We start from the raw sequence: 224,898 nt of genomic DNA, 5'->3' as shown, positions 1-224,898 counted from the left end.
TGCGGGTGATGGGCCCGGTCACGCCGCGCAGGACGTAGACGATGCCGCCGAGGCCGAGCAGGATCCCGCCGACGCAGACGGACACCGCGAGCCAGATCGCCCGGCGATACGCCGCTTGCGACGTGGCCTGAGCCTGCGTCGCACCGGCATAGTTCAATTCGACGTCCTTCTCGAGGATATCGATCATCTCACCGAAGACGGAGCGCGACCGCTCGAACGCAGCGAACATCCCGGCGGCATTGCCGGTCATCGCGGCAGCGGAAAATTCGGTTCGGAGCTGGTTGTAGGCGTCGTACCCGCGCATGAACTGTCGGTAGAGCGCCTCTTCCTTGGGCGAACTCACGAGGGGCTGGTAGACCCGCAGGGTGGCGGCGACGCTCTCGCTGCGATCCGCGCCGACCCGCATGAGTTCGGCGATGGGCTCCTTCCCGATTGCGAACCGGGCATCCACGAGGCGCAGGCGTGTGAGAGCGTACTTCACGTCTTCGATGGCGCGCACGCTCGGAAGCCAGTTGTCGCCGATGCTCTGCGTCGCTTCGGCGATGGTCCCGAGCTGTCGAATGGCCAACACGCCCTGCGCGCCAATGCCAGTGACCAGCAATCCGAGAATCACGATGAGAACGGTTTTCAGGGATGCGCGCATGGGACGTCCAGTCTCTAGAAACGCTGCCGGATTCGAACACTCGCCATTGGTTCCCGCAGCGGTCTCAAAGTCAGTGCAATGTGTAAATGAAGTCTCACACGAGACGCCCGACCACCATCTTCGGCACGCACATGAGAAAGATCGGTCGCGCGGTGTCGTTTCGACGCGGGCTCGGCGACAGTCGCAGTGTTTCGGAGCATCGCCATGAAAGGCAACCTCCGACCCTCGGGCAAGACGATGCGAAAACCAGGCTTCGGAGAACCGCCGCCGGTGCGTTGTTCGGAACGACTACACGCGACAGAGCGGCAACCGCATCCCAGACGGATCTCAGGGGCATCGCGCGTGAACTCCGGGCGCCGCCGCGCAAGGAAGGATGATGTCGCCGCGCCGGTGACACGCCGGACGGGCATTCGCGCACGAAAAAGGGCGGGGGAGACCCCCGCCCTGAATCCGATCGGTTCTTTTGCCCCGCCCCCGTCAGGGGAACTTCATCGACTTCGGCAGGGCTGGGGCCTCGGAGAGGAGCGTCACCGTCACCCGGCGGTTGGCGGCCTGGAACGGGTTGTCGGGAAACAGCGGTTCGGTGTCGGCCTTGCCCGTGACGGAGGCGAAGCGATCGTCGGGCACGCCATTCGAGGCGAGGATCTCGCGCACGGAGATGGCGCGGTTGGCCGACAGCTCCCAAGGCGGCGCGGCGGCGCGGGTGCCGGGGCGGTCCGTGGCGGTGAAGCCCGAGATGGCGATGCGATTGGGCATCTTCACCAGGGTCGGCGCGAGACGCTCGAGCAGGCGGCGGGTCTTGTCGTTGGGCCGGCTCGATCCGTCCGGGAACATGGCCGCGCCATCCTGGTCGACGATGGCGATGTCGAGCCCCTTGGCGGTGGGGATGATCATGACGTTCTTCGAGATCTCGGCGATGTCCGGCATGTCCTGCAGGGCCTGACGCAGGCTGGCGGCGGCGAGACCGAACGCGGCCGGATCACCGGAATCCGGCAGGCCGGCATCGGGTGTGACTTCCTTCATCACGGTCTTGGGACGGTCGGTGGCCTTCTCCGGCGGGATGTCGCGCTTGTTCAAGACGGCGTCGGCCGCCGGCAGGCCCTCCTTCTCGATGAGGCCCGCGAGGCGCGAATCCTTGTTGACACCGAAGGCCTCGCGCATGGAGCCGGCGACCGCCTGGAGCTTCTTCTGGTCCTGAGTCGAGTAGGCGGCGATCATCACGAAGAAACTCATGAGCAGCGCCATGAGATCGGCGAAGGTCACGAACCAGCCGTGCCCCCCATGGGCGGCGCGCTTTTTCCTGGCCATGGCGTGGTCCTCTTCTGCGGGCCGATCAGGCCGCTTCGGCCGCGAGTTCGTCGCGGTGGTGCTGCGGCAGGTAGGCGACCAGCATCTCGCGGACGAGGGACGAGCTCTTCGCGTCGCGGATGAGCAGGATGCCGTCGATGATGAGGGAGCGCGACACGTCCTCTTCCTCGAGCTTGAGGTGGAGCTTGTCGGCGATGGGCAGGGTGATCATGTTGGCGATGAGCGCGCCGTAAAGGGTCGCGAGAAGCGCCGTCGCCATGGCGGGGCCGAGCTTCGAGGGATCCGACATGTTGGCGAACATGGTCACCATGCCGAGAATCGTGCCGATCATGCCCCAGGCCGGCGCGCAGTCGCCGAAGGCGCGGTAGATCTTCGAGCCCTCGTCGAGGTGCATGAGGAAGTTGTCGCGATCGCGCTCCATCGTGTCCCGGATGAACTCGCGGTCGTAGCCGTCGGCAATGTAGCGGGCGCCCTGGGCCAGGAACGGATCGGAGATCTCCATGCTCTCCAGGGCCATCGGGCCGGATTTGCGCACCACGTCGGCGATCTTGGTGATCTCCTCGATGAGCTCGCGCGGCTTGATGGCGCGCATCGAGAAAGCATAGCGCATGCCCATGGGCAGGCCGTGCATGATGGTGGTGAAGGGGAAGCGGATCATCGTGGCGGCGGTGGCGCCGCCGAAGATCACGATCACCGCGTGCTTGTCGAAGTACGCGGCGAAATTACCGCCGTCGATCATGATGAGCACGAAGACAGTGCCGAAGCCGCCGAGGAGGCCGATACCAGTTGCGAGGTCCATGATCACCGAGCCTGGGCGGCCGTTCGATGCCGCGAGGACGCCGCGGGACGAGGCGTCGCGGCCAGATTTAAGGAATCAGGTTGAACGAACCGTAAAAGCCCTCGCCGACGCGTGAAGATCGTGTCATTCGCCGTTCAGGGAGCGACCGCCATAACGCCGCCACGTCAAGGCGTTGGCCGCTCCGCACGTCGCGGGGTGAGGCCGAACCGGAGACGTGTCGTGGCGCGACCGACCCCGGGAACGGGGCCGCGTCAGGTTTGGCACTCGGAGCGAACGGTCTCATGTCGTTGATTCGTCTCTATGCTCGGGTCATGGGTCTCCTCGGGGCGGACAAGCGCCTCGCGGCGGTCCTGGCCGCCGCCAACGTCGCTCTCGCCGTCGCCGCCTTCGCCGAGCCCCTGCTCATGGGCCGGATTATCGACCAGCTCACGCATCTCACCGCCCGCGCCGACGCCTTCGCGACGCTGGCGCCCCTCATCGGCGCCTGGGTGGCCTTCGGTCTGTTCACCATCGCGGCGGGCGTTACCATCGCGCTCCACGCCGACCGGCTGGCCCACCGCAACCGCCTGTCGTCCATGGCGAACTACTTCGAGCACGTCCTCGAACTGCCGCTCGCCTTTCATTCCACGAACCATTCCGGCCGCGTCCTCAAGGCGATGCTGGAAGGTTCGAACGGCATGTTCTGGCTGTGGCTCGGCTTCTTCCGCGACCATTTCGTCGCCTTCGTGTCGCTGGCCGTCCTCCTGCCCATGACCCTGTTCGTGAACTGGCAGCTCGGCTCGATCCTGGTCGTCCTCGTCACGGCCTTCACCGTGCTCACCACCCTGGTCATGCGCCGCACCGAGACCCTGCAGGGCCGGGTCGAAGCGTATCAGTCGGGGCTCGCCGCCCACGCCTCGGACGCCCTCGGCAACGTCGCCGTTATCCAGTCCTTCACCCGCGCCAAGGCCGAGAAGGAGGCGATGCACGGCATCATCCGCAACCTGCTGGCCGCCCAGATCCCGGTGCTGTCGTGGTGGGCTCTGGCCAACGTCGCCACCCGCGCCTCCGCGACGCTCACCATGACGGCGATCTTCATCACCGGCATCGCGCTCCACCAGCACGGCCAGGCCAGCGTCGGCGAGGTCGTGGCGTTCATGAGTCTCGCCACCATGCTGGTGTCGCGCCTCGATCAGGTCGCCACCTGCATCAACGGCCTGTTCCAGCAGATGCCGAAGATCGCCGAGTATTTCGAGATCCTCGACACGGCCCCCGCCGTGCACGATCGCCCCGGCGCCACCCAGGTCGCCCGCTTCGACGGCACCGTGTCCTTCGAGGGCGTCGGCTTCTCCTACAATGCCCGCCGCAAGGCCCTGGAGGATGTCTCCTTCACGGCGCGGGCCGGCGAGACCGTCGCCCTGGTGGGCACCACGGGCTCGGGCAAGTCGACGACGCTCGGCCTCCTGCACCGCGCCTTCGATCCCGACCACGGCGCCATCCGCATCGACGGCACCGACATCCGCGACATCGGCCTGTCGTCCCTGCGCCACAACATCGGCGTGGTGTTCCAGGAGCCCATGCTGTTCGCCCGCTCCATCCGCGAGAACCTCCTCGTCGGCCGGCCGGACGCCACCGACGCCGAGATGCTCGACGCCCTGGAGCGCGCTCAGGCCACGGAGTTCATGGCCCGTCAGGCCGACGGCCTCGACACGGTGATCGGCGAGCGCGGCCGTTCGCTCTCCGGCGGCGAGCGCCAGCGCCTCTCCATCGCCCGGGCGCTGTTGAAGAACCCGCCCGTGCTCATCCTCGACGAGGCGACCTCGGCGCTGGACGCCACCACCGAGCGCAAGCTCCAGGGTGCCCTGGAGACCGTGATGGAGGGCCGCACCACCTTCGTGATCGCCCACCGCTTGGCCACGATCCGCAACGCCGACCGCATCCTCGTCTTCCACGAGGGCCGGATCGTCGAGGCGGGCACCTTCGACGACCTCGTGGCGGAGAACGGCCGCTTCGCCGACCTCGCCCGGGCCCAGTTCATGGCCTCCGAGGAGCCGGTGGACCTCGCCCTCGCGGCGTGATCCCCGACCCTCCCCCGTCAAAGGGGGAGGGTTTTTTAAGGGATGGACCCGCTTGCCGGCATCGTCCCGTCCGGCTTTCGAAACGTTGCGCCGAAGCCCTATTCCTGATGCGGCAGCGTCGCGTCCTCGGCCCAGACCCGGAACTTCGTCAGGCGGTTGGGGCCGAAGGTGTGGGTCAGCGGCACGTCCGCAGCGTCCCGGCCCCGCGCCACGAGGATGCGGCCCCGGCGGGGCGCGTTGTTGCGCGGGTCGAACACGTGCCAGGCCCCGCCGAGGTAGCATTCCGTCCAGGCGGCGAAATCCCCCGGCCCGTGCGGCTCGGGCTCGCCGATGAAGCTGAGATAGCCGGTGCAGTAGCGGGTCGGGATATTGAGCGCCCGGCAGAACGCCACGAACAGGTGGGCGTAGTCCCGGCACACCCCGCGCCCGCCCGCGAGCGCATCGGCCGCCGTGCGGTCCACATGCGAGAAGGCGTACCCGAAGGTGATGTGCGCGTGGACGAAGTCGCAGACCGCCTGCGCCCGGGCCCAACCCGGCGCCACGTGGCCGAACCGGTCCCACGCTTCGTTCGAGAGAAGATCGGATTCGCAGTAGCGGCTCGCCACGAGGAAGGGCAGGGCCTCCTCGGGCAGGTCCTCGATGGCATGCTCCACAGCGTACGGCACCACCGGATCGAGGCCGCCATCGTCCGGAATTTCGGCCCGGACCCGGAGCACGACCGCTCCGGCCGGGGCGACGAACCGGACGGCGCGATTGCCGAACACGTCCCGAAACGTCTTCACCGGAACCGGCGGGTCCACTTGCAACCGATCGGGGGGAATCGCGGCGAGACCCTTGGCCGGATAGGCGTTGAGTCGGGCGATCAGCGGGGTCGGATGGGCGAACTCGTACCCCATCTCGCAGCCGAACCTGATCCGCATGGGAGCCCTCTCCGGCCGGTCATCGCGCCGCCCTCCGCCTATGCCCGCCCCTCGCGGGCGAGACTAGACCGGGAAGGCCACACGCCCCGTGTTTGCGCCCCCTGCGCGCCGATGAAGCGGGCGGTGACAACGCCGGCCTCCGGTGCCGCTCCCGGGACATCCACCGCGCCGCCGGCCCGGGAGGGAACGCGGCGGCGACGGGGGTCTCCTCGAGCGGCCTTCAGAGCCCGTGCGCCCGCGCCTGCTTCTCCCGCATCCGCGCCTGGAGCCGGACCCGCCGCGCTGCAATGACGGTGCCATTGATCTCGCCGCCGAACAGAAACATCGCGGCGAGCCAGTAGAGAAACACCAGGGCCACCATGGCGGTGGCCAGACTCCCGTAGGTCGAGGCGTAGGCGTTCGAGAAACGATCGAGGTAGTAGCCGAAGCCGAGGCCGGCGAGGAACCACAGCCCCAGCGTCACCGCGACCCCGGGAATCACCGCGAGGATCGAGCGCCGGCCGGTGGCGACGAACTTGTGGGCGATGGTCAGCACGCTCACCAGAAGGACGGCGGTGATGCCGATGCGCCCGATGGCCACCGTCAGGCTCAAGGGTTCGAGGCCGGGGGCGACGTAGAGGACGTTGCGCCAGATCAGGGGCCCGAGGACCACGAGGAGGGCGAAGGCCAGCATCGCGAAGGCGCCGCAGATCACGTAGGCGATGGATTCGAGCCGCGTGAGCCACCACGGCCGTTGCTCGCGCAGGCCATAGGCGCGGTTGAGCCCGACCCGCAGGCTCTCGACACCCGCCGAGGAGAAGTACAGGGCCAGCACCGCGCCGACGGTGAGGACGCCGCCACGCTGCTCTGTCAGCACCCGATGCATCTCGTTGACCACGGGCTTGGCGATTTCGCGCGGCCACGCGTCGAAGATGAGCACGCCCGCCTCGTCGGCCAGTGACTTGGTGCCGAACAGGCCCGCCAAAGCCGCGAGCAGGATGAGGAACGGAAACAGGGCGATGAGGATCGAGAGCGCGATATGACTCGCGATGGCCCAGCCGTCATGGGCGATGAAGCGCTGGGCGGCGACGCGTGCGATCTCGAGGAGCGACATGAGGCGGCTCACGGGGGCGGGCTTCTCCTCGGGCGATGAATCGGCCGTCTTCTAAACGCGAGGTCGCGCCGTGGCGCAACGCACAAGGGTGTCGTTCCGGCCCCGCGCGGCCCCCTCCGTCCACGGCGGGTTGTCTTCCCGCCCGCCCTGTGGTGCCTGCGCCACCAGCATGACAACATCCTCGCCCGCTCCCACCGCTGCCGTGCCGGCCGTCTTCGTCCTCATCTGGGCCACGGGCTTCGTCGCGGCGCGGTTCGTGGCGCCTCATGCCGATGCGGTGACGTTCGTCGCCCTGCGCGTGGTCTGCGTCGCCGCCGTGCTGGCGGCCCTGTCCGTCCTCCTCGGGGCCCGCTGGCCGAAGGGTGGCCGGGCCTGGATCGATGCCGGGATCGCCGGCATCCTGATGCAGGGCCTCTACGTCATCGGGGTGTTCTGGTCGGTCCAGCACGGGTTGCCGGCCGGCATCGCGGCCCTCGTCGGCTCGCTCCAGCCCCTGCTCACGGCGTTGCTCGCCGGGCCGGTCCTGGGTGAACGGGTGAGCCGCCGCCGCTGGGGCGGGATCGGCCTCGGCTTCGCAGGCGCCGCCCTGGTGCTGGCTCCGAAGGTGGGCGTCAGCGACCCCTCCGGCATCCCGCCCGCCGCCCTTGCCGCGTGCCTCGGCGCCATGGTGGCCATGACGGCCGGCACCCTGTGGCAGAAGCGCCGGGGTGGAACCACCGACCTCCTCACGAACGCCGCCGTGCAGTTCGTGGGCGCCTCGGCCCTGGCGATCCCCGTGGCCCTGCTCATCGGCACCGGCCGGTTCGACGCCACCCTTCCGGCGTGGTTCGGCCTCGCCTGGTCGGTCCTCGTCAATTCGGTGGCGGGCATCCTGCTCCTCCTCGTCCTCATCCGGCGCGGGGCGGTGGCGGGGGTCGCGTCGCTGCTGTTCCTCGTGCCGCCGGTCTCGGCGCTCATGGCCTACGGCCTGTTCGGCGAGGCCCTGGTCCCGGTGCAGCTCGCCGGCATGGCGCTGGCCGCCGCCGGGGTCGCCCTGGCGAGCCGGGGCTGACCGCCGCCCGATCGTGGCGGGCCGGGTTTGATCGGGCCGGCGCAGCTCCAAGGATCGACGGGTCAGCGTGAAGTTTTTCTTTTCGAGGGCAGGCAATTAAATTAGACGTCGCACCCGTATGGCGGGCAAACAGCGGCCGTTCTTCGCATAAATAATGAATTCAGGCGGGAAAGTGCCGATCTGCGGCGAGACGCCTCTACAGCTCGGCCGAACCTGCCTATAATGAGCGGCAACCCTTCCTCTTTTCGAAAGAGAGCGTTCGCATGTCCGCTTCCCCCGTCATCGCCGCCGAACCGCAGGATCTCCCGACCCTCGCCCGTGAGGCGGGCGAGGCCGCCAAGGCCCTCGTGGCGGAGGCCACCCGCCGGGTCCGGACCCGCGTGCTCTCGCCCGAGGGCAAGATCTCGGCGGAGAAGATGGAGGCCGAGCAGCACGCCACGCATGGTCTGGCCTGGATCGCCACCTACGCCGAGGGCGTGCGCGAGCTCGGGGCCTACGCCGCCCGCCTCACGGAGACGGGTGAGTTCGGCGAGACCGAAGCCCTGCTGGTGAAGATCGGCCTCGGCGAATACCTCGACCAGATGTTCTCCGGCATTCCCATGAGCCAGGGCGAGATGGTCCGCCCCACGGGGTCGCTGGGCCTCGGTGCCCGCGAGGTCGCGCAGTTCCGCAACGCCGCCGTCGAGACCCTCATTGCCGAGGGCAACACCCCGGAGAACCGCGCGGCCCTCGTCGCCCGCATCCGCGACAACGGCGGCGCCGCCACCATCGGCAAGTCCGGCCTCGACGAGGACATGGAGGCGATCCGCTCCGAGATGCGTCGCTTCGGCCAGGCCGAGGTCGTGCCGCATGCCCACGAGTGGCACAGCCAGAACGCCTACATCCCCATGGAGATCGTGACGAAGATGGCCGAACTCGGCGTCTTCGGCCTCACCATCCCGGAGGAGTACGGCGGCATGGGCCTGCCGAAGATCTCCATGTGCGTGGTCTCCGAGGAGCTGTCGCGCGCCTATATCGGCGTCGGCTCCCTCGGCACCCGTTCCGAGATCGCCGCCGAACTCATCCTCTGCGGCGGCACCGAGGAGCAGAAGCACCGTTTCCTCCCCGGCATCGCGTCCGGCGACACGCTCCCCACCGCCGTGTTCACCGAGCCGAACACGGGTTCCGACCTCGCGTCGCTCCGCACCAAGGCCGTGAAGGACGGCGACACCTGGCGGATCTCGGGCAACAAGACCTGGATCACCCACCCCGTGCGCGCCGACATCATGACCTGTCTCGTGCGCACCAAGCCCGAGGAGAAGGGCCACAAGGGCCTCTCCCTCCTCATCGCCGAGAAGCCGCGCGGCACCGACGAGAATCCCTTCCCCGTCGAGGGCCTGTCGGGCGGCGAGATCCACGTGCTCGGCTATCGCGGCATGAAGGAATACGAGCTCGCCTTCGACAACTTCGCCGTGCCGGCGGCGAACCTGCTGGGCGAGGTCGAGGGCAAGGGCTTCACCCAGCTCATGCAGACCTTCGAGTCCGCCCGCATCCAGACGGCGGCCCGCGCCATCGGCGTCGCCCAGAATGCCCTCGATCTGGGTCTGCGCTACGCCGAGGAGCGGGTGCAGTTCGGCAAGGCGCTCATCAACTTCCCGCGCGTCGCCGACAAGATCGCCATGATGGCCGTGGAGATCAACATCGCCCGCCAGCTCACCTACTTCTCGGCCCGCGAGAAGGACGAGGGCAAGCGCTGCGACCTCGAGGCGGGCATGGCCAAGCTGCTCGGCGCCCGCGTCGCCTGGGCGGCGGCCGACAACGCCCTGCAGATCCACGGCGGCAACGGCTTCGCCCTCGAATACGCGGTCAGCCGCGTTCTGTGCGATGCCCGCATCCTCTCGATCTTCGAGGGCGCGGCCGAGATCCAGGCCCAGGTCATCGCCCGGCGGCTGCTCGAAGCCGCCTGATACGGTTTCGGTAGCGGGGTGAAACGCGGGCTCCCTCTCCTGAAAGGAAGGGGAGCCCGTCTCGCCCGGTCGACCCGAGGTGATCACCGGGAACCGGTATGACGCACCTTGCGGTTTCCTCTCCAGCTACTGGGAGAGGGCTGGACGGGTACGACGAAGAACGCCGGGGCCATGGGCCCCGGCGTTCTTCGTTTTCGATCCGGAAAACCCTACTTCGTGATCTTCACCGAGACCGGATCGCTCGACGGGAAGGTCTCTTCCAGGGCCTCGTCGAGGCGCTCGCTGAGTTCACCCTGCTGGTTCTCGGGGCGGCTCTTGTCGGAACCCTTCGGGGCGGGGGCGCCCGTGGTGGCGATGGTGTCGGTGTCGGGTGTCTTGGGGGTCTCGGCCATGTGATCCTCCTCGATGCGGGCCCTTCGAGGGCGTCGCCTTGAAGGGTCAACGCAGGGGTCCCGCGCCCGATCCACGCGCCCGGCCGATCAGGGCAGGGCGGCGACGGCGGGACGGTGGGGCGTGCGGCCGCGGGCCGCGGCCCCGGCGGCACGCAGGACGAGATCGTAGACCGCGGTGATCCGGTCGAGATGATTGTCGCGGGTGAGGGGAGCCGCCCAGTAGCGGGCGTGGGCCGCCCGGCTCATGCGCGCGGCCAGCGCGTCGTCCTTCAGCCGCACGAGGTGGGCCGCGAGGGCATCGGCATCACCGGAGCGGAACCAGAACCCGGTCTCGCCATCCTCCACCGCCTCACGCCCGGCGCAGGCGTCGCTGACGATCACCGGCGCGCCGCAGGCCAGAGCCTCGTAGACGGTGAGCGGCTGGCCCTCGTACCAGACACTCGGGAACACCAGGGCGCGGGCCTGCCGCATGAGGGCGTGGACGGCGGCCTCGTCCTTCCAACCGAGTATCACCGCCTCGGGGTAGCGGGCGGCGAGTTCAGCGGCGGCGGGGCCGTCCCCGACGAAGACCGGGCGCACCCCGGCCCGGCGCGCCGCCTCGGCGAAGACCGGCGCGCCCTTCTCGTCGGAGATGCGCCCGACGAACAGGAAGTCCCCCGGCGGGCCGTCGCGCGGCGGCACGGGCGCCACCGCGATGGGGTTGTCGACCCGGTGGAACACCGTGGTCGCCGGCAGGTGCGGGGCGATCACCTTCTCCTGCAGGGCGCTGATGGTGACGATGTGGGGAAACAGCCGGCGCATCCCGGCGACGTGGTCGAGGGCGGCGTGGCGCACCACCCGCAGGAGCTTGCGCGGGTAGCTGCGCGCATCGCAGTTCGTGGCGATGCAGGCGGCCGACATCGGGGTGCGGTGGCAGATCGCTTTCGCCGGATAGTCGTAGAACCCGCCGTTCGGGCAGACGAGGAAGAACTCGTGCACGGTGTAGAGGAGCGGCAGGCCGGAGGCCCGCAGGCTGACGCCGATGGCGGGCGACAGGGCCTTGGCGAAGGCGTGAACGTGCACCACCGTGTCGGCGGGATCGAGCCCTGCCAGCTCCTGCGCGAGGCGCCGGGCGGCGTGGGTGTTCCAGATCGCCTGGACGGCGAAGGCGAACCTGTTCTTCGTCGAGGCGATGTCGTCCTGGCCGAGGCACACCACCCGGATACCGGCTTCGGCCAGACGCGGATCGGCGGGGCCGACGGCGGCGAACACCGTCACCCGGTGCCCCCGCGCCCTGAGGCCGAGGCCGGCATCCAGGGCCACCTTGGCCTGTCCGCCGTTGATGAAGGCGTGGTCGACGACGAGAACGACATGCATGGCGGACGCTTTCGCCGAGGATTCGCGGCCCTCACCGTTTACCGCCCGTTCCGTTGATCTCCGGTAAACTCGCTTCGCACGCGAACTTCTCGATCCCAATACGGTGAGCACCGGCGGCATGAACATCGCAATCCTGGCCGAATTCGCCGTCGCGAGCGGGGGCGCCGAGAAGGTGGCGGTGGAATCCGCCCGGGGTCTGGCCGAGGCCGGACACGCCGTGACCTATCTCCAGGCCATCGACGGACCGGCCGATGCCCTCCTCGACCATCCGAACATTGCCCGGATCTCCCTCCACAACACCGACATCTGGGACCGGCCGGCCCACCGGGCCGCCCTCTCGGGGCTTTGGGACGGGCCGTCCGCCGCCCGCCTCGGCGCCGCCCTCGACGGCCTGCCCGTGCGGCCGGACCTCGTGCACGTCCATCAATGGACTCGCAGCCTGTCGCCGAGCCTGTTCCCGGTGCTGTTCGCCCGTGGCCTGCCGGTGGTCGTGACCCTGCACGACTACTTCATGGCCTGCCCGAACGGGGTCTATTACCGCTTCGACACCACCGCACCCTGCGCCCTCACGCCCCTGTCGCCCAGCTGCCTCGCCGCGCCCTGCGACGGGCGCAGCCGCCTGCACAAGCTCGTCCGCACCGGCCGGAACGCGGTCCTGCGCACGACGCTGCGGAGAAAGCGCCTCGACGTGATCCATGTCAGCGACGCCAGCGTCGCGCGGATGGGCGGCCTGCTGGCCCACCTCGACCTCTCCCATCACCGCGTCGACAACCCCGTGCGGGTGGCGCGCATGGCCCCCGCCGATCCGGCGCGGGGCGACGCCGTGGCCTATGTTGGACGCCTGACCCGCGAGAAGGGCGCCGACCTCGTGGCCGCCGCCGCCGCGCGGGCCGGCCTGCCGGCCCTGTTCATCGGCAGCGGCCCCCTGGAGGCGGAGCTGCGCGCCATGCCGGGGGTCGAGGTCGTCGGCTGGCGCAGCCCCGAGGCGGTGTGGGACACCGTCCGAACCCGTGCCCGTGCCCTCGTCGCGCCGTCACGCTGGTACGAGACCGGTCCGCTCACGGTCTACGAAGCCCTGGCCCACGGGATTCCGGTCATCGCCTCGACGCGCGCGGGGGCGGCCGAGAAGATCGTCGATGGCGTGAACGGGTTCGCCGTCGCGCCCGAGGTCGAGGCCCTGGCGGGCGCCATGCGGCGGCTGTCCGACGACGTGGACCTGCGCGCCCTCGGCCGGGCGGCGAGCGACCGCTACTGGACGGCCCCGATGTCGCTCGCCGCCCACGCCGCCGCCCTCGGCGGGGTCTACGCCCGCATCCGCGAGGCCCGGGCGGATCTCGGCCGAGCCGCGTGACTTTTCCTGCCGTGGCGGCGCATGGCGAACCGGCATTTTCCTGCCGCGACGGACTTGACGTTTATATTGCACCGCAACATAAAGCTGTCGCGGCGCGGTATGCCGACGCCCCAGTCCTCACGGAGAGAGAATCGTCATGAGCGGCCAGACCTTCGAGATCCCGACCGAGATGCGCGCCTTCGCGGAGAAGAGCGTCGACCAGGCGCGCAGCGCCGTTGGCAGCCTCCTCGGCACCGCATCGAAGACCGCCGAGCAGCTCCAGACCTCCTCGAAGACCGTGCAGGCGTCGATGCAGACCGCCATCGCCAAGAGCTTCGACCACGCCCAGGAGAACGCCACCGCGACGTTCGACTTCGCGCAGAAGCTCGTCCGCACCCGCGACGTGCGCGAGGCCTTCGAGCTGCAGTCCGAATTCCTGCGCGACCGGATCGCCAGCCTGCAGACCCAGGCCAAGGATCTCGGCGCCCTGGCCCAGAACGCCCTGCGTCCCTCGGCCTGATCGAACCCGATGGGCGGGGGGCGGGGGACCGCTTTTCCGCCCCTCGAGGCCCCTGCGCGCTTCCGGCCCGTCCGCACGGGTCGGCAAGACGCGCCGGTTGGGGCTAGTATGCGGTATGACGAATCGAGGAGACGGTGGCCATGACCAAACGGCGTAAGGGGCCGCCGGCGCGGCCGAGCGCGGCGCGGGACGAGACGGACAAGGCCGGGGTGATCAGCGAAACCCCGCCCGCCGAGGCGCACACGGCCCCGGACGGTCAGCCCGACGCGACCGCGATCCCGGCGACGCAGGACCATGCCCCGTCGGTCCACGAGACGCTGATGGAGACGGTGTCTCCCGAGGCCATCGAGGCCGGCACCGGCGAGGCGGTTTCCCCGCAGGCCGCCGCGGCGGACGAGCCCCCGCAGCCCGAGGGTGAACCGGCCGAGCCGGCGCACGCCGCCGCCGACGAACCGGCGAGCGAGACCGCCATGGCGGAGGACGCCCCCTCGGCCGTGATGGAACCGCCCGAGGCCCTGGAGACCGCGCCCGACGGGCCTGCGTCCGACATCGCCCCCCCGGCGCCCATCGCGGCCGCCGTCGCGCCGCAGGCCACCGCGACCCTGGAAGCCGCCACGGCCCTCACGGCCGTTCCCGAGACGGTCGCGCGGTCGAGCCGGACCTCCCTCGACATGATCGGCGAGATCGCGGAAGCGAACGCCACGCTCCTGGCCTTCCTGCGCAACGAGGGCAGCGCCGCCGTGGCGCATTGGCAGAGCCTGTCCGGTGCCAAGACCCCGGCCGACGCCCTGCGCATCCAGGTCGACGAGATGCAGCGGGTGGCGGACGCGTCGCTCACCTGCTTCACCGCCCTGGCCCGCCGGGCCGGGCGGCTGGCCGCCGGCATCGGCCGGCCCTGAACGACGGGCTCAGGCCCTCGCGCCGGACCCGCCGCGCGTCTAGATAAACCCGATCTCGCCTCACGGACCCGCCGCCCCTGGCCGGCGGGTCCGTGCGTCCGTCACTCGGGAGTTCTCGATGCCGCGCCTGTCCCAGACCCTCCTGCCCCTCGCGGCGGCCCTGCTCATCGCCGCGCCGGCCGGCGCCCAGATGGCGCAGACGCCGGACCACACCGCGCCCGAGAAAATCGCTCCGGACCTCGCCGAGAAGGCGGTGCCGCAGTCGAAGGGGCAGGTGCAGCTCTCCTTCGCCCCCGTGGTGAAGCGCGCGGCCCCTTCGGTGGTCAACGTCTACGCCTCCCATGTCGAGACGCGCAGCTCGAGCCGCAGCGCCATGGACGAGTTCATGCGCCGGTTCTTCGGCGAGGGCAGTGGCCGGGGGCGCGGCGGCACGCCGGGCGAGCGGGCGCAGAAATCCCTCGGCTCCGGCGTCATCGTCGACGAATCCGGCCTCGTCATCACGAACAACCACGTCATCGACAACATGAACGAGGTCCGCGTCGCGCTCGCCGACCGGCGCGAGTTCGAGGCCTCCATCGTGCTGCGCGATCCGCGCACGGATCTGGCCGTCATCAAGATCAAGAGTCCGACGGGCGGCCTCGTGGCAATGCCATTCGGGGATTCCGAGTCCCTGGAGGTGGGGGACTTCGTCCTCGCCATCGGCAACCCGTTCGGCGTCGGCCAAACGGTGACCCAGGGTATCGTCTCGGCGCTGGCCCGCACCCAGGTCGGCTCCTCGGACTACCAGTTCTTCATCCAGACGGACGCGGCGATCAATCCGGGCAATTCCGGTGGCGCCCTCGTCGACCTGAAGGGCCAGCTCGTCGGCATCAACACCGCCATCTTCTCGCAATCGGGCGGCAGCCACGGCATCGGCTTCGCGATTCCCGCCAGCATGGTCCGCGCCGTGGTGGAGACCGCCAAGGGCGGCGCCACCGCCGTGCGCCGGCCCTGGCTCGGCGCCCGCGTCCAGAACGTGACGCCGGACATCGCCGAGAGCATGGGCCTCGACCACCCAACCGGCGTCCTCGTGGCGAGCCTTCAGGCCAAGAGCCCCGCCGAGGAAGCCGGCCTCAAGCGTGGCGACCTCATCCTCACCGTCGACGGCAAGACCGTCGACGACCCCGAGGCGTTCGGCTACCGCTTCGCCCTCAAGGGCCTCAGCGGCACCACCAAGTTCGGCATTCTGCGCGGCACCGGCCGCACCACCGTGGCGGTGAAGCTCGGCCCCGCCCCGGAGACGCGCCCGCGCGACACCCTGAAGGTCCGCACCCGCTCGCCCTTCATGGGCGCGACCCTCGTCAACACCTCGCCGGCGGTGGCCGAGGAAATCCAGATGGACTTGCCCGCCGAGGGGGTCGCGGTGTCGGGCGTGGACGAGAATTCCATCGCGGCCCGCGCCGGCCTGCAGAAGGGCGATATCATCGTCGCCATCAACGGCCTGCCGATCGCCACCACGAAGGACCTCGAGCGGGTCACCCGCAACAGCCTGAACATGTGGGAGGTGTCGATCAACCGGGGCGGCGAGGTGCTCACCTCGGTGTTCGGCGGCTGATCAGAACGGCCAGAACCGCGACTTCGTCCGGGCGTTCCGGTCGACGCCGATGGTCAGGGTCGCGCGCAGGCCCTCGTCCGTCCGCTCGACGGCGGCCACACCGACCTGGCGGGGATCGTCGCTCCGGGCGATCCCATCCTGTCCGTTGGTGATCCGGCGCTTGGTGTCGCGGCCGCCATAGGCGGGATCGGTGCCGTAGACCTCGGCGTTCGTCGCGTCGGGCAGGTACATCTGCCCCGTGACGAGGGTGCGGGTGTCGAGGAACACCTTGAAATGCACGTGCGTCGCGCGGCCGGCGTACCAGCCGGGATAGACCGTCTGGAACCCGGCCCAGCCCTCGCCGTCGCTGAACTGCGTGCCGCGCAGGAAGGCCTGTCCCCGCGTCGAGATGCGGCGGGAATCGCCCTGGCCATCGTAGCCCGAATAGAGCCCCTGGGCATCGGCGTGCCAGACATCGACGCGGGCTCGCGACAGGGGCGTGCAGGGGCCGCTCTCGATGACCCGCAGGCGCAGGGCGAGGGGCAGGCCCGTGCGGTCCTCGCGGATATCGGCGCGCACGAGATGGGGATCGACGTAGAACGGTCCCTCGACGGTTTCCGGCATCAGGAGGCAGGCGCCCGCCTCGGGCTGCGCCGCCAGGGCGGCGGGGATGCGCACGGCGGAGGCGGCGCCGGTCAGGCCGAGGAGGGCCGCGCGGCGGGAGAGGGCGGTTCGTAGGGGCATGGTCTCGTCTCACGGTCGTTCGAGAGGTGGGGGCGATAAGCCCAGCATGTGTCCGGGATATTGCCGGCTCCGCCATCGCCCGTCTGTTCTGGTGATCGGATGCATTCCCCTGTTGCGAAGCCCGCGCCCCCGCGTCTTGATGCGCCCATGTCCGATCTCTTCGCCTCCGCCGGCCTCCAGAACGCCGCGCCGCGCCCGCTCGCCGACCGCCTCCGCCCCCGGACGTTGGCCGAGGTGGTGGGCCAGGAGCACCTCACCGGGCCTGACGGCGCCCTGACGCGCCTGCTTGCCGGGCAATCCTTCGGCTCCCTGGTGTTCTGGGGGCCGCCCGGCACCGGCAAGACCACGGTGGCGCGGCTGCTCGCCCACGAGACCAGCCTGCATTTCGAGCAGATCTCGGCGATCTTCTCCGGCATCGCCGACCTGAAGAAGGTATTCGAGGCCGCCCGCCAGCGCCGGACGATGGGGCAGGGGACCCTGCTGTTCGTGGACGAGATCCACCGCTTTAACCGCGCGCAGCTCGATGCCTTCCTGCCCGTGATGGAGGACGGCACGGTGACGCTGGTGGGCGCCACCACGGAGAACCCGTCCTTCGAGCTCAACGCCGCCCTGCTGTCGCGCGCCCGCGTCCTCCTGTTCCGGTCCCTCGACGACGAGGCCGTCGCCAAGCTGATGGTTCGGGCCGAAGACCTGACGGGGCGGCCCCTGCCCCTCACCGAAGAGGCGCGCGGCGTCCTCGTACGCATGGCTGACGGCGACGGGCGGGCCTCGCTCACCCTGGCGGAGGAGGTCTGGCGCTCGGCCAAGGCGGATGAGACCTTCGATGCCGAGGGCCTGCAGCGGATCATCCAGCGCCGGGCGCCGATCTACGACAAGTCGCAAGAAGGCCACTACAATCTGATTTCCGCCCTGCACAAGACCGTGCGCGGCTCCGACCCGGATGCGGCCCTGTACTACCTCTGCCGGATGCTCGACGGCGGCGAAGACCGCCTGTTCATCGCGCGGCGCCTCGTGCGCATGGCGGTGGAGGATATCGGCCTCGCCGACCCCCAGGCCCTGGTGGTGGCCACCGCCGCCAAGGATGCGTTCGACTTCCTGGGCTCGCCGGAGGGCGAATTGGCGCTGGCCCAGGTCACGGTCTACCTCGCCTGCGCGCCGAAATCGAACGCCGTCTACACCGCCTACAAGGCCGCGACCCGAGTGGCGAAGGAGCATGGTTCCCTGCCGCCGCCGCGCACGATCCTCAACGGCTCGACGAAGCTCATGCGCAAGATCGGCTACGGCGAGGGCTACCGCTACGACCACGACGAGCCCGACGCCTTCTCAGGGCAGGATTACTGGCCGGAGAAACTCGGCCGCCAGCACTTCTACGAACCGACCGACCGGGGCATGGAACAGCGCTACTCGGACCGCCTCGCCCATTGGGAGCGCCTGCGCGCGATCCGGCGCGGCGAGGAGGAGTGAGAGACCGGTCGATCGAACAGGGGTGACGGGTTCACCACCTCAGAACACTGCATGTTTCATTGGCCTGCGGCGGCGCTTGCGGGTCCCGGCAGATCGTCGTGAAGCGCGACAGTGCTCCCTCTCCTTCCAGGAGAGGGGACCCGCGCTGCAGGCGAGAATGGCTCGCGCCACAGCCCGATGGACCCGCGCCGCCCGGGTCGCGTCACTCTGTCCATTGCAGCGCACAAAAGGCGGTGGACCGGAGGCGGGCGAGCCTGTAGGTGAGCCGGCCCAGCCCATCCGACCCTTCGCCGGAGACCCACCATGGCGGCCTGCGGCCTCGATTTCGGAACCTCGAACACCACCCTCGGCCTCGTCACCGAGGCACGCCCGCGCCTCCTGCCCCTGGAAGGCCGGCACGTGACGATCCCGAGCGCGATCTTTTTCCCCCCCGGCCAGCCCGCCGTCGTCGGCCGCGCCGCCATGGCCGAATACGTCGAGGGCACGCCCGGCCGGCTGATGCGCAGCCTCAAATCCGTCCTCGGCTCCTCGCTCCTCGAGGAAACCACCCCGGTCGGGCGCGAACGCATCAAGTTCCGCGACGTGATCGCCCGCTACCTCACCGCCGTGAAGGCCCGCGCCGAGGCGGCGGCGGGCACGGAGTTCGACACCGTGGTGCACGGGCGGCCCGTGCACTTCGTCGATGCCGACCCGGAGGGCGACGCCAAGGCCGAGAACGCCCTGCGGGAGATCGCCAGCAGCATCGGCTTCAAGCACGTCTCTTTCCAGTACGAGCCCATCGCGGCGGCCCTCGACTACGAGCAGCAGGTCCGCGCCGAGGAGATCGCCCTCATCGCCGATATCGGCGGCGGCACCTCGGACTTCTCCATCGTGCGGCTCTCGGCGGAGCGCCACGCCAAGGCGGAGCGGGCGGACGACATCCTGGCCAATGACGGCGTGCGCATCGGCGGCACCGATTTCGACCGGCGCCTCAGCCTCGGCACGGTGATGCCCTTGCTCGGCCTCGGCAGCCCCATGAGCCGGGGCGACATCAACGTACCCAACGCCTATTTCCACGATCTCGCCACCTGGTCGAGCATCAACCGCCTCTACAACGCCCGTACCTTGAGGGAGATCGAGGAGGTGCGCCGCGACGCGCGCCGCCCCGAGCTCATCGACCGGCTCTACACCGTGGTGGAGGCCGAACGCGGGCATTCCCTGGCCATGGAGGTCGAGGGCGCCAAGATCGCCACCTCGGAGGCGGGCCAGGGCAGCATCAGCCTCGATTGGGTGGAGCGCGGCCTCGTCGCCGACATCGACCGCACCGGCCTCGTCACCCACACGGACGAGCTCGCCCGCCGCATCGCGGAACGCATCGGCCGCTGCCTGGCCCAGGCCGGCCTCACGGCCGACCGCATCGACGCCCTGTTCCTCACGGGGGGCTCCACCGGCTTGCCGCACGTGCGGGCGGCCCTGACGGCCGGCGTGCCACACGCTCGCGTGGTCGACGGCGACACCTTCGGCTCGGTGGGCACCGGCCTCACCATCGAGGCGGCCCGCCGCGCAGCCTGAGCGTCCCTCGCGGACACGCCCGCGCCGCCGGTCGGTTGCGGTCGTTTCGCGAGGCCCTCCGATTTCCTGTTGGCGGGAAGAGCCTTGCGCCCGGCGCGCTATGCCCCGGCGGGTGCGGGTGGTACGAGCGGGGATGACCACACGACCACCTTCACGCGGCGGCTCAGGACGCAAGGGCTCCGGGGCCGGGCCGGGGAAGCGCCCCGCCGGCAAGGCTCCGTTCGCCGGCAAGCGGCCGTTCCGCAACGCCAAGGGCCCCGAGCGCGAGCGCACGGGACCGCGCACCAGCGCCCTCGACGCCGCCCAGCGCGCGGCCGCCCTGCGCGGCGAAGCCGACAAGCGCGCGCCCTGGCGCCCCGGCGACGCACCGGACAACGACCACGAGGCGGAGGCCCCGCCGGCCCGTGCCCCCCGCACCCGCACGCCGCGCGCCGAGAACGACGACGCCCCGCGCCGGGTCCGCGCGCCCCGTCCCGACGCCCCCGCCGCGCCCACGGAGGGCCCGACCCGCCGTGAGCAGCGGGCGGCCGCCTCCGCCACCCTGGCTTCGGGCGTTCAGACCCTCGTGGTCGAGGAGGACGAGGCGGAGATGCGCATCGACCGCTTCTTGACCACGCGCTTCCCGCAACTGCCCTTCACCCGCGTCCAGAGCATCGTGCGCAAGGGCGAACTCCGGGTCGACGGAAAGCGCGCCAAGCCCAACGACCGGCTCCTGCCCGGCATGAGCGTGCGGGTGCCGCCCCTGAAGCTCGACGCCGTGAGCGAGCGGCCGCGCAGTCCCCAGCGCGACGCCACGGATGCCGATTTCATCCGCTCCCTCATCCTCTACGAGGATGCCGAGATGATGGTGCTGAACAAGCCCTTCGGCCTCGCGGTCCAGGGCGGCTCCGGCACCGTGCGGCACGTCGACGGCCTGCTGGAGGCCCTGGCGGGTCCGGACGGGCAGAAGCCGCGCCTCGTCCACCGCCTCGACAAGGACACCGCCGGCTGCCTCATCGTGGCCAAGACCCGGCTCGCCGCCGCGACGCTCGCCAAGAGCTTCCGTTCGCGCTCGGCCCGCAAGGTCTACTGGGCGTTGACCGCCGGGGTGCCGCGGGTGCACCAGGGCCGGATCTCGACCTACCTCGCCAAGGAGGAGCCCACCGACGCCGACGCGCGCATGCGGGTGGCCCAGCACGGCGACGAGGGCGCCTCGCACGCGCTGACCTACTACGCCATGGTGGACAACGCCGCCCAGAAGGTGTCGTGGCTGTCCCTGAAGCCGGTCACGGGGCGCACGCACCAGTTGCGCGCCCACGCCGCCCATATCGGACACCCCATCGTGGGCGATCCGAAATACTTCAGCATCGAGAACTGGGCCTTGCCGGGTGGTATCCAGAACCGCCTGCACCTCCTGGCGCGCCGCATCGTGATCCCGCATCCCCGCACGGGCAAGCCCGTCGACGTCACGGCGCCCCTGCCGCCGCACATGGCCCAGAGCTGGAATCTCCTCGGCTTCGACGCGTCCCGCTACGACCCCATCGTGGAGGCGCCCGAAGCGTGAGACGCGCGCACGGGCGACCTTGGCAATCGGCCGTTGTGCCTTATCCTTCACCCGATGCTCGGGGCCGCCGCCGGACACCGGTGCCGCCTCCCGTCACGCCGTCCCGAAGGTGACACCCATGACCCCCGCGACCGTCGTCCGCAGCGCGCTCCTGGCCCTGTCCGTCCTGACCCTGTCGGCCCTCGCCGGGGCGCCCGCGACCCTGGCGCAGACGGCGCCGCAGCCCGGTCCAGCCGCGCCTGCGCCTACGCCAGCCCCCGCCCAGCGGCAGGCCAATCCCACCCAGGCCAATCCCATCCCGGCCAACCCCGGTCGGGCCACGACGCCGGCGGCACCGCGCCAGGCGAGCCCCGGACAGGCCTCCGGTCAGGCCGCGCAGGCCCCCGCACCCGTCAGGCGGGGCGCCGGGCGTCGTGCCCGGGTGCCCTATGCCGTCTGCAACCGCCAGGCCCATGCGCGCGGCCTGCGGGGGGGCGCGCGGCGTCGCTTCCTCATCCGGTGCAAGCTCGGCTACGAAACGCCGCGTCCGCCCCAGGCCGCACCGGCCCGCCAGCCATGACGGGCGCCCGCCCGTGACCCTCATCGTCTTCGATGTCGATGGCACCCTCATCGACAGCCAGCACCTCATCGTGGCGGCGCAGGGGCTCGCCTTCGCGGAGCACGGCTTAGCCGCGCCGAGCCGGGCCGAATCCCTGTCCGTCGTCGGCCTGTCCCTGCCGCAAGCGTTCCGCCGCCTCGTCGGGGAAGAGGGCCCCATCGACGGCCTGTCGGAGAGCTACCGCCGCGCCTTCAACACCTTGCGCCTCGATCCGTCCTACGAAGAGCCGCTGTTTCCCGGCATGGAGGCCCTCGTGCGGCGCCTGCACGCCCGCGACGACGTCCGCCTCGGGATCGCCACCGGCAAGGCCCGGCGCGGCGTCGACCGCCTCATCGAGACTCATGGCTGGCAGGGCTGGTTCGCCACCACCCAATCGGCCGACGACGCCCCTTCGAAACCCGATCCCGCCATGCTGCTCCAGGCCATGGCGGAGACCGGCGCCACGCCCGCCACCACGGTGATGATCGGGGACACCACTTACGACATGGCGATGGCGGTGAGCGCCGGGGCCGCCGCCATCGGGGTCGCGTGGGGCTACCATCCGGCAGGCGCCCTGTTCGGGGCCGGCGCCGCCACGGTCGTTGACAGCGCGGAGGCCCTGGGGGAGCTGTTTCCCACTCCCTGATCCTGCGATCCTGTGATCCCGGAGAGCGGCGGCGGCCTCGCAGGCGCCGCGCCGATGGGCTATCCCGGCAGCCATGAGCGACGATTCCTCCTCCGACTGGCTCGGCGACGCCGACGCCCCCCGGCCCGATCCCACCGCCTCCGCCCGAGGCCCCGGCAAACCGGCCCTGCCGAAACGCTTCTACGCGGCGGCGGGCCTCGCGGACGCCGAGGGCGGCCTGCGCCTCACCCTCGATGGGCGGCCCGCCCATACGCCCGCGCGCAATCCCCTGGCCCTGCCGACCCGGGGCCTCGCCGAGGCCGTGGCGGCGGAATGGGAGGCGCAGGTCGGCGTCATCGATCCCGCGACCATGCCGCTGACGCGGCTGTCCAACACCGCCATCGACGGCGTCGCGCCGCGGCGCGACGCGGTGATCGAAGATCTCTCGGCCTATGCGGGCACCGATCTCCTCGCCTACCGGGCCGGCGATCCCGAACGCCTCGTCGCCGCGCAGGGCGTCGCCTGGGATCCGGTGCTCGACTGGGCCCGCGCGGCGTTCGGCGCCCGGTTCATCCTCGGCGAGGGGGTGATGCACGTCGCCCAGCCGGAGGACACCATCGCGGCCCTGCGTCGGGCCATCGCCGAGACGGACGGCCCGTTCCGCCTCGCGGCGCTCCACACGCTGACGACCCTCACGGGTTCCCTCGTGCTGGCGCTCGCCGTGCTGCACGGGCACCTCACCCCCGCCGAAGCCTGGGCCGCCGCCCACGTGGACGAGACCTATCAGGCGAGCGTGTGGGGCCTGGACGCCGAAGCGGCGGCGCGCCACGCCCTGCGCATGGGGGAGTTCGAGGCGGCGGCGCGCCTCGCCGCCCTGGCGGGCTGATCGCGCAAGCGTCACGCGGCAGCCTTTGAAATCCATTTTCGCTGAAAGCGCCGCGTGCTAAGGCCGCTTCAAACCGTGGCCGTGGGCATGCCCCCGGCGCGGGTCCCGTCATCTCTCTTTAGGCAAGGCGTTTCCCGCATGAAGGACATTCTCGAACGGCTCGAGGAGCGTCGCGCCCAGGCCCGCCTCGGCGGCGGTGAGAACCGCGTCGTCGCCCAGCACAAGCGCGGCAAGCTCACGGCCCGCGAGCGCATTGAACTCCTCCTCGACCACGGGTCGTTCGAGGAATTCGACATGTTCGTGCAGCACCGCTCGACCGATTTCGGGATGGAGAAGCAGAAGATCCCGGGTGACGGCGTGGTGACCGGCTGGGGCACCATCAACGGCCGCACGGTGTTCCTGTTCTCGAAGGACTTCACGGTGTTCGGCGGCTCCCTGTCGGAGACGCACGCGGCCAAGATCGTCAAGGTCCAGGACATGGCGCTCAAGATGCGCGCCCCGATCATCGGCATCTTCGACGCCGGCGGCGCCCGCATCCAGGAAGGCGTCGCCGCACTCGGCGGCTACGGCGAGGTTTTTCGCCGCAACGTCGCGGCCTCGGGCGTGATCCCGCAGATCTCCGTCATCATGGGTCCGTGCGCGGGCGGCGACGTCTACTCGCCGGCCATGACGGACTTCATTTTCATGGTCCGCGACACGAGCTACATGTTCGTCACCGGTCCGGACGTGGTGAAGACCGTGACCAACGAGGTGGTGACGGCCGAGGAACTCGGCGGCGCCAAGGTCCACACCACCAAGTCCTCCATCGCCGACGGCTCGTTCGACAACGACGTCGAGGCATTGCTGCAGATCCGCCGCCTCGTCGACTTCCTGCCCGCCAACAACATCGACGGCGTGCCGGAGATCGAGAGCTTCGACGATCCCCTGCGCCTCGACATGAGCCTCGACACGCTCATCCCCGACAATCCGAACAAGCCCTACGACATGGGCGAGCTCATCCGCCGCGTCGCCGACGAGGGCGATTTCTTCGAGATCCAGGCGACCTACGCCCGCAACATCCTCACGGGCTTCGGCCGCATCGAGGGCCGCACCGTCGGCTTCGTCGCCAACCAGCCCATGGTGCTGGCCGGCGTGCTCGATTCCGACGCCTCGCGCAAGGCGGCGCGGTTCGTGCGCTTCTGCAACGCCTTCTCGATCCCCATCGTGACCTTCGTGGACGTTCCGGGCTTCCTGCCGGGCACCGCCCAGGAATACGGCGGCCTGATCAAGCACGGCGCCAAGCTGCTGTTCGCCTATTCCCAGGCCACCGTGCCCCTCGTGACCATCATCACCCGCAAGGCCTTCGGCGGCGCCTACGACGTGATGGCATCGAAGCACGTCGGCGCCGACCTCAACTACGCCTGGCCCACCGCCCAGATCGCCGTGATGGGCGCCAAGGGTGCCGTGGAGATCATTTTCCGGAGTGAGATCGGCGACGCCGACAAGATCGCCGAGCGCACGGGCGAGTACGAGGACCGCTTCCTGTCGCCGTTCGTCGCGGCCGAGCGCGGCTACATCGACGAGGTGATCATGCCCCACTCCACCCGCAAGCGCATCGCCCGCGCGCTCGGGATGCTGCGCACCAAGGAGATGGAGCAGCCCTGGAAGAAGCACGACAACATCCCGCTCTGACGGGACGGCTCCCCCGGCCGCACCGGGGGAGCCGGCGAGGCGCGGTCTCGGACTTTCCATGCCGTAGTTTTCGAAAGTCGTGCGATGATCGCACCTCGAATAATCGAGGAGGCCATCATGGCGACCGAACAAAAACGCGGCAGTCGCGAAGCGAAGAAGCCGAAGAAGCCCGTGGTGAAGACCATTGCGGCGGCGGCCTCGACCAAGGACATGGTCAGCGCGGCGGTGAAGAACGCCAAGAAATAAGCCGAGACCGACGAACCAACCGGGCGACGAACGCCCGATACCTTCAGCCGAGCCGGCCGCCCCCGTCCTGCACGGTGCGGCCGGGGATCTCGGCGACGGGATCGGCCGGACCTCCGAGGTCGAGGAGCACGATCTCCGGCGGGACGCCGAAGCGCACCGGCACCCGGCTCACCCCGAAACCGCCCGAGACGATCATGTGGCGGTTCTGCAGGACCACGTGGCCGTAGGCGAAGCTGTTGCCTCGCCGGGACGGGATCACCGGCGAGTAGCCGAACAGGCGGACCTGGCCGCCATGCGTGTGGCCGGCGAGCGTCAGAGAGACCCGGTCGGGCACTTCGAGGAAGATGTCCGGCTCGTGCACCATGAGGAGCACCGGCGCCGCATCCGTCACCTGGGCCAGGGTGCCGGGCAGGTCATCGCGGCCCTCGTGGTTCCCGATCTTCACGAACGGCTCCTGATCGCCGATCCCAGCGATCCAGAACGGATGCCCGTCCTTCTCGAGACGCAGGGCCGCGTTCTCCATCACGGGAATGCCGCGATCCTCGAGGGTGCGCTGGGCCTCCGTCACGTCCCGTTCGCCCGCCTGCACGGCGAGGTCTTCCCACCAATCGTGGTTGCCCAGGATGGCGTGGACGCCCAGCGGCGCACGCAGGCCCTCGACCACGCGGGCGAATTCCCGCAGGGGCACCTTGCGGAAGGTGACGGCAGGCCCGGCCGGGTAATCGCCAAGCATCAGGATCAGGTCGGGCTTGAGCGCGTTCGTGGCGTCGACGATCTCGGCGATGCGGTCGAGGGGCATGAACGGCTCGCCGACGTGGAAATCCGCCAGGACGGCGACGCGCAGGCGAAGGCCCGGCGTCCAGCGCGGCAGCACCGGGCTGTAGTGGGTGACGACGAGGCGGAAGCGCGGTTCGATGACGACGGCGTAGGCGCCCGTCGAGAATCCCAGCGCCGCTCCGGCGCCGAGGCCGCCAAGGACTTGCCGGCGACTCGGCAGGATCAGCATCGGTGGGGCCCTCGGGTCGCGGATCGACGCCGGCTTCCTCGTCGTCAATCTTGACGAATTGACGACGCGGCGCCGCAGCGGTCGGTTCGGACGGGGCCGGCTCCGCGCGATCGAGACCGGTCGCGTTCGGACGCCGCCCACTCGATCACTTCGGATCGAGCGGGCGCGACGGACTCCCTCTCCTGAAAGGAGAGGGTTGGGGTGAGGTGTGGTCCATCTCCGGAAAAGGCACACACCTCATCCTGTCCCTCTCCTTTCAGGAGAGGGGACCCGCGTTTCACCGTGTCACCGAACGGATCAGCCGGAAACCGTAGCAGACGTCGTCTTTCAGACCTGGGGCGCGTCCTCGTGTTCGAAACGGGCGGCGATCCGGGCGGCCTTCGCCCGGGCGGCCATGGCCTTGCCCGCCACGGCCGAGACGAGGACCGCTGCAGCCAAGGCCGGCAGGGCAACGGGCCGGAAGCTTTCCGTCGAGCGTCCGGTGGTGGTGGAGCGACGGTCCAGGGCAGGGGCGGGGCTCTGGTTCTGATCGGGGGCGTACATGGAACGGGTGTCCTGCTGAAGGCTCTTTTCGCGGGCGCCGGGCGCTCGTCGCCCGGCTCGCCCGGCGCGCCGTTCGGGCACCTTTCGGTTCGACCCGGACACGCTCGAGCATCACAGCAACCATAAGGGTCGTGGCAACATGAACGGAGGATTAAGACTACTGGGCTGCCTGGAATAACGGCAGCCTTGTTTCTCATCACGAGTACCGCAGTTGACAAACTCGTGATTGATGGCGCGGCACCGCAACAAATCTCGCTGCAATGCGAATTCTACTTCGATTGATGCTTGCCTGCGGCGTCTCAGCCACGCGGGGCGGGGAGGGGCTCCAAGCCCTCCGAGGCGATCCAGGCTTGGGTCCGGTCCAGGGCGCGGGCGAGGCGGTCGAACAGGGTGTCGATCTCGTCGGGCGCGATGACGAGGGGCGGGCAGACCGCGACGCGGTCCCCGGCGAGGAAGCGCACGATCAACCCCTCGGCCTGCGCGAAGGCGACGCAGCGGGCGGCGACGCCGGCCTTCGGATCGTACTGGCGTTTGGTCTTCTTGCAGGCGACGATCTCAAGGCCGCCGATGAGGCCGAGCCCCCGTGCCTCGCCGACGATGGGGTGATCGGCCAGGGCCGACAGGCGGGCCTGGAAGTGCGGCGCCTTGCGGGCGACGCCCTCGACGATGCCGTCGCGACGGTAGATCGCGATGGTCTTCAGGGCCACCGCGCAGGCGACGGGGTGCCCCGAATAGGTGGTGCCGTGGCCGAACGTGCCGAGCTTGGCGCTCTGCGAGACCATGTAGCGGTAGAGCGGCTCGTCGATGGAGATGCCGCCGAGCGGCATGTAGCCCGAGGTCACCGCCTTGGCGAAGGACAGGCTGTCGGGCCGCATCCCAAGGGCCTCCGAGCCGAACCAGGTGCCCAGCCGTCCGAAGCCGCAGATCACCTCGTCGGCGATGAAGCGCACGTCGTGGCGCTCCAGCACCGCCTGGATCTTGGCGTAGTAGCCGGCCGGGGGCACGATGGCGCCGCCGGCGCCGAGCACCGGCTCGGCGACGAAGGCCGCGACGGTCTCCGGTCCCTCGCGCTGGATCAGGGCTTCGAGTTCGGCGGCGAGCCGCGTCGAGAACGCCTCCTCGGTCTCGCCCTCCTGTCCGAACCGGTAATGGTGCGGGCAGCCCGTGTGGAGGAAGCCCGGCAGGGGCAGATCCCAGTCGGCGTGGTTGGCGGGCAGCCCCGTCATCGAGGCGGTGGCCACCGTGACGCCGTGATAGCCCTTCACGTGGCAAACGATCTTCTTCTTCTTCGGGCGCCCGAGGGCGTTGTTGAGGTACCAGGTGAGCTTGACCTGGGTGTCGTTGGCCTCGGAACCCGACGAGGTGAAGAAGATCTTCGAGGTCGGGACCGGCATCAGCTCCTTGAGGGTCTCGGCGAGCTCGATGGCCGGGTCGTGGCTGCGCCCGGAGAACAGGTGCGTGAAGGGCAGGCGCGACATCTGCTCTTTGGCCGCCTCCACCAGCTCCTCGTTGGAATAGCCGAGCGCCGTGCACCACAGGCCCGCCATGCCCTCGAGGTAGGGGCGACCGTCGCTGTCGTAGACCCAGACGCCGTGGCCGCGCTCCAGCACGAGCCCCCCCGTCTCGCGGAACGTCGCGAGGTTGGTGTAGGGATGGATCAGGGTCTCGACGTCGCGGGCCGCCAGGTTCGAGAGCATCGGAACTCCGTTTCATGAAGCGGGCCGCACGCGGCGCCGGTCGGGCCGTCACACTAACGGCCCGATGCCGCCGCACAAACCCGTTCCGCGCCGCACCGGACCGTCCCCGTCATGCTCTCGCCCACCACCCTCGATCCCGCGAGCGTCGTCGCGACCCCGGCCCCCGGCCGGGCCTGCGGGTCGTGCACCCTGTGCTGCAAGGTCTACGATGTCCCCGCCGTCGAGAGCGCGGCCGGGCAATGGTGCCGGCACACGAAGCAGGGGAGGGGCTGCGCCATCCACGCGACGCGGCCCGACCATTGTCGCGCCTTTCACTGCCTCTGGATGACGGAGGCCTGGCTCGGCCCCGAATGGAAGCCCGACCGCGCCAAGATGGTGCTCAGCCTCGATCCGGTGTCGCGCCACATGAACGTGCAGGTCGATCCGGGCCAGCCCAACGCGTGGCGGCGCGAGCCGTATTACGGCCAGCTCAAGCGCTGGGCCGTGTCGTCGCTCGCCCAGAAACGCCACGTCCTCGTGCACCTCAACAAGATCACCACTGTGGTACTGCCCGACCGCGACGTGAATCTCGGGGTGTTCGCGCCCGGCGACCGGATGGTGGCGCGCGAGCGGATGACGCCGAACGGCCTCGTGGTCGAGGTCGAGAAGATCTCGGCGGCGGCCTGAGGATGGGACAGCGCCTCAGCGGCATCCTGTTCGACAAGGACGGGACGCTCATCGATTTCGACCGCACCTGGGGGCCGGCCGCCCATGCGGTGATGACAACCCTGGCGGACGGCGACCGCGCGCGGTTCGATGACCTCGTGCGGGTGAGCCACTACGTCGAGGCCGAGCGACGCTTCCTGCCGACTTCGCCGCTGCTGGCCGGGGCCTCGTCCGTCTACGGACCGCTCTGGGCGGCGGCGCTCGGCCGCCCCGCCGGGCCGGTGCTCTACGCCGAGATGGACCGCCTGTTCCGCGAGGCGGCGCTGCGCTCCCTCCACCCCATCGGCGCGCCGGCCGTTCTCGCCGCGAACCTTCGCGCGGCCGGCTATACACTCGGCATCGCCACCAACGACGCGGAAGCCTCGGCCCGCGCCCAGGCCGACCGCCTCGGCCTCTCGCCGCATCTCGGATTCGTCGCGGGCTACGATACCGGCCACGGCGCCAAGCCCGGACCCGGCATGGTCCTGGCCTTCGCCGAGCATGTCGGCGTCGCGCCGGGCCGCATCGCCCTCGTCGGCGACACGACTGCCGACACCGGCGCGGCACGCAGCGCCGGGGCCGTCGCCATCGTGGTCCTGAGCGGCCCCATGGGGACGGACGCTCGGGACGCCATGCGGCCCCACGCCGACCATCTCATCGACTCGATCCACGACCTGCCGGCGCTCCTGGCCGCCATCGACGGCTGAGGGATCCACCGCAGCGACCAGCCGAGGGACTGCAACCCATCGGGGATCGGGTCGCGGCGCCCCGCGCGCCCGATCGGGCAGGCGCCATCCTTCGGAAGGCCGCGTTTCGCCTCCCGGCCGAAAGCGACCGATCACGTTCTCGGCGTGTGGACCCACACCAGCACGCCGCGCCGTCGATTGACGTGTGAAAATTTCCCACAGATAGCGGTGCCGGAGTTCTTGCCCCGGAGCGTATCGATGTCGCCGTCACGAATACCGGGTGGTCTCCACCTCATCGCCCTCGCGCTGCTCTCGTCCACGACGGCCACCCACGCGGCCGAAATCGCCGTCGAAGGCAACCGCCGCGTGGAGGCGGATGTGATCCGTTCGATCGTGGCGAGTGCCCCCGACAGGCCCCGTCAGGCGCTCCTCGCCAGCGGATACTTCTCCGACGTGACGGTCGCGACGGAGGCGGGCCGGACGGTGATCCGGGTCCGCGAACGGGCATCGGTCAATCGCGTGGTCTTCGAGGGCAACAAGAAGGTCGAGACGGCGACGCTGAAGGCCGCCATCGTGACGCGCGATCACGCACCGCTCGATCCGGCGCAGGCCCAGGGCGATGTCGAGCGGATCCGCGCCCTCTACAAGCAGGCCGGGCGAGGCACGGCCAAGGTGACGTATCGCACCGTCGACCTGCCGAACGGCCGCCTCGACGTGATCTACGTCATCGAGGAAGGCGACAAGACCGGCATCAAGGCGATCAACTTCACCGGCAATCAGGCATACTCCGATTCGAAGCTGAAGGAGCTGATGTCCTCGTCGGAGATGAACTTCCTGTCGTTCATCAAGACCTCGGACGTCTACGATCCCGACCGGATCACCAACGATCTCGACCTCGTGCGGCGCTTCTACCTCAAGAACGGCTACGCCGACTTCCGCGTCGTGAAGGCCGATGCCCGCTACGTCGAGGCGGAAACCGATGCCGGCTGGGTCATCGACGTCATCGTCGAGGAAGGCCAGCAGTACAAGGTCGGCGCCGTCGCCATCGATTCGCGCTTGCCCGGCCTCGATGCCCGGGGCCTCGACGGCGAGGTCCGCGCCCAGGTCGGCGACGTCTACAACGCCGAGGATGTCGAACGGACCCTCAGCGGCGTCACCAATCAGGTCGCCCGCCAGGGTTATCCCTTCGCCCAGGTGCGCCCCACGGGACAGCGCGATCCGGCGACCCACACGGTCGCCCTCGGCTTCGTCGTCGAAGACGGGCCGCGCGTCTACGTCGAGCGCATCAACATCCGCGGCAACACCCGCACCCGCGACTACGTCATCCGCCGCGAACTCGATATCACCGAGGGCGATGCCTACAACCGCGTGCTCACGGACCGGGCCGAGCGCCGCCTGAACGGCCTCGGCTTCTTCAAGAAGGTCCGCTTCTCCAACGAGCCGGGTTCGGCCGCCGACCGGGTGATCATCAACATCGACGTCGAGGATCAGCCCACGGGTTCATTCTCGGTGGCCGGTGGCTACTCGACCCAGGACGGCATCATCGGCGAGGTCTCGGTCTCCGAGTCGAACTTCCTCGGCCGCGGCCAGTACGTCCGCGTCGCCGGAACCGCCGGCCAGTATACCCGCGGTGTCGATTTCTCGTTCACCGAGCCGTACTTCCTCGATGATCGCATGGCCGCCGGCTTCGACGTCTTCTACAAGTATTCCAATCAAGCCCGCTATTCGCGATACAACACGACGGTCTATGGCGGCCAGCTTCGCGTCGGCCTGCCCGTGACGGAAGAACTCGGGGTGACCTTCCGCTACTCGCTGTACAACACCGAGCTGAAGGTGCCCAACACCCTCAAGCAACCCTACGACGATTGCACCAACCCGATCAGCGGCTATACCACCGTCAACGCGAGCGGCAGCGCCGTCTACCCGACCTGCACGGCGGATGGCGAAGCCTCCATCGCCATCAAGTCGTCGCAGGGCTCGACCCTGACCTCGCTGATCGGCGCGACGCTGGCCTATTCCACGCTCGACAATCTGGCGGCGCCCAGGAACGGCTTCTACGCCGAACTGAAGCCCGACATCGCGGGCCTCGGCGGCGATTCCAACTTCTACCGGGTGACCGGCGAGGCACGCTACTACAGGGAATTCGCCGAGGACGTGGTCGGATTTCTCAAGTTTCAGGGCGGCCATATCGGCGCCACCGATGGCAACCCCCTGCGGATCACCGACCAGTTCTTTCTGGGTCCGTCCCTGGTCCGTGGCTTCGCGGTCAACGGCATCGGCCCGCGCGACGTGGGAACCTCGGATTCGCGCTCGAACGCACTCGGCGGCTCCACCTATTTCGGCGGCACCGCCGAGGTGCAGTTCCCCCTGCCGGGCATCCCGCGCGATCTCGGCCTGAAGGGGGCCCTGTTCTCCGATGCCGGCACCCTGTTCGGCTACAAGGGCAAGCGGACCTTCGACGTGAACGGCGACGGGATCATCAACGGCTACAGTCCGACGACGGGATGCAGCTACAGCGCCTCGACGGTCGGCGTGGAGCCCGAATGCGTGAACGTGCGCGACAAGATGACGATCCGCTCCTCGATCGGCGCCTCGATCCTCTGGAACTCGCCCTTGGGTCCGATCCGCTTCGACTACGCCTACGCCTTGACCAAGGACGAGGGCGTGCGGACCTACGCCACCGATGGCACCTATCTCGGGCGGGTCGGCAAGGACCAGACCCAATCCTTCCGGTTCTCGGGCGGGACGAAGTTCTGACTTCTGGACCGGGACGGCGGGCACGCCGCCCCTCTCGCAGCATCGGCCGATCCGGTCGGGCCCCTAAAGCGTCGGACCGGCGAAGACATCCGATCCGACGCTTTAAGTCTTTAATTTTGCATCAGATCATTCCGAAAAGTGGGTCCACTTTTCGGTCCGATGCCCTAGGGCGCGGCCTCGGCCGCATCGGCGCGGGCGACGTCGCGCCAGCGCAGAACCAACCCCTCGAAGGCCGCGATGTCGTCCGGGGCAAGGCGGCCCAGCGTCCGGGCGACATAGGCCTTCTGCGCCGCGATGCCTCGGGCGGCGAGGTCGGACCCGGCTACGGTGAGGTAAAGGGCGTGCGAGCGCCGGTCGCCCGGAATCGCCCGGCGCTCGACCCAGCCGGCCTCCACGAGGCGGTCGACGAGGCCCGAGACGTTGCCCTTGGTGACGTAGAGGCGGGCGGCGAGATCCTGCTGGGTCAGGCCCTCGCGCTCCGTCAGGGTCGAGAGCGCATCGAATTGCGGGATCGACAGGCCGAGGCCCCGCAGCTCGCCGGCCATGGCGGCGGTGACGCGGCGGTTGAGGCGGATGAAGCGGAACCAGACCCGGAGCGGGTCCGGGCCCTCGGTCTCCGGCAACGCCTCGGAACGGTCGGGGGCGGTCGCGCTCATGATCAGCCCGCTATAGCAGAACCGACCGCCAGCGGAAGCACGGGTGGCGCGCCGTGCCCGCGCCCGGTAAAGCTTGGGCGCCCGCCGGGTTCGTCCCGCAGGGCCGTGTGATGGGCAGCCCGCCCGACAGGGATCGTTCGCCAGCCCATGCGTCGTCTGCCCTTCGAAGATCCCGTCACCCGCGCCGGCCCGCTCGCCCGCACGGTGGCGTTCCTCGCACTCTTCGTCACCCTGTTCGCCGTGCTCCTCGTGCGCGATCCACGGGCGGAGGCCGGCCCCGCCCTGGTCACCCTCGGCGCCGGGCTCGGGCTGGCCCTGGTCGCCGTGGCGCTGGCGGTCTTCGCTTTCGTGCGGGTCTGGCGCGAGGGTGCGCGCGGTCTCGGCGCCGCGCTGACGGGCCTGTTCGTCGCCTGCGCGCTGCTGGCCTATCCGGCCTTCGTGGGCCTGCGCGCCCTGCGCCAGCCGGCGCTCACGGACATCTCCACCGATATCGACAACCCGCCGGCCTTCTCGCGCTCGCACGCCGCCTATGCCGCTCGGGACGGGCGCTATCCGCCCGAACCCGGCCCGGCGGCGCGGGCGGCCCAGCGCGCGGCCTATCCGCAGATCGCCCCCCTGACCCTCGACCTCGACGCCGACGTCGCCTTCGAGCTCGCCCGCAAGGCGGCGGTGAACCGGCGCTGGCAGATCGTCGAGGCGATCCGCCCCGGTGGCCGGATCGGCAACGGCCGGATCGAGGCGGTGTCGCGCGGTCTTCTCCTCAACCTCGCCGACGACGTCACCGTCCGGGTCCATCCGCGGGCCGACGGCGCCCGCATCGACGTGCGCTCGGCCTCGCGCCTCGGCGGCCACGATTTCGGCGCCAACGCCGACCGCATCCGGGCCTATCTCGACGAAGTCGCCAACCTCGCCATCGCGGTGAAGTAACGACGGGGGCCAAGACCCGGCCGCCTCGGCGTTTCGGCAATCCGCCTTCCGGCACGGACGAAAGTCGCGGCCGCTTCGTCGCGGTCGCGGCGCCCGCCCCCGCGCCGCCATGCGTTGAGATCGCGGCCCCGGCGGTCTATGCACCGAACCCATGAACCTCGAAGTGTCCGCAAGCCGATTCTCGGCTCCCCTCGTCACCAAGCTGCCCGGTTCCAGGCCGGCGGCGCCGTTCCTGCCCATGAGCCGCGCCGAGATGAACCGGCTCGGATGGGACGCCTGCGACATCGTCCTCGTCACGGGTGACGCCTATGTCGATCACCCGAGCTTCGGCATGGCCATCATCGGCCGGCTGCTCGAATCGCAAGGCTTCCGGGTCGGCATCATCGCGCAGCCCGACTGGCAGTCGGCGGAGCCGTTCAAGGCCCTGGGTAAGCCGACGCTGTTCTTCGGCGTCACCGGCGGCAACCTCGATTCCATGGTGAACCGCTACACGGCGGACCGGCGCCTGCGCAGCGACGACGCCTACACGGCGGGCGGGGAAGGCGGCGCCCGCCCGGACCGCTGCACCATCGTCTACACGCAGCGCTGCCGCGAGGCGTACAAGGACGTGCCGATCATCCTCGGCGGCATCGAGGCGTCCCTGCGTCGCATCGCCCACTACGATTACTGGTCCGACAAGGTGCGCCGCTCGATCCTGGCGGACGCGAAGGCCGATCTCCTCCTCTACGGCAATGCCGAGCGCGCCGTGGTCGAGGTGGCGAACCGGTTGGCGGCCGGCGAGGCGCCGCGCGACCTCGATTCCGTCCGGGGCGTCGCCCTGTTCCGCCGCGTGCCCGAGCATTACGTCGAGCTGCCCGCCGACGACCTCGATTCCGCCGACGAGGCCGCCGCCCGCAAGCCCGGCGACACCGTGATCCGGCTCCCCGCCTACGACGAGGTGAAGGACTGCAAGGAGGCCTATGCCCGCGCGAGCCGTGTGCTTCACCGGGAGGCCAACCCCGGCAACGCCCGCCCCCTCGTCCAGCGCCACGGCGACCGCGATTTGTGGCTGAACCCGCCGCCGATCCCGCTCTCCAGCGAGGAGATGGATGCGGTCTACGATCTGCCCTACGCTCGCGCGCCGCATCCCGCCTACGGCGATGCGAAGATTCCCGCCTGGGACATGATCAAGTTCTCGGTGACGATCATGCGCGGCTGCTTTGGCGGCTGCACCTTCTGCTCGATCACCGAGCATGAGGGCCGCGTCATCCAGAACCGCTCGGAAGAGTCGATCCTGCGCGAGATCGAGCTGATCCGCGACAAGACGCCGGGTTTTACGGGCGTGATCTCCGACGTCGGTGGCCCCACGGCCAACATGTACCGGATGGCCTGCAAGGACCCGAAGATCGAGTCCGCGTGCCGGTTGCCGTCCTGCGTGTTTCCCGACATCTGCCCGAACCTGAACACCTCGCACGACGACCTCATCCGGCTCTACCGCAAGGTCCGCGAGGTGGAGGGCGTCAAGAAGGTGATGGTCGCCTCCGGCGTGCGCTACGATCTGGCGGTGCGCAGCCCCGAATACGTCGAGGAACTCGTGACCCACCACGTCGGTGGCCGTCTCAAGATCGCGCCCGAGCACACCGAGCGCGGCCCCCTCGACCTGATGATGAAGCCGGGCATCGGCACCTACGACCGCTTCAAGGAGATGTTCGACGCCGCTGCGAAGAAGGCCGGCAAGAAATACTACCTGATCCCGTATTTCATCGCGGCGCATCCGGGCACGACGGACGAGGACATGATGAACCTCGCCATCTGGCTGAAGAAGAACGACTACCGCGCCGATCAGGTCCAGACGTTCCTGCCCTCGCCCATGGCGACGGCCACGACCATGTATCACACCGAGATCAACCCGTTGGAGGGCGTGCGGCGCGGCGGCAGCGAGCCAGTCGACGCGATCAAGGGGCTGCGGCAGCGCCGGCTGCACAAGGCGTTCCTGCGCTACCACGATCCCGAGAACTGGCCCGTCCTGCGCGAGGCGCTGCGGGCGATGGGCCGGGCGGATCTCATCGGGCCGAGGCCGGACCAGCTCGTGCCGGCCTCGCAGCCGCCGGGCACGGGGATGGGCAAGGGGCAAGGCCAGCCGCGCCCCATGCGCCATCCGGGCGCGCCGCGCTTCACCACGAAGGGCATCCCACTGAGGAAGTGACGATTTTCCGCGCCACTGGTCACCGGGTGGTTTGCGGGAGGCTTTCGAAGAGTCCGTGCCTCGAACCGGATGCTCCCCTCCAGCCAGACATCCCCCCTGGAACGCTGACGACCGGCCTTTCGTTGGTCACGCAGCAGCATCGGTGCAGCCAGGAACGGACCGAACATGGGCAAGTCTCAACGCGCCATTTTCCTCGGGGCGACGCTCCTCAGCTGTCTCGCGGGCAGCGCCGGGGCGACGGAGAACGCGGGCAGCGCCGCCAAGCCGCCGACACGGGGCGGCACGGACGCCGACAAGGCGACGGGAAGCGTCGGCGCCGGAGGGCTGACCGGCTCGGCCGCGACGAAGGAGGGCGCCCGTACCGGAACGCCCGAGTCGTCCCGCCCCGCGGGTTCCTCCGCCCCCGCTGCCGGGACCGCCCGCTAGGACCGGCGATCCCGCTGAAGTGATTCTTTATTGCGAGCGCCGGCCGAACGACACGGCGTAGGCCTGAACGCGCGCGTCGATGAGGGGATCGTCAGAGACCTCGATGCCGTCGGTGAGTGCGTTCGGCATGAACAGCAGCGGCTTTTCGGCCTCAGCGCTGTTCGGCACGGCCTTGCTCACGGTCAGGGTGCCGAGGTCGACGGTCTTGCGGCTCTCGGGCCACGGCTTCGTGGCGTCGTTGGTCGGGTCGCCCGCCTCGGCGAGTTGCGCTAGAACCCGGAATTTCGCCGGCTCCTTGGCGATGCGGGGGCCGATCTCATCCATCAGGAAGTTCGGATCCCGCTTGGCCGCCTCCTCGGCGGGCAGGATTTCCTCACCGTCGACGGGCACGAACTTGAACCGGAACGGCTGCCGCTTGCCGTCCTTGTCGACGAAGACGAAGGCGTTCACGCCGTTGTAGGTCTGCCGGGCGAGGCTCGAAGGCGTCTTGGCCGTCTTGCCGGCGGTGGCGGCGGCGGGGTGCGTGGCGACGAAGCGCTCCAGGGCGGTCGGCTTCTTCGCGTCCGGGCCGCTCTCGGACACCGCCTTGAGGAGGTCGCGGAACTCCTCGCCGGTGGCGACGGGGAAGTAGGCGAGGGCGTTCACGACGACATCCATCTCCGAGCCGTCGGTGAGCTTGAACTTGAGCGCCATGCCGTGCGGATTGGCATTGGCGGCGCCGTCCGCAATCGTCGGGACACCGGTCGCATCCGAGAAGCGGATGGTCACCGGGACAGCCGGCCCCTGGAACAGGGACGCCTTGCTGATCTTGGCCGCGTCGGCAGAGGGGGTGAAGCTGCCCTCGGCGACCACGCCTTTCGCGTGATTGGCCCGCTTGCCCGAGTGCTTGCCGAACAGGGTGTTCATCACGTCGATGGTCTGCTCGGCCGTCGAAGCGTCCTGCGCCATGGCTGGTACTCCCATGACGAGCGCCAGCGCGACGCCTGCGACCGCAGACTGCGCGTACCGTAAGACCGACATCTGTACCTCTCTGGGGAGTGATTGCGACACGTGCGATCGGCCGCCTGGGCGAAGTAGAATGCTTCCCATCGGAGACGAGGGCGGCCTGTTCGAGTTGGGCTCGATATGCTCGATCCGGTCAAGTCGTACTGGCCCGTCGCATCACCCGCGCGATAGCAGACTCCCCCAACACCCGCAGCGGGTCGAGGGCGGACAGTGCGGCGAAGTCCACTTCCTTGAGCCGCCGCATTCGAGCGGATCATCACGGATCATCTTGGAATCACCCTCGAACAGCCATTCGAAGCCTCGAGCCGATCGGGCTTCGATCTTAGGCCGGCGCGTAGCGTCCCTCCAAACGGGGTGGCCCGTCGGTGAGCACCAGACCGCGCTCCGCCAGATCCTCGAGATGGGCGAAGACCGAGAGGGCGGCGGCGCCGTGCAGCGCGGGGTTCAGGCCCTGATAGATCGCCGCCACGATGGCGCGGACATCGCGGTCGCCGGCCTCGACGCGGGCGCGGATCGCGGTCTCGCGCTGGCGCCGATGGGCGGCGAGCCCGCGCACGAACCGGCGCGGATCGCGCACCGGCCCGCCGTGGCCCGGCCAGTACACCGTCTCGCCGCGCTCGCGCAGCTTGTCGAGGGAGGCCATGTAGGCGCGCATGGAACCGTCCGGCGGGGCGACGATGCTCGTCGACCACGCCATGACGTGGTCGCCCGAGAACAGGGCCGCCTCCTCGGGCAAGGCGAAGGCGAGGTGGTTCATGGTGTGGCCCGGCGTCTCCACCGCCGCGAGGGTCCAGCCGTCGCCCTCCAGTGTGTCGCCCTCGCGCATGAGCCGGTCCGGAGCATGGGCGCGGTCGGCGCTGGCATCGAGATGGGCGAACTCGCCCTCCGCCAGGTCCCGCGCCGCCCGGTGCGGGCCGCAGCCGACGATGGGCGCCCCCGTCCGCGCCTGGAGCAGGCGCGCACCCGGCGAATGATCGCGATGGGTGTGGGTGACCACGATGGCGCCGACCCGCTCGCCCGGCATAGAGGCCAGGAGGGCATCGACGTGCCCGGCATCCTCCGGCCCGGGATCGATGACCGCCACGGTCCCTTCACCGACGATGTACGTGCAGGTGCCGCTCGCCGTGAAGGGACTGGCGTTGGCGCAGACGCGGCGGCGCACGAGGGGCGACACTTGCCGGGTCTCGCCGCTCCGGGGCAGGGCGCCGTCGAGTTCCGGACGGTCGGGGGGTTCGCTCATCGCGTTTCGCTCATCGAGTTTCGCTTATGGCGTTCGCTCTCGCGGCCCCGAGGGCAGGGCGGATCGGCCCCGCCCCTACGCCATCGCCGGGCAGGCGACAACGCCCAGCGAATGAAGCCTTTTATTTTCATTATAGCCGATACTATATCGTGGACACCGAAGCTGAAGCGCGGCGTCCGGGCCGCCGCATGGGGATCGTTCGAACCGATGGGCTATCAAGACAAAGCGTGGCGCTTCCACCGCGACACGCAGGAGCAGCCGAGCCTCGGTGCCCTGAACGGCAGCGTTCCGGTGCTGCAGACCGGCTCGTGGCTGCGGCGCCTCCTCGGCTTCCTCGGGCCGGGCTACATGATCTCGGTGGGCTACATGGACCCGGGCAACTGGGCCACCGACATCGCGGGTGGCGCCCAGTTCGGCTACACCCTGCTCTCGGTCATCCTGCTGTCGAACCTCATGGCCATCGTGCTGCAGGCGCTGTCCGCGCGGCTCGGCATCGCCACGGGCCGCGACCTCGCCCAGGCCTGCCGCGACCACTATTCGCGCCCCGTGGGCCTCGTGCTGTGGCTCGCCTGCGAGGCGGCGATCATCGCCTGCGACCTCGCCGAGGTCATCGGCACCGCCATCGCCCTCAAGCTGCTGTTCGGCCTGCCCCTCATCGTCGGGGCGACGATCACGGCTTTGGACGTCTTTCTCATCCTGCTGCTCATGCGCCGCGGGTTTCGCGCGCTGGAAGCCTTCGTCATCGCCCTGCTGGGGGTGATCTTCGTGTGCTTCGGCATCCAGATCGCCCTGGCGCACCCGCCGCTGCAGGCGGTGCTCGGCGGCTTCCTGCCGACGCCCGGAATCGTCACCGATCCGGCCGCCCTCTACATCGCCATCGGCATCATCGGCGCCACGGTGATGCCGCACAACCTCTACCTGCACTCCTCCATCGTGCAGACCCGCGCCTACCCGCGCACGGAGGTGGGTCGGCGCGAGGCCCTGCGCTTCGCGGTGACGGATTCCACCATCGCCCTGATGCTGGCGCTGTTCGTCAACGCCGCGATCCTCATCCTGGCGGCGTCGGTGTTCCACGCCAACGGCCGCACGGAGGTCCAGGAGATCGAGCAGGCCTACGAGCTGCTGTCGCCGCTGCTGGGGGCCGGCATCGCCTCGACCCTGTTCGCCGTGGCGCTCCTCGCCTCGGGCCTCAACTCCACCGTCACGGCGACCCTCGCGGGCCAGATCGTCATGGAGGGTTTCCTGCGCCTGCGCATCCCGGACTGGGCGCGCCGGCTCATCACGCGGGGCCTCGCCATCGTTCCGGTGGTGGGCGTGACGGCCCTCTACGGCGAGGCCGGCACGGCCCGGCTCCTCGTGCTGAGCCAAGTGGTTTTGTCGATGCAGCTGCCCTTCGCGGTGATCCCCCTGGTCCGGTTCGTCTCGGACCGATCCAAGATGGGTGCCCTCGTGATCCCGACGTGGCTGAAGATCCTGTCCTGGGCCATCGCGGCCCTTATCGTGGCGCTCAACGTGAAGCTCCTCGTCGACACCGTGACCGGCACCTGACCCGGCGGCGCGTCGCCTGAGGCGCGCCGCACCCGAATCTCCCCCGAGCCGACCACGCGGTCCCGGACACCGAACCGGGCGCCGAGGGCAAACTCGCGCCCAAAATATAGCCATGGCTCAACTCTTCAGCGGAGGCTCAATGCCAAGCGTGATGCCAGGACGTTCCCTCGCCGCGCGCCTGTCCCTGGTGCTGCTCGCCGCCTCCTGGGGGGCGGCGGCACAAGAGGCCGCGCTCCCCGAACGGCCACCGCAATCGGCCGCCGCCGAGCCGCAGGGGGATTTTCCGGTCTCGATCGCCGCCACCCTCGGGCCGTTCGGCGATCCGGGCGGCCTGCGCAGCGCCCTGCGGGACCGGGGGATCGACCTCACCGTCCTGTCCACCAACGAAGTCCTGGGCAATCCCAACGGCGGCATCCGCACCGGGCCGATCTATGCCGGCAAGTTCGAGGCGATCCTCGCCGTCGATCTCGAGCGAATGATGGGATGGTCCGGCCTCACGGCCTTCGCCAACGCGTTCCAGATCCACGACACCGGCGGCCTGCGCGACCGCAGCTTCCGGCGGCTCATCACGGTGAGCAACATCGAAGCCTATCCCACCACGCGCCTGTCGGAACTCTGGCTCGAACGACGCTGGGACTCGGGCCTCGCCCTGCGGATCGGGCAGCTCGCGGCGGACGGGGAGTTCTTCGCCTCCGACACGGGCAAGCCGTTCCTCAGCAACGACTGGCCGACCATAACGGGGGCCAATCTGCCGAGCGGCGGCCCGGCCTATCCCCTCGCCACGCCCGGCCTGCGCCTACGCTACGATGCGACACCCGGTCTGTCCGCCCTCGTGGCCGTCTTCAACGGCGATCCGGGCGACCAGCGCGTGGCGAACCGCCGGGGCACGAATTTCCGCCTCGGCGACCCGCCCCTGGTGATGGCCGAAGTGCAGTGGCGGCGGAACCAGGAGCCGGACACGGCCGGCCTCGCGGCAAGCCTCAAGCTCGGGGGCTACCGGCATTTCGGCCGGTTCGCGGACCCGCGCTTCGACACGGAGGGCCTGCACCTCGCGGACCCGTCGAGCCTCGGCACGGCGCGCGCCCTGCGCGGCACCAGCGGCCTCTACGCCGTGGCCGACCATCAGCTGTACCGGCCGGAAGGAGGCGGGCCATCGAGCGGGGTTTCAGTCTATGCACGCCTGTCGGGAAGCCCGTCGGACCGCAACCTCGTGGACCTGTGGGCCGATGGCGGCATCGTCGTCGCCGGACTGGTGCCGGGGCGGCCGGACGACCTGTTCGGTGCGAGCTTCATCTACGCGCGGATCGGAGAGGCGGCCCGGGCCTTCGACCGCGACCGGCTGGCCTTCGGCATGGGAGCCGGGCCGGTCCGCAAGGCGGAGGCGAGCCTCGAATTCACCTACCAGATGCAGGTGGTGCCCGGCTGGACCGTGCAACCCGATGTGCAGATGGTGTTCGATCCGGGCGGAGGGATCGAGAATTCCTCGCGGCCCGGAACGCGGATCAAGGGCGGGGTCGTCCTCGGCATGCGGTCGACGGTCGTCTACTGACCAGACCGCCGCGGGATCGCAACCGTTACGATCGACGACGTGCCGCGCGGACCCGAACCGGCACGAGTTGCGGCGCCGGGGATGCGCCCTCGACGAGGCTTCCGAGACCACGGACGATGGCTTCGCCCATCGAGCTCGCCGCCTTCACGAGCCGCCGCGCGATCGATCCGACGGACGATTCTCTCATGGCGGACTCCTTGATCAAACGACGGATGGCGAACGCAGGCCGCGACGGGCCGGTTCCTGCGGCGGTTAACGCGAACCTAACGATCGTCGGCATCTCTGCGCAGGCTGGAACGTCAATCCGTCGCACCGTGACCCGCCCCTCGCGCCTGCGTCGCGAACCCAATGCTTCGCGAACCGTGGCGGTACAGGAAATCTGCCAGTCCGATGCCCGGCTGGCAAGGATGTGGTTCAGGGCCGTCGGGCCTCCTTTGCCGCACCTCGGCCTGCGACGGACCGCTCCTCACCGTCTGCCCACGATGAAGAATCTTCGCTCCGCGTCGCACCCGGCCGAAAGACGCCGGAACCTGGACGAAAACTTGGCGTTATCGGTGCAATGAGGTCGCAGCCGGACGCTGCACCGGATCTTTCGAAGGATAGAGTCAGATGCTTGGCTGGGCCGTTACTTTCCTCGTCGTCGCCCTCGTGGCTGCTCTGCTCGGATTCGGCGGCATCGCCGGCACCGCCATGGAAGCCGCGAAGCTCGTCTTCTTCGTCGCCATCGTTCTGTTCGCCATCTCGGCCGTCATCGGCCTGATGCGCGGCCGCTCGCCGACGCTGTAACGGGAAATCTGGATCGGGCGGGCCGGTGGCCCGCCCAAACCGGGTAACCGCGAACGCCAGAAGGGCCGCCAGCATCATGCCGGGCGGCCCTTCTTACTACCAGGGTCCAAAACGCGACAGACGTTCCTGTCTCAGGGGCCCGTTTCGTCGGATGGAGAGGCCTCGAGTTGTGCGATGAGGTCACGGAATCGATCCGGAACGGGCTGCTGGACGACAGTGTCGTAGAGCGCCCTGAGATGAAGACCGATTCGTTTCTGCGTATGGTCGCTCAAGCCGCGCCCACGGGCATCGTCCTCGGCACGCAGGGCTCGCTCCCCCGGCGGGGAACCGCCCTCGTCGTGGTCTGTCATACGTCGGTTCCCCTCGATGCCGCATCGGCATCGCCGCAATTGTCTTGCGGCTTGACTTAGGTCATGGCTGCAGCTGCAACGCCGATGCGAACCGTCGGTTCCCGCACAGCGGAACGGAGCACTTCATTCCGCGTTGTGGCGGAACGGCCAAGAGGCGGCCAGCACGGCAAAGCCAAGGGGATAGTATGTCGACAGCCCAACTCGTGGTGCAGCACCTGCCGTATCTGCGCCGCTACGCACGGGCGCTTACGGGCAGCCAAGTCGCGGGCGACGCCTACGTCGCCGCCACGCTCGAGACCCTCGTGAACGAGCCCGAGACCCTCGGCCGCAGCGCCAACGTCAAAGCCGACCTCTTTCGCGTGTTCACGCGCATCTGGAATTCCCTGTCAGTGAACGGCCAGAGCGAACAGGTGCAGCACGACCTGCCGGCGGAGGTCCGCCTCGGCCAGATCACGCCGCTGCCGCGCCAAGCCTTCCTGCTCTCCTGCCTCGAGGGCTTCTCCGAGGAGGATGCGGCGATCATCCTCGACGTCGACGTCAGCCAGGTCCGTGACCTCGTGGACGAAGCGGGGCGCGAGCTCGCCGCCGACATGGCCACCGAAATCCTCATCATCGAGGACGAGCCGCTCATCGCCATGGACCTCGAAGCCCTGGTGGAAGGTCTCGGCCACAACGTGATCGGCGTCGCCCGCACCCGCACGGAAGCGATCAAGATCGCCTCCGAGGGTACGCGCCCCGGCCTGATCCTGGCCGACATCCAGCTCGCGGACGGCAGCTCCGGCCTCGATGCGGTGAACGACCTCCTGAAGACCTTCGAGGTGCCGGTGATCTTCATCACCGCCTATCCGGAGCGCTTCCTCACGGGCGAGCGCCCCGAGCCGGCCTTCCTCATCGCCAAGCCGTTCCAGCCCGCCAACGTCTCGGCGGTCATCAGCCAAGCTCTGTTCTTCCAGCAGAGTGCACGCCGTCGCGAAGTCAAGTCGGCCTGACAGTCCAAGGCAACGGGGTCGTGACCGAACAAAAGCCCCGGCAGCGCCGGGGCTTTTTTCATGACCGCGCCAGTGTCGGGACGATGGGAGCCGCCCACGAAAAAACGGGCCGGAGATCGCTCTCCAGCCCGTCGAAAAGGTTCCGGCCTCTACACAAGGGGATGCGGGGGGAGGACCAGGCGGCCGGGTGATCGAACAACGGTTTCGCCGCCCGCCCGTTCCCACGCCCCGCCTGAGAGCCACTCTCTTGCGAACACTGCTGTTTTTTCGCCACACCTGGGAGCCTCGATTGCCCCGCCATTCGTTCAATTTTTAAGGAATTCAGAGGGTCTGATTATTGACCATGGCTCAATTCGAAACAGTCAAGGAACCCTGGAGGTCGATCGGCGTTTGAATGAAATCATGTCAAGCTCCTTTCGGAGACACCGGCGATGTTTCGGTCAGGCTTCCTTCTCAGCATCAGCGGCCCCGCAGCGATTCTGACCGTCCTGATCCAGCCGACCGTGCAGAAAGTCGCTGTCCAATGGTCGGCCCCTGCTCCGGTCGTGCTTCAGACGAACCTTCCCGGCCAGCGCATCGCCCCTACGGCGATCAGCCCGATCCGGACGGCCTCCATCACGCGGCCGGCTTCGCGGACCGAATCACCCGTTCTTGGGCAGAACGGCCGCACCGCGAGCGAGAAGGATCAGCCGAAGGTGCGACGCCTGATGCGTGAAGGCTGCGAAGGCGCCATAAGCTCCCTGGCCGGCCCCGAGGCCCGCCGCATGCTACCCGGACGGTGCATCTCGTAACGAGCTGCGCCGACGTCTTCCCGGGGCGGATTCAATTCGCGTACGAGCAACTCAATCGATGACCGGAGCAGTAGCTCGCTCCAAATCGGCGGTTGTGAACAGGTCTATCGTTATGACCTTGCAAAGGTACGGATCACTCGATCCTTCTCATACGAAAACAGGGGCTTCTCCCGCGTGGAGAAGCCCCTGTTTTCGTTTGTCGATCGATTGCTCGAAAAGCGCGAGGCTCCATCGGGAGCCTCGCGCCGCAACGCTCAATCTTCGCCTGGACGGCCCGTGCCCGTGGACTGACCGCCCTTGCGGCCGGCGGAAGACGCCAGTTCGCGGTCCTGCGAGAAGGAGCGTTTTTCGGCGGGCACACTGCGCCCACCCTTGCTCGCGATCTCGCGCTGCCGTTCCAGATCCATCGAGGCAAAGCCTCGCTTCGAGGTGGAGTTCGATGCCATCAGCGCCTCCTCAGAATTGCTCTCACTGCCAAGACAACCTTCACCAATATCGATGGTTCCTTGTCCAAGACGGTCGCCAGTGAAAGCATCGCCAACAAGCGTGGCTATAAGTTCGGTATAGGGCGACGATACCGTACCGAGGCTGTATCGCCCGCGACAAAGCGCAGCGCGCGCATGTCGAGATCGTCCCACAGGCCATCCCGTCCCGCGCGGAGGCCGGGGCTGGACAATCCGCGCGCGAGTCGCATGGATGCGCCATGGAGTATGTCGCGATACCACCGATCACGCCGATGCCGGGCCGATGACCCTCGAGACCGAAGTTTCGTCCCTGCGTCAGGTGCCGCTGTTCCGAGGCGTGGAACCGTCGCGCCTGAAGCTCCTCGCCTTCACCAGCGAGCGGGTGCATTTCGAGGCCGGCCAGGGGCTGTTCGCCCGCGGCGATACGGCGGACGCGGCCTACCTCATCCTGGAAGGCGAGGCCGAAGTCTCCATCGACGGGCCGCAGGGGCCGTTTCGCCTCGCCCTGCTGGGCGCGAACGCCCTGCTCGGCGAGATGGGCATCCTCGCCGAGCAGCCGCGCTCGGCCACGGTGACGGCCCTGACGCCGCTCACCGCCCTGCGCATCGACCGGACGGTGTTCCTCGAACTCCTGGCGCAGTTCCCGCAGATCGGCATCGCGGTCATGCGCGAACTCGCCCTGCGCCTTGAGCAGACCAACCAGCAACTGGCGCAGCGCCAGGGCTGAGGGTGCCTCACGCCTCCGGGTAGGTGATGAACTCCAAGAGCGAGCCGTCCGGATCACGGAAGTAGACGCTCAGCCCCGCCCCGGCCGCGCCGTTGCGTGCCACCGGCCCGAGTTCCACCGGCACTCCGTGCGTCGCGAGATGCGCCATCGCCCCCTCGATGGGGCCGGACCACCGGAAGCACAGGTCGCTGTTGCCCGGCATCACTGGCTTCTCGGCGAGGGGCGTCGCCGCGACGCCGGGTCCGTGGACGTTGAGCTGCACCCCGCCGAAGCGAAAGGCGGCCCCCACGGGGCGCTCCACGATCTCGGCCCCGAGGACGTCGCGGTAGAACGCCGTCGACCGGGCCCAGTCCGAGACGTGGATCACGCAATGGTCAAGGTGGATCGCCGGACCGAGGCCCCGCAGCGCATCCTCCATGTCGGAAACCGGCAACGTCTGTGTATCGGCCATGAGAGATCCCCGTTCCGTGCGCCCCATCCTTCGGCCAGGGCCGCCGCCGGATCAACTCCGGCGGAGGAGGGCCGGCGCACATGACGCTTCCCGGCACCTGCGGCGGGAAAGAGACACCCTCTGCGCGCCGGGGAGGCTACTCAAGGGACGAATCCGACACCCAGGTGCCGATCCCGCGTCCGTGGAGCCCCTCATGCCGATCCGCCGCATCGTCCTCGGCCTGATCCTCATCGCCCCCCTGGCCGCCTGCAACGCGCGCGGCCCGGTGAACGTCGCGTCCGACGATGCCGCCTGGTACACCGGCACCATGCCGGACAAGCCGTTCGACGTGCCCCTCGTCGACAAGTCGCGCCTCGATCCGAAGTATCGCCGCCAGGTGGTGCGCTACACCGGCCCCGAGAAGCCCGGCACCATCGTGGTCGATATCGACAACCGGCAGATCGCCCTGGTGCAGGAAGACGGCAGCGCCATCCAGTACGGGGTCGGCGTCGGCAAGGCGGGTTTCTCGTGGAAGGGCGAGGCCCACATCGCCCGTAAAGGGGTGTGGCCGGATTGGAGCCCGACCACCACCATGGTCTCCCTCAATCCCGACCTGCCGCGCACCCGCAAGGGCGGCCTCGACAATCCCCTGGGCGCCCGCGCACTCTATCTCTACCAGGGCAACCGAGACACCCTGTTCCGCATCCACGGCACCAACGAGCCCTGGAGCATCGGCGAACAGCTCTCGTCCGGCTGCGTACGGATGCTCAACGAGGACATCGTCGACCTCTACGAGCGCGTCCCCGTCGGCACCCAGGTGCTGGTGAAGCGCAACGGCAAATACCGGGTCTGACCGCCTGAGTTGAATCGCGCCCGCCCGGGCGCGGGGGCCGGGCGGGAATTCTCCCGAGTCGGCGCACCAGCGGCATGTGACAACCCGTGAATTCCGTCATGCTCGCACGGACTCGCCGCGGCGTTCACCTTGCGTTGCGGGAGGAGATGGTCCAACCCGCCGGATACGATGGCGCGCTATGCGCGATGTCCTCCAGCAATCGGGCGGATCACGATGGGCAAGTGGGTCTATTCCTTCGGGGACGGCAAGGCGGAGGGTCAGTCCTCCATGCGCAACCTGCTCGGCGGCAAGGGCGCGAATCTCGCCGAGATGTCCAATCTCGGCCTGCCGGTCCCCCCCGGCTTCACCATCACCACGGAAGTCTGCACAGCCTACTATGACAACGGCCGGACCTACCCGGACGAGCTGAAGGATGAGGTCGCCGCCGCCCTCGAGGCCGTCGGCAAGCTCACGGGCCGCGGCTTCGGCGACCCGAAGAACCCGCTCCTCGTCTCGGTCCGCTCGGGCGCCCGCGCCTCGATGCCCGGCATGATGGACACGGTGCTCAACCTCGGCCTCAACGACGTCACCGTCGAGGCCCTGGCGACGGGCGCCGGCGATCCGCGCTTCGCCTACGATTCGTACCGTCGCTTCATCACCATGTATTCCAACGTGGTCCTCGGCGTGGAGCATCACGCCTTCGAGGAGGCCCTGGAGCACTACAAGGACGAGAAGGGCGTCAGCCTCGACACCGAACTCGGCGCCGAGGACTGGAAGCAGCTCGTGACCCGGTACAAGGCCATCGTGAAGGCCGAGCACGGCTCGGACTTCCCGCAGGGGGCCGAGGACCAGCTCTGGGGCGCCATCGGAGCGGTGTTCGATTCGTGGATGATCCCGCGCGCCAAGAAATACCGTGAACTGAACAACATCCCCGAGAGCTGGGGCACGGCCGTCAACGTCCAGGCCATGGTGTTCGGCAACATGGGCGACACCTCGGCGACCGGCGTCGCCTTCACCCGCAATCCCTCGACGGGTGAGCGCGCCCTCTACGGCGAGTTCCTCATCAACGCGCAAGGGGAAGACGTGGTGGCGGGCATCCGCACGCCGCAGGACATCACCGAGAAAGCCCGCATCGAGGCGAAATCCGACCGTCCGTCCATGGAACTGGCGATGCCGGATTCCTACGCCGAACTCGTGCGGATCTACGGTCTCCTCGAGACCCATTACCGCGACATGCAGGACATGGAGTTCACCATTGAGTCGGGCAAGCTCTGGATGCTTCAGACCCGCAACGGCAAGCGCACGGCGAAGGCTGCGCTTCGCATCGCCGTCGACCTCGCGGCCGAAGGGCTGATCACCCAGGAAGAAGCCATCGGCCGCATCGAGCCGGCGGCCCTCGATCAGCTCCTGCACCCGACCATCGATCCGAAGGCCGAGCGCAAGGTCATCGCCTCGGGCCTGCCCGCCTCGCCGGGTGCCGCCACGGGCGAGATCGTGTTCAATTCCGAGGATGCCGAGGCCGCCCGCAAGGCCGAGCGCAAGTGCATCCTCGTGCGCATCGAGACCTCGCCGGAGGACATCCACGGGATGCACGCCTCCGAGGGCATCCTCACCACGCGCGGCGGCATGACGAGCCACGCGGCCGTGGTGGCGCGCGGCATGGGCAAGCCCTGCGTCTCGGGCGCCGGTACCGTCCGGGTCGACTACAAGGCCGGGACCCTCACGGTGGCGGGCACGACCCTGAAGGCCGGCGACAGGATCACCATCGACGGTTCGACGGGGCAGGTGCTGCTCGGCGAGGTGGCGATGCTGGAGCCGTCCCTGTCCGGCGAGTTCGCCACCCTCATGGGCTGGGCCGACAAGGTCCGCACCATGAAGGTCCGCACCAACGCCGACACCCCCACCGATGCGCGGGCCGCCCGCAACTTCGGCGCCGAGGGCATCGGCCTGTGCCGCACGGAGCACATGTTCTTCGAAGGCGACCGCATCGTCGCCGTGCGCGAGATGATTCTGGCCGACGACGCCGAAGGCCGCCGCGCGGCGCTGGCCAAGATCCTGCCCTACCAGCGCCAGGACTTCGCGGAGCTGTTCACGATCATGTCGGGCCTGCCCGTCACGATCCGCCTGCTCGATCCGCCGCTGCACGAATTCCTGCCCCACACGGATGCCGAGGTGCAGGACGTCGCCACCAGCATGGGCGTGTCGGAGGACAAGCTGCGCCGCCGGATGACGGAGCTGCACGAGTTCAACCCGATGCTCGGCTTCCGCGGCTGCCGCCTCGCCATCGCCTTCCCGGAGATCGCCGAGATGCAGGCGCGGGCCATCTTCGAGGCCGCCGTCCAGGCCGCCAAGGAGACCGGCGCCCCGGTGACGTCGGAAGTGATGGTGCCCCTCGTCTTCACCAAGATGGAGTTCGACATCGTCAAGGCGCGCATCGATGCTATGGCGAAGGCCGTCTCCGAGGAGACCGGCAGCAGCGTCGTCTATCAGGTCGGCACCATGATCGAGCTGCCGCGCGCGGCCCTGCGAGCGGGTGATATCGCCGAGACGGCGGAGTTCTTCTCGTTCGGCACCAACGACCTGACGCAGACGGCGCTCGGCATTTCCCGCGACGACGCCGCGACCTTCCTCGGGGCCTACACCCAGAAGGGGATTCTTGCCGCCGACCCGTTCATCTCCATCGATCAGGAGGGGGTCGGCGAACTCGTGCGCATCGGTGTCGAGCGCGGCCGGGCCGTGCGCCCGGACATCAAGCTCGGCATCTGCGGCGAGCATGGCGGCGATCCGGCCTCCATCGGCTTCTGTCAGGAGGTCGGCCTCGACTACGTGTCGTGCTCGCCCTACCGCGTGCCGATCGCGCGTCTGGCCGCCGCGCAGGCCGCCCTCGCCGCCCGCGACACCGCCAAGAAGTCCTGAGTAAGAAGTCCTGATCGGACCCTTCCCGGGCAGCTCCCTGCCGCCCGGGAAGCGCATGGCGAAATCCGTTCAACAAATTGTCGAAAACACGGCGAACCGATTTCGCCCCGGCACGTTCGATGCTAGTGCCAATCCATTGCGCGAGTTTCCCTGCTCACTGGAGTGGCTGCCTTCGCGTGGGAACGCCGGCCATGATCGATACGACGCCCACCCCCTTGTTTCTCAACGAAAATCCCGCCGCGGTCCCGATCCCAAGCGTCGTCCAGCAGGCCTATGTCTGGGCCTTCGGCGGTCTCGTGACCCTTGCGCTCCTCGTCCTCGCCGTCGCCACCCAGAGCGACGCCGATGCCACGCGCATCACCGGCCTGCGGGACGGTGCCGCCTCGGCACCCGCAACCCTGGTGAACGCCTTCGCGGCTGCCCACGGGCGCCCCGGCACATTCTGAACCACCGGCGGCGGAGCGGCTTTAACCGCTCCGCAACCATGCCACGCGATCATGTGCCCATCGGATGCCGAACGCGGGAACCTTGACCCCGGGCGCGGCGGGCCGGGGTGTTGATGCGTAGCGTGAGTCGGTTGGTCGTGGGCACGAAACGGGTACGACGCGATTCGAGCCTGCGCTGGCTCAGCGCCGCCATGGCGCCTTGGGCCGCCGGCATGGGCCTCCTGGTCTCCTTCACGGCGAGCGCCGGGACGGACGGCGGGAAGCACCTCATCGTGCACGAGGCGCGGATCGGTCCCGCCGTTCCGCTCGTGGGCGCACGGCCGCGCGCCTCCGTGAACGGCGGGCCAGCCTTCGAGGGGGCCGCGTCCATCCTCACGGCGAATCTGTCCGGGTCCCTCGTGGGCGTTCTCCTGCCCGGACCGGCGACCTGGAATCCCGACCTCGATGCGGAGGCCGGCTTCGTCCCACCCACCGTTGAAGGGGAGGGGACCGCGGAGACCGGCGACGGCTCGACGCCGGCGATTCCCCGCGCCGTGGCCCTGTCCTCCACCACGCCGGCGCCCGCCGACGCCACCCCCGTGGAGGTCGCGGCGGCGAGCCTGGCGATCCCGGGATTCTCGCCCCGCCGCGATTCCGAGACGCCCGCCGCCTCCGTCCTGGACAATGCCCGCCACCGCTACGCCGACCTCATCGGACCCGACGCCCTCGACCGCGAACAGCGCTGCCTCGCCGAAGCCGTGTACTTCGAAGCCCGCAGCGAGCCCGAGGACGGGCAGGCCGCCGTGGCGCAGGTGGTCCTCAACCGCGTGAAGAGCGGGCTCTACCCGAGCAACGTCTGCGGCGTGGTCTACCAGAACCGCCACCGCTACATGGGCTGCCAGTTCTCCTTCGCCTGCGAGGGCAAGTCCCTGCGCATCACCGACGGGCCGTCCTGGCAATCGGCCACCCGCATCGCCAGCGCGGTGATCGAGGGGCGGACCTACCTCGCCGAGGTCGGCGACGCGACCCATTACCATGCGGATTACGTGCGACCCGGCTGGTCGCGGCGCCTGCGCAAGATGGATGTCATCGGCCGGCACATCTTCTACCAGCTCAAGCGCGGACAGACCTGAATCTTAGCGGATTCGCTCGCATTCTACTTAAGCATCGCTACAGCTAAGTAGTCCTAAGCCTAGGTTAATTTTACCCTAAGTCTGAATTCGGGTTGCTCGAACGGCAACAAGGCTGCCTCTGATACGTCGAGATGTGCGCAATCGAACGGCGCCCATTCCGACCGTATCCACGTTCCAGCCCGAGGAAGCCCGCATGACCGCGCCGGTCACCCGATTCACGACCCCCATCGCCCTTGCCATCACCGGCGCCGTTCTGTTCGCAGCCTCCGCCCAGGCGGGCGGGTGCGGCGGCGCCGAGTGCTACCGCTACGTCGCGACCCCGCCGGTCTTCGGCGCCGTGAACGAACAGGTTCTCGTGCGTCCGGCCGAGACGGTCTACCGCACGGTCCCGCCCGTCTACGACACCGTGGCCGAGCGCGTCCTCGTCAGCCCCGGCGGCCGCGTCTGGCAGACCCGCCGCGACGCCTATGGCGAGCTCGTCGGCTGCTGGGTCGACGTGCCGCCGCAATATGCCGTGCGCCAGCGCCGGGTGCTGGTGCAGCCCGCCCAGACGATCCCCGAGACGATCCCGCCGCAATACGCCAACGTGCGCCGTCGCGTCCTCGTCCAGCCGGCCCGCGCGGGCTGGGTGCCGGCCGGCCACAGCACGGGCGGCTACGGTCCCCGCATCGGCTCAATTCCGGACGCCCTCGGCATCGCCGGCGCCAGCTCGGCCGATATCGGCGTCGGCCTCGGCTTCTCCTCGGGCAGCATCTACGACGGCTACTGAAGCCGGCATCGCCCCGGCCGGTCCTGCCGGCCGGGGCGCTTGATTCGCGTCGGCCGCGCGACACCTACCCGTGTCGGAGATGGGAGGCGCGAATGGGCCGGTTCAACGCGTGGGTGGTCGACAAGGCCGCGACGGGGCAATCCCTGACCTTCGGCACCCTCGACGATTCCGACCTCATGGACGGCGACGTCACCGTCCGGGTCACCCACTCCACGGTGAACTACAAGGACGGCCTCGCCATGACCGGGCGTTCGCCCGTCGTGCGCCGATTCCCGATGATTCCCGGCATCGATTTCTCCGGAGTGGTTGAGACCTCCACCCATCCCGATTACGCGCCCGGCGACGCCGTGATCCTCACGGGCTGGGGCGTCGGCGAGACCCACCTCGGCGGCTATGCCGAACGGGCGCGGGTGAGGGGCGACTGGCTCGTGCCCCTGCCGGAGGGCCTGAGTGGGGCCGAGGCCATGGCCATCGGCACCGCCGGATACACCGCGATGCTGTCCCTCATGGCCCTCGAACACCATGGTGCCCGCCCCGGCGACGGCCCGGCTCTGGTCACGGGCGCGTCGGGCGGCGTCGGCTCCGTGGCGGTGGCGCTCCTGGCGCGGGCGGGTTGGCACGTCATCGCGGCCACGGGCCGGGGGGAGGAGGCTGATTACCTGTCAGGCCTCGGGGCCGCCGAATGCCTCGACCGCGCCGAACTCTCGCAGCCCGGCAAGCCCCTCGCCAAGGAACGCTGGGCGGCGGCCGTCGATGTCGTCGGGTCCCACACCCTCGCCAACGTCTTGGCCGCCACCAAGGCCGGCGGGGCCGTGGCCGCCTGCGGCCTCGCGCAGGGCATGGACCTGCCGTCCTCCGTGGCCCCGTTCATCCTGCGGGGCGTCTCGCTGCTGGGCATCAACAGCGTGACAACGCCCCTGCCGAAGCGCCGGGCCGCCTGGGACCGCCTCGCGCGCGACCTCGATCGGACGGCCCTGGCCGCCATGACCACCACGGTGCCCCTCGCCGAGGTGGACCGCCTCGCCGAGGCGATTCTCGCAGGCGGCGTGCGGGGCCGGACGGTCGTGACGGTTCCTTAGGCGGAACCGTGCGGCCCTCCGGCGCATTTCTGGCTTTATGAGCAGAGCATTCGTCAAAGAGACCGAGGGCGGCGAGGCCTTCGAAGACCTTCCCGACCGCACCATCTCCGAACATCCGAACTTCGTCACCCCCGAGGGACTGGCGCAGATCGAGGCGGAAGTTGCGCGCCTGCAAGCGGCGTTCTCGGCCCTGACGCCCGACGCCAAGGCGGACGAGGCCCGCGTCACCCGCGACCTGCATTACTGGACGGCGCGGCTCGGCTCGGCCCAGCTGGTGGAGGTCGAACCCGGCGACGTGGTGCGGTTCGGCTCCACCGTGACCATCCTGCGTGAGGACGACAGCCGCCAGACCTTCCGAATCGTCGGCGAGGACGAGGCGGACCCGACTCAGGGCAGCCTGTCCTACGTCTCCCCCATGGCGCGGGCGCTGACGGGCAAGGGCGTCGGCGACACCGTCGAGGTCAACGGTCAGGAGATCGAGATCGTCGAGACCAAGTAAGTCGGGATCATCGTGATGCCGTCGCCTCGCCTTCGATCCGGGGGCGCAGGGCGGCGATTTCCTCGGCCATGAAATCCATGAACGCCCGCACCCTCGCCGATTGGCGCAGGTCCGGATGGGCGAGGAGCCAGAGGCCGGCGCCGAGTTCGGCCTCCACGCCCGACAGCCGCACGAGATCGGGGCGGTCATCGGCCGACCAGCAGGGTAGGGGGCCGATACCGAGACCGGCCTCCACCGCCTCGCGCAGGCCCAGTACCGTGTTGAGGGTGAGAACCACTCGATCGGCGACGGCCCGGGCTTCCACGAACCGGGTGAAGCGGCCGCCTGCGACGCTTTCTCCCGGCACCACCCAGGGGCATGCCGCCCGATCGCGTTCCGCGAAGTCGGATCGCCCATAGATCGCCCACGCGATGGTGGCGAGGCGCCGCCCCACCAGGGTCGCGGGCGGGGCGTCGCTCGCCCGCAACGCCACGTCGGCGTCGCGGCGGGACAGGTTCAGGGCCTCCTCCGCGACGATGCCGTGCAGACGGATGCCCGGATAACGCCGGCTGAATCGCGCGAGCGAGGGCATCAGCATATCGGCGATGAGGCTCGCCGGAGCGGTGATCCGCAAGTCGCCCACGGGATTGCGGTCGCGTCCCGCGAGTTCGCGGGTGAAGCGCTCGACGTCGCCGGCCATGCGGGCGGCGGCACCCATCATCACGAGGCCCGCCGCCGTGGGCGCGTAGCCGGCCCGGTGGCGGTCGAACAGTGTGGTCTCGAGGGCCGCCTCGATCCCGGCGAGGCGGCGGAAGGCCGTCGAGGGGTTGATGCCGAGCTCCTCGGCCGCCCGCGTCAAGCCACCGGCCTCGCCCACCGCCCGAACGAGGCGAAAGTCGTCCCAGTCCATGCCGCCCCCTCTTGCAGGATTGCAAGATCGATCTTGCACGACAGGGCATTTTCGCAAAGGCCGATCCGGGCGATAAGGCACCGACCGAAACGCGCCGAGGGCGCCGGCAACGACACCAAAGGGATACGCTGCGATGACCAAGGTTCTGGTGCTGTACTACTCGTCGTGGGGTCACGTGGAGAAGATGGCCGAGGCCGTCGCCGAGGGCGCACGGGAGGTCGGGGCCGAGGTCACGATCAAGCGCGTGCCCGAATTGGTGCCCGAGGAGGTCGCTCGGCAGTCCCACTACAAGCTCGACCAGGCCGCCCCCATCGCCACCGTGGACGAGTTGCCCGGTTACGATGCCATCATCTTCGGCACGCCGACCCGCTACGGCAACATGGCGGCACAGATGAAGCAGTTCATCGACCAGACCGGCGGCCTTTGGGCCAAGGGCGCCCTCGTGGGCAAGGTCGGCTCGGCCTTCACCTCGACGGCGAGCCAGCACGGCGGCCAGGAGACGACACTGACGAGCTTCCACACGGTGCTGCTGCACCACGGCATGGTGGTGGTGGGCCTGCCCTACGCGTTCCAGGGCCAGATGGGTGTCGACGAGGTGAAGGGCGGCTCGCCTTACGGCGCCACCACGCTGGCAGACGGCGACGGCTCGCGCCAGCCGAGCGCCACGGATCTGGCCGGGGCCCGCTACCAGGGTCGCCACGTCGCCGGCATCGCCGCCAAGCTCGCGGGCTGACCGCATAAGAAGAAGGCTCGGATTTCTCCGAGCCTTGAAAGGCTGAAGGCCATCTGGGGGCTGAATCGGCCTTCGTGAGGTCGAACGGGGTATCGGGCGATAAGTTCCCGTCGTTCCGCGAAAAAGATTCAGCGGGGCGCGGCGGCCCGGCGCAGGCGATCGTTGATCGCCTCGCCGAGGCCGTCCGGCGGTATCGGCGCGACGGCGATGGTCGCGGCGCCCGAAGCGTCGAGGTGCCGCAACGCCGAGAACAGGTTCGCGGCGGCCTCCGCCAGATCGCCGGTCGGGCTGAGATCGAACGCGGCCGGGGCACCGGGACTTTCGGGCATTCGGGCGAAGCGCAGCACGGCTTCGTCCGGCTCCACCGTCACGGCGTCGAGGCGCACACGGGCGCGGGGCGCATAGTGCGAGGCGAGGAGGCCCGGCCCGACTGGGACCGCCTCGCCCCCCGCCTCAGGGCCCGCGAGGGCGCGGCCCAGCACCCGCTCCAGATCGGCCCGCGTGATCCCGCCCGGCCGCAACAGGCGCGGCGGGCCGCCGAGGCAGGCCACCACCGTCGATTCGACCCCCACGGGAGCGGTGCCGCCGTCGAGCACGGCATCGATCCGCCCGTCGAGGTCGGCCAGCACGTGCGCGGCGCAGGTGGGGCTGACCCGGCCGGAGCGGTTGGCCGAGGGCGCCGCCACCGGGCGACCGACACGGGCGAGGAGATCGCGGGCGAGTCCGTTGCCCGGCACCCGCAAGGCCACACTGGCGAGGCCCGCACGCGCGAGGTCACAGACGGTGCAGCCGCGACCGGCCGGTACCACGAGGGTGAGGGGACCGGGCCAGAACGCCGCGGCGAGGCGCGACGCGTCGGCGTCGAACACCCCCTGCATCCGCGCCGCGTCGGCGTCGGCGAGATGGGCAATGAGCGGGTTGAAGCGAGGCCGCTCCTTCGCCGCATAGATGCGGGCGACGGCCGCCGGATCGCAGGCATCGGCCCCGAGGCCGTAGACGGTCTCCGTGGGGAACGCGACGGTACGCCCATCCGACAGAAGGCGCGCGGCCTCGGCGAGCCCGGCGGCATCGGGCAGCAGACGCAGGCTTGACCGACGATCGTTCATATCTAAACTATCTTTGGGAAGCGGATGGAAACGGCTGGTGCCGTCGAGCCCGCTTGCGCTTGAAGACGGTCGAACGCCGCCGGTCCGGAGGCCCCACTAAGTCGTTGCACGGTCGAAACTTACCCAGCCCGGCGCCCCGCCGGGGCAGGGGGGTGCTCTAGCGCCGGGGCGGGGCTTGCGTCAAACAAGGGTCGGACGCGCCATCCAAAAGGCGCGACGCAAGAAAACGGTTCGAGGGAGCCCCATGACCTACCGTGCCCCGGTCTCCGAGATGCTGTTCGCCCTGCGCCACGTCGCCGGGCTCGATGCGGTGCTGGGCGACGACCTCACGGCCGACGACGCCCGCACCATCCTGGAAGAGGCCGCGCGGGTGGCGGACGGCGTCATCGCCCCCCTGAACCGGGCCGGCGACCGCCACGGCACCCCCCTTCGGGACGGCGCCGTCACCACGGCGCCCGGCTGGCGCGAAGCTTACCGGACTTGGATTGACGGCGGCTGGAACGGCCTGTCGGCCGACCCCGACCATGGCGGGCAGGGTTTGCCGCTCCTCCTCAACGCCGCCTGCACGGAGATGTGGAACGGCGCCAGCATCGCCTTCGGCCTGTGCCCGCTGCTCACCGCCGGCGGCATCGAGGCCCTGGCGCAGCATGGCTCGGAGGACTTGAAGGCGCGCTACCTCGGAAAGCTCGTGTCGGGCGAGTGGACCGCCACCATGAACCTGACCGAGCCCCAGGCCGGCTCCGATCTCGCCCTCCTGCGCAGCCGCGCCGAGCCCGTGGGCGACGGCCGCTACCGCATCGTCGGCGCCAAGATCTACATCACGTATGGCGAGCACGATCTCGCCGACAACATCGTCCACCTCGTCCTCGCCCGGCTGAAGGACGCGCCGGCCGGCACGCGCGGCATCTCGCTGTTCCTCGTGCCCAAGGTGCTACCGGACGGAACCCTCAACGACCTGCGCTGCTCGGGCATCGAGCACAAGCTCGGCATCCACGGCTCGCCCACCTGCTCCATGGCGTTCGGCGATGATGGCGGCGCCATCGGCTGGCTCATCGGCGAGGAGAACCGGGGGCTCGCCTGCATGTTCACGATGATGAACGCGGCCCGCCTCGGCGTCGGGCTCCAGGGCGTCGGCATCGCCGAGCGGGCAACGCAGGGCGCCCTCGCCTATGCCCGCGAGCGCCGGCAGGGCAGAGCGCCGGGCGCGCAAGGCACCAGCGCCATCGTGGAACACGCCGACGTGCAGCGGATGCTGCTCACCATGAAAGCCTACACGGCGGCGGCGCGTGGGATCTGCTACCTCACGGCCGCCGCCCTCGACGCCGCGCGCGGGGCCGAAGGCCAGGCGGCACACGACCGTGCCTCCCTGCTGACCCCCGTCGCCAAGGCCTTCTCCACGGACATCGCCAATGAGGTCACGTCGCTGGGCGTGCAGGTCCATGGCGGCATGGGCTTCGTTGAGGAGACGGGCGCGGCCCAGCACATGCGCGACGCGCGCATCCTCGGGATCTACGAGGGCACCAACGGCATCCAGGCAATCGACCTCGTGACCCGCAAGCTGCCGCTGCGGGACGGCGCCACGGTCCGCGCCCAGCTCGCGTCCCTGCGCCGGGTGGCCGAGGGCCTGCTCAAGGACGCCGACCCCGCCTACGGCCACATGGGCGCGCGCCTGCGCGCCGGGATCGAGGCCCTCGACCGGGCGACGAGCTTCCAGCTCCGGGCCCTCGCCTCCAACCGGCCGGAGACGGCGCTGCCCGGGGCAACGCCGTATCTGCGCCTGTTCGGCCTCGTCCAGGGTGCGGCCTGCCTCGCGCAAGGCGCGCGCGCGGCCCGCGCCGCCCTCCAGGCCGGCGACACCGATCCGGGGCATGCCGGCCGCATCGCCCTGGCGCGGTTCTTCGCCGAGAACGAACTGACGGCGGCGGCGGGCCTCGCCGACACCGTGATGGATGGCGGCGCCTTCACCGAGACGGCGGCCCTGGCGTTGGTGGGGTGAATCCCCCCTGCACCGGCGATGCAATTCGCACCTTCGTTGAGGACGGTTTCACAAGCTTCGATAGCTCGGCGAAGACCACGACAGGCCCCCCCTCCTGAAAGGAGAGGGGACCCGCGCGACCGGCGGGTTGCACGAAGACGACGGCCCCGAGAGGACCGAGTTATGCGGACGACACGGACCAGGACACACCCATGACCGAACACGTCGTCATTCAGGACACCGGCCGCGTCCGTCTCCTGCGCATCGACCGGCCCGAGAAGAAGAACGCTCTCACGGGGGCGATGTACGACACCCTGCGCGAGGCCCTGGCGGAGGCCGACCGGTCGGACGTCATCGGCGCCGTGGTGTTCGCAGGTTCCCCCGGGGCGTTCAGCGCCGGCAACGACCTCGCCGACTTCGTCGCGGCCGCGCGGCACCCGTTCGAGCAATCCCCGGCCCTTCGGTTCATCCGGCAACTCGCCCGCACCCGCACCCCGATGGTGGCGGCGGTCGACGGGATCGCCGTGGGGATCGGCGCGACCCTGACCCTGCATTGCGACCTCGTCTACGCGAGCCCGGCGGCGAATTTCCGCATGCCGTTCGTGGAGCTCGGCCTCGTGCCCGAGGCGGGGTCGAGCTATCTGCTGCCGCGCCGGGTCGGCCTGCTCCGCGCCACCGAGATCCTGCTGCTCTGCGAAGCCTACGATGCCGACGAGGCCGTGCGCCTCGGTCTGGCCAACGCCGTCATCCCGGCCGACCTCCTCCTCGACCACGCCCTCACCAAGGCCGCCCGCCTCGCCGCCCTGCCGCCGGGACCGCTGCAGGCGACCCGTGCCCTGATCCGGGGCGATCAGGCCGCCCTCGAAGCGGCCGTGGAGGCGGAGGCCGTGGCTTTCGAGGCGCGCCTGCGCTCGCCGGAGGCACAGGACGCCTTCGCGGCCTTCCTCAACCGGTCGCGCAAGGCGTGAGCCGGCCGCCCGACCTCCGCACGAAGGTCTGCCTCGTCGCCGGGGCGTCGCGGGGCGTCGGGCGAGGAATCGCGCGGGCCTTGGGCGAGGCCGGCGCCACGGTGGTCGTCACCGCGCGCTCCAGCGAGGCCGGCCCGCGCACGGACGGACGGCGCGAAACCATCGAGGACACCGCCCGGATCGTCGACGCCGCCGGGGGCAGGGGCCACCATTACCTGTGCGACCACACGAGCGAACGGGCCGTCGACACCCTGGTCCACTGGGCCCTGCGCCGCTTCGGCCGGATCGATGTCGCCGTCTCCAGCGTCTGGGGCGGGGGCGAGGGCTACGACGGCGAGCGCTATCCCGACGGCGCCGCCTGGGGCACGCCGTTCTGGCGGCGCTCGGCCGAGCCGTTCTCGGAGTTCTTCGGCAGCGGGCCGTATCCCGGCCTCCTCCTGGCCCGGGCGGTGGCGCCCGCCATGGTGGCGGCGAAAGCGGGCCTCCTCGCCTTCATCTCCTTCGACACCGCGCCCGGCTACCTCGGCGACGTGTTCTACGACCTCGCCAAGGCGACGACGAACCGCCTCGCCTTCGCCTGCGCGCAGGAGCTCAGCCCCCACGGCGTCACGGCGCTGGCCCTGTCGCCCGGCTTCGTGCGCACGGAGCGGGTGCTCGATCTCGGCCACGGCGACTTGGCCACGGAGAGTCCGCTCTATGCCGGGCGGGCGCTGGCGGCGCTCGCCGCCGATCCGGATGTCGCGGCCCAGGCCGGGCAGGTTCTGCACGCGGGCGACCTCGCCGCCCGGTACGGCTTCACCGACGCCGACGGCACCCAGCCGGCGCGATTCCACATCGGACCCTGAGAGGACGGCATGTCACTGCGCGGCAAGACCCTGTTCATCACCGGTGCCTCGCGCGGCATCGGCCTCGCCATCGGCCTGCGGGCGGCCCGCGACGGCGCCAACGTCGCCATCGCGGCCAAGACCGACACGCCCCACCCGAAGCTCGAGGGCACCATCCACACGGCCGCCGCCGCCATCGAGGCGGCAGGCGGGCGGGCGCTGCCCCTGATCGTGGATGTCCGCGACGAGGACAGCGTCGCCGCCGCCATCGACAGAACCGCGAGCACCTTCGGCGGCCTCGACATCGTGGTGAACAACGCCAGCGCCATTTCGCTCACCCGCACGCCGCAGACGGAGATGAAGCGCTTCGACCTCATGCACGCGATCAACACCCGCGGCACCTACATGGTCTCGAAATACGCGATCCCGCACCTCGAGAAGGCCGAAAATCCCCACATCCTCATGCTGTCGCCGCCCCTCGACATGGCGGAGAAGTGGTTCGCGCCGCATCTGGCCTACACCATGGCGAAGTTCGGCATGTCCCTGTGCGTCCTCGGGCTCGCCGGCGAGCTGCGCCGCCAGGGCATCGCCGTCAACGCCCTGTGGCCGCGCACCACCATCGCGACGGCGGCGGTGAAGAACCTGCTGGGCGGCGAGGCCCTGATGCAGGCCAGCCGCACACCGGACATCATCGCCGACGCCGCCCACGCCCTCTTCCGCCTGCCCGCCCGCGAGACCACCGGGCGCTTCCTCATCGACGACAGTTTCCTCGCCGAGCAGGGTGTCACGGACTTTACAAAATACCGCGTCACACCCGACGTCCCCCTTGCTCCGGACTTCTTCGTGCCGGAAGCGAGTTCACCGCCTCCCGGGGCCTTCGCCTGAGACGCCATCCGTGATCTTCATCCACCAGCCGGTTTCCGGTGCCGGGCAGATCCTGCTCGAACGCCGCTCCCTCGAACTGCAGGACCCGATTCCCGACGACACCGTGTGGCTGGACATGATCCGCCCGACCCGGGAGGAGGACCTCAAGGTCGAGGCGTTCATGGGCATCTCGGTGCCGACCCGCGAGGAGATGAAGGACATCGAGCCCTCCGAACTCCTCTACGTCGAGGACGGGGCGCGCTACATGACCGGCCGGGTCCTGAGCAAGGTGAGCGACGGCGACGAGCCGGGGCTCGCCGGCATCACCTTCATCCTGCGCGGCAACCGCCTCGTCACCGTGCGCTACGAGGAACCGCAGGCGTTCCGGATGTACACCCAGCGCGCCGGGCGCTCCACGGGCAACGGCCCCGCCACCGTGCCGTCGGGCGAGACGATCCTCGCCGGCCTCATCGAGACGGTGATCGACCGGGCCGCCGACGTGCTCCAGCTCCAGGGCGAGCGCATCGACCGCCTGTCGGGCAAGATCTTCGAGGAGAAGGCCGATCCGTCGGCCCGCAACACCGCTCTTCAGGACACCCTGCGGGCGCTCGGGCGCCACGGCGACCTCATCTCGAAGCAGCGCGAGAGCCTCGTCTCCATGGAGCGCATCCTGCTCTCGCTCTCGGCGACCTATCGCACCACCAAGGCGCCGCGCGAACTGCGCGAGGACGTGCGCTCGACCCTGCGCGACCTCCAATCGCTCGAGGAGCACGCCACCTTCCTGTCCTCGAAGATCCAGTTCCTCCTCGACGCGACGCTGGGCCTCGTGAACCTCGAACAGAACAACATCATCAAGCTGTTCTCGGTCATGGCGGTGGTGTTCATGCCGCCGACCCTCATCGCGTCGATCTACGGCATGAACTTCAAGGCGATGCCGGAACTCGACTGGAACCTCGGCTATCCCATGGCCGTGGTGATGATGGTGGTGGCCGCCGTGCTGCCCTACGTCTTCTTCCGCTGGAAGCGGTGGCTCTAAGGATGGGCTTCCCCCGACGGGCCTTGCTCCGGCCCGTTGCAATCCCGATGGTTCTCCCATGTGCGGTCGCTACTTCGCCTCCCAGGCACCGGAGATCTATCGGCAGGCCTACGGCTATGCCGAGCAGCCGAACTTTCCGGCCCGGTACAACATCGCGCCGACCCAGCCCGTGGCCGTCGTCGTGCATGAGAACGGCCGGCGTCGGTTCCGCCTCGTGCGCTGGGGCCTGTGGCCGAGCTGGGTCAAGGACCCGAAGGCGTTTCCCCTCGTCATCAACGCCCGCGTCGAGACGATGCGGGACAAGCCGACGTTTCGCGGCGCCCTGCGCCACCGTCGCTGCGTCTTCCTCGCCGACGGTTTCTACGAGTGGCGCCGGGAGGGGACGGGCCGAGCCGCGACGCGCACGCCGTTCATGATCCGCCGCGCCGACGGCGCCCCGACGGCGCTGGCCGGCCTGTGGGAGAACTGGCTCGGGGCCGACGGGTCGGAGATCGACACGGCGGCCGTCGTCACCACGGGGGCCAACGGGACGATGGCGGCGGTGCACGACCGGATGCCGGCGATCCTGTCGTCCGAACAGGTCGAACCCTGGCTCGACATGCGCGGGGTCGAACCGGAGGCCGCCGCCGCCCTATGCCGGCCGTGTCCCGACGACTGGCTCACCCTCGACCCCGTGAGCCCGCGCGTCAACGACGCCCGCAACGACGGGCCGGACCTCGTCGTGCCCCTGACGCCACCGAAGGATCGGCCGCGCTCCGGCGAGGCGGACGGGCAGGGCATGCTGTTCTGACGATTCGCGCGGGCGCACGACCGGGGGCGCTTCCGATGATCCGGCATTGCGTCTTCGGCCCAAAGGCGGCATCGCTCGAACCGGGCCCGGCGGGCCGAGCGTCCGGCTTCGCGCGACGGCTCAAGAAGGGGACGAACCATGACGCCCGAAGACATCAACGACCTGAACCGGGCCCGTGCCAGTCTGGCCCGGCAGCGCAGCGCCCTCTCCAAGCGGATCGGGGCCAGCGAACTCGCCGCCGCCTCGGCCGCGGAGGATCTCACGCGCATCCTCCTCGCCATCGAAGCCGTGGACCGGGCGCTCACCGATGCCGGCCGGCCCTACACACCCCCCATGACCTAAGCAGACGCTCGACCCCGAAAGACGACGATGGACGACACGAAGGATTCGAACGGGACCAAGCTCGCCGATGGCGATGCGGTGACCCTAATCAAGGACCTCAAGGTGAAGGGAACTTCGACCACCCTGAAGCGCGGAACCCTGATCAAGAACATCCGCCTCACGGGCGACCCCGATGAGATCGAGTGCAACGCCGAGAAGGTCAAAGGCCTGGTGCTGAAGACCCAGTTCCTCAAGAAGGCCTGACGCGCGACGGCCCCGGGGAGCGTGCGTCTCGGAGTCGTCTCTCCCCGACGGCGGTGAAGCCAAGGCAGACCGTGGGCCGACACCGCCGGGCGGATCGGCCGGCGGTGTCAATCGTTCGTCACGGTGCTCGGCACGCGGATGGGCGAGCGGGTCAGGCTTCGGATCGGCTTCAGAGGGCGGCCGGATTTCTCGGCGATGACCCGATCCTGCTCCTCGATGATCTCGCGGGCCGGCGCATCGCCGTCGAGCCCGCCCAGGATCTCCATGGGAACGCGCCGGTTCGAGGCGCGGGACTCATCCTCGTAAAGGACGTCGAACAGGACGGAACCCCGCTCCTGCGGTTTCGATTTCGTGCGCTTGGCCATGACGGGACGGTGCTCGGACGCTGGAACGGAGAGATTGGAAAGCCAACGGCCACGCAGCGGCGCGGGGTGCGCGTACATCCGGCGTCACCCCAAACCGTCTCGTGGCCGTCTCCGGTCGAGCGACGAGGGTCGCGACCGGCCTGAGGTTTAAATGGGATCGCGGGAGCCGGTTGGCAAGACGAATCGGCGGCCGCGGGGGCGTCGGACGGGACGCGCCACCGGCCGAGCAATTTTAGCCAGCTCGGCAGGAACCGGTCGTTCCGACCGAAGGTTGTCGAAGCAGGTCTCAACGCCTCGATTCCTCCCGAGCCTCTCACAGCCTGTCAGCCCCTCGTGCGGCGACAGGCTGATTTTTTTGGAGCGTTCGTGCGATGGGAAAGCATGGTGGGGCCGATGCCGCCCGCCTCCCTCGTTCGAGAGCGCTCCCGGAGCAACGCCATGCGCAACATCCTCACCCTCGTCATTCTCGGAGCTGTCGGCTTCATCCTCGTCGGTCTCTACATCGCCCCGACGCAGCCCGACCTGCGAAGCTGGTATCTCGCCAATGCCTGCGAGCACCTCGACAAGTTGAGCCCGAAGCTGTGCCAGCCCATGCGTGACGCCGACGGGGCTCGCGGCATCTGAACATCCTCGACTGGTTCCTGCGCAACCGCCGCACCGGTGAGATCACCATCGGGCAGTGGCCCAACGCGTCGCTGACGCTGTTCGGCCTCTGCGCCGGGATCGACTGGGCCTTCGCGCCGGCGGGCCAAGCCGGCACGATCCTGCGCGGCGTCGGCACGGCGGCCCTGATCGTCTGGGCCGCAGACGAACTCGTACGGGGGGTCAATCCATGGCGACGCCTCCTCGGCGCCGGCATGCTCGTCGCCCTCGCCCTGCGGTGGCTCGCCGGGGTGTCGGGGCGGGGATAGGCCTTTCCCGCAGTGGCCCCGTTTGATCGCTTGCGGCGTGGCGCGACTCGCCTATCATCGGGCACCTTCGCGCGGGAACAGGGCGACACGGATGGCCTTCTTCATTGGAATCGCTGGCCCCTGGCTCGTGATCGCACTCCTCGATCTCCTCGCCCTGAACCGGAGCCGCGAGCTCGCCGCCAACGGGTAGCGCCCTCCACAGAGCGGCTGCGTCGCCGGAGGGCGTTGCCCTCGTGCGAGCGCACGTCTACCCCGGGCCGAGCGATGACAGCGGCCGGATGACGGGGATGGGAGCGCGATGATGCCGAGGAACGCAGCCGTCCGTGATGGCGGGCACCGCGCCGTGCGCCTGTGGCTCTACGTGCTGGCCGCCCTGGTGGTGGGCATGGTCGCGGTTGGCGGCGCGACGCGCCTGACCGGCTCGGGGCTCTCCATCACCGAGTGGCGGCCGGTGACCGGCGCCGTTCCGCCCCTCTCGGCCGAGGCCTGGGCGGCGGAATTCGACAAGTACCGCGACACGCCGCAATACCGCATCCTCAACCAGGGGATGGGCCTGTCGGACTTCAAGACGATCTATGCCTGGGAGTGGGGCCACCGCCTGCTCGGGCGCTTCGTCGGCCTCGCGTTCTTCCTGCCCCTGATCTGGTTCTGGGCTCGGGGACGCCTCACCCGGCGCCTCGGCCTCGGCCTCCTCGGTCTTGGCATCCTCGGCGGCCTTCAGGGCGCCATCGGCTGGATCATGGTGGCGTCCGGACTCCAACCCGGCATGACCGCGGTGGCGCCCCTCAAGCTCGCCCTGCACCTCACCACCGCGAGCCTGATCCTCGCCGGCCTCGTCTGGCTCGCCGCCGGCCTGCGCGCGGAACCGTCGCCGCCGGTTCCGGCCCGGCTCGGCCGGACGGCCGTGGTCCTCGTGGTGCTGGCCCTCGGCCAGATCTTCCTCGGTGGCCTTGTCGCCGGATCGAAGGCCGGTCTCGTCTACAACACCTGGCCCGGCATGGACGGGGCCTTCGCGCCGCCGCTGGGCGAACTCTTCGCCGTCCGCCCCTGGATCGAGAACTTCGTCGACAACCACGCCCTGGTGCAGCTCAACCACCGCCTGACAGCCTATCTCCTCCTGGCCGTGGCGCTCCTGCACGCCTTCGATGCACGGCGGACCCTGCCGGGCAGCGGCGCCGCACGGCGCGCCACGGGCGTCGCCGGCCTCGTCCTGGCGCAGGCCGCCCTCGGGGTGACGACGCTGCTGCTGGCCGTGCCGCTCTGGGCCGGCCTCAGCCACCAGGTGTTCGCCATGGCGGTGCTGGTGATGGCGACCGTGCACGCCCGGCTCAGCCCGGCCGTGACGGCCCGCCCGATGCGGCCGGAAGCGGCCCCGGCCTTCGGGTTCGAGGCCCTGACCGGCCGCCCGGCCTGATCCCACGGCGGGACACGATCCTGGTTTCATCCGGGCCGATATGCGCGCCGGGTGATGCGGCGCACGCAGCCCGGCGGACCACCCTTCCCATCGTCGTCGGAAGGCCTCATCGTCGCGGCATCACGCTTTATTGCGTTGCAGCGAACCGGATGGATGGTCAGACGTTAGTCCCGTAGCCACGCTCGGGACGCCGCGTTCGCCCGCGCACAACGAACGAGGACCACGACCGCATGACGCTTGGTACACCCCCGACCGTGAAGACCGCGCAGCCGAAGCCCGTCGTTCGACGCCACAAGCTGGATCGGCGTTCCCGCCGGATCGTCTTCGGCCTCACGGGCGTGCTCGGCGTCGCCTGGGCCGTCGTCATCGCGAGCCGTTATTCGGGCCTCGTCGCCGGCTGACCTTCGTTCTTCCTGCCGCTGCCGCGTGCGGCGCGGCGTAGGTTTGCCTGTGGACGGAGCTACCTCGGTAGTTTTCCTTGGGAACGCTTGGATCAGTCCAAGCGTAGCTTTCCCATGACCGATGGGAGTCAGCGATGTTCCTGGCAGAGGATGGGCGCCCCACAGGGCTGAGATGGGACTACACCCGGCGCGAAATCCTCGCCGACGGCGTTATTCACTTCCTCGGTGTCGCTTTCGGCGTCGCCGGAGCCATCGCCATCGTCATCCTGGCGGCCCTCGCGCGGCTTCCAGCCCTCGAGCAGGGGGCCGTGGCCATCTACGCCGCCGCCCTCGTGTCGATGCTCGGTGTCTCGGCCACCTACAACATGTGGCCCGTCGGCCGACGGAAGTGGCTCCTGCGCCGGGCCGACCACGCCCTCATCTACCTCATGATCGCCGGCACCTACACGCCGCTCGTGGCCCTGGTGGGCAACGGCACCGTTGCCTGGAGCTTGCTCGGCGGCGTGTGGCTCGTGGCGGGTATCGGCATCGCCCTCAAACTGACGCTGCCGGGTCGGTTCGACCGCGCCGCCATCGGTCTCTATCTGCTCCTCGGCTGGAGCGGGCTCGCCGCCTACGATTCGGTGATCGCACGGCTGCAGCCCGACGCCCTATGGCTCCTGGCCGCCGGCGGCCTGCTCTATTCCTTCGGGGTCGTGTTCCACGTCTGGCGCAGTCTACCGTTCCAGAACGCGATCTGGCACGCCTTCGTGCTCGCCGCGACGGCCTGCCATTTCGGTGCGGTGTTGGGCACGGTGATCCAGGCCGGCGCCTGATCTCTACCGGCTTATCGTCTGAGCGCCATCATCCGAGATCCGCGTAGCGGAACCCGGGATCCCGAAAGACAAGCGGTTCCTGACTTCAGACTGTCGGCGGGCCCGGATTTGAACGCCTTCGTCGCGGCCCTTCGGGTCCGGGTTCGGTCGGCGCGCGCCGCAGAATCACCGGTAGAGCCAACCCGAACCGCCCCGCCTTTCTGGGAAAGGGGACTCGCGCTTCTCATGCGTCAGCCGTGCGAGCCCGCACAAAGACCGGGGCCGACCCCGAGGAAGGCCAATGCCGGGGGCTACTTCCCGGCGCAGAGACCGCGGTTCGCCAGGGAGCTGTGGTCGCGCGGATCGCAGTCGGTGGCGAGGAACGAGGCCCATTCGGCCGTCGTGCCGTAGAAGGCGTTGCGATCGACGTCGCCGCGCACGCCCGGTACCCGGCCCGTGGAGGTGAACTGCCACAGCATCCACCGGCGCTTGGCGAAACGCTGCTCCGGCTCGGCGGCCGTGGAGCGGACCCAGTGCGGATAATCCGGAAGCTCGTCCTCGAGGACGTCCTTGTGGAAGGTGATGTCGGTGTAGATGATCGGACGCTTGCCGGTGTAGCGCTCCATCTCATCGAGCATGTACCGGATCATCGCCAGGGCCTGGGCTTTCGGCAACTTCTTCGGGCAGAGCTGCGAATGGCCGTTCCATTCGACGTCGAGGACCGGGGGGAGGGCGGTGGGATCGGCCGGGACGTTCTTCTTGAACCATGCCATCTGGTCCTGGGCCGAACGGCACCAGAACACGAAGTGATAGGCGCCACGCGGCACGCCGGCCCGCGCCGCGCCGTCCCAGTTCACGCGGAACCGCTCGTCGACGTGGTCGCCGCCCTCCGTCGCCTTGATGAAGGCGAACTGAGTGCCGGCCGCGCGCACGGAGGCCCAGTCGACGGGGCCCTGCCATTTCGAGATGTCGATGCCCTGGATCGGGTGCTGCTTGGCACGGGCGACCCCCGGATGGGGCTTCACGTCGCCCTTGGTCGGGTAGAAATCCGTGGTGCCGGAGCAGGCGGCGAGGCCCGCCACGAGGGCAAGACAGGCCGCGCGTCCCATCCAGCGGACACGGCCGTTCCGGCCGTCGCGGCGCGGGGCGAGGATCTTCGCGGTCCCGTTCGTCAGCGACATCGATGCCCGACCCATCTCTTTCCACGCCCGCAACATGGGACCACGGTTGCCGGTGCGCAGTTAACAGAGCTTTGACGGCATTGCGGCGCTTTTCGGGAAGCCATGGCGCCACAGCCACATACGTGGCACTGCCGAGAGCCGCAGCCCACCGGGCGGATCGGCGTAAGTCTCGGTCAGCCCTCGTTGTTTGCTGAAGGAGACCGGATGCGCAAGACTGTGTTTACCATCGGGTACGAAGGCCTCGACCCCGAGCGTTTCACCGTCGCCCTGACGGATGCCGGGGTGGCGACCCTGGCCGATGTCCGCGCCGTGGCGAACTCGCGCAAGCGCGGCTTCTCGAAAGGCGCCCTCAAGGCCGGACTGGAAGCGGCGGGCCTGTCCTACGAACATGCTCGAATCCTCGGCACCCCGAAGGCTGGCCGCCAGGCGGCGCGAGCGGACGACGCCGCGCTCATGCGCAAGATCTATTGCGAGGAGGTCCTCGACACCGCCGATGGCGGTCTCGCCCTCGATGCCCTGTGCGACCTCGCGGCGCGCAGCCCGACCTGCCTGTTGTGCTTCGAGCGCGACCCGGCCCGCTGCCACCGACGGGTCCTGGCCGAGCGCCTGGAAGCACGCGGCTTCGTCACCGTGGACCTGTTCGGCATCGTGGCCTGATCCGGCCCGCGACGGATCGGATCCGACGCGGGGGAGGGCGCGATCCTAGACGATGCCGCCGCCGTCCCGCGACGGCCAAGTCTTGCCCAATCGCGCCGCGACGGCGGACGGAGCCTCGCCCACGGCAGCGACGGCGGCTTCGATCTCCTCGACGGGCACCTCGAAGTAGCGAGCCCAATAGGCGCGCGTCCAAGGCTCGGCGACGTTCACGGTTTTCGGGGCGTGCGGATCGGGCGTCGGGCTGTCGGTCATCGGGAGGCGTCCAGGGTCATGGAGAGTCACCGAACCAACGCACCCGGCGCGTCACGGTTCGTGGAGACCATCTGCCATGACGACGCCGGTGTCGGTCTGATGGATCGAGCCCGCTGGGGGCGCATCCACCCAGTGCCCTCCGCCTCTCACCGGCACTGCGCCCGGCCGATCCGTGCCCCTCGAGGTCGCCTGACGACAGCCGGATGGAGCGGCGGTCGACCGGCGGCGTTCGAGATCAGTCCGTCGAACGGCCGCGTGGGTGAAGGGATGGGCGCGGGCTGTTACGGAAGGAACGACGGGGACCTGGATCCCACTCAGTTCGGCCGGGAATACGTGAGGACGTCCGGAACTTCACCGCTGTCCGGGAGGCTCTCCCCCCGCGCGAAGTCCGCCCAGAACCGTCGCAGACGTCGTCCCTGCGTCTCGATCTCGGGCCAGGTGGCCCCCGCCAGGTAAGCGGCGTTTTTCCATACGCGTTCGGTACCGAACAGCAGAGGCAGTTCGATGGCGTGAGCGGCGCCGAATACGTTGCCGGGCGCGGCCCAGGTCAGGGTGTAGAGGTGCGCGCAGCCGCCCGCCCGGGCGTGACGTTTCGCGAAACGACGGATCGCGCGGGCATAGACGATCTCGGTCACGACCCCGACGGCGAGGCGACGCAGCAGCGGGCCGATGAGCGGGCGACCGAACCAGACCTGCAGGGACGGTATGGTCGGCAGGAACAGCCGCGCCTCTTCGGCGGTGTGTCCGATGAGCACCGCGATGCGGGGGGCGACGGCATCCCACGCCGCTTCGACATCGCGCTCGGCGACGAGCGGCGCGTATCCGTACTGTGTTCCGAAGGGCATGGCTCCGCGAAGCCCGAAGGACCTGCCGGCGCGGGCGACGGCGGGCTCCAGGGCCAGCACCTCCGCCGGTGTCATGTCGGCCGTCACCGCCGTGGCCGCACGCGCCATCGCCGCATTCATTCGCCTGCGCCCGAGGGCGATCCCCAAGGGCGGGCTTTGGATGATGGCCCGGTGAAACAAAGTCTCGGCGCCGTCCGTCGCCATGAGGTGCGCGATCGCATCGCCGCCGGCCGACTGACCGAACGCGGTCACGTTCCGCGCGTCGCCTCCGAAGGCGGCGATGTTGCGTCCGACCCAGCGGAACGCCGCGATCTGGTCGAGCAGACCGAGGTTGGCCGGCCTGTCGGCGCCGTCGCCGAGATAGCCGAACAGCCCCAGGCGGTAGGTCACGCTGACGACGACGACGCGCTGCTCCGCCACGAGGGCCGCGGGATCGAAGCACCGGGCGTCGCCCGCACCGCTCGTGTAGGAGCCACCGTGGATCCAGACCATCACGGGCAACGTCTCGTCGGCCGCCCGGTCGGCCGGCAGGGTCACGGAGAGGCGCTGGCAGTCCTCGTCCTGCGGCAGGCTTCCCCACGTTCCGCCCAGCGCCTCGTCGATGAAGGGGAGCGGTCGCTGCGGGCAGGCGGGCGCCCACTGCGTCGCGGCGAACGGAAGCGTCCAATCCGGCACGGGCACCGGCTGCTCGAAACGGGCGGCGCGTGCATAGGGAATGCCGGTGGCACGGAGCACGGGGCCGTCGGCCCAGCCTTCGATCGGTCCACAGGGCGGGTCGAAGACGGGCGTCCCGCTCCCTGTATTTTTTTGCAAGGCGGTGTGACCGTCGCTCGATGGGTGACGTGTCATCGGCTGACAGTCGAGTCGAGCACGACGCCGCCCATGCCGGCCTGGGCAAGGCGGAATTTTGGGGATGCGAGAACGGCGGCGTCGATGCCAAGGCCCCGCTGGGTGGCTTTCAAGCCTGCGGTCATGTGCCTATCGGCGATCGGTACGAGGCGGCAATCACGACACTCTGAGAGAGTCGGCTGAAGAGCCTACGACAACGCGCCAAAAACATCATCGATGGGAGACGGCTTCAACAAAAATCGGAAGGCTGGTCTCGCTCCATCCAAGTCTTGCTCGGGAAGTCCCCCGATCAAGCTGAATGCTCACCGGAACAAAGCCGGGATAGCATGGGTTGCGATCGATCTCGCAACAGTCGGTCCGCACCTTTAACCACATCAGCGAACCGAGTTCGAATGCACCAACTCAATCGAGTTGGTGCGGCCAAGAGGACTCGAACCTCCACCCCTTGCAGGACTAGCACCTCAAGCTAGCGCGTCTACCAATTCCGCCATGGCCGCATCGTTGTCACCTCAGTCGCGGCGCCGGCCCGTGGGGCGTGGCGTCCGTTTCTTCCGGCGCGGCGCAGCAATTAGCAGATCGATCCGGGGGCCACAAGCGCATTTCAGGCGAATTCCGCGTCTTCGAGAATGGGCACCGCGCCGTCGCCGATGGTGACGCCGGGGGTGCGGACGACCTCCTCCTTCTGGATCAGCTCCGTGACCTCGATGGAGATGCGGTTTCCCGTCACCACGATCTGGCCGCGGGCGATCGGGTGGTCGTTGGCCAGGATCTCGACCATATCGGTCTCGGTGGCTTCGAGTTCGATCACGGCGCCCCGGCCCATGCGCAGCAGGATGTGCAACGGCATGTGCCGGCGCCCAAGCACCACCTTGAGATCGACCTTGAGATCTTCGAGAACCGCCACGCGACCCATTCCTTCGTTGTGGGACAGGCCGCGCCGACCGCATCCGTCCCTTGGATCCGACTGTCATCCGCGATGGTGAAATCTTGGTAAACGAACCCCTAATCACCCGTCGCCTCGGCGTCGCATCGGGGGACTTTCTCGCGCGGCCGGGGTCGGCGCCCGTGGAATGGCGGATCAGCGACGCCCCCGTGCCGTATGAAGACGCCGTCGCCGGCATGGAGGCGCGGGCAGCCGAGATCGCGGCGGGGCGCGCCGACGAGTGCGTCTGGCTCCTGGAGCATCCGCCGCTCTACACGGCCGGGACCTCGGCCAAGGCGGGCGACCTCGTCGATCCGGAGCGCTTTCCCGTCCACCGCACGGGCCGGGGCGGGCAGTACACCTATCACGGCCCAGGCCAGCGGGTGGCCTACGTGATGCTCGACCTCAACCGGCGGCGCACGGACCTGCGCGCCTACGTGGCCGCCCTCGAGCAATGGATCATCGCCACCCTCGAGGCCTTCAACGTCCGGGGCGAGCGGCGCGAGGATCGCGTCGGCGTCTGGGTGCGGCGACCGGAGAAGGGCGCGGTGAACGGCGAGGCCGTCGAGGACAAGATCGCCGCCATCGGCATCCGGGTACGGCGCTGGGTAAGCTTCCACGGCATCAGCCTCAACGTCGAGCCGGATCTCACCCATTTCACCGGCATCGTACCCTGCGGCATCACCGGCCACGGCGTCACCAGCCTCGTCGACCTCGGCCACCTCGTCACCCTGCCGGAGGTGGACATGCAGCTCCGGGCGCGGTTCGAGGCGATCTTCGGCCCGACCCGGACAGAGGGTTAGGACGCGACGCCGGCTCCGGCGCGCGGCGCCTCTTCCGTCCTCCAGGCCGGGAGCGGGAAGGCCCGATCGTAGGCGAGGTTGAAGACGAAGGCGTAGGCCACGTAGAAGGCGGCGATCGCGAGATCCATCACGAAGGCCTCGCCGAGGCTGATGCCGAGATACCAGGCGATGGGCGGCAGCAGGATCGTCAGCAGCCCGGCCTCGAACAGCACGGCGTGCGCCATCCGCAGCGGAACGCTCTTGCGCGTGTGGCCGAGGCGCCGCTGCATCGCCCGGTCGAAGCCGAGGTTGTAGACGTAGTTCCACGCCGTGGCCGCAAGCGCACTGCCGAGACCGATCACCCCCATCTCCGAGGCGTGCAGGCCGAACAGCACGGTCCCGAGGGGAACGATGAGCGCGAGCCCCAGGACCTCGAACAGAAGGGCGTGGCGGATACGGTCGCGTGTGGTGCGCATGATCTGTCCCGGAAAGTCGGTTTGGGTTTCCCGCCTTCTATCTGCGATATCCGGTTGGCCAAGTTAGGACCTATCGGGAAATCAGATCGATGGGCGTCTCCCTCGACCAGCTCCAGGCCTTCGTCGCCGCGGCCGAGGCCGGCTCCTTCTCGGGCGCCGCCCGTGTGCTGCGCAAAGCGCAATCCGCCGTCAGCACGCAGGTGGCGAACCTCGAGGCGGATCTCGGAGTGGTGCTGTTCAGCCGGGCGGGCCGCAACCCCGTCCTCACCCCGGCGGGGGAGCGGCTGCTGCTGGAGGCGCGCGTGGTGCTCGACCGGCGGGAGCACCTGATCGGGGTCGCGAGCAGCCTGGAGCGCCGGGTGGAGAACCGGCTCGTGGTCGCCATCGACGAACTCTATCCCGAACATGCCCTGGGCGGCCTGTTCGCGGATTTCGCCCGGGCTTTCCCCTTCGTGGAACTGGAGCTGCTGTTTCCTCTGATGGAGGACGTCAGCCGCATGGTGCAATCCGGCGCCGCCGACCTCGGCGTGATGTGGCGGCAGGAGGTTCTACCCACGGAGCTCGGCTTCCAGACCATCGGCTGGGTGCCGCTCAAGCTCGTCTGCGGGCGCGATCATCCCCTCGCGAAGGCGCGGGTGGAATGGGAGGAGCTGAAGCGCCACCGGCAGATCCTGGTCGCCGCGCGCGGCGACGGCCCGGAAAAACGCCGCCTGCGGGTGGCCGCCGAGGTGTGGTGGGTGGAGAGCCACTGGGTGATCCTGGAGATGGTGAAGCACGGGATCGGCTGGGCCTTCGTCACCGACCACGTCATCGCCGCCTCCCTCACCGCGCCGGACCTCGTCACGCCGGACCTGCAGTTCGACGAGGGCGATTGGCCCATCGCCCTGGAACTGGTCTGGCACAAGCAGCGCCCCTGCGGCCCCGCCGCGGCCTGGCTCCGCGCGCGGTTCGCGGCGGAGCGGATCGGGCCCCTCGCGGGAGCCGAGCGACCGCGCTCCGGTCCCTAGAGCATCGTCTTTGTCCAAAAGCCGAAGGCCACCTTTCGGGACGATGCTTTAGACCACCGGGACGCCGCGCCCCTTGGCCTGCTCGCCGGGCTCCACGTGGATCACCACCACGGCGCCCTCGATGGCGCCCTCGATGGCCGCCTCGAGGCGGTCGCAGATCTCGTGAGAATCCCGCACGGTCATCTCACCCGGCACCACGAGATGAAAATCTATGAAGGTGGCCTGTCCCGCGTGCCGCGTGCGCACGTCGTGCGCCTCCAGGGCGCCGGCGCCATGCAGCGAGATGAGTTCGCGGATCTGGTTCACCATCTCGCTCGGCGCCGCCCGATCGAGGAGGCCGCTCACCGAATCGCGCACCATGGTCCAGCCCGACCACAGGATATTGAGGGCGACGAGGCCGGCGATGACGGGATCGAGCACGGCCGCCCCCGTCAGCAGGACGAGGCCGAGGCCGACCAGAACGCCCAGCGACGTCACCACGTCGGCGAAGACGTGCCGGGCATCGGCGTCGAGGGCCGGGGAACGCCATGCCTTGGCGCGCCCGAGGAGATAGAACGCCCAGGCCGCATTGATCGCCGTCGCGACGCCATTGACCGCGAGGCCCAGGATCGGGGCGTCGAGGGGCTTCGGATCGAGGATGCCGTGGAACGCCTCGCGCAGAATCAGCATCGCCGCCGCGATGATGAGCGCCCCTTCGATGACGGCGGAGAAGTACTCGGCCTTGTGGTGGCCGTAGGGGTGGTCGTCGTCGGCCGGGCGGGCGGCCACCCGCAGGGCCACGAAGGCGAAGGCCGCCGCCGCCACGTTGATGATGCTCTCCAGGGCGTCGGAATAGAGGGCGAGGCTGCCCGTGAGAGCGAAGGCCGCGAACTTGATGCCGGTGACGACGGCGCCGACGCCGGCGCTCGCGAGGGCGGCTTTCTGAGTGCGGTCCATGGCGGGATTCCGAGGTTCGATGCCCCGGCCTTAAGCCCCGCGCACCCCACAAGGCCACGGCAAAGGTTGAACCCGCCGCTGAACGATTCAGGCCCGGCTATGCCGGGCCGCACCGCACCGGCGGCGGATCAAGCCGCTTGGTCGCTCTCTGCAGGCGCCGGCTCTGGGGTTTGCTCCCGCGCGGCCTCCCGGTCGGCACTGCGCGCCGCCTGCGCGCGGGCGCGTTCGGCCTTGCGGGCATAGCTGCGGGCCATCCAGCCCCAGCGCGCGGCAGCCGCGAGGGCATCGAGGCGGGCCGCCTCCCGCTCCCAATAGGTGAGGAGTTGGGAATCGAGGGTCACCCGTCGGCGCGGCGGGCGGGATTTCCGGTCGGACGAAGACATGGCGTGGCTCGAAGACATGGCGCAACGCTCCGATGCGGGGACGAGAGGCGGGGCGCGTTAAGCCGCTGGCGGGCTCGGCGGCGCGGAAGCCGGCGTGACCACGAGGGCGTCGGGATCATTACGGAACCCGGAATCCCCGGCATCGGCGACGGGTGAGCCCGGCGTCCCGAACGGCCGGCTGGGGTAGGCCGCCGAGAACTTGTCGCGCGCCGCCTGAGGGTCGTCGGCCTTGAGGGTGATGCTCGGGCTGTCCGGCAGGGGCCAGCGCGGATCGGCGGGATCGCGGGGGCTCAATGCGTACCAGGCCATGCGAGACTCTGCTCCTACGGACGCCCACGCCCAACGCGTGGGTGAAGCGGCAACCGGAACCACGGCCTCCGGTTCCCGTGTCGCGCGCCCGGCCATTGATCGGCGGCGAAAAACCGTGCTGTTGGCGCGCCATGCGCGTCGACCTCTTCGATTTCGAACTGCCCGAGGCGAGCATCGCCCTGCGGCCCCCCGTGCCCCGCGATGCGGGCCGTCTCCTCGTGGTGCGGCCGGGCGCCCCCCTGGTGGACCGAACGGTGCGCGACCTGCCCGGCCTGCTGCGGGCGGGCGACGCCCTCGTGTTCAACGACACCCGGGTGATCCCCGCCCGGCTGAAGGGGGTGCGCCACCGTCTCGGAGCCCCGGGCCTGCGGATGGAGGCGATGCTGCACCTGCGTGCGGCGCCCGACACCTGGCGCGCCTTCGCCCGGCCGGCCAAACGCCTGGCGCCCGGCGACCGCATCGTGTTCGGCCGCCACGGCGCGAGCGACCCGTGCGATCTCGGCGGCCTCGACGCGACCCTCGTCGAGAAGGGCGAGGCCGGCGAGATCATCCTGCGGTTCGACCTCGCGGGACCGGCTCTCGACGCGGCCATCGCCGCCACGGGTGACCTGCCGCTGCCACCCTACATCGCCGGCAAGCGTCCGACCGACGCGCAGGACGCCACGGACTACCAGACGGTCTACGCCGATGTGCCGGGCGCCGTCGCGGCCCCCACGGCGGGCCTGCATTTTTCGCAAGCGCTCCTGGCCGACCTCAATGCGGCCGGCATCGAGCGCCACCGGGTCACGCTGCATGTGGGTGCGGGCACCTTCCTGCCCGTGAAGGCCGACGACACCGACAACCACCGCATGCACGCGGAGATCGGTGTCCTTTCGGCCGAAACGGCGGACGCCCTCAACCGGGTCCGCGCGGCCGGCGGACGCATCGTGGCGGTGGGCACCACGGCCCTGCGCCTCCTCGAAAGCGCGGCCGATGCCGAGGGCCGCCTGCACGCCTTCTCCGGCCCCACCGAGATCTTCATCACCCCCGGCACGCCGATCCGCGCCGTCGATGCCCTCATGACCAACTTCCACCTGCCGCGCTCGACCCTGTTCATGCTGGTCTCGGCGTTCTCGGGGCTGGAGACCATGCGGGCCGCCTACGCGCACGCCATCGCGAGCGGGTATCGGTTCTATTCGTACGGGGATTCGAGCCTGCTGTTTCCGGCCGGCCGTTAGGACGTTCGGCCTCCCGCCTGCCCACTCGGCCGATCCGGTGCTAAGGAGCGCCGATGTCCGATCTTGAGCCCCCCGAACTCCCGAAAGACTTCACCTTCCGGGTGGACGCCAGCGACGGCGCAGCCCGCACCGGCGCCATCACGATGCCGCGCGGAAAAATCCGTACCCCGGCCTTCATGCCGGTGGGCACGGCCGCGACCGTGAAGGCGATGTATCCGGGTCAGGTCCGGGATCTGGGCGCCGACGTGGTGCTGGGCAACACCTACCACCTCATGCTGCGCCCCGGCCCGGAGCGCATGGCGCGGCTCGGCGGCCTGCACCGGTTCATGAACTGGCCGCACCCGATCCTCACCGATTCCGGCGGCTTCCAGGTGATGTCGCTGTCGGCGCTGCGGAAGCTCGACGAGCAGGGCGTGACCTTCCGCTCGCATGTCGACGGCTCGACGCACCACATGAGCCCCGAGCGCTCCATCGAGATCCAGGGCATGCTCGGCTCCGACATCCAGATGCAGCTCGACGAGTGCGTGCGCCTGCCCGCCGACCACGCGACCATCGAAAAGGCCATGCACCTGTCCCTGCGCTGGGCGGAGCGCTGCCGGATCCAGTTCGGCGAACAGCCCGGCAAGGCGATGTTCGGCATCGTCCAGGGCGGTGACGTCCCGGCCCTGCGGGTGGAGAGCGCGCGCGCCCTCGTGGATCTCGACCTCAAGGGCTACGCCATCGGCGGCCTCGCAGTCGGCGAGCCGCAGGGCGTCATGCTGGCGATGATCGAGACGGTGGCGCCGCACCTGCCCGCGGATAAGCCGCGCTACCTCATGGGCGTCGGCACCCCCGACGACCTCATGCGCTCGGTCGCGCGCGGCATCGACATGTTCGATTGCGTGATGCCGACCCGGGCCGGACGCCACGGTCTCGCCTATACCCGCCACGGCCGGATCAACCTGCGCAACGCCCGCCACGGCGAGGACACCCGGCCCCTCGACGAGGCCTCGTCCTGCCCGGCGGCGCGGGACTACAGCCGCGCCTATCTCCACCACCTCGTGCGCTCGGACGAGATCCTGGGGATGATGCTGCTCACCTGGAACAACCTCTCCTATTACCAGGATCTCATGGCCGGGATGCGGGCGGCCATCGCGCAGGGTCGCCTTAGCGACTTCTGCGACGAAACCCGCGCGGCCTGGGCGAAGGCCGAAGCCGAGCGCGCTGCCTGAATCGGGTTCGAAGGGCCGAGCCCTTCGCGGGTCCACGGGGCAAAGCCCTGGGGTCTTCGTCGGGCTCTGCCCGATACCCGCCAACGGGATGATCCTTTTAGAATCCCAATGGATGTGAGCGCCCACGACCTCACCGAGGCGGCGTCAGAACCCGGTAGAACCCGTTCGGATCGTCGGCGCCCGTGGCGAGGGCGGCGCCGAGGGACGTGACGATGCGCCCGGCGACGGGCAGCCGGTAGTGCAGGGCGTCCCAGTAGCGGGTGTCGTCGGTGGTCACCGGGGAGGGGATGCGGAAATCCACCACGGTGGCTCCGTGCCGCGCGCCGATCTCGGCCACGCGCGCCTTGCAGGCGGCCTCGCGCGCGCCCTTGGCCGTGCCGGGCAGGCCCTGCGCCGCCACGTGCACCGGCATGAAGGCGAGGATGCGCAGCGTCTCCGACGGCAGGTCGGCGAGAAGCGCCTCGAGCCAGTCCAGGGCCGGCATCGGCGCCGCAACGGGATCGGGGGGCGGCTCCAGCGCGGCGGGGTCGGGTATGCCCGGGCCGCCGTGGATGTAAGCGGCAGCGCGCGCCGCGTTGTAGCTCGCCTCCGGCGGCGTGAACACGGCATAGCCGTCCCCCCGCAGGCGTGCCGGCAGGCCGGTCCAGCGATGCAGCAGCACCCGCGCTGCCGTGGCGACGCTCTGTCCGTTGACCTGACGCAGGAGATTCCACGGCGTCCCGTCGGCATAGAGCCAAGCGGGGAAGGGCCGGAAGGTGAGGCGCTTCGTGTCGGCGTCGGCGGCGCACCAGTTGGTATCGATGCCGAACAGGATGGACTTCGGGGTCGCGTGGCGCAGGTAGACCCGGGCGAGGGCCGTCTGCTCGAACGGGGTCGCGGCGTTCATCGCCAGATTGGCGAAGCGCCCCCCGAGCACCGGCCCGAGCAGATCGGGATCGAGGAGCCGCACCGTGGAGGAGCCGAACACGGCCGCGTCGTAGAGGCGGCTGCGCGCCACCTGCGGGTACATGAACCGCTGGTTGCCATCCATCAGGGCGCCCGGCGGCCGGCTCGGGCCCACGCGCAGACCGTAGGGATCGACCACCGCAACGAACCCGATGACCGCCAGCCCGAACCCCGCCACCGAAAGCCCGAACGCCGTCGCGAACCCGCGCCACGCGCCGGCCGCCCGATCCTCCTCCTCCGTCTCACCCATCGTGCGCCGACTGCCCCTCCACATGAAGGCGATGTGGCGCGGTTGACCCCCACCCGTCGACCCCCTATTGCGGGCGTCGCCTCCCGGCGGACGCAAAGGCCCACGAGCCCCCGCCACGGATGCGAGCGCGTAGCTCAGCTGGTAGAGCAACGGACTTTTAATCTGTAGGTCCTGGGTTCGAGCCCCAGCGCGCTCACCATTTGCCTTCACCCGAGCAAACGATGCGGTTCGTTGGCTTCGCTTGGCTCCGAGACCGGGGGCTGGCCTGCTGCGGCGCGCCTTGCGGTCCGACGAGCCATCGTCGCGCAGCGTAGGCCGATCAGCGCAACAGGAAGGCTGTCCTTTCGCCCCTCGACCGCGCGCCCGGATGAGGTTAACCAACCCTTAAGACGCACGGCCTAGGTTGAAGGCAAGAGAGTCCGGCGCGGCGTCGATCCCGTCGGGAAGGGAGACGGCGTGCGTTGGGGGGCTGATCGCTGGCGGTTCTATCGGCTGATCGGCCGCGAGGTCGGTCAGACCGCGCGAAACCTCTATGCCCGCGCCACGGGCCGGCCCGACATCCTGGCCGGCGCCCGTGTCACCGGCCTCGTCATCGCGCCGCACGACCTGCGCACCAGCGACGCGACCTTCGCCGACGATATCTATGCCGGGCTGTTCGTGTTCGCCGGGCGATCCCTGTCGGTGAGCGGCCGCTCGCCCTTCGACTACGCGCCGCCGTCGCCCGAATGGGCCGATGCCCTCTACGGCTTCGGCTGGCTGCGCCACCTGCGCGCCGCCGACACGGCCCTGGCCCGGGCCAATGCCCGCGCCTTCGTCGCCGATTTCATGGCCGGGCGCGGCGACGCCGACCTCGCCAAGCCGACTCCCGTCGCGGCGCGGCGCCTCATCTCGTTCCTGTGCCAATCGCCCCTGGTGCTGGAGGGGACGGACCGCATCTTCTACGCCAACTTCCTCAAGACCCTCGGCCGGACGGCGCGGGACCTCGAGCGCGACCTGCGGCGCGGGATCTCGCCCCAGACCCGCCTGCTCGCCGCCGTGGCCCTCTGCTACGCCGGGCTCTGCTGCGAGGGCATCCAGCCGATCCTGCGCCGGGCCACCCGCATCCTCGCGCGCGAGCTCGAACGGCAGATCATGCCGGATGGCGGACACCGCAGCCGCGATCCGCGCTTCGCCATGGAGCTGCTCCTCGATCTCCTGCCCCTGCGCCAGAGCTTCCTCGGGCGCGGCATCGATCCGCCCGAGGCCCTGCTCCATGCCGTCGACCGGATGCTGCCCCTGCTGCGGCTCCTACGCCATGCCGACGCCTCGCTCAGCCACTTCAACGGCATGGGCGAGACGGCGGCCGATCACCTCGCCACCCTCCTCGCCTATGACGGGGCCCTGGCGCAGCCGCTCATGCATGCGCCGAATTCCGGCTACGAGCGCCTGGAGGCCGGCCGCGTCCTCCTCGTGGCCGATGTCGGCGCGCCGCCCCCCCTCGTCGATTCCATCAATGCCGGGGCGGGCTGCCTGTCCTTCGAGTTCTCCAGCGGCCCGCAACGCATCGTCGTCAATTGCGGCCTGCCGGCGAGCGGGCCGGAGTTGCGGCGCCTCGCCCGGAGCACGGCGGCCCATTCCACCGCCACCGTCGCCGACACCTCCTCGTGCCGGTTCCTCACGGGTGGCGAAGCCTGGCACGAGCGGTGGGCCGTGCGCTGGCTCGCCAGGCGCATCGGACCCGTGATCCTGCGCGGCCCCAGATCGGTGAAAGCCGAGCGCACCCTCGATCCGGACGGGACCCGCGTGCTCGCCGCCCGCCACGACGGCTACGGGCCGGAATTCGGCATCGTCCACGAGCGGCGTTGGCGCCTCGCCGCCGACGGGTCCACCGTGGAGGGCGAGGACGCCTTCGTGCGGACAGGAACGGCGCGGCCGAGGGCGCACGAAGTCGCCATCCGCTTCCACCTTCACCCCGCCATCGCCGCGCACGGCCGGGCGGGGGGCGGCCTCGAACTCGTCTCGCCCATCGGCGAGGTCTGGCATGTCGAGGCAGAGGGCGCGCAGATCGCCATCGAGGAGAGCGTCTACTTCGCGGGCCTCACGGGCGCGCGGCGCACGGACCAGATCGTGCTGTATCTCACGGTCCTGGAAGAGACCCGGGTCCGCTGGCGCTTCGCCAGGGCTTTGCCCTCCGGGGCATAGGGCAGCGTTACGAGAGGCTGTGTCCGGCTTTCGCGAAAAGGCGATGCGCCAGGGGACACGTGACGGGGCGGGCGTCCCTGGCCCGCAGACCGGATTTCGTGTTAGGCGCCGGGCAGTTCCATCGCCTTTCGACCGGACGAATCTTCATGTCGCATGATCAGGTGCGGGTGACCCGCGCGCTCCTCTCCGTCTCGGACAAGGCGGGGCTCGTCGAATTCGCCCGAGCCCTGGATGCCAGCGGGATCGCCCTCGTCTCCACCGGCGGCACCCACCGCGAACTTCAGGCCGCCGGCCTGCCGGTGACCGAAGTGGCGGATCTCACCGGCTACCCCGAGATGATGGACGGGCGGGTGAAGACCCTGCACCCGGCGGTGCATGGCGGCTTGCTCGCCGTGCGCGACAACCCCGAGCACCAGGCGGCGCTGGCCGCCCACGGCATCGGGGCCATCGATCTCCTGGTGGTCAACCTCTACCCGTTCGAGGCCACCATCGCGCGCGGGGCGTCCTACGACGATTGCGTCGAGAACATCGATGTCGGCGGCCCGGCGATGATCCGCGCGGCGGCCAAGAACCATGCGGACGTCGCCGTGGTGGTCGATGTCGCCGATTACGGCGCCATCCTGTCCGAGCTCGAGGCCCAAGCCGGGTCCCTCTGCGTCGGAACCCGACGGGCGCTCGCCGCCAAGGCCTTCGCCCGCACCGCCGCCTACGACGCGGCCATCGCCAACTGGATGGCGGGGCAGGGGACGCCCGAGGCGGTGTCGGCTCCGCCGTTCCGCGCCATCGGCGGCCAGCTCGCGCAGACGCTCCGCTATGGCGAGAACCCGCATCAGGCCGCCGCGTTCTACCGGGCTCCCGGTGTGGTCCGCCCCGGCATCGCCAGCGCCCGCCAGCTCCAGGGCAAGGAACTGTCCTACAACAACCTCAACGACACCGACGCGGCCTATGAATGTGTCGCCGAGTTCGATCCCGCCCGCAGCGCGGCGGTGGTGATCGTCAAGCACGCCAATCCGTGCGGCGTCGCCGAGGGCGCGACCCTGCTCGACGCCTACGAGCGGGCGCTCGCCTGCGACCCGGTCTCGGCCTTCGGCGGCATCGTCGCCCTGAATCGGACCCTCGACGCCGAGGCCGCCGCGAAGATCGTCGAGATCTTCACCGAGGTGATCATCGCCCCCGACGCGACGCCCGAGGCCATCGCGCTCGTGGCGGCCAAGAAGAACCTGCGCCTGCTTCTGGCCGGTAGCCTGCCCGATCCGCGCGCCTCCGGCGAGACGGTGAAAACCCTTTCGGGCGGCTTCCTCGTCCAGGGCCGGGACGCCGCCGTCATCGACGACATGCCCCTTACCGTGGTGACGAAGCGCGCCCCGACGGAGCAGGAATACGCGGATCTGCGCTTCGCCTACCGCATCGCCAAGCACGTCAAGTCGAACGCCATCGTGTACGCGCGGTGCGGCGCCACGGTGGGCATCGGCGCCGGGCAGATGTCGCGGGTGGATTCCTCCCGCATCGCCGCCTGGAAGGCGGCCGAGGGCGCGGCCCGCATCGGAGCGGCGGAGAGCCTCGCCAAGGGCGCCGTCGTTGCCTCGGACGCGTTCTTCCCCTTCGCCGACGGCCTCCTGGCGGCGGCGGAGGCCGGGGCCACGGCGGTGATCCAGCCGGGCGGCTCCATGCGCGACGCCGAGGTCATCGCCGCCGCCGACGCGGCGGGCCTAGCCATGGTGTTCACCGGGCACCGCCATTTCCGCCACTGATCCTGCGACACAGATCCCGCGGCACCGATGCCGTGCCCGGGACTGACGAAGGCCGGGTCCGGTGCGGACCGCGTCCGGCTCCTGACCGAGGCTGACCACCATGACCGATTCTGCAACTTCGACCCGCCGCGCCGAGCGCCGGGCGGCGGGCAAGCGCCTGCGCGAGGCCGTGCCCCGTGAATCCCACGCCGATTGGACGTCGGCGCCCGACCGCGATCCCCTAGGCGTCCTGCGCGCCGGCGACGTCGGCCGGCTCCTCGAACTCGTCTCCCTGCGCCATGAACGGATGCGCGCCAGTCCGTTCGCCTTCCTGCGGGGCGCCGCCGCCGTGATGGCGGCCGACCTCACCAGCGTCGCCGTACCGGGCATTCCGGTCCAGGCCTGCGGCGATTGCCACATCGGCAATTTCGGCGTGTACCGCAGCCCCGAGGGACTGACGCTGTTCGACATCAACGATTTCGACGAGACCCTGTGGAACGTCGATTTCACCGTCGACGTGAAGCGTCTGGCCGCCAGCATCGCCGTCGCGGCCTTGGGCCAGGGCGAGGACAAGGCGCGCCGGGCGGCGCGCGCCGGGGTGCGGGCCTATCGCGAGCACATGCGCGATCTCGCCGATCTCGGCCCCCTGGCGATCTGGCACAGCCGGATCGACCTCGAGCATGAGATCGGCCGCTTCGGCGACGGCGACCTGTGCCGGCACCTCCTGAAGAAGGCCGCGATCGAGACGTCCGACGGCCTCAGCCACGGCGACGCCCCGGACCTCGACCCGGCCACGACGCAGGGGCACCCTGCGCAGTGGCGCATCGCCGACAAGGCCCCGACGATCTTCCACGAAGGTCCCAACGGTCTGACCGACGTGGTGGAGGAGGCGGCCGAAGCCCTGCTCGCCTATCCGAGGAGTCTCAGCGCCGAGCGCCACACCCTGGTCCTGCGCTACGCCCAGCGCGACGTCGCCTTCAAGGTGGTGGGGATCGGCTCCGTCGGCACGGTCTGCGCCGTCGGCGTCTATGCCGATGCCGACGGGGCACCGCTGTTCCTGCAGATCAAGGAGGCCCGACCCTCCGTCCTCGCACCCCTGGCGCTCCGCCCGTTCTCCCTCATCTCGGAAGGCCAGCGGGTCATCGACGGGCAGCGGATCATGCAGGCGGCGAGCGATCCGTTCCTCGGCACGGCGTATTCCGAGGTGAGTGGGCGCTCCTATTACGTGCGGCAGCTCAAGAACAAGAAACTCTCGGCCGTGGGCGAACTCCTCGCCGAGGGTGGGGCGAAGACCTACGCGCAGCTCTGCGGCACCACCCTCGCCCGCGCCCATGCCCGTTCGGGCGATGCCGCGATGATCACGGGGTACCTCGGCAAGGGCTCGGTCTTCGACGAGGCGGTGGCCGAGTTCGCCATGCGCTACGCGGCCCAGACGGTGGCGGACCACGCCGCACTCTGCGCGCAGGACGCCTGATCGTCCGGGATTTCGAAGGGGTCATCCCTCCGGCGGGTGTCGGGCAGAGCCCGATGGAGGCCCCAGGGCCGGCTGCTCGAGCTTCATACCTGGACCCGCGAAGGGCTCGCCCTTCGAGACCCGATCTTTCCAGGTACGGCCACGAAAAAAGGCGCGGGAGGCATCCTCCCGCGCCTTTTCCTGTTCGAGGGCGCCGAAGCGCCCCCGGCCAATCAGTGAGCGTGAGCGCCGGAGGCGCCGATGCCGGTCTCCGAGCGCACGAACTGCGCGTCGAACAGGGCGCGCTCGCGCTTGGCCCGAGCCGTGTTGTCGAGCTTCGACACGACGTAGATCGTGAGGAAGGCGAGCGGCATCGAGAACAGCGCCGGGTTGTCGTAGGGGAAGATCGCCACCGGATTACCGAAGGTGGTGACCCAGACGGCCTTCGACAGGACCACCATGCCGACGGCTGCGAACAGGCCGACGAAGCCGCCGATGAGGGCGCCCCAGGTGGTGGTGCCCCGCCACAGGATCGACATGGTGAGGACGGGGAAGTTGCAGCTCGCCGCAACCGAGAAGGCGAGGCCGACCATGAAGGCGACGTTCTGGTTCTCGAAGACGTAGCCGAGGTAGATCGCCACGATGCCGATCACCACCGCGGAGATCTTCGAGAGCCGCACCTCGGAGGCCTCGTTGGTGCGCCCGCGGGCGATGACGCTGGCGTAGAGGTCGTGGCTCACCGCCGAGGCGCCCGCCAGGGTCAGGCCGGCCACCACGGCCAGGATGGTGGCGAAGGCCACCGCCGAGATGAACCCGAGGAAGTACGGGCCGCCGACGGCGTTGGCGAGGTTCACCGCCACCATGTTGGTGCCGCCGACCATGTCCTTGATCTTGTCGAAGGCGCCGGCCGGGCCGAGCTTGAAGTAGACCGGATCGGACATGAGCAGGGCGATGCCGCCGAAGCCGATGATGAAGGTGAGGATGTAGAAGTAGCCGATGAGGCCGGTGGCGTAGAACACCGACTTGCGAGCGGCTTGCGCGTCCGACACCGTGAAGAACCGCATGAGAATGTGCGGCAGGCCGGCGGTACCGAACATCAGGCCCATGCCGAGCGAGATCGCCTCGATCGGGTTGTTGACCAGGCCGCCGGGCGCCATGATGGCATCGCCCTTCGGGTGGGTCGCCACCGCCGCCGAGAACAGGGCCTCGGGGTTGAAGCCGTACTTGAAGAGCACCGCGCCGGCCATGAAGGTGGCGCCGCCGAGCAGCAGGCAGGCCTTGATCACCTGCACCCAGGTGGTGGCCTTCATGCCGCCGAAGGCGACGTACACGATCATCAGCACGCCGACGATGATGACGGCGTAGAGGTAGGGCAGGCCGAACAGGAGCTGGATGAGTTTACCCGCGCCCACCATCTGGGCGATGAGGTAGAAGGCCACCACCACCAGGGTTCCGGTCGCCGAGATGATGCGCACGGAGGTCTGGTCGAGGCGGAACGAGGCCACGTCGGCGAAGGTGAACTTGCCCAGATTCCGCAGGCGCTCGGCGATGAGGAACAGCACGATGGGCCAGCCGACGAGGAAGCCGGTGGAATAGATCAGGCCGTCGAAGCCCGAGGTGTAGACGAGGCCCGAGATGCCGAGGAAGGACGCTGCCGACATGTAGTCGCCCGCGATGGCCAGCGAGTTGGTGCCGGCCGAGATGCCGCCACCGGCGGCGTAGAAGTCGGAGGCCGACTTCGTCCCCATGGCGGCCTTGTAGGTGATGCCGAGGGTGAAGATGACGAAGAAGCCGAACATGCCGATGGCCGGCCAGTTCGTGGCCTGCTGGGCGATGGGACCGAGATCGGGGCCGGCGGCGAAGGCGGCGCTCACGGCCAGCGCCGCCATGGCGCTTCCGAGGAGAAGGGGATTGTTGAAGCGGCTCATCGGGCAAGGTCCCGGTTGAGTTCGGCCGTCAGGGCGTCGAAGCGGCCGTTGGCGCGCTGGACGTAGATGCCCGTGAGGATGAAGGCGAAGACGATCACGGCGACGCCGAGGATGAGCCCCAGCGAGGTGGTCGCGCTCCCGACCTTGGTGGCGAGGAGCGCCTTGTCGAAGGCGATGAGGCCGATGAAGCCGAAATAGACCACCAGCATGGCGCCGGTGAGGATCCAACCGAAGCGCGTGCGTTCGTGCACGAGTTCCTTGAACCGCGGATTCTGCGCGATCCGCGCAGTCACTGGATCAGACATGGCGCAACTCTCCCCGTGAGCCGGCCCCTTCTCCAGGACACCTGACTCCGATGTTGATGATGGTCTCGCGAGTGGGTGGTTCGGCGAGCGTCGAGGGGACGCCCGCCTTCTCCGCCGTCCGGCCGCGTTCAGTGGGTCCGGTTCTGGCGATTCTCGATCAGATCGTCGACGACGGCCGGCTCGGCGAGCGTCGAGGTGTCGCCGAGCGACGAGAACTCGTCCTCCGCGATCTTGCGCAGGATGCGGCGCATGATCTTGCCGGAGCGGGTCTTGGGCAGGCCGGGCGCGAACTGGATCAGGTCCGGGGACGCGATCGGGCCGATATCCTTGCGGACCCAGGCCACGAGTTCCTTGCGCAGGGTGTCCGAGCCCTCCTCGCCTTCCATGAGGGTGACGTAGGCGTAGATGCCCTGTCCCTTCATGGAGTGCGGATAGCCAACCACGGCCGCCTCCGACACCTTGGGGTGAGCGACGAGGGAGGATTCCACCTCCGCCGTGCCCATACGGTGACCCGACACGTTGATGACGTCGTCGACGCGGCCGGTGATCCAATAATACCCGTCGGCATCGCGGCGGCAGCCGTCACCGGTGAAGTAGGTGCCCGGATAGGTCGAGAAGTAGGTCTGCTCGAACCGCTCGTGATCGCCGTAGACCGTGCGCATCTGGCCGGGCCAGGAATCCTTGATGCACAGGTTGCCTTCGCACGGCCCCTCCAGGGTCTTGCCCTCGGCATCGACGATCATCGGCTGGACGCCGAAGAACGGGCGGGTGGCCGAGCCGGGCTTGAGCTTCGTGGCGCCCGGAAGGGGGGTGATGAGGATGCCACCGGTCTCCGTCTGCCACCAGGTGTCGACGATGGGGCAGCGGGAATCGCCCACCACCTTGAAGTACCAGTCCCAGGCTTCCGGGTTGATCGGCTCGCCGACGGAACCGAGGACGCGCAGGGAGGACCGCGAGGTGCGCTTCACCGGCGCCTCGCCGCCGCCCATGAGCGAGCGGATGGCGGTCGGCGCCGTGTAGAAGATGTTGACCTTGTGCTTGTCGACCACGTCCCAGAAACGGGAGTTCGACGGATAGGTCGGGATGCCCTCGAACATCAGGGTCGTGGCGCCGTTGGCGAGTGGCCCGTAGACGATGTAACTGTGGCCCGTGACCCAGCCGACATCGGCGGTGCACCAGTAGACCTCGCCCTCGCGGTAATCGAACACGTACTGATGCGTCATCGACGCGTAGACGAGGTATCCGCCGGTGGTGTGGACCACACCCTTCGGCTGGCCCGTCGAGCCGGACGTATAGAGGATGAAGAGGGGGTGCTCTGCCTCCACGGCCTCCGCCGGACACTCGTCGGTGACCTGGGCGGCGGCCTCGTCGTAGTAGACGTCGCGGCCCGCCTCCATGGCGACCTCGGAGCCCGTGCGGCGCACCACGACGACGTGATCGACGGCGTCCTTGCCGAGGCGCGCGATGGCGGCGTCGACATTGGCCTTGAGCGGCACCTTGCGACCGCCGCGCAGGCCCTCGTCGGCCGTGATGATGAGCTTGGAGGCGCAGCCCTCGATGCGGCCGGCCAGAGAATCGGGCGAGAAGCCGCCGAACACGATGGAATGGATCGCCCCGAGCCGCGCGCAGGCGAGCATGGCGTAGGCGGCCTCGGGGATCATCGGCAGGTAGAGGGTGACCCGGTCGCCCTTCGAGACGCCGCGATTGCGCAGCACGTTCGCCATCCGGCAGACTTCGGCATGAAGCTGACGGTAGGTAATGTGCTTGGATTCCGTCGGATCGTCACCTTCCCAGATGATGGCGACCTGATCGCCACGGGTCTCCAGGTGACGGTCGATGCAGTTGTAGGCGACGTTGGTGCGCCCGTCCTCGAACCACTTGATCGAGATGTTGCCGGGGGCGAAGCTGGTGTCCTTCACCGTGCTGTAGGGCGTGGACCAGTCGATCCGCTTGCCGTGCTCGCCCCAGAACGCAGCGGGATCGTCGACGGAAGCCTTGTACATCGCCAGATACTTGGCGTCGTCGACGTGGGCGCCCTCAGCCCACTCGGCGCGGACTTCCACCACCTTCTCGTCCATGGCGTGTTCCCTTGCGGTGCCCGATCGTATCGCGATGATCCGCGCAGCCGGGGCTTCCTAAAACCTTCTTAAGCGCAAGGAGATATCCACCGCAAGCGCCCGGAACACTATACTTCTGGACGGTTGCAACGAAGATGGTTGCATCACGGCGCCTAGTTGCAGCCGGTGCAGATTCCGGACCCGATCCGGCGGTCCAGGGTGCGCTCCTTGCGGGTCGGCTCGTCGGATTCCCGCAGTCGGTCGCCGCCCTGGGCGCGGCCCGGCGGCTTGGTCACCCCCGTGGCGGTGATGTTGCGAAACTCACGCGCGGATTCGAGGTTCTTCATGGGTGCGGCACCCGGCTCCTGAGCCAGGGCGGAGGCGCCGCACAAAACGAGAAGGCTGGGGAGAAGCAGAAGGCGGCCCGCAGCGGTGCGGGGCGTGATGGTCGGGGACATGGTGGCCTCCCAAATTCCGCCAACGCATGAGTTGACCGGAGGTTCTGTGCCGATACCCGTCGTCGACGCCGCCGTCTCCAGGTGTCGCCTCAGGCGCGGCGACTGGCCTGGGCGGGCGGGAACAGCATCTCGACCAGGGTACCCTCGTCCTTCCGGCTGGTGATGCGGAACTCACCGTGATTGGCTTCCACCAGGGCTTTGGTGATGGGCATCCCGAGGCCGGTGCCGCCGCCCGGGCGCGGACCGAGCACCGGCGCCGCGTGGTACGGCTCCAGCAGGGTATCGATCTCGTCGGGCGTCAGGCCGATGCCGGTGTCGCGCACCCTCAGGGCAACCTCGCCCCGGTCGGCCATGGTGGTGGAGACGATGACCTGCCCGCCGGCCTCGGTGAAGCGGATCGCGTTGGCGATGACGGTCAGCGCCGCCTGGCGCAGGGAGGGTTCGTCGGCGACGAGGGGCGCGAGATCGGTGGAGAAGCTCGTGCGCACGACGATGCGCTCGCGGGCGGCCTCGGGCTGCATCTGGGCGACGCAGCGCGAGACAATGTCGTTCAAGGGAACTTCCGTGAAAGCGAGATCGAGGCGCCCGGCTTCGATCCGCGCGAGGTCGATGAGATCGTCGACGAGGCTCAGGATCTCGGTGCCGGATTGCCGGATATCGCCGAGGTAGGTCCGGTAGCGCTCGCTTCCCAGGGCGCCGAAAGGCTCGGTCAGCATGAGATCGGCGAAACCGAGGATGCCGCTCATCGGCGTGCGGATGGCGTGGCTGACCTGGGCGAGGAATTCGGATTTGCGCATGCTCGCCATCTCGGCGATGCGCAGGGCCTCCGAATGGGAGGTCCGCAGGCCGTCGCCGGGCCGCGCCTCCGGGTCCGACGCGGTGCGCAGGATCGCGCAGAACCGGGTCTCGGCCGTACCGGCGACGGCGCGAACGGTGAGCCGGAGGGGGAGGGGGCCGTCGGGCCCGCGCCCGATCACGAGGCGCGCCTCGTCGGCGGTCGCGGCACCGGATTCCGGAACGCCGTGGGTCGCGGCCAGGACGTCGACGGCGCTCTCGAGGGCGAACAGGCCGAGGATGCTCTCGCCCACCACCTCGCGGGGGTCGGTGCCGAACAAACTCGCCGCGCGCCGGTTGAGCCCGAGGATGCGGGCGCTTTCGTCGAGGGTCACGAGGCCGTCGTCGAGGGCGTCGAGGATACCGAGGGCCTCGTGCGCGCGGTGGGCGGCGAAATCCTGCGCCATCCGCTCCGCCGTGCGGGCCGGTTCGTCCGCCACAGCGTCGCGCGCCAGCAGAAGCTCGGCCGGACGCCCGCACCAATCGATGGCCGACCGCTGGAGATCGACGCCCCGATGGCCGCCGTCCCGACCCGTGAGGATCGTGGACGCCTCCGCCGGCCGCTCGTGGGGGGGCAGGCCACGGAACAGGTGGGCGATGCCCCCGGCCGCCACGAGGGCGGTAAGATCGGAAAAGCCGGCGAGATCGAGGAGGAGGCAGTTGGCGAAAAGCACCTCGTCGTCCCGATAGACGAGGATTCCGGTGGGCATCCGCTCCAGGGTGGCGATCACGGCGGCGTTCGGTGCCGCCGGCTCCGGAGCCGGGAGCGCGGCGCCGGGAAACGGCATCACGGCCCCACCCGGCCCGGCGGACTCCTCCTCCGGCGTCGCGTCGGATTCGTCGCCGGCGAAGCGTGCCCCGAGGGCACGGGCGATCTCGCGGAAGGCCGCGTGCTCGTGAACCGTGAGGGACGGCTGCGACGCGGGCTCCTCGGCGAGGACGGGCGACGCTTCCGGCACCGGATCCAGGGGGAGCGGCGGTCCGATGGCCTCGGATGCCACGGGTTCGGGGGAGGACGCCGCAACGGGCTCCGCGTCGCTTCTGGATTCAGTGACGGTTTCGGTTTCGATGCGTCGGACGATGCCGAAGCCGGCGAAGCCGCAGGGCGCCTGTCCGGCCCGGGCGAGGGGGGCGCCCGAGAGGTCGAGGTCGACGAGCCGCGCCGAGGCGGCAAGACCGATGCAAAGGGGGATCGCCCGGAACGTGCGGTGCGCGTCGAGAACGGTGAGGAGCCCGTCCGCGTCGCGGGCGATGCCCGCCCGCGACAGGGCGGACCAGGAGCGGCCGAGGATCGTTCCGCGCAGGAGTGCCCCGGCCGGACCGTCGACCCGCACCAGGGTGCCCGCGCCATCCGTGGCCCAGGTGAAGCGCGGGTTGCCGCCGGGCTCGAACACCGACGCCGCATCGAACGCGTCCGACACGATCGTCGGACCGAATGCGGCGGCACCGGCTTCGGACGGAGCGACCACAGCGGGGCGCAGGCGGGGGACCGGCTCCGTCGGCACGAGGACGAGGACGCCGCGGCCGTCGGCGAGGGCGCGGCGCGCCACGAGGCAGGTGGTGGGTGTGGCGAGGCCCCGCCCGTCGAACCGGATGCGGGCGAGGCTGGGCTGGGCCGCGGCCCGAACCTGCGCGCCGAGCCTAAGCGTCGGCAACACCTGGCCATTCGCACCCGCGACGGCGCGGGCCACGGGGGCGGCCGCCCGCGAAGCATGGAGGAGATGCGTGCCGGCCTCGTCGAAGATGAGCAGGACGGCATCGGGCCCGCGCAGGAGCGGCCCGAAGCGCGGATCGTCGCTCAGGCCGGCCACCAGCGCCGCCAACACACCATCGTCACCCGGGACAGGCCCTTCGACCCCGTTCTCGAACATTCGCACCCAGTTCACACGGCGAGCTTATGGAAGAAGCGCTCCCCCTCGGAGTGCTCCACGAAACGGCCGGCCGCCCTCAGCCCTCGCCACACAGGCGGACTTTGCAGTAGACGGTTCGTGAACGACACTTAGCCTCAAGCGGGCCGGAGAGGGGACACTAATCGTTGGCGCCACGCGTTTACCTGTTGTCAATCTTAATGCGCCGACCGAGGGTGGCATAGGGCGGACGATGTGATATTGTGCACTGCACAATGAGCGAATCAACAAGCCGTCGATGAGGAGAGGATAATGACCAGCACCCCGAATTACGAAGTTCCCGCCGAGATGCGTGATTTCGCCGAGAAGAGCGTCGATCAGGCACGCAAGGCGTTCGACTCCTTCATCAGCGCGGCCCGCCGCACCGCCGACACCGTTCACGGTTCGGCCGAGACCGCCCGCACGAGCGCGCAGGACGTGTCCGCCCGTGGCTTTGAGTTCGCCGAGCAGAACGTGACCGCGGCGTTCGACCTCGCGCAGAAGCTCGTCCGCTCGCGTGACCTCCAGGAGGCCATGCAGCATCAGGCCGAGTTCGTCCGCAGCCAGTTCGCGGCGATCCAGGCGCAGGCCAAGGAGTTCGGCGGCCTCGCCCAGACGGCGATGCAGCAGAGCGCCGAGAAGGCCAAGGGCGTCATGCAGGAATCGGCCGAGCATGCCCGCAAGGCCATGGAGCAGGGGGCCGAGGCCGCACGCAAGGCCGGCGCCGAGACCGAGCAGGCCCTGCGCAACGCCTCCAACAACTGAGCCACGGTTCTCCGAACCAACGGCGATGCCGAACGGCCCGTCCCGCTCCAGCGGGGCGGGCCGCTTTTGTTCGAGACGCCGCTTTCGCCCCACGCCGGCCGAAACCGGATTCCCCTTCGCGCGGCGATGCCTTAACGGTTGCGCCCCGCCCGGACATCTCGCCAGGGGCGGACCTTCCGCCCGTGGCGGACCGGATGGATCGAGGAGCGCGTAATCGAATGCGACCTGCCTACCGAATCAGCGTGATGGTCGCGGCACTTGCCGCCGCGCTCGGGACTCAAACTGCCAGCGCGCAATATTACGACGATGGCTACGACCGGCCGCCGCCGCGCCGCTACTACGACGACCGGGGACCGCCGCCGCCGCCGCGCCGCATCTACGACGAGCCCTATGAACGCCCGGCCCCGCGCCGGGTCGCGACGGGCTTCAACTGTGACGCGGTCCAGTCCGGCCTGACGGGCTACAAGCCGTATTCCTGCCCGCTGCCGGGGCCGCGCCCCCTTGGGGTCCGCTGCTTCTGCAACATGCCCATCGCGTCCTTCAGCGGGCCGCAGACCGCCGTCGGCAGGGTGGTGCCTTAACGGACACTCCACCGTGATCGCAAAAGAGCCGCCCCCTCGGCCGAAGGGGCGGCTCTTTTCGTTCGGCGCTCGGGCAACGGGCCTCGGGACAAATTCCGCCGAGACCCCGTTGCTCGCGCTCGCTCAGTTCAGGACGACGACCTTGGCGCCGACCCGGACCCGCTCATAGAGATCGGTGACATCGTCGTTGGTCATGCGGATGCAACCCGAGGACACGGCCTGGCCGATGGTGTCCGGCTCGTTAGAGCCGTGGATGCGGTACTCGGTGTTGCCGATGTACATGGCCCGCGCCCCGAGGGGGTTCTCGACGCCGCCGGCCATGTAGCGCGGCAGATCAGGACGACGGGCAATCATGGCGGCCGGCGGGGTCCACGACGGCCATTCCTTCTTCGCCGTCACGGTCTTGGTGCCCGACCACGTGAAGCCGGGGCGGCCGACGCCGACGCCGTAGCGGATCGCCTCGCCGCCCGGCAGCACGAAATAGAGCCGGCGCTCGGAGGTCGAGACCACGATGGTGCCGGGCTTGTAGTCACCACGGAAGGCGACGATCTCGCGCGGGATCGGGGCGACCTGAGCCTGGGGCGCGGCCTGCACGCCCTGGCCGACGGTGCCCTGGTAAGCGCCCTGGCCGCCGTAGCTACCCTGGTAGCCGTAGGGGCTGGTTCCGGTCTGGCCGTAGGCCGGATCGGAGTAATAGTCCTCTCCGGCCTCGCTACCGAAGGGATCATAGGGAGCTGCCAGCGTCGGGCTGCTTGCGAGAACACAGACGCCGAGAATGCCCGCGAGGGTGGATGCCAAGGTCTTCATCGTGGATGCCTTACCTGGAGCGTAACCTTTGCTATACAAGCGTAAGCGTAGGTAGCCGGTTCCATTGGCGCGAAAGATTTCGCCTTCGCGCTGGCCGAGCATTCCTCAGAAGACCTCATCCGTGTGTACGTCGAAGCGGGCGAGGTGCGCGTAACCGAAGTTCGTGGTGATCGCCACGTCGGTGGCGTCGCGGCCTCGGGCCATGACGATGCGGCCGATGCGCGGCGTGTTGTGGCGCGCGTCGAACGTGTACCAGCCTCCGTCGAGATAGACCTCGAACCAAGCGGAGAAGTCCATCGGATCCGGTACGGGGGGAATACCGATATCCCCGAGGTAACCCGTGCAGTAGCGCGCCGGAATGTTCATGCAGCGGCAGAAGGCGACGGCGAGATGCGCGAAATCGCGGCACACGCCCTGACGCTGCATGAATCCGTCCCATGCCGTGCGCGTGGCGTCGGCGCACATGTAGTCGAAGCGGATGCGGTCGTGGACGTAGTCGACGATCGCCTGCACCCGGCCCCAACCCATAGGAGTCCCACCGAACAGGGACCACGCCGTCTCGGATAACTTGTCGGTGTCGCAATAGCGGCTGCCGAGGAGGTAGACGAGCACGTCCGACGGGAGATTCTGCACCTCGATCTGCTGGGCATGGGGGGCGTAGACGTCGGGCTGGCCGGAATCTTGGACCACGAAATCGGCCGAGATGGTGAGCCGCCCCGGCGGCGTTACGATTCGCGTGAGGACGTTGTCGAACACGTCGCGGTACTCCTGCGACGGGATCGGCGGATCGAAGGCGATCGTGTGCGGCGTCAGCAGGTCGGGCATCCGCGAGGGATGCACGCTCAGGGCCAGGATCATGGGGGTCGGCTGAACCGATTCGAAGGCGATGTCGAACCCAGTCCTGATCTTCATGACGCTCACCCGATCTGTGAAAATGAAAAGCCGTGTCCCGGACAAAATCCGGGGGAAAGGACTGCGAATGCAGTAATCGGACCGTCAACGCGCCGGTGTGGCATTCGGCCCCCGTGCGTCGAGGCCGTTCGGTTCGATCTCGTCGACGGCGACGCTGACGATCATACCGAGGTCGTCCGCGGGGAAGCCGAAGAAGGAGCCGTGGAGCGGCACCGCCTGGCGCGGATCGCGGGCGACGGCGACACGGATGAGGTCGCGGTTGCCGACGATGCCGTTGGTCGGATCGAACTCGATCCATCCGGCGCCCGGCAGGTAGACCTGGACCCAGGCATGGGTGGAGCCGCCGCCGACATGGCGCTCACGATCGCCGCGCGGGTTGTAGAGGTAGCCGGAGACGAATCGGGCGGCCATGCCGAGCGCCCGCACGGCCTCGATCATCAGCACCGCGAAGTCGCGGCAGCTGCCGCGCTTGAGCCGCAGGGTTGTGACAGGGTCCTGTACGCCCTTCTCCGAGCGGGCGAGGTAGGCAAAATTGCGCCGGACGCTGCGGGTCATCTCGGCGAGAAGGTCCTGGGTCGCGATCCGTCCGGTCGGAGGGATGAAGCTGCGAGCCCAGGCATCGACCTCATTGCGCGGATCGGGATGCTGACGCTCCATGGATCGGCTGAGATCGGCGATGTCGTCGGCGCCGTAGCCGAAGGGATAGAACGCCGCGTGCGGTGCCAGGGGAAAGTCCGGCGCCGATTCGGGCGTGTGCTCGAGGGTGATAGCGCAGTCGAACACGAGGGTGGACGCCCGTCCCTGGAAGGTGGCCACGGCGACGCAATTGCCGAACACGTCGTGCAGCCAGCGCAGCGTGACGGGCTCGGGCGTGATCGTCAGGCGGGCCTCGATGAGGCGCTGGTCGTAGCTGTCGCGCGGCCGGAACATGATCCGGTGCTCACCGAAGGCAACGGGCTGACGGTAGCGGTAGGTCGTGACGTGGCGGACGGACAGGATCGGCACGGATCGGCTCCGCCGCGCCGGCCGGCGCGGTCTCGGCTCCGGTTAATGCAAGAGGTGCGCCCAAGCGAGGCCGCAGACGCCGAAAAGAGTGAGGTCACGGGCCTCGAAAAGCCCGCGCGTGCTTACGGCAGGAGGGGCTGCGGTGCGACGCGGGCCCGCTCCACCTCGCCGAGGAGGTCCAGGGGTCGCCAGGGCTTGGGGATGAACACCGCCTGGGGGGCCAGGGCGCTCGGGCGTTCGGCGCGCTGGCCGGAGGTGACGACGAGGCGGGTCGTCGGCCACAGCAGGGCGATGGCGGAGGCGAGCTGGACCCCGTCCATCACGCCGGCCAGATGCACGTCGGCGAAGACCAGGGCGACGTCGCCGCCCCGCTGGCGCATGATCTCGATGGCGGCCTCGGCGCTGTCGCAGCCGAGCACGCCGAGCTCCGTTTCCTCGAGGAGAGCTTCAGCCATGGCGCGGACCGTGGCCTCGTCCTCGACGACGAGGGCGAACTTGCCGGATTTGGCGGATAATGCGGCAGGCGCGGCGGCACGCGGAGCGTGTTCGGGCGCCCGCACCTGTCGGACGAGGGCGGCGAGGTGCTCGGGCACGCCTTCGGCGATCAGGTCGTCGTAGAACGAGGCGAGGGCCTGCCCGATCCGGTCGAGGGACAGACTCGGAGTCAGGGTATCGGCGGGACCGCCATGGCCATCGCGGCGGCTGCGGGGCGGGGTGCCGTTGGGATCGGCCTCGGGGTCGGCCAAGGGAAGCCTCCGACGTTCGTGTGTCGCGGTGCGCCGGGGGTCGGACGCACACACGTAAAAGCCGGGACGACGCGCGGAGTTGCCGGAGAAACCGGTTTGTCGAGAAATCCGTGACGTCGCGCCGGGCGATCGTGGGGATCAGTCGACGGAGGCGTCCGCGTAGGCCATGATTCCGGCGACCGACCGGACGTCGCGGTAGCGGGCGCCCCGGGCGCTCATCATCGCCTCGAACTTCTCGTGGACCTGCGCCACGGAGAGGCTCGTCGCCTTGCGGCGCCCGCGCTGGGCGGCGAAGAAAATCGTCTTGTTGGCACGCGCCGGCCCCGGCAGCATCTGCGCGGCGGCGGCCTTGGGCTTGTCGACGACGGTGGCGAGAAACGCCTCGGCGTCGTCGGGCCCGAGGAAGTGGGCGAGGTAGATTTCTCCCAGCGACAGGTCGCGGCCGATGCGCAGGGCGATGCGGGCGGCGTCGCGCTTGAGCATCTCGCCGGCCATGAGGGCGGAGAGGTAGGGGTCGCGGCGCAGTTCGAGGATACGGGTTCGCTCGGCCGGGTCGTTGACGACGGGTCGCCCATTGTCGCCCGTCACCACGAGGGCGGCGTCCTGCGTCAAGCCGTATTTCGGGCCGAAATCGCGCACGACCCCGAGCCAGGTCCGCTCGATGAACTGGAACAGACCCGTGGCGGAGGAGGTCTGGGCCTGCACCTCCGTCTTGAAGCTCGACTCCTTGTCGGCCACCGCCATGAGCAGCACCGGATCGGTCTGCACCGCCTGGGCGGCGCGGACGATCTTCTGCACGAGGTGGCGGCGGATCTTCATCGGCCCGAATTCGAGGATGTCGTTGGGATCGCCGACGGCACTCTCGGTGATGAGGAAGTCGTAGGAGACCCGGTCGACGGCGTTCGAGCCGAGTTCGGTGTCGAGGTCGTGGATGGGCGCGAAGGCCGCCGAGGCGGTGAGGACGCCGGCGGGCGTACCGAGGATGGCCGGCGGGGCGCTCTGCACGCGGGGGCGGGGCATCGCCACGGCGGTCATCGCCTGGGCCGCTTGCACGACACCGCCGAGGCTCGCCTCGCTCGGCCCGACGCCTTTGAGGAGCACGGCGCTCAGGCCACCGGCGAGCAGCGACACGGACAGGACGGAGCGGATCAGCGCATTGCGGCTGCCGTGCTCGCGGCCGACGCGGCCACCGAGGGTGAGGGCATCGGAGGTTGGCGACGGTGTGCCGGCGGTGGACCGCCCGCGGAGGGGACCCTTGACGGGACCTTTGGCGAGGGCAGTCCGTGGCGATCCGACCGTGCGACCCTGCATGTGCTCTGTTCTTCCCGCCGCTGGTAACTACGGGGACAGATTATCTTGACAGATGTGGCGACAACACGGCTTCGCTTGTGGCGAAGCCGTGGCACCGGGGTTTTCCTCAGCCGATTCGGGCCTTGAGGGCGGCCACGACGGCATCGCCCATGCCGGCGGTGCCCAACGCCTGCGTTCCCTCGGCGGCGATGTCCCGGGTGCGGGCACCGTTCGCCAGGGCATCCGTGATGGCGCCATCGAGGAGGTTGGCCGCCTCGCCGAGGCCGAACGAGTAGCGCAGGGCCATGGCCAGCGACCCGATCATGGCCAGCGGGTTGGCGAAATCACGCCCGGCGATGTCGGGGGCCGAGCCGTGCACCGGCTCGTAGAGGGCCTTGCGCGAGCCCTTGGCGTCGACGGCGCCGAGCGACGCCGACGGCAACATGCCCAGCGACCCCGTGAGCATGGCCGCCACGTCGGAGAGCACGTCGCCGAACAGATTGTCGGTGACGAGGACGTCGTACTGTTTTGGACGACGCACGAGCTGCATGGCGCAGTTGTCGGCGAGCACATGCTCCAGGGCCACGTCCGTGTACTCGGCATGGACGCGGGTCACGACCTCCTTCCACAGGACGCCGGACTTCATCACGTTGTGCTTCTCGGCCGAGGCGACGCGGCCCGAGCGCTTGCGCGCGAGATCGAAGGCGACGTGGGCGATGCGCTCGATCTCGCCCGTGGTGTAGACCTGGGTGTCGACGGCCCGCTTCGTGCCGTCGGGCAGGGTGGTGATCTCCTTGGGCTCGCCGAAATAGACGCCGCCCGTGAGCTCGCGCACGATCATGATGTCGAGGCCTTCGACGAGCTCGCGCTTGAGGGCGGAGGCGTCGGCAAGCGCCGGATAGCAGATGGCCGGGCGCAGGTTCGCGAACAGGCCGAGGTCCTTACGCAGGCGCAGCAGGCCCGCCTCGGGCCGGATCTCGTAGGCGACATCGGCCCATTTCGGACCGCCGACGGCCCCGAGGAGTACAGCGTCGGCGGCGTCCGCCCGGGCCAGGGCGGCGTCGGTCAGGGGCACGCCGTGGGCGTCGATGGCACTGCCGCCGACGAGATCGTGCTCGGTCTCGAACGTAGCGATGCCGGCCTGTGCGAGGAAGCCGATCACCTTCTCGACCTGACCCATCACCTCGGGGCCGATGCCGTCGCCGGGCAGGAGGAGGAGCTTGTAGGGGGTCATGGGGTCAACTCGCTTCATTCGTCCCGATGGACGCGGTTCGATCTACGGTGCGGCCGGGCTTGCCGGCGCGTCATACCTTGCGCGCCACGGTGAACCGCGCCGCATCGCGAAGAATCTGCGCCTTGTCGCCCCAAGCTGATACGGCGTCTTCGCAGACGCCCACCAGACGGTCGCACTCGGCTCGCGCCCCGTCGAGGCCGAGGCGGTCGACGAGGGTGGCCTTGCCGGCGTCCTTGTCCTTGCCGGTGGCCTTGCCCATGGCTTCCGCTGAGGCTTCGCGGTCGAGGATGTCGTCGGCGATCTGGAAGGCCTGGCCGAGGGCGTGGCCGTAGCGCAGGAGCGCGCGGCGCTCGTCGGGGCTCGCGCCGCCCACGATGGCGCCGGCCTCCACCGAGAAGGCGAGGATCGCGCCGGTCTTCATGGCCTGAAGCTGGAGGGTGTCGTCGACGGTGAGCGACACCGGGCCGAAGCGCCCCTCCGCCCCGAGGTCGAGGAGCTGGCCGCCGACCATGCCGCCGAGGCCCGAGGCCTTGGCGAGGCCGAGCACGAGGTCGGCCCGGATCGCGGCGTCCGGCTGCCAGGTCGCGTCGGCCAGAACCTCGAAGGCCAGGGTCTGAAGCGCGTCGCCGACCAGGATGGCGGTGGCCTCGTCGTAGGCCTTGTGGACGGTGGGCTTGCCCCGGCGCAGGTCATCATCGTCCATGGCCGGCATGTCGTCGTGGACGAGGGAATAGCAGTGCACGAGCTCGATGGCCGATCCGGCGGCGAGCGCCCCGGCCTCGGGCCCGCCGAGCATCCGAGCCGTCTCCACGGCGAGGAACGGACGCAGGCGCTTGCCGCCGCCGAGCACCGCGTGGCGCATGGCCTCCATCAGGCGCACCGGCCGGGTGATCTCGCCGGCCTGCGTCTCGGGGGTGAGACGCTCGGCGAGCCAGGCCTCGACGGCGTCGGCCACCGTGGCAAGCCTGTGGGTAAACGCGTCGACCGGGGCATCCGCCTTGACCGAAGCGTGGGATCCTTGCGTTGACGTCATGGTCGGGCGGGCCTTCGGAAGGGTGAGCGTGCGGCGAGCGGAGGAGGATCAGATTCGGGAGGGAGCGGAGAGCGCCGAGCGGCCCCTGCGCCGCAGGTCGACGCAGACGGCGCCCGGATCGACACGGGGCTGGCGCCCGCGCCGGATCGTCGGACTCGTCCTGCTGCTGCCGGCCCTCGCCTTTGGTGTGCTGCTCGTCATGGCGCTCGTCTATAGCGCAGTGCCCCCGCCCTCAACCCTGATGCTCGGGCGATGGGCGACCCTGAAGCCCGTGGACCGCCAAGCCGTCCCCCTGGCGGCGATCTCGCCCCACCTCGTCCAGGCGGTGATCGCCTCGGAGGATCAGCGCTTCTGCCTGCATGACGGCGTCGATTGGGGCGCCCTGCGCGAAGTCGTCGACGACGAGGACGGCCCGAGCCGGGGCGCCTCGACGATCTCGATGCAAACGGTGAAGAACGTCTTCCTGTGGCCAGGCCGCTCCGTCCTGCGCAAGGGCCTGGAGATCCCCCTGGCGATGGCCGCCGACGCCCTGTGGGGCAAACGCCGGATGATGGAGGTCTACCTCAACGTCGCCGAGTGGGGCGAGGGGGTGTTCGGGGCCGAGGCCGCTGCGCGGCGCTGGTTCGGCAAACCCGCCCGCGACCTGACGCGGGGGGAGGCGGCACTGCTCGCCGCCGTGCTGCCCAACCCGATCCTGCGCAACCCGGCCCTGCCGTCGCGCGGCGTGCGGGCGGCGGCGGCCCGGATCCAAACCCGGATGAATGGGGTGGCCGGCCTGATGGGCTGCGTGAAGCGCTAGCGCATCGCTGCGAAAGGTAGCCTCCGGCTTTCGGGGCGAAGTTCCGGCCCGGCGCTCCCCATGTCGCCGGGGGAAAAGTCGTGTCATAGAGCCGATCGAGACCGGGGACCCGGCCCGGACGGGCCGCATCAGGGGCGGATACCACGTTGGCCGACGCGAACACCTTCGAACTCACCCTCGAGCGCATCGCGCTGATCCGCCGGATGGTGGTGGCCTGGAACCGCGACGGGGTCGGCGCGCCCATCGTGCATCCGGACGCGCCCTACGGCAGCACCGACCGGGACGGCGACATCTTCAACGTCACGGGGGACGACGAGGGCGCGGACGAGGAACACCGGGCGCTCGGCGACGCACTGGCGGTGTTCTGCACGAGCGCGGTCCTGAAGCCGGGCCGCTACGCTTACCACAACACCCTGGCCAAGCTCGATGCGGGCGATGTCGGCGACGTGTTCCGCGACGAGGCGACGGGCGCGACCCCCGAGCACGTCACCTTCGACGTCGGCGCCGAGCACATCGCCCTGATCCGGTCCCTAGCGGTGATCTGGGACGAGGCCCGCGACGTGCCGGCCATCGATCCGGCCCGCCCTTACGGCACGGCCTCCGAGCCGCCGGCCCTGCACCACGAGATGCAGCCGGCCCTGCAGATCTTCCTGCGGTACGCCGACCTCGGGCCGGGCCTGTTCCGGCGCGGTGCGGACGGCTGGGTCGCGGCCTGACGACAAAGCCCCAAAGACCCTCCCCCCGCGGGGGGAGGGGAGAACGGTCGCTCAGGCGCCGAGCTTCTTCTTGCGCTGGGCCAGGGTGCGCAGGCGCAGGGCGTTGAGCTTGATGAAGCCCGCCGCGTCGCGGTGGTCGTAGGCGACGGCACCCTCCTCGAAGGTGACGAGGTCCTGATCGTAGAGGGAGTTTGGACTGGTGCGGCCGATGACGTGGACGCCGCCCTTGTAGAGCTTCAGCCGGACCTCGCCGGTGACCATCTCCTGGCTCTTGTCGATGAGGGCCTGGAGCATCTCGCGCTCGGGGCTGAACCAGAAGCCGTTGTAGATCAGCTCCGCGTATTGCGGCATGATCTGATCCTTGAGGTGCGCCGCGCCGCGATCCAGGGTGATCGACTCGATGGCGCGGTGGGCCGGCAAAAGGATGGTGCCGCCGGGCGTCTCGTACATGCCGCGGCTCTTCATGCCGACGAAGCGGTTTTCCACCAGGTCGAGGCGGCCGATGCCGTTGTCGTGGCCAAGCTGGTTCAGTTTCGCGAGCAGGGTCGCGGGAGACAGCGTCTCGCCGTCGATGGAGACGGCGTCGCCCTTCTCGAACCCGATGGTGATGATGGTCGGCGTGTCGGGGGCCTGCTCGGGCGAGATCGTGCGCGAGAACACGTAGTCCGGCACCTCGTCGGCGGGGTCCTCGAGCACCTTGCCCTCGGAGGAGGCGTGCAGGAGGTTGGCGTCGACGGAGAACGGGCTCTCGCCGCGCTTGTCCTTGGCGATGGGGATCTGGTGCTGTTCGGCGAAGGCGATGAGCTGCTCGCGGCTCTTCAGGTCCCATTCGCGCCACGGAGCGATCACCGTGACGTCGGGCTTGAGGGCATAGTAGCCGAGTTCGAACCGCACCTGGTCGTTGCCCTTGCCCGTGGCGCCGTGACAGACGGCGTCGGCCCCGAGGCGCTCGGCGATCTCGATCTGCTTCTTGGCGATGAGCGGCCGGGCGATGGAGGTGCCGAGCAGATAGACGCCTTCGTAGACGGCGTTGGCCCGGAACATCGGGAACACGTAGTCGCGCACGAATTCCTCGCGGAGATCCTCGATGAAGATGTTCTCCGGCTTGATGCCGAGGAGTTCGGCCTTCTTGCGGGCCGGCTCCAGTTCCTCGCCCTGGCCGAGATCGGCCGTGAACGTGACCACCTCGCAGCCATAGGTGGTCTGCAGCCACTTCAGGATGATCGAGGTGTCGAGGCCGCCCGAATAGGCGAGCACGACCTTGTTGACGGGCTTCGGGTTCGCGTCGGGCATCGGACTCGCTCGGGTTCGGCCATGGGGGGCGGGCGTCTGGCGGCGGCTTAACAGCGGAGCGATGGGCCGTGCAACCGCCGTGCCGCCGGATGCGTTCGCCTCATGTCGTTACGGCAGCCGGCGGCCTTGTCCCCGCTCATCCCAGGGGCGAAGGTCATCGCCCGGTAACCTTGTCGGCGACCTTGCCCCTGGGGGCCCGGGCGGCGAAAATGGCTCTCTCACACAATCCGGAGTTTCGACGTATGCCGCGCCGGCCGACCCTCGAATTCTGGTATGAGTTCGCCTCCACCTATTCCTACCTCGCTGCCATGCGGATCGAGGCGCTGGCCGAGGCCGCCGAAGTCGAGCTGCGCTGGCGCCCGTTCCTCGTCGGCCCGATCTTCGCCGCGCAGGGGTGGAATTCATCGCCGTTCAACCTCTATCCGGCCAAGGGCCGGCACATGTGGCGCGACGTCGAGCGCGAGGCCGCGCGCCTCGGACTGCCGCCGGTGACGCGCCCCAATCCGTTTCCCCAGAACAGCCTCAGCGCCACGCGGGCGGCGACCTACGGGATGGATCACGACTGGCTCGTGCCGTTCTCGAAAGCGGTCTACGAGGCGGAATTCGCCCGGGGACAATCCATCGCCGAGCCCGCGGCCGTGGTCGCGATCCTCAACGGCCTCGGCCTCGACGGCACCATCATCCTGAAGCAGGCGGCGGCCGAGACGAACAAGGGGCGCCTGCGCGTCAACGGCGAGGAGGCGCGCTCGCGCGGCATCTTCGGGGCGCCGACCTTCCTCACGGGGGACGGCGAGCTGTTCTGGGGCAACGACCGCCTGGAACAGGCCCTCGCCTGGGCCGTCGGCGACCGACCCGGCGCCATGCGCGAGTAGGGGGACTTCCCCTGTCACGCGCGCGCCAGCCGATGGTCACCCGGGCGCAACACGCTTAAGAGCCTGCCCGACCTTGCACTCGCTTTTCGGGCCCTATCCCATGCGCTTCGACCGCCGGCACTTCCTCTCCGTCCTGGGGATCGGCCTCACCGGCCGGGCCCTCGCTCAGGGCTACGGCCAGACCTGGAAGGTCGAGAGCGACGAGGGCCGCCCCGTCGCCAACATGCGCCTGCCCGGCGAGATCGTCGGCGAGATTCCGGCCCTGAAGGGCATCACCTATGTCGGGCCGGCCGAGGCCGAGACGACCCTGTACGAGTTCTTCGACTACAATTGCCCGTACTGCCGCAAGGCGGCCGCCGACATGGTGTCCCTCGCCGGGAGCGACCCCACCCTGCGGATCGGCCTCATCAACAATCCGATCCTATCACCGCAATCGGCCCAGGCGGCCAAGGTCGCGCTGGCCGTGCAGCGCAAGCTCGGCTCGGCCGCCGCGTGGAGCCTCTACGGCACGCTTCTCGCCGGACGCGGTTCCATCGACGGAACCGGCGCCCTGAAGGCCGCGGCCAAGCTCGGCGTGCCCGCGGCCGAACTCGAGACCATCGGCGACAGCGAGGAAGTCCGCCTCGCCCTCAAGGCCCAGATGCGGATGGCCGCCGATCTCGGGCTGGCCGCCACGCCGTCCTACGTTCTGGGCAACACCGGCCTCCTCGGCCATCCGGGTGCGAAATCCCTCGCCCGGATGATCGCCGCCATGCGGCGCTGCGATCGCATCGCCTGCTGAGGCTCCGCCTCACCTTCGCCACCGTTTGGCGCGACCGGATCGTGCTCCGGATTCTGCCGCACCGCACAACGCCCGGCGGGTGGCTCGGCCGGCCGTCCCGTGCGCCGATCGCCTGTCCCGTACCGGCGCGGCCCATCGTCTTGCGCCCCCAGAACCCGCATGCTAGGCCCTCGCCGCGCCGGAAGGGCGGGTTTTCATGTGGCCCGCGCAGACCGGCAGTTCCCAATCCTGACGGTTCCCGAAGCCTCGCCGCTCCAGCGGTACGCGGCGGCCGGAACCCTAGGGCCGGATTGAAGAGAGAGCGGCGCGTGGCGCAGAACGGTTCCGAGGCGGGTTCTCCGGTTGCAGGCGTGGCGGCGCGTTACGCGTCGGCCCTGTTCGAACTGGCGCGCGACGAGCGCGATATCGATGGTGTCGCGGCGAGCCTCGATCAGTTCGACGCGCTGCTGAAGGAGAGCGCCGATCTGCGTCGCTTCGTGCGCAGCCCCGTCTTCTCGGGCGCCGAGCAGGAAGCCGCCATCGGCGCCCTGCTGGAGAAAGCCGGCATCGGCGGGCTCGGCGCGAACTTCATCCGCCTCGCCGCCGCCAATCGCCGCCTGTTCGCCCTGCCGGACATGATCCGCTCCTTCCGCAGCCTCGTGCAGGTGTCGCGGGGCATCGTGCGCGCCGAGGTCACCGTCGCCGAGCGGCCGTCCGACGCCGTCGTCGAGGAGATCAAGGCCAGCCTGCGCGACGTCGCACGCTCCGAGATCGACCTTGATCTACGGATCGACCCCAGCCTGATCGGCGGCCTCGTGGTCAAGATCGGCAGCCGCATGGTCGACGCGTCCCTGCGGACCAAGCTCAACGGTATTCGCCTTGCCATGCGGGAAGCCCGGTAAGGGCCTTCACAGGCCCGACCCTTCCCGTTCCCAGACCCATTCATTCAATCAACGACAAGAGGCCCGACGATGGACATCCGCGCCGCCGAGATCTCCGCGATCCTGAAGGATCAGATCAAGAATTTCGGCCAGGAAGCCGAAGTCACCGAGGTGGGTCAGGTTCTGTCCGTCGGTGACGGCATCGCCCGCGCCTACGGTCTCGACAGCGTCCAGGCCGGCGAGATGGTCGAGTTCGAGTCGGGCGTGCGCGGCATGGCCCTCAACCTCGAGCAGGACAACGTCGGCATCGTGATCTTCGGGTCGGATCGCGACATCAAGGAAGGCCAGACCGTCAAGCGCACGGGCGCCATCGTGGACGTCCCCGTCGGCAAGGCGCTGCTCGGCCGCGTCGTCGACGCGCTCGGCAACCCCATCGACGGCAAGGGCCCCATCGCCACCACCGAGCGTCGCCGCGTCGACGTGAAGGCGCCGGGCATCATACCGCGCAAGTCGGTCCATGAGCCGATGGCCACGGGCCTCAAGGCCATCGACGCCCTGATCCCCGTCGGTCGCGGCCAGCGCGAGCTCATCATCGGCGATCGCCAGACCGGCAAGACCGCCATCGCCCTCGACACGATCCTCAACCAGAAGCCGGCCCATGCGGGCACCGACGAGAACGCCAAGCTCTACTGCGTCTACGTCGCCATCGGCCAGAAGCGCTCCACCGTTGCGCAGTTCGTGAAGTCCCTCGAGGACAACGGCGCGCTCGAATACTCCATCGTCATCGCCGCCACGGCCTCCGACGCCGCGCCGATGCAGTTCATCGCGCCCTTCGCCGGCTGCGCCATGGGCGAGTACTTCCGCGACAACGGCATGCACGCCGTGATCGTATACGACGATCTCTCGAAGCAGGCCGTGGCCTACCGCCAGATGTCCCTGCTCCTGCGCCGCCCGCCGGGCCGCGAGGCCTATCCCGGCGACGTGTTCTACCTGCACTCGCGTCTCCTCGAGCGCGCCGCCAAGATGGGCGACGCCGCCGGCAACGGCTCGCTGACCGCCCTGCCGGTCATCGAGACCCAGGCCAACGACGTCTCGGCCTACATCCCCACCAACGTGATCTCGATCACCGACGGCCAGATCTTCCTCGAGACCGACCTGTTCTACCAGGGCATCCGCCCGGCGGTGAACGTCGGCCTCTCGGTCTCCCGCGTGGGCTCCTCGGCCCAGACGAAGGCCATGAAAAAGGTCGCCGGCAAGATCAAGGGCGAGCTCGCCCAGTATCGCGAGATGGCCGCCTTCGCGCAGTTCGGCTCGGATCTCGACGCCTCGACCCAGAAGCTCCTGAACCGGGGCTCGCGTCTCACCGAACTCCTGAAGCAGCCGCAGTTCTCGCCGCTGAAGATGGAAGAGCAGGTCGCGGTGATCTATGCCGGCGTGAACGGCTACCTCGACAACCTGCCGGTCTCGAAGGTCCGTCCGTTCGAGGACGCCCTGCTCTCGACCCTGCGCACGAAGCACGCCGATCTGCTCACCAAGATCCGCGACTCGAAGGACCTGTCGGACGACAGCGCCAAGACGCTGAAGGGCGTCGTCGAGGGCGTGGCCAAGTCGCTGGCCTAAGCCCCGACCTGACCGAGCCCTGGCCGGTCCCACGGGGACCGGCCCCAGTCAGTGAGGCGCCCGGAAGGCCGGGCGCCCCCTCCCGAGCCGTAGCGGATGGATCTGGAAGACACCCATGGCGAGTTTGAAGGATCTGCGTAACCGCATCGCGTCGGTGAAGGGAACGCAGAAGATCACCAAGGCCATGCAGATGGTCGCCGCCGCCAAGCTGCGGCGCGCCCAGATGGCCGCCGAGAGCGCGCGTCCCTACGCCGAGAAGATGTCCCAGGTGCTCGGCAACCTCGCGGCGAACCTCGTCGGCGGCGTCCAGGGACCCCGGCTCCTCTCCGGCACCGGCGCCGAGAAGACCCACCTCCTGATCGTCTGCACTGCCGATCGCGGCCTGTGCGGCGGCTTCAACTCGTCCATCGTGCGCCTCGCCCGCGAGCACATCCGCCGCCTGACGGCGGAGGGCAAGACGGTGAAGATCGTCACCGTCGGCAAGAAGGGCTACGACCTCCTGCGCCGCCAGTACCGCGACCAGATCATCGAGAACCGCGACCTGCGCGGCAACAAGCCGGTGGATTACGAGTTCGCCGCCGAGATCGCCGACAGCATCATCAGTCGCTTCGATGCGGGCGAGTTCGATGTCGCGACGCTGTTCTACTCGCGGTTCCGCTCGGTCATCGCGCAGGTTCCGACCGCACAGAAGCTGATCCCGGCTGAACTCCCCCAGGCCGGCGCCACGGCGCCCGACGCGGCCCTGCAGTTCGAGCCGAACGAGGAGACGATCCTCGACACGCTGCTGCCGCGCAACCTCACGGTTCAGGTGTTCCGCGCGCTCCTCGAGAACGCCGCCTCCGAACAGGGCGCCCGCACGGGCGCCATGGATTCCGCCACGCGCAACGCCGGCGAGATGATCAAGAAGCAGACGCAGATCTACAACCGCACGCGTCAGGCCATGATCACCAAGGAACTCATCGAGATCATCTCGGGCGCCGAAGCGCTCTAAGCGCTCCCCGACGCCCTGACCGCAACATCTCTCAAGGACCCGTAACATGGCGAACACCGCGATCCCCGGCTCCGGCTCGAACAAGGTCGGCAAGATCACCCAGGTCATCGGCCCCGTCGTCGACGTCCACTTCGACGGCCACCTTCCCGAAATCCTGAACGCCCTCGAGACGAAGAACAACGGCAGCCGCCTCGTTCTCGAAGTCGCCATGCAGCTCGGCGAGAGCACCGTACGCTGCATCGCCATGGACACCTCCGAGGGCCTCGTCCGCGGCCAGGAAGTGACCGACACCGGCGAGGCCATCAAGGTGCCGGTGGGCTTCAACACCCTCGGCCGCATCATGAACGTCATCGGCGAGCCCATCGACGAAGCCGGCCCGATCCAGTCCGACACCCTGCGCGCCATCCACCAGCCGGCGCCCGCCTATTCCGAGCAGTCCACCGAGTCGCAGATCCTCGTCACCGGCATCAAGGTGGTGGACCTCCTCGCTCCCTACGCCAAGGGCGGCAAGATCGGCCTGTTCGGCGGCGCCGGCGTCGGCAAGACCGTGCTGATCATGGAGCTCATCAACAACATCGCCAAGGTGCACTCGGGCTACTCGGTGTTCGCCGGCGTGGGTGAGCGAACCCGCGAGGGCAACGATCTCTACCACGAGATGATCGAGTCCAAGGTGAACATGGACCCGAAGGAGCACAACGGCTCGGCCGAAGGCTCCAAGTGCGCCCTCGTCTACGGCCAGATGAACGAGTCCCCCGGTGCCCGCTCGCGCGTGGCGCTGACCGGCCTCACCATCGCCGAGGACTTCCGCGATCAGGGCCAGGACGTGCTGTTCTTCGTGGACAACATCTTCCGCTTCACCCAGGCCGGCTCGGAAGTGTCGGCGCTGCTGGGCCGCATCCCCTCGGCGGTGGGCTACCAGCCGACGCTCGCCACCGACATGGGCGCCCTGCAGGAGCGCATCACCACCACCACCAAGGGCTCGATCACCTCGGTGCAGGCCATCTACGTGCCGGCCGACGATCTGACCGATCCGGCGCCCGCCGCCTCGTTCGCCCACCTCGACGCCACGACGGTGCTCTCGCGCTCCATCGCCGAGAAGGGCATCTACCCGGCCGTGGATCCCCTCGACTCCACTTCGCGCATGCTCAACCCCGCCGTTCTCGGCGACGAGCACTACAACGTCGCCCGTCAGGTTCAGCAGACCCTGCAGCGCTACAAGGCCCTGCAGGATATCATCGCCATCCTGGGCATGGACGAGCTTTCGGAAGAGGATAAGCTCACCGTGGCCCGCGCCCGCAAGATCGAGCGCTTCTTCTCGCAGCCGTTCTCGGTGGCCGAGATCTTCACGGGCTCGCCCGGCATCCAGGTGCCGCTGGCCGACACCATCAAGGGCTTCAAGGGCCTCGTGAACGGCGACTACGACGATCTGCCGGAGGCGGCGTTCTACATGGTCGGCACCATCGAGGACGCCAAGGAGAAGGCCAAGAAGATCGCGGCGGCCGCCTGATCTTGAACGCCAGGATCGGGCTCCTCCTCGTCGGCCTCGTTGTCGGCGGCTTGGTCGGGTATCTCACCCGGCCCCAGGCCGCCGAGATCAGAATCGGCGATTTCAGCCTCGAGGTTCAGGGCGACAAGCCGGCCGGTACGTCCGGGGGCGCCCTGACCACCGGCCAGATGCAGCACATCGGCATCTTCGCCGTCATCGGCGCGGCGCTCGGCCTCGGGATCGGCTTCGTCGCCGGTCGCGGCCGGGCCTGAACACGTCCACGGCGCACGGCCCCGGGCCGCGCGTCGTTTCTTGATAGCCACACACCCGAACCGGGATTCGCGACGTCATGGCCACCTTCCAGTTCGATTTCGTCGGCCCCGAGCGGACGGTGTATTCCGGCCCCATCGAGGCCGTGCAGCTTCCGGGCGTCGAGGGCGAGATGACCGTCCTGCCGGGCCACGCGCCCGTGCTGACGGCCCTGAAGGTCGGCGTCATCGTGATCAACGAGGCCGGTCACGCCGGCAAGCGCGTGCTCGTGCGCGGCGGCTTCGCCGATATCGGGCCGACCTCCGTCACGGTCATCGCCGAGCGGGCCAACCCGTTCGAGGAGATCACGCCGGAATCCCTCGACCGCGACATCGCCGCCATCGAGCTCCAGCGCGACGCGACGACGGATTTCGCCAAGAAGGAAGAGCTGAACGGCCAGATCGTCCAGCTGCAGGACGCCAAGGTCGCCCTGGCTTTCTGATCACGCGAGCGCGCGGGCGAGCAGGGCTTCCCGCGCCTCGGCCCCCTCCGGGCAGCCGGCCGCGAGCCAGTGCCCCCGCGCCTGGGCGAGACGCCGACCGATCTGCGGCCCCGCCGGAATCCCCCGCGCGACGAGGTCCGCCCCGGTGAGGGGAAAGGCCGGGATGGGGGTCTCGCCCCGCACCATCCGAGCGAGGAGATCGCGTGCTGGATCCGCGACCGCCGGACGTGTCCCTTCTCCCAGGGCCGCAAGTGCAAGATTCAGGGATCGCGCCCCGTGGATCGCCGCAAGGCCGCGCATGCCGGCCGTGTCGATCTCCACCCGGTCCTTCACCGCCGTCAGCGCGCGTCCATAGGCACCCAGATCGGCCTGCTCGGCTTTCGACAGGCGCAGGCAGCCGACCAGCCGTTCGGCATCGTCGCGGGAGAACACCGCGAGGGCGCCCAGCCGCGCTGGCGCATCGGAGGGCTCCTGGGCCACGCGCTCGAACCGCCACAGGTCACCGATCCCCGCGATGAGCCGGCCGAGAAGCCCGGTCTCGCTCAAGGTCGTGACGGCCGCCACGCTCGCGGGCGCAAGCAACAGCTTCAGGAGTTCCGCGCGAACCCGCTCGCGTGACAGGCCGTCGAGGGTGTCACGGGCGGCGATGCAAGCGGCCAGCCCCTCCGGATCGGGCGCGCCGGCGCCGTAGCGGGCGTGGAACCGGAAGAACCGCAGGATGCGCAACGCATCCTCGCGGATCCGAGTTCGGGCCTCCCCAATGAAACGCACGCGCCCCGCCGCGAGGTCCGCGATCCCGTCCGTGGTGTCGTGCACCGTGCCGGCGCCGTCCACCGAAAGGGCGTTAATGGTGAAATCCCGCCGCTCGGCATCACGGGCGAAATCGCGGCCGAACCGGACGACGGCGTGACGGCCGTCCGTCTCGACATCCTCGCGCAGGGTCGTGACTTCGAAGCCGGCGGAGCCCGCCATCAGCGTCACGGTGCCGTGCTCGATCCCCGTGGGAATGCTGCGCAGGCCCGCCGCCGCCGCGCGGGCGACGACGGTCTCGGGCGTGAGCGTGGTGGCCAGATCGATGTCGTCGGACGCGCGGCCGAGGAGCGCGTCGCGCACGCAGCCGCCGACCAAGCGTGACTCCTCACCCGGAGCCGCCAGGGCGGCAAGCACCCGTGCGACGCCGGGCATTAGCAGGAGACGGCGTGGGCCGTCCGGATCGAGACGTCTCACCGGAACTCTCCCGGCACCACGACGCCGTTCTCCAAATGCGGCGGCACGTAGCCACCGCGGTGGCGCTCGCCGAACAGGCCGGCCGCCACGAGGGCGAGGATCGCCAGAACGAGGCCCGTCATGGTCAGGCGGAAGATCTTGCCCTCCCAATGTACCTTGTCATGCGGATGCCGTCCGCTCAGGGCGAGGTAACCGGCGAACAGCAGGAACGGCAGGAGGAAGAGGGCGACTTCCTCAACGAGCTTACGGAGCATGAGAGTCTCGACGCGGGCCGGCGTGCGGTACGCCGGATCAGGGATAAAGCCGTTCGTGAAGGTTGTTCACGATGCCGGCCGTCACGCCCCAGATCCGGTGGGCGCCATAGGGAATCACATAGTAGCGCCGAGTGCGTCCCCGCCAGTCCGCGCTCTCGATTCGCCGCAGGCTGCGGTCGAGGAGATGGGCGAGGGGGGCCTCGAAGGTCGCCGCCACCTCGGCGGGGTTCGGGCGCAGGGGCGCGTCCGGATCGACGAGGCCGAGCACCGGGATCACGAGGAAGCCCGTGGCCGAGAGGTAGGGATCGAGGTAGCCGAGCGTGCGGATCGCCCGGGCTTCGAGGCCGATCTCCTCGTGGGCCTCGCGCAGGGCGGCCGCCGCGGGTGTGGCGTCGGCGGGATCGATCTTGCCGCCCGGAAACGCGATCTGCCCGGAATGGTCGCGCAGATGCGCCGAGCGCACGGTGAAGACGACGCCGAGCCCGTCGGGGCGGGGCACCACGGGCACCAGCACCGCCGCAGGGCGGTGCGGGCCGGGCGGCACCACGTCGATGCCGTCGAGGTCGTGGTCGCCCCGCGGGTTCGCGGTCGGGTCGCCGGGTCCCGGTGGGGCCGTGTCGAGATAGCGGGCGGCGCGGGCGACAAGGTCGGCGACGGCGTCGGGCCTCATGCCTCGGAGAGGGGGGCGATCCGGTGGAACGCGCCCCCGGCGGCGAGGCCGAGCCAGCCGTCGCGCTCCTCGGCCAGGGCCACGAGATCGTAGGTCAGCGCCCGCGTCACCAGGGCCCAGAGGCCGCGCCGGACATGGACGTAGGGACGCAAGCCCCCCGCCTCGTCCTGCTCGAACCGCAGGGCGTGGTCGGCATCGACGGCCACGAGGTCGTCGACATTGGTGCGCAGAGCGATGCGCCGGCCCTCGCCCTCGCCCTCCACCGCCATCTCGACGGCGACGAAGGCCGCGTCCTCGACGGTGATGCCGACGCTCTCCACCGGCGTCACCAGCACCACCCGGCCGTCGGGCTCGCGGCGCAGGATCGAAGCGAACAGCTTCACCAGGGCCGGGCGCCGGATCGGCGCACCATCGTGGAACCACGTGCCGTCGGCGGCGATGCGCATGTCGATGGGCCCGCAATAGGGCGGATTCCACTGCTCGACGGGCGGGGGACCGCGCCGGGGCAAGTCGCCGAGGGCGGCACTCAGGCGATCGATGGTGGGGTCGGATTCGGTGGGCGTCATGGCGAGCAAGATAGGGTTTCGCGAGCGCCCGGGACAGGGTCGATTCGCGGCCCGAAAGGCACTGTCAAATCCGGCGATGCGCCTGCGGCGTCGCGCCGACCTTGCCAGGGCGGCGCAAACGGCGCCACACTCCGGCTTCCTAGAACACCGCCATCGACCCGCGAGAGGTCGAGGCGGCCCCGCGAGGACCGACACCGCATGACGCAAGGCTCCCAGCCGGCCACGGCTCTCGACGACGGCATCGTCGCCACGGCGGAAGCGTGTCTCGGGGCCGTGGGCAAGGCGCGCGAGGCGGTCCACCGGGTGATCTTCGGCCAGGAGCAGGTGGTCGATCTCTCGCTCATCACGATCCTCGCCGGGGGCCACGGCCTGCTCGTCGGCCTGCCCGGCCTCGCCAAGACCAAGCTGGTCGAGACCCTCGGCACGGTGCTCGGCCTCGACGGTCGCCGTGTGCAGTTCACCCCCGACCTCATGCCCTCCGACATCCTCGGCACCGAGATCCTGGACGAGGACGCCAACCGACATCGCTCGTTCCGCTTCGTGAAGGGGCCGGTCTTCACCCAGCTCCTCATGGCCGACGAGATCAACCGCGCGAGCCCGCGCACCCAGTCGGCCCTGCTCCAAGCGATGCAGGAGCATTTCGTCTCGGTCGCCGGCGAGCGCCACGACCTGCCGCGCCCCTTCCACGTGCTCGCGACCCAGAACCCCATCGAGCAGGAGGGCACCTACCCGCTGCCCGAGGCCCAGCTCGACCGGTTCCTCCTCGAGATCGACGTCGGCTATCCCGACCGCGCCGCCGAGCGCCGTATCCTCATCGAGACCACGGGTATCGACGATCACAAGCCGCAGGCGGTGATGGACACCGAACAGCTTCTCACGGCCCAGCGCCTCGTGCGCCGTCTGCCCGTGGGCGACGCGGTGGTGGACGCGATCCTCGACCTCGTGCGCTCGGCCCGGCCCGAGGGCGGCGATCCGTCCCTCAAGGGCAAGCTCCTGTGGGGCCCCGGGCCGCGTGCCAGCCAGGCCCTGACCCTGGCGGTGCGCGCTCGCGCTCTCATCGAGGGCCGCGTCGCGCCCTCCATCGCCGACGTGAAGGCGCTGGCCGAACCCGTCCTCAAGCACCGCATGGCCCTGAGTTTCGCCGCACGCGCCGACGGCGAGACCGTTCCGGGTCTCATCGCCGGGCTCGCGGCCAAGCTGTAAGCCATGGCCAAGGCCCCCACGCGGATGGCCCCCACGCGGGTCCTCCCCGCAGAGGCCCGCACGCCGGGTCGGCGCGAGACCGAGAGTGCGCTTGGCCTCGCCGAGCGGATGCCGCGCCTGATCCTTGAAGCCCGGCGGGTCTCGACGACGCTGGCCCACGGCCTCCACGGCCGCCGCCGGGCGGGACCGGGCGAGAGCTTCTGGCAGTTCCGCCCCTTCGTGGCCGGGGAGGCGGCCGCGCGCATCGACTGGCGCCGCTCGGCCCGCGACGACCGGCTCTACGTGCGCGAGCGCGAGTGGGAGGCGGCCCACAACATCTGGTTCTGGGTCGACCGCTCCGCTTCCATGGGCTTTGCCTCGCACCTCGCCCAGGCCCCGAAGGTCGAGCGCGCCCTGGTCCTGGCCTTCGCCCTCGCCGACACCCTGGTGGAGGGCGGCGAACGCGTGGGCCTGCTCGGCCTCACCCGCGCGGTCACCTCGCGGCGCATCGTCGAGACCCTGGCGCAGGCCCTCGTCGAGGATCGGGACGGGCTCACGAAGGATGCGCCGCCCCGCGCCACGCCGGGCCGCTTCGACGAGGCGATCCTCGTCGGCGACTTCCTCTCGCCCCTGGCCGAAGTGAAGGCCACCGTCGACGCCATCGCGGCACACGGCACCCACGGCCACCTCGTGGTGATCGCCGATCCCGTGGAAGAGACGTTTCCGTTCTCGGGGCAAGCGGTGCTGCACGATCCGGAGACCGACCGAAGCCTCGCCATCGGCGATGCCGGGGCCTGGGGCGAAGCCTATCGGGATCGCCTCGCCGCGCACCGGGCGGGTCTCGCCGAGATCGCCCGCGCCCAAGGCTGGACCCTGACCCTCCACCGTACCGACCGACCGGCCAGCGAAGCCGCCCTTCGCCTGCTCACCCTCGTGGCCGCCGCGCGCGGGACCGGCTGAGGATCGACACCGTGCTCGGATTGCCCCTGACCTTCGCCGCCCCCCTGGCGCTCGCCGCCCTCGTCGCCCTGCCGGCCCTGTGGTTCCTGCTGCGGGTGACGCCGCCGCGCCCGCGCCGCATCGACTTTCCGCCCCTGCGGATCATGGCCGACCTGCTGCCGCGCCGCGAGACGCCGGCGCGCACGCCGCCCTGGCTCCTCATCTTGCGCCTGCTCGCCGCCGCCTGCCTCATCCTCGCCGTGTCCGGCCCGGTCTGGAACCCCTCGGGCCTCGGGGGTGATCCGGGCCGCACGCCCCTCCTGGTGCTGATCGACAATGGATTCTCCGCCGCCCACGATTGGCGCGAGCGCCTGGCGGTCGCCGACGACGCCGTCGAGACCGCCGCGCGGGACGGGCGCCCCGTCGCCCTGGTGGCTCTCGCCGAACCGGTGGCGCCGATCGAGGCACGGGTTCCAGCCGACGCCCTCGAACGCCTGCGCGCCATCGCGCCCCGGCCATATCTCGCCGCGCGGTCCGCCCATCTGCCCGGCCTGGCGGCGTTCCTCGAACGCACGCCGAGGGCCTCCGCCCTGTGGATCAGCGACGGCGTCACGCTCTCGGGCGAGGACACCTTCGCCAAGGGGCTGGCCGATCTCGTCGCCCGGCACGGCACGGCGCTGACCATCCTGCGGGCGGCCCAGCCGCCAGCTCTCGCCCTGTCGGCGGCGGAATCCGGCGGACGTCTCACGGCCCATGCCCTGCGGGCGGCGGCCAACGGCCGCGACGGCGGCACCGTGCGGGCCCTCGACCAGAAGGGTCTGCCGCTCGCCGCGCAGGACTTCACCTTCGCGGAGGGCGCCAGCGAAGCCGAGATCGGCTTCGACCTGCCGGTGGAACTGCGCAACGGCATCAGCCGCCTCGAGATTCTCAACGAGCGTTCGGCGGGGGCCGTCACCCTCGTGGACGAGCGCGGCAAGCGCCGCCGCGTCGGCCTCGTGTTCGGCGGCACCAGCGATCAGGCCCAGCCGCTCCTGGCGCCGACCCACTACCTGTCCAAGGCCCTGACGCCGTTCGCCGACGTTCAGGAGCCACGCGGCGCCAAGGGGGTCGCCGAATCCATCGCCCAGATGCTCGACGGACAGGTCTCCGTCCTCGTGCTCGCCGATGTCGGCGCCCTCGACGCCGCGACCCTGGAGCGGGTCGAAGCCTTCGTCGATGCCGGCGGCCTGCTCCTGCGCTTCGCCGGCCCGCGTCTGGCCGCCGGCAACGATCCCCTCGTGCCCGTGCGCCTGCGTCGTGGCGGGCGCACGCTGGGAGGAACCCTGTCGTGGGACAGCCCCAAGACCCTGGCGCCGTTCGCCCCCGAAAGCCCCTTCGCCGGCCTCACGCCGCCGGCTGATATCGGGGTGCGCCGCCAGATCCTGGCCGAGCCGGACGGCGACCTGCCGGGCCGCACCTGGGCCTCCCTGCAGGACGGGACGCCCATCGTCACGGCGCAGAAGCGGGGGCAGGGGCTCGTGGTTCTGTTCCACGTCACCGCCGACACCACGTGGTCGAACCTGCCCCTGTCGGGCCTGTTCATCGACATGCTGCGCCGGGTGGTGGCGCTTGCCGGCACCGGTGCGGCCCCCGCCGGCGAGGTGGCCCGTGCGCCCGCCGCGATCCTCGCCCCGCGCCTGACCCTCGACGGATTCGGCGCCCTCGGAACCCCGCCCGCCGGCGCCACAGCAGTTCCGGCTGATTATGCCGAGCGCGGCTCGTTCGAGCATCCGCCCGGCCTGTACGGCCCGCCGGAGGGCGGCATCGCCGTCAACGCCCTGACGGCGGCCGACCGCCTGAAACCCCTCGACTTCGCCCCCCTCGCCACCGCCCGCACGGGGTCCCTCGCGGGTGCCGAAACCCTGGATCTCCGCGCGACGCTCTTCACCCTGGCCCTCATGCTCCTCCTCCTCGACACCCTAGCGGGCCTCTGGCTCGGTGGCTTCCTGCGCCGGGGCGGCGGGCGGGCCGCGGTGGCCGCCCTCGTGCTGGTCTGCCTCTCGGCGCCCGGCCTCATCCCGAACCCAGCCCTGGCGCAGGCCCAAGCCCCTAGCCGGCCGAACGGCATCGAATCGGCCCTCGTCACTCGCCTCGCCTACGTGATCACCGGTGACGAGGCGGCCGATGAGGCGAGCCGGGCGGGCCTGTCGGGTCTGACGCAGGTGCTCGCCAACCGCACCGCCCTGGAGCCGGGCGAGCCCATCGGCATCGATCCGGCCAAGGACGAGCTCGCCTTCTTTCCCCTGATCTACTGGCCCATCGTCGCCGGCCGGCCCCAGCCGAGCGCCGTCGCGATCCGCCGCATCGACGCGTTCATGCGCAACGGCGGCACCGTGCTGTTCGACACCCGCGACGCGCTCACCGCCCGCCCCGGCGGGCCGCCGACACCGGAGGCGCTCTATCTGCGCACCATGCTGTCCACCCTCGAAGTCCCCGAGTTGGAGCCGGTGCCGGCCGACCACGTGCTGACCAAGGCGTTCTACCTCGTGGACAATTTTCCCGGCCGCTACGCCACGGGCCAAACCTGGGTCGAGGCCCTGCCACCGGCGGCGGAAGGCACCGAACGTCGCCCGGCGCGGGCGGGCGACGGCGTCTCGCCCATCATCATCACGGGCAACGATCTCGCCGCCGCCTGGGCCGTGGGCCGACGCGGCGAGCCCCTCTACCCCGTGGTGGGCGGCGAGGAGCGCCAACGCGAGATGGCGTTCCGCGGCGGCGTGAACGTCGTGATCTACACCCTCACGGGCAACTACAAGGCGGATCAGGTCCACGTTCCGGCCCTACTGGAGCGCTTGGGCCAATGAACACAGCGACACCGAAACTGCGGGAGGCCGCGCGCCGATGCTGAGCCTCAGCTTCACGCCCCTCGTTCCCTGGCCGGTCCTCGCGGGGTTCGGCGTGCTCGTCGCCGTGTTCGCCGTGCTGGCGATCCTGGCGCGCGGCGGCACGGCGATCCTGCGCGCCCTGGCGCTCGCCCTGGTGCTCTTCGCCCTCGCCAATCCGGCGCTGGTCCGGGAGGACCGCGAACCGGTCAAGGACGTCGTCGCCGTGGTGGTGGACCGTTCGGGTTCGCAGGGGCTCGGCGACCGGCCGGCCATGACCGATGCCGTGCGGGCCGAACTCCAGCGCCGCTTCGGCGCCCTCACGGGGATCGAGCCGCGCTTCGTCGACGTGCCCGACGCCAAGGACAGCGACGAGGGCACCAAGCTGTTCACCGCCCTGTCGCAGGCCCTGGCCGACGTGCCGCCCGAGCGCGTGGCCGGGGTGGTGATGCTGACCGACGGCGTGGTGCACGACATTCCGGCTTCCGCCGCGGCTCTGGGCATCAAGGGGCCGCTGCACGTCCTCGTCACCGGGCACCCGGACGAACGCGATCGTCAGATCAAGCTCATCGAGGCACCGCGCTTCGGCATCGTCGGCCGCGATCTCACGATCCGCGCGGAGGTGATGGAGCGCGGCGGCACCGGCACCGCCGTAGTCACCGTCCGGCGCGACGGCGAGGAGGTGGGCCGGCGCACATTCCCCACGGGAAAGCCGTTCTCCCTCACCATGCGGATCGAGCACGGTGGCCCCAACGTCGTCGAGGTCGAGGTCGAGCCCCTGCCCGGCGAACTCACTGTCGTGAACAACCGCGCGGTTCTGCCCATCGAGGGCATCCGCGAGAAGCTGAGGGTGCTGCTGGTCTCGGGTGAACCGCACCAGGGCGAGCGCACCTGGCGCAACCTTCTCAAATCCGACGCCAACGTCGACCTCGTACACTTCACGATTCTCAGGCCGCCGGAGAAGCAGGACGGGACGCCGATCTCGGAGCTGTCGCTCATCGCATTCCCGACGCGCGAGCTGTTCGTCCAGAAGATCAAGGACTTCGACCTCATCATCTTCGATCGCTACGCCAACCAGAGCGTGCTGCCCTCGGCCTATTTCGACAACATCGTCCGTTACGTCCGTGATGGCGGCGCGCTCCTCATCGCGGCGGGCCCGGAATTCGCCGGTCAGGCGAGCCTTGCGCGCACGCGTCTCGCCGCGATCCTGCCGGGCGAGCCCAACGGCCGCGTGGTCGAGCAGCCCTACAAGGCCGGCCTCACCGCCACCGGCACCCGCCATCCCGTCACCCGGGCGCTTCCGGGTTCGGAGGCGTCGCCGCCGGCCTGGGGCGACTGGCTGCGCATCGTCTCGGCGGGGGTGAAGCCCGGCATCCAGCCGATCCTCCAGGGCCCGAACGCCCTGCCGCTGCTGGCCCTCTCGCGCGAGGAGAAGGGCCGCGTCGCCCTCCTGCTCTCGGACCATGCCTGGCTGTGGGCGCGGGGCTACCAGGAGGGCGGTCCCTATCTCGACCTCCTGCGCCGCCTCGGCCATTGGCTGATGAAGGAGCCGGCCCTGGAGGAGGAGGCCCTGCGCGCCCAGACCACGGGGCACGGCCGCGAGGTCCGCGTCGAGCGCCAGACCATGGCCGACACCATCGAGCCCGTAACCGTCACGGGCCCCACGGGAAGCGAGCGGACCCTGGCCCTGACGCAGGCCGAACCCGGCCTGTTCTCGGCGACCTTCGAGGCCGAGCAGCTCGGGCTGCATACCCTGCGCTCGGGCAACCTCGTCGCCTTCGTCAGCGTCGGCCCGCCGAACCCGCGCGAGCTCACCGACGTGTTCAGCGACACCGACCGGCTCAAGGCTCTGGCCGAGGCCACGGGCGGCTCGATCCGCCGGGTCGCGGAGGCCGGCGGCACGGTGGTGCCGCGCGTCCAGACCGTGCGCGGCGGGCGCGCGAGCGGGGCCGACTGGATCGGCTTCCGTCCAAGTGACAGCGCCAACATCCGTGGCGTCGCGGTCTATCCCCTGGCCCTCGGGCTATGGGCCCTCGCGGCCCTCGCGGCGGCGGTGCTCGCCATGTGGCTGGTGGAGGGGCGGCGCGGCCGGGCCGCGTGATCAGGCGTCCGCTCGGGCGAAGCGGAGACCGGATCACGAAGCCCGCGCGGCGCTTGCGCAAAGCCCGGATCCGCCATCCCGAAAGGATCGACCGGATCAACTAGGAGGTCGATCGTGAGGGATGGGAAACCACGTTCCGTCATGGGGCGCGGCAGTTAAGGTCCGTTCAGGTAAGAGTATCGCATAAGTCAAGGCCACCGCCCTGCGCAGTCCGGACCGAGCGACGCGATGCCCCTCTCCCTCGTCGATCCCGCCGCACCCACCCGAGCCGATGCGGACAGCATGCGGCTCTCGGAACTCCTCGGGGCCCTGAGCCATGCCCTCGACCTGACCGAGGGCCAGCCGGAGGGGCATTGCGTCCGCGCCTGCTGGATCGGCACCCATATCGGCCGCGCCATGGGGCTGCCGGACCTGCAACTCTGGGAACTGTACTATACGATCCTCTTGAAGGACCTCGGCTGCTCGTCCAACGCCGCGCGCATCTGCCAGCTCTACATGGCCGACGATCTGCAATTCAAACACGACTACAAGACCGTCAGCGACCGGCTGCCCCAGGTGCTCGGCTTCGTCTTCTCGCATACGGGCCTGAAGGCCGGCCTCGCGGACCGTTTTCGCGCCATCCTCAACATCTTGCAGAACGGCGGCGAGATCGCTCAGGAACTCATCGAGACCCGCTGCCAGCGCGGCGCCGACATCGCCCGGCAGATGCGGTTTCCCGAGGCCGTCTGCGGCGGCATCCTCGCCCTCGACGAGCATTGGAACGGGCAGGGGAAGCCGAACAAGCTCGCCGGCCCGGCGATTCCGCTCTACGCGCGCATCGCCCTGCTCGCGCAGATCGTGGACGTGTTCCACCGTTCGGCCGGTCGCGAGGCCGCCATGGCGGAGATCCGCTCGCGAACGGGAAGCTGGTTCGATCCGCAGGTGGTGGCGGCCTTCGAGGGAGTGGCCGCCTCCGAGGCGTTCTGGACGGTCCTGGCGTCCGACAGCGTCGAGGACGCGGTGTTCGCCCTCGAACCGGCCCAGCGCCAGATCGTCGTCGATGAGGATTACCTCGACGACATCGCCCGCGCCTTCGCGCAGGTGATCGATTCGAAGAGCCCGTTCACCTCCGGTCATTCCGAGCGGGTCGCCGTCTATGCCGACCTGATCGCGGAAGAGCTCGGCCTCGAAGCCGAGCGGCGCCGCTGGCTCAAGCGGGCGGCCCTCCTGCACGACATCGGCAAGCTCGGGGTCTCCAACACCATCCTCGACAAGAACGGCAAGCTCGACGAGTCCGAATGGATCGCGATGCGCAATCACGCGTCGCTCTCGGAGAACATCCTTGGCCGGGTCGTCGCGTTCCGCGACATGGCCCGCATCGGCGGCGGGCACCACGAACGCCTCGACGGCAAGGGCTATCCCCGTGGCCTCGCGGGCGAGGCCATCTGCATCGAGACCCGCATCGTCTCGGTGTCGGACGTGTTCGACGCGCTCACGGCCCATCGCCCCTATCGGGCGGCGATGCCGATCCCCAAGGCCCTGGAGATCATGCGGGACGAGATCGGAACGTCGTTCGATCCGGCGTGCTTCGCGGCCCTGGAACGGGCGCTGGTGCGCCTCGAGACCCTCGACGCGGCGGCCTGACCCGTCGGTTGCCCTCGGCGGCCCCGCGCAGCCTCACGCCCCACGGCCGGAGAAGAACCGCGCGATCTCCGCCGCCGCGCGGTCCGGCGCCTCGCGATGCGGGAAGTGGCCGACGCCCTCGAACGGCGCGAGGTCAAGATCCGCGAAGGTTTCGCCGAGGCGGTCAGTCCAGGCATAGGGGAACAGTGGATCGGCGGTGCCCCAGCGGATGCAGGTCGGCACGGCGATGGCGGGCTGCGGCGGGGCTTCGCCCCGGATCATGGCGAGGCGTCCTCCCTGCGCGCTCACGTACCAGTTGAAGCCGCCCTGAAGATTGCCCGGGGCCATGAAAGTGTCGACGAAGGCCTCGAGCACCGCGTCGAAGGCGGCCGGGTTGCCGCCGGCCCAGTGGCGCAGGAAGTGGCCGATGTGGAGCCGGCAGGCCTCGCGCGACGAGCCGACGAGGGCGGCGGCGAACGGCTTCACGTGAAACGATTGATACCAGATCTCGGCGAGCATCTCGGGTGCGGCGAGGCGGGGACCGATGCCGGGATAGGGGCAATCGAAGAAGAGCAGGCCGGTGAGCCGCTCGGGCGCCGCGCGGGCCAGCGCCTGCCCGACGTAAGCGCCGACATCGTGGCCGACGAGGCCGGCGCGCGGAATGTCGAGGGCGTCGAGGAGGCCGAGCATATCGGCGGCGTGCACTTCGGCACCGGCTTTATCGGAGGGGCCGGCATCGGGCTTCTCGCTGGCGCCGAAGCCGCGCAGATCCGGGACGACGAGGTCGAACCGGTCGGCGAGCCGGGTCATCACCGGCTCCCAGGTGAGCCAGAATTCAGGCCAGCCGTGCAGGAGGAGGAGGGGCTGGCCCCGTCCCATGCGCGCGACATGAAGGGTGATGCCGTTGGCCCGCACGGTCTCGTGGCGGATGGTCGAGGGGCTGTCCGTCATCTGTCACCTCCGCGCGGTCGCCGCGCGAAGCGTCAACGCGGGCGCACTGCACTCACGTTCCCCGCCACGGTCTCACGGGCGCCGGGCACGAGTTCGCAGCACAGGAACCGGGCAGGATCGACGGGGCCGGGCGGGATCAACCGGCCGGGCGGCACCGGCGTGAAGCCGAAACGGCGGTAATAGGGTGCGTCGCCGACCAGCACGACGAGGCCGTGGCCGGCGGCGCGGGCGGCGTCGAGGGCCTTGTTCATCAACGCTCCACCGATGCCGCGTCCCTCGAAGCTCGGATCGACGGTGAGGGGCCCGAGCACGAGGAGCGGCCCGCCGGCTTGCGCCGGCCACAGGCGTACGGAGCCGACGAGGTAGGAGCCGACGAGGGCCGCGAAACACAGGTCGGCCACGGGCGCGCTGCCCTCGCGCAAGCGGTAGGCGGTGCGGGCGAAGCGCCCTGGCCCGAAGGCGCGGGCGTGCAGGCGCTCGATGCCGTGCGTGTCGCCCGGATGCTCCGTGCGCAGGATCAGCGGCAGGGCAGTCACGTGCCGCGGGCCGAGAAGTCGATGCGCGGGTCGATCCAGGTGTACATCAGGTCCGAGAGGAGGTTCACCGCCAGCCCCACGAGGGAGAAGATGTACAGGGTCGCGAACACCACGGGGTAATCCCGCCCGACGATGGAGGTGAACGACAGAAGCCCGAGGCCATCGAGGGAGAAGATCGTCTCGATGAGGAGCGAGCCCGTGAAGAAGGCCGAGATGAACGCCGCCGGGAAGCCCGCGATGACGATGAGCATGGCGTTGCGAAAAACGTGCCCGTAAAGCACGCGGCGCTCGGACAGGCCCTTCATCCGGGCGGTGAGCACGTACTGCTTGCGGATCTCGTCGAGGAACGAGTTTTTCGTCAGGAGGGTCGAGGTAGCGAAGGCCCCGAGCACCAGGGCCGTGAGTGGCAAGGCCATGTGCCAGGCGTAGTCCACGGCCTTGCCCCACAGGCTCAAGGTGTCGAAGTTCTCGCTGGTGAGACCGCGCAAGGGGAAGATTTGGAGGAACGAGCCGCCGGCGAACAGGATGATGAGGGCGATGCCGAACAGGAAGCTCGGAATCGCGTAGCCGACGATGACGACGCCCGAGGTCCAGAGGTCGAAGCGCGAGCCGTCCCGCACGGCCTTGCGGATGCCCAGCGGAATCGAGATGGCGTAGGAGATGAGCGTCATCCACAGCCCGAGGGAGATCGACACCGGCAGGCGCTCGCGGATCAGCTGCAGCACCGAGACGTCACGAAAGTAGCTGTTGCCGAAATCGAACCGGGCGTAATCCCAGATCATCTTCAGGAAGCGTTCCGGGGCCGGCTTGTCGAAGCCGAACTGCTGCTCGAGCTTCTTGATGAAGGCCGGATCGAGCCCCTGCGCCCCGCGATAGCGCGCGTTGGTCTCCCCCCCGCCAGAAGTGGCCCGCGCCGCGCCACCGAGATCACCCGCCCCGCCGGTGACGCGCGACAGGCTGCCCTCGCCCTGGCCCTGGAGCTGGGCCAGCACCCGCTCGACGGGGCCGCCGGGGGCGAACTGCACGATGACGAAGGTGATGAGCATGATGCCGAGGATGGTGGGCACCATGAGGGCGAGGCGGCGCAGGATGTAGGCGAACAAGCGGACAAACCTCAGTTGCGGCCGATGCGCCGGGCATGTTCCGCATCGTACCACCACACGCCCGGCACGCCGAGGTCGTAGGCCGGCCCCTTCTGCGGACGGCCGTAGACGTCCCATAGGGCGAGGCGGTGATCGGCCTTGTACCACATGGGCACCCAGTAGCGGCCGGCCCGCAGGGTCCGGTCGAGGGCGCGGCAGGCGGTGACGAGGTCGGCCCGGGTCCGGGCATCGGCGACCCGGTCGATGAGCCGGTCCACGGCCGGATTCGCGATGCCCGCGAGGTTGTTGGAGCCTGGGGTTCCGGCGCTCCGCGACCCGTAGGATTCGCGCAGTTCGGCGCCTGGATTCATCCCGCTGGCATAGCGCCGTGCCGTGACGTCGAAGTCGAAATCCTTGAGGCGGGACTGGTACTGCGAGGCATCGACGAGGCGGATCCGCGCCTTGATGCCGATGAGCCCGAGGTTGCGGATGAACGGATGCGTCACCGGCTCGAACACCGGGTCGCTGTCGAGGAACTCGATCTCAAGGGGCTTGCCGCCGGGAAGCCGCACGACGCCGCCCTCGCGGGTGCAGCCGGCCTCGCGCAGGAGGGCCACGGCACGGCTGAGATTGGCCCTGTCCTGGCCCGACCCGTCGGAATCCGGCGGGCTCCAGGCCTCGCCGAACACCTCCGCGGGCAGGTCGGCGCGCAAGGGGTCGAGGAGGGCGAGTTCGGCGGCGTCGGGCGTCCCCGTGGCCTTGAGGTCTGAGTTCTCGAAGAACGAGGCCGTACGAAGATAGCTGCCGTAGAACAGGTTCTTGTTCGACCATGCGAAGTCGAAGCACAGGCCGATCGCCTCGCGCACCCGGGCGTCGCGGAACGCCTCGCGGCGGGTGTTGAGGAACCAGCCCTGCGTCCCCGAGGGGCGCGCATCGGGTAGCACCTCCTTGCGCACCCGGCCTTCGGTCACGGCGGGAAAGTCGTAGAGCGTTGCCCAGACCCGGGCGGTGAACTCCTCGCGGAAGGTGAACGCCCCGCTCTTGAACGCCTCGAACCCCACCTGCCGATCGCGGAAATACTCGTACCGGATGGCGTCGAAATTGTTCTGGCCGACGTTCACCGGCAGATCGGCGCCCCAGTAATCGGCCACCCGCTGCAGTTCGATGAAGCGGCCGGGCTCCAGGCGTCCGACCTGATACGGGCCGGAGCCGAGCGGGGGCTCCAGGGACGACGCCTCGAAGTCGCGCTTGTCGTAGTAGGCCGCCGAGAACACTGGCAGAGTCGCGACGAACAGCGGCAGATCACGGCTGCGGCCGGGTTCGAAGCGGACCACCACGGTCTCGTCGCCCTCGGCCACGGCTTCGCGCATGTCGCGGATGACCTGCGCGATCTCGGGATGGCCCTTCGCCTTCAGGAGGGTGAGGGAGAACGCCACGTCCCGCGCGGTGAGGCGGGAGCCGTCGTGGAACCGCGCCTGGGGCCGCAGGGCGAAGCGGTAGGTCAGGCCGTCGTCGGAGACCTCCACCGCGCGGGCGACGAGTCCGTAGAGGGCATCGGGTTCGTCCAGCGCCCGCACCATCAGGGAATCGAAGGTGAGGTTCATGCCCGCCGCGCCGTCCCCGCGCAGGACGTAGACGTTGAGGGTGTTGAAGGTGTCGCCGGCCTGGTTGCCGAAGGTCGAGGTCAGCTGCGCCGAGAATCGGCCGCCGCGCGGGGCTTCCGGGTTCACGTAGTCGAAGTTCCGGAAGTCCGCCGGGTACTTCAGGTCGCCGAAGCTCGACAGGCCGTGGCGGGCCTGTCCTTCCGCCACGCCCCGCCTCGGCAGCGCGGCGGCGGCGGCGAGCGCGCCGGCGCCGAGAACGAGGGTGCGCCGGGTCGCGCCGCTCAACGGGGGGCTCCGGTCTTGGCGGCGAGCGCCTCGTCGTACCACCACGTGGTCGGGAATCCGGAGCTGCCGTAGGTCGGCAGGACCTTGGGCCGATTGAACCGGTTCCACCGGATCGTCCGCGAGACGTTGGAGGCCCATTGCGGCACCACGTAGTCGTGGGCGAGCAGCACCCGGTCGAGCGCATGGGTGGCGGCGAGGACGGTGGGCCGGTCTTTGGCGTAGATCACCTTCTCCACCAGGGCGTCGATGCCCGGATCCTTGATGCCGATGAGGTTGCGCGAGCCCTCCTTGCCGGCGGCGGCCGAACCCCAGAACTCGCGTTGCTCGTTGCCGGGCGAGAGGGATTCGGGCCAGGACGCCGTGGTGATGTCGAAATCGAAGGCGCGGATGCGGTTCTGGTACTGCGCCTGATCGATGACCCGCAGGTTGCTCTGGATGCCGATGAGCTTGAGCTGGGCGGCGAACGGCAGGATCACCCGCTCGAACACGCTCTGGAACTCGAGGAACTCGACGGTCAGCGGCTCGCCCGTCTTGGCGTTGACCATCTGGCCGCCGCGCAGCTCGTAGCCGGCCTCCTTCAGGAGGCGCACGGCCTCGCGCAGGTTGGCCCGCACGGCGTCGGGCGTGCCGGCGACGGGGTTGGTGTAGGGGGTGGTGAAGACCGAGGCCGGAACCTTGTCGCGTACGCTTTCGAGGATCGCCAGCTCCTCGCCCTGGGGCAGGCCGGAGGACGCGAGTTCCGAGCCGTAGAAATACGAGTCGATGCGCTTGTAGAGGCCGTAGAACAGCGACCGGTTCATCTCCTCGAAGTTCATGGCGAGGTTGAAAGCCCGGCGCACGCGCGGATCGGCGAACTTCGCCCGGCGGGTGTTGAAGGCGAAGGCCTGCATGTTGCCGTTGCCGCGATCGGGGAACTCCTCCTTGACGAGGCGGCCCTCCTTCACGGCCGGGAAATCGTCATAGGCGGTGGCCCAGTTGCGGGCGATGTTCTCGGGCCGGAAGTCGTAGAGGTCGCCCTTCAGGGCCTCGATCTGCACGGTGGCATCGCGAAAATACTCGAACCGCATGGTGCCGAAATTGTTGCGGCCGACATTCACCGGCAGATCCTTGCCCCAGTAATCGGCCACGCGCTCATAAGTGGCGCTGCGGCCCGGCTCGAACTTGGCCAGCCGATAGGGGCCGGAGCCGAGGGGGATTTCGAGCGTGGTCTGCGTCACGTCGCGGGGACGCCCCTGCGCGTCCGTGCCGGTCCACCAGTGCTTGGGCAACACGCGCAACTGCCCGATCACCTGGGGAAGCTCGCGGTTGCCGGCCTCCGCGAAGGTGAAGGTCACTTCGCGCGGCCCCGTCACCTCGGCCTTCGTCACCGTCTGGTAATAGGCGGCCAGCGACGGGCTGTTCTCCTTCTGCACGGTGAAGGACCACACCACGTCCTCGGGGGTGATCGGCTGGCCGTCATGCCAGCGCGCGCCCTCGCGCAGGCGATAGGTGACGGCGGAGAGGTCGTCGGAGAGGCGCAAGCCCTCGGCGAGGAGGCCGTAGGAGGAGAACGGCTCATCGGCCGACTCGGTCATCAGGGTATCGTAGATCTGGGCGATGCCGTTCTCGAGGTCGCCCTTGCGACCCGCCACAACGATGTTGAAGTTGTCGAAGCCCCCCTGGGCCCCGAGGCGCACGAGGCCGCCCTTGGGGGCCGCCGGATCGGCGTAGTCGAAATGCGTGAAGCCCGGCCCGTATTTCGGCTCGCCCATGAGGGTGACGGCGTGGCGCCACGCGCCGGACGGGGTCTTCTCGGAGGCGGATTGACCCACCGGATCGGGGGCGGCGCGTGCCGCCGGGGTGAGCGTGCAGAGGGCCAGGGAGGCGGCCAGCAATCGTCCGATCAGGGCGTGTCGCATCACGATGGGGCGGTCTTTCCGAGTGCGTCCAGGGCCTTCCGCGTGTCGTCCGCGCGACGACGGCAGGGGGCTGTTCTAGGACGGACGGAGGGGCGGCGCCAAGGGTGCGCATCCGCGCAAGGACGGCGCGAGGAGGGCGCGCATCCGGTTCGGAAAGGCTCGGCGCAAAGGCTTCGAGCCGAAAACGCCAAGGCCACCGCAGTCAAAAGGTTTCGCGAACAGCGCCGCCCCCCGCTCCCGGGAGGAGAGGGGGCCGGTCGTGCTCTACGCCAATCCGTCGAGGCCCCCGAAAGCACCCGCGCGGGAACGTGGGTATCCAGCAGACATCCGGGAGAAGTGTTCCACGTTCGCCGGACGCCGATCCGATCGGCGGGAGACGGCCTTACGGGACCGGCTTCGCGTCAGCCGGCTTGGCCTCGGCCTTCTTCTCGGCCGCCGGCAGGGGGGCGGGGCTGTCGGACAGGGTGCGCAGATAGGCGATGACGTCGGCGCGCTCGGTCGGCGAGGCGATGCCGGCGAACGCCATCTTGGTGCCGGCGGCATAGGCCTTCGGGTTGGTCAGGAAGTGATCCAGGTCGTCGTAGGTCCAGGTGCCGCCCTTCTCCTTGAGGGCGGCGGAATACTCGAACCCGCTCTCATGGGCCTTCTGGCGCTCGACAACGCCCCAGAGGTGGGGGCCGACCTTGTTCGGGCCGCCCTTCTCGAAGCTGTGGCACGAGGCGCACTTCTTGGTGGCCGATTGGCCCTTCTCGGCGCTGGCGCTGGCGAGACGGATCGGCAGGGGCTCGGCCTTGGCCTCGGGCGCGGCCCCGGCGGCCTTCGCCTCGGGCTCGGGCAGGGCGTAGCCCGCGGCCCCGGCGGGCTTGGGGTGATAGATCAGCTCGGCGACGAATCCGGACCCCACGGCGAACAGGAGTGCGCCGAGCGCAGCACCCGCGACCTTGTTCAGCTCGAAAGAGTCCATTCTCGACAACTCCGGTGCGTCCGTTCGGACGCGCTTGGGGCGGGTCCCGACGCGGGGCGCATCGGACTTTGGAAACGGTCGAGAGTGCTTAGCCGCTGCAGCCCGATCTTGACAATGGCGGCGGCGCCGTCCGCGTAGTCGCAGACGCTGTTCCGTCACTCTTTGGAGAGGGGCCGCCCCGGCGGTGTGGCCGCGACGGTGTCGCCATGACAAGGCGCACGCCCGCTGCTAAGCGTGCCTCGCGAAATTCCCGGTCGCCGCAGGCCCTCGCTTCGGGCACGGCGGTGCAGCGGGAATTTCGTGAGAGACACGACGCGCGGGGCCGAGAGACATTCGACCGCCGGCGACGCCCCGGGAGCCATGCGGCGGCCGGCCATCGGAGCGAGTGGCGAACCATGTCCGATCCCCTCATCCTCATTCCCGCGCGCCTCGCAGCGACCCGCTTGCCCGACAAGCCGCTGCTCGACCTCTGCGGCGCGCCAATGATCGTCCATGTCTGGCGTCGGGCCGTCGAGGCCGGTATCGGCCCCGTCGTGGTGGCGACCGACACCCCCGCGATCCGCGACGTCATCGAGGCCGAGGGCGGCATCGCCGTGATGACACGGGCCGACCATCCGTCCGGCTCCGACCGCCTCGCCGAGGCCTTGGAAATCGTCGATCCGCAGGGCAACCACGACGTCGTCGTCAACGTGCAGGGCGACCTGCCGACCATCGACCCGGCCATCATCGGCGCCGCGATCCTGCCGCTCGCCGACAAGGCCGTGGACATCGCCACCCTGTGCGCGGTCATCACCCACGACGCCGAGCGCGACGACCCCAACGTGGTCAAGCTCGTCGGCCACCCCATCAGCCCGCACCGCCTGCGGGCGCTCTACTTCACCCGGGCGCGGGCGCCGTGGGGGGAGGGGCCGCACTACCACCATATCGGCCTCTACGCGTATCGCCGCCGGGCGCTGGCGAAGTTCATGGCGCTGCCGCCCGGAACCCTGGAGGTCCGCGAGAAGCTCGAGCAGCTGCGGGCCCTGGAGGCCGGGATGCGCATCGACGCCATCATCGTCGATGACCTCCCCCTCGGCGTCGACACGCCGGCCGACCTCGAACGCGCCCGGTCCGTGCTGTCCGCCCGGCGCCTGAACTGAACACCGTTACCCGGAAGTCTCCGATGTCCCACCGCACCATCTCCTATCAGGGCGAGCCCGGCGCCAACTCGCACATCCTCTGCGCCCAGGCCTATCCAGACTGGACCCCGCTCCCCTGCGCGACCTTCGAGGACGCCTTCGCGGCGGTGAACGAGGGCCGCGCCGCCCGCGCGATGATCCCCATCGAGAACTCCATCGCGGGCCGGGTCGCCGACATCCACCACCTCATCCCGACAGCGCGCCTGCACATCGTCGCCGAGCATTTCCTGCCGATCCATTTTCAACTGATGGTGCTGCCGGGGACGAAGGCGGAGGCGCTCAAGACCGTGCACAGCCACGTCCACGCGCTCGGCCAGTGCCGCAAGATCATCCGGCGCCTCGGGCTCCGCGCCGTCGTGGCCGGCGACACGGCGGGGGCCGCCCGCGAGGTGGCCGAGGCCGGCGATCCGACCCGCGGCGCCTTGGCCCCGGCCCTGGCGGCCGAGGTCTACGGCCTCGAGATCGTGGCGCGCAACGTCGAGGACGAGAGCCACAACACGACGCGCTTCGTGGTGTTCGCCCCCGAACCCGAGACGCCGGAGCCGAACGCGGCTCCCTGCGTCACGAGCTTCGTCTTCCGGGTGCGCAACATCCCGGCGGCCCTCTACAAGGCGCTCGGCGGCTTTGCCACAAACGGCGTCAACATGTCGAAGCTCGAGAGCTACATGGTCGAGGGCCAGTTCTCCGCGACCCAGTTCTACGCCGAGGTCGACGGCCACCCCGAGGAGCCGGGCCTCGCCCGCGCCCTCGAGGAACTCGCGTACTTTACGCGGGAGGTGCGGATCATCGGCACCTATCCGGCCGATCCCTACCGCGAGGTGAGCCGGCTGGCGGCGGAGTAGGGGACTCCGAGAACCAGCCCCCTCGAACCGGACCAAGCGAGATGCCCGACACGTCAGACACGACGCCCTACCTGTTCGAGCTCCACCATGGCTCGACCGTCCTTCGGATCGCCGACGATTGGAGCGGACACGTTCTGATCGAACGCATCTACAACGGTTTGCGCGAGGCACGGGCCCTGCGCGATAGCGGACTGACGCCGTTGGCGCCGCCGGCCATCGGCAGTGAGGCCGAGAGCCTGATGATCGAGGCCGCCCTGTTTCACGGGTTCCGCCAGGTGGGCGACACGCCGACCTATCAGGCCACCGCCCAGCAGATCGCGGCCCTGATCGTCGCGGCACGCGAGCAGGGACGGATCGACGGGGCGCGAGACGTCGCCCCCAAGGCGTGAACGAGCCCCGGCCACCGACATTGGTCCGCACGCCGGCCGAGGCCGGCGGGCAAAGGAATCAGCCGCCCCGGCTCGTCAGGGCGAGGCCGGCAGTGCGGCAGATGTCCCTGGCGGGTTCGTTGAGGATGGTTTGCGCCGCCGGGACGTCGCGCCCGGTCATGCGGCTCTGGATCGGGGAGGGCGCGGCGGCCGACGCATACGCCAGGACGGTGGCGGACGGGCTCGGCTCGGGGGCGCCCGGCCTGTCGAAGCTGCCGGGCTTGCGCTTCTCGTAGAAGACGTTGCCGCCGGCTGCGGCGACGTAGTGCATGTTGGGATAGGGGAAGCGCAGGCCGGCCGTGTGGAAGTGCATGGCCCGGCCCACCTTCGGGTGACGCTGCCCGTCGAGGACCGCGTCGGCCACCTCTGCCACCTTCGGCAGGTCCCGGGCTGCCATGGGCTTGGTCAGCACGCCCGGGGCGAATTGCCGGGGCTGACCGACCACCGAACAGATCCCGGACCCCGGCGGCGCCGCCTCCACGCGGTTCATCACCACGGTGCCGACGGCGAGCAACCCGTCGCGGTCGCTGCGGTTCGATTCGAAATACATGGCCCGCCCGAGGCAGTCGCGCTCCGCATCGGTGGCGGCAACGGGCCGGGCCGCGAGGGAGCCGGTGGCGAGGGAGCCGGTGGTCGTGGGGGAGTGGCAGGCGCCGAGGCTCGGAAGCGTCAGGAGAAGACCGAGGACAGCCCCTGTTTTCGTCACCCAAGAATCCCGTATCCAAGAACCCCGCGCCCAAGAACCCTGCATGCCGTCTCGCTCCATGATGGTGTGCTCGCCCGGCTCACGGCGCGGAGGCGATCCCGTACGGCCAGGCTTGGCCGAGAGTGCGGTGATTTTCGGGCGCGGCCCGGTTCAGGCGGCCTTGGTCCGGACGGGGCCGACCAGGGCGGGGGCGGCCTCCGCCGCCGGGGCCACGGCGGGGAATTCGAGGATGCGCAGGGCCGGCGCCGAGGGCTCGACCGGGGTCGGTTCGGCCAGGACCGGTTCGGCCATGATGGGCTCGGCCGGGGTCGACTCGATCAGGACCGGCTCGGCCACGGTCGGCTCGTCTACAGTCGGCGGGACGTGCGCGGGCTCGGACGCGGCTTCGAGGTCCGGTGCGGGCGCCGGGCGCGACTGCGCAAACAGGGCGGCCCCCGCCTTGGCGCCGGCGGCCTTCATCAGGGTCGCCTCGCCGCAGGTCGCGGCCATGTGCAGGCCGAGGTCGAGCAGGCGCTCCCGCTCGACGCAGTAGGCCGCGACGCGGGCACGGGCATATTCCGTCATGCCGGCCACGAGGGTGTCGAGGTCGGCGCCGCGCGCCCGGTACAGGGCGGTGATCAGCTCGACGGGAATCGGGTACTTCGCCAGGGTCGGCGTGGTCGGCCGGAGGGGGGAGGCAGCCATCGCGGGTCCAATCACTGTGCGGAAGCGCCAGTTCGACCCGGTTTGGTTAACAAACGCTTAGCGCCGGCCGTCGGCTATTCCCGCTTGATCACCCGGTCGACCACGAGGTCGGACCAGAAACCGGGCCGGAAATCACGCTTGAGCGCCTCCGGATCGTAGACGGTCTCGACCCAGGTGAGAAAATCGAGGCCGCGCGCCTCGCCCTCGCGCAGGTAGCGCTCGAAGAACGCATCGAGGATGCCGGTCTTGGCGAAGCGGAAATGGCCGTAGCGGGCCGAGAGCTGGCCCAGGGCCTCGGCGACGGGCCGCCCCTCGTGCAGGATGAGGTAGAGCACGGCGCCCATGCCGGCCCGGTCGGCGCCCGACTTGCAATGCATCATCGCCGGGTATTCGACGCTCGCGAAGAAGTCCTTGGCCGCCAGGATCGTCTCGCGCGACGGGGCCTCGCGCGAGCGCAGGACGAACTCGACTAGGGTCAGGCCCTGGCGTTCGCAGGCTTCGCGCTGGAGCGGCCAGGAGCCGTGCTCGCGTCCGCCTCGCAGCGAGATCACCGTGCGCACGCCCTGGCGCTTGAACCAGGCGAGCTGGTGCGGGCTCGGCTGAGCCGAGCGCCACAGCTTGCCCTGGCCCACCCGGTGCCGGTTGAGATAGGCGAGGCGGAACACGCCGTGATCCACCAGCAGCATGTTCGCCCAGGCTTTCGCCCGCGAGACCGGGCCGGCGATGGGCCGCTCGAACCGGGCGATGCGGGCCATGCGGCGCGCATAGCGGGTCTCGGGCTTCAGGAATCGCTTGAACACGGGGCGGGGACGTCGGGGCTCTGCGGGGGAACCCGGCATCTAACAGGCGGGCCCCGGCCGGGCAAACGGCGCGGCATCGGTCTTGCTCGGTTCCGCCTTGCCTTCGCCCGGATCGTCGTCTCCGATGCGTGGGCCTGGGAGCCAAGACGTCGCGCGCGGGGATCCGCCATGAGCACGAGCACCATCAGCATTCGTCGCGCCCGCTCCACGGATGCCGACCGCCTGTCGGATGTCTTCGAGGAGACCTGGCGCGAGGCCTATCGCGGCCTCATCCCGGGCGTGTCCCTGGAGCGGATGATCGCCCGGCGCGGGTCGCCGTGGTGGCTCGGGGCGGCGCAGCGCCGGCGTCCCCTCGTGGTGGTAGAGACGGGGGCGGGCGTCGTCGGCTACGCCGTCTACGGGCCGGCCCGGGGGCGCGGCCTCGACGCGGCGGGTGAGATCGACGAACTCTACATCCTGCCCACCCACCAGGGCCTCGGCCTCGGCCGGCGGCTGTTCCGCGCCGTGCGCAACGACCTGCACGACCACGGCCTGCACAGCCTCGGCCTCTGGGCGCTCGCGGGCAACGACCGGGCGGAAGCGTTCTATCTCGGGCTCGGCGCCGCGATCGTCGGACAGGTCAGGGACAGCATCGCCGGCGCAGTGCTGCCGAAGGTCGGCTACCGCTTCACCTGACTCCTCCACTCGCGAAATCGGCTGGTCCTCCCCATGTCCCACCGAGGCATCGGGCCGGGGGAGCGCCAATGGACGTCAACGGGCAACGGGCCGTCACCGCGCGGGACTGGGACGCGCGCGTCGCGCGCCTCACGGAAAAGATGCCGGCCAGTCTCGCCAAGGCCCTGGCCTGGCTGCGCGAGCCGTCCCGGCGGATCGTACGGATCGCGGCGGCGCTCCTATTCATCCTCGGCGGCGTGTTCTCGATCCTGCCGGTCCTCGGCCTGTGGATGCTGCCCGTGGGGCTGGCACTCCTGAGCGAGGACATTCCTGGCCTGAAGGTCCCCCTGGAGCGCAGCGCCCGCTGGATCGTCGCGACCTGGGAACGGGTGACGGCGCGGTTCCGGCGGCGGGGGCCGGGGGCATGATAATCCCCGCCAAACGTATCCGTACGGTGGAGCGAGTGATTTCCTTGGTGCGACAACGGCCTTAAGAGACGCCTGGAGAGGCCTCTGCGGCCCGAAGCCCACGGGAGAAACAGCCCATGATCATCGACAATGTCTCGATCGGAAAGAACGCCCCCGACGACGTGAACGTCATCATCGAGGTTCCGATCGGCGGCGACCCGATCAAGTACGAGATGGACAAGGAATCCGGCGCCCTCGTGGTCGATCGGTTTCTCTACACGGCGATGCATTATCCGGGCAATTACGGCTTCATCCCCCACACTCTCTCGGGTGACGGCGACCCGTGCGACGTGCTCGTGGCCAACACCCGCGCCATCGCGCCCGGCGCCGTCATGAGCGTGCGCCCCGTCGGCGTGCTGGTGATGGAGGACAATGCCGGCGAGGACGAGAAGATCATCGCCGTGCCCTCGCGTCACCTCACCATGCGGTACGACCGGGTCGAGAACTATACCGACCTGCCCGACATCACGATCCACCAGATCCAGCACTTCTTCGAGCACTACAAGGATCTCGAGCCCGGCAAGTGGGTGAAGATCGTGCGCTGGGGCGACAAGGCCGAAGCCCATCGCCTCATCCACGAAGGCATCGAGCGCGCCAAGGCGCAGAAGGCCTGAGAGGGCCACAAGCTGGGGGGGGGCCGGCAGGCTCCCCCGACACGCGCCGACGGAACGATTCCGTCGGAATCCCGGATGCGAAGGACGGTGCGGACGGCTCTACAAGTCCTGCCCGCGCAGCAGCCTCGGCCCGTCGCCGCGCAGGGCTGAAGCCTGCCCGATGAACAGACGCTTGAGGCCGGGCAGGCGGTCCACGAGACCGAGACCGAGGTCGCGCGCGAGGCGCACCGGCAGGGCGTCCGTGGAGAACAGGCGGTTGAGGCCGTCGGTCATCGCCCCCATGGCGAGGGTCTCGAACCGGCGGTCGCGCTCGTAAGCCCGCAGCACGTCGGGGGCGCCGGGATCGAGGCCGAGGCGCAGGGCATCGGTGACGGCCTCCGCAAGGGACGCCGCGCCAGCGAGACCGAGGTTGAGCCCCTGGCCGGCGATGGGGTGAATGACGTGGGCGGCGTCGCCCAGAAGCGCCAGCCGCTCGGCCCGGAACCGGCGCGCGAGGCCGAAGGCGAGGGGATGGGCGCTCGGCCCCGCTTCGAGCACGAGACGGCCGAGGCCGTGCCCGAATCGCCGTTCGATCTCCGCCAGGGTCTCGTCCGGGCCGCCCCCCAGCAGGGCGGCCACGTCCGCCGTCCGCTCGGTCCAGACGATGGACGAGCGATGGCCGAGCGCCCCCCCGTCGACGAGGGGCAGGATGGCGAAGGGTCCGCTCGGCAGGAAGTGCTCGTAGGCGCGTCCCCCGTGGGGGTGCTCGTGCCCGACGGTCGCGACGATGCCCGATTGCGGATACGACCAGCCGACCCAGCCGATGCCGGCGGCCTCGCGCAGCCGCGAGCGCGCGCCGTCCGCCGCCACGAGGAGACTCGCGGAGAGCGACGTCCCATCCGTCCGGACGAGATCGATGGTCTCGCCCACGGGGTCGGCGGCGGTGATCCCGACGGGATCGAGGGCCACGCCCGCCGCCGCGCAGGCCGCGAGCAGCGCCGCGACGAGGGGTTCGGCCTCGACCATATGGGCGAAGGGCTCACCGGCTTTTGCATCCTGAGCGAAGGTGAGGAAGACCGGCCGGACGGGATCCGTGAGCCGGCTGTCGCTCACCGCCATGTCGCGGATCGGCTCGGCCGCCGCCGACACCCCGTCCCAGATCCCGAGGCGCTCGAACATCCGTCGCCCGCCGGCCGCCACGGCGTAGGCCCGGCCGCGATGGCGCGCCGTCCCGGACGCGAGACCGGGATCACAGACGGTGACGGCGAGCGCGGGACCGTGAGCCTGCTTCAGCGCGAGGGCGAGGCTGAGCCCCGGGATCCCGGCGCCCGCCACCACCACCCTGCGCTGCCGCGATCCGTCCATCTCAGGTCCCCGTCTCGTGTCTCACCGGAGTGCCACTCCCGGCGCCGGAGGGCAACGCATGGCGACCGCCCGGGGCAGCGTCATCGTCACCCGCCGATTCGCACGCCACCGCCCGGCCCCCGCATGGATCGCGGCGCCGGGGCTTGCTAAAGCCGGCCCCTTCCTCCCTCGCGACCGAGGACGCCGCATGACAGGCATCGTCACCGAACTCCTCGAGATCCTTGACCTCGCGCCCCTGGGGCGGGACCAGTTCCGGGGGCACAGCCTGCAGACGGGCTGGTTCCGCGTTTTCGGGGGCCAAGTGGTGGCCCAGGCCCTGGTGGCGGCCTCCCGCACGGTGCCGGAGACGCGCCCGCCCCACTCCCTGCACGCCTATTTCCTTCTCGGCGGCGACCCGAAGGCACCCATCGACTACGCCGTCGAGCGCATCCGCGACGGCGGCAGCTTCGCCACCCGCCGGGTCGTGGCGAGCCAGCACGACCGAGCGATCTTCGCCATGTCGGTCTCCTACCACGACGCCCAGACGGGCGTGTCCCATCAAGCCGCCATGCCGGACGTGCCGCCGCCCGAGGCCGTGGCCGAAGCCCCCGCCGCCGCCGCGCAGGCGGCCCGCGACGGCGCGGCGATCCCGGCACCGATCCTCTCCTATTTCGGCCAGAAGCGCCCCATCGAGCTGCGCCCCGTCGAGATCGAGCGGTATCTCCGCCGCGCCCCGCGCGATCCGCGCTTCCATGTCTGGATGCGCGCCGTCGACCGCCTGCCCGACGACCCCGCCATCCACCGAGCGGTCCTCGCCTACGCCTCCGACATGACGCTCTTGGACGCCACCCTGATCCCACACGGGCAGACGGTGTTCGACGGCGAGATCCAATCGGCGAGCCTCGATCATGCCCTGTGGCTGCATCGCCCGTTCCGGGCCGACGAATGGCTGCTCTACGCCCAGGACAGTCCGAGCGCCGACGGCGCGCGCGGCTTCGCCCGTGGACAGATCTTTTCGCGGGACGGCACCCTGGTGGCCTCCGTCGCCCAGGAGGGCCTGATCCGACCGCGCCACGCGACGCCGTAAGCCGGATAACCCAGTCATTAGGACGAGCCCGCGTGTGGGACCAGAGGGCTCGCGGGTCGATGATTTGCCTCTTCACGCGCCAATATGCCTCGATATCGCGCAAACTTGGCCGTAATTTCGCACGCATCCGAGTCAGTGTCAGAGCAGTTTCTAGGCACGCGGGCACGACGGCGAAAAGTTCCCGTTGGCATAGTCCTTGAATGATGCGGGCCAAGCGTCCGGGTCACTCCGATCCGCGCTGTCAGCCTGACCGGTCGGATCGCGACGCGAGAGCGCGCCGGCCGGACACCAACTCGGGACAAGGGGGCGCCGCCCATGAAAATCGTGATGGCTATCATCAAGCCGTTCAAGCTCGAGGAGGTCCGGGATGCCCTGACCGGCATCGGCGTGCACGGCCTCACCGTCACCGAGGTGAAGGGCTACGGCCGCCAGAAGGGCCACACCGAGATCTACCGCGGTGCCGAATACGCCGTGAGCTTCCTGCCCAAGCTGAAGATCGAGGTGGCGGTGGCCTCCGATCTCACCGGCAGCGTCATCGACGCCATCGCGGCGGCCGCCCGCACGGGCCAGATCGGCGACGGCAAGATCTTCGTGCTGCCCCTCGAGAAGGCCGTACGCATCCGCACCGGCGAGACCGACGTCGACGCCCTCTAGGCCGACGGCAGCGCGTCCAGCCCGCTTCCGGGCCTGGGGAGAGCCGGGCCGTCGGCCCCCGCCCTGATCGTTTCAACCCAGCATCACACAGCGACCGGGAGTCCTGTTTCCATGAAGCTTCGCAACGCCCTGGCCCTCGGGATGGGAGGCGCCGCCCTGGCGCTCCTGTTCATCGAGCCATCCCTCGCGCAGTCGCCGACGACGGAGGCCGTGCCGGCCGCCGCGAGCGCCGCGCCGGTTCCGAACAAGGGCGACACCGCCTGGATGCTCATCTCCAGCGCCCTCGTGCTGCTGATGGTCGTGCCCGGCCTCGCCCTGTTCTACGGCGGCCTCGTGCGCACCAAGAACATGCTCTCGGTGCTGACGCAGGTGTTCGCCATCGCGTGCATCTCCTGCCTCCTGTTCGTGATCTTCGGCTACAGCCTCGCCTTCACCAACGGCGGCGGCCTCAACGACTTTGTCGGCGGCTTCTCGAAGGCCTTCCTGAAGGGCATCGACCCGAACTCCACGGTCGCCACCTTCTCCAACGGCGTCGTGATCCCCGAATACGTCTACATCTGCTTCCAGATGACGTTCGCGATGATCACCCCGGCCCTCATCGTCGGCGCCTTCGCCGAGCGGATGAAGTTCTCCGCCCTGGTGGTGTTCATGATCCTCTGGACCACGCTCATCTATTTCCCGATGGCCCACATGGTCTGGTACTGGGGCGGCCCGGACGCCGTCGGCAACGCCGCCAAGGCGCTGGCCGCCGCGACGGACGACGCCTCGAAGGCGACCGCCCAGGCGGCCCTCGACGCGGTCAACGCCGATGCCGGCCTGCTCTTCAAGTGGGGCGCCCTCGACTTCGCGGGCGGCACCGTGGTGCACATCAACGCCGGCATCGCGGGCTTCGTCGGCTGCCTCATGCTCGGCAAGCGCATCGGCTACGGCCGTGACCTCCTCGCTCCGCACTCCCTGACCATGACCGCCATCGGCGCCTCGCTGCTCTGGGTCGGCTGGTTCGGCTTCAACGCCGGCTCCAACCTCGAGTCCAACGGCACCGCCGCCATGGCCATGCTTAACACCTTCGTGGCCACCGCCGCCGCCGCCCTCTCCTGGCTGTTCGTCGAGTGGATGCTGAAGGGCAAGCCGTCGCTCCTCGGCATGCTGTCGGGCGCCATCGCGGGTCTCGTCGCCGTCACCCCGGCCGCCGGTTTCGCCGGCCCGATGGGCTCCATCGTCCTCGGCCTCGCGGCCGGCGCCGTGTGCTTCATCATGTGCTCCACGGTGAAGAACGCGCTCGGCTACGACGACTCCCTCGACGTGTTCGGCGTCCACTGCATCGGCGGCATCCTCGGCGCCATCGCGACGGGCATCCTCGTCAACCCCGATCTCGGCGGCGTCGGCCTGCCGGACTACGCCTCGAAGCCCGGTGAACTTGCGGTCGGCCCCTACGAGATGGCCGCCGCCGTGCTCAGCCAGGTCAAGGCCGTCGGCTTCACTATCCTGTGGTCCGGCATCGGCTCCGCCATCCTGTACAAGCTCGTCGATCTCACCATCGGCCTGCGCGTGACCCAGGACGAGGAGCGCGAGGGCCTCGACATCGCCGATCACGGCGAGCGCGCCTACAACTACTAGGATCGTCCACGCCCCGGTCCTGCCCGGGATCGGAAAAGCGAGAGGCCCCGGATCCTCCGATCCGGGGCCTTTTTCGTGTGCCTCCCGTTTTGGCCCCCTGGGGGCCCTGGCCGCCGGCTGACTTAAACCGACATTAACTTTGCGGCCGTTAGCGTTACCGGATCGTTCCCCCATCGCGTCTGGTACAGCATGCGCTCGCTTCGCCGTTCCGCATCGCCCTACGACACGTTCGTCGACAGCTTTCGCCCCTTCCTGGCCAAGCGGATGACGGAGTTGGGCGGTCTCATCCTGTTTGCCGGCGCGACGGCGCTCACCGTCGCCTTGGCGACGTGGTCCATCGACGATCCGAGCCTGAACCACGCCACCGATCACGCCGCCCACAACGTGCTGGGCACCGGCGGGGCGGTGATGTCCGACCTCGCCATGCAGCTCCTCGGGCTCGGCTCCCTCGCCCTCGTGCTGCCGCCGGCCCTGTGGGGGCTGCAGCTCATGCGAGCGCGCGCCCTGCCGCGCGGGGGCCTGCGCATCACCCTGTGGATCATCGGCTTCTTCTCGGCGAGCGCCGTCGCGAGCGCCCTGCCGTCGACGGCGCGCTGGCCCCTGCCGACGGGCCTCGGCGGGGTCGCGGGCGATGCCCTGATCCATGCCGCCCGCACCATCGTGGGCATCGTCGCGTCGCCCGCCGCCGCGCTCGTCGGGTTCCTGTTCGCCGGCATCGCCATCCTCAGCCTCACGGGCGCCTGCCGCGTCGGCGACGTGCCGGACGAGGAGGAGGAGGAGCCCCTGCATCCCGTCCGCCCGGCCCGGCGCGTGCGGGCCGACGGCCGGTACGAGGAGGACGAGCCGAGCCTCGGGATCGTGTCCCTCGGCGCCCTGGCGCAAATGCTCATGGGAGGCCGTGCGGCTGTCGCCGCCCGCGTCGAGACCTGGCGCGAGGGACGTGCCGCTCAGGCGGAGCTGTCGCATGACGGCGCCTCGCCGGCCCTGGCCGCCCGCCGCGCCTTCTCGGACGAGCCGCAGCCCTGGGAGGCGATTGCGCCGCAGGGCGCCCGCCGCGAGCCGGTGTTCGACGGCGAGGAGGCTCCCGCGCGGCGGGACCCCGCGGCGATGCGACGGACCGCCCCCATCCTTCACGACGACGAGCCCGATGATGGCGGCGAACCGATCTTCGCCGAGGAACCGACGGTGGCCGCTCCGGACGCGCGCTCGCGCGTCGCGCCCCCTCCGGCGCCGCCCGTGCCCCAGCGCCGTCCCGCACCGGCGCCGCCGCACAATCCGGGCGTCTACGCCGTTCCGCCCCTCGGCCTGCTGGCCGAGCCACCCCTCGTTTCGCCCTCGGCCCAGGTCTCCTCGGAGGCGCTGGAACAGAACGCCACCCTGCTCGAGGCCACGCTGAGCGATTTCGGCGTGCGCGGCGACATCCTGGCCGTGCGCCCGGGCCCCGTCGTGACCCTGTACGAACTCGAGCCGGCGCCCGGCACCAAGTCAAGCCGCGTCATCTCGCTGGCCGACGACATCGCCCGCTCCATGTCCGCCGTCTCGGCCCGCGTCGCCGTGGTGCCGGGCCGCAACGCCATCGGCATCGAACTGCCGAACACGCGCCGCGAGACCGTGTACCTGCGCGAACTCCTCGCCTCCGTCGACTTCGCCGAGACGAAGCAGAGCCTCGCCCTGTGCCTCGGCAAGAACATCGGCGGCGAGCCGATCATCGCCGACCTCGCCCGGATGCCGCACCTGCTGGTGGCCGGTACCACGGGCTCGGGCAAGTCGGTGGCCATCAACACCATGATCCTCAGCCTGCTCTACCGGATGACGCCGGAGGAGTGCCGCCTGATCATGGTCGATCCCAAGATGCTCGAACTCTCCGTCTACGACGGCATTCCGCACCTGCTCTCGCCCGTCGTCACCGATCCGAAGAAGGCAGTCATCGCCCTCAAATGGGCCGTGCGTGAAATGGAGGAGCGCTACAAGAAGATGTCCAAGGTCGGTGTGCGCAACATCGACGGGTTCAATGCGCGCCTCGCCGAGGCGCGCGGGCGCGGCGAGATCCTGACCCGGACCGTGCAGACCGGGTTCGACCGCGAGACGGGCGAGGCCGTCTACGAGAACGAGGAGATGGACCTCACGCCGCTGCCCTACATCGTCATCGTGGTCGACGAGATGGCCGACCTGATGATGGTGGCGGGCAAGGATATCGAGGGCGCGATCCAGCGCCTCGCCCAGATGGCACGGGCTGCGGGCATCCACCTCATCATGGCGACGCAGCGCCCGTCGGTGGACGTCATCACCGGCACCATCAAGGCGAACTTCCCGACGCGGATCTCCTTCCAGGTCACCTCGAAGATCGATTCGCGCACGATCCTGGGCGAGATGGGCGCCGAGCAGCTGCTGGGCCAGGGCGACATGCTGTTCATGGCCGGCGGCGGGCGCACGACGCGCGTGCACGGGCCGTTCTGCTCGGATTCGGAAGTCGAGAGCGTGGTCGCCCACCTCAAGCGCCAGGGGCGGCCGTCCTACCTCGAGGCGGTCACCGCCGACGACGGCGAGGGCGCCAAGGGCGGTTCCGCCGACGAGGTCGAGATGGACGGCGCCGTCTTCGACCAGGGCAGCTTCGGCGAGGCCGGCGGCGACCTCTACGCCCAGGCCATGCAGGTGGTGCTGCGCGACAAGAAGGCCTCGACGAGCTACATCCAGCGCCGCCTGCAGATCGGCTACAACCGCGCCGCCTCCCTCATGGAGCGTATGGAGATCGAGGGCATCGTCGGCCCCGCCAACCACGCCGGCAAGCGCGAGATCCTGGTGGAGGCGGACGGCTGAGTACGGCCCGCCGGCATCCGCCCCAAACGAAAACCGCCCCGGAGGGAAACCCTCAGGGCGGTTTTCGGTTGGACCGAACCTGGAACCCCGGCGGCGAAGCGGAACCGAAGCCGCCTCGCCGCGACGACGTCACACCCGGCTGACGCTCGTGCCGTTGATCTCGGCGATCTTCGTCGCACCGACCTGGCGCATGATCGTCTCGAACTCGCGTTGCATGATCGTCAGCACCATCTCGACGCCGGGCTGTCCGAAGGCGGCGAGCCCCCAGGCGTAGGGACGCCCGACGCAGACGGCGGTGGCGCCGAGGGCGAGGGCCTTGATCACGTCGGTGCCGCGGCGGAAGCCGCCGTCGATGAGGACCGGAACCTTGCCGTTCACGGCCCCGACGATCTCCGGCAGGACGCCGATGGTCGATTGCAGGCTCTCCTCGGCGCGGCCGCCGTGGTTCGACACGATGAGGGCGTCGACGCCGTAATCGAGGGCCTTCTTGGCGTCCTCTTGGGTGACGATACCCTTGAGGACGAGCTTGCCCTTCACGACGCCGCGCAGGCGCTTCACGTAGTCCCAGGTCATGCCGGTGCCGTAGAGGTTCGTGACCTTCGACACGTCGAGGTCGTCGAACATCGGCTTGCGGCTGACCTCGTTCTTGAAGCCGGGGGTGTGGCAGTCGGTGCAGGTGCGGGTGTCACCCCGGCGCTCACGGAACAGGGTCTCGGTGTTGCGGCCGCCCTGGCGGTCGACGGTGAGCACGATGGCGGGGGCGCCGGCCTTCTCGGCGCGCTTCACCAGGGCCTCGGTCACGGCCCAGTCGTCGGTGGGGTAGAGCATGTACCAGACCGGCGAACCGCGCTCCTTGATCACGTCCTCGATGGAGGTGCTGCCCACGGTGGACAGGATCATCTGGTGGTTCTTCGCCTTGCAGGCGCGGGCGACGGCGCCCTCGGCCTCGGGGTGGAACGCCCCCTGGCTGGAGATGGGGGCCAGCGCGATGGGGCTGCCCCAGGTCTCGCCGAAGATCTTCACGGTGGTGTCGATCTTGCGGACATCGATGAGGCGGCGGGCGCGGATGGCGATCTTCTCGAAGCCGTCGCGGTTGGCCTTCAGGGTCTCGTCGCCGTCGACGCCGCTGGCGAGATAGCCGTAATGCGCCGGGGGCAGGACCTTCTTCGCCACGAGCTCGAAATCGAACACGTTGAGGGCCTGGGCGGGATTGGCGATGAGGTCACCGTCGAGGACGGGGGCCTGCCGCAGGACGTCGTAGCTCTGGGCAAGGGCCGAGGACGAACCGCCGAGGAAGCCCGCCACGAAGGCAACGGCGCCGGGGGCCAGCATCGGGCTGGCGGACAGAAATTCCAGAAGTTTCCTGCGGCTGAGCTGAGTCTCTCCACCGTTGGACTGCTGGTCTGATCTTGACATCGGAATTATATATCTCGCTCGACTGACACGATAGGCTGGCCTTCTCACCTATACCCAGTCCTCGACGCAAGATGCCGCAGTGCAACACCTATATGTTGCGGTGCGATTGTTCCCACTCCCGCCCCTCGCACGCTCCGTCAGGCGCGCGGACCGAGGAGGATCACCCCGGCGCCGACGAGGCAGAGGGCCGCCCCCGCGACGTCAAAGCGATCAGGACGTTGGCCTTCAGCACCCCACATCCACAGGAGCGAGGCGACGATGTAGAGGCCGCCATAGGCCGCGTAGGCGCGCCCCGCCGCCTCGGCCTCGACGCGGGTCAGGAGCCAGGCGAACAGCGCCAGGGCCACGGCGCCGGGCACGAGCCACCAGGCGGAGCGCCCGAGGCGCAGCCAGGCCCAGACCGAGAAGCAGCCGGCGATCTCGAACAGGGCGGCGGCGGCATAAATGAGAACCGTCATCGGACGGTGAACCGGTAGGTGGTGGCGGCGGAAAAGGGCTCGCCGGGGTGCAGGGTTGCGCTCGGGAAATCCGGATGGTTCGGGGCGTCGGGAAACCCCTGCGCCTCGAAGCACACGGCGTCCCCGGCCCGGTAGAGGCCGCCGCCCGAACCCGTCACCGTGCCGTCGAGCATGTTGGCGGTGTAGAGCTGGAGGCCCGGCCGGGTGGTGGCGACCGTGAGGGACCGGCCGGATCCCGGATCGTGTGCGGTGGCCGCGACGCGCAGGGCTCCGGGATCACGCAGCACGAAGGTGTGATCGTAGCCCTTGCCCCGGATCAGCTGGTCGTCGGCCGCACGGATGCGCGCGCCCAAAGCCGTGGCCTCGCGAAAATCGAAGGGCGTGCCGGCGACAGGGCGCCGCTCGCCCGTGGGAATCTGGGCCTCATCCACGGCCAGGAACGCGTCGGCCGCCACCGTCACCCGGTGATCGAGGACGCTGCCGGCGCCTTCGCCCGCGAGGTTGAAGTAGCTGTGGTTGGTCAGGTTGAGGATCGTCGGCCGATCGGTCTCGGCCGCGTAGGCGATGGCCAGGGTCTCGTCGTCGGGGAGGCTGTAGGTCACCCGCACGGCGAGCGCGCCGGGAAAGCCTTCCTCGCCGTCGGGCGAATCGTAGGCCAGGGTCAGGTCGGTGTCCGAGGCCGCCTCGACCCGCCACACCTTGCGGTCGAAGCCCTGCCTGCCACCATGCAGGGTGTTGGGCCCTTCGTTTCGGGGCAGGTCGTAGACCCGCCCGTCGAGGCTGAAGCGGCCTCCCGCGATGCGGTTGGCAAAGCGCCCGATGAGGGCTCCGAAATGAGCGTCGCTGGCCTCGTAGCCGGGGAGGTCGGCGGCCCCCAGGACCACGTTGGCGATCCGTCCGGCCCGGTCGGGCACCGCGATCCGCGTGACGATCCCGCCATAATCGAGGATCTGCACGGTGAGGTTACCCCGCGCCAGGGTGTGGCGGGTAACGGCGTGGCCGTCCTTCGTGCGGCCGTAGGGCTCCGGAGTCATGGGGCGTGGCCCTCCCTGATCGACGATCCGTCCGGATCAACGTGGGGCGCGCCGGTTCGCGTCACGGCGCCAGGGTCTCGTCCGCGGCATCCCCGGAGAGTTGCATGCGGTGGAGGCGCGCATAGGCACCGCCGCGAGCCATCAAGTCCGTGTGCGTGCCGGTCTCGGCGACGCGGCCGGCCTCCATCACCACGATGAGGTCGGCGTCGCGCACCGTCGAGAGGCGGTGGGCGATGACGAGGGTGGTGCGCCCCTGCATGAGCCGCAGGAGGGCGGCCTGGACCAGACGCTCGGATTCGGAATCGAGGGCGCTCGTCGCCTCGTCGAGGAGGAGGATCGGCGCGTCCCGGAGGAAGGCGCGGGCGAGCGAGATGCGCTGGCGTTCGCCCCCCGAAAGCCGCCCCCCGGCGGGGCCAACGCGGAACCCGTAGCCCTCTGGCAGGCGCGAGACGAAGCCGTGGGCGGCGGCCGCTTCCGCCGCCGCCTCGATCTCGGCCTGGCTGGCACCGGGGCGGCCGAAACCGATATTGGCCGCCACCGTGTCGTCAAACAGCACCACCTCCTGGGACACCACCGCCACGGCGCGGCGGAGCGACGCGAAGGTCACGCCCCGGATGTCCTGCCCGTCGATGGCGACGGAGCCGGCATCGACGTCGTAGAGGCGCGGCACGAGGTTGAGGAGGGAGGATTTCCCCGAGCCCGAGCGCCCGACCAACGCGACGGTGGCCCCGGCCGGCACCACGAGGTCGATGCCCTCGAGGGCCGGGGCGTCGGGGCGGTAGCGGAAGCGCACGTCGCTGAAGCGGATCGACCCGCCGTCGATCCGCAGCGCCTTCGCGTCCGCCGCCTCGCGGATCACCGGCGCCTCGTCCATGAGGGCGAAGTAGCGCTGAAGCGCGGCCCCCGCCTCCTGCAGGATGGCGTTGAGGGTGCCGAGCGCCCGGGCCGGCTGGGCGGCGAGCAGCAGGGCGGCGACGTAGCCGGTGAAATCCCCCACCGTGCGCTCGCCCGACATCACCCGCTGGCCGACCAGCACGAGCACGGCGGCGACGGCGAAACCGCCGCCGATCTCGAGCAGCGGATCGAGGCGCCCGCGCGCGTTGGCGGCCTTCATCTTGAGGCGGCGGACCTCGTCGAAGGCGCTGTCCGCCCGACCCTTCAGATAGCCTTCCAGGGCATAGGTCTTGGCGATGCGGGCCCCCTGCAGGCTCTCCGAGATGAGGCTCGCGGTGAGCCCCATCTGCTCCTGCGTCGTCGTCGAGACCCGGCGCAGCTTCTTGCCGACCCGGCCGATGGGGCCGGCGACGAACGGCACGGTGATTCCGGCCACCAGGGTGAGGAGCGGGTCCATCCAGATCAGCGCCGCCACGAGGGCGACGAGCATGGCGATGTCGCGCAGGAGCACCGTGGAGATGCGGGTCAACGCTTCCTTGATGAAGGCGAAATCCGTGGTGAAGCGCTGGGTGAAGGCGGCCGGGCTCTCGCGGCCGAGCTGGGCGAGATCCGAATCGATGAGGTGGGCGTAGAGGGCGGCCTGCATGTCGGCCTCGACCCGCGTCACCACCCGGTTGGTCAGCACGGTCTGGCCGAACAGGGCGAACCCCCGGATCGACGTGATGGCGATGACGATGAGGGGGCCATAGGCCAACGCCGCCGTGTCCTTACTGTCGAAGGCGTCGAACGCCCCCTTGATCAGGGCCGGGTAGAAGCCCGTGGCGGCGCCCACGATGGCGATGAGCACGAGCACCACGGCCAGCGTCGCCCGGTGGGGCCTGAGCCATTCGCGCCAGACGCGGCCGAGGAGGGGGAGGGTGTCACCCCTGAGGAGCGGCCGACGCGCCATGGTATCTCGTCTGTCCCAACGCCCTTGCATACAGGCCCGGCCGGTCTTTGCGGCCGGGGGGGCGAGAGATCAAGTCGCCGGCCGGGGCTTGGAAATGTGATACTGTTACACTACTGACGTGCGGCACCTTGACCTCAGGACTTCGCCGATGCCGCGTGGACGCCCCTCGACCGGACTGCCGATGGCGTTCGCCCTGCTGCTCGCTGCCCTGTGCGGCGCGGCGCCGGCCCTGGCCGATGCGCAAAAACTGCGGGTGGTGGCGACCTTCTCGATCCTCGGCGACCTCGTGGCGCAGGTCGGCGGCGACCGGGTGGCGGTGACGACATTAGTGAAGCCCGACGCCGATGCCCACGGCTACGCCCCGGCGCCCAGCGACGCCCGGACCGTCGCGGCGGCGGATCTCGTCGTCGTCAACGGGCTGGGGCTCGAAGGCTGGATCGATCGCCTGATCAAGGCGTCCGGCACCAAAGCACCGGTGGTGGTGGCCTCGAAGGGGATCAGGCCCATCGAGGAGGCCGACGATCATGGCCATGGCCACGGGCAAGACCACGCCCACGACCACCATGCCGATCCGCATGCCTGGCAGAGCATCGCCAACGCCAAGGTCTACGTCGCCAATATCCGCGACGGCCTCGTGGCGCGCGATCCCGCTCACGCGGCGGAGTACGCGGCGCGGGCCCAAACCTATCTCGGCGAGCTCGACGCCCTGGAGAAGGACGTCCGCGACACCATCGCGAAGATCCCGCCCGCGCGGCGGCGGATCATCACGACGCACGACGCCTTCGGGTATTTCACCGCCGCGTACGGCCTCACCTTCATCGCGCCGCAGGGGGTCTCGACGGACAGCGAGGCGAGCCCGCGCGATGTCGCCCGCATCGTCCGGCAGATCCGGGCGGAGAAGATCCCGGCGGTGTTCCTGGAGACCATCGCCGACCCGCGCCTCATGGAGCAGATCGCCCGCGAGAGCGGCGCGGCAGTCGGCGGCAAGGTGTATTCCGACGCCCTGTCGGGTCCCGGCGGCCCGGCGCCGACCTACCTCGCGATGATGCGCAACAATCTGGCCGCCTTCGCCAAGGCGCTGGGGGCGAACTGAGACATTCGGGTCTCGAAGGGCCAACCCCTGGAGGGAGGTCGGGCGCAGCCCGACACCCGCCGAAGGGGTGACCCCTTCGGTAGCCCGGACTGTCAGGCGCGATGAGGGAGGCGCGCGAGCTGCGCCTGAATCGCCGCCGCGTCGTCGAACGCGAGGGTCACGGGCAGGACCGCGACACGGCGCGCAAAATCCGGCGGCAGACGGACATGGTCCTTCTCCGTGGTGACGAGGTCGGCCCCGAGCCGCGCCGCCTCGGCCGCGAGGGCGGCGAGGTCCGCGCCTGCGTAGGGGTGGTGATCGGGAAACGCGCGCGTGCCGACGACCTCGGCGCCCGCTTCGCGCAGCGTCGCGAACATCTTGCCCGGCCGGCCGATCCCCGCGAAGGCCAGGACCCGGCGCCCGGTCCAATCGCCGCCCGACACCAGGCGGGCGCGGTGGACGGGCAAGCCGCGCCGGACCGCCTCCCCGGCGACGGCCTCGCCGGGCGCGCCGTGCCCGACGAGAACGACACCGTGGACGTGGCGCCATTGCCGGGCGATCGGGACCCGCAGGGGACCGGCGGGAAACACCCGGCCGTTGCCGATGCCGGCCCCCGCATCCACCACCGCGAGGGCGAGATCCTTGGCGAGGGCCGGGTTCTGCAGGCCGTCATCCATCACGATGATGTCGGCGCCCGCCGCGACGCAGAGGCGCGCCCCGGCCACGCGGTCGCGCGCGACGATAGTCGGGGCGTGGCGGGCCAGCAGCAGGGGCTCGTCACCGGTCTCGGCGGCGGCGTGCCGGTCGGGATCGACGCGGATGGGGCCGGGCAGGCGCCCGCCATAACCGCGGGTCAGGAAGCCGGGGGCGGCGCCGAGGTCGCACAGAAGGGTCGCCAGGGCGAGGGCGGTCGGGGTCTTGCCGGCCCCCCCGAGGGTGAAATTGCCGACGCAGAGGACGGGGCAGGGCGCGGGCGTTCCCGGCTGGTCCATCCGGACGGCGCTGCGCCAGCCGTAGAGGGCGGCCAGCGGCGCCAGCGCCCGCGCGGCGGGATGCCCCGGCCCAGCGTTCCAGAAGGCTGGCGGCCGCATCAGGCCGCGCTCATGGCGCTACCGGGGGCGAGGCCGAGGCGAGGGCCGCGAGTCGCATCTGCGCGACGAACGGATCGAGCGCCGCCAGGGTCCGCTCGACGGCACCCTCGAACGGCGCCAAGGCCGCCGCCCCCGCGCGGGCCATCCCGTCGATGCGGGCAGGGTCGGCGAGGAGATCGTCCAGGGCCGCCGCGAGGTCGGCGCCGTCGGCGACGCAGCGGGCACCGCCCGCCGCATCGAGGGCTCGGTAGACCTGGGCGAAGTTGAAGATGTGGGGCCCGTGCAGGACGGCCGCCCCGAGGCGCGTCGGCTCGATGGGGTTCTGGCCGCCGCGCTCCACCAGGGAGCCGCCGAGATAGACCACGGAGGCGAGGCGATAGAACAGCCCGAGTTCGCCAAGCGTGTCGGCGACGTAGACGTCGATGTCCCCGTCCGGGCGGCCGCCCTGCGAGCGCCGGGCGCTGCGCAAGCCCTCGGCCGCCGCGCGGGCGGCGACGTCGCCGCCGCGGTGGGGATGGCGCGGCACCACGATGGTGAGGAGCCGGGGCCATCGCGACTTCAGAGCCGCGTGAACGCAGGCCACCACGGCATCCTCGCCGGGATGAGTGCTCGCCGCGACCCAGACCGGTCGGTCGCCGATGCAGGCGCGCAGGTCGGCGCATTGCGGCTCGTCCACGAGCGGCACGTCGGAATCGTATTTGAGGTTGCCCGCGACACTGACCCGGGGGGCACCGAGGCGCGTGAAGCGGGCCGCATCCTCCTCCGTCTGCGCGAGGCAGACGGCGATGCGCGAGAGGAGGGCCCGGGCCGTGCCCGGGGTGCGGCCCCAGCCCCGGCAGGATCGCTCGGACATCCGGCCGTTGACGAGGATGAGGGGCGTGCCCCGGGCGTGGAGCCCCGTCACGATGCTCGGCCAGATCTCCGATTCCGCCACCAGGGCAAGGTCCGGCCGCCAATGGTCGAGGAAGCGCCCGACCCAGCGCGGCGCGTCGAGGGGCACGTATTGATGCACGGCCCCCGGCGGCAGGCGGCTGCCGATGAGGTCGGCGGCGCTGCGGGTGCCCGTGGTGACGAGCACCGAGAAGCCCCGCGCGATCATGCCGTCGACGAGGCCGACGAGGGACAGGACCTCGCCGATGCTGGCCCCATGCATCCACACGAGGGGGCCGATGGGCCGGGGGCGGCCCGGCACGCCCCGGCGCTCGGAGAGCCGCGCGGGATCCTCCTTGCCCCGGCGGGAGCGCCAGGCGAGGAGGCCGGTGACCGCCGGCTCGCCGAGGAGGAGGCCGTAGCGGTAGGCCCGGAGCAACGCCGTGAGCGGTGTCGCCCTCACGCGGGGTTCCCCACCCGATCGGGGCGGCCGACGAGGCCGTAAGCGCGGTCGTGGACGCGGTTCATCTCCGCCTCCACGGCGAGGCGCAGGGCCTCGAACGCCTCCGGCTCGATCTCGCGCGGCACGAGGATCGGCGTGCCGAACACCATGGCGCCCCGTCCGAAGGGAAGCCCGAAGCAGGCGCGGTCCCAGCTGTTGAGGCGCAGGTGCCGGCTCGTCACCACGGCCACGGGCACGATGGGTCGCCCGGAAAAGCGCGCGAGGGTGAGGATGCCGGCGTCGCAGCGGCGCGACACCTTCGGCACGTCGGCGCTGAAGGCGACGGATTCGCCGTTCTTGAGGGCGCGCAGCATGGCGCGCAGGCCCTCGGCACCGCCCTTGGCCTTCACGTCACGCACGGCCCGGCCGCGTGCGCCCGACGCCCGGATCACCCGCACGCCCATGCGCTCGAGGGCGATGGTGTTGATGTTGCCGTCCGCCGAGCGCGAGATGATCGTGGCGATGCGGTCGTGCGGCCGGCGCATGAACGAGATCATCGTGTGCTGGCCGTGCCACATGCCGGCGATGAACGGGCCGAGTCCGTCGAGCCACGGATCGGGCGCGGGCGGCTCCACGACGAAGCGGTTGGTGGCGCGCACGAGGCGCAGGTAACCGCCCGCCACGCGGCCGAGGGCCTGCTGGACCGCCGGAGCGCGGCCGATGCGCTTGAGGACACTCATGAAATCGCCTTCGCGCGATGGCTCGCGACCGACCCGGCGCGGGCTCGCCGGGGCAGGGACGGCCGGGGCCGCGCCGGGCGGTGTCTAGCGCCGTTGCCCGAGACGACGCAACGCCGGTCCCCCGCTCCCCCGATGCCGAAAACATCGGCCGCGCGGCGAAATCGGACCGCAACCACGAGAAACCGGCTTGTCTGGAACTATTCCAATCAATAACCTGGAATGATTCCAATAAGGAGATCGTCGCCATGATCGTCGATGCCTCGGAGCTGGTCCCGCCCGCAAATTCCATCGACGCGACCACGGAGGCCCACAGGGCCTTCGTTCTGCGTTACGTCCAGCCCGCCCTCGCCGGCCTCATCGACGGTTCGGTCTCGACCCTGGCGCCGATCTTCGCGGCGGCTTTCGCCACGCACAGCAACGCCGCGACCTTCCTCGTCGGGCTGGCCGCCTCCATCGGCGCAGGCATCAGCATGGGGTTCACCGAGGCCCTGTCGGATGACGGGTCGATCACCGGGCGCGGGACGCCGGGGATGCGCGGCCTCGTCTGCGGGGCGATGACCACGCTCGGCGGCCTTGGACACACACTGCCGTATCTCGTGCCCGACCGCTGGCCGAACGCCTTCGCGTGGGCGACGGGGCTCGCCATCCTGGTGGTCGCCGTCGAACTCGTGCTCATCGCCGGCATTCGCACGCGCTACATGGCCACACCGTTCTGGCGGGCTGCCCTGCAGGTGGTGCTGGGCGGCGCCCTGGTGCTCGCCGCCGGCATCGCCATCGGCAGTGCGTGACCAAGGTTGACCCCGGCGCCCGCAATGGCGATGCGGAGGGACGTTCCCAGCCGCAACGGACACGCATGTTCCGCCTCGCCCACATCACCGATCCGCATGTCGGGCCGCTGCCGCGCCCACGCCTGCGTCAGCTCTTCAGCAAGCGGGCCACGGGCTACGTGAACTGGCGGCGCGGCCGCAAGAACGCCCACGACATGGACCTGCTCGCCGCCCTGGTGGCCGACCTGCAGACGCAGCCGCACGACCACATCGCCTGCACGGGGGACCTCTGCAACATCGGCCTGCCGAGCGAGTGGGCGACCTCGCGAGTCTTCCTCGAAGCCCTCGGCGGCCCCGACAGCGTCAGCTTCGTGCCGGGCAATCACGATGCCTACGTGCGGGGCTCCCTCGACGGACTGCTCGCCGCCTGCGGGGCCTGGACCACGGACGACGACGGCGCCACGGGCGTGTTCCCTTACCTGCGCCGGCGCGGCCCCGTGGCGCTCGTCGGGCTCTCGTCGGCGATACCGACGAAACCGTTCGTCGCCACCGGCCGCCTCGGGCCGCCGCAGATCGCGGCGGCGCGCGGCCTGCTGGAGCGCCTCGGCGCCGAGGCCGAGCCACCGTGCCGTGTGGTGATGATCCACCACCCGCCGCATCCGGGGGGCGCGTCGTCGGGCCGTGAACTGACGGACGCGGCGGCTTTCATGGCGATGATCGCAGAGGCCGGGGCCGACCTCATCCTGCACGGCCACAACCATCTCGGCAGCGTGCATTTCGCGGCGGGGCCGGGGGGCAAACCGGTCCCGGTGGTGGGCTGCACGTCGGCCTCGGCCCGCGAGGGCGGCCCGAACCGGCGGGCGAGCTACTACCTCTACACCATCACCCGGAACGGAAGCGGCTTCGACATCCAGGGACGGGAGCGGGGCCTGACGGAGGCGGGTCTCATCGACGACCGCGGCCCCCTGCGGCTGACGCCGGCTTAGGGGCGTCGCCCGCATGCGGGCGACGCGAGCCTCGCCGTCAGACGGTGAGACCGTGGGACTGATTCACCACGGCCACGGCCGTGAGGAGTTCGAGATCTGCCTCGTAACGCTCGGCCTGCAGGCGGGTGAGGCCGCTGACCAAGACTTCGGTCCCACGGTAGACAGTGTAGGTTCCATCGTGGGTCGGCTTGACGCGAATGGTCTGGGACATGGCGAACACCTTGTCTCGAGTTTGAGCCGTCGAACGCTGTGAAGTGTGTGACGGTAACCCAATTTTAACGCGGAGCAAGATCGCGCACGTCGCCCGCACAAGACTTTCGATGCGGCAACGCAAAAGAGCCGGCTCGGGAAAACCGACTCGATTTGAAATTCCAGCAGAAAAACCAAGCTTTTCAACGTTTCGCGACGCATCAACGGCGCTAAAAGCGGCAATGCCCAGCTGTCATGGTAAGATTGATCAAAAGCTCAACAGTCCACATCGACAAATGATGATTCATGGAGCAAATGGATTGGCGCGCCCACGGGGAATCGAACCCCGGTCTGATCCGTGAGAGGGACCTGTCCTAACCGCTAGACGATGGGCGCGGTCTTCAATCCAACGCGGCCCTTGAGAGGCCCGCGCCGCTTCCCTTGGTTCCGATCCCGGTGGGACCGTCCGGCGGGAGGAAGCTTCCCGGCGGCGTGGCGTTCGTATAGCGACGGTCCGGCGGGGGAGCAAGTGCCCTCGCGCGTGTTTTTGGCGCGTGTTTTTGCGTCCCCCGGCGGGCGCAGGTTTCGAGGCGGAGGGACGATCGTTGCAGCAACCAGAGGACCGTCGGACGACACTCTCCGACGAAGTGACCCCGGAGCGCCTGGACCGGGCCCTGGCGCGGGCCTTTCCAGACGTGTCGCGGGCGCGGCTGCAGGATCTCATCCGGACGGGCCAAGTCCGGCGCAACGGGGCGGTGGTGCTCGACCTGTCGGTGAAGGTCGGTCCGGGGACCGAACTCACGGTGACGATTCCCGAAGCGGTGGCGGCGGCGCCGCGGGGCGAGACCCAGGCCCTCGTCGTCGTCTACGAGGACGATGACCTCATCGTCATCGACAAGCCGGCGGGCCTCGTGGTGCATCCGGCGCCCGGCCACGAATCCGGCACCCTCGTCAACGGTCTCATCGCCCATTGCGGCGACAGCCTGTCGGGGATCGGCGGCGTGCGTCGTCCGGGCATCGTCCACCGCCTCGACAAGGATACGAGCGGCCTCCTCGTGGTGGCCAAGAACGACCGGGCCCATAAGGGGCTGACGGAGCAGTTCGCCGATCATGGCCGCACCGGCCCCCTGGAGCGGGTCTACCGCGCCCTGGTCTGGGGCGTACCGGAACCACGCGTCGGCACCATCGACGCACACCTCGCCCGCAGCCAACGCAACCGCGAAAAGATCGCCGTGGTGCGGGCCGAAACGGGGCGCGAGGCCATCACCCACTATCATGTCGAGGAGGCCCTCGACGCGGCGAGCCTCGTCGCCCTGGTTCGCTGCGAACTCGAGACCGGGCGCACGCATCAGATCCGCGTCCACATGAGCCATCGCGGCCATCCGCTGCTCGGAGACGCGGTCTACGGCAGCGCGTTCAAGACCAAGGCGGGTCGCCTCGGCGAGGAGGCGCGGGCGGCCCTGCTCACCCTCGGGCGCCAGGCCCTCCACGCCTGCGTCCTGGGCTTCGCCCATCCGCGCACGGGGGAGACCCTGTATTTCGAAAGCCCGCTGCCGCCGGACATGACGGCCCTGGCGGACGCCCTGCGCCGGAAGGGGGCCACCGCCTGAGGCGATCGCCGATGCCGATCCGCAACGGTCAAGCGCCAATCCGATGGGCGTGCGGAACGGCACCGCCGGGCGCGGCGTTTCGTGACACCCATGGGCCAACGCCGACATCGCGCGTTGACTGCGATGTTGGCGCGCCGAACCGCCTTCCGGGGTTTCGCGTTTCCCGGTAGATATGGGGAACCGGAAAGCCGGCTCAAGGGAGCGGCGGTTCGGATCGGGTCCGCCCCTCTGGGGGACCGTTGAAGGAGATGACATCATGGCCGGCGCACTGCCCGTGCTCGCCACCGAGGGTGGCCTGTCGCGCTACCTCGATGAGATTCGCAAGTTCCCGATGCTGGAGCCGAACGAGGAGTTCACCCTCGCCAAGGACTGGCGCGAGAAGGGGGACCGCGGCGCGGCTCACCGCCTCGTCACGTCGCACCTGCGCCTCGTGGCCAAGATCGCCATGGGCTATCGCGGCTACGGCCTGCCCATCGGGGAAGTCGTGTCGGAGGGCAATGTCGGCCTGATGCAGGCGGTCAAGCGCTTCGAGCCGGACAAGGGATTCCGGCTGGCCACCTACGCCATGTGGTGGATCAAGGCGGCAATCCAGGAATACATCCTGCGCTCCTGGTCCCTCGTGAAGATGGGCACCACGGCCAACCAGAAGAAGCTGTTCTTCAACCTGCGCAAGGCCAAGGGCCGGATCTCGGCCCTGGAAGAGGGCGACCTCAAGCCGGATCAGGTGGCCCAGATCGCCGTCAAGCTCGGCGTGCCCGAGCAGGAGGTGATCGACATGAATCGCCGCCTCTCCGGCGACACCTCGCTCAATGCGCCCTTGCGCGAAGAGGGCGAGGGCGAGTGGCAGGATTGGCTCGTGGACAACAGCCCGAGCCAGGAGACGGTGCTTGCTCGCGAGGAAGAGGGCCAGAACCGGCTCTCGGCCCTGCGCGACGCCCTGTCGGTCCTCAACGCCCGCGAGCGCCGCATCTTCGAGGCGCGCCGCCTCGCGGACGATCCGATCACGCTGGAGGATCTGTCGGGCGAGTTCGGCGTCTCGCGCGAGCGCGTGCGCCAGATCGAGGTCCGCGCCTTCGAGAAGATCCAGGAGGCCGTCAAGCGCAACCTCGCCTCCCGGGAGGCACCCCGCGCGGCCGGCCACGCCCTTAGCTGACGGCGGTCGTCACCGGACGAATGGCGGCCCCGTCACGGGGCCAATGGCGGCCCTGTTCACAGGGCCGCCCGCCCCCTCACTGCCACTGGGCGAAGGCCTTCTCCATCACCTGCGCTCCGGAGCCGCCCTTCTCGAAGGTGAGGATGGCGCGTGATCCGGTGCTCAGTTTCACCGCCAGTTCGAACCAGTTCCGGTGCAGCAGCAGATCGGTGTTGCGCTCGATGTCGTTGCGCAGGGACGACAGACCGATGAGGAACAGGTTCTCGCGCACCCGCACGGGCAGGCCCGAGACCGGCGAGCCCCGGGCATTCTCCTCCTCCTTGGCCTGGAGCAGGCCGATATCCTGAACCGTGCGCCGGGCGCTGCCGGGGGCCCCCTCGGTGGTGAAGGCGAGTTCGATGGTGTGCGAGGCCGGCAGGGTCGCGTCGCGGTTGCGATTGATCGTCATCGTCAGCGCGATTCCCGCATCGGGGAAATCGAGGTTCGCTCGCACCACGGTCTCCAGGGGCTGGCCACGCTCGCCGTTGACCGTCTCCAGGCGCCACTGGACACGACCCTGCACCACCGTCGGGTCGGCGTTGGCCGCGGAGGTGTTCTCCTCATAGAAGACCGCCCGCTGCGCCACCGCGAGATCGGCCGGGCCCGCGCTCGGCTGAGCGGGGCTCGGAGACGCGTTCGACGGCGCGGGCCGGGCCGGTGACGCGGCGGGGGCGGGGTCGCCGCCGATGCGGTCGGCGTACTTGCTCTCCGCCCCGCCCGGCGCCGTGTCCTGCTGCTCGGACGCGATGGGCTGCAGGTCCGCCGGCTTGTCGCGCAGCAGGAAGGCCGCGACGGCGATGAGGCCGATCACCGTGAACAGCACCGCCCCCACGACGATATTGCGCAGGAGGCGGGACCGGCCGGCCGAGGGCGCGACGACGTCGATGCGCGGACGTTGGCGCCCGGCGCCGGACTCCGCCGCGAGGTCGTCCGTCTCCGGCTCCGGGGGAGCGGGCTCGGGGGCGGTCGGCGGCGTCTCGGCCGAATCGGACGGGGGGGCCGGCTCGCGGCCCTTGCGGGCCTGAATCGGGATGATCGGCGCCGGAGCCTGGGATTCCGGCGGCATGAAGGGCGTCCGCCCGAGATCGGGCGGAGGGGCCGGCGGCAGGAACGGCTCCGATGCCCGGGAGGCGACGCGAAGCGGCTCGGGCTCCGGCGCATCGGGGATCGATTCCGGCAGGTCCTGCCAGGTGTCCGCCGGAGCGGGCGCCGTCGGTTCAGGCGGGGGCGGGGGCGCCGAAGGCGCGTAATCGGTCTCGAGCCGCTCGATGGCGACTTCGAGGGCGCGGGCCTCCAGATCGATGTCCGCGTCGGACAGGGGCGGGTCGAGGGAGCGGAGCTGGCCGATCAGGGCGCTGCGCGCGCGCTCGTAGACGGCCTTGCGCAGGGTCGGCGAGCGATCCGGCATCGCCTCGAGGGCACGCGCTAGCAGGGGATAGTAGTCGGCCATCGTGCCTCGGGTCCGCTCGCCTCAAGAAGCGGCGCCCCGCCCAGGAGCGGATGCGCCGCCCGTCCGCTTCGCTCTCAATCCTCGAAGGGGCTGTGCATCAGGATCGTGTCGTCGCGCTCCGGCGAGGTCGAGAGCAGCGCCACTGGCGCACCGATGAGTTCCTCGATGCGGCGCACGTACTTGATGGCCTGCGCCGGCAGATCGGCCCAGGACCGGGCCCCGGCCGTGGTGCCGGACCAGCCCTCGATGGTCTCGTAGATGGGCTCGACCTTGGCCTGGGCGGCCTGGTTGGCCGGCAGATGGTCGATCACCTGGCCCTCTAGGCGGTAGCCGGTGCAGACCTTGATGGTCTCGAACCCGTCGAGGATGTCGAGCTTGGTCAGAGCGATGCCGTCGATGCCCGAGGTCTTCACGGTCTGGCGCACCAACACGGCATCGAACCAGCCGCAGCGGCGCTTGCGCCCGGTGTTGACGCCGAACTCGCGGCCCTTGGCGCCGATGGTCTCGCCGATCTCGTCGAAGAGCTCGGTGGGGAACGGACCCTCGCCGACACGGGTGGTGTAGGCCTTGGCGATCCCCAGCACGTAGCCGATGGCCGACGGGCCCATGCCCGACCCCGTGGCGGCCTGGGCGGCGACGATGTTGGAGGAGGTCACGAACGGGTAGGTGCCGTGGTCGACGTCGAGGAGCGCGCCCTGCGCACCCTCGAACAGGATGCGCTTGCCGGCCCGGCGCTCCTCGTCGAGGAGCTTCCACACGGTGTCGGCGTAGGGCAGGATGGTGGGCGCGATGGCCTTGAGCTCGGAGAGAAGCGCGCCGGCATCGACCTCGTCGATGCCGAGCCCGCGCCGCAGGGCGTTGTGGTGGGTCAGCACCCGCTCGATCTTGGCGGCGAGCGTGCTCTCGTCGGCGAGATCGACGACCCGGATGGCACGGCGCCCGACCTTGTCCTCGTAGGCCGGACCGATGCCGCGCTTCGTCGTGCCGATCTTCAGCCCCGCATTCGAGGTCTCGCGGAAATGATCGAGTTCGCGGTGCAGGGGCAGGATCAGCGTGGCGTTGTCGGCGATCCGCAGGGTCTTGGGTGAAATCTCGACGCCCTGGGCCTGGAGGCGGGCGATCTCGTCGACGAGGTGCCACGGATCCACCACCACGCCGTTGCCGATGACCGACAGCTTGCCGCCACGCACCACGCCGGAGGGCAGCAGCGCCAGCTTGTAGGTGACGCCGTTCACCACCAGGGTATGCCCGGCATTGTGCCCGCCCTGGAAGCGAACCACCACGTCGGCCTGCTCGGAGAGCCAGTCGACGATCTTGCCCTTGCCTTCGTCACCCCACTGGGCGCCTACGACGACGACGTTTGTCATTCACAAAAGACCTGTCCGGAGGACCCGCGCGAAGGCGGCCCGGCCGCATGGGCCGGACCTCCGCAATCTCCGGGTCTTTCCGCGATCCGTCCGCGGAAATCAAGCAAGGCGCCAAACCCGTGCCGAATCATCGGGGGATGGCGGTCTCCCTCCGCCGGATCACTTGGCCTCCGTGCCGGGCTCGCGTCCGGGCAGATCGCCGGGCTTGATCACCGGCATCGAACCGGGGTTCGGATCGGGCGGGCGCACCACGAGGCCGGGGGCGGTGTTGGCCGGCGGCTTGATCACGCCGTCGTTCTTTTCGAGGCGGTCGCTCAGCGTCCCCCCCGTACCAGGCGCTCCGGCATCGGGTTGGATCTTCTCGGGCACGGTCTGGCTCGGGGGCGGCAGGTTCGGCGCGGTGGTCTGGGCGAGGGCGGCGGACGCCATCAGGCTCAGGCCGGCGGCCAGGGGCCATGCTATCGCGGGCCGGATCGTACGCATCGGTTCACCTCTTCGGAGGGGGACATGTCCCGGACAAACCGATGCGATGCCGATGCGTTCCTGCGTTGCGACGAGACGCGGCCGTCTTGTGCCGGGATCAGGTCCCGGCGCGGGCCAGTTCCAGGTAGAGTTCGCGCAACCGCCGCGTGTGCGGACCGGGAGCGCCGGTGCCGATGGTCTTTCCGTCGAGTTCCACCACCGGCATCACGAAGGCCGAGGCGCTAGTGTAGAAGGCCTCCTGCGCCGCAAGGGCTTCGGCCACGGAGAACAGGCGCTCCTCGAGAGCGAGCCCGGCCTCGGCCGCGAGGCGCAGGACCGCCTGCCGGGTGATGCCGGGCAGGAGCGCCGTCGAGAGCGGACGGGTGACGAGGGTGCCGCCGGCCGTGACGATGAAGGCCGTCGAGGACGAGCCCTCCGTCACCGCGTCGTCCTCGACCATCCAGGCTTCCGCCACCCCGGCGGCCGCGGCCTGCTGCTTGGCCAGAACCTGGGCGAGGAGGGCCACGGACTTGATGTCCCGGCGCTTCCAGCGGAGATCCGGCACGGTGATGACGCGCGCGCCCTTGGCCGCCAGGGGATTGGCCGCCACGGTCTTTTCCTGCGTGAACATCATCACCGTCGGCCGGGTGCCGGCCGGCGGATAGGCGAAGTCGCGCTCGAACACGCCGCGCGTCACCTGCATGTAGACGAGACCTTCTGCGACGCCGTTGCGGGCCACCAGCTCCGTCTGCAGGGCCACCCATTCGCCAAGCGTGTGCGGGTTGGCGATGTCGATCTCGCCCAGGGACCGGTCGAGGCGGGCGAGGTGCGCTTCGTTGTCGACGAGGCGGCCGTCGAGGATCGCCGAGACCTCGTAGATCCCGTCGGCGAACAGGAAGCCGCGATCCATGATCGGTACCCGCGCCTCGTCGAAGGGCAGGAAGTCGCCGTTGAGGTAGACGATGCGGGGGTTCGACACGGGTTGGCCTTCGGATCGCTGAGAGAGGATGCGCGACGCAGGAATCGTGCGACGGGGTTCAGGCGGCGCCGAACACCCGCGAAAAGATCGTGTCGACGTGCTTGAAGTGGTAGCCGAGGTCGAAGCAATCCTCGATCTGCTCGGGCGTCAACGCGGCGGTGACGTCGGAATCGGCCTTCAGCAGGGTGAGGAAGTCGCCCTCGCCGCGCCAGACCGGCATGGCGTTGCGCTGGACCAGCCGGTACGAATCCTCGCGGGAGACGCCGGCCTGGGTGAGCGCGAGGAGCACGCGCTGCGAGTGGACGAGGCCGCCGAGCTTGTCGAGGTTGCGCTGCATCTGCTCAGGGTAGATCAGCAGCTTGTCGATGACCCCGGTAAGGCGGCCGAGCGCGAAGTCGAGGGTCACGGTACTGTCAGGGCCGATCATCCGCTCGACGGAAGAGTGCGAGATATCGCGCTCGTGCCACAGGGCCACGTTCTCCATGGCGGGGAGCGCGTAGGAGCGCACCATGCGGGCGAGGCCCGTGAGGTTCTCGGTGAGCACGGGATTGCGCTTGTGCGGCATGGCCGACGAGCCCTTCTGGCCTTCCGAGAAGAACTCTTCCGCCTCCAGCACTTCCGTGCGCTGGAGATGGCGCACCTCGATGGACAGGCGCTCGACGGAGCTCGCCACCACGCCCAAAGTCGCGAAGAACATGGCGTGGCGGTCGCGCGGGATCACCTGGGTCGAGACCGGCTCGGGTGACAGGCCCATGGCCTTGGCGACGTACGCCTCGACGCGTGGGTCGATGTTGGCGAAGGTGCCGACCGCCCCCGAAATGGCGCAGGTCGCCACCTCCTCGCGGGCCGCCACGAGGCGGGCGCGGTTGCGCTCGAACTCGGCGTAAGCCTGCGCGAGCTTGAGCCCGAAGGTGACGGGCTCGGCATGAATGCCATGCGAACGGCCGATGGTCGGCGTCATCTTGTGCTCGAAGGCCCGGCGCTTGATCGCGGCGAGCAGGGCATCGACGTCCTTGATAAGAAGGTCGGCGGCGCGCACGAGCTGCACGTTGAAGCAGGTGTCGAGGACGTCCGACGAGGTCATGCCCTGGTGGACGAAGCGCGCCTCCGGGCCGACGATCTCGGCGAGATGCGTGAGGAAGGCGATGACGTCGTGCTTCGTCACCGCCTCGATGGCGTCGATGCGCGCGACGTCGAACACCGCGTCGCGGCCCTTCTCCCAGATCGTGTCGGCGGCGGCCTTCGGCACCACGCCGATCTCGGCGAGCGCCGTCGTGGCGTTCGCCTCGATCTCGAACCAGATCTTGAAGCGGGTCTCGGGTGACCAGATCGCGGTCATCTCGGGGCGGCTGTAACGGGGGATCATGGGCGCCTCGGACTCTTCACGATGCGGGCTTCTCTGAGGGGGCGCCTAGCATGGGGGAGGGGGCGGCCTCAACCACGGCGCCAACAGGGCCGCCCGCCGCGACCCGTGTTGTATTTTTATCAATCCCCACAAGAGACTTTGCCAGACTGGAGCAATTACAGGATGGAAATGAGCTCTTTTTCGTGCCGATGCCACGGCACTTAGCGGTCTTCCTGTAACAAGTCTTAGAACAGCTAAAAATCAACAGCCGGAATAGCCATTTCGGAGCGCTTGTCGTTCCTGCGCCGCATCGTAGACGGGCGCCGGCCGTGGGGAATGTTTCCCACTTGTTACGCGCCGCCTGACGGCCCGGCGGGACGACGAAAGTTACGATCATGCTTCGGAGATGCGATGGGCCGGTGGTCGGGCTCCTCTTGGCGGGGAGCTTGGCGGCGGGTACGGCGCAGGCGCAGCCTGCGCCGGGGGAAACAGGCCAGGCCGTCACCCTCGACCAGCTCAGCGTCGAGGGCGCGGCGGCGGGCGGCGCCACCATCGGCTACCTGACCCGGCAGACCCGCACGGCCACGAAGACCGACACGCCGCTCCTCGACACGCCGCAATCGGTGTCGGTGGTGACCCAGCAGCAGATCCGCGACCAGGGTTTCCAGAGCATCAACGAGGCGATCCGCTACGTGCCCGGAATCATCCCGCACCAGGGCGAGGGCAACCGCGACGACGTCGTCATCCGCGGCCAGCGGTCCAACGCGGACTTCTTCGTCAACGGCGTGCGGGACGACGTCCAGTATTTCCGCGACCTGTACAACACCCAGCGCATCGAGGTGCTGAAGGGCTCCAACGCGATGATCTTCGGCCGCGGCGGCGGTGGCGGCATCATCAACCGCGTGCTGAAGGAGGCCGACGGCGTGCCGGTCCGCGAGGTGGTGCTCCAGGGCGGCCAGTACTGGAACAAGCGCGTCTCCGTCGATGCCGGCGACCGGATCAACGAGACCGTCGCCTTCCGCCTCAACGGGGTGTTCGAGGACACCGGCACCTACCGCGATTTCGTGGACATCCGCCGCTACGGCGTGAATCCGACGATGACCTTCCTGCTCGGGCCGGCCACCACCCTGAAGCTCTCCTACGAGTACTTCCACGACGAGCGCACCGCCGACCGGGGCATTCCCTCGCAGTTCGGCCGGCCCTATCGCTACCGCGACAACACCGCGACCTTCTTTGGCAATCCGTTCGACAGCTACGCGCGGGTCGATGCCAATATCGCCACGGCGGTCCTCGACCACGCGTTCGACTCGGGCGTGCAGATGCACAGCCAGCTGCGGTTTGCCGACTACCAGAAGTTCTATCAGAACATCTATCCGGGCGGAGCGGTGAACGCCGCCGGGACGCGGGTGAACATCGCCGCGTACAACAACGAGACCAACCGGACGAACTACTTCAGCCAGAACGACTTCACCTACAAGTTCGACACCGGCCCCCTCAAGCACACCCTCCTCGGCGGGTTCGAACTCGGCTACCAGACCGGCATCGCGTTCCGGCAGGACGGGTTCTTCGCCACGACCGGAACACAGACTCTGGTGGTGAACCCGTTGAGCCCGGTCTCGCGGGTGCCGGTGACGTTCCGCAACATCGCGTCGGGCGTCAACAGCGCCTACGATCTCGGCCTGGCGGCGGTCTACGCGCAAGACCAGATCGAGGTCGACGAGCACCTGCAGTTCATCGGCGGCCTGCGCTACGACCATTTCGACTTCTCGGCCCGCGACCGGCGCACCAACGTCATTCAGAGCCGCATCGACGACCTCGTCTCGCCGCGCGTCGGCGTGGTGGTGAAGCCGCTGGCCAACCTCGCCTTCTATGCCAGTCACTCGGTGTCGTACCTGCCGAGCGCCGGCGACCAGTTCGGCACCCTGACGAGCGGCCTCGCCGTCACCCAGCCGGAGAAGTTCGTGAACTCCGAGATCGGGGTGAAATACGACGTCAGCCCGGTGCTGCAGCTCACGGGCGCCCTGTACAACCTCGACCGCTTCAACCAGCGCCTCAGCGATCCGAACCAGCCGGGCTTCTTCCTCGCCACCGGACAGACCAACACGAAGGGCGCCGAGATCGGCGCCAACGGCTACGTCGCCGATTGGTGGCAGGTGGCGGGCGGCTACGCCTTCACGGACGCCCGCATCGTCAGCGGCTTCACCAACGGCAGCACCCCGATCACGGCGGGCAACACTGTCGGCCTCGTGCCGTTCAACACCTTCACCCTCTGGAACAAGTTCGACGTCACCCAGGCGTTCTCGTTCGGCGTCGGCTACATCTACCAGACACACACCTTCGCATCCTCGGACAACACCGTCCGGCTGCCGGGCTTCTCGCGGTTCGACCTCGGCCTGTTCTACCGCGTGAATGAGTTCGTCCGCGCCCAGGTCAACATCGAGAACCTGTTCGACCGGCGCTACATCGCCACCGCCGACGGCAACAACAACATCTCCCCCGGGGCGCCCCGCCTCGTGCGGTTCCAGATCGTGGCGAACTTCTGAAGCGTCACGGAAAGAGGCGCCGGCCGCGAGGCCGGCGCCCGTTTCACTTCGCGAGGCCCGCGATCCAGGCTTCGGCGGCGGTGACATCGCCCTGGGACAGGCCGTGTCCAGCCGGCAGGATCGTGTGCTCGACCCGGGCACCGGCCCTGCGGAACACCTCGGCCAGCGCCCGGGCGTTCGCCTCCGGCACGATGGGGTCCTGGGCCCCCGACAGCATCAGGATCGGCAGGCCGTCCAGGGCGACGGCCGGCGGGTCGGCCAGGGGCATCATCGGGCGCAGGAGCACGGCCCCGGCGAGCACGCCCGGATGCAGCAGCAGGACGGCGGCGGCGATGTTGGCACCGTTGGAGAAGCCGAGGGCCACGGGGGCGGGAAGCCCGTAGGCCGTCCGCGCCTGCCCGATGAAGGCCGCGAGGTCGGCCGCGCGGCGGCGGACGCTGTCCTCGTCGAACACGCCCTCGGCGAGGCGCCGGAAGAAGCGGGGCATTCCGTTCTCCAGTTCCGGCCCGCGCAGCGACAGCAGGGCCGCCCCCGGCGCCACGGCGCGGCCGAGGGGCAGGAGATCGGATTCGTCGCCGCCGGTGCCGTGGAGCAGGAGCAGGGGCGGGCGATGCGAAGCCGTCCCCGCCTCGAAGCGGTGGACGAAGCCGAGCTTGGTCGGGTCGGACGCGGTCATGACACTTCTCCGGGCACGTATTTGAAAGGGCGCCCGGCCCGCCGGATGCGGGTCGGGGCGAACGAACGGAAGATGCCGGGTCACAACGAATCGAAAGGTCGCAACGGTGCTCCCTCTCCTGGGAGGAGAGGGGACCCGCGAGTCACCTCAACCTTCCAGAGATGCGGCCGTGGCGAATTGATCGACGGGAGTTCACTTCAGATGAGGGGCGGCAGGGCGTCCTCGATCCGGGCCCGGTGCGGCTCCAGGCCTGCGGGCAGCTTCAATCCGGTGCCGAGGTCAGCCACGGCCTCGTCGATATCGAAACCGGGCATATCCGTGGCAATCTCGAACAGGACGCCGCCGGGCTCGCGGAAGTAGACCGAGCGGAAATAGGCGCGGTCGCGCTGCTCGGTGACGGCGAGGCCGAACCGCTCGGTGAGGACCCGCACCATGGCTTCCTGGGCCGCGTCGTCCGCTGCCCGGAAGGCGATGTGGTGCACGGTGCCGGCGCCCTGCCGGCCGCGCGGGACCGCATTCTCGGTGCGCAGGGTGACGAAACCGCCCTCCGATGCGCCGCTCGCGTAGCGGACCGCGCTGCCCTCGCGCGCGTCTTCGGTGAAGCCGAGGACGTCGGTCAGGATCGCGGCCGTGGGACCGGACTCGCCGAGCAGAAGGGTGACGCCGTGCAGGCCGCGGATGGCGTGCGAGGGCGGCACGTCGCCGCCGGTCCAGGCCGATGCCTCGCCCGCCTCGGCGACGCCGACGAGGGCCAGACGCGTCCCGTCGGGATCGCGGAAACGCAGGGTCGGCTCGCCCATCACCGCGACGGGCGCCTCATGGGAAAGGCCGGTCTCGACGAGGCGCTGCACCCACCAGCCGATGGCGGCGCGAGGCACACGGAACGCCGTCTCCTCCGTCTCGCCGACGCCGGCCCGGCCGGGGGCCGCATGGGCGATGGGGAAGAAGGTGAGGATCGTACCGGGCCGGCCGGTCTCGTCGCCGTAATAGAGGTGGTAGGTGCCCGGCTCGTCGAAATTGACGGTCTTCTTCACCAGCCGCAGGCCGAGGATGCGGGTGTAGACATCGAGGTTGCGCGCCGCCGCGCCGGAAAAGGCTGTGACGTGATGCAGTCCGTGCCGAGCCATGGCGATATCTCCTTCGTGTTGAAGCCAACATGGCCCTTGCCGAATTCAAAGAAAACGGAAACGATGGAAACACATCGTTTCCGGATTTAGCATGAAACTCCCCGACTTCGAGGCCTGGGCGGTGTTCGCCAAGGTGGCCGAGACCGGCTCGTTCGGTCAGGCGGCGCGGGATCTCGGGGTCTCGCCCGCCACCGTCTCGAAAGCGGTGGCGCGGCTCGAAGCCCGCATCGGCGCTCGCCTGTTCCACCGCACCTCGCGCAAGCTCGCGCTCACGGAAGCGGGCCTCGCGGCGCGGGAGGGGGCGGCTCGGCTGCTGGCCGAGGGCGAGGCGGCGGAGGCCGAGGCCAGCGCCGGAGCGGCGGCTCCGCGCGGGCGGGTGCGCCTCGCGGCCCCGATGTCGTTCGGGGTGATGCACGTGGCGCCGCTCTTACCGAATTTCCTCGCCGCCCATCCGGGTCTCACCATCGATCTGCACCTCAGTGATGCGGTCATCGACCTCATCGGGGGAGGGTTCGACCTGGGGCTCCGCATCGCGGCCCTGCCGGATTCGTCCCTGCGCGCCCGGCGGCTCTGCGGCGTCCACCGCTCCCTCGTGGCCGCGCCGTCCTACCTCGACGCCCATGGGCGGCCGGGGCATCCGCACGACCTCGCCCGTCACGCCTGCCTCGGCTACGCCTACCTGCCGAGTCCCGAGCGCTGGCGTTTCGTCGGCCCGGACGGCGCCGAGGCCGTGGTGATTCCGGGCGGACCGCTGCGGGCCAACAACGCCGATGCGTTGGCGCCGGCGCTCCGCGCCGGGCTCGGCCTCGCCGTGCAGCCGGATTTCATGCTGTGGGACGACCTCGCGACGGGGCGCCTGGAACGCGTCCTGCCGGACTGGTCGCCGCCGCCGATCGCCCTCCACCTCGTGACGCCGCCGGGCGATCCGCGCCCCGCGCGGGTCACGGCGCTGGCGGATTATCTCGCCCGTGCCCTGTCGGCTGCGCCTTGGGCGCAGTGAGGGGGGCCGGCGGGTCGGGCCGATTTTGGGCGATCACTTCGGATCGAGCGGCCGCGACGGGCTCCCTCTCCTGGAAGGAGAGGGTTGGGGTGAGGTGTGGTCCATCTCCGAAAAGGTCACACACCTCACCCTGTCCCTCTCCTGGAAGGTGTGGGGACCTGCGAGTCACCACGCCCCGATGTGATGCCCCGGAAACCGCACCAAACCGGGCGAGATCGCGAAAGACTCACTCCGCCGCGATGCGCGGCGAAAACCCCTTGGGGTCGTTGGCCGAGGGCGGGGGCAGGGCGAAGGGCCCGTCCTCCGGCTCGTCCCTGGCGCCGATGAAGCGGCCGAAGCCGCGCACGAACAGGCGCGACAGGTCGTCGACTAGCACGAAGATCGCCGGCACGAAGATGAGGGACAGGCCCGTCGAGACGATGAGGCCGCCGATGACCGCGATGGCCATGGGGGAGCGGAACTCGCCGCCGATGCCGAGCGCCATGGCGGAGGGCACCATGCCGGCCGCCATCGCGATGGTGGTCATCACGATGGGGCGCGCCCGCTTGGCACCGGCATCGGTGATGGCGGTGGCGCGGTCGACGCCCTTGGCCATCTCTTCGAGGGCGAAATCCACCAGCATGATGGCGTTCTTCGTCACCACGCCCATGAGCATGAGGATGCCGATGACCACCGGCATGGAAATGGGTTTGTTGAAGATGAGGAGCCCGAGGATCGCCCCGCCGATGGAGAGCGGCAGGGAGAACAGGATGGTGAGCGGCTGAAGGAAGTTGCCGAACAAGAGCACGAGGACGCCGAACACCATCATGAGGCCGGCGCCCATGGCCAGGGCGAAGCCCTCGAACACCTCGCCCATCACCTCGGCGTCGCCGGTCTGGCGGATGACGACGCCCGGCGGCAGGGTCTTGGCCGCCGGCAGATCGAGGACGCTGGCGATGAGGGAGCCGAGGGCATCCGAGCCCTCCATGTTGGCCTCGAGGGCCACCCGGACGGCGCGGTCGTAGCGGTCGATGGCCGTCGGCCCCCGCCCGAGACTGAGGTCGGCCACCGTCGAGAGGGGCACGGAGGCCCCGCCCTTCACCGGCACCTTCAGGCTCTCCAACTGCGCGAGGTCGCCGCGCAGGCGCTCGGGCAGCATCACGCGGATCGGCACCTGCCGGTCCACGGCGTTGAACTTGGCCAAGTTGGCGCCGATGTCCCCGATGGTGCCGACCCGCACGGTCTCGGCGATGAGATCGGTGGAGACGCCGAGATCGGCCGCGACCCCGGCTTTCGGGCGGATGCGAATCTCCGTGCGGTCGAGCGGCGCCGTGGAGAGTACGTTGACGAGGTGGGGCACCGCCGCCGCCTCGCGCTGGAGCCGGGCCGCTACGTCGGCCACTACGGCCTTGTCGGGCCCCGAAACGATGAGGGTGAGGTCGCGCTGGCCGCTCTCGCGCAGGGCCCAGAAACGGATATCGGGCACCTCGCGCAGGATCGCCCCGATGGCGATGTCCATCTGCTTCTGGGTGCGGTGGCGGGTGTTCTTCGGCGTCAGGTTGATGGTGAAGGTGGCGAGCCGCACCTCCTTCTTGCCCGGCAATTGCCGCCCGCCATCGACGAAGACGCTGCGCACCTCGGGCAGGGCGCGGATGCGATCGACGAGGCCGTCGCTGACCCGGGTGGTGTCGGCGAGCCGCGCCCCTGGCGGAAGCTCCACGACAAAGATGGTGCGGGCCGCGTCCTCGGCGGGCAGGAAGCCCGCCGGCAGCAGGCCGGTGGAGAGGATCGAGGCGGCAAAGCACACGAGGCCGACCACCAGGGTGATGAACTTGTGGCGCACGGACCACGCCACCACACGGATATAGGCGCGCATGACCGGGCCGGCGCGCTCGTCCTCGGGGCCGTGGTCGCGCAGGAAGTAGGCGGCGAGGAGCGGCGTGACGAGGCGGGCCACCAGCAGCGACATGAACACGGCCGCCGCGATGGTGAGGCCGAACTGCTTGAAGTACTGCCCGGCGATGCCGCTCATGAACGAGACCGGCGCGAAGATCGCCATGATGGTCGCCGTGATGGCGATGACGGCAAGGCCGATCTCGTCCGCCGCTTCGAGGGCCGCCCGGTAGGGTGATTTCCCCATGCGCATGTGCCGGACGATGTTCTCGATCTCCACGATGGCATCATCGACGAGGATGCCGGTGACCAGGGTGATGGCGAGCAGACTGACCGCGTTGAGCGAGAAGCCCAGCGTGTTCATCACCCAGAAGGTCGGCAGCACCGAGAGCGGCAGGGCGATGGAGGCGATGAGGGTCGCGCGCCAGTCGCGCAGGAACAGGAACACCACGATGACGGCGAGGCTTGCGCCCTCCACGAGGCTCAGCATCGCCGAGTGGTAGTTGCCCACCGTGTTGGTGACGGAGGTGTCGATGAGGTCGAAGCGCACGCCCGGGTGCTTGCCCCGCAGCTCGTCGATCTTCTTCGCCACCGCCGTCGCCACTTCGGCGTCGCTCGCCCCCGTGGCGCGGGAAATCGCGAAGGCGACCACGGGCTCGCCGTTGAAGCGGGCGAAGGTGCGGGGCTCCTCGGCGCCGTCGACGAGGGTCGCGAGTTCGTCGAGGCGGACCTTGCGGTTGCCCGGCACGACGATGGAGGTCTGGGCCAGGGTGTCGAGGCTCGCCGCCCCCGCGAGTGTGCGGATCGACTGCTCCTGGCCGCCGAGTTCGCCGCGCCCGCCGGCCATGTCGGCGGAGGTGAGGCGCAGCTGCCGGTTGACGTCGGCCGCCGTGATGCCGAGCGCCAGCAGGCGGTCGGGCTTCAGGGTGACGCGGATTTCGCGGGCGACGCCGCCGAGGCGCTCGACGCCGCCCACCCCCTTCACGCCCTGGATCTGGCGGGCGACGACGTCGTCGATGAGCCAGGACAGGTCCTCGGGCGTCATCGCCGGGGCGGCGGCGCCGTAGATCATGATCGGCAGGCCGGCGATCTCGACCCGGTTGATGATCGGCTCGTCGATGGTGCGGGGCAGGTTCACCCGCACCTTCGAGATGGCGTCCTTGACGTCGTTCACCGCCCGGTCGGTGTTGGTCTCCAGGCGGAACTCGATGGTGGTCGTCGAGATGCCCTCCGTGATGGCCGAGAGGGTGTGCTTGACGCCCTTCACGCCCGCCACCGCGTCCTCCACCACCTTCGTCACCTGCGTCTGCAGTTCGGAGGGCGCCGCCCCGGCCTGCGTCACCGTCACGGCGACGATGGGGATGTCGATGTTGGGAAACCGGGTGATCGGCAACGCGCGAAAGCTCACGAGGCCGAGCACCACGAGCACGAGGAACAGCACGAGGGACGGGATCGGCTTGCGGATGGCCCAGGCGGAGATGTTGAGGCGCATGGCGTCGGCTCCGGTTCAGCGCGCGGGCGCGGCGTCGGCCTGGGCCGGCTGCACCGCCCGCACCCGGTCGCCGTCGCGCAGGAAGGAGCTGGCGCGGGCCACCACGGCTTCGCCCGCCGCGACGCCGGAGCGGATTTCGAGGACGCCGTCGGCGGCGAGGCCCGGCTCGATCCGGCGGACCTCGGCGCGGTCATCCTTCACCACGAACACCGAGGCCGCCCCGTCGGCGGCGTAGAGCACCGCCGAGAGCGGCACCGTGACCCCGCGCCGGCGGGCGACCTCGACCTTGCCGCGGGCGAAGGCGCCGATGCGCAGGGACGGGTCGGGGGCAAGCGCGATACGGGCCCGGCCGAGGCGGGTCATGCGGTCGACCTCCGGATCGATGCGGCGGACTTGGCCCCTCAGGGTGCGGCCGCCCTCGCCGTCGAGAACGACGGGATCGCCGACCTTCAGCCCCGGCATCGAGACCTCCGGGATCTCGCCCTCGAGTTCGATCTCGCCCCGGGCGATGAGGCGGAACATGGGTTCGCCCAGCGCGCTCGCCGTGGCGCCGACCCGCGCCGTGCGGCGGCTGACGATGCCGCCCTCGGGCGCGCGGATGTCCGTCCGGGCGCGGCGCAGGGCGATCTCGGCCCCTTGCGCGCGGGCGGTGGCGCGGTCGGCCTCGGCGAGCTGGAGCCCGCCGCGGGCGGCGGCGAGGCGCCCGGCCGCCCCTTGCGCGGCCGAGACCCGCTGTTCCAGCACGGCCGCCGTGGCGTTGCCCGTCGTCACGAGGCTGCGCGAACGCGCCAGGGCCAGATCGGCCTCGACCTGCGCCGCCTCCGCCTGGACGATCTGGCTCCGGGCCTGGACGATGGCAGCCTCGGCCCGCGCCAGGGCGGCGGCGTTGGCGGCCTCCTGGGTGACGATCATCTCGACGGAGAGGCGGGCCAGCGGCTGGCCCTTCTCCACCCGCGCGCCCTCTTCAACCAAAAGTTCGGTGATGCGCGTGCCCTCGATCTCGGGGGCGACCAGGATCTCGTCGCGGGGCACCAGGGTGCCGGTGACCATGGCCCGCTCGACGACCTCGCGGGTCTCGGCCGGCACCACGGTGACGGCGGGCGCCAGGGCCGCCGGGTCGGGCACGGCGGCGGTCTCGGCCGCCCGGACGGTCCCCGTCGCGACGCAGGCCGCGAGGAGGGCGGGGAGGAGGGATCGCGCGCGCATGGCAGGTCCGGACAGGGGTTCGTCCCGCGCCCCGAAGATCGATCGCGCGATGATCCGTGGAGGCGTGCCCGCCGAGGCCGGCCTTTTCAAGGCGTCCGCGCGGGTTCGCTCCGGCCGGGCGCGGCGGCGGCGTCCGAAAACCTTCGCGCGCCCGCAACTCAAGCCCGTCGGGCGCGTTTCGACCTCAGATCACCCCTCGATGACTGGACGAACCCCATGAGCATCTTCCAGATCAAGCAGAAGACCAATGGCGCCGTCCTGTGGACCGGCAGCGCCAGCGACGCCCTCTCCGCCCTCGACGCCATGGCCCGCGAGGCCGGCTACCCCGATTTCGCCGCCCTGCCCGAAACCATCCGCGCCACCGGCCCCGAGGCCTCGCGCCTCGACTGATTTTTTCGAGGCCGACGACCCGACCGGCGCCGTGGCTTTTCGCCATCGGCGCCGGTCTCGTTTCAGGGGGCCGTGATGGCCTCGGTGAAGGGGAATTCGAGGACGATCTCGCCCGCCGCGTCGGTGACGACCACGACGGCCCGCATCAGCCGCCGATCCCCGCTCGCCGCCCAGATTTCCTGGGCGAGCCGCTTGGCTTCGTCATAGGCGGCATCGGCGTCGCGCAGGTGGCGGAAGACGGGTTCGTGTGGGGTCTGGTCGTCGATGAGGATGGTGAAGCGGTAGGTGGGCATGCGTAATTACGCGGATTTCAGCGCCGGGCTGTAGTCCCGTCCACGAATGACGTGATGAGGCGTATAACTCAAGGGATTGTTGGTTTTACGGTTGAAGGGGCAGGCCATGCATGAGGGCGGAGGCGCGTTCGAATTCACGGTCCGCCGGAGCTCTCTATACTTTGGACCATTCCAGATGGCTTCCATGGACTCTTCGTATACATTGCCCATCCGTAGCCCGGGCACGCAGCAGGCGAGAACATCGCCGTTGCCGAGCAGGTAGGCGCCCTTCCACGGCTGAGTGCAGTACGAAGTCCCGATCTGGTTGTCGCGATCGTCGAAAGGACGGTCGATGAAGAGTTCCACGCCCAATGCATCCGCCGTCTCGATGGCCTTGAGGCGGAATTCATTGAACACCTGCTGGTGAAACCAGAGACTCTCGGCATCCATATCGGCCGTGTAGGCCTGCATATGGATCGTCCTCACCGTGTCGAACCCAACGGCATGCACACGACGTACGAAATCCGGAAGTTCCTCGATGTTCGAACGCATGAGAACGAAAGCCGCCGACAGTTTTAGATCTTGTCGCCCGAGGGCTAACCGGCGCTCGGATAAAGTTCGCATGTTGTCGAAGATGATATCCAAGGCAGGTGAGCCTTTGCGGATACGCTTGTAAGTCTCGCTCCGTGCGGCATCGATGGAGACGTTGATCGACGTCACTTTCGAGGCAAGCAGGCGATCCGCCGCCTCCCGCGTCAGGTGCGTTCCGTTGGTGTCGAGGTGAAACGGAATATCGAGATCGATGAAGAACGCGAGTTCCCCACCGAACTTCTGATCGGCCCACAGAATGTCACCACTGAAGTCTGTGTAGGCAGTTTTAAGGCGACCATCTGCGGCCCAGGCTTGAACTTCATCTCGGACCGACCGGCGAAGATGCCCAACCGTTTTGCGAGTATCACGTGAAATACAGTGCACACAATTGAGATTACATTGTGTCACTAAACTGATTTCGAGATTCGGGGGAACTGACTCTTTCGTGACTGGCGGAGCATAAGTCAGCTTAGCAAGAATTCCGTCTGCGTCATTGATCCGACCGTTAGCTTTGCAGGTAACATGCCCAGCTATGCGCTCCTCGCCGTCAGACAGGTAAAGCGTGGCGGCATTGTCATGCGAGGCGTTGTCCGAGCAGATGCGGACGACATACGTCGCATCACGGGAAGCCTCTTCCGGATCGAAGAATACTTCGACGAAGGAATTGTCGTAGACCGAAGCAAGGTTGATTTCCCGCCAGGCTAGGACTGGCATATTAATATGTGCACGAAAAATTTCGATACGGAGATTGCTTGTCCTACGCGCATCGCCGTACGTACCAATGAGGATCGCTATTCCGCAGAGATAATCTTCGAAGGCACGGAATGTTTGAATAACAGGTTCGCTCGGAAGGATTTCGCCGCAGATACGCATCCACGCCCCTTGCATAATTTCCAATGGCTTGATCGGAGCGAACGCATGCCCCCCTCCTAAGCGGCACAGGCAAGCTATTACATCCTAGAAGTTGCAGTATACAATGTCAAATTAACGACACTTGTTCATGAGCGGGCTTTTATCGGGACCATCAGAGGCGTCCGAACCAAAACCAAACAATCGCATGGAAATCGTATGAGTGCTGGCGGAGGGAGCGGGATTCGAACCCGCGATACCGTTTCCGGTATACACACTTTCCAGGCGTGCGCCTTCAACCACTCGGCCACCCCTCCAGCCCCCGGCATCGCGACCGACGGCGTCCGGGTGGTTGAACCGGAGAGCCTTTCTGGGTCGCCGCAACGCTGCGGGTGGCACGCTGTACTAGCGGAGTTCGCGGGGTGCAAGGCGCGATCGTGCGGTTCGTCGCGCGAATGTGACGATTCCCGGCGATGCGGCGCCCCTGTCACCCGGGAGGCACGCACCGCGCGCCGGGCCCCGCGCGGGCCATCCTCAGATTCGCCGTTTTCGCGAGCGACACGCCGGGGGCTCGGCGCGCGTCCCCGGGCCTGGAGCCGCACCCCGACCGTGATCCGCTTCGACAACGTCACCAAGATCTATCGGACGGACGGGCATCGCCGGACGATCCTCGAGCGCGTGTCGTTCACGCTGAAGCCCAACGTGAGCTACGGCATCCTGGGCATCAACGGGGCCGGCAAGTCGACGATGATGCGCCTTATCGCCGGCGTCGAGGCGCCGTCGCGGGGGCGGGTGCAGCGGACCATGCGGGTGTCGTGGCCCCTCGGCTTCGGCGGCGGCTTCCACCCGCAGATGACGGGGCGGGACAACGTCATCTTCGTCGCCCGCATCTACGGCGAGGACCCGAAGAGGGTGCTCGACTTCGTCGAGGATTTCTCCGAACTCGGCAGCTACCTCGACGTGCCGATCCGGACCTACTCCTCGGGCATGGGCTCGCGCCTCGCCTTCGGGATGAGCATGGCGATCCCGTTCGACACCTACCTCATCGACGAGGTGACGGCCGTGGGCGACGCCCGCTTCCAGAAGCGCTGCGAGGACGCCTTCGCGGCCCGGCGCGTCAATTCCAACGTCATCATGGTCTCCCACGGCATGGAGACGATCCGCACCTGGTGCCAGCAGGGCATCGTGCTCATCAACGGGCGCGCGATCCTGTACGAGGACGTCAACGACGCCATCGAGGTCTATCGCCGCCTCAATGCCTGACCGCCGGTTCGGACATGCTTTCGCCGTTCCGGTGTCGCATGGGGCGGGCACGGCGGATGGCGGCCGCCCGAACGGAACGAACGGCTGAAGGCACATGAGCGTCGAGATCCGCAATCCCACCGGCCAGCCCATCGCCACGGCCGACCGCACCACGGCCGACCGCTCGAACGCCGTCGCGGAGTCCCTGCGCCAGGTCGCCCGCGTCTCCCGCTTCGCCGACCGCAAGAAGGGCATCCGATCCTACCAGAGCCACGTCAAGTCGGATCCGGTCATCCCGATCCTGTTCGTCCTGTGCTTCGTGCTGCCGACATTGCTCGGGGGGATCTATTACGGGCTCATCGCCTCGGACCGCTACGTCACGGAGGCGCGCTTCGCCCTCCGGCCGGCCCTCGGCGCCTCGGACAAGGCTTCGTCGGATCAGGTCGGCACCACCAAGGGCGTCGTGTCCCAGATGGTGGCCCAGGACAGCCTGGTGACCCTGAACTACATCCACAGCCGCCCCCTCGTGGAGGTTCTGGAGAAGGAGCTTCCGTTGCGCGACATGTTCTCGCGGGACGGGATCGACGTGGCGTCCCGCTTCCGCCGCGACGAGCCCATCGAACGCTTCGTCCATTACTGGAACGAGCGGGTGACGACGAAGATCGAGAGCGGGTCCGGCATCATCACCCTCACGGTCAACGCGTTCGATCCGGCCGAATCCCTGGCGCTCACCCAGGCGATCCTCAAGGAGAGCGAGCGCATGGTGAACGGCATCAGCAACCGCGCCCGCGAGGACGCCGTGGCCGAGAGCGCCCGCGAGCTGAAGCTCGCCGAGGAGCGGATGACCAAGGTCCGCCTCGCCATGGCGACCCTGCGCAACCGCGAGGGCGTGCTCGACGCCAAGAAAACCAACGACGCGAACCTGAAGGTGATCGGCGAGCTTCGCACCACGCGCATCAACCTCGCGGTGCAGCTCAACCTCGGCCAGCGCGACCTCGGGCCGGAATCGCGCCGCATCATCGACCTCAAGTCCCAGATCAAGGATCTCGACGAGGCCATCGCCCGGATCGAGAACCAATCGGCGAGCCAGGACCCGGAACAGCGCCGGGTCCTGGCCGACGCCCTCACCAAGTTCGAGGCCCTGGAGCAGGAGCGCGAGGAGGCCGAGAAGTACTTCGCCAAGGTGCTGTCCGCCTACGAGCGGGCGCGCATCATCGCCGCCCGGCAGGTGGAGTTCTTCAGCATGATCGTCCCGCCGGTGCAGGCGGAATCGGCCCAGCAGCCCCGCCGCCTCCTCATGATCAGCCTCATCGCCGCGGGGGCGGCCCTGCTGTTCGCCGGAGCCGTGGTCGCGCGCAAGCAGACCTCCTGAGTGTCTCTCCCGAAACGCCCGCCGCGCCGTCGTGATCGAGAGGCGAACGGCCCGTGTCCGGGCGTTTCGTCTGGCACTCGGATCTGGGTCGCGGCGGAACCGGAACTGCGGCATAAGCGGTCCCTGAATCGTTCCGAGGACCCACTTTGACCGTCACCCAGATCACCCACCACGACCTCGACGGCTATGGGGCCTCGACCATCGTCGGGCGCTTCGTGCCCGTCTCCCGCATCGTCCACGTGCCGCGCTACAGCGATGTCGGCCCCGTGGTCGAGGGTGAGCTGAAGCGCCTCGGCCGCACCCGCAAACCCGAGACCCTGATCCTCACGGATCTCGGCCTCGAACCCGTGGCGGTCACCTTCATCCGCAACTTCGCGGCGATGAACCGGGGCCGTCCGGAAGAGGAGCGCCACCGCCTCATCGTCCTCGACCACCACGCCTCCTCCATCGACCGCCTGCGCGAGCAGAACCTCGAGCCCGTGGCCGAGGCCGACGACCCGAGCGTGTCGCGGTTCGACCTCGACGACCCGGCCATCACCGTCCTCATCGACGAGGGCCGCTGCGCCACGAAGCTCGCCTATCACCGCCGCGCCCTCTACGCGCCGGAGGCCACGGAAGGCGACGCCGATCTCCTCGCCCTCGTGGAGGCGGTGGACGCCGTCGATCTCTGGCGCAAGGACCGGCCGACCTTCGCGGGCGGTCACGCCCTCGACGAGGTGTTCTGGGACAACGTCTCGAACCTCGTCCCCATCGGCCACGAATGGCACGACCGCTTCGTCAGCGACCTTTTGGTCGCTCTCGCCGCGCGCCTGCGCGAAGGGGCCTCGCCCGCCGAACTCGAAGCCGGGGTGGGGGGCATCCGCACCGCCATCGTGAACGGCTATCTCGCCGGCGACGCGACCGACGATCCCCGCCTCACCACCCGGATGCGTCTCGCCCGCGTGCTCGCCCGCTCGGACCTCTTCCAACCGCTTTCCGACGGCACCTACCTATCGTTCGGCCTCGATTCCGGCACGTTCCAGCGCGTCTCCGACCTCATCATGGATGCGGGCAAGGCCAAGCGCGTCCTCAACGTCCAGCGCACGGGAAACATGTCGTTCCGCTCCAACGACGAGACCGCGCTCGAGGGCGCCCGCCGGTTCCGCGGCGGCGGCCACAAGGACGCCGCCGGCGGCAAGCTGCCCACCGGCTCGGCCTTTTCGCTGGCCGACGCCATCGCCCAGGTGGAGCCGATCCTCAACCCGCCCCCGCCCGACCCGTCGAGCAGCCCCTTCGCCGCCCTGAAGGGCTGGAAGGGGTAGGCGTGCCACATAGAAGCGCCGGTTGATCGGTTCGGTTCGAGCGGGCGCGACGGACTTCCTCTCCTGGAAGAAGAGGGTTGGGGTGAGGTGTGTGACCTATTCGGACAATCCACACACCTCACCCTGTCCCTCTCCCTCCAGGAGAGGGGACCCGCGACATACAAACCGAAAGTAGAGTGATACTTTTCGCCGTTTGATCGCCCGTTCTCACGGACGACACCACTCTCCTCCGCGCCCCGTCACGGCCGGGGCAGCATCCGGTCGCTGATGATCCGGCGCTGGATCTCGCTCGTGCCCTCGAAGATCGTGGTCAGCCGGGCGTCGCGCCAGTAGCGCTCGACCCGGCGCTCGGTGGTGTAGCCGTTGCCGCCATGAAGCTGCATCGCCTGGTTGGTCACCCGCACGGCCATCTCGGTGGCGAGCAGCTTGACCATGGCCGATTCGCTCTCGGCCGCCTCGCCGGCATCGAGCAAGTGGGCCACCTGCTGCCAGAACGCACGGGCTTGCGTGACCTCGGCCGCCATGTCGGCCAGCGCGAAGCGCAGGGCCTGGAAGTCGCCGATGGGGTGGCCGAACTGCTCGCGCTCCTGAAGGTAGAGCTGGCAATCCTCCACCGCCGCCCGGGCGACGCCGACGGCGCGGGCCGCCGTGTGGACGCGGGCGATGTTGAGGCCGCGCTGCACCGAGGCGAAGCCGCCGGCATCGGCATCGGCACCCTGGTCGCCGTAGAGGCCGGTGAGACGGTCGCTCTCGGGCACGCGCACACGATCGAGGGCGAGCTCGAAGGTGAGGAAGCCGTGATAGCCGATCTTGTCGATGACCTGGCCCGTCATCCCCTCCGGGAAGGTGCCGGGCTGCTTCACCACGAGGAACGGCTCCAGGCCGGCGGAGCGCGATTCGCCGGGCTCCGGATCGCGGGTGCGGGCCAGGACCTCGACGAAATCGGCGGCCTGCGCGAAGCCGGCCCAGCGCTTGGTTCCAGTGAGCACCCAGGTGTCGCCCTCGCGCACCGCCCGCGTCTGGACCCCGGCGAGGTCCGAGCCGGCGGTGGGCTCCGACAGCGCGATGCTGCCGATCCATTCGCCGCGCGCCGAGCGGGCGAGCAGCTCGGCCCGGCGCCCGTCGTCGAGCACCTGGGTCCCGAGGCCCTGGCCGCGCGCCAGGATGCTGCCCACCGACAGCCACGCCCGCGCCAGCTCCTCCGAGACGAGGCAGTATTCGAACACCCCCAGGCCGAGGCCGCCATGCTCCTTCGGGATGGTGATGCCGAACCAGCCCTTCTGCGCCATGGCGTCGATCAGGGAGCGGGGCATCTCGGCCTTCCGCCGGTCGAGTTCGTCGGCGATGGGCATCACCACGTCGCGGGCGAAGGCGCGGGCCTCAGCCTGGAGGGCGGCGCGGGCGTCGGTGCGCCACGGGGTGGCGAGTTCGGGCGGGCGTGGCTCCTGCACCGCAGGGCGGGACTCTTGGCGATCCGGCGTCGGCATGGGGTCTCCCGTGATCGTTTCGCGGCGCCTTCGCGTGGCGCCTTGCCCCGCTTCTAGCATGACGGCGCTTTGGTGCCTCACTTGCCCGAGGATAGCGCCCCGGCCGATCCCGTGGCGGACGCCAGGGCGATTGACAGGCGCTGCTCCGGCGGGCTGTCTCCCGCCGTGCTGTTCACCCGCCTCTCCGACGACCTGTTCCGGCCCCTGGCCTCCCCGAGCCGCGCCTTCAACGCGGTGCTGCTGCTGCACCTGCACGCGCGGGTGTTCGGCGACACGGCAGAGCCCCTGCGCAAGACCGAATTGCTGGCCGCCATCGGCGATTTCTCCGCCGATTTCGCCCAGGGCGAGATCGCCGACGACGAGACCACACCCGTCGACCCCATCGAGCGCCGCTCGGCGGTCTACCGGCGCCTGCTCGATGCCGGCTGGCTGGTGGAACGGCGCGAGCGCTACGTACCGGTGGTGGATTTCGACCCCGAGGCCCGCATCCTCGTCGAGGAACTCGCCCGCCTCGACCGGGGCGAGACCCGCTCGTACGGCGGCGCCGTCCTGGACGTGCTGGGCAGCCTCGAGAGCGCCATCGCCAATCCGGCCGAGCGTTCGGAGGCCCTCGTCAACGCCGCCAAGGCCTCGCGGGCCTTCCTCAGCCACCTGCGGACGCTCGCCGGCTCCATGCGCAAGATCGAGGCGCGGATCCTGGCGCAGGAGGACCAGCGCGCCGCCTTCCGGCTGTATTTCGACGAGTTCGTCGCCCGCCACATCGTCAGCGACTACCGCACCCTCCACACCCGCCTCAACCCGTTCCGGTTCCGCTCCGGCATCGTGCGCGAGGCCGGCCGGGCGTTGCGCGATCCCCTGACCCTGCGGGCGCTGGCGGAAGCCGGCCTGCGCGAGGGCCGGGCGCCCGATATCGAGGCGGCCGAGCGGGCCGCGCGCGCGGATCTCGCCGAGATCCTGGCGATCTTCGAGGGCCTCGACCGCCACCTCGATGCCGTCGCCGACATCGTCGCGCGCCTGGAGCGGCGGATCGCGGCGGCCTTGCGCTACATGGATCACCGCGATTCCGACCGCATCGAGCGCACGGCCGCGGCGCTCCGCGCCGTCGCGGGCGCCGACGAGGCCATGACGGACGCGCCCGCCTCCGGCGTGTCGCTCCTGCGCCCGCCCATTGGGGCCGCCCAGCTCTACGCGCCGCGCCTGAAGCGCCCGCCCATGGATTTCGAGCCCCTGCCCGAGATCTTCCTCGACCCGGTGGTGGAGGCCTTCATCGCCGCCAAGGACGCGTTCCGGCACCGGGTCGCCGTCACCCCCGACCGGATGGCGGATTTCGTCGAGGCGCGGCTCGGGCGCAAGGGAAGCCTGCGGGGTTCGCAGATCCCTGTCACCGATGTCGACGCCTTCGTGGTGTTCCAGCGCCTGCGCGAACTCGACGTCCTGTTCGACGGCACCTTGCGCACGCGCTACCGGCTCTCGCGGGTCGAGGGCCGGGTCGCCAACGGCTGGCTCGACTGCCCGGATTTTCTGATCGAACGCAGCCGCTGACGTTTTGCGGCGCAATATTCGGCAGTTTCAAGACTGTCCCCTGCATTGCCGAGACTGCACTTGGCAGCGCGGATGACAGAGTTCATCCTGAAGCCGATCCGCCCGGGAAGGAATGCGGCGGCGTTGGGAGGTTCGCCATGGTGTCCGGCAAGTGCCTGATCAAATCCGCCTGGGTCGCCGTCGAGGTCGGGCGTGAGCGCAGCGAGCGCGTCCTCGTGGTGGAGACCTACATCGCGGTCAGCCCGCTGGAGCCGAACTACGACGCGGCGCGCTACGACAGCATCGTGGCCGAGGTCCGCCGGGTGTTGGCCGCCAACCCGTCCCTCGACCGGGCCTCGATCCTGAGCATGCACCGGGACACGAAGTGCCTTTCCCTGTTCCGCGCAGAGCCGGCCGCCGCCTGAACCGGGCGACACGCCCCTAGGATGTTTGGGAAAACACATCGGCCCGTCATTCCGGGGCGCCGTCAGGCGAACCCGGAATCCCGAGCCGCCAACGGAGCCAAGACTTATGGGACCTACGGGTCTGGATCCCGGGTTCCGCTGCGCGGCCCCGGGATGACGAAGCATCGAGGGTGTCCCCTGACCCCGCCGCGAGTGCGATTACCCTTGGCGCCGCGCGGCCTGGGCGGCTAGACACGGCGCCCCGTTCGCGTTCCGGACCGCCATCATGCTCGAACCCTTCCGCGCCATCGTCGACGGCGACGAGCCGCCGCCGCCCGGCGCCCGCGCGCCATCGGAGGAGGAGCTGACGCGCGCCCTGCAGGTGCTCTTGAAGAGCCAGTGCGTCTATTCCGGCACGCCCGGCATCGGCCGGACCTACGACCTCGCCCGGCATTACGCGCCGTTCTTTCAAGGATACTTCGCCTGCCTCGGCTATGCCTTCGAGGTGTCCCACCGCGACCAGATGGTGTTCCTGAAGGTGCCCCCGGACGGCGTGCGCCACGACGCGCAGTCCGAGCGCCTGCGCAAGGACGAGACCCTGGTGCTGCTGGCCCTGCGCCTCGCCTACGAGGAGGGTCTGCGCGACCACCGGGTGACCACCGAGGGCGTCGTGGAATGCACCACCGACGACATCGCCGAATCGATCCGCACCGCCACCCGCAGCGACCCGCCGGAGGAGACCCGCCTCCTCGAGATCCTACGGCTGTTCTCGCGAAAAGGCGCCCTGCGGCTGGGCGAGCGCGACAAGGCGGAAAAGCTCACGCCCCTGATGGTCCTGCCCGGCGTCGGTGTGCTGTCGCCGGACGCCTGGATGGAGCATGTCCGGGCCTGGGCCTCGGCCGGGGATGACGCCGCCTGATCCGCCCCCGGCGGCTTGCATCGCCCGGCGCGGGCGTCCATTCGAAGGCCGACGTTCCATGCCCTTGACGAGAATCACCCGGCCGCAGTGTATCGCCTCACCGACATCGCCCTCTCGAACTGGTACCTGATCCGGCGCGAACAGATCCGTATTCGCGGCGCGACGGCCCTCGTCGGGCCCACGGGCGCGGGCAAGTCGACGATCTTCGACGCCGTCGGCACGGTGCTGGCGGGCAACAACGCGAGCCGGCTGGCGCTCAACGCCTCGGCCTCGGGCCGGTCCGCCCGCACGGTGCGCGATTACTGCCTCGGCTGGATCAGCGACCCGGCCGAGGGCGGGCGCCCGACCCGCGAGGCCTGCGAGACCCTCATCGTCCTCGTGTTCGAGAACGAGGTCTCGGGCCGGGTCGTTTCCGTGGGGCTGGCGCTCGCCGCCCGCGCCGAGGACAGCCGCGAGACCACCCTGTCGCGCTTCGTCTGCACCGGCCACCGCTTCGAGGTCGCCGATTACGTCCGCGAGACGCCCGACGGGAGCTTCGTCGCGCCCTGGGCCGAGATCGCCAAAGACCTGCGCATCCGCTCCGAGACCTTCGAGGAGTTCCGCGCGTCCGGCGAGCGCTTCACGGCCGAAGTGCTGGGGTTGCTGCGCGAGGGCGCGCCGGTGCCGGAGCCCCGCCACTTCCTGCGCACCTTCTCCAACGCCGTGGCGTTCAAGCCGATCTTCGATTCCTCGGCCTTCGTGCGCTCCTTCGTGCTCGAACCCGAGCCTTTGGATGTCGCCCGCATCCGGCAATCCGTGGAGAACTGGCGCCGCCTGCTGGAGACCATCGAGGAACTGGAGCGGCGGCTCGGTCATCTCGGCCGGATTCTCGCCCGCTACGAGGCCTGGGCGGAGGCGAGCCTGTCGGCGGCCCTCGACGAATTGCGGGCGGCGAGCGCGGACCTGCGCCGCCGCATCGTCGACTATACGGGCGCCCGTGCCGGCCTAACTGAGGTCGCCGAGCGCCTGCGCATCGCCCGGGAGAGCTTGGCGACGAGCCAGGGCTTCGTGCGCGACATCGACGGCGAGATCGCCGAGAAGAAGGCGCTGATGGCCGGCACCCTGGCGCAGGGGCGGCTGGCGGCCTCCGATGCCGGCCTCGCCATGCTGACCCGCGACCGGCGCGACCTCGCGCTCCGGGTCGCGGGACTCGTCGGCCTGATCCAGGACGTGGCGCGCCTCTCGGCGGTGATCGGCGAGATCCGCCGCATCGATCCCGGCGCGGCCCGCTTCGTCGAGGCCTGTGCCCGCGCCGGGCTGCGCCGGGAGGCGCCGCCCGAGGAGATCCTGCGCGCCGACGGCCCCCTCGGCGCCCTGGTGGCGGGGCTGCAGGGCCTGCCCGACATCGCCGGCCCCCTCGACACGGCGGCCGAGGACATGGCCCTGCGGGCGCGGGCCGCCGAGACGGAGGCGCACGCCCTGTCGGCCCCCTTCGCCGGGGGCGGAACGTCGAAGGCGCCCCGCCTGTCGTCGGACGTGGCGGCCTTCCGCGACGAACTCGCCCGCCTCGACATCGAAGCCGTGCCGATCTGCGAACTCGCCGAGATCGTCGAGCCGAAATGGGGCATGGCCCTCGAAGGCTTGCTCGGCGGCGCCCGCGAGGCCCTGGTGGTGCAGCCCGACCAGTTGAACCAAGCCTTCGCCCACCTGGAGGCCCGCAAGGCGCAGTTCTACCGCTGTCTGCTGGTCAAGACGACGGACACGGCGCGTCGCCGCGGCGGACGCTACGACGACGGCCCGCTGGCGATGATCGAGACTCGCGACCCCCACGCCGAGGCGTTCCTCGCCGCACGGCTCGGCGGCTACGACCTCGCGCCCGACGACGCCGCCCTGTCGCGCATGAGCCGCGCCGTGGCGCCGAGCGGGCGCTCCACCTCCGGCATGGCCTATTCCGTGGTGCGCCCGGTCCAGCTCATGATGACGCGGGGCAGCCGCGGCCCGACCCAGGAGGGCCGCGAGGCCATGGAGCGCGCGGTGGCCGAGGCCCGGCGCCTGCGCGGCGAGGCCGGGGTGCTGCGCGAGGCCGCCCGCATCGCCGCCGGTCTAAAAGCCCGCCTCGCCGAAGGCGCCATCGATCTTCCCGCCCTGCGGGCCGAATGCGACGGCCTCGAGGGCCGCCGTCGCAGCCTCGCCACCGAGCGGGACTCCGTCGAGAAGGCCGATACGGGCGCCTTGGAAGCCGAACTCAAGGAACTCGCCAAGGAGCGTTCGGCCTATCTCACCGAACTCGTGCAGGTGCTGGAGCCCAAACGCGACGCTTTGCTCGGCGAGGAGGCGGGCCTGAAGGCGAAGGTGGCCTCCTCCCGCGAGGCGGCCCGCGCGGCCCTGGCCGCCCGGCGCGTGGCCCATGCCCGCTGGGTCGGCGGCGACACCGTGCGCATCCGGCTGGTGCGCCCGGAGGGCTTCGACCCGCGCGCCGTGGCGAAAGCCAGGGCCGACCTCGCCGGCCTCGACGCCAAGGACCTCGCCGCCGCCGCGAGCGCGGCCCGCAGCGCCGCGCGGGAGGCGAGCGAGACCGCCCGCACCCAGGGCCGCACCGCCGAGCGCGATCTCGCCGAGTATTGCGTGCAGTGGCGCATCGACAATCCGCTCGGGCGCGGCGACGCCCCGGCTTCGTTCGGCTACGGCTGGACCCGGCGCGCCTACGACGAGGTCGCGGGCCACGAACTCCGGCGCTACCGCGACCAGGCCGTGCGGGCGGAGGGCGAGATGCGCCGCCTGATGACCGAGGATCTGCTCACCCGCCTCGCCGACAAGTTCGAGCGGGTCCGCGCCCGTCTGGATGCCCTCAACGAGCGCCTGTCGAGCCAGACCTTCACGGGCCAGACCTACGCCTTCGAGGCCGCCGTCGACCGCCGCTACGCCGCCGTCCATGCCCTGGCGACGGAGGTGGCGCGCTCGCCCGACGCCGCGCAGGCGGTCCTGCCGGGGCAGGGCGAGACGGCGGAGGGTCCGCTCTCGGCGGCCATCGAGGAGATCTCGGCCCTCATCGCCGGGGAGGAGAGCGCGGCACGGCTCGCCGATTACCGCAACTACTTCGTCTACGAGATCGGCATGCGGGACGCGGCCGGCAACCGCACCACCATGTCGAACCGGGCGCTGCGCGGGTCCGGCGGCGAGGCGCAGGCCCCGTTCTACGTCGCCATCGCGGCGTCCCTGGCCTCGGCCTACTATCCCGGCGACCGACCCGGCGACGAGAATCCGGGTCTGGGCCTCTGCCTCCTCGACGAGGCGTTCTCGAAGCTCGACGTGCGCAACTCCCAGGCGCTGGTCGACCTCTATCAGGCCTGGGGCCTGCAGCTCCTCATCGCCGCCCCGGAGGACAAGCGCACGACGCTCACCGAGGTGATGGACACCATCGTCACCGTCTACAAGAGCCCGGACCTGAAGGGGGTCCGCATCGAGTCGGAGCACCCCCTGGAGGCGGCCAAGCGCGCGCTCGCCGCCATCAATCCGGAACGCCAGGGCATCGAGGGGTTTCGCCTGCCCGACGCGGCGGCGTGAGGGGCTGCGGGCGAAGCCTGTTGCAAGCGCTCAGGAAGGGACGTTGAGCAGGAGGCTGTCCCGTCGGCGCGCCTTCCCTCTTCCCCACACGTGGCGACCGTCTTCAAGCATCTCGCGGGCAGCGCGGGCCCCCTCTCCTGGAAGGAGAGGGGACCTGTCGTGCTCTGCGCCGACCTGTCGAAGCTTGCGCAAGAGGTCGCAGCGAGATGCGTGAATTCGGAAGGCAAGCGGGGATCTCCGCCCTTCTCAAATCCCCGTCCCTCAAACGAAAACGGCCCGGACCTGAGGTCCGGGCCGCGCGATCACAGCATAGAAAAATCGCGAAACGATCAGGCGCGCTCGGCCAGCCGGCTGGCGCCGTAGCAGAGGCCGCCAGCGACGATGAACAGCACCACGAAGGTCTTCACGGTGGAATAGAACAGGGCCGGCTCGATGCCCGCATCCGTGTACAGCAGCAGGCCGATGGCGGCGATGGGCAGGAGCAGCAGGGTCAGGAGCGGGGTCAGCGGATTCATGGGGTCACTCAGCCTCAAGTCGGACCCGGCGCGCCGGCCCGTGGGATCGCGATTGCACCCTTTCCCTTAGCAGACCGGGGGGCGCGGCGCCAAGACCGAGTTCACGGCCGCGTCAGGCAGGAATCCGTACGGTGGCACGCACCCCCCCGAGGGGCGAATCGTGCAGGCTGACGTCGCCGCCATGCGCGCGGGCGATGTCGCGGGCGATGGAGAGGCCGAGCCCCGATCCGCCCGCGTCCTGGCGCGCGTCGTCGAGGCGCACGAACGGCTTGAACACCTCCTCGCGCTGGTCGGCGGGAATGCCGGGCCCGTCGTCGTCGATGGAGACGAGGAAGGCGCGGGCCTCGCGGCGCCCCACCACCGCGACGGTGTCGCCGTAGCGGGCGGCGTTGGCCGCGAGGTTGAACAGGCAGCGGCGGATGGCGTCGGGCCGCAGGGTCACGCTGGCCTCGCCGTCGATCTCGATGGCCTCCACATGGGCGCCGAGGCGCTCCACGTCCGTGCGCAGGTCCTCCAGCAGGGCGCGCATGTCGGTGGGCACCGCCGCCTCGCCGGAATCGCCCCGGGCGAAGGCGAGGTAGGCCTCCAGCATCCGGCTCATCTCGTCGACGTCGCGCTGCAGATCCTCAACATCCGCCGTCTGATCGATGAGGGCCAGGGTCAGCTTGAACCGGGTGATGATGGTGCGCAGGTCGTGGCTCACGCCGTTGAGCATGGTGGTGCGCTGTTCCATCGCCCGCTCGATGCGGCGCTTCATCTCGATGAAGGCGTGGCCGGCCTGGCGCACCTCGCGGGCGCCGCGCGGGCGGAACTCGATCTCGCGGCCCTTGCCGAAGCTCTCGGCCACGGCGGCGAGCCGCAGGATCGGCTTGATCTGATTGCGCAGGAACAGGATCGCGACGCCGAGCAGCACGAGGGACGAGCCGCTCATCCACAATAGGAAGATGTGCGAATTCGAGGCGTAGGCCATGCTGCGCCGCGCCGTCACCCGCATTACCCCGTCGGGGATCGCGACGCGGATCTCGATGAGACTCGAGCGGCCCACCGTGTCGATCCAGTACGGCCGGCGGATCTGGCGCTTGATCTCGTCGGACAGGACCTCGTCGAGGATCGAGAAGAACGGCCTCGGACCGGCGGGGGGGAGGGTGGCCCCTTTGAGGATGTCGAGGTCGAGGTTGAGCCGGGTCCCGGCGATGCGGGTCAGGGTCTCGGCGTCCTTGTCCTGCGGGTAGCTCTCGTAGACGTCGATGAGGGCGGCGACGTCCGCCGTGACGGCGGCCGACAGGCGCCGGGTCACGAGCTGCCAGTGCCGCTCCATGAAGGTGTAGGCGATGACCGATTGCAGCAGCACCACGGGCGCGATGATAATGATGAGCGAGCGCGCGTAGAGGCCCTTGGGCAGCACGTCGCCGATGGCGCGGCTGAGGAGCCGCCACAGGCGGCGCGGCGGCGGCAGGCGCGCCAGGGCCGCGAGCACGCGGTTCGGGAGGGGCGCCCGCGGCACGGGGCGTCAGTCGACGGCGAGGCGATACCCGACGCCCCGCACCGTCTGCAGGAACAGGGGGTTGGCCGGATCGACCTCGGTCTTGCGGCGCAGGCGGTTGATCTGGACGTCGATGCTGCGCTCGCCGGCCAGTCCGCCGGCGCCGGCGAGCGCCTCGCGCTCGACGTTGGCGCCGCCGGCCTGGGCCAGCACGGTGAGGATCTCGCGCTCGCGCTCGGTGATGCGGATGGTCTCGTCGTCGCGGCGGAGTTCCCCCCGGTCGATGCGGTAGGAGAACGGCCCGAAGGTCACGGTTTCGAGGCCGGGCTCGCGGGGGGGCGTCCCCTCGGTGCGCCGCTTGATGATGTTGTTGAGCCGCAGGATGAGTTCGCGCGGCTCGAAGGGTTTCGGCAGGTAGTCGTCGGCGCCGATCTCGAGGCCCATCACCCGGTCGTTGGGGTTGGAGCGGGCGGTGAGCATGAGGATCGGGACCCGCGAGGTCTCGCGGACCTGCCGGGCATAGTCGAACCCGGTCTCGCCCGGCATCATCACGTCGAGGACGAGGGCGTCGAACACGAAGCACTGCGCCTTGCTGCGCGCCTCGGCGACGTTGGCGGCGGCGGTAACGCGAAACCCCTGCTCGTAGAGGAAGCGGGTGAGGAGTTCGCGCACCCGCCGGTCGTCGTCGACCACGAGGATGTGGGGGGCATGGTCGGGCAGCTCGACGCTCGCCTTCAGGCCGGGCAGGGTCATCGGGCGACGCTCCGGGCGCGGCGGGCCATGAGGCGGCGCACGGCCGCGCGCTCCTCGGGCTCGATCATGGCCAGCAGGAAGTTCTGGGCCGAGATGGCCCCGCCGTCCAGGCCTCCCTCCGCCGGCACGGCCGCCGGATCGGCGAGCGCCCGCGTCACCCGGTGGGTCTGCACGCGGATGAGGTCTCCGGCCAAAGCCGTGCCCCGGTCGGTGCAGAACAGCAGCCGCTGGCGCCGGTCGCTCGTCCCGGTCTTCTGCACGATGTAGTCCTGCTCGATGAGGTCCTTGAGCACCCGGTTGAGGCTCTGCTTCGTGATCCGCAGGATATCGAGGAGTTCGGCGATGGTCAGGCCCGGATAGCGGTCGACGAAGTGCAGCACCCGGTGATGCGCCCGGCCGAACCCGTATTGCGCCAGGATGCGGTCCGGGTCACCGACGAAATCGCGATAGGCGAAGAACAGGAGCTCGATGAGGTCGTCGCCGGGGCTCTGCCCGGCCGCGCCGGAGTGGTGGCCCGGTTCGGATGTTGCGCCGCCGGCCGTCTGGGTCGCGGGGAGGGTCACGCTGGAACCGGCCTCGTTTTATGTCAGTGTTGTTGACATATTTCAGGCGCATTGCTACCCGTCAAGCCTTCCGGTAGGGCCTCACGCCGCGTGGCATGCCCGGCCGCAAGATCTCCCCCCGAGATCTCCCACTCCCATAGACGCTGGCTTCGAGGGCAAGCCCGCGTGTCGAGGAAGCCCGCCATGTCCCTGATCCCGTTCGACGCGCGCGAGGGCAGCATCTGGTACGACGGCACGATGGTGCCGTGGAAGGACGCCAAGATCCACGTGCTCTCGCACGGCCTGCATTACGGCTCGTCGGTGTTCGAGGGCGAGCGGGCCTATGGCGGGCGCATCTTCAAGAGCCGCGAGCACGCCGAGCGGCTGCTGCGCTCGGCCGAGCTGCTCGATTTCAAGATCCCCTACACGGTCGACGAGATCGAGGCCGCCAAGGACCTCGTCCTCCGGACCAGCGGCCTCACCGACGCGTATCTGCGCCCGGTGGCGTGGCGGGGCTCGGAGATGATGGGCGTGGCGGCGCAGGGCAACACCATCCACCTCGCCATCGCGGCCTGGGAATGGCCGAGCTACTTCGACCCCGAGACCAAGATGAAGGGCATCCGCCTCGACATCGCCGATTACCGCCGCCCCGACCCGCGCACCGCTCCCTCCAGCTCGAAGGCGGCGGGCCTGTACATGATCTGCACGATCTCGAAGCACCGGGCCGAGAACAAGGGCTACGCCGACGCCCTCATGCTCGACTGGGAGGACAACGTCGCCGAGTGCACCGGCGCCAACGTGTTCTTCGTGGAGAACGGCGCGCTCCACACGCCGCTGGCCGACCGCTTCCTCAACGGCATCACTCGCCAGACGGTGATCGAGCTGGCCAAGCGCCGGGGCATCGCCGTGGTGGAGCGGCGCATCCTGCCGGCCGAGCTGGAAGGCTTCTCCGAGTGCTTCATCACCGGCTCCGCCGCCGAGGTGACGCCAGTCTCGGAGATCGGCCCCTACCGCTTCGTGCCCGCCACCCTGACCAAGACCCTCATGGACGATTACACCGCCGAGGTTCAGCCCAAGGCCGTGGCGGCCTGACGCACGTAAGGCCCGGTCCTTCGGGGCCGGGCCACCGGAACCGCAGCCTCGCCCCCGCGTTCGATCAGAACATTCCATGAACGCGAGGCGACCATGACCAAGGCTGCTCAGACGACCGTCGAGCCCGACGAGACCAATCCGAAGATCGACCCGAAGGACACGTCGAACCAGATCAAGGATCCGAGCGAGTGGACCACGGGCGGCGAGCCGATGACCGGCGCCCAGGCCTCGTACCTCAAGACCCTGTCCGAGCAGGCGAAGGACCCCGACGCGTTCTCGCCGGATCTCGACAAGGCGGAAGCCTCCCAGCGCATCGACGCCCTGCGCAAGGAGACCAAGCGCGACTGATTACGCCGGTTCGGGCTGGGACCACCGTGTGCGTTCTTCGGATCGACCCACGGTGGTCGTGGACGGCCGCATCATCGGCCTGGATGGTAAAGGTGCCCGAGGACGTTTGACGGACCGGAACGTCGAATGCCATTGCCTGGGAAGCGACCAGTATTCCGGGCCGTCGATTCGCCTCACCCCTCGGAAGTCCGCCCCTATCGAATCCGGAATGCCGAAGTCAGATACGGCGGGATTTCAGGCGTTCGGCAAGAACAGGTTCGAGGTTCGCTCAGAGCGTTCGGACGCGAGGGTGCAAGACAATCGAAGGCCGCGAGGCGCGACACGGGCGCCCCCTTCTTCACGCGAGTGGGATTTCATCGCTCTGCTCGGGCGGCATCCGTCTCCGACATCGTTGTCACGCTGCGATCGACGTCGCTCGTTCATGAGGTCTTGCTGCGCCGTCTCGGCACGTCGGCAATTCACATGACTGAACCGATTTAGAAGGTCTGTTTAAGCTCCCTGCAAGGTCCTAACGGTTAGCCTACGGAGGCTTCGACACCGGCGAAAAGGTTCATGAACGATGGCAGGCGGTCCGAGCGGCGGGAGTGACCGCTGCGCTTCACCTGCGCTTCAGGGCTTCCGGAGAAGTCTCCAGCGCTTCCTCGGAGCCGCAGACGGGTCCACGGCCATGGAATACGGCCTCATCGTGTCCATCATCACCCTCGGTATCGTCGTCTTCCTCCGCAGCTTCGGCGAAACGCTGAGCGGTTTCTTCCGAGCCGTCTCCACGGCGATGCTCGCATCCTGAACGGAGTTCGCGCGTGTAGGCGCGGGTCGCGCGACGAACAGTTTGCGAAACGCACCCCGTCACCAACGGCCTGACGGCGAGGAGCCTACCTCCCGGGCGTTCCGTCGACGCTCAGGCGACGAAGACCACCGTCACCGCCTCGCCTTGATCGACGCACCGCCCTGATCGGGCCCCGGCTCCTCGTTCTGCCAGAAGGTATCGAACAGGCGCTGCATCGCCTTGGCGTTCTCCTGCTGCACGTCGAGGCCGGACTGGAACATCTGCTGGAACAGGTCGAACGGCACAGCGTCGGTCTGGGCGGCGGCCGTCTTGGTGGAGGCGGGCAGGGGCTTCAGTCGCGCGGCCTGGCGCGGCGGCGGGGATTTCGGCGCCGGGGCCGCGGGTGCCAGACCGCCCGCGGTGAGGAACGCGTTCACCATGTCGTTCCAGTAGGGATGGGGTGGGAATCCGAACGTGTTCGGGGCCGGCGCCGGCGCGGGCTGCGGCGACTGGTTGATCATCACGTGGACGATGCCGGCCACGATCATGCCCGCCATGATCGGCAGCATCTGCTTCAGGATCGGCGTGGCGATGCCGCTGGCGCCCGCCGCCTGCTGCAGCACCGCCTGGCTCAGGTTCGGCGAGCCGAACAGCTGGCGGACCAGCAGGTCCATCTGCGGCGAGGCGAAGGGACGGGAGGCCGCCGCGCCGGCGCCGGCGAGGCTGAACAGCTGCGCGAAGCCCGTCGGGTCGTTGGCGGCGTTGCGCTGCAGTCCCATGGTGAAGGCGGGCAGGAGCGCCTCCATGGCGCGACGGGTCTGGTCCTGCGACAGGCCGAATTGCTGTCCGAAGCCCTGAGCGCCCGGACCGGCCTGCGCCTGGAGGATATCGAACAGATTGAACATGATGGGCCTCGTGAACGGACCGAGGGCGCCGGTCGGCATTCCCTGGTCAGCGTGATGAAGTTTGTCGCATCGGCGGTTGACTTACCAGCCCGTCACGGACGATGCCCCCCGCCGCAACCGGGAATGCCCGCCCGGATCGCGACTTTTCGCGATATCCGTTCCCTTTCAACCGCAAGGCGGTCCCGATGCGTTTCCCCGCGCCCCTCATTCCCGCGCGCCTCGTGCGGCGCTACAAGCGCTTTCTCGCCGATATGGAACTCGCGGACGGCCGCCTCGTCACGGCGCACTGCGCCAATCCGGGGGCGATGCTCGGCCTGCTGGCGCCCGGTGCCCGCACCCTGCTCTCCGCCTCCACGAACCCTGCGCGAAAACTCGGGTTCTCCTGGGAGCTGGTGGAGGCCGACCTGCCCGGCGGCCCGCAATGGGTCGGCATCGACACCCAGCGCCCCAACGCCCTCGTGGCCGAGGCCTTCGCGGCCGGCTCCCTGCCGGCCCTCGCCCCCTACACGCGCCTGAGGCCGGAGGTGCGCTACGCCAAGGCGAGCCGGGTCGATTTCCTGGCCGAGGGGGAGGGGCAGGGGCCCTGCCATGTCGAGGTGAAGAACTGCCATCTCATGCGGGAGGCCGGCCTCGCCGAGTTCCCCGATTGCACGGCGGCCCGCAGCGCCCGGCACATGGCCGACCTCGCCGAGGTGGTGGCGGGTGGCGGCCGGGCGATCCTCATCGTCGTCGTGCAGATGCAGGCCGACCGCTTCGACGTCGCCCGCGACCTCGACCCGGCCTTCGACGCCGCCTACCAGGCCGCCCGCGCGGCCGGCGTCTCGGTCCACGCCCATCGCTGCCGGGTCGACCCGGAGGGCGTCACGCTGGGGGAGGCGATCCCGGTGGTGTGAATGGGATTTCCGAAGGGATCATCCCTTCCGCGGGTGTCGGGCAGCGTCCGACGATGCTCCCGGCTTCAGGTCGCCCGCTCGAAAACGAGGTTGAGACGCGTCCGGGCGAGGAGACGGTAACCGTGCGCCTCCAGCAGGCCGGAGAGGTCGATCTGCCATTGGGCGGTGCCGTTCTCCACCAGAAGCAGGCGCGGATGGAGTTCGGCCGGAGCCTCGCGGAAGAACGGTTCGAGGATCAGGTCTTCGGCGCCCTCGACGTCGAGCTTGATCGCGTCGATGCGGGTGATGCCCTCGCCGCGGGCGAGATCCAGGAGGGTGACGGCCGGCACCCGGATCTGCGCGCCTTCGTTGGTGCCGACGATCTTCAGGCTCGATTCGCCCCGGTTGCGCGGATCGACGAACAGGGTGAGCTCGCCGGCCTTGTCGGCCACCGCGCAGGCCACGGCCTTCACCGTCCCGAACGGGTTCTGGCCGATGTTGTAGGTCAGCCGGTCGAACACGTCGGGTTGGGGCTCGACGGCGAGGATGCGGGCGCGCGGCCCCGCGAAGGCCGCCACGAACAGGGCGTAGGCGCCGATATTGGCGCCGATGTCGAGGAAGGTGCAGCCGGGCGCCAGACGCGCACGCAGGAGTTCGCGCTCCTCCGGATCGAAGAATTGCGGCGTGAACAGCACCTTCTTCTCGCAGTTGTTGTTGTACGGGTAGAGCCGCATCCGGGCGCCGTAGCGCTCCACGTCGAGGGGGCGCCCGCGCAGGAGGCCGATGCCGATGCGGCGCAGGAACAGGGCGAGGCGCCGGGCGGCCCAGCTTCGGTACGGAAGTCGGCTCGTGCGCGCGGCGATGCGCGCGACGAGGCCGGTGGGGGCGTGAGCGCCGTAGGGCTGGGTGTCCTTCATCGCGACGGGTGATGCCAGTCCGATCCGGCCGGGGCAAGCATCCGGCCGGCCCCGAGGGCTTTCCTCGGGCGCCGACGCGGACCACAAGAGCGTTCACCCCGCCCGATCGAGCCCTCCGAGCCCCCCATGCAGACCTTCCTCTCCGACGGAATCGGCATCGCCTACCTCGACACGCCCGCCGAAGGCGGCGCCGGCGATCCGATCCTGCTGATCCACGGCTTCGCCTCGAACCATGCGGTGAACTGGGTCAACACCCAGTGGGTGAAGACCCTGGCGAAGGCCGGGCGTCGGGTGATCGCCCTCGACAACCGCGGCCACGGGCAGAGCCAGAAGCTCTATGATCCGGAGGCCTACGGCTCCGACCTCATGGCCCGCGACGCGGCCCGGCTCCTCGACCACCTCGGCATCGAACGGGCCGACATCATGGGCTATTCCATGGGGGCGCGCATCGCCGCCTACCTCGCCCTCGACGACGCGCCCCGCGTGCGCTCCCTCCTGCTCGGCGGCCTCGGCCTCCACCTCGTGGAGGGCAGGGGCCTGCCGGAGGGCATCGCCGAGGCCCTCGAGGCCGAGCCCGGCGCCCCGGCTCCGAACCCCACGGCCGCCGCCTTCCGCACCTTCGCGGAGCAGACGAAGAGCGATCTCAGGGCGCTCGCCGCCTGCATGCGCGGCTCGCGCCAGACCCTGTCGCGGGCCGAGGTCGCCCAGATCGAGGTGCCGACCCTCGTCACCGTGGGCACCCTCGACACCGTCTCGGGTTCCGGCCCGGCCCTCGTGGCGCTGATGCCCAACGCCAAATCCCTCGAACTGCCCAACCGCGACCACAGCACGGCGGTGGGCGACCGGGCGCATCGCACGGGCGTCCTCGCCTTCCTCGACGAACGGCCGTGATGGGGCCTTCGACGAAACGCCCGCAAAGCAGCCGCTTATGTCTCCGGTTGGTCACCTCAGATTGAACGGTCGCAACGAGGCCCCCTCTCCTGGAAGGAGAGGGTTGGGGTGAGGTGTGCGAACTCTCCGAAAAGGTCACACACCTCACCCTGTCCCTCTCCTTCCAGGAGAGGGGACCCGCGCTCGTCAAGGACCGGATCATCACCTAAGGACTGCATGAGAAACCGGCGGACCTCGGGTCTATGGCGAAATGCGCTCAGCTCTTCAGCCGATAGCCCGTCCGAAAAATCCAGGTGACGCCGATGAGGCACAGGACGAGGAACGCCAGCGCCATGGCGAGGCTGACGCCGATGCTCACGTCCGAATGGCCGAAGAACGCCCAGCGGAACCCGCTGATGAGGTAGACCACGGGGTTGGCCAGACTCAGCGCCCGCCAGACCGGCGGCAGCATGTCGATGGAGTAGAAGCTGCCGCCCAGGAAGGTCAGCGGCGTGATCACGAGGAGCGGCACGAGCTGCAGCCGCTCGAATCCGTCCGCCCACAGGCCGATGAGGAAGCCGAACAGACTGAACGTCACCGCCGTCAGCACAAGGAAGCCCACCATCACGAACGGATGTTCGATCCGAAGCGGCACGAACAGCGTTGCGGTGGCGAGGATGATGAGCGCAATGAGGATCGCCTTCGAGGCCGCCGCGCCGACATATCCCAGGACGATCTCCAGGGGCGAGACCGGCGCCGACAGAATCTCGTAGATCGTGCCGGCAAAGCGCGGGAAGTAGATGCCGAACGAGGCGTTGGCGATGCTCTGCGTCAGGAGCGACAGCATCATCAGGCCCGGCACGATGAAGGCGCCGTAGGGCACGCCCTCGACGGAGGTCATGCGCGAGCCGATGGCCGCGCCGAACACCACGAAGTAGAGCGAGGTCGCGATGACCGGGGCGACGATGCTCTGCAGCGCCGTGCGCCAGAACCGAGCCATCTCGAAACGGTAGAGGGCGCGGACCGCGTACCAGTTCATGCCCGTTCCTTCACGAGATCGACGAAGATGTCCTCGAGGGACGATTGGCTGGTGTGGAGGTCGTGAAAGCCGATGCCGGCGGCGCCGAGATCGGCGAGGAGGCCTGTGAGCCCCGCCTCGCCCTTGGTGTCGTAGGTGTAGACGAGCTCGCGCCCGCCCGGCGCCAGGGCGAGGCTGTGGCCCGCGAGGGCCGGGGGCAGGGCGGCTAGGGGGGCATCGAGCTGCAGGGTGAGCTGCTTGCGCCCGAGCTTGCGCATGAGCTCGGCCTTGTCCTCCACGAGGATGATCTCACCGTTGCGGATCACCCCCACCCGGTCGGCCATCTCCTCAGCCTCGTCGATGTAGTGGGTGGTGAGGATGATGGTGACGCCCCCGTCGCGCAGTTTGCGCACGAGGCGCCACATGTCCTGGCGCAGCGCCACGTCGACCCCGGCCGTGGGCTCGTCGAGGAACAGGATGCGCGGCTCGTGGGCCAGCGCCTTGGCGATGAGCACGCGCCGCTTCATGCCCCCCGACAGGGTCATGATCCGGCTGTCGCGCTTGTCCCACAGGGACAGGTCGCGCAGGACCCGCTCGATATGGGCCGGATCGGGCGGCAACCCGAACAGGCCGCGGCTGAATCCCGTGGTGGCCCAGACGGTCTCGAAGGCGTCGGTGGTGAGTTCCTGCGGCACCAGACCGATGGCTTTGCGCGCGGCCTTGTAGTCCTTCTGGATGCAATGGCCGTCGACGCGGACACTGCCAGCGCTCGCCGTGACGATGCCGCAGACGATGGAGATCAGCGTCGTCTTGCCGGCCCCGTTGGGGCCGAGCAGCGCAAAGATCTCGCCCTTGTCGATGTCGAGGGAAATGTTCTTCAGGGCGTTGTGGCCCGAGGCGTAGACCTTGGACAGGCTGGCAATCGAGATGATCGGCGGCATCAGGTCTCCGCTGGGGCGCTCGAGGCGAGTGAAGTCGGGGTGCGGGCCCTGGGAACCCTCTCGTCAGGGTCTCGGACCGATCTAGCAAGTAAGGCGGGTCCCCTCTCCTGGAAGGAGAGGGAGTCTGTCGCGCTCGACGCCCAGGCGGGAGGTATGCGAGCCGCACGCTTGCGCGGTCGGACGAAGCTTGGCCGGCGAGGGGGTGAAAACGAGAAAAGCCGCCTTTCGGCGGCTCTCTCGTCGGTCGATAACGCGCGGATCAGGACTGGAGCCGGGTCCGGACTTCGCCGAGGCTGCGGCGGACGAGATCCTGCGCCGCCTCGCCCTGCATGCGCTCGCGCAGGATGACCTCCGAGACCTTCACGGCGGCGTCCGCCGCGGCGGCCCGAACCTGGGCGGTGGCCTGGACCTCGGCCTGGGCGATCTTGGCCTCGGCCGACTTCGTGCGGCGGGCGATGAACTCGTTCAGGCGGGCATGGCCCTCGTCGGCGATGCGCTGGGCCTCGGCACGGGCGCCCGACACGATGGCCTCGGCCTCGGCCTCGGCGGACGAGCGCCGCTTCTTGTAGTCGGCGAGCACGCTCGCGGCTTCCTCACGCAGGCGGCGGGCTTCGTCGAGCTCGGCGCGGACGCGCTTCGCCCGGCCGTCGAGACCGGCGGTGATCTGCTTGAAGCCGCCGACCTTCCAGACCAAGGCCATGAACAGCACGAAGGCGACTGCGACCCAGAATTCGGCTTCCAACAACATGCTCGTGGTCCCAACGCGATGGCGCCCGGCGCGAATACCCGCCCTGGGCGAAGCCGTCGCCGCCCCGTTCGGGCGGTCCGGCGGAGAAGAGGTGCGGCCGTCCCCCGCTCAGTGCGGGAGCGCGACGCTGTCGAGGGCCTTGGTGAGGGTGGCCTCGTCGGGGCTGCGGCCCGTCAGGCGCTCGACGATGGCCGACGCCGTCTCGCCGGCGATGCCGCGGACGTTGCCCATGGCCTCGGCGGTGCGGCTGCGGATGGTCGCCTCGGAGGCGGCGATCTTCGCGTTGAGCTCGGCTTCCAGCGCCTTGCGCTTGGTCTCGGCCTCCTGCGACAGGGCCGTGCGGGTCTCCAGGGCGATGGCCTGGGCCTTGGCCTGGGCGTCGCTCAGGGACTTCTCGTAGGCGGCGCCTGCCGTGTCGGCCTCGGTCTTGAGGCGCTGGGCCTCGTCGAGATCCGTGGACAGGCGCGCGGCGCGATCGTTCAGGATGGACTGGATGCGCGGCAGGGCGATCTTGTCCATGAGGTAGTAGAGCAGCCCGAAGGCGAGGGCGAGCCAGATGAGCTGGGACGCGAAGGTGTGGCTCTCGAAGGGCGGGAAGCCGCCTCCGTGCTCGGAGGCCGGCGTCGCGGCGAAGCCTTCATGCGTTGCGGTCGGATGGGCCGGCTGAGCCATGACGTCCTTCGGTCAAATCTTGAGGTGAGGACCGGACGCGTCTCGCATTCCCTCGGGAACGCCGCGTCCGGTCCGGTCTCGGTTCGCGGGTGTTAGACGGCGAACAGGAGCAGCAGCGCGACGAGCAGCGAGAAGATGCCCAGCGCTTCCGTCAGGGCGAAGCCGAGGAGCAGGTTGCCACGCTGGCCGTCGGCGGCCGAGGGGTTGCGCAGGGCACCGGCATAGAACTGGCCGAAGAGGTTGCCGAGGCCGATGGCGGCGCCCGCCATGCCGAGACAGGCGAGGCCGGCACCGATGTACTTGGCAGCTAAGGGATCCATCAAAATGCTCCTGAGGTCAGTTCGGTCGTGTGGGGAGAGAAATCCGGACCGCCAGGGCGAACCGGGGACGGAAGGGGGTGCCCCGATCGAAGGATCGGGATGATCCCGGCCTTAGTGGCCGGGATGCAGCGCGTCGCTGAGGTAGATCGAAGCGAGCGTGGCGAAGACGTAGGCCTGCAGACCGGCCACGAGGAACTCGAGGGCCGTGACGGCGACGCTCAGCGCCAGCGGCAGGGGCGAGATCGCCCCCCAGGCACCGGCGGCGAGGAGCGCCGGCACGAAGCCCGCGAAGATCTTGAGGGCGATGTGGCCGGCGAGCACGTTGGCGAACAGACGCACCGCGAGGCTGATGGGCCGCGAGATGAACGACACGATCTCGATGGCGACGATCATCGGCATGAGCCAGCCGGGCACGCCCGAGGGGACGAACACCTTCAGGAACTTCGTGCCGTGGGCCATGAAGCCGTACACGATCACGGTGCCGATCACGAGCAGCGCCAGCGCGAAGGTGACGATGATGTGGCTCGTCACCGCGAAGGCGTAGGGGATCATGCCGAGCATGTTCAGCACGAGCACGAACATGAACAGGGAGAAGATCAGCGGCATGAACCGCTCGGAGCCGTGGCCGGCGGACTGGCGCAGGGTCGAGCCGATGAACTCGTAGAACACCTCGGCCATGGACTGCATGCGGCCCGGCACCACCGAGCGCGGCGCCGTGGCCACCACGGTGATCAGCGCGATGATCCCGACGGCGGCGAACATGTACAGGGACGATTGCGTGAACGCGATCTCCTGGTTGCCGATATGACCGAACGAGACGAGCGGCTTGAGCTCGAACTGGTGGATCGGATCCATCTTTACGGCCATTGCCGCTCCCGTCCTCTTCGAAACCGAACGGGCCGCAGGGCCCGCCACCACCAAAAGCCGCGCATGCGGCGCTCTTCCAGAACCGCTAGCGGTCCCGTTCCTTCGTCGGCGCCTTCGGGAGAGCGCCCGAGACACGCATGACGTTGTAGACGCCGGTCAGGAAGCCCAGCATCAGCAGGACGATCAGGCCCCAGGGTTTCGTCCCCAGGAAATGATCGCACATCCAGCCGAGAATGCCCCCCGCCAGGACGCCGGCGATGAACTCCGTGGAGAGTCGCATCGCCTGGCCGAGAGGAGAGGGCCCGGTCGAAGAACCGGAACGCGGCGCCGAACCGGACGGGGCACTGGGCCGCTTCCGCTCGATCTGCGTCTCGAGACGTTTGAGCCTCTGGGAGAGGTCCTCGTCCCGCGCTTGCTCCCCACCGGTGCCGCGCCCGTCCCCTGCGTCGTTGCCGCTCATACGCGAAAACTCACATTGGCGAGAGCGAAGAGAACCGGTCGGAACGCCTCCTTCAAGCGGGCGGCAACATAGTTTCGCCCACCTTGAGTGTCAAGGCGACCCCGGTACCGCCTAAACCCTTGCGCTTGCTCGAAAAAACGTCGTTTTGCCTCGACACCGCGAAAGCGATGCGTCAGGCGCCCAGAATTGGCTTGATCACCTTTTCCATGCCCTCGATGGACATCTCGCCGGTGTATCGCTCGCCGTTGATGAAGAAGGTCGGCGTGGAATCGACCTTGAAGGTGTCCATGCCCTTCTGCTTCACGGCGTTGATCGCTCCGTAGAGCTTCTGATCCTTGAGGCAGGCCTCGAACTTGTCCTTCGAGTAGCCGGCCTGGCGCAGCATCTGCTCCAGGGCGTCCACGGGCGATTGCGGCTTCTGGACGTAGGCCCAGGCCTGCTGCTGGTCGAACAAGAGATCGGTGATGGGATAGTACTTCGCGTCGCCGTCGCAGCGCGCCAGCATGAAGGCGGCGGTGGCCAGCGGGTCGAGGGGGAATTCGCGCAATGTGAAGCGCACCTTGCCGGTGTCGATGTAGCGCTCCTTCAGGAGCGGATACGTCGTGCGGTGGAAGGCGGCGCAGTGCGAACAGGTCATCGAGGCATACTCGATGATCGTGACCTTGGCGTCCTTCGGACCGAGCCAGACGTCGCCCAGCGGTCCGGGCTCCATCAGGGTCGAGAGGTTCACGGCCCCTTGCGCGAACGCATCCAGGGTGAACCGGGGCAGGAGGGTCGCCGCGCCGAGGGCGAGACCGGTGGCTTTGATGGCGTCGCGCCGGGTGATCATGGCTGTGACTGGCTCCGCTTGCGGACCGGGGTATCGTCTGGCGTCTGCGGTAGAATCCCCTGGGCCTCCTGACAAGGCGGGAGGGACTCTCAGCGCCTCGGAGCGGCCTTGGAGGACGTCGCCACCACCGCCGTGCCGAGGCGGTCGAGGGCGTCGCGCAGGGCGTCGTCGCCGATGGTGCCGACCGCGAGCGCCACTTCGCCGCGGCGGACGGGATCGATCACCGGCGGCGGCACTTTCCGGCCGATGCGGTCGACCCGGCCCTGGCGCAGGACGATCTTGGCGACGCAGGCCCAGCCGTAATGGGCGTTGATGCGCTGGATCACCACGGGGGCGAGGTGCTGGAGTTCGAGGGCGAACACGCCCTCGACCCGCACCACGAGGGTGCCGGGATCGGGCCGGCCCTCCTCCTCGCGCCGGCGCCGGCGCGGCCATTCGAGCTTCGAGGGCTGGCAGTAGCGGGCGAGGCGCTCGCCGACGATCTCGGGCCACGCGGCGAGGATGTCCGTGGAGGCGAAGCCCTGCGCGGCGAAGGCCGGGCCGATGCAGGCATCGAGCAGTTCGGCCAGGGGCTTCACCCGCGCCATGCGCACCGTTCCGTCTCTCCCACGATCCCGCCGGTATCGGCCCCGAATGGTTAGCACGGCGTTGCCGACGGCGCGAAGGGACGGTGGCGCGAAGGGACGGTGGCGAAGGGTTGGATGCGCTCCGCCGCCGGGGTAGGACGGGCGCCCATGCCAGGGTCGAGCCCCGTGACCGACACCCCCCTTCCAGCCCCCGAGGCGACGGAGCTTCTGGCCTGGTACGACCGGCATCGCCGCGTGCTGCCCTGGCGCGCCCTGCCGGGCGAGGCGCCGGACCCGTACCGGATCTGGCTGTCCGAGGTGATGCTGCAGCAGACCACCATCGCGGCGGTCAAACCCTACTTCCACAAGTTCCTCGAGCGGTTTCCCTCCGTCGACGCCCTGGCGGCCGCACCCGACGAGGCGGTGATGTCGGCTTGGGCCGGGCTCGGTTACTATTCCCGCGCCCGCAACCTCCATGCCTGCGCCAAGGCCGTGGCGGCAGCAGGCGCGTTTCCCGACACCCTCGTGGGCCTGAGGAAGCTGCCGGGGGTCGGCGCCTACACGGCCGGCGCCATCGCGGCCATCGCGTTCGGCCGCCCGGAGGCCGCCGTCGACGGCAACGTCGAGCGGGTGATGACGCGGCTCCACGCCATCGAGACCCTGATGCCGGCGGCCCGCGCCGAGGTCCGCGTGGTGACGCAGGCCCTGGTGCCCGACGACCGGCCGGGCGACTTCGCACAGGCCGTGATGGATCTCGGCGCCACGATCTGCACCCCCAAGCGCCCGGCCTGCGCCCTGTGTCCCTGGATGGCGCCGTGCCGCGCCCGCGCCGCCGGTACGCAGGAGACGTTCCCGCGAAAACTCAAAGCCGTGAAGGGGACGCTCCGCCGGGGCGCGGCCTTCGTCGCGGTGCGAGCCGGCGACGAGGCGATCCTCTTGCGCACCCGCCCGCCCGAGGGGCTGCTCGGCGCCATGGCCGAACCGCCCATGAGCCCGTGGGAGCCCGATTACGACCCGGCCCAGGCGCTCCTCGACGCGCCGTTCGACGCCCGCTGGAAGCGGCTGCCCGGCCTCGTGCGCCACGGCTTCACGCATTTCCCCCTGGAGCTGACGGTGTTCTTCGCCCGCGTGGCCCTGAGCACGCAGCCCCCCGCCGGCATGCGCTTCACGCCCCGGCGCGATCTCGACGACGAGCCCCTGCCGGGCGTGATGAAGAAGGTGCTCGCCCACGCCTTCGATCCGAAGCCGGAGCCGGTCAAACGTGGGCGCCCGAAGGCCATGCGGGTGATTCCCGACACGCCGCTCTTCGCGGAGCCGGAGGAGGAAGCCCCGCCGCCGCCGCCGAGCTTTCGCCCCGTGCCGAAGCCCGCGCCACGAGTCGCGGCCGTGCCGCCTCCGCCCGAGGACGGGGAGGGGTTCTTTGGGGAGGGGGAGGAGGCAGCGCCGCCGGACGTGGCGCGCAAGCGCGGGCGGCCGAGAACGCGCAGATAAGGTCGGGCGCGAACCCTCCCCCCTCTGCGGGGGAGGGTGCCTGCGGAGCAGGCGGGCCGGGACGCAGTCCCGCAAGAGGGGAAGCCCCATCCGGATGCGGCGCACCCCTCATCCGACCCGCTTCGCGGGCCACCTTCTCCCGCAGAGGGGAGAAGGAAACGCGCCGGGCGTCCGTCCAAAAAAATCAGGCCGCCGACCCCATGGCCGCACGCATCAGACTCCGAAACACGTCGATCACCACCGGCTTGCCGTCGCGGGTGGCGTGCCAGAAATCCCAGCCGTTGCAGGCGGGGAGGCCCTGGACGAGGGCGCCGATCTTGTGGATCGAGCCCGAGGCCGGGCCGGCCATGAGGGTGCCGTCGGGGCGCACGACGGCCGAATGGCGGCCACGCGCGTCCGTGAGGGTCTCGCCGGCCCGGATGTGCCCGGCCTCGAGGACGCTGAGGAAGGCGACGCGGGGTTCGGCGCGCTTCGTCGGTGCCACCATGAGGGCGGCCTGGGACAGGGGCTCGACGGCATCGATGCGGGCGCGGGCCGCGTCGGCATAGACCGTCTCGCGCTCGATGCCGATGAAGCGGCGGCCCAGGCGCTTGGCCACGGCCCCGGTGGTGCCGGTGCCGAAGAACGGATCGAGGACCACGTCGCCGGGGTTCGTCGCCGACAGGAGCGTGCGGGCGAGCAGGGCCTCGGGCTTCTGGGTCGGGTGGACCTTCTGGCCGTCGGCGCCTTTCAGGCGCTCGTCGCCGGTGCAGAGGGGGATGAACCAGTCCGAGCGCATCTGGACGTCGTCGTTGCCGCCCTTCAGCGCCTCGTAATGGAACGTGTAGCCCTTGGATTCGGCCGAGCGCGAGGCCCAGATCAGGGTCTCGTGGGCGTTGGTGAAGCGCTTGCCCCGGAAGTTCGGCATCGGGTTGGCCTTGCGCCACACGATGTCGTTGAGGATCCAGAACCCGAGGTCCTGAAGGGCGCCGCCGACGCGAAAGATGTTGTGGTAGGAGCCGATGACCCACAGGGTCGCGTTCGGCTTCATCACCCGGCGGGCGGCCGTGAGCCAGGCGCGGGTGAAGGCGTCGTAGGCGGCAAAGCTCGAGAACTGGTCCCAGGCGTCGTCGACGGCGTCGACGCGGCTCTGGTCGGGCCGCAGGAGCGAGCCCTCGCCGAGCTGGAGGTTGTAGGGCGGATCGGCGAACACGCAATCGACGCTGCCCGCCGGCAGGGCGTTCATGGCCGCGATGCAATCACCGACGAGGATTTCGTCGAGGGGAAGACGTTGAGCGGCGGGTACGAGACCCATCCGCGGCGCCGACACGAGCCGCCCGGGACGCGAGACACTTTTCCGGGCGGCGGTGCCGGCAACCACGGTACGCGGGGAAGCCATGGCAAACACCGGTTACGCGACTGACAAGGCGGACCATGGGCCCGTTAACGTAAAGGCTGCGTTGCCGGCTTGAGGAGAATGTGTCTCGATTTGGGGCTGCAATTTTTGCCGGGTGTGTCTTCGCCGGCCCTCCGGACGACACGCCCAAACAACCCGTGACTTTATTCACGTGTCCCCAGGCTATCCGTTGCTGGAGGTCGGCTACCACACCGTACAGAAATCAGCGACATTGGACCGGCTGTATCGTTGAAACGCCGCCACATCGGCGACGGCTGTCTCCGGTCCGGAAAAATATTCTCCACTGCTTGCCGGCAGCCCTGCGCATGGCTGGGTTTCACGCCATGCAAAGCCGGTTTCTTCTTTTGGCGTGTCCTGGCCCCGCTGCGCAACCGGCCCTGGGCGCCGAACAAGCATTCGCAAGGAAAGATCGAAGCTTTTCGGCGTCACATGAGAAACTCAAATACAACCCATGATAAGTTTAACAAATTTGTCGCCTCTAGCCTCATTCGTGGCAGGAATTGCCTTATTTCACCCGGTCTTATTTTGGCCCCGTTCCGCTTCATTTTGCCGGCCATCCGAAACAACCGAGCAAGATCGAATGAACATCAAGCCTGTTCGTGTGGCCGCCGCCGTCGCCGGAACCGTCATGACCCTCGCCAGCCTGCCCGCCGCCGCCCAGAGCGGCGCGGCCTCCTGGTACGGAAGCGGTCGCAAGACGGCCAACGGCGAGCGCTTCAACCCGAACGGAATGACGGCGGCCCATCGCAGCTTGCCCTTCGGCACCCGGGTGCGGGTGGAGAACAAGCGCAACGGCCGCTCCGTTGTGGTGCGCATCAACGACCGGGGGCCGTTCGTGCGCGGCCGGATCATCGATCTCGCCAAGGGGCCGGCCCGCGCCATCGGTCTGGGCGGCGTGACCCGCGTCGCCTTGCACGTGGTGAACTGACCTTAGAGAGCCGCGCCGCTGCGAAAACGGGCCGATCCGCGGCCGCCGGCGTTGTCTCGCCGGTGGCCGTCCCCATGTCCGGGGCTGGCGTAGTGTCTTTCACGAAGCTCCCGCCGCGCCGTCGTGCTCGGCGTGAGACCCGGCGGTGACCGGGCGTTTCGTGAGGCACTCTCAAACCCGCGCAGGACTCTGATGCCCAAGCCCCTGATCGTCGAAATTCCGCATGAACTCGGCCTCGCCGAAGCCCGCCGGCGCATCGCCGAGGGCCTGGATCAGGTCCAGGGCATGCTCGGCAAGACCGGCATCGCCGTCGACCGGATGACCTGGACCGACGATCGCCTCGACTTCGCCATGGCGGCCATGGGCCAGAAGGTCGACGGGCAGGTGGACGTGCGCCCCGAGACCGTGCGGGTCGAGGTGCGGCTGCCGCTGCTCCTGGCCCTGTTCGCCGAGCGCATCCAGAAGAAGCTCGGCCAGGAGGGCAACCTGCTCCTCACGAAGAAGTAGCCGGGGCAGGCTCGGAACCGTCGCGTCGGGCGCCCGTTCTTCAGCCCCGACCTTTCGCGAGGCCAATCCATGTCGAATCCCGGCTCCCCGATCCCCGAAGCGCCCGTGCCCGAGACGCCCTACGAGGCACCGCAGACGCCGCCGCCCGGTCCCGATCTGCCGGAGCCGGACTTTCCGGGGCGCTCCCCGACGGAGGCGCCCGACGTGACGCCCGCCGAGATCCCGGTGAACGATCCGGGCATCGGCCCCGACGTCGGCCCCGCCCCCACGGGACCCGCCAACCCGGTGATGTAGACCGCACCACCGCTCAGGCCGCGTGCGTCCGGCGCCCCGAACGATTTGTTCGCGGGCGCCGGCACTGCCATAAGCCCGGCCATGGCCGCTCCCCCGCTCCTCACCCTTCAAGACGTCGCCCTCACGTTCGGCGGCACGCCGCTCATCGAACGGGCCGAACTGGCGATCTCGCCGGGCGAACGCACCTGCCTCGTCGGCCGCAACGGCTCGGGCAAATCGACCCTCATGAAGATCGCCGCCGGGCTGGTGGAGCCCGACAAGGGCGTGCGTTTCGTCCAGCCCGGCACCACGATCCGGTATCTCGCCCAGGAGCCGGACTTCTCGGGGTTCAAGACCACCCTCGACTTCGTCGAATCCGGCCTCACCCACGGCGACGACGCCTACCGCGCCCGCTACCTGCTGGAGAGTCTCGGCATGACCGGTGCGGAGGACCCGTCGCAGCTGTCGGGCGGCGAGGGCCGGCGCGTGGCGCTTGCCCAGGCGCTGGCGCCCGAGCCCGACGTGCTGCTGCTGGACGAGCCCACCAACCACCTCGACCTGCCGGCCATCGAGTGGCTGGAGGCCGAGCTGAAGAGCGTGCGCGGCGCCCTTGTCCTCATCTCGCACGACAGGCGCTTCCTCTCGGCCCTGTCGAAGACCACGGTCTGGCTCGACCGGGGCACCACCCGGCGGATCGAGCAGGGCTTTGCCACCTTCGAGGCGTGGCGCGACGCCTTCTTCGAGGAGGAGGAGCGCGACCGGCACAAGCTCGAGCGCAAGATCGCCGACGAGGAGCATTGGCTGCGCTACGGCGTCACCGCCCGGCGCAAGCGCAACGTCCGGCGCCTCGGCAACCTGCAACAGCTGCGCAAGGACCGGCGCGAGGACCGCCGCCCCGTCGGCACCGCCACCATGAGTTCGACGGAGGCCGATCCCTCGGGCGCCCTGGTGGTCGAGGCCAAGGGCGCCACGAAGGCCTACGGCGAGCGCACCATCGTGGCCGACCTGTCGATCCGCGTGATGCGCGGCGACCGCCTCGGCATCGTCGGCCCGAACGGCGCCGGCAAGACCACCCTCATCAACCTGCTCACCGGGCAGCAGCCGCCGGATTCCGGCACCATCGCGCTCGGCACCAACCTCAAGATGATGCTCCTCGACCAGACCCGCGCGGTGCTGGAGCCGTCGATGACGGTGACGGAGGTCCTCACCGGCGGCAGCGGCGACTCCGTCACCGTGGGCGGGGTGAGCCGCCACGTCATCGGCTACATGAAGGATTTTCTGTTCGCCCCCGAGCAAGCCAGGACGCCGGTCAGCGTCCTGTCGGGCGGCGAGCGCAACCGCCTCCTCATCGCCCGCGCCCTGGCACAACCCGCCAACCTCCTGGTGCTCGACGAGCCGACCAACGACCTCGATCTCGAGACCCTCGACCTCCTGCAGGAGATGCTCACCGATTATTCCGGCACCCTGATCCTGGTGAGCCACGACCGCGACTTCCTCGACCGGGTGGTGGGCAGCGTCCTCGTCAGCGAGGGGGAGGGCGCCTGGATCGAGTATGCCGGCGGCTACACCGACATGATCGCCCAGCGCGGCCAGGGGGTGCAGGCCCGCACCGTGGCCTCCACCACCCGCGCCGGCCGGGCCGAGCAGCGCAAGGCCGCGGACAGCGCCAAGGAAACCACCAAAGCGGAGACCGCGTCGCCCAAGGGCAAGCTCGGCTTCAAGGACCAGCACGAACTGAAGACCCTGCCGGAGCGGATGAAGAAGCTCGAATCCGACATCGCCAAGCTGCGCGCGGTGCTGGCCGACCCGCAACTCTACGCCCGCGATCCGGCGCGCTTCGCCAAGGCGTCCGCCCTCCTGGCGGAGGCCGAGACCCAGCTCGGCGCGGCCGAGGACCGCTGGCTCGAACTGGAGATGCTGCGCGACGCCTGACGGCCTTCATGATGCCGTGAAGGCGGTGTGATGTGAGGCGGCATCGCGCGCCGCCCGTCACCGGAATCCCCGTGTCCGCCTTCCTTCGCAACCAAGTCCGCCGATTCGGCTGGCTCGTCGGCCTGCCCGGCCTCGCCGTCCTCCTCGGCGTCGCCGTGCCCGTCGTGACGCCGCCCCTGGAAGCCCACCTCGCGGAGCAAGCCGGGCAGGTGGTGCAGGACACGGCACGGGCCGGGGCCGAGCCCTGGCTGACGGCGACGGCGCGGGGCCGCGACCTCATCGTCTCGGGCGAGGCGCCCGATGCCGCCGCGCGGGACGGCGCCAACACGCGGCTCGCCGCCCTGCCGGGCCTGCGCCGAATCGAGGGGGACCTCGGCCTCGTCGAGACCGCCGCGCCCTTCGTCTGGTCGGCGACGCGCACGGGGCCGGACCGCATCGAACTCTCGGGCAACCGCCCGGCGGAGATCGGCCCGCGCGCCCTGGCCGAGGCCATGGGTTCGGTCCTGGCGCCCGGCACCCAGATCACCGATTCGACCCACGCGGCCTACGGCGCTCCGGCGGAGTTCCGGGAGGCCGCGTCCGACGCCGTCCTGGCCCTCAGGGCCCTGCGGCCCGGGGCCCGGGCGGACCTCTCCGACACCCGCCTGTCGATCCGGGGCGAGGCGGTCTCGACGGAGGAGGAGGCCGCCCTGCGCGCGGCCCTCGCGACCCCGCCGACGGGGTTCACCCTCGGGACCATCGAGATCCTGCCGGCGCGGGTTCCGGACTTCGCCTTCGCCATCCTGCGTGCCCCCGGCGGCGGCGTCGGCCTGACCGGCCACGTGGTCTCGGAGAGCGCCCGCGCCGCCCTGCGCGCCGGCGCCACGGAGATCGCCGAAGGGGCCGGCATCCTCGACGAGACACGCACGGCGCGGGGTCTCGATGCCCGGATCGATCCGGCGAGCCTCGCCTCCTTCGCGCTGCGCCTCGCCGCCCTGCTACAGGAGGGACGGGTCAGCTTCGCCGGGGGCGCCGTGACGGTCACCGGCATCGTCCTCGACGGGCAGGCCTCGGGCGAGATCGCCGCCCTGATGCGCGACGGGCGCCCCGCCGGGGTCGAGGCCGGCCCCGTCAATCTCGAAAGCCGGCCGCTCAAGCCCTACCGCGTGCAGGTGCGGCGCGAGCCCGACAGCGTCACCCTCGGCGGTCACCTGCCCGATGCCGCCACCCGCGCGCGGGTGCTCGCCGCCCTGCGCCCAAAATTCTTCCATGAGCGGATCGTCGACCGGAGCCGGTTGGCGGACGGCGCGCCCCCGGGCCTGCCGGAGGCCCTGGAGGCGGGGATCAACGCGCTCTCGGTGCTGGCGCGCGGAGAGGTGCGGGTGGCCGACCGCGACCTCACCCTCACGGGCGACAGTCTCTATCCCGAAGGCGCGCGGCGCCTCGAGGCGGGCCTGCCCCGGACGCTGCCCGTCGGCTGGCAGGGCAGCGCGGCGATCGCGGTGCCGGGCGTCGCCACCGGACCGGACGACGCGGCCTGCCGAACGCGGTTCGCCGCCCTCGAACCCCCGAAGCCCCTCGCGTTCCCCGCCGGTAGCGCCACGGTGCCGGCCCCGTTCCAGCCCCTCCTCGACGCCGTGGCCGCCTGGGCCAAGGCCTGCCCGGCCGGCCGCCTCGCGGTGTCGGGGCACACCGACCCGGCAGGCGCCGCGCCGGGCCCGAAACCCGCCGTCGAGACCGCCGTCGAGAGCACGGCCTCCGTCGAGAAGGCCACGGAGGCCAAAGCCACGGACACCAGGGCCAAGGCGACCGCCAAGGACAAGGACAAGCCCGGCAAGGCCCAGAAGGCGAAGGCCCCGCCCGAGAAACCGGCCGCCGAGGCCCCGGCCGAACCCGAGCCGGACCTGGCGCGCCAGCGCGCCCTCGCCCTCACCGAATACCTGCTCCAGGCCGGGCTGCCGCCCGACCGGATCGCCACCGAACCGGCCGCCCGCGCCCCCGCCGAGGGTATCGGGCTCGCACTCCGTCCGTGAGGAACGCCGCGTGATCGCCCTGCTGACGCTGATCGGCCCGGCCCTGGTGCTCGGCTTTCTCCTCGGGGTGGTGGTGGGCCGCCTCGCCGGCCCGCCGCGCAGGCCGATGGCGCGGGCGGGCGCCATGCTCATGGCGCTCGCGGTCCTCGTCGCGGGCAGCCTCGCCGCGACCGCCAGCGTTCCGGGCCGGGCCGGCCTCTGGGTCGAGGTCGGAGCCCTGGTCCTGGCCGCCTACCTCGCCGGAGCGACGCTCGCCGCGCTGTTCACCCGCGCCCGAACCGAGCCAAGCCCCTGACGCTGCGCCACCCGGCGGCGGCGGATCACGACGCGGACCGGATCCGAACGGCATCCCGCCCGTCCGACGCGTCGGACGGGGTAAGCAGATTCGGACGCGCCGGCAGCACCGCGCGGGCCACGACGCGGTTGCGGCCGAGGCGCTTGGCTTCGTAGAGGGCTCCGTCCGCCGCCCGCATGAGGTCGCCTTGCGTCATGACCGGACTCGGTACGAAGCAGGACACGCCGACGCTGATGGTCACCTGCCCCGGTCCATCCGGCCGGCCGGGGTGGGGCAGCGCCAGGGCGGTAATGGCCGAGCACGCCGCCTCGCCGAGGCGAATTATGGCCTCGGGTGAGTGATCCGACGCGACGATGGCGAATTCCTCGCCGCCGAAACGGGCAACGGTGACGTTCGGGCCGGCAAAGGCCATGTCCAGGCAGCCGGCGATCCGGCGCAGGCAATCGTCCCCCGCCGGATGCCCGGCCCGGTCGTTGAAGGGCTTGAAATAATCGACGTCGCACAGCGCCAGCCCGATCCAGCCTCCCTGCTGAAGGCCGTGGCGCCAGCTTTCGTCGAGGGCGCGCTCCAGCTGCCGGCGATTACCGATGCCGGTCAGGGCATCGGTCTGCGCCAGGCGGTCGAGTTCACCTGCCAGATGACTGAGTCTGGCGTTCGTCGCCGTATGCATTCGCTCCCGCAGGAAGACGCCGCGCGCCGATCGCTCGATCACGTAGAGATGGACGCCGAGGGCAACGACGGAGAAAAACGCGATGAAGGCGGCGAAGGTGATCATGCCGCCGAGATGCCCGCCCTCGATGAGGACGCAGGCGGCCCCGAAGACCATGAGGGCGAATGCGAGGGTCAGGCTGGCGCCGACGATCCGCTGCCCGGAAAAGGCCGTGTGCATGACGATCACCGCACCGAGGACCGTGAAGCAGCGGATCCGGCCCTTCGGCTTCCAGGAACAGCCCGACAGGTGTCATCATGGCGATGCCGCAGCAGAACGACAGCGCCGCGGCGAAATCGAGGGTCCGATCGGTCCGGGCGCGCAGGGCGATCCGCACCGCGACGGCCTTGATGGGAATCAACACGGCGAAGCGCAGGAACCAGGCGAGCTTCCAGTCCGGGTTCTCCAGATAATCGATCGGCGCGATGACGATCGTGAGCAGCGCGAGAAGCATGATCTCGATGACGACATGCCGCCGGCGGGCGGGACGCTGGATCTCGCGAAAATCCGCCTCCAGGGCCGGGTCGAGAAAGCGCACCCGATGCCAGGGGCGCTGGAGTTCTCCCGCACAAACCTGCCTGAAATCCACCGACGCCCCGTGCGGCATAAGAAATATTTCTCCTGCCGATGACGACGGTCGGACTCGTCACCAACCTCCGAACTAGATCTTAAAATTATACTCCCCTCGCGTCGTTCGCGTTGAACGACCTCCCGATCGAATACCACCGTGCACGAGAAACGACGCGGCAGGCGCCTCAGCGGGCTCCGCGCTGCAAATCCCCCTCGATGAGCAGCGCGCTCTTGGTGTCGAGGCGGGTGCGGTAGATCTGCAGGTTCTCCATCACCCGCTGGACGTAGTTGCGCGTCTCCGTGAAGGGGATGCGCTCGACCCAGTCGATGGGATCGACGCCGGGTTTGCGCGGGTCGCCGTAGGCGTCGATCCACTTCTTCACGTTGCCGCCGCCGGCATTGTACGAGGCGAAGGCGAGGATGTAGGAGCCGCGCCAATCGTCCATGAGCTCGCCGAGATGGGCCTGGCCGAGGCGGGCGTTGTAGGCGGGGTCGCTGGTGAGGCGGTCCTGGTCGAAGGCGGCGCTCACCCGGCGGGCCGTGCGCTGGGCGGTGGCCGGCATCATTTGCATGAGGCCGCGCGCGCCGACGCTTGATTGCGCGAGGGGGTCGAACTGGCTCTCCTGCCGGGCGATGGCGAACACCATGGCCTTCTCGACGAGCGGCACGGCGGCCGAGGCCTCGTAGGCCGGAATGCCGATGGTCGGGTAGGCGTGGATGTCCAGCGGCAGGCCGCGCTGCACCGCGATCTTGCCGATGGCGACGAGGGCGCGGGCGTTGCGGACGTCCACCGCGATGGTGCCGAGAGCCTCGAGTTCGGCCGGGTCGGTGAGCTTCGTCGCCGCGTCGATGTAGAGCGGCAGGGCGAGATCGCGCAAGGCGGCCGCCTCCAGCAGGCGCAGGGCCCGCATGGGCAGCCGGTCGGCGAAAGCGGCGCGGGCGGGCGCGTCGAGTTCCGGCATCGCGCGCAGCGCCAGACTGGCGCGGCCGAGCTTCGCCCGGGCGAGCTGACCGTAATACGCGATGGGCTGGAGGGCGGCGCGCTCGTAGGCAGCCTTCGCGTCCTCGGCCTTGCCCAGCGCCTCGGCGGCCCGGCCCTGCCAGTAGGCGGCCCGGGCCTGGGAGATCGGCGTCTCGGCGATGGCGGCGGCGGCCTCGAAGTGGCGCGCGGCCGCGCCGGCATCGTCGAGGAAGCGCAGGGCGATCCAGCCGGCGTGGAACTCGGCCTCGATGCGCTTCTCCACCGTGCGGGCGCTGTGGCGCCCGGCGACCACGTAGGCGGTGCGGGGATCACCGAGATCCACGAGCTTGCGCGCGACGATGCGGCGCTCGACCCACCACTCGTCGCCGTCGACGAGAATGTCGGGGTTCGTCGGCGCGACCGACAGGAGGGCGGCGACCTCCGCGTACTTCTCCGTGCGGCGCAGATACTGCGCCCGCGACAGGATGTAGGAGGAGTCGCCCCGGAGCGAGGGCGGCACGGCGTTGAGGGCACTGGGCGCGGCCGAACTCTTGTCCTCCACGGCGCGCCGCGCCCGCACCAGGGTGGCGTAGCTCGTCCCCGCGTAGGACGCCGCGCGGCCGGCGGTCTCGTAATCCTCTTTGAGGAGGGCGCGCTCCATGCGGAAGCGGTGGTCGATCCGGGTCAGCACGCCCGGAAACGCGTCCATCACCCGGGTCTCGAGGTTGCGCCCGAAGGTGTCGGAGCGCCACAGGTCGCGCACGAGGGTGGCTGCATCCCCGTCGAGGCCCTCAGAACGGAAGGCCAGCGCCAGGGCGAACTTTCCGGGAGGGCTCGCGGGCTTCGTGGTGGCGAAGTAGGCGCGCACCACGGCCGGGGGCTTGCGCTCGATGAGGAGAGCCTCTTCGGCGCGGCGGCGGAGCAGGGGACCGGCCGGCCAATCGGGATTGGTCCGCGTGAACGCCACCGTGCGCTCGAAGCCGATCCCGGCCCCGGCCCGGATGGCGACCCATTCGAGGAGGGCGCGGACGGCCGGATCCGTGAACGCCTCGCGCAGGCGGTCACCCTCGGCGACCTTGCCCTTGCGATAGGTGTCGATGGCCGTGCGCAGGGCCGGGATGTCGAGGTCGGGGGCGATGCCCAGAGCGCGGCGCGGATCGGGCACCTCCGGCACCGGAGCCACGGACGACACGGCCGCATCGGGCAGGGGGAAGGCGATGCCGGCCTCCGGATCGGCGGAGGCATAGGCCTTGGCCGTGGCGTGGAGGGCGGAGGCGGGGGGCGCTCCGGCCGGCGTCTCGGCGGACTTGGTTTCGATCTTCAGGGCGTCGGCCGCCACGGGATCGGGCGTCGTCGTATCGGTGAGAACGCTCGACGGCGCGGCGGCGTCGCTCGCCGGGGGGGCCTCACGCGACGGCGGGGTCTCCGCCGCGGACACGCCGGAGCCCGGCACGGTCGCCATCAGGACGGAGCCGACCAGGAGGGGTCCGGCCACGGCGAGGACCAGGGTGGCGCGATGCGAGCACGTCCGGAGCACCATGGTCTTGCGAATCCCTGCGAGTGCGGGCCTCCTTCAAGCTCACCCAGAGGGCATTAAGAAGGCATTAACCCCGTGAACGCAGCGTTTGCGCCCGTGCGGCCAAGGCTTTATGTCTCGCCGCCTGACGCGGGGCCGGTCCTGGCCCTGCCGCGAGACGAGCCCCCGGGGCCGGGAACGCCAGGATGACCGACACGACCACCCGGCGCCTCAAGGGCGCGATGACCGCCCTGGTGACCCCGTTCCGGGACGGCGCCCTCGACGAGGACGCGTTCCGCAAGCTCGTGACCTGGCAGATCGAGGAGGGCATCCACGGCCTCGTGCCGGTCGGGACCACGGGCGAGACTCCGACGGTGACCCCGGCCGAACACGACCGCGTGGTCGCGATCTGCATCGAGACGGCCGCCGGGCGCGTGCCGGTGATCGCAGGCGCCGGATCGAACTCCACGGCCGAGGCGGTGGAGCGGGCGCGCCATGCCGAAAAGGCCGGCGCCGACGCCGTGCTGGTGGTGACGCCCTATTACAACAAGCCGTCCCAGGACGGGCTCTACGCCCACTTCAAGGCGATCAACGACGCCATCGGCATCCCGATCATCCTCTACAACATTCCCGGCCGCTCCATCGTCGACATGAGCGTCGAGACCATGGCGCGCCTGTACGAGCTGAAGAACATTGTCGGGGTGAAGGACGCCACGGCCAAGCTCGACCGGGTCAGCCTCCAGCGCCAGGCCATGGGGCCGGACTTCATCCAGCTCTCGGGCGAGGACGCGACGGCGCTCGGCTTCAACGCCCATGGCGGGCGCGGCTGCATCTCGGTGGTGTCGAACGTCGCCCCGCGCCTGTGCGCGGACCTGCAGGAGGCGACGCTCGCCGGCGATTACGCCAAGGCGCTGGCCTTGCAGGACCGCCTGCTGCCGCTCCACACGGCCATGTTCGTCGAGCCGAACCCAGCCCCGGCGAAGTACGCGCTGGCTCGGCTGGGCCATATCCGCGAAGAACTGCGCCTGCCGCTGCTGCCCGTCACCGAGGCCGGCCGCGGGACCATCGACGCCGCCCTGCGCCATGCCGGGCTCCTCGACGGGTGATTTCCGGACGCGTGATTCCAACTGGCGAAACCGCGCCGGACGGACCATATCCCCTGGCCCGGCCGCATTCCGGCGGCCGGCCTGAACCGACGATGTGATGGCACCCAAACCCGCTTCCGACCGCCGCGTCGTCGCCGACAACCGCGCCGCCCGCTACCATTACGAGATCACCGACACCCTCGAGGCCGGGCTCGCGCTCACGGGCACCGAGGTCAAGTCCCTGCGCAAGGGCAAGGCGACCATCGGCGAGGCCTATGCCGGACCATCGGGCACCGACCTGATGCTGTTCAACGCCTACATCCCGGAATACGTCGAGGCGAACCGCTTCAACCACGAGACCAAGCGGCCGCGCCGCCTGCTGCTGCACCGCAAGCAGATCAACAAGCTCATCGGCGCCACCCAGCGCGAGGGCTTCACCGTGGTGCCCCTGAAGATCTACTTCAACGAGCGCGGCCGGGCGAAGATCGAACTGGGGTTGGGACGCGGCAAGAAGCTCCACGACAAACGCGAGGCCTCGAAAGAGCGCGACTGGCAGCGCGACCGCGCCCGGATCATGCGTGACAAGGGCTAAGGTTTTCTTGGGCTAAGGTTTCCTTGGGCTAAGGTTTTCCCGGGCTGAGTTTGTTCGCGGGTGGAGATAGGCTGGCGGCCCGTGACTCTTCCGGATCGCCGCGCATGACCCCCGACTTCTCGTCTCTCCCCGCCGACCTGCCCGCCCCGGTGGATGACGGCGGCGCCCGCCACCTCGAAGGCATGATCGCCCCCGACGTCTCCCTGGAGGCGACGGACGGAACCCGGGTGTCCCTGCATCGCCTGAAGGGCCGGGCGGTGGTCTACGCCTATCCGCGTACGGGCGAACCCGGCCAGCCCACCCTCGTCCCGGACTGGGATGCGATTCCGGGCGCACGCGGCTGTACTCCGCAGGCCTGTGATTTTCGCGATCATCACGCCGGACTCGTCCGGCGCGGGGTCGCCCATGTCCACGGGTTGTCGACGCAGACGAGCGCCTATCAGCGCGAGGTGGCGACGCGCCTGCACCTGCCGTTCAGCCTGCTCGCCGATCCGCACGGGGCGCTCACGCGGGCGATGACCCTGCCCACCTTCACGGCCGGGGGCCTGACGCTGCTGCGCCGCCTCACCCTCGTGCTCGACGATGGGCGGGTGACGAAGGTGTTCTATCCGGTCTTCCCGCCCGACCGCAGCGCGGAACAGGTCATCGCCTGGCTCGACGCGAGGGCATAGCCCGCACACGGGTTCGCCCCCTCACTGGAAAGGAGGGGGCCTCACGTCTTGCCCGACGACGTTCCTACCCCTCCTGGGGCTCGTCGCCCTGCCTGATCCCGTAGCGGGTCTCGAGGGCTGGGCTCGGGCGGGCCGAGCGTTCGGGGGTCTCGCCGCGCGAGCGGGTGCCTGTGTCGGCGGGGCTGGCGGTGAAACGGTCGGGCACGGGGCGCGCGTTGCGCTCGCCGGGGTCGCGCCCGACGCGCGGGATGAGGTGCACGAGATCGAGGAACTCGTCGGCCTGCCGGCGCAGGTCGTCGGCCACCATGGCGGGCTGGGTCTGGATCGTGGACACCACGGTCACGCGCACGCCCTTGCGCTGCATCGCCTCCACGAGGGAGCGGAAATCGCCGTCGCCGGAGAACAGCACCATGTGGTCGATGCGGGGGGCGAGTTCGAGGGCATCGATGGCGAGCTCGATGTCCATGTTGCCCTTGATCTTGCGGCGGCCGGCCGAATCGACGAACTCCTTGGCCGGCTTGGTCACGACCCGGTAGCCGTTGTAGTCGAGCCAATCGATCAGCGGGCGGATCGAAGAGTATTCCTGATCTTCCACCATGGCGGTGTAGTAGAAGGCTCGGATGAGATTGTCCCGGGCCTGGAATTCCTTCAGCAGGCGACGGTAATCGATGTCGAACCCGAGGGCTTTGGTCGCGGCGTAGAGGTTGGCCCCATCGATGAAGAGGGCGCTGCGCTGTTGTGCGCTCATGAAACGATCCATTTTCAAGACAAAGCAGGCAATGCCCGCACACGCGCCCCTGTCATTCAGCCCGATGTCATACAGAAATCGTGCTTAAGATACGGTTTCGATCAAGCTCTTCATCGACAAGATGGTGACAGCTCGACGGGGCGCGCATGAATATCAAACTGAGTAGGACTATTGGACGAATTCTGTCAAGGGGAACAAGTATTACGTGTAGTGAATCCACGCATCCCGGTCAGGTTTCATTCGAGAGCCGGAAACAAAGCCTCCGGCAAGAGCGACGCATGTCCCGATCGGCGTCGTCCCGCGAACGCCGATCGATCCCTCCCGGGCGCGCCGTGCCCAAGGGCCGGATCAGGTCTTGTGCATCACCCGGCTGCCGGGTTTGACCGCCGGCAGGGCGGCGAGTTCGGGTGGCAGGGCGTCGGCCGGGTAGGCCGGGATGTCGAGGGTGACGAGGGTGACCAGCGGCAGGCCGATCTCGCCGCGCCCGCCCGAACGGTCGATAAGGCAGGCCGCCCCCACGATCTCGCCGGCCTCGCCCGCGAGGGAGGCGCGGCATTCGCGGGCCGAGAGCCCCGTGGTGACGATGTCCTCGACGATGACGGCCCGCGTGCCCGCCGGGATGCTGAAGCCGCGCCGCAGGGTGAACGGCCCGCCGGGATCGCGCTCCACGAAGATCGCCCGGGCGCCGAGGTGGCGGGCCGTCTCGTAGCCCGGCACGATGCCGCCGATGGCGGGCGAGACGACGATGTCGACAGGGCCGAACCGCTCGGTGATCGCCGCCGCCAGGGCCTTGCACAGGCGCTCCGTGCGCACCGGATCGGAGAAGATCGCCATCTTCTGGAGGAACACCCCCGAATGCAGCCCGGAGCTGAGGATGAAATGGCCTTCGAGGAGGGCCTGCGCGTCGCGGAATTCGGCGAGCACCTGCTCAGGGGTCATGGGGGGCTCCGGTTGGTCTCGAGGGTCGCGTGTGTGTTGGCAGGGCCGGGGGAGGGGCGCAAGCGTCCCTCCCTCACCCGTTCACCCGGTTCACCCGCGCGACGGTGCGCTTGCCGCGCAGCTCCGCCACGATGGCGTTGAGGTGCTTCAGGTCCCAGACGGCGAGATCGATGACGATTTCGGTGAAGTCCTGGGTCTTTCGCTTCATCGACAGGTTGTCGATATTGCCGTCGTGGTCGGCGATGACCTGGGCGATGGAGGCGAGCACGCCGGGCTCGTTGATGGATTGCAGGGCCAGACGCGCCGGGAAGCGCTCGCTCGCCCCCGCTTCCACGTCCCAGCGCACGTCGAGCCAGCGGTCGGGCTCGTTGTCGAAGGCGGCAAGCGCCGCCGACTGGATCGGATAGATCGTGACCCCGATGCCGGGGGTGAGGATGCCGACGATGCGGTCGCCCGGAACGGCGCCGCCGTTGGGGGCGAAGCTCACGGGCAGGTCGGTGTCGAGGCCCCGGATGGGAATCGCGTCGGGGCGCCCGGCCTCGACGGCGCCTTCCGGGAAGGTCAGGCGCATGGTCTGGTCCTTGGCCAGACTCAGGCGCCCGGCGCCGTCGCCGGCCGGCTGCTGCAGGGGCGTCGAGACCGTGCGACGCTCGTCCTTGTGGTCGGGATAGACCGCCCGCACCACGTCGCCGGAGAACATCTCGCCCCGGCCCACCGCGGCGAACACGTCCTCCGTCGAGGTCCGGGCGAGGCGGGGCAGGACGCCGCGCAGCTTGTCCTCGGAGAAGCTCCGCGCCGCCCGCTCAAAGGCGCGGTCGAGGATCTGGCGCCCGAGGCCGGCATATTGCCGGCGCACGGCCGAGCGCGTCGCCCGGCGGATGGCCGCGCGGGCCTTGCCCGTGACCACGAGGGATTCCCAGGCGGCCGGGGGCGATTGCCCGTCGGCGCGGGCGATCTCGACCTCGTCGCCGTTGACGAGCTCGTGCAGGAGCGGCGCCATGCGGCCGTTGATCTTGGCGCCGACCGCCGAATTGCCGACGTCGGTGTGCACGGCGTAGGCGAAGTCGATGGGGGTGGCGCCCCGCGGCAGGGCGATGAGGCGCCCCTTGGGGGTGAAGCAGAACACCTGGTCCTGGAACAGTTCGAGCTTCGTGTGCTCCAGAAACTCCTCCGGGCTGTCGCCCTCGGCCAGGAGCTCGATGGTGCGGCGCAGCCACTGATAGGCGCCGCTCTCGGTGGCGAGGTGCGGCGGAACGCCGGTCTCGTCCCGCCCGCTGGCCTCCCGGCCGCTCATGTCCTTGTAGAGGGCGTGGGCCGCGATGCCGTACTCGGCGATCTCGTCCATGGCGGCGGTGCGGATCTGGAGTTCGACGCGCTGGCTTTTCGGGCCGATCACCGTGGTGTGGATCGAGCGGTAATCGTTCTGCTTCGGGGTCGAGATGTAGTCCTTGTAGCGCCCCGGCACCATCGGCCAGGTGGTGTGGACGACGCCGAGGGCGGCGTAGCAATCGGCCAGGGTCTGCACGATGATGCGGAAGCCGAAGATGTCCGACAATTGCTCGAAGGCGACGGACTTGCGCTCCATCTTGGCCGAGATGGAGTAGGGCCGCTTCTGCCGCCCCGTCACCTCGGCGACGATGCCCCGCGCGGCGAGGCGGGTGGTCAGGTCCTGCTCGATGCTCTCGACGAGGCGCTCGGACTTCGCCGAGAGGTCGGAGAGGCGCTGCGCGATGGTGGCGTAGATCTCCGGCTTGAGGTTGCGCAGCGCGAGATCCTCGAGCTCCTCGCGCAGCTCCTGCATGCCCATGCGGCCGGCGAGCGGCGCGTAGATGTCGAGGGTCTCCTGGGCGATGCGCTCGCGCTTGTCCACGCGCATGTGGTGAAGGGTGCGCATGTTGTGCAGGCGGTCGGCGAGCTTCACCAGCAGCACCCGCACGTCCGCCGCGACCGCCAGCAGGAGCTTGCGGAAGTTCTCGCCCTGGGCGGCGCGCTTCGAGACGAGGTCGAGGCGCTTCAGCTTGGTCAGGCCGTCGACGAGGGCGCCGATCTCGGGGCCGAACAGATCGGAGATCTCGTCCAGCGTCGCGGTGGTGTCCTCCACCGTATCGTGCAGCACGGCGGCCACGATGGTGGCGTCGTCGAGGCGCAGGTCGGTGAGGATGCCCGCCACCTCGAGGGGATGGGCGAAGAACGGATCGCCGGACGCCCGCTTCTGGGTGCCGTGAGCGCGCATGGCGTAGACGTAGGCGCGGTTGAGCAGGGCTTCGTCCGTGGCGGGGTTGTAGCGCCGCACCCGCTCGACAAGCTCGTATTGGCGCATCATCCGCGAGACAGACCCTTTTCGGATTTCGGCTCCCGCAGCGCGGGCGCGAGGAGAATTTGTCCCGCATCGCACGCGCCCACGCCAGCCCTCAAGCGCCGCAGGCGCGCACAAAGGTGCCGCAGGCACGATGAAACGGACCGCAGACCCGAAGCGCCCCACCGCAGGCCGGCGTTTCTGGCACGCGGCGGACCGGACGAAGGCTTCGGGCCAAGAAAAAACCCGGCCAGGGGCCGGGTCGGGGGACGCGCATCGTGGGCGGGCCGCGCCGTGTCTCTCACCGAACGCCCGCTGCGCCACCGGACCCGGAACGAGACCGGCGGCACCACGGGCGTTTCGTAAGGGATACTTACTCGGCCTCTTCGTCCGTCTCGGTGGGGGGCGCGAGGTTCTCGAGGCCACGCAGGAGGTCTTCCTCGCTCATGCGGTCGAACTGCACGTCGTCGCTGGTGGATTGCGGGGCGACGGCGGCCGCGGCGGGCGAGCTCGACAGCAGCGGCACGGTCTCGGCCTCGGGCTCGTCGACCTCGACGTATTTCTGCATCGAATGGATGAGCTGTTCCTTGAGATCGTCGGCCGTGATGGTCTCGTCGCCGATCTCGCGCAGGGCGCAGACGGGGTTCTTGTCGCGGTCGCGGTCGATTGTCAGGGGCGCGCCGGCGGCGAGGAGCCGCGCGCGGTGGCTGGCCAGCAGCACGAGCTCGAACCGGTTCTCGACCTTGTCGATGCAGTCTTCAACGGTGACGCGAGCCATGGGGACGGCTCCTTCCTCGAACAGGGTGTGGGGAATTGAACCGGCCTCTTACACCCCTTGACGTGCGTCAACAAGGCTGGGGTGGGCCACGGTGGAGGCGGCACCCGTTCGAGCGGTTCTTCACGCCCCGTTGAAGGGACACTTTCAGGGCGTGGCCGGGGGGCCTGCTGGCGTAACGCGGTCGAAGGCGAGGCCCCCGTGCGGATCCCGCCGCACTCGCTGACGGAATCCGAGACCGGAAGCGTAACGCCTCCGGCGGGTCCGGGATGGCGTCCGGGACCCGGAGGAGGGCGAAGGCCGGATCAGGAGTTCATGGTGGGCGTGCCCGAGCCGTGATGCGGCACGGCATGGCGCAGGCGCGCGGCCAGGTCCTTCAGGGCCTGCTGGCCGCGGCGGAAAACCGTGCTGCGCAAGGTGAGGAAGCGCGAGACCACGTCGCGGTCCATCTTCATCCGGCGCATGCGCAGGCTCTTGCCGACGGAGAGCTCGTCGGCCGCGACCTTGGCCGCATCCGCGTAGAAGGCCGCGATCTTGGTGCTGGCCATACCCGGCGTGTCGAGCCAGCCCGGCAGGTGGCGGGCGAGCACGGTCACGTCCGAGAGGGCCTTGGTGATGTCGGTGCCCCAGCCGGGGCAGGTGGTGCAGAACGCGTCGCCGATCACCACGACGCCGTCGCGCACGGGGTTGGCGATCTCCACGAGGTCGATGGGGCGCTGCTGCACGGGTCCGACCGCCCGGATCGTGCCGTAGGTCCGGGTCAGGCCGGGCATCAGGCGCTGCAGAGCCGTCGTGGGATCGGCCAGGAAGTCGTCGCTGGTGGCGCCGCCGTGCGGCCAGTAGGTGAACAGGTTGGCACGGATACGGTCGCCGAGGGGGAATAGGGTGACGTAGGCGATGCCGTCATCGGCGTCCTCGCCGCTCCAGATGAGCTGTTCACCCGCGAACCGGTCGAAGTCGCAGGCGGTGTCGAAGCCGATGACCAGGGCGTGGCCGTCGCTCACCATCCTCCGCTCGAAGCCGAGGGAGCGTGTCAGGGCCTCGCCGAGGCCGGTGGCGACCACGAGAAGGCGCCCGGCATAGCGCCGTCCATCCGCCAGGGTCAGGGTCTGAACCTCGGGCCCCGTCGTCGTCGCGGTGACCCGGCCGATGACGCTGTCGACGGAGTCGGGCATGCTGCCACGCACGGCATCGACGAAGTCCGGATAGCGGACGGCGTATTCCCGCGACGGCACCCGCTTGAGAAGGCGGCCCCACCGGCCCTCGATCACCGTGTGGATCTGCGTCGCCACCGTGCGGGCGCCGGCACCGAGACCAAGGCGGTCGAGGACGTCCATTTCGTTGCCGGAGAATTTCTCCGCGCGGAACTCGCGCGGATGGGCGTTGCGCGCGGATACGAGAAGGACCCGCCGGCCCTCGCGCGCCGCCGCCGCCGCGAAGCTGAGGCCGGCGATGCCGGCACCGATCACCAGGGCGTCGTAGTAGGTGGGCTCCATCGAACGAACGGTGGGCGCGTCCGAAACCGGAACGCCCTGGGACTGTCCGGGCTGTGTCATGTCGAAACGACTCCTCGGTCGCCGTGCGGGAACGAAACGATCCGAATGGCTGCGGCGGCTTCTGGCCGACGCTAGAGCAAATTCTGTGCGATGCCCCGCGCCGGGGGATCGGTGCCGGGATCGGGCCGCCCTTTGAGCCGGATCGGTCGCCCTCCGATTGACTTCGCCCGCCCGCGATGCGAGTGGCCCGCCCTTTCCGACCTTGCGACGGACGGTAGACCCATGGCACGCGCACTCATCTTCCCCGGACAGGGGAGTCAGGCCGTCGGCATGGGCAAGGCCCTCGCCGAGGCCTTCCCGCAGGCCCGTGCCGTGTTCGATGAGGTCGATGCTTCGCTCGGCCAGAACCTGTCGCGGCTGATGTTCGAGGGGCCGGCGGAGGAGCTCACCCTCACGGCCAACGCACAGCCGGCCCTGATGGCGGCCGCCATGGCCGCCCTGCGGGTGCTCGAGGCCGAGCGCGGCCTCGATCTCAAGCGGGACGTGGCCTGCGTCGCCGGGCATTCGCTCGGCGAGTACACGGCGCTCGCCGCCGCCGGCACCTTCTCCATCGCGGACGCGGCGCGTCTGCTGCGGATTCGCGGCGAGGCGATGCAGGCGGCCGTGGCGCCGGGCGCGGGGGCGATGGCGGCCCTCATCGGCGCCGAGATCGAGGCGGCCCGGGCCATCGCGGCGGAGGCGGCGCAAGACGCCGTGTGCGACGTCGCCAACGACAACGGCGGCGCCCAGGTGGTGCTGTCGGGAGACAAGGCCGCCGTGGAGCGGGCCGTGGCCCTGGCGCAGGCGAAGGGCATCAAGCGCGCGGTGATGCTGAACGTCTCGGCGCCGTTCCACTGCCGCCTCATGGCCCCGGCGGCCGAGGCCATGCGCGCCGCCCTCGCGGAGGTCGCCATGCACACCCCCGT

The 224,898-nt window shown here is 69.7% G+C and carries 212 protein-coding genes, 4 tRNA genes and 2 pseudogenes (2 of these 218 cut by a window edge); 115 read left to right on the top strand and 103 right to left on the bottom strand.

The features are described from left to right. The 3 genes from MFF01_RS05880 to MFF01_RS05870 form a co-directional block, all read right to left on the bottom strand. A protein-coding gene (locus MFF01_RS05880) for a methyl-accepting chemotaxis protein (RefSeq protein ID WP_238222890.1) crosses the window boundary here: on the bottom strand, positions 1 to 643 show its 5' end (the start). 1,028 nt of this gene lie to the left of the window's left edge; the window shows 643 of its 1,671 coding nt (coding positions 1-643); its start codon is at positions 641 to 643; its stop codon lies beyond the left edge, outside the window. A gap of 477 nt (positions 644 to 1,120) precedes the next feature. Further along, positions 1,121 to 1,951, bottom strand: a complete 831-nt coding sequence (locus tag MFF01_RS05875) for an OmpA/MotB family protein (protein WP_238222889.1) — start codon at positions 1,949 to 1,951, stop codon at positions 1,121 to 1,123. Between the two features lie 25 nt (positions 1,952 to 1,976). Beyond that, positions 1,977 to 2,750, bottom strand: a complete 774-nt coding sequence (locus MFF01_RS05870; RefSeq protein WP_238222887.1) for a motility protein A — start codon at positions 2,748 to 2,750, stop codon at positions 1,977 to 1,979. A gap of 281 nt (positions 2,751 to 3,031) precedes the next feature. On the opposite strand from MFF01_RS05870, the gene MFF01_RS05865 reads away from it, so the two are divergent. After that, complete coding sequence (locus tag MFF01_RS05865) at positions 3,032 to 4,807, top strand: glucan ABC transporter ATP-binding protein/ permease (RefSeq protein ID WP_238222886.1); 1,776 nt, start codon at positions 3,032 to 3,034, stop codon at positions 4,805 to 4,807. Positions 4,808 to 4,905: 98 nt separating this feature from the next. Here MFF01_RS05865 and MFF01_RS05860 read toward each other — a convergent pair whose 3' ends face one another. Both MFF01_RS05860 and MFF01_RS05855 read right to left on the bottom strand, forming a co-directional pair. Then, positions 4,906 to 5,727, bottom strand: a complete 822-nt coding sequence (locus MFF01_RS05860) for a transglutaminase-like domain-containing protein (protein WP_238222884.1) — start codon at positions 5,725 to 5,727, stop codon at positions 4,906 to 4,908. 220 nt (positions 5,728 to 5,947) lie between these two features. Continuing rightward, complete coding sequence (locus tag MFF01_RS05855; RefSeq protein ID WP_373319657.1) at positions 5,948 to 6,820, bottom strand: YihY/virulence factor BrkB family protein; 873 nt, start codon at positions 6,818 to 6,820, stop codon at positions 5,948 to 5,950. A gap of 169 nt (positions 6,821 to 6,989) precedes the next feature. Here MFF01_RS05855 and MFF01_RS05850 point away from each other — a divergent pair, with 169 nt between their 5' ends. Next, positions 6,990 to 7,871, top strand: a complete 882-nt coding sequence (locus MFF01_RS05850) for a DMT family transporter (RefSeq protein ID WP_238222882.1) — start codon at positions 6,990 to 6,992, stop codon at positions 7,869 to 7,871. Positions 7,872 to 8,134: 263 nt separating this feature from the next. Continuing rightward, complete coding sequence (locus MFF01_RS05845; protein WP_238222881.1) at positions 8,135 to 9,817, top strand: acyl-CoA dehydrogenase family protein; 1,683 nt, start codon at positions 8,135 to 8,137, stop codon at positions 9,815 to 9,817. 209 nt (positions 9,818 to 10,026) lie between these two features. Here MFF01_RS05845 and MFF01_RS05840 read toward each other — a convergent pair whose 3' ends face one another. Next, positions 10,027 to 10,209 carry a hypothetical protein gene (locus tag MFF01_RS05840; RefSeq protein ID WP_238222880.1) on the bottom strand — a complete coding sequence of 61 codons (183 nt, stop codon included), beginning with the start codon at positions 10,207 to 10,209 and terminating at the stop codon, positions 10,027 to 10,029. A gap of 87 nt (positions 10,210 to 10,296) precedes the next feature. Continuing rightward, on the bottom strand, positions 10,297 to 11,565 hold the full coding sequence (locus MFF01_RS05835) for a glycosyltransferase family 4 protein (protein WP_238222878.1): 1,269 nt from the start codon (positions 11,563 to 11,565) through the stop codon (positions 10,297 to 10,299). A 118-nt stretch (positions 11,566 to 11,683) separates the two neighbouring features. Here MFF01_RS05835 and MFF01_RS05830 point away from each other — a divergent pair, with 118 nt between their 5' ends. The 4 genes from MFF01_RS05830 (at position 11,684) to MFF01_RS05815 (ending at position 15,908) form a co-directional block, all read left to right on the top strand. Further along, positions 11,684 to 12,916, top strand: coding sequence for a glycosyltransferase (locus tag MFF01_RS05830; RefSeq protein WP_238222876.1), 1,233 nt, complete (start codon positions 11,684 to 11,686; stop codon positions 12,914 to 12,916). Between the two features lie 136 nt (positions 12,917 to 13,052). Further along, positions 13,053 to 13,415, top strand: coding sequence for a phasin (locus MFF01_RS05825; protein ID WP_238222874.1), 363 nt, complete (start codon positions 13,053 to 13,055; stop codon positions 13,413 to 13,415). Between the two features lie 140 nt (positions 13,416 to 13,555). Beyond that, entirely contained in the window at positions 13,556 to 14,314 is a 759-nt protein-coding gene (locus tag MFF01_RS05820; protein WP_238222873.1) for a phasin family protein, read from the top strand. Between the two features lie 118 nt (positions 14,315 to 14,432). Continuing rightward, on the top strand, positions 14,433 to 15,908 hold the full coding sequence (locus MFF01_RS05815; RefSeq protein ID WP_238222870.1) for a Do family serine endopeptidase: 1,476 nt from the start codon (positions 14,433 to 14,435) through the stop codon (positions 15,906 to 15,908). Here MFF01_RS05815 and MFF01_RS05810 read toward each other — a convergent pair whose 3' ends face one another. Continuing rightward, positions 15,909 to 16,631 carry an intradiol ring-cleavage dioxygenase gene (locus MFF01_RS05810; protein ID WP_238222864.1) on the bottom strand — a complete coding sequence of 241 codons (723 nt, stop codon included), beginning with the start codon at positions 16,629 to 16,631 and terminating at the stop codon, positions 15,909 to 15,911. It lies immediately after the preceding gene. Positions 16,632 to 16,778: 147 nt separating this feature from the next. Between MFF01_RS05810 and MFF01_RS05805 the strand changes: the two genes are divergently transcribed. From MFF01_RS05805 to MFF01_RS22030, 8 genes are all read left to right on the top strand, one after another. Further along, on the top strand, positions 16,779 to 18,095 hold the full coding sequence (locus tag MFF01_RS05805) for a replication-associated recombination protein A (protein ID WP_238222863.1): 1,317 nt from the start codon (positions 16,779 to 16,781) through the stop codon (positions 18,093 to 18,095). Positions 18,096 to 18,398: 303 nt separating this feature from the next. After that, on the top strand, positions 18,399 to 19,646 hold the full coding sequence (locus tag MFF01_RS05800; protein WP_238222861.1) for an Hsp70 family protein: 1,248 nt from the start codon (positions 18,399 to 18,401) through the stop codon (positions 19,644 to 19,646). 133 nt (positions 19,647 to 19,779) lie between these two features. Further along, complete coding sequence (locus MFF01_RS05795) at positions 19,780 to 21,189, top strand: RluA family pseudouridine synthase (RefSeq protein ID WP_238222859.1); 1,410 nt, start codon at positions 19,780 to 19,782, stop codon at positions 21,187 to 21,189. A gap of 118 nt (positions 21,190 to 21,307) precedes the next feature. Continuing rightward, positions 21,308 to 21,748, top strand: a complete 441-nt coding sequence (locus tag MFF01_RS05790; RefSeq protein WP_238222858.1) for a serine/threonine protein kinase — start codon at positions 21,308 to 21,310, stop codon at positions 21,746 to 21,748. Between the two features lie 13 nt (positions 21,749 to 21,761). Beyond that, the gene (locus tag MFF01_RS05785; RefSeq protein WP_238222856.1) at positions 21,762 to 22,412 is read left to right on the top strand and encodes an HAD-IA family hydrolase; all 651 of its coding nucleotides are present in this window, start codon (positions 21,762 to 21,764) and stop codon (positions 22,410 to 22,412) included. A gap of 73 nt (positions 22,413 to 22,485) precedes the next feature. Then, positions 22,486 to 23,277 (top strand): ATP12 family chaperone protein, encoded by a 792-nt coding sequence (locus MFF01_RS05780; RefSeq protein ID WP_238222854.1) that lies wholly within the window; start codon positions 22,486 to 22,488, stop codon positions 23,275 to 23,277. 138 nt (positions 23,278 to 23,415) lie between these two features. Next, positions 23,416 to 24,948, top strand: a complete 1,533-nt coding sequence (locus tag MFF01_RS05775) for an acyl-CoA carboxylase subunit beta (RefSeq protein WP_238222852.1) — start codon at positions 23,416 to 23,418, stop codon at positions 24,946 to 24,948. Between the two features lie 117 nt (positions 24,949 to 25,065). Next, complete coding sequence (locus MFF01_RS22030; RefSeq protein WP_283207160.1) at positions 25,066 to 25,194, top strand: hypothetical protein; 129 nt, start codon at positions 25,066 to 25,068, stop codon at positions 25,192 to 25,194. Between the two features lie 43 nt (positions 25,195 to 25,237). On the opposite strand, the gene MFF01_RS05770 is transcribed toward MFF01_RS22030, so the two are convergent. The 3 genes from MFF01_RS05770 to MFF01_RS05760 form a co-directional block, all read right to left on the bottom strand. Beyond that, positions 25,238 to 26,200, bottom strand: a complete 963-nt coding sequence (locus MFF01_RS05770) for a metallophosphoesterase (RefSeq protein ID WP_238222850.1) — start codon at positions 26,198 to 26,200, stop codon at positions 25,238 to 25,240. A gap of 327 nt (positions 26,201 to 26,527) precedes the next feature. Next, positions 26,528 to 26,743: a hypothetical protein gene (locus tag MFF01_RS05765; protein ID WP_238222848.1), complete on the bottom strand. Its 216-nt coding sequence runs from the start codon at positions 26,741 to 26,743 to the stop codon at positions 26,528 to 26,530. Between the two features lie 299 nt (positions 26,744 to 27,042). After that, a complete protein-coding gene (locus tag MFF01_RS05760) occupies positions 27,043 to 28,440 on the bottom strand; it encodes an aminotransferase (protein WP_238222846.1) in 1,398 nt (465 codons plus the stop codon). Between the two features lie 111 nt (positions 28,441 to 28,551). Between MFF01_RS05760 and MFF01_RS05755 the strand changes: the two genes are divergently transcribed. The 3 genes from MFF01_RS05755 to bamA all read left to right on the top strand — a co-directional run bounded on the left by MFF01_RS05755 (position 28,552) and on the right by bamA (position 32,567). Further along, on the top strand, positions 28,552 to 29,106 hold the full coding sequence (locus tag MFF01_RS05755; protein ID WP_238222844.1) for a hypothetical protein: 555 nt from the start codon (positions 28,552 to 28,554) through the stop codon (positions 29,104 to 29,106). A gap of 2 nt (positions 29,107 to 29,108) precedes the next feature. Continuing rightward, positions 29,109 to 29,831: an HAD family hydrolase gene (locus tag MFF01_RS05750; RefSeq protein ID WP_238222842.1), complete on the top strand. Its 723-nt coding sequence runs from the start codon at positions 29,109 to 29,111 to the stop codon at positions 29,829 to 29,831. Between the two features lie 237 nt (positions 29,832 to 30,068). Beyond that, positions 30,069 to 32,567 carry an outer membrane protein assembly factor BamA gene (gene bamA, locus MFF01_RS05745; RefSeq protein WP_238222838.1) on the top strand — a complete coding sequence of 833 codons (2,499 nt, stop codon included), beginning with the start codon at positions 30,069 to 30,071 and terminating at the stop codon, positions 32,565 to 32,567. Between the two features lie 164 nt (positions 32,568 to 32,731). Here the strand turns inward: bamA and MFF01_RS05740 are convergent, their stop codons facing one another. Continuing rightward, complete coding sequence (locus MFF01_RS05740) at positions 32,732 to 33,223, bottom strand: MarR family winged helix-turn-helix transcriptional regulator (protein ID WP_238222837.1); 492 nt, start codon at positions 33,221 to 33,223, stop codon at positions 32,732 to 32,734. Between the two features lie 147 nt (positions 33,224 to 33,370). Here MFF01_RS05740 and MFF01_RS05735 point away from each other — a divergent pair, with 147 nt between their 5' ends. The 3 genes from MFF01_RS05735 to MFF01_RS05725 all read left to right on the top strand — a co-directional run bounded on the left by MFF01_RS05735 (position 33,371) and on the right by MFF01_RS05725 (position 36,761). Then, positions 33,371 to 34,150 (top strand): DUF1499 domain-containing protein, encoded by a 780-nt coding sequence (locus tag MFF01_RS05735; RefSeq protein ID WP_238222836.1) that lies wholly within the window; start codon positions 33,371 to 33,373, stop codon positions 34,148 to 34,150. A 238-nt stretch (positions 34,151 to 34,388) separates the two neighbouring features. Continuing rightward, positions 34,389 to 36,335: a YgiQ family radical SAM protein gene (locus MFF01_RS05730; RefSeq protein WP_373319655.1), complete on the top strand. Its 1,947-nt coding sequence runs from the start codon at positions 34,389 to 34,391 to the stop codon at positions 36,333 to 36,335. A gap of 165 nt (positions 36,336 to 36,500) precedes the next feature. Next, entirely contained in the window at positions 36,501 to 36,761 is a 261-nt protein-coding gene (locus MFF01_RS05725) for a hypothetical protein (protein ID WP_238222833.1), read from the top strand. 27 nt (positions 36,762 to 36,788) lie between these two features. Here MFF01_RS05725 and MFF01_RS05720 read toward each other — a convergent pair whose 3' ends face one another. Continuing rightward, positions 36,789 to 37,781 carry a catalase family peroxidase gene (locus MFF01_RS05720; protein WP_238222831.1) on the bottom strand — a complete coding sequence of 331 codons (993 nt, stop codon included), beginning with the start codon at positions 37,779 to 37,781 and terminating at the stop codon, positions 36,789 to 36,791. Between the two features lie 307 nt (positions 37,782 to 38,088). Further along, positions 38,089 to 39,006, bottom strand: coding sequence for an MBL fold metallo-hydrolase (locus tag MFF01_RS05715; protein ID WP_238222830.1), 918 nt, complete (start codon positions 39,004 to 39,006; stop codon positions 38,089 to 38,091). Positions 39,007 to 39,213: 207 nt separating this feature from the next. Between MFF01_RS05715 and MFF01_RS05710 the strand changes: the two genes are divergently transcribed. The 4 genes from MFF01_RS05710 (at position 39,214) to MFF01_RS05695 (ending at position 42,889) form a co-directional block, all read left to right on the top strand. After that, entirely contained in the window at positions 39,214 to 40,554 is a 1,341-nt protein-coding gene (locus MFF01_RS05710) for an Nramp family divalent metal transporter (RefSeq protein ID WP_238222828.1), read from the top strand. A gap of 151 nt (positions 40,555 to 40,705) precedes the next feature. Then, positions 40,706 to 42,103: a carbohydrate porin gene (locus MFF01_RS05705; protein WP_238222826.1), complete on the top strand. Its 1,398-nt coding sequence runs from the start codon at positions 40,706 to 40,708 to the stop codon at positions 42,101 to 42,103. A 116-nt stretch (positions 42,104 to 42,219) separates the two neighbouring features. Next, the gene (locus tag MFF01_RS05700; RefSeq protein WP_238222824.1) at positions 42,220 to 42,666 is read left to right on the top strand and encodes a hypothetical protein; all 447 of its coding nucleotides are present in this window, start codon (positions 42,220 to 42,222) and stop codon (positions 42,664 to 42,666) included. A 46-nt stretch (positions 42,667 to 42,712) separates the two neighbouring features. Then, positions 42,713 to 42,889 (top strand): DUF1328 domain-containing protein, encoded by a 177-nt coding sequence (locus MFF01_RS05695; protein ID WP_003599466.1) that lies wholly within the window; start codon positions 42,713 to 42,715, stop codon positions 42,887 to 42,889. Between the two features lie 131 nt (positions 42,890 to 43,020). Here MFF01_RS05695 and MFF01_RS05690 read toward each other — a convergent pair whose 3' ends face one another. Continuing rightward, positions 43,021 to 43,239 (bottom strand): NepR family anti-sigma factor, encoded by a 219-nt coding sequence (locus tag MFF01_RS05690; RefSeq protein WP_238222822.1) that lies wholly within the window; start codon positions 43,237 to 43,239, stop codon positions 43,021 to 43,023. 185 nt (positions 43,240 to 43,424) lie between these two features. Here MFF01_RS05690 and MFF01_RS05685 point away from each other — a divergent pair, with 185 nt between their 5' ends. Then, positions 43,425 to 44,228: a response regulator gene (locus tag MFF01_RS05685; RefSeq protein ID WP_056173403.1), complete on the top strand. Its 804-nt coding sequence runs from the start codon at positions 43,425 to 43,427 to the stop codon at positions 44,226 to 44,228. Between the two features lie 1,045 nt (positions 44,229 to 45,273). On the opposite strand, the gene MFF01_RS05680 is transcribed toward MFF01_RS05685, so the two are convergent. Next, positions 45,274 to 45,468 carry a con-10 family general stress protein gene (locus MFF01_RS05680; protein WP_056173408.1) on the bottom strand — a complete coding sequence of 65 codons (195 nt, stop codon included), beginning with the start codon at positions 45,466 to 45,468 and terminating at the stop codon, positions 45,274 to 45,276. A gap of 298 nt (positions 45,469 to 45,766) precedes the next feature. Here MFF01_RS05680 and MFF01_RS05675 point away from each other — a divergent pair, with 298 nt between their 5' ends. Continuing rightward, entirely contained in the window at positions 45,767 to 46,210 is a 444-nt protein-coding gene (locus MFF01_RS05675) for a cyclic nucleotide-binding domain-containing protein (RefSeq protein WP_238222820.1), read from the top strand. A 7-nt stretch (positions 46,211 to 46,217) separates the two neighbouring features. Here MFF01_RS05675 and MFF01_RS05670 read toward each other — a convergent pair whose 3' ends face one another. After that, positions 46,218 to 46,661, bottom strand: a complete 444-nt coding sequence (locus MFF01_RS05670) for a VOC family protein (protein ID WP_238222818.1) — start codon at positions 46,659 to 46,661, stop codon at positions 46,218 to 46,220. Positions 46,662 to 46,854: 193 nt separating this feature from the next. Here MFF01_RS05670 and MFF01_RS05665 point away from each other — a divergent pair, with 193 nt between their 5' ends. From MFF01_RS05665 to greA, 7 genes are all read left to right on the top strand, one after another. Then, on the top strand, positions 46,855 to 47,493 hold the full coding sequence (locus MFF01_RS05665; protein WP_238222808.1) for a L,D-transpeptidase: 639 nt from the start codon (positions 46,855 to 46,857) through the stop codon (positions 47,491 to 47,493). Positions 47,494 to 47,706: 213 nt separating this feature from the next. Next, the gene (ppdK, locus tag MFF01_RS05660) at positions 47,707 to 50,388 is read left to right on the top strand and encodes a pyruvate, phosphate dikinase (protein WP_238222806.1); all 2,682 of its coding nucleotides are present in this window, start codon (positions 47,707 to 47,709) and stop codon (positions 50,386 to 50,388) included. Between the two features lie 191 nt (positions 50,389 to 50,579). After that, the gene (locus tag MFF01_RS05655; RefSeq protein WP_238222805.1) at positions 50,580 to 50,834 is read left to right on the top strand and encodes a hypothetical protein; all 255 of its coding nucleotides are present in this window, start codon (positions 50,580 to 50,582) and stop codon (positions 50,832 to 50,834) included. A gap of 137 nt (positions 50,835 to 50,971) precedes the next feature. After that, entirely contained in the window at positions 50,972 to 51,946 is a 975-nt protein-coding gene (locus MFF01_RS05650) for a cell wall hydrolase (protein WP_435404632.1), read from the top strand. A gap of 193 nt (positions 51,947 to 52,139) precedes the next feature. Further along, the gene (locus MFF01_RS05645; protein ID WP_238222801.1) at positions 52,140 to 52,715 is read left to right on the top strand and encodes a hypothetical protein; all 576 of its coding nucleotides are present in this window, start codon (positions 52,140 to 52,142) and stop codon (positions 52,713 to 52,715) included. Between the two features lie 92 nt (positions 52,716 to 52,807). Next, positions 52,808 to 53,794: an acrylyl-CoA reductase (NADPH) gene (gene acuI, locus MFF01_RS05640; protein WP_238222798.1), complete on the top strand. Its 987-nt coding sequence runs from the start codon at positions 52,808 to 52,810 to the stop codon at positions 53,792 to 53,794. Between the two features lie 37 nt (positions 53,795 to 53,831). Next, positions 53,832 to 54,293 carry a transcription elongation factor GreA gene (gene greA, locus MFF01_RS05635; RefSeq protein ID WP_238222794.1) on the top strand — a complete coding sequence of 154 codons (462 nt, stop codon included), beginning with the start codon at positions 53,832 to 53,834 and terminating at the stop codon, positions 54,291 to 54,293. Positions 54,294 to 54,300: 7 nt separating this feature from the next. Here greA and MFF01_RS05630 read toward each other — a convergent pair whose 3' ends face one another. Next, a complete protein-coding gene (locus MFF01_RS05630) occupies positions 54,301 to 55,182 on the bottom strand; it encodes a LysR family transcriptional regulator (RefSeq protein ID WP_238222792.1) in 882 nt (293 codons plus the stop codon). Between the two features lie 133 nt (positions 55,183 to 55,315). Here MFF01_RS05630 and wrbA point away from each other — a divergent pair, with 133 nt between their 5' ends. Then, a complete protein-coding gene (gene wrbA, locus MFF01_RS05625) occupies positions 55,316 to 55,915 on the top strand; it encodes an NAD(P)H:quinone oxidoreductase (RefSeq protein WP_238222791.1) in 600 nt (199 codons plus the stop codon). Positions 55,916 to 56,043: 128 nt separating this feature from the next. On the opposite strand, the gene MFF01_RS05620 is transcribed toward wrbA, so the two are convergent. Then, positions 56,044 to 57,021 (bottom strand): L-threonylcarbamoyladenylate synthase, encoded by a 978-nt coding sequence (locus tag MFF01_RS05620; RefSeq protein WP_238222789.1) that lies wholly within the window; start codon positions 57,019 to 57,021, stop codon positions 56,044 to 56,046. A 244-nt stretch (positions 57,022 to 57,265) separates the two neighbouring features. Between MFF01_RS05620 and MFF01_RS05615 the strand changes: the two genes are divergently transcribed. From MFF01_RS05615 to MFF01_RS05580, 8 genes are all read left to right on the top strand, one after another. Next, complete coding sequence (locus MFF01_RS05615) at positions 57,266 to 59,017, top strand: acyl-CoA dehydrogenase family protein (RefSeq protein ID WP_238222786.1); 1,752 nt, start codon at positions 57,266 to 57,268, stop codon at positions 59,015 to 59,017. 191 nt (positions 59,018 to 59,208) lie between these two features. After that, the gene (locus tag MFF01_RS05610) at positions 59,209 to 59,964 is read left to right on the top strand and encodes an enoyl-CoA hydratase-related protein (protein WP_238222785.1); all 756 of its coding nucleotides are present in this window, start codon (positions 59,209 to 59,211) and stop codon (positions 59,962 to 59,964) included. Next, positions 59,961 to 60,809, top strand: a complete 849-nt coding sequence (locus MFF01_RS05605) for an SDR family NAD(P)-dependent oxidoreductase (RefSeq protein WP_238222783.1) — start codon at positions 59,961 to 59,963, stop codon at positions 60,807 to 60,809. Before MFF01_RS05610 ends, MFF01_RS05605 begins: the two co-directional genes overlap by 4 nt. A gap of 9 nt (positions 60,810 to 60,818) precedes the next feature. Continuing rightward, positions 60,819 to 61,673 (top strand): SDR family oxidoreductase, encoded by an 855-nt coding sequence (locus MFF01_RS05600; RefSeq protein WP_238222779.1) that lies wholly within the window; start codon positions 60,819 to 60,821, stop codon positions 61,671 to 61,673. Between the two features lie 10 nt (positions 61,674 to 61,683). Next, positions 61,684 to 62,688: a magnesium transporter CorA family protein gene (locus MFF01_RS05595; RefSeq protein WP_238222777.1), complete on the top strand. Its 1,005-nt coding sequence runs from the start codon at positions 61,684 to 61,686 to the stop codon at positions 62,686 to 62,688. 58 nt (positions 62,689 to 62,746) lie between these two features. Next, a complete protein-coding gene (locus MFF01_RS05590; RefSeq protein ID WP_238222774.1) occupies positions 62,747 to 63,478 on the top strand; it encodes an SOS response-associated peptidase in 732 nt (243 codons plus the stop codon). Between the two features lie 138 nt (positions 63,479 to 63,616). Then, on the top strand, positions 63,617 to 63,820 hold the full coding sequence (locus MFF01_RS05585) for a hypothetical protein (RefSeq protein ID WP_238222772.1): 204 nt from the start codon (positions 63,617 to 63,619) through the stop codon (positions 63,818 to 63,820). Between the two features lie 27 nt (positions 63,821 to 63,847). Beyond that, complete coding sequence (locus MFF01_RS05580; RefSeq protein ID WP_238222769.1) at positions 63,848 to 64,063, top strand: alkylphosphonate utilization protein; 216 nt, start codon at positions 63,848 to 63,850, stop codon at positions 64,061 to 64,063. A gap of 107 nt (positions 64,064 to 64,170) precedes the next feature. Here MFF01_RS05580 and MFF01_RS05575 read toward each other — a convergent pair whose 3' ends face one another. Then, positions 64,171 to 64,428: a hypothetical protein gene (locus MFF01_RS05575; protein WP_238222767.1), complete on the bottom strand. Its 258-nt coding sequence runs from the start codon at positions 64,426 to 64,428 to the stop codon at positions 64,171 to 64,173. Positions 64,429 to 64,866: 438 nt separating this feature from the next. On the opposite strand from MFF01_RS05575, the gene MFF01_RS05570 reads away from it, so the two are divergent. From MFF01_RS05570 to trhA, 4 genes are all read left to right on the top strand, one after another. Next, positions 64,867 to 65,052 carry a hypothetical protein gene (locus MFF01_RS05570; protein ID WP_238222765.1) on the top strand — a complete coding sequence of 62 codons (186 nt, stop codon included), beginning with the start codon at positions 64,867 to 64,869 and terminating at the stop codon, positions 65,050 to 65,052. Positions 65,053 to 65,637: 585 nt separating this feature from the next. Continuing rightward, the gene (locus MFF01_RS05560; RefSeq protein ID WP_238222763.1) at positions 65,638 to 66,753 is read left to right on the top strand and encodes a COX15/CtaA family protein; all 1,116 of its coding nucleotides are present in this window, start codon (positions 65,638 to 65,640) and stop codon (positions 66,751 to 66,753) included. A 230-nt stretch (positions 66,754 to 66,983) separates the two neighbouring features. Continuing rightward, positions 66,984 to 67,154, top strand: coding sequence for a hypothetical protein (locus MFF01_RS05555; protein WP_238222761.1), 171 nt, complete (start codon positions 66,984 to 66,986; stop codon positions 67,152 to 67,154). Positions 67,155 to 67,288: 134 nt separating this feature from the next. Continuing rightward, complete coding sequence (gene trhA, locus MFF01_RS05550; protein WP_238222759.1) at positions 67,289 to 67,969, top strand: PAQR family membrane homeostasis protein TrhA; 681 nt, start codon at positions 67,289 to 67,291, stop codon at positions 67,967 to 67,969. A 290-nt stretch (positions 67,970 to 68,259) separates the two neighbouring features. Here the strand turns inward: trhA and MFF01_RS05545 are convergent, their stop codons facing one another. Continuing rightward, positions 68,260 to 69,129 carry a glycoside hydrolase family 25 protein gene (locus MFF01_RS05545; protein ID WP_373319642.1) on the bottom strand — a complete coding sequence of 290 codons (870 nt, stop codon included), beginning with the start codon at positions 69,127 to 69,129 and terminating at the stop codon, positions 68,260 to 68,262. Between the two features lie 204 nt (positions 69,130 to 69,333). On the opposite strand from MFF01_RS05545, the gene MFF01_RS05540 reads away from it, so the two are divergent. After that, positions 69,334 to 69,786 (top strand): DUF488 domain-containing protein, encoded by a 453-nt coding sequence (locus MFF01_RS05540; protein ID WP_238222756.1) that lies wholly within the window; start codon positions 69,334 to 69,336, stop codon positions 69,784 to 69,786. A gap of 45 nt (positions 69,787 to 69,831) precedes the next feature. Here the strand turns inward: MFF01_RS05540 and MFF01_RS05535 are convergent, their stop codons facing one another. The 5 genes from MFF01_RS05535 to MFF01_RS05520 all read right to left on the bottom strand — a co-directional run bounded on the left by MFF01_RS05535 (position 69,832) and on the right by MFF01_RS05520 (position 72,636). Then, positions 69,832 to 70,038, bottom strand: coding sequence for a DUF3606 domain-containing protein (locus MFF01_RS05535; protein ID WP_238222755.1), 207 nt, complete (start codon positions 70,036 to 70,038; stop codon positions 69,832 to 69,834). A gap of 314 nt (positions 70,039 to 70,352) precedes the next feature. Beyond that, the gene (locus tag MFF01_RS05530; RefSeq protein ID WP_283207159.1) at positions 70,353 to 71,732 is read right to left on the bottom strand and encodes a carboxylesterase family protein; all 1,380 of its coding nucleotides are present in this window, start codon (positions 71,730 to 71,732) and stop codon (positions 70,353 to 70,355) included. Then, the gene (locus MFF01_RS22025; protein WP_283207158.1) at positions 71,729 to 71,857 is read right to left on the bottom strand and encodes a hypothetical protein; all 129 of its coding nucleotides are present in this window, start codon (positions 71,855 to 71,857) and stop codon (positions 71,729 to 71,731) included. The genes MFF01_RS05530 and MFF01_RS22025 overlap by 4 nt, the downstream gene beginning before the upstream one ends. A 287-nt stretch (positions 71,858 to 72,144) precedes the next feature. After that, positions 72,145 to 72,229, bottom strand: a tRNA-Leu gene (locus MFF01_RS05525). Between the two features lie 104 nt (positions 72,230 to 72,333). Beyond that, entirely contained in the window at positions 72,334 to 72,636 is a 303-nt protein-coding gene (locus tag MFF01_RS05520; RefSeq protein WP_238222753.1) for a FliM/FliN family flagellar motor switch protein, read from the bottom strand. Positions 72,637 to 72,719: 83 nt separating this feature from the next. Between MFF01_RS05520 and lipB the strand changes: the two genes are divergently transcribed. After that, positions 72,720 to 73,457 (top strand): lipoyl(octanoyl) transferase LipB, encoded by a 738-nt coding sequence (gene lipB / locus MFF01_RS05515; RefSeq protein WP_373319641.1) that lies wholly within the window; start codon positions 72,720 to 72,722, stop codon positions 73,455 to 73,457. Here the strand turns inward: lipB and MFF01_RS05510 are convergent. Further along, positions 73,454 to 73,912 carry a PACE efflux transporter gene (locus MFF01_RS05510; protein ID WP_238222743.1) on the bottom strand — a complete coding sequence of 153 codons (459 nt, stop codon included), beginning with the start codon at positions 73,910 to 73,912 and terminating at the stop codon, positions 73,454 to 73,456. The two genes, lipB and MFF01_RS05510, sit on opposite strands and share 4 nt — an antisense overlap. 89 nt (positions 73,913 to 74,001) lie before the next feature. Here MFF01_RS05510 and MFF01_RS05505 point away from each other — a divergent pair, with 89 nt between their 5' ends. Then, a complete protein-coding gene (locus MFF01_RS05505) occupies positions 74,002 to 74,919 on the top strand; it encodes a LysR family transcriptional regulator (protein WP_238222741.1) in 918 nt (305 codons plus the stop codon). A 48-nt stretch (positions 74,920 to 74,967) separates the two neighbouring features. Here MFF01_RS05505 and MFF01_RS05500 read toward each other — a convergent pair whose 3' ends face one another. From MFF01_RS05500 to MFF01_RS05490, 3 genes are all read right to left on the bottom strand, one after another. Continuing rightward, positions 74,968 to 75,855: a cation diffusion facilitator family transporter gene (locus tag MFF01_RS05500; RefSeq protein WP_238222739.1), complete on the bottom strand. Its 888-nt coding sequence runs from the start codon at positions 75,853 to 75,855 to the stop codon at positions 74,968 to 74,970. Between the two features lie 128 nt (positions 75,856 to 75,983). After that, positions 75,984 to 76,256, bottom strand: a complete 273-nt coding sequence (locus MFF01_RS05495) for a hypothetical protein (RefSeq protein ID WP_238222737.1) — start codon at positions 76,254 to 76,256, stop codon at positions 75,984 to 75,986. Positions 76,257 to 76,295: 39 nt separating this feature from the next. Beyond that, a complete protein-coding gene (locus MFF01_RS05490; RefSeq protein WP_238222734.1) occupies positions 76,296 to 76,547 on the bottom strand; it encodes a hypothetical protein in 252 nt (83 codons plus the stop codon). A gap of 131 nt (positions 76,548 to 76,678) precedes the next feature. On the opposite strand from MFF01_RS05490, the gene queA reads away from it, so the two are divergent. Further along, on the top strand, positions 76,679 to 77,764 hold the full coding sequence (gene queA, locus MFF01_RS05485) for a tRNA preQ1(34) S-adenosylmethionine ribosyltransferase-isomerase QueA (protein WP_238222732.1): 1,086 nt from the start codon (positions 76,679 to 76,681) through the stop codon (positions 77,762 to 77,764). 53 nt (positions 77,765 to 77,817) lie between these two features. After that, entirely contained in the window at positions 77,818 to 78,975 is a 1,158-nt protein-coding gene (gene tgt / locus MFF01_RS05480; protein ID WP_238222731.1) for a tRNA guanosine(34) transglycosylase Tgt, read from the top strand. Positions 78,976 to 79,105: 130 nt separating this feature from the next. On the opposite strand, the gene MFF01_RS05475 is transcribed toward tgt, so the two are convergent. Continuing rightward, entirely contained in the window at positions 79,106 to 80,170 is a 1,065-nt protein-coding gene (locus MFF01_RS05475) for a hypothetical protein (protein WP_238222725.1), read from the bottom strand. Between the two features lie 123 nt (positions 80,171 to 80,293). Here MFF01_RS05475 and MFF01_RS05470 point away from each other — a divergent pair. From MFF01_RS05470 to MFF01_RS05455, 4 genes are all read left to right on the top strand, one after another. After that, positions 80,294 to 80,369: transfer RNA gene (locus MFF01_RS05470), tRNA-Lys, on the top strand. Positions 80,370 to 80,626: 257 nt separating this feature from the next. Then, complete coding sequence (locus MFF01_RS05465) at positions 80,627 to 82,351, top strand: heparinase II/III family protein (RefSeq protein WP_238222722.1); 1,725 nt, start codon at positions 80,627 to 80,629, stop codon at positions 82,349 to 82,351. A gap of 146 nt (positions 82,352 to 82,497) precedes the next feature. After that, positions 82,498 to 84,102, top strand: coding sequence for a bifunctional phosphoribosylaminoimidazolecarboxamide formyltransferase/IMP cyclohydrolase (gene purH / locus MFF01_RS05460; RefSeq protein WP_238222721.1), 1,605 nt, complete (start codon positions 82,498 to 82,500; stop codon positions 84,100 to 84,102). Positions 84,103 to 84,202: 100 nt separating this feature from the next. Then, a complete protein-coding gene (locus tag MFF01_RS05455) occupies positions 84,203 to 85,555 on the top strand; it encodes a DUF2252 domain-containing protein (protein ID WP_238222718.1) in 1,353 nt (450 codons plus the stop codon). A 212-nt stretch (positions 85,556 to 85,767) separates the two neighbouring features. Here MFF01_RS05455 and MFF01_RS05450 read toward each other — a convergent pair whose 3' ends face one another. From MFF01_RS05450 to MFF01_RS05430, 5 genes are all read right to left on the bottom strand, one after another. Then, the gene (locus MFF01_RS05450; RefSeq protein WP_373319653.1) at positions 85,768 to 87,423 is read right to left on the bottom strand and encodes a cation acetate symporter; all 1,656 of its coding nucleotides are present in this window, start codon (positions 87,421 to 87,423) and stop codon (positions 85,768 to 85,770) included. A 35-nt stretch (positions 87,424 to 87,458) separates the two neighbouring features. After that, the gene (locus tag MFF01_RS05445; RefSeq protein ID WP_056092703.1) at positions 87,459 to 87,767 is read right to left on the bottom strand and encodes a DUF485 domain-containing protein; all 309 of its coding nucleotides are present in this window, start codon (positions 87,765 to 87,767) and stop codon (positions 87,459 to 87,461) included. 128 nt (positions 87,768 to 87,895) lie between these two features. After that, on the bottom strand, positions 87,896 to 89,845 hold the full coding sequence (gene acs / locus MFF01_RS05440) for an acetate--CoA ligase (protein WP_238222714.1): 1,950 nt from the start codon (positions 89,843 to 89,845) through the stop codon (positions 87,896 to 87,898). A gap of 152 nt (positions 89,846 to 89,997) precedes the next feature. Then, entirely contained in the window at positions 89,998 to 90,282 is a 285-nt protein-coding gene (locus tag MFF01_RS05435) for a hypothetical protein (RefSeq protein WP_238222712.1), read from the bottom strand. Between the two features lie 89 nt (positions 90,283 to 90,371). Continuing rightward, entirely contained in the window at positions 90,372 to 92,939 is a 2,568-nt protein-coding gene (locus tag MFF01_RS05430; protein ID WP_238222710.1) for a PAS domain-containing sensor histidine kinase, read from the bottom strand. Positions 92,940 to 93,275: 336 nt separating this feature from the next. On the opposite strand from MFF01_RS05430, the gene MFF01_RS05425 reads away from it, so the two are divergent. Beyond that, positions 93,276 to 93,767, top strand: a complete 492-nt coding sequence (locus MFF01_RS05425) for a phasin (RefSeq protein WP_238222708.1) — start codon at positions 93,276 to 93,278, stop codon at positions 93,765 to 93,767. A gap of 218 nt (positions 93,768 to 93,985) precedes the next feature. Further along, the gene (locus tag MFF01_RS05420; RefSeq protein ID WP_238222706.1) at positions 93,986 to 94,348 is read left to right on the top strand and encodes a hypothetical protein; all 363 of its coding nucleotides are present in this window, start codon (positions 93,986 to 93,988) and stop codon (positions 94,346 to 94,348) included. A gap of 123 nt (positions 94,349 to 94,471) precedes the next feature. Here the strand turns inward: MFF01_RS05420 and MFF01_RS05415 are convergent, their stop codons facing one another. From MFF01_RS05415 to MFF01_RS05385, 7 genes are all read right to left on the bottom strand, one after another. Then, positions 94,472 to 95,155, bottom strand: coding sequence for a L,D-transpeptidase (locus tag MFF01_RS05415; protein WP_238222704.1), 684 nt, complete (start codon positions 95,153 to 95,155; stop codon positions 94,472 to 94,474). 105 nt (positions 95,156 to 95,260) lie between these two features. Next, on the bottom strand, positions 95,261 to 96,067 hold the full coding sequence (locus MFF01_RS05410; protein ID WP_238222702.1) for a transglutaminase-like domain-containing protein: 807 nt from the start codon (positions 96,065 to 96,067) through the stop codon (positions 95,261 to 95,263). Between the two features lie 84 nt (positions 96,068 to 96,151). After that, the gene (locus MFF01_RS05405) at positions 96,152 to 97,072 is read right to left on the bottom strand and encodes a transglutaminase family protein (RefSeq protein WP_238222700.1); all 921 of its coding nucleotides are present in this window, start codon (positions 97,070 to 97,072) and stop codon (positions 96,152 to 96,154) included. A gap of 122 nt (positions 97,073 to 97,194) precedes the next feature. Next, positions 97,195 to 97,728: a response regulator gene (locus MFF01_RS05400; protein ID WP_238223095.1), complete on the bottom strand. Its 534-nt coding sequence runs from the start codon at positions 97,726 to 97,728 to the stop codon at positions 97,195 to 97,197. A 228-nt stretch (positions 97,729 to 97,956) separates the two neighbouring features. Beyond that, positions 97,957 to 99,129 carry a transglycosylase SLT domain-containing protein gene (locus MFF01_RS05395; protein WP_238222699.1) on the bottom strand — a complete coding sequence of 391 codons (1,173 nt, stop codon included), beginning with the start codon at positions 99,127 to 99,129 and terminating at the stop codon, positions 97,957 to 97,959. A gap of 106 nt (positions 99,130 to 99,235) precedes the next feature. Continuing rightward, entirely contained in the window at positions 99,236 to 100,342 is a 1,107-nt protein-coding gene (gene leuB / locus MFF01_RS05390; protein ID WP_238222697.1) for a 3-isopropylmalate dehydrogenase, read from the bottom strand. A 70-nt stretch (positions 100,343 to 100,412) separates the two neighbouring features. Then, positions 100,413 to 101,375 carry a polyprenyl synthetase family protein gene (locus MFF01_RS05385; protein ID WP_238222695.1) on the bottom strand — a complete coding sequence of 321 codons (963 nt, stop codon included), beginning with the start codon at positions 101,373 to 101,375 and terminating at the stop codon, positions 100,413 to 100,415. 199 nt (positions 101,376 to 101,574) lie between these two features. Here MFF01_RS05385 and mtgA point away from each other — a divergent pair, with 199 nt between their 5' ends. Both mtgA and MFF01_RS05375 read left to right on the top strand, forming a co-directional pair. Beyond that, the gene (gene mtgA / locus MFF01_RS05380) at positions 101,575 to 102,174 is read left to right on the top strand and encodes a monofunctional biosynthetic peptidoglycan transglycosylase (protein ID WP_238223093.1); all 600 of its coding nucleotides are present in this window, start codon (positions 101,575 to 101,577) and stop codon (positions 102,172 to 102,174) included. 146 nt (positions 102,175 to 102,320) lie between these two features. After that, entirely contained in the window at positions 102,321 to 102,890 is a 570-nt protein-coding gene (locus MFF01_RS05375; RefSeq protein ID WP_238222693.1) for a hypothetical protein, read from the top strand. Positions 102,891 to 102,941: 51 nt separating this feature from the next. Here the strand turns inward: MFF01_RS05375 and MFF01_RS05370 are convergent, their stop codons facing one another. Continuing rightward, positions 102,942 to 104,183 (bottom strand): argininosuccinate synthase, encoded by a 1,242-nt coding sequence (locus MFF01_RS05370; protein ID WP_238222691.1) that lies wholly within the window; start codon positions 104,181 to 104,183, stop codon positions 102,942 to 102,944. A 242-nt stretch (positions 104,184 to 104,425) separates the two neighbouring features. Here MFF01_RS05370 and MFF01_RS05365 point away from each other — a divergent pair, with 242 nt between their 5' ends. From MFF01_RS05365 to atpC, 8 genes are all read left to right on the top strand, one after another. Continuing rightward, entirely contained in the window at positions 104,426 to 105,055 is a 630-nt protein-coding gene (locus tag MFF01_RS05365; protein WP_238222689.1) for a 2-hydroxychromene-2-carboxylate isomerase, read from the top strand. Positions 105,056 to 105,155: 100 nt separating this feature from the next. Then, positions 105,156 to 105,836 carry a DsbA family protein gene (locus tag MFF01_RS05360; RefSeq protein ID WP_238223091.1) on the top strand — a complete coding sequence of 227 codons (681 nt, stop codon included), beginning with the start codon at positions 105,156 to 105,158 and terminating at the stop codon, positions 105,834 to 105,836. A 308-nt stretch (positions 105,837 to 106,144) separates the two neighbouring features. Further along, on the top strand, positions 106,145 to 106,717 hold the full coding sequence (locus tag MFF01_RS05355; protein ID WP_238222687.1) for a F0F1 ATP synthase subunit delta: 573 nt from the start codon (positions 106,145 to 106,147) through the stop codon (positions 106,715 to 106,717). Between the two features lie 69 nt (positions 106,718 to 106,786). Further along, complete coding sequence (atpA, locus tag MFF01_RS05350) at positions 106,787 to 108,316, top strand: F0F1 ATP synthase subunit alpha (RefSeq protein ID WP_238222685.1); 1,530 nt, start codon at positions 106,787 to 106,789, stop codon at positions 108,314 to 108,316. Positions 108,317 to 108,431: 115 nt separating this feature from the next. Further along, positions 108,432 to 109,307, top strand: a complete 876-nt coding sequence (locus tag MFF01_RS05345) for a F0F1 ATP synthase subunit gamma (RefSeq protein ID WP_238222683.1) — start codon at positions 108,432 to 108,434, stop codon at positions 109,305 to 109,307. A 46-nt stretch (positions 109,308 to 109,353) separates the two neighbouring features. Beyond that, entirely contained in the window at positions 109,354 to 110,814 is a 1,461-nt protein-coding gene (gene atpD, locus MFF01_RS05340; protein ID WP_238222681.1) for a F0F1 ATP synthase subunit beta, read from the top strand. Positions 110,815 to 110,816: 2 nt separating this feature from the next. Then, entirely contained in the window at positions 110,817 to 111,065 is a 249-nt protein-coding gene (locus MFF01_RS05335; protein WP_238222679.1) for a hypothetical protein, read from the top strand. A 77-nt stretch (positions 111,066 to 111,142) separates the two neighbouring features. Then, positions 111,143 to 111,544 carry an ATP synthase F1 subunit epsilon gene (atpC, locus tag MFF01_RS05330; RefSeq protein ID WP_238222677.1) on the top strand — a complete coding sequence of 134 codons (402 nt, stop codon included), beginning with the start codon at positions 111,143 to 111,145 and terminating at the stop codon, positions 111,542 to 111,544. Here the strand turns inward: atpC and MFF01_RS05325 are convergent, their stop codons facing one another. From MFF01_RS05325 to MFF01_RS05310, 4 genes are read right to left on the bottom strand one after another with little or no spacing between them, the layout of a single operon-like run. Next, on the bottom strand, positions 111,545 to 112,729 hold the full coding sequence (locus MFF01_RS05325) for a CCA tRNA nucleotidyltransferase (RefSeq protein WP_238223089.1): 1,185 nt from the start codon (positions 112,727 to 112,729) through the stop codon (positions 111,545 to 111,547). 38 nt (positions 112,730 to 112,767) lie between these two features. Next, positions 112,768 to 113,025 (bottom strand): DUF6111 family protein, encoded by a 258-nt coding sequence (locus MFF01_RS05320; protein ID WP_238222676.1) that lies wholly within the window; start codon positions 113,023 to 113,025, stop codon positions 112,768 to 112,770. 37 nt (positions 113,026 to 113,062) lie between these two features. Continuing rightward, complete coding sequence (locus MFF01_RS05315; protein WP_238222673.1) at positions 113,063 to 113,695, bottom strand: CoA pyrophosphatase; 633 nt, start codon at positions 113,693 to 113,695, stop codon at positions 113,063 to 113,065. After that, positions 113,692 to 114,261 (bottom strand): DUF1285 domain-containing protein, encoded by a 570-nt coding sequence (locus tag MFF01_RS05310; RefSeq protein WP_238223087.1) that lies wholly within the window; start codon positions 114,259 to 114,261, stop codon positions 113,692 to 113,694. Before MFF01_RS05310 ends, MFF01_RS05315 begins: the two co-directional genes overlap by 4 nt. A 198-nt stretch (positions 114,262 to 114,459) precedes the next feature. Here MFF01_RS05310 and MFF01_RS05305 point away from each other — a divergent pair, with 198 nt between their 5' ends. From MFF01_RS05305 to MFF01_RS05285, 5 genes are all read left to right on the top strand, one after another. After that, a complete protein-coding gene (locus MFF01_RS05305) occupies positions 114,460 to 115,464 on the top strand; it encodes an AAA family ATPase (RefSeq protein WP_238222671.1) in 1,005 nt (334 codons plus the stop codon). Positions 115,465 to 115,488: 24 nt separating this feature from the next. After that, entirely contained in the window at positions 115,489 to 116,403 is a 915-nt protein-coding gene (locus MFF01_RS05300; RefSeq protein WP_238223085.1) for a DUF58 domain-containing protein, read from the top strand. Between the two features lie 11 nt (positions 116,404 to 116,414). Continuing rightward, positions 116,415 to 119,225, top strand: coding sequence for a DUF4159 domain-containing protein (locus MFF01_RS05295; RefSeq protein WP_238222668.1), 2,811 nt, complete (start codon positions 116,415 to 116,417; stop codon positions 119,223 to 119,225). A 37-nt stretch (positions 119,226 to 119,262) separates the two neighbouring features. Then, positions 119,263 to 121,344 carry a hypothetical protein gene (locus MFF01_RS05290; protein WP_238222666.1) on the top strand — a complete coding sequence of 694 codons (2,082 nt, stop codon included), beginning with the start codon at positions 119,263 to 119,265 and terminating at the stop codon, positions 121,342 to 121,344. A gap of 228 nt (positions 121,345 to 121,572) precedes the next feature. Beyond that, entirely contained in the window at positions 121,573 to 122,967 is a 1,395-nt protein-coding gene (locus tag MFF01_RS05285) for an HD-GYP domain-containing protein (protein ID WP_238222664.1), read from the top strand. Between the two features lie 33 nt (positions 122,968 to 123,000). On the opposite strand, the gene MFF01_RS05280 is transcribed toward MFF01_RS05285, so the two are convergent. The 6 genes and pseudogenes from MFF01_RS05280 to MFF01_RS05255 all read right to left on the bottom strand — a co-directional run. Beyond that, positions 123,001 to 123,897 carry an alpha/beta fold hydrolase gene (locus tag MFF01_RS05280; protein ID WP_238222662.1) on the bottom strand — a complete coding sequence of 299 codons (897 nt, stop codon included), beginning with the start codon at positions 123,895 to 123,897 and terminating at the stop codon, positions 123,001 to 123,003. A 32-nt stretch (positions 123,898 to 123,929) separates the two neighbouring features. Further along, a complete protein-coding gene (locus tag MFF01_RS05275) occupies positions 123,930 to 124,433 on the bottom strand; it encodes a GNAT family N-acetyltransferase (protein ID WP_238222660.1) in 504 nt (167 codons plus the stop codon). Continuing rightward, positions 124,430 to 125,536 carry a microcin C ABC transporter permease YejB gene (locus tag MFF01_RS05270; RefSeq protein ID WP_238222659.1) on the bottom strand — a complete coding sequence of 369 codons (1,107 nt, stop codon included), beginning with the start codon at positions 125,534 to 125,536 and terminating at the stop codon, positions 124,430 to 124,432. The genes MFF01_RS05275 and MFF01_RS05270 overlap by 4 nt, the downstream gene beginning before the upstream one ends. 11 nt (positions 125,537 to 125,547) lie before the next feature. After that, positions 125,548 to 127,404 carry an extracellular solute-binding protein gene (locus MFF01_RS05265; RefSeq protein ID WP_238222657.1) on the bottom strand — a complete coding sequence of 619 codons (1,857 nt, stop codon included), beginning with the start codon at positions 127,402 to 127,404 and terminating at the stop codon, positions 125,548 to 125,550. Next, complete coding sequence (locus MFF01_RS05260; protein ID WP_238222655.1) at positions 127,401 to 129,302, bottom strand: extracellular solute-binding protein; 1,902 nt, start codon at positions 129,300 to 129,302, stop codon at positions 127,401 to 127,403. The genes MFF01_RS05265 and MFF01_RS05260 overlap by 4 nt, the downstream gene beginning before the upstream one ends. Before the next feature lie 394 nt (positions 129,303 to 129,696). Further along, positions 129,697 to 130,266, bottom strand: a pseudogene (locus MFF01_RS05255) (c-type cytochrome); the annotation flags it as partial. 395 nt (positions 130,267 to 130,661) lie between these two features. Here MFF01_RS05255 and MFF01_RS05250 point away from each other — a divergent pair. The 3 genes from MFF01_RS05250 to MFF01_RS05240 are packed head-to-tail and all read left to right on the top strand — an operon-like array spanning position 130,662 to position 132,675. Then, the gene (locus tag MFF01_RS05250) at positions 130,662 to 131,405 is read left to right on the top strand and encodes a 3-deoxy-manno-octulosonate cytidylyltransferase (protein ID WP_238222651.1); all 744 of its coding nucleotides are present in this window, start codon (positions 130,662 to 130,664) and stop codon (positions 131,403 to 131,405) included. 23 nt (positions 131,406 to 131,428) lie between these two features. After that, positions 131,429 to 132,286 carry a prephenate dehydratase gene (locus MFF01_RS05245; RefSeq protein WP_238222650.1) on the top strand — a complete coding sequence of 286 codons (858 nt, stop codon included), beginning with the start codon at positions 131,429 to 131,431 and terminating at the stop codon, positions 132,284 to 132,286. A 41-nt stretch (positions 132,287 to 132,327) separates the two neighbouring features. Beyond that, positions 132,328 to 132,675: a hypothetical protein gene (locus MFF01_RS05240; RefSeq protein ID WP_238222649.1), complete on the top strand. Its 348-nt coding sequence runs from the start codon at positions 132,328 to 132,330 to the stop codon at positions 132,673 to 132,675. A gap of 58 nt (positions 132,676 to 132,733) precedes the next feature. Here MFF01_RS05240 and MFF01_RS05235 read toward each other — a convergent pair whose 3' ends face one another. From MFF01_RS05235 to MFF01_RS05225, 3 genes are all read right to left on the bottom strand, one after another. Then, complete coding sequence (locus tag MFF01_RS05235) at positions 132,734 to 133,420, bottom strand: cell wall hydrolase (protein WP_373319638.1); 687 nt, start codon at positions 133,418 to 133,420, stop codon at positions 132,734 to 132,736. 150 nt (positions 133,421 to 133,570) lie between these two features. After that, positions 133,571 to 134,104: a hypothetical protein gene (locus MFF01_RS05230; protein ID WP_238222648.1), complete on the bottom strand. Its 534-nt coding sequence runs from the start codon at positions 134,102 to 134,104 to the stop codon at positions 133,571 to 133,573. A gap of 74 nt (positions 134,105 to 134,178) precedes the next feature. Then, complete coding sequence (locus MFF01_RS05225; protein WP_238222647.1) at positions 134,179 to 134,904, bottom strand: fused DSP-PTPase phosphatase/NAD kinase-like protein; 726 nt, start codon at positions 134,902 to 134,904, stop codon at positions 134,179 to 134,181. Between the two features lie 168 nt (positions 134,905 to 135,072). On the opposite strand from MFF01_RS05225, the gene MFF01_RS05220 reads away from it, so the two are divergent. The 3 genes from MFF01_RS05220 (at position 135,073) to ppa (ending at position 136,639) form a co-directional block, all read left to right on the top strand. Next, a complete protein-coding gene (locus MFF01_RS05220; protein WP_238222646.1) occupies positions 135,073 to 135,579 on the top strand; it encodes a GNAT family N-acetyltransferase in 507 nt (168 codons plus the stop codon). A gap of 68 nt (positions 135,580 to 135,647) precedes the next feature. Further along, the gene (locus MFF01_RS05215) at positions 135,648 to 135,986 is read left to right on the top strand and encodes a hypothetical protein (protein WP_238222644.1); all 339 of its coding nucleotides are present in this window, start codon (positions 135,648 to 135,650) and stop codon (positions 135,984 to 135,986) included. A gap of 116 nt (positions 135,987 to 136,102) precedes the next feature. Continuing rightward, a complete protein-coding gene (gene ppa / locus MFF01_RS05210; RefSeq protein WP_238222643.1) occupies positions 136,103 to 136,639 on the top strand; it encodes an inorganic diphosphatase in 537 nt (178 codons plus the stop codon). Between the two features lie 99 nt (positions 136,640 to 136,738). Here the strand turns inward: ppa and MFF01_RS05205 are convergent, their stop codons facing one another. Further along, positions 136,739 to 137,983, bottom strand: coding sequence for an FAD-dependent monooxygenase (locus MFF01_RS05205; protein ID WP_238222642.1), 1,245 nt, complete (start codon positions 137,981 to 137,983; stop codon positions 136,739 to 136,741). Between the two features lie 187 nt (positions 137,984 to 138,170). On the opposite strand from MFF01_RS05205, the gene tesB reads away from it, so the two are divergent. The 4 genes from tesB (at position 138,171) to MFF01_RS05185 (ending at position 144,137) form a co-directional block, all read left to right on the top strand. After that, positions 138,171 to 139,049, top strand: coding sequence for an acyl-CoA thioesterase II (gene tesB, locus MFF01_RS05200; protein WP_238222640.1), 879 nt, complete (start codon positions 138,171 to 138,173; stop codon positions 139,047 to 139,049). A 315-nt stretch (positions 139,050 to 139,364) separates the two neighbouring features. Continuing rightward, positions 139,365 to 139,703 carry a P-II family nitrogen regulator gene (locus MFF01_RS05195; protein WP_056094106.1) on the top strand — a complete coding sequence of 113 codons (339 nt, stop codon included), beginning with the start codon at positions 139,365 to 139,367 and terminating at the stop codon, positions 139,701 to 139,703. Between the two features lie 111 nt (positions 139,704 to 139,814). Then, positions 139,815 to 141,320, top strand: coding sequence for an ammonium transporter (locus MFF01_RS05190; protein WP_238222638.1), 1,506 nt, complete (start codon positions 139,815 to 139,817; stop codon positions 141,318 to 141,320). A gap of 189 nt (positions 141,321 to 141,509) precedes the next feature. Further along, positions 141,510 to 144,137, top strand: coding sequence for a DNA translocase FtsK (locus MFF01_RS05185; protein WP_238222636.1), 2,628 nt, complete (start codon positions 141,510 to 141,512; stop codon positions 144,135 to 144,137). A 129-nt stretch (positions 144,138 to 144,266) separates the two neighbouring features. On the opposite strand, the gene MFF01_RS05180 is transcribed toward MFF01_RS05185, so the two are convergent. From MFF01_RS05180 to MFF01_RS05165, 4 genes are all read right to left on the bottom strand, one after another. After that, a complete protein-coding gene (locus MFF01_RS05180; protein ID WP_238222635.1) occupies positions 144,267 to 145,553 on the bottom strand; it encodes an alpha-hydroxy acid oxidase in 1,287 nt (428 codons plus the stop codon). Between the two features lie 137 nt (positions 145,554 to 145,690). Beyond that, positions 145,691 to 146,011, bottom strand: a complete 321-nt coding sequence (locus MFF01_RS05175; RefSeq protein WP_238222633.1) for a YnfA family protein — start codon at positions 146,009 to 146,011, stop codon at positions 145,691 to 145,693. Then, positions 146,008 to 147,045: an aldose epimerase family protein gene (locus tag MFF01_RS05170; RefSeq protein WP_238222631.1), complete on the bottom strand. Its 1,038-nt coding sequence runs from the start codon at positions 147,043 to 147,045 to the stop codon at positions 146,008 to 146,010. Before MFF01_RS05170 ends, MFF01_RS05175 begins: the two co-directional genes overlap by 4 nt. 61 nt (positions 147,046 to 147,106) lie before the next feature. Further along, positions 147,107 to 148,888 (bottom strand): ABC transporter ATP-binding protein, encoded by a 1,782-nt coding sequence (locus MFF01_RS05165; RefSeq protein ID WP_238222630.1) that lies wholly within the window; start codon positions 148,886 to 148,888, stop codon positions 147,107 to 147,109. A 181-nt stretch (positions 148,889 to 149,069) separates the two neighbouring features. Between MFF01_RS05165 and MFF01_RS05160 the strand changes: the two genes are divergently transcribed. Next, the gene (locus MFF01_RS05160) at positions 149,070 to 149,981 is read left to right on the top strand and encodes a metal ABC transporter substrate-binding protein (protein ID WP_238223081.1); all 912 of its coding nucleotides are present in this window, start codon (positions 149,070 to 149,072) and stop codon (positions 149,979 to 149,981) included. 92 nt (positions 149,982 to 150,073) lie between these two features. Here the strand turns inward: MFF01_RS05160 and lpxK are convergent, their stop codons facing one another. From lpxK to MFF01_RS05145, 3 genes are read right to left on the bottom strand one after another with little or no spacing between them, the layout of a single operon-like run. Then, on the bottom strand, positions 150,074 to 151,051 hold the full coding sequence (gene lpxK, locus MFF01_RS05155; RefSeq protein WP_238222628.1) for a tetraacyldisaccharide 4'-kinase: 978 nt from the start codon (positions 151,049 to 151,051) through the stop codon (positions 150,074 to 150,076). Between the two features lie 10 nt (positions 151,052 to 151,061). Next, positions 151,062 to 152,384: a 3-deoxy-D-manno-octulosonic acid transferase gene (locus tag MFF01_RS05150; protein ID WP_238222626.1), complete on the bottom strand. Its 1,323-nt coding sequence runs from the start codon at positions 152,382 to 152,384 to the stop codon at positions 151,062 to 151,064. Next, positions 152,381 to 153,103 (bottom strand): lysophospholipid acyltransferase family protein, encoded by a 723-nt coding sequence (locus MFF01_RS05145; protein WP_238222625.1) that lies wholly within the window; start codon positions 153,101 to 153,103, stop codon positions 152,381 to 152,383. Before MFF01_RS05145 ends, MFF01_RS05150 begins: the two co-directional genes overlap by 4 nt. Before the next feature lie 311 nt (positions 153,104 to 153,414). Here MFF01_RS05145 and MFF01_RS05140 point away from each other — a divergent pair. Together MFF01_RS05140 and MFF01_RS05135 are read left to right on the top strand one after the other, a co-directional pair. After that, a pseudogene (locus MFF01_RS05140) lies at positions 153,415 to 153,891 on the top strand (VIT1/CCC1 transporter family protein); the annotation flags it as partial. A 65-nt stretch (positions 153,892 to 153,956) separates the two neighbouring features. Next, positions 153,957 to 154,856: a metallophosphoesterase family protein gene (locus tag MFF01_RS05135; RefSeq protein ID WP_238222624.1), complete on the top strand. Its 900-nt coding sequence runs from the start codon at positions 153,957 to 153,959 to the stop codon at positions 154,854 to 154,856. Positions 154,857 to 154,893: 37 nt separating this feature from the next. Here MFF01_RS05135 and MFF01_RS05130 read toward each other — a convergent pair whose 3' ends face one another. Together MFF01_RS05130 and MFF01_RS05125 are read right to left on the bottom strand one after the other, a co-directional pair. Next, complete coding sequence (locus tag MFF01_RS05130) at positions 154,894 to 155,067, bottom strand: hypothetical protein (RefSeq protein WP_238222622.1); 174 nt, start codon at positions 155,065 to 155,067, stop codon at positions 154,894 to 154,896. 299 nt (positions 155,068 to 155,366) lie between these two features. Next, a tRNA-Glu gene (locus tag MFF01_RS05125) sits at positions 155,367 to 155,441 on the bottom strand. Positions 155,442 to 155,650: 209 nt separating this feature from the next. On the opposite strand from MFF01_RS05125, the gene MFF01_RS05120 reads away from it, so the two are divergent. After that, entirely contained in the window at positions 155,651 to 156,655 is a 1,005-nt protein-coding gene (locus MFF01_RS05120) for an RluA family pseudouridine synthase (protein WP_238222620.1), read from the top strand. A 256-nt stretch (positions 156,656 to 156,911) separates the two neighbouring features. After that, positions 156,912 to 157,808, top strand: coding sequence for an RNA polymerase sigma factor RpoH (rpoH, locus tag MFF01_RS05115; protein WP_238222619.1), 897 nt, complete (start codon positions 156,912 to 156,914; stop codon positions 157,806 to 157,808). A 76-nt stretch (positions 157,809 to 157,884) separates the two neighbouring features. On the opposite strand, the gene MFF01_RS05110 is transcribed toward rpoH, so the two are convergent. From MFF01_RS05110 to purB, 5 genes are all read right to left on the bottom strand, one after another. Next, a complete protein-coding gene (locus MFF01_RS05110) occupies positions 157,885 to 159,297 on the bottom strand; it encodes a histidine kinase (protein ID WP_238222618.1) in 1,413 nt (470 codons plus the stop codon). Positions 159,298 to 159,371: 74 nt separating this feature from the next. Further along, on the bottom strand, positions 159,372 to 160,664 hold the full coding sequence (locus MFF01_RS05105) for an adenylosuccinate synthase (RefSeq protein ID WP_238222617.1): 1,293 nt from the start codon (positions 160,662 to 160,664) through the stop codon (positions 159,372 to 159,374). Positions 160,665 to 160,823: 159 nt separating this feature from the next. Next, the gene (locus tag MFF01_RS05100; protein ID WP_238222616.1) at positions 160,824 to 161,147 is read right to left on the bottom strand and encodes a hypothetical protein; all 324 of its coding nucleotides are present in this window, start codon (positions 161,145 to 161,147) and stop codon (positions 160,824 to 160,826) included. A gap of 97 nt (positions 161,148 to 161,244) precedes the next feature. After that, the gene (locus MFF01_RS05095) at positions 161,245 to 162,105 is read right to left on the bottom strand and encodes a D-amino-acid transaminase (protein WP_238222615.1); all 861 of its coding nucleotides are present in this window, start codon (positions 162,103 to 162,105) and stop codon (positions 161,245 to 161,247) included. A 58-nt stretch (positions 162,106 to 162,163) separates the two neighbouring features. Further along, positions 162,164 to 163,471 (bottom strand): adenylosuccinate lyase, encoded by a 1,308-nt coding sequence (gene purB, locus MFF01_RS05090; RefSeq protein ID WP_238222610.1) that lies wholly within the window; start codon positions 163,469 to 163,471, stop codon positions 162,164 to 162,166. 374 nt (positions 163,472 to 163,845) lie between these two features. On the opposite strand from purB, the gene MFF01_RS05085 reads away from it, so the two are divergent. Next, the gene (locus MFF01_RS05085) at positions 163,846 to 165,993 is read left to right on the top strand and encodes a TonB-dependent receptor (RefSeq protein WP_238222607.1); all 2,148 of its coding nucleotides are present in this window, start codon (positions 163,846 to 163,848) and stop codon (positions 165,991 to 165,993) included. A gap of 43 nt (positions 165,994 to 166,036) precedes the next feature. Here the strand turns inward: MFF01_RS05085 and MFF01_RS05080 are convergent, their stop codons facing one another. Next, positions 166,037 to 166,669, bottom strand: coding sequence for an alpha/beta hydrolase (locus MFF01_RS05080; RefSeq protein ID WP_238222606.1), 633 nt, complete (start codon positions 166,667 to 166,669; stop codon positions 166,037 to 166,039). Between the two features lie 197 nt (positions 166,670 to 166,866). Next, positions 166,867 to 167,796 carry a ring-cleaving dioxygenase gene (locus tag MFF01_RS05075; protein ID WP_238222605.1) on the bottom strand — a complete coding sequence of 310 codons (930 nt, stop codon included), beginning with the start codon at positions 167,794 to 167,796 and terminating at the stop codon, positions 166,867 to 166,869. A gap of 91 nt (positions 167,797 to 167,887) precedes the next feature. Here MFF01_RS05075 and MFF01_RS05070 point away from each other — a divergent pair, with 91 nt between their 5' ends. Beyond that, complete coding sequence (locus tag MFF01_RS05070) at positions 167,888 to 168,796, top strand: LysR family transcriptional regulator (RefSeq protein ID WP_238222604.1); 909 nt, start codon at positions 167,888 to 167,890, stop codon at positions 168,794 to 168,796. A gap of 226 nt (positions 168,797 to 169,022) precedes the next feature. Here the strand turns inward: MFF01_RS05070 and MFF01_RS05065 are convergent, their stop codons facing one another. Together MFF01_RS05065 and MFF01_RS05060 are read right to left on the bottom strand one after the other, a co-directional pair. Further along, complete coding sequence (locus tag MFF01_RS05065; RefSeq protein WP_238222603.1) at positions 169,023 to 172,160, bottom strand: efflux RND transporter permease subunit; 3,138 nt, start codon at positions 172,158 to 172,160, stop codon at positions 169,023 to 169,025. A 15-nt stretch (positions 172,161 to 172,175) separates the two neighbouring features. After that, entirely contained in the window at positions 172,176 to 173,366 is a 1,191-nt protein-coding gene (locus MFF01_RS05060) for an efflux RND transporter periplasmic adaptor subunit (RefSeq protein WP_238222602.1), read from the bottom strand. Positions 173,367 to 173,582: 216 nt separating this feature from the next. Between MFF01_RS05060 and MFF01_RS05055 the strand changes: the two genes are divergently transcribed. Continuing rightward, on the top strand, positions 173,583 to 173,756 hold the full coding sequence (locus tag MFF01_RS05055; RefSeq protein WP_238222601.1) for a hypothetical protein: 174 nt from the start codon (positions 173,583 to 173,585) through the stop codon (positions 173,754 to 173,756). A gap of 62 nt (positions 173,757 to 173,818) precedes the next feature. On the opposite strand, the gene MFF01_RS05050 is transcribed toward MFF01_RS05055, so the two are convergent. The 3 genes from MFF01_RS05050 to MFF01_RS05040 all read right to left on the bottom strand — a co-directional run bounded on the left by MFF01_RS05050 (position 173,819) and on the right by MFF01_RS05040 (position 175,785). Next, on the bottom strand, positions 173,819 to 174,049 hold the full coding sequence (locus tag MFF01_RS05050) for a DUF6894 family protein (protein WP_238222600.1): 231 nt from the start codon (positions 174,047 to 174,049) through the stop codon (positions 173,819 to 173,821). Positions 174,050 to 174,055: 6 nt separating this feature from the next. Then, on the bottom strand, positions 174,056 to 175,492 hold the full coding sequence (locus tag MFF01_RS05045; RefSeq protein WP_238222599.1) for a radical SAM protein: 1,437 nt from the start codon (positions 175,490 to 175,492) through the stop codon (positions 174,056 to 174,058). Between the two features lie 203 nt (positions 175,493 to 175,695). After that, positions 175,696 to 175,785 (bottom strand) — tRNA-Ser (locus MFF01_RS05040). Between the two features lie 292 nt (positions 175,786 to 176,077). On the opposite strand from MFF01_RS05040, the gene MFF01_RS05035 reads away from it, so the two are divergent. The 3 genes from MFF01_RS05035 to MFF01_RS05025 all read left to right on the top strand — a co-directional run bounded on the left by MFF01_RS05035 (position 176,078) and on the right by MFF01_RS05025 (position 179,383). Then, positions 176,078 to 176,731: an ABC transporter ATP-binding protein gene (locus MFF01_RS05035; RefSeq protein ID WP_238222597.1), complete on the top strand. Its 654-nt coding sequence runs from the start codon at positions 176,078 to 176,080 to the stop codon at positions 176,729 to 176,731. 94 nt (positions 176,732 to 176,825) lie between these two features. After that, positions 176,826 to 178,082 (top strand): KpsE/RkpR family capsule polysaccharide export protein, encoded by a 1,257-nt coding sequence (locus MFF01_RS05030; protein WP_238222595.1) that lies wholly within the window; start codon positions 176,826 to 176,828, stop codon positions 178,080 to 178,082. Between the two features lie 146 nt (positions 178,083 to 178,228). Further along, complete coding sequence (locus tag MFF01_RS05025; RefSeq protein WP_238222593.1) at positions 178,229 to 179,383, top strand: dimethylmenaquinone methyltransferase; 1,155 nt, start codon at positions 178,229 to 178,231, stop codon at positions 179,381 to 179,383. 239 nt (positions 179,384 to 179,622) lie between these two features. On the opposite strand, the gene MFF01_RS05020 is transcribed toward MFF01_RS05025, so the two are convergent. Continuing rightward, on the bottom strand, positions 179,623 to 180,870 hold the full coding sequence (locus MFF01_RS05020) for an acyl-CoA dehydrogenase family protein (protein ID WP_238222591.1): 1,248 nt from the start codon (positions 180,868 to 180,870) through the stop codon (positions 179,623 to 179,625). Positions 180,871 to 181,035: 165 nt separating this feature from the next. Here MFF01_RS05020 and MFF01_RS05015 point away from each other — a divergent pair, with 165 nt between their 5' ends. The 4 genes from MFF01_RS05015 to MFF01_RS05000 all read left to right on the top strand — a co-directional run bounded on the left by MFF01_RS05015 (position 181,036) and on the right by MFF01_RS05000 (position 187,257). Continuing rightward, positions 181,036 to 182,412, top strand: coding sequence for a Wadjet anti-phage system protein JetA family protein (locus MFF01_RS05015; RefSeq protein WP_238223080.1), 1,377 nt, complete (start codon positions 181,036 to 181,038; stop codon positions 182,410 to 182,412). A 137-nt stretch (positions 182,413 to 182,549) separates the two neighbouring features. Beyond that, complete coding sequence (locus tag MFF01_RS05010) at positions 182,550 to 182,816, top strand: hypothetical protein (RefSeq protein WP_238222582.1); 267 nt, start codon at positions 182,550 to 182,552, stop codon at positions 182,814 to 182,816. Between the two features lie 265 nt (positions 182,817 to 183,081). Further along, positions 183,082 to 183,714, top strand: coding sequence for a DUF4194 domain-containing protein (locus MFF01_RS05005; protein ID WP_238222580.1), 633 nt, complete (start codon positions 183,082 to 183,084; stop codon positions 183,712 to 183,714). 87 nt (positions 183,715 to 183,801) lie between these two features. Further along, entirely contained in the window at positions 183,802 to 187,257 is a 3,456-nt protein-coding gene (locus tag MFF01_RS05000) for an SbcC/MukB-like Walker B domain-containing protein (RefSeq protein WP_238222578.1), read from the top strand. 329 nt (positions 187,258 to 187,586) lie between these two features. Here the strand turns inward: MFF01_RS05000 and MFF01_RS04995 are convergent, their stop codons facing one another. The 4 genes from MFF01_RS04995 to MFF01_RS04980 all read right to left on the bottom strand — a co-directional run bounded on the left by MFF01_RS04995 (position 187,587) and on the right by MFF01_RS04980 (position 190,571). Continuing rightward, on the bottom strand, positions 187,587 to 187,772 hold the full coding sequence (locus MFF01_RS04995) for a hypothetical protein (protein WP_238222576.1): 186 nt from the start codon (positions 187,770 to 187,772) through the stop codon (positions 187,587 to 187,589). Positions 187,773 to 187,884: 112 nt separating this feature from the next. Next, positions 187,885 to 189,237: an ATP-binding protein gene (locus tag MFF01_RS04990; protein ID WP_373319652.1), complete on the bottom strand. Its 1,353-nt coding sequence runs from the start codon at positions 189,235 to 189,237 to the stop codon at positions 187,885 to 187,887. A gap of 45 nt (positions 189,238 to 189,282) precedes the next feature. Further along, positions 189,283 to 190,008, bottom strand: coding sequence for a response regulator (locus tag MFF01_RS04985; protein ID WP_238222574.1), 726 nt, complete (start codon positions 190,006 to 190,008; stop codon positions 189,283 to 189,285). Continuing rightward, on the bottom strand, positions 190,005 to 190,571 hold the full coding sequence (locus tag MFF01_RS04980; protein ID WP_373319635.1) for a MarR family winged helix-turn-helix transcriptional regulator: 567 nt from the start codon (positions 190,569 to 190,571) through the stop codon (positions 190,005 to 190,007). Before MFF01_RS04980 ends, MFF01_RS04985 begins: the two co-directional genes overlap by 4 nt. Before the next feature lie 183 nt (positions 190,572 to 190,754). Here MFF01_RS04980 and MFF01_RS04975 point away from each other — a divergent pair, with 183 nt between their 5' ends. The 3 genes from MFF01_RS04975 to MFF01_RS22020 all read left to right on the top strand — a co-directional run bounded on the left by MFF01_RS04975 (position 190,755) and on the right by MFF01_RS22020 (position 192,777). Beyond that, a complete protein-coding gene (locus MFF01_RS04975; protein WP_238222572.1) occupies positions 190,755 to 191,642 on the top strand; it encodes a branched-chain amino acid aminotransferase in 888 nt (295 codons plus the stop codon). 93 nt (positions 191,643 to 191,735) lie between these two features. Then, positions 191,736 to 191,990, top strand: a complete 255-nt coding sequence (locus MFF01_RS04970; RefSeq protein ID WP_238222570.1) for a DUF3072 domain-containing protein — start codon at positions 191,736 to 191,738, stop codon at positions 191,988 to 191,990. Positions 191,991 to 192,549: 559 nt separating this feature from the next. Continuing rightward, a complete protein-coding gene (locus tag MFF01_RS22020; RefSeq protein ID WP_283207157.1) occupies positions 192,550 to 192,777 on the top strand; it encodes a Flp family type IVb pilin in 228 nt (75 codons plus the stop codon). A 131-nt stretch (positions 192,778 to 192,908) separates the two neighbouring features. On the opposite strand, the gene MFF01_RS04965 is transcribed toward MFF01_RS22020, so the two are convergent. Further along, positions 192,909 to 193,661: a DUF937 domain-containing protein gene (locus tag MFF01_RS04965; protein WP_238222568.1), complete on the bottom strand. Its 753-nt coding sequence runs from the start codon at positions 193,659 to 193,661 to the stop codon at positions 192,909 to 192,911. A 185-nt stretch (positions 193,662 to 193,846) separates the two neighbouring features. On the opposite strand from MFF01_RS04965, the gene sfsA reads away from it, so the two are divergent. Further along, positions 193,847 to 194,554 (top strand): DNA/RNA nuclease SfsA, encoded by a 708-nt coding sequence (gene sfsA, locus MFF01_RS04960; protein ID WP_238222567.1) that lies wholly within the window; start codon positions 193,847 to 193,849, stop codon positions 194,552 to 194,554. Between the two features lie 65 nt (positions 194,555 to 194,619). Here the strand turns inward: sfsA and MFF01_RS04955 are convergent, their stop codons facing one another. Continuing rightward, positions 194,620 to 195,450 (bottom strand): FkbM family methyltransferase, encoded by an 831-nt coding sequence (locus MFF01_RS04955; protein ID WP_238222566.1) that lies wholly within the window; start codon positions 195,448 to 195,450, stop codon positions 194,620 to 194,622. 126 nt (positions 195,451 to 195,576) lie between these two features. Between MFF01_RS04955 and MFF01_RS04950 the strand changes: the two genes are divergently transcribed. Then, positions 195,577 to 196,341 (top strand): alpha/beta fold hydrolase, encoded by a 765-nt coding sequence (locus MFF01_RS04950; protein ID WP_238222565.1) that lies wholly within the window; start codon positions 195,577 to 195,579, stop codon positions 196,339 to 196,341. Between the two features lie 256 nt (positions 196,342 to 196,597). Here MFF01_RS04950 and MFF01_RS04945 read toward each other — a convergent pair whose 3' ends face one another. The 9 genes from MFF01_RS04945 to MFF01_RS04905 form a co-directional block, all read right to left on the bottom strand. Then, positions 196,598 to 197,359, bottom strand: coding sequence for an ABC transporter permease (locus MFF01_RS04945; RefSeq protein ID WP_238222564.1), 762 nt, complete (start codon positions 197,357 to 197,359; stop codon positions 196,598 to 196,600). Continuing rightward, positions 197,356 to 198,279, bottom strand: a complete 924-nt coding sequence (locus tag MFF01_RS04940) for an ABC transporter ATP-binding protein (protein ID WP_238222563.1) — start codon at positions 198,277 to 198,279, stop codon at positions 197,356 to 197,358. The genes MFF01_RS04945 and MFF01_RS04940 overlap by 4 nt, the downstream gene beginning before the upstream one ends. Before the next feature lie 259 nt (positions 198,280 to 198,538). Beyond that, positions 198,539 to 199,024 (bottom strand): F0F1 ATP synthase subunit B family protein, encoded by a 486-nt coding sequence (locus MFF01_RS04935; RefSeq protein ID WP_238223070.1) that lies wholly within the window; start codon positions 199,022 to 199,024, stop codon positions 198,539 to 198,541. Between the two features lie 111 nt (positions 199,025 to 199,135). Further along, on the bottom strand, positions 199,136 to 199,699 hold the full coding sequence (locus MFF01_RS04930; protein ID WP_238222562.1) for a F0F1 ATP synthase subunit B family protein: 564 nt from the start codon (positions 199,697 to 199,699) through the stop codon (positions 199,136 to 199,138). A gap of 92 nt (positions 199,700 to 199,791) precedes the next feature. After that, positions 199,792 to 200,019: a F0F1 ATP synthase subunit C gene (locus MFF01_RS04925; protein ID WP_018044493.1), complete on the bottom strand. Its 228-nt coding sequence runs from the start codon at positions 200,017 to 200,019 to the stop codon at positions 199,792 to 199,794. Between the two features lie 111 nt (positions 200,020 to 200,130). Continuing rightward, on the bottom strand, positions 200,131 to 200,886 hold the full coding sequence (locus MFF01_RS04920; RefSeq protein ID WP_238222561.1) for a F0F1 ATP synthase subunit A: 756 nt from the start codon (positions 200,884 to 200,886) through the stop codon (positions 200,131 to 200,133). Between the two features lie 85 nt (positions 200,887 to 200,971). Beyond that, complete coding sequence (locus tag MFF01_RS04915) at positions 200,972 to 201,346, bottom strand: AtpZ/AtpI family protein (RefSeq protein ID WP_238222559.1); 375 nt, start codon at positions 201,344 to 201,346, stop codon at positions 200,972 to 200,974. Between the two features lie 172 nt (positions 201,347 to 201,518). Then, positions 201,519 to 202,175 carry a DsbA family protein gene (locus MFF01_RS04910; protein WP_238222558.1) on the bottom strand — a complete coding sequence of 219 codons (657 nt, stop codon included), beginning with the start codon at positions 202,173 to 202,175 and terminating at the stop codon, positions 201,519 to 201,521. A gap of 89 nt (positions 202,176 to 202,264) precedes the next feature. Further along, entirely contained in the window at positions 202,265 to 202,762 is a 498-nt protein-coding gene (locus tag MFF01_RS04905; RefSeq protein WP_238222555.1) for a DUF721 domain-containing protein, read from the bottom strand. 147 nt (positions 202,763 to 202,909) lie between these two features. On the opposite strand from MFF01_RS04905, the gene mutY reads away from it, so the two are divergent. Continuing rightward, positions 202,910 to 204,232, top strand: coding sequence for an A/G-specific adenine glycosylase (mutY, locus tag MFF01_RS04900; protein WP_238222553.1), 1,323 nt, complete (start codon positions 202,910 to 202,912; stop codon positions 204,230 to 204,232). Positions 204,233 to 204,416: 184 nt separating this feature from the next. Here mutY and MFF01_RS04895 read toward each other — a convergent pair whose 3' ends face one another. Continuing rightward, complete coding sequence (locus tag MFF01_RS04895; protein ID WP_283207156.1) at positions 204,417 to 205,610, bottom strand: site-specific DNA-methyltransferase; 1,194 nt, start codon at positions 205,608 to 205,610, stop codon at positions 204,417 to 204,419. 598 nt (positions 205,611 to 206,208) lie between these two features. On the opposite strand from MFF01_RS04895, the gene MFF01_RS04890 reads away from it, so the two are divergent. The 6 genes from MFF01_RS04890 (at position 206,209) to MFF01_RS04865 (ending at position 211,575) form a co-directional block, all read left to right on the top strand. Next, positions 206,209 to 206,556 (top strand): septal ring lytic transglycosylase RlpA family protein, encoded by a 348-nt coding sequence (locus tag MFF01_RS04890; RefSeq protein ID WP_238222549.1) that lies wholly within the window; start codon positions 206,209 to 206,211, stop codon positions 206,554 to 206,556. A gap of 192 nt (positions 206,557 to 206,748) precedes the next feature. Further along, positions 206,749 to 207,063, top strand: coding sequence for a polyhydroxyalkanoic acid system family protein (locus MFF01_RS04885; RefSeq protein ID WP_238222547.1), 315 nt, complete (start codon positions 206,749 to 206,751; stop codon positions 207,061 to 207,063). A gap of 69 nt (positions 207,064 to 207,132) precedes the next feature. Further along, complete coding sequence (locus MFF01_RS04880) at positions 207,133 to 207,357, top strand: hypothetical protein (protein ID WP_238222545.1); 225 nt, start codon at positions 207,133 to 207,135, stop codon at positions 207,355 to 207,357. 81 nt (positions 207,358 to 207,438) lie between these two features. After that, positions 207,439 to 209,268 (top strand): ABC-F family ATP-binding cassette domain-containing protein, encoded by a 1,830-nt coding sequence (locus tag MFF01_RS04875; protein WP_238222543.1) that lies wholly within the window; start codon positions 207,439 to 207,441, stop codon positions 209,266 to 209,268. Between the two features lie 71 nt (positions 209,269 to 209,339). Next, the gene (locus tag MFF01_RS04870) at positions 209,340 to 211,280 is read left to right on the top strand and encodes an OmpA family protein (protein WP_238222542.1); all 1,941 of its coding nucleotides are present in this window, start codon (positions 209,340 to 209,342) and stop codon (positions 211,278 to 211,280) included. Between the two features lie 10 nt (positions 211,281 to 211,290). Beyond that, positions 211,291 to 211,575 carry a hypothetical protein gene (locus tag MFF01_RS04865; RefSeq protein ID WP_238222540.1) on the top strand — a complete coding sequence of 95 codons (285 nt, stop codon included), beginning with the start codon at positions 211,291 to 211,293 and terminating at the stop codon, positions 211,573 to 211,575. 25 nt (positions 211,576 to 211,600) lie between these two features. Here the strand turns inward: MFF01_RS04865 and MFF01_RS04860 are convergent, their stop codons facing one another. After that, entirely contained in the window at positions 211,601 to 212,464 is an 864-nt protein-coding gene (locus MFF01_RS04860) for a GGDEF domain-containing protein (RefSeq protein ID WP_238222538.1), read from the bottom strand. Here MFF01_RS04860 and MFF01_RS04855 point away from each other — a divergent pair. After that, on the top strand, positions 212,463 to 212,915 hold the full coding sequence (locus MFF01_RS04855) for a hypothetical protein (RefSeq protein ID WP_238222535.1): 453 nt from the start codon (positions 212,463 to 212,465) through the stop codon (positions 212,913 to 212,915). The genes MFF01_RS04860 and MFF01_RS04855 overlap by 2 nt on opposite strands. 124 nt (positions 212,916 to 213,039) lie before the next feature. Here MFF01_RS04855 and MFF01_RS04850 read toward each other — a convergent pair whose 3' ends face one another. Next, on the bottom strand, positions 213,040 to 215,355 hold the full coding sequence (locus MFF01_RS04850) for a lytic transglycosylase domain-containing protein (RefSeq protein WP_238222534.1): 2,316 nt from the start codon (positions 215,353 to 215,355) through the stop codon (positions 213,040 to 213,042). A 182-nt stretch (positions 215,356 to 215,537) separates the two neighbouring features. Between MFF01_RS04850 and dapA the strand changes: the two genes are divergently transcribed. The 3 genes from dapA (at position 215,538) to MFF01_RS04835 (ending at position 217,679) form a co-directional block, all read left to right on the top strand. Then, positions 215,538 to 216,437, top strand: coding sequence for a 4-hydroxy-tetrahydrodipicolinate synthase (dapA, locus tag MFF01_RS04845; protein ID WP_238222532.1), 900 nt, complete (start codon positions 215,538 to 215,540; stop codon positions 216,435 to 216,437). A 97-nt stretch (positions 216,438 to 216,534) separates the two neighbouring features. After that, a complete protein-coding gene (gene smpB / locus MFF01_RS04840; protein WP_238222530.1) occupies positions 216,535 to 217,008 on the top strand; it encodes an SsrA-binding protein SmpB in 474 nt (157 codons plus the stop codon). Between the two features lie 104 nt (positions 217,009 to 217,112). Beyond that, positions 217,113 to 217,679 (top strand): peroxiredoxin, encoded by a 567-nt coding sequence (locus MFF01_RS04835; protein WP_238222528.1) that lies wholly within the window; start codon positions 217,113 to 217,115, stop codon positions 217,677 to 217,679. Positions 217,680 to 217,743: 64 nt separating this feature from the next. Here the strand turns inward: MFF01_RS04835 and MFF01_RS04830 are convergent, their stop codons facing one another. The 5 genes from MFF01_RS04830 to MFF01_RS04810 form a co-directional block, all read right to left on the bottom strand. Further along, entirely contained in the window at positions 217,744 to 218,427 is a 684-nt protein-coding gene (locus MFF01_RS04830) for a LabA-like NYN domain-containing protein (RefSeq protein WP_238222526.1), read from the bottom strand. A gap of 348 nt (positions 218,428 to 218,775) precedes the next feature. Further along, positions 218,776 to 219,366: an orotate phosphoribosyltransferase gene (gene pyrE, locus MFF01_RS04825; protein WP_238222525.1), complete on the bottom strand. Its 591-nt coding sequence runs from the start codon at positions 219,364 to 219,366 to the stop codon at positions 218,776 to 218,778. Between the two features lie 73 nt (positions 219,367 to 219,439). Continuing rightward, the gene (locus MFF01_RS04820; protein ID WP_238222524.1) at positions 219,440 to 221,689 is read right to left on the bottom strand and encodes a RelA/SpoT family protein; all 2,250 of its coding nucleotides are present in this window, start codon (positions 221,687 to 221,689) and stop codon (positions 219,440 to 219,442) included. A 346-nt stretch (positions 221,690 to 222,035) separates the two neighbouring features. Then, complete coding sequence (gene rpoZ / locus MFF01_RS04815) at positions 222,036 to 222,440, bottom strand: DNA-directed RNA polymerase subunit omega (protein WP_091971787.1); 405 nt, start codon at positions 222,438 to 222,440, stop codon at positions 222,036 to 222,038. A gap of 302 nt (positions 222,441 to 222,742) precedes the next feature. Next, positions 222,743 to 223,993: an FAD-dependent oxidoreductase gene (locus MFF01_RS04810; RefSeq protein ID WP_238222523.1), complete on the bottom strand. Its 1,251-nt coding sequence runs from the start codon at positions 223,991 to 223,993 to the stop codon at positions 222,743 to 222,745. Between the two features lie 222 nt (positions 223,994 to 224,215). Between MFF01_RS04810 and fabD the strand changes: the two genes are divergently transcribed. Beyond that, a protein-coding gene (fabD, locus tag MFF01_RS04805) for an ACP S-malonyltransferase (RefSeq protein ID WP_238222522.1) crosses the window boundary here: on the top strand, positions 224,216 to 224,898 show its 5' portion. Its footprint extends 262 nt past the window's final position; the window shows 683 of its 945 coding nt (coding positions 1-683); it begins with the start codon at positions 224,216 to 224,218; its stop codon lies off the right edge, out of view.

Origin of the sequence: Methylobacterium adhaesivum, assembly GCF_022179065.1 — a bacterium.
GTDB lineage: Bacteria > Pseudomonadota > Alphaproteobacteria > Rhizobiales > Beijerinckiaceae > Methylobacterium > Methylobacterium adhaesivum.
The sequence above is the reverse complement of the archived record's forward strand: the minus strand, read 5'-3'. Positions and strand labels throughout refer to the sequence as shown.

Coding starts and splice junctions, on each gene's coding strand:
- MFF01_RS05875 (WP_238222889.1), bottom strand. CDS start 1,951: ATGGCCAGGAAAAAGCGCGCCGCCCATGGGGGGCACGGCTGGTTCGTG.
- MFF01_RS05870 (WP_238222887.1), bottom strand. CDS start 2,750: ATGGACCTCGCAACTGGTATCGGCCTCCTCGGCGGCTTCGGCACTGTC.
- MFF01_RS05865 (WP_238222886.1), top strand. CDS start 3,032: ATGTCGTTGATTCGTCTCTATGCTCGGGTCATGGGTCTCCTCGGGGCG.
- MFF01_RS05860 (WP_238222884.1), bottom strand. CDS start 5,727: ATGCGGATCAGGTTCGGCTGCGAGATGGGGTACGAGTTCGCCCATCCG.
- MFF01_RS05855 (WP_373319657.1), bottom strand. CDS start 6,820: ATGTCGCTCCTCGAGATCGCACGCGTCGCCGCCCAGCGCTTCATCGCC.
- MFF01_RS05850 (WP_238222882.1), top strand. CDS start 6,990: ATGACAACATCCTCGCCCGCTCCCACCGCTGCCGTGCCGGCCGTCTTC.
- MFF01_RS05845 (WP_238222881.1), top strand. CDS start 8,135: ATGTCCGCTTCCCCCGTCATCGCCGCCGAACCGCAGGATCTCCCGACC.
- MFF01_RS05840 (WP_238222880.1), bottom strand. CDS start 10,209: ATGGCCGAGACCCCCAAGACACCCGACACCGACACCATCGCCACCACG.
- MFF01_RS05835 (WP_238222878.1), bottom strand. CDS start 11,565: ATGCATGTCGTTCTCGTCGTCGACCACGCCTTCATCAACGGCGGACAG.
- MFF01_RS05830 (WP_238222876.1), top strand. CDS start 11,684: ATGAACATCGCAATCCTGGCCGAATTCGCCGTCGCGAGCGGGGGCGCC.
- MFF01_RS05825 (WP_238222874.1), top strand. CDS start 13,053: ATGAGCGGCCAGACCTTCGAGATCCCGACCGAGATGCGCGCCTTCGCG.
- MFF01_RS05820 (WP_238222873.1), top strand. CDS start 13,556: ATGACCAAACGGCGTAAGGGGCCGCCGGCGCGGCCGAGCGCGGCGCGG.
- MFF01_RS05815 (WP_238222870.1), top strand. CDS start 14,433: ATGCCGCGCCTGTCCCAGACCCTCCTGCCCCTCGCGGCGGCCCTGCTC.
- MFF01_RS05810 (WP_238222864.1), bottom strand. CDS start 16,631: ATGCCCCTACGAACCGCCCTCTCCCGCCGCGCGGCCCTCCTCGGCCTG.
- MFF01_RS05805 (WP_238222863.1), top strand. CDS start 16,779: ATGTCCGATCTCTTCGCCTCCGCCGGCCTCCAGAACGCCGCGCCGCGC.
- MFF01_RS05800 (WP_238222861.1), top strand. CDS start 18,399: ATGGCGGCCTGCGGCCTCGATTTCGGAACCTCGAACACCACCCTCGGC.
- MFF01_RS05795 (WP_238222859.1), top strand. CDS start 19,780: ATGACCACACGACCACCTTCACGCGGCGGCTCAGGACGCAAGGGCTCC.
- MFF01_RS05790 (WP_238222858.1), top strand. CDS start 21,308: ATGACCCCCGCGACCGTCGTCCGCAGCGCGCTCCTGGCCCTGTCCGTC.
- MFF01_RS05780 (WP_238222854.1), top strand. CDS start 22,486: ATGAGCGACGATTCCTCCTCCGACTGGCTCGGCGACGCCGACGCCCCC.
- MFF01_RS05775 (WP_238222852.1), top strand. CDS start 23,416: ATGAAGGACATTCTCGAACGGCTCGAGGAGCGTCGCGCCCAGGCCCGC.
- MFF01_RS22030 (WP_283207160.1), top strand. CDS start 25,066: ATGGCGACCGAACAAAAACGCGGCAGTCGCGAAGCGAAGAAGCCGAAG.
- MFF01_RS05770 (WP_238222850.1), bottom strand. CDS start 26,200: ATGCTGATCCTGCCGAGTCGCCGGCAAGTCCTTGGCGGCCTCGGCGCC.
- MFF01_RS05765 (WP_238222848.1), bottom strand. CDS start 26,743: ATGTACGCCCCCGATCAGAACCAGAGCCCCGCCCCTGCCCTGGACCGT.
- MFF01_RS05760 (WP_238222846.1), bottom strand. CDS start 28,440: ATGCTCTCGAACCTGGCGGCCCGCGACGTCGAGACCCTGATCCATCCC.
- MFF01_RS05755 (WP_238222844.1), top strand. CDS start 28,552: ATGCTCTCGCCCACCACCCTCGATCCCGCGAGCGTCGTCGCGACCCCG.
- MFF01_RS05750 (WP_238222842.1), top strand. CDS start 29,109: ATGGGACAGCGCCTCAGCGGCATCCTGTTCGACAAGGACGGGACGCTC.
- bamA (WP_238222838.1), top strand. CDS start 30,069: ATGTCGCCGTCACGAATACCGGGTGGTCTCCACCTCATCGCCCTCGCG.
- MFF01_RS05740 (WP_238222837.1), bottom strand. CDS start 33,223: ATGAGCGCGACCGCCCCCGACCGTTCCGAGGCGTTGCCGGAGACCGAG.
- MFF01_RS05735 (WP_238222836.1), top strand. CDS start 33,371: ATGCGTCGTCTGCCCTTCGAAGATCCCGTCACCCGCGCCGGCCCGCTC.
- MFF01_RS05730 (WP_373319655.1), top strand. CDS start 34,389: ATGAGCCGCGCCGAGATGAACCGGCTCGGATGGGACGCCTGCGACATC.
- MFF01_RS05725 (WP_238222833.1), top strand. CDS start 36,501: ATGGGCAAGTCTCAACGCGCCATTTTCCTCGGGGCGACGCTCCTCAGC.
- MFF01_RS05720 (WP_238222831.1), bottom strand. CDS start 37,781: ATGTCGGTCTTACGGTACGCGCAGTCTGCGGTCGCAGGCGTCGCGCTG.
- MFF01_RS05715 (WP_238222830.1), bottom strand. CDS start 39,006: ATGAGCGAACCCCCCGACCGTCCGGAACTCGACGGCGCCCTGCCCCGG.
- MFF01_RS05710 (WP_238222828.1), top strand. CDS start 39,214: ATGGGCTATCAAGACAAAGCGTGGCGCTTCCACCGCGACACGCAGGAG.
- MFF01_RS05705 (WP_238222826.1), top strand. CDS start 40,706: ATGCCAGGACGTTCCCTCGCCGCGCGCCTGTCCCTGGTGCTGCTCGCC.
- MFF01_RS05700 (WP_238222824.1), top strand. CDS start 42,220: ATGGCTTCGCCCATCGAGCTCGCCGCCTTCACGAGCCGCCGCGCGATC.
- MFF01_RS05695 (WP_003599466.1), top strand. CDS start 42,713: ATGCTTGGCTGGGCCGTTACTTTCCTCGTCGTCGCCCTCGTGGCTGCT.
- MFF01_RS05690 (WP_238222822.1), bottom strand. CDS start 43,239: ATGACAGACCACGACGAGGGCGGTTCCCCGCCGGGGGAGCGAGCCCTG.
- MFF01_RS05685 (WP_056173403.1), top strand. CDS start 43,425: ATGTCGACAGCCCAACTCGTGGTGCAGCACCTGCCGTATCTGCGCCGC.
- MFF01_RS05675 (WP_238222820.1), top strand. CDS start 45,767: ATGACCCTCGAGACCGAAGTTTCGTCCCTGCGTCAGGTGCCGCTGTTC.
- MFF01_RS05670 (WP_238222818.1), bottom strand. CDS start 46,661: ATGGCCGATACACAGACGTTGCCGGTTTCCGACATGGAGGATGCGCTG.
- MFF01_RS05665 (WP_238222808.1), top strand. CDS start 46,855: ATGCCGATCCGCCGCATCGTCCTCGGCCTGATCCTCATCGCCCCCCTG.
- ppdK (WP_238222806.1), top strand. CDS start 47,707: ATGGGCAAGTGGGTCTATTCCTTCGGGGACGGCAAGGCGGAGGGTCAG.
- MFF01_RS05655 (WP_238222805.1), top strand. CDS start 50,580: ATGATCGATACGACGCCCACCCCCTTGTTTCTCAACGAAAATCCCGCC.
- MFF01_RS05645 (WP_238222801.1), top strand. CDS start 52,140: ATGACCGCGCCGGTCACCCGATTCACGACCCCCATCGCCCTTGCCATC.
- acuI (WP_238222798.1), top strand. CDS start 52,808: ATGGGCCGGTTCAACGCGTGGGTGGTCGACAAGGCCGCGACGGGGCAA.
- greA (WP_238222794.1), top strand. CDS start 53,832: ATGAGCAGAGCATTCGTCAAAGAGACCGAGGGCGGCGAGGCCTTCGAA.
- MFF01_RS05630 (WP_238222792.1), bottom strand. CDS start 55,182: ATGGACTGGGACGACTTTCGCCTCGTTCGGGCGGTGGGCGAGGCCGGT.
- wrbA (WP_238222791.1), top strand. CDS start 55,316: ATGACCAAGGTTCTGGTGCTGTACTACTCGTCGTGGGGTCACGTGGAG.
- MFF01_RS05620 (WP_238222789.1), bottom strand. CDS start 57,021: ATGAACGATCGTCGGTCAAGCCTGCGTCTGCTGCCCGATGCCGCCGGG.
- MFF01_RS05615 (WP_238222786.1), top strand. CDS start 57,266: ATGACCTACCGTGCCCCGGTCTCCGAGATGCTGTTCGCCCTGCGCCAC.
- MFF01_RS05610 (WP_238222785.1), top strand. CDS start 59,209: ATGACCGAACACGTCGTCATTCAGGACACCGGCCGCGTCCGTCTCCTG.
- MFF01_RS05600 (WP_238222779.1), top strand. CDS start 60,819: ATGTCACTGCGCGGCAAGACCCTGTTCATCACCGGTGCCTCGCGCGGC.
- MFF01_RS05590 (WP_238222774.1), top strand. CDS start 62,747: ATGTGCGGTCGCTACTTCGCCTCCCAGGCACCGGAGATCTATCGGCAG.
- MFF01_RS05585 (WP_238222772.1), top strand. CDS start 63,617: ATGACGCCCGAAGACATCAACGACCTGAACCGGGCCCGTGCCAGTCTG.
- MFF01_RS05580 (WP_238222769.1), top strand. CDS start 63,848: ATGGACGACACGAAGGATTCGAACGGGACCAAGCTCGCCGATGGCGAT.
- MFF01_RS05575 (WP_238222767.1), bottom strand. CDS start 64,428: ATGGCCAAGCGCACGAAATCGAAACCGCAGGAGCGGGGTTCCGTCCTG.
- MFF01_RS05570 (WP_238222765.1), top strand. CDS start 64,867: ATGCGCAACATCCTCACCCTCGTCATTCTCGGAGCTGTCGGCTTCATC.
- MFF01_RS05560 (WP_238222763.1), top strand. CDS start 65,638: ATGATGCCGAGGAACGCAGCCGTCCGTGATGGCGGGCACCGCGCCGTG.
- MFF01_RS05555 (WP_238222761.1), top strand. CDS start 66,984: ATGACGCTTGGTACACCCCCGACCGTGAAGACCGCGCAGCCGAAGCCC.
- trhA (WP_238222759.1), top strand. CDS start 67,289: ATGTTCCTGGCAGAGGATGGGCGCCCCACAGGGCTGAGATGGGACTAC.
- MFF01_RS05545 (WP_373319642.1), bottom strand. CDS start 69,129: ATGTCGCTGACGAACGGGACCGCGAAGATCCTCGCCCCGCGCCGCGAC.
- MFF01_RS05540 (WP_238222756.1), top strand. CDS start 69,334: ATGCGCAAGACTGTGTTTACCATCGGGTACGAAGGCCTCGACCCCGAG.
- MFF01_RS05535 (WP_238222755.1), bottom strand. CDS start 70,038: ATGACCGACAGCCCGACGCCCGATCCGCACGCCCCGAAAACCGTGAAC.
- MFF01_RS05530 (WP_283207159.1), bottom strand. CDS start 71,732: ATGACACGTCACCCATCGAGCGACGGTCACACCGCCTTGCAAAAAAAT.
- MFF01_RS22025 (WP_283207158.1), bottom strand. CDS start 71,857: ATGACCGCAGGCTTGAAAGCCACCCAGCGGGGCCTTGGCATCGACGCC.
- MFF01_RS05510 (WP_238222743.1), bottom strand. CDS start 73,912: ATGCGCACCACACGCGACCGTATCCGCCACGCCCTTCTGTTCGAGGTC.
- MFF01_RS05505 (WP_238222741.1), top strand. CDS start 74,002: ATGGGCGTCTCCCTCGACCAGCTCCAGGCCTTCGTCGCCGCGGCCGAG.
- MFF01_RS05500 (WP_238222739.1), bottom strand. CDS start 75,855: ATGGACCGCACTCAGAAAGCCGCCCTCGCGAGCGCCGGCGTCGGCGCC.
- MFF01_RS05495 (WP_238222737.1), bottom strand. CDS start 76,256: ATGTCTTCGAGCCACGCCATGTCTTCGTCCGACCGGAAATCCCGCCCG.
- MFF01_RS05490 (WP_238222734.1), bottom strand. CDS start 76,547: ATGGCCTGGTACGCATTGAGCCCCCGCGATCCCGCCGATCCGCGCTGG.
- queA (WP_238222732.1), top strand. CDS start 76,679: ATGCGCGTCGACCTCTTCGATTTCGAACTGCCCGAGGCGAGCATCGCC.
- tgt (WP_238222731.1), top strand. CDS start 77,818: ATGTCCGATCTTGAGCCCCCCGAACTCCCGAAAGACTTCACCTTCCGG.
- MFF01_RS05475 (WP_238222725.1), bottom strand. CDS start 80,170: ATGGGTGAGACGGAGGAGGAGGATCGGGCGGCCGGCGCGTGGCGCGGG.
- purH (WP_238222721.1), top strand. CDS start 82,498: ATGTCGCATGATCAGGTGCGGGTGACCCGCGCGCTCCTCTCCGTCTCG.
- MFF01_RS05455 (WP_238222718.1), top strand. CDS start 84,203: ATGACCGATTCTGCAACTTCGACCCGCCGCGCCGAGCGCCGGGCGGCG.
- MFF01_RS05450 (WP_373319653.1), bottom strand. CDS start 87,423: ATGGCGGCGCTGGCCGTGAGCGCCGCCTTCGCCGCCGGCCCCGATCTC.
- MFF01_RS05445 (WP_056092703.1), bottom strand. CDS start 87,767: ATGTCTGATCCAGTGACTGCGCGGATCGCGCAGAATCCGCGGTTCAAG.
- acs (WP_238222714.1), bottom strand. CDS start 89,845: ATGGACGAGAAGGTGGTGGAAGTCCGCGCCGAGTGGGCTGAGGGCGCC.
- MFF01_RS05435 (WP_238222712.1), bottom strand. CDS start 90,282: ATGTCCCCGACCATCACGCCCCGCACCGCTGCGGGCCGCCTTCTGCTT.
- MFF01_RS05425 (WP_238222708.1), top strand. CDS start 93,276: ATGACCAGCACCCCGAATTACGAAGTTCCCGCCGAGATGCGTGATTTC.
- MFF01_RS05420 (WP_238222706.1), top strand. CDS start 93,986: ATGCGACCTGCCTACCGAATCAGCGTGATGGTCGCGGCACTTGCCGCC.
- MFF01_RS05415 (WP_238222704.1), bottom strand. CDS start 95,155: ATGAAGACCTTGGCATCCACCCTCGCGGGCATTCTCGGCGTCTGTGTT.
- MFF01_RS05410 (WP_238222702.1), bottom strand. CDS start 96,067: ATGAAGATCAGGACTGGGTTCGACATCGCCTTCGAATCGGTTCAGCCG.
- MFF01_RS05395 (WP_238222699.1), bottom strand. CDS start 99,129: ATGCAGGGTCGCACGGTCGGATCGCCACGGACTGCCCTCGCCAAAGGT.
- leuB (WP_238222697.1), bottom strand. CDS start 100,342: ATGACCCCCTACAAGCTCCTCCTCCTGCCCGGCGACGGCATCGGCCCC.
- MFF01_RS05385 (WP_238222695.1), bottom strand. CDS start 101,375: ATGACGTCAACGCAAGGATCCCACGCTTCGGTCAAGGCGGATGCCCCG.
- mtgA (WP_238223093.1), top strand. CDS start 101,575: ATGGCGCTCGTCTATAGCGCAGTGCCCCCGCCCTCAACCCTGATGCTC.
- MFF01_RS05370 (WP_238222691.1), bottom strand. CDS start 104,183: ATGCCCGACGCGAACCCGAAGCCCGTCAACAAGGTCGTGCTCGCCTAT.
- MFF01_RS05365 (WP_238222689.1), top strand. CDS start 104,426: ATGCCGCGCCGGCCGACCCTCGAATTCTGGTATGAGTTCGCCTCCACC.
- MFF01_RS05360 (WP_238223091.1), top strand. CDS start 105,156: ATGCGCTTCGACCGCCGGCACTTCCTCTCCGTCCTGGGGATCGGCCTC.
- atpA (WP_238222685.1), top strand. CDS start 106,787: ATGGACATCCGCGCCGCCGAGATCTCCGCGATCCTGAAGGATCAGATC.
- MFF01_RS05345 (WP_238222683.1), top strand. CDS start 108,432: ATGGCGAGTTTGAAGGATCTGCGTAACCGCATCGCGTCGGTGAAGGGA.
- atpD (WP_238222681.1), top strand. CDS start 109,354: ATGGCGAACACCGCGATCCCCGGCTCCGGCTCGAACAAGGTCGGCAAG.
- atpC (WP_238222677.1), top strand. CDS start 111,143: ATGGCCACCTTCCAGTTCGATTTCGTCGGCCCCGAGCGGACGGTGTAT.
- MFF01_RS05325 (WP_238223089.1), bottom strand. CDS start 112,729: ATGCCCGGCGTCGCACGGGTGCTTGCCGCCCTGGCGGCTCCGGGTGAG.
- MFF01_RS05320 (WP_238222676.1), bottom strand. CDS start 113,025: ATGCTCCGTAAGCTCGTTGAGGAAGTCGCCCTCTTCCTCCTGCCGTTC.
- MFF01_RS05315 (WP_238222673.1), bottom strand. CDS start 113,695: ATGAGGCCCGACGCCGTCGCCGACCTTGTCGCCCGCGCCGCCCGCTAT.
- MFF01_RS05310 (WP_238223087.1), bottom strand. CDS start 114,261: ATGACGCCCACCGAATCCGACCCCACCATCGATCGCCTGAGTGCCGCC.
- MFF01_RS05305 (WP_238222671.1), top strand. CDS start 114,460: ATGACGCAAGGCTCCCAGCCGGCCACGGCTCTCGACGACGGCATCGTC.
- MFF01_RS05300 (WP_238223085.1), top strand. CDS start 115,489: ATGGCCCCCACGCGGGTCCTCCCCGCAGAGGCCCGCACGCCGGGTCGG.
- MFF01_RS05290 (WP_238222666.1), top strand. CDS start 119,263: ATGCTGAGCCTCAGCTTCACGCCCCTCGTTCCCTGGCCGGTCCTCGCG.
- MFF01_RS05285 (WP_238222664.1), top strand. CDS start 121,573: ATGCCCCTCTCCCTCGTCGATCCCGCCGCACCCACCCGAGCCGATGCG.
- MFF01_RS05280 (WP_238222662.1), bottom strand. CDS start 123,897: ATGACGGACAGCCCCTCGACCATCCGCCACGAGACCGTGCGGGCCAAC.
- MFF01_RS05260 (WP_238222655.1), bottom strand. CDS start 129,302: ATGCGACACGCCCTGATCGGACGATTGCTGGCCGCCTCCCTGGCCCTC.
- MFF01_RS05250 (WP_238222651.1), top strand. CDS start 130,662: ATGTCCGATCCCCTCATCCTCATTCCCGCGCGCCTCGCAGCGACCCGC.
- MFF01_RS05245 (WP_238222650.1), top strand. CDS start 131,429: ATGTCCCACCGCACCATCTCCTATCAGGGCGAGCCCGGCGCCAACTCG.
- MFF01_RS05240 (WP_238222649.1), top strand. CDS start 132,328: ATGCCCGACACGTCAGACACGACGCCCTACCTGTTCGAGCTCCACCAT.
- MFF01_RS05230 (WP_238222648.1), bottom strand. CDS start 134,104: ATGGCTGCCTCCCCCCTCCGGCCGACCACGCCGACCCTGGCGAAGTAC.
- MFF01_RS05220 (WP_238222646.1), top strand. CDS start 135,073: ATGAGCACGAGCACCATCAGCATTCGTCGCGCCCGCTCCACGGATGCC.
- MFF01_RS05215 (WP_238222644.1), top strand. CDS start 135,648: ATGGACGTCAACGGGCAACGGGCCGTCACCGCGCGGGACTGGGACGCG.
- ppa (WP_238222643.1), top strand. CDS start 136,103: ATGATCATCGACAATGTCTCGATCGGAAAGAACGCCCCCGACGACGTG.
- MFF01_RS05205 (WP_238222642.1), bottom strand. CDS start 137,983: ATGGACGGATCGCGGCAGCGCAGGGTGGTGGTGGCGGGCGCCGGGATC.
- tesB (WP_238222640.1), top strand. CDS start 138,171: ATGACAGGCATCGTCACCGAACTCCTCGAGATCCTTGACCTCGCGCCC.
- MFF01_RS05195 (WP_056094106.1), top strand. CDS start 139,365: ATGAAAATCGTGATGGCTATCATCAAGCCGTTCAAGCTCGAGGAGGTC.
- MFF01_RS05190 (WP_238222638.1), top strand. CDS start 139,815: ATGAAGCTTCGCAACGCCCTGGCCCTCGGGATGGGAGGCGCCGCCCTG.
- MFF01_RS05185 (WP_238222636.1), top strand. CDS start 141,510: ATGCGCTCGCTTCGCCGTTCCGCATCGCCCTACGACACGTTCGTCGAC.
- MFF01_RS05180 (WP_238222635.1), bottom strand. CDS start 145,553: ATGTCAAGATCAGACCAGCAGTCCAACGGTGGAGAGACTCAGCTCAGC.
- MFF01_RS05175 (WP_238222633.1), bottom strand. CDS start 146,011: ATGACGGTTCTCATTTATGCCGCCGCCGCCCTGTTCGAGATCGCCGGC.
- MFF01_RS05170 (WP_238222631.1), bottom strand. CDS start 147,045: ATGACTCCGGAGCCCTACGGCCGCACGAAGGACGGCCACGCCGTTACC.
- MFF01_RS05165 (WP_238222630.1), bottom strand. CDS start 148,888: ATGGCGCGTCGGCCGCTCCTCAGGGGTGACACCCTCCCCCTCCTCGGC.
- MFF01_RS05160 (WP_238223081.1), top strand. CDS start 149,070: ATGGCGTTCGCCCTGCTGCTCGCTGCCCTGTGCGGCGCGGCGCCGGCC.
- lpxK (WP_238222628.1), bottom strand. CDS start 151,051: ATGCGGCCGCCAGCCTTCTGGAACGCTGGGCCGGGGCATCCCGCCGCG.
- MFF01_RS05145 (WP_238222625.1), bottom strand. CDS start 153,103: ATGAGTGTCCTCAAGCGCATCGGCCGCGCTCCGGCGGTCCAGCAGGCC.
- MFF01_RS05135 (WP_238222624.1), top strand. CDS start 153,957: ATGTTCCGCCTCGCCCACATCACCGATCCGCATGTCGGGCCGCTGCCG.
- MFF01_RS05130 (WP_238222622.1), bottom strand. CDS start 155,067: ATGTCCCAGACCATTCGCGTCAAGCCGACCCACGATGGAACCTACACT.
- rpoH (WP_238222619.1), top strand. CDS start 156,912: ATGGCCGGCGCACTGCCCGTGCTCGCCACCGAGGGTGGCCTGTCGCGC.
- MFF01_RS05110 (WP_238222618.1), bottom strand. CDS start 159,297: ATGGCCGACTACTATCCCCTGCTAGCGCGTGCCCTCGAGGCGATGCCG.
- MFF01_RS05105 (WP_238222617.1), bottom strand. CDS start 160,664: ATGACAAACGTCGTCGTCGTAGGCGCCCAGTGGGGTGACGAAGGCAAG.
- MFF01_RS05100 (WP_238222616.1), bottom strand. CDS start 161,147: ATGCGTACGATCCGGCCCGCGATAGCATGGCCCCTGGCCGCCGGCCTG.
- purB (WP_238222610.1), bottom strand. CDS start 163,471: ATGATCCCCCGTTACAGCCGCCCCGAGATGACCGCGATCTGGTCACCC.
- MFF01_RS05085 (WP_238222607.1), top strand. CDS start 163,846: ATGCTTCGGAGATGCGATGGGCCGGTGGTCGGGCTCCTCTTGGCGGGG.
- MFF01_RS05080 (WP_238222606.1), bottom strand. CDS start 166,669: ATGACCGCGTCCGACCCGACCAAGCTCGGCTTCGTCCACCGCTTCGAG.
- MFF01_RS05075 (WP_238222605.1), bottom strand. CDS start 167,796: ATGGCTCGGCACGGACTGCATCACGTCACAGCCTTTTCCGGCGCGGCG.
- MFF01_RS05070 (WP_238222604.1), top strand. CDS start 167,888: ATGAAACTCCCCGACTTCGAGGCCTGGGCGGTGTTCGCCAAGGTGGCC.
- MFF01_RS05065 (WP_238222603.1), bottom strand. CDS start 172,160: ATGCGCCTCAACATCTCCGCCTGGGCCATCCGCAAGCCGATCCCGTCC.
- MFF01_RS05060 (WP_238222602.1), bottom strand. CDS start 173,366: ATGCGCGCGCGATCCCTCCTCCCCGCCCTCCTCGCGGCCTGCGTCGCG.
- MFF01_RS05055 (WP_238222601.1), top strand. CDS start 173,583: ATGAGCATCTTCCAGATCAAGCAGAAGACCAATGGCGCCGTCCTGTGG.
- MFF01_RS05050 (WP_238222600.1), bottom strand. CDS start 174,049: ATGCCCACCTACCGCTTCACCATCCTCATCGACGACCAGACCCCACAC.
- MFF01_RS05045 (WP_238222599.1), bottom strand. CDS start 175,492: ATGCGTATCTGCGGCGAAATCCTTCCGAGCGAACCTGTTATTCAAACA.
- MFF01_RS05030 (WP_238222595.1), top strand. CDS start 176,826: ATGAGCGTCGAGATCCGCAATCCCACCGGCCAGCCCATCGCCACGGCC.
- MFF01_RS05020 (WP_238222591.1), bottom strand. CDS start 180,870: ATGCCGACGCCGGATCGCCAAGAGTCCCGCCCTGCGGTGCAGGAGCCA.
- MFF01_RS05010 (WP_238222582.1), top strand. CDS start 182,550: ATGGTGTCCGGCAAGTGCCTGATCAAATCCGCCTGGGTCGCCGTCGAG.
- MFF01_RS05005 (WP_238222580.1), top strand. CDS start 183,082: ATGCTCGAACCCTTCCGCGCCATCGTCGACGGCGACGAGCCGCCGCCG.
- MFF01_RS04995 (WP_238222576.1), bottom strand. CDS start 187,772: ATGAATCCGCTGACCCCGCTCCTGACCCTGCTGCTCCTGCCCATCGCC.
- MFF01_RS04985 (WP_238222574.1), bottom strand. CDS start 190,008: ATGACCCTGCCCGGCCTGAAGGCGAGCGTCGAGCTGCCCGACCATGCC.
- MFF01_RS04975 (WP_238222572.1), top strand. CDS start 190,755: ATGTCCCTGATCCCGTTCGACGCGCGCGAGGGCAGCATCTGGTACGAC.
- MFF01_RS04970 (WP_238222570.1), top strand. CDS start 191,736: ATGACCAAGGCTGCTCAGACGACCGTCGAGCCCGACGAGACCAATCCG.
- MFF01_RS22020 (WP_283207157.1), top strand. CDS start 192,550: ATGGCAGGCGGTCCGAGCGGCGGGAGTGACCGCTGCGCTTCACCTGCG.
- MFF01_RS04965 (WP_238222568.1), bottom strand. CDS start 193,661: ATGTTCAATCTGTTCGATATCCTCCAGGCGCAGGCCGGTCCGGGCGCT.
- sfsA (WP_238222567.1), top strand. CDS start 193,847: ATGCGTTTCCCCGCGCCCCTCATTCCCGCGCGCCTCGTGCGGCGCTAC.
- MFF01_RS04955 (WP_238222566.1), bottom strand. CDS start 195,450: ATGAAGGACACCCAGCCCTACGGCGCTCACGCCCCCACCGGCCTCGTC.
- MFF01_RS04950 (WP_238222565.1), top strand. CDS start 195,577: ATGCAGACCTTCCTCTCCGACGGAATCGGCATCGCCTACCTCGACACG.
- MFF01_RS04945 (WP_238222564.1), bottom strand. CDS start 197,359: ATGAACTGGTACGCGGTCCGCGCCCTCTACCGTTTCGAGATGGCTCGG.
- MFF01_RS04940 (WP_238222563.1), bottom strand. CDS start 198,279: ATGCCGCCGATCATCTCGATTGCCAGCCTGTCCAAGGTCTACGCCTCG.
- MFF01_RS04930 (WP_238222562.1), bottom strand. CDS start 199,699: ATGGCTCAGCCGGCCCATCCGACCGCAACGCATGAAGGCTTCGCCGCG.
- MFF01_RS04925 (WP_018044493.1), bottom strand. CDS start 200,019: ATGGATCCCTTAGCTGCCAAGTACATCGGTGCCGGCCTCGCCTGTCTC.
- MFF01_RS04920 (WP_238222561.1), bottom strand. CDS start 200,886: ATGGCCGTAAAGATGGATCCGATCCACCAGTTCGAGCTCAAGCCGCTC.
- MFF01_RS04915 (WP_238222559.1), bottom strand. CDS start 201,346: ATGAGCGGCAACGACGCAGGGGACGGGCGCGGCACCGGTGGGGAGCAA.
- MFF01_RS04910 (WP_238222558.1), bottom strand. CDS start 202,175: ATGATCACCCGGCGCGACGCCATCAAAGCCACCGGTCTCGCCCTCGGC.
- MFF01_RS04905 (WP_238222555.1), bottom strand. CDS start 202,762: ATGGCGCGGGTGAAGCCCCTGGCCGAACTGCTCGATGCCTGCATCGGC.
- mutY (WP_238222553.1), top strand. CDS start 202,910: ATGCCAGGGTCGAGCCCCGTGACCGACACCCCCCTTCCAGCCCCCGAG.
- MFF01_RS04895 (WP_283207156.1), bottom strand. CDS start 205,610: ATGGCTTCCCCGCGTACCGTGGTTGCCGGCACCGCCGCCCGGAAAAGT.
- MFF01_RS04890 (WP_238222549.1), top strand. CDS start 206,209: ATGAACATCAAGCCTGTTCGTGTGGCCGCCGCCGTCGCCGGAACCGTC.
- MFF01_RS04885 (WP_238222547.1), top strand. CDS start 206,749: ATGCCCAAGCCCCTGATCGTCGAAATTCCGCATGAACTCGGCCTCGCC.
- MFF01_RS04880 (WP_238222545.1), top strand. CDS start 207,133: ATGTCGAATCCCGGCTCCCCGATCCCCGAAGCGCCCGTGCCCGAGACG.
- MFF01_RS04875 (WP_238222543.1), top strand. CDS start 207,439: ATGGCCGCTCCCCCGCTCCTCACCCTTCAAGACGTCGCCCTCACGTTC.
- MFF01_RS04855 (WP_238222535.1), top strand. CDS start 212,463: ATGACGATCACCGCACCGAGGACCGTGAAGCAGCGGATCCGGCCCTTC.
- MFF01_RS04860 (WP_238222538.1), bottom strand. CDS start 212,464: ATGCACACGGCCTTTTCCGGGCAGCGGATCGTCGGCGCCAGCCTGACC.
- MFF01_RS04850 (WP_238222534.1), bottom strand. CDS start 215,355: ATGGTGCTCCGGACGTGCTCGCATCGCGCCACCCTGGTCCTCGCCGTG.
- dapA (WP_238222532.1), top strand. CDS start 215,538: ATGACCGACACGACCACCCGGCGCCTCAAGGGCGCGATGACCGCCCTG.
- smpB (WP_238222530.1), top strand. CDS start 216,535: ATGGCACCCAAACCCGCTTCCGACCGCCGCGTCGTCGCCGACAACCGC.
- MFF01_RS04835 (WP_238222528.1), top strand. CDS start 217,113: ATGACCCCCGACTTCTCGTCTCTCCCCGCCGACCTGCCCGCCCCGGTG.
- MFF01_RS04830 (WP_238222526.1), bottom strand. CDS start 218,427: ATGAGCGCACAACAGCGCAGCGCCCTCTTCATCGATGGGGCCAACCTC.
- pyrE (WP_238222525.1), bottom strand. CDS start 219,366: ATGACCCCTGAGCAGGTGCTCGCCGAATTCCGCGACGCGCAGGCCCTC.
- MFF01_RS04820 (WP_238222524.1), bottom strand. CDS start 221,689: ATGATGCGCCAATACGAGCTTGTCGAGCGGGTGCGGCGCTACAACCCC.
- rpoZ (WP_091971787.1), bottom strand. CDS start 222,440: ATGGCTCGCGTCACCGTTGAAGACTGCATCGACAAGGTCGAGAACCGG.
- MFF01_RS04810 (WP_238222523.1), bottom strand. CDS start 223,993: ATGACACAGCCCGGACAGTCCCAGGGCGTTCCGGTTTCGGACGCGCCC.